This is a genomic window from Fodinibius sp. (assembly GCF_034521915.1).
Classification (GTDB): domain Bacteria; phylum Bacteroidota; class Rhodothermia; order Balneolales; family Balneolaceae; genus Fodinibius.
The window spans coordinates 57,672-260,014 of sequence record NZ_JAXHLU010000017.1; the positions used below are offsets into that span (position 1 = coordinate 57,672).

At 41.1% G+C, this 202,343-nt stretch carries 199 protein-coding genes, 3 rRNA genes, 2 pseudogenes and 1 riboswitch (1 of these 205 only partly in view); of the genes and pseudogenes, 103 read left to right on the top strand and 101 right to left on the bottom strand.

Features of this window, described 5'->3' with window-relative positions; genetic code table 11:
- The 3 genes from U5J89_RS12705 to deoC all read right to left on the bottom strand — a co-directional run.
- On the bottom strand, positions 1–750 hold the 5' portion of the coding sequence (locus U5J89_RS12705; protein ID WP_322576012.1) for an aldehyde dehydrogenase family protein. Its footprint begins 120 nt before the window's first position; the window shows 750 of its 870 coding nt (coding positions 1–750); it begins with the start codon at positions 748–750; its stop codon lies off the left edge, out of view.
- 97 nt (positions 751–847) lie between these two features.
- Positions 848–2,368 (bottom strand): aldehyde dehydrogenase family protein, encoded by a 1,521-nt coding sequence (locus U5J89_RS12710; protein ID WP_322576013.1) that lies wholly within the window; start codon positions 2,366–2,368, stop codon positions 848–850.
- Between the two features lie 75 nt (positions 2,369–2,443).
- Positions 2,444–3,343 (bottom strand): deoxyribose-phosphate aldolase, encoded by a 900-nt coding sequence (gene deoC / locus U5J89_RS12715; RefSeq protein ID WP_322576014.1) that lies wholly within the window; start codon positions 3,341–3,343, stop codon positions 2,444–2,446.
- A 228-nt stretch (positions 3,344–3,571) separates the two neighbouring features.
- On the opposite strand from deoC, the gene U5J89_RS12720 reads away from it, so the two are divergent.
- The 11 genes from U5J89_RS12720 to nfo all read left to right on the top strand — a co-directional run bounded on the left by U5J89_RS12720 (position 3,572) and on the right by nfo (position 25,733).
- Positions 3,572–4,258 carry a hypothetical protein gene (locus tag U5J89_RS12720; RefSeq protein ID WP_322576015.1) on the top strand — a complete coding sequence of 229 codons (687 nt, stop codon included), beginning with the start codon at positions 3,572–3,574 and terminating at the stop codon, positions 4,256–4,258.
- 719 nt (positions 4,259–4,977) lie between these two features.
- The gene (locus U5J89_RS12725) at positions 4,978–6,372 is read left to right on the top strand and encodes a PAS domain S-box protein (RefSeq protein ID WP_322576016.1); all 1,395 of its coding nucleotides are present in this window, start codon (positions 4,978–4,980) and stop codon (positions 6,370–6,372) included.
- 17 nt (positions 6,373–6,389) lie between these two features.
- Positions 6,390–7,061 carry a response regulator transcription factor gene (locus U5J89_RS12730; protein ID WP_322576017.1) on the top strand — a complete coding sequence of 224 codons (672 nt, stop codon included), beginning with the start codon at positions 6,390–6,392 and terminating at the stop codon, positions 7,059–7,061.
- Positions 7,062–7,298: 237 nt separating this feature from the next.
- Positions 7,299–7,751 carry an Hsp20/alpha crystallin family protein gene (locus U5J89_RS12735; protein WP_322576018.1) on the top strand — a complete coding sequence of 151 codons (453 nt, stop codon included), beginning with the start codon at positions 7,299–7,301 and terminating at the stop codon, positions 7,749–7,751.
- Positions 7,752–7,957: 206 nt separating this feature from the next.
- A complete protein-coding gene (locus U5J89_RS12740) occupies positions 7,958–10,675 on the top strand; it encodes an HAD-IC family P-type ATPase (protein ID WP_322576019.1) in 2,718 nt (905 codons plus the stop codon).
- A 112-nt stretch (positions 10,676–10,787) separates the two neighbouring features.
- Positions 10,788–11,114: a DUF5335 family protein gene (locus U5J89_RS12745; RefSeq protein WP_322576020.1), complete on the top strand. Its 327-nt coding sequence runs from the start codon at positions 10,788–10,790 to the stop codon at positions 11,112–11,114.
- A gap of 92 nt (positions 11,115–11,206) precedes the next feature.
- Positions 11,207–19,825, top strand: coding sequence for a GH36-type glycosyl hydrolase domain-containing protein (locus U5J89_RS12750; RefSeq protein WP_322576021.1), 8,619 nt, complete (start codon positions 11,207–11,209; stop codon positions 19,823–19,825).
- 133 nt (positions 19,826–19,958) lie between these two features.
- Positions 19,959–21,095, top strand: a complete 1,137-nt coding sequence (locus U5J89_RS12755; protein WP_322576022.1) for a chemotaxis protein CheB — start codon at positions 19,959–19,961, stop codon at positions 21,093–21,095.
- Between the two features lie 43 nt (positions 21,096–21,138).
- The gene (locus U5J89_RS12760; protein WP_322576023.1) at positions 21,139–23,817 is read left to right on the top strand and encodes a cation-transporting P-type ATPase; all 2,679 of its coding nucleotides are present in this window, start codon (positions 21,139–21,141) and stop codon (positions 23,815–23,817) included.
- A riboswitch (TPP riboswitch) is annotated at positions 23,816–23,911 on the bottom strand. (Overlaps the previous gene by 2 nt.)
- 433 nt (positions 23,912–24,344) lie before the next feature.
- Complete coding sequence (locus U5J89_RS12765; protein WP_322576024.1) at positions 24,345–24,764, top strand: DUF1761 domain-containing protein; 420 nt, start codon at positions 24,345–24,347, stop codon at positions 24,762–24,764.
- A 120-nt stretch (positions 24,765–24,884) separates the two neighbouring features.
- Positions 24,885–25,733 carry a deoxyribonuclease IV gene (nfo, locus tag U5J89_RS12770; protein WP_322576025.1) on the top strand — a complete coding sequence of 283 codons (849 nt, stop codon included), beginning with the start codon at positions 24,885–24,887 and terminating at the stop codon, positions 25,731–25,733.
- Positions 25,734–25,763: 30 nt separating this feature from the next.
- Here the strand turns inward: nfo and U5J89_RS12775 are convergent, their stop codons facing one another.
- Positions 25,764–26,684, bottom strand: coding sequence for a Brp/Blh family beta-carotene 15,15'-dioxygenase (locus tag U5J89_RS12775; protein WP_322576026.1), 921 nt, complete (start codon positions 26,682–26,684; stop codon positions 25,764–25,766).
- Between the two features lie 96 nt (positions 26,685–26,780).
- Positions 26,781–27,569, bottom strand: a complete 789-nt coding sequence (locus tag U5J89_RS12780) for a bacteriorhodopsin-like (RefSeq protein ID WP_322576027.1) — start codon at positions 27,567–27,569, stop codon at positions 26,781–26,783.
- Between the two features lie 167 nt (positions 27,570–27,736).
- Between U5J89_RS12780 and U5J89_RS12785 the strand changes: the two genes are divergently transcribed.
- The 3 genes from U5J89_RS12785 to U5J89_RS12795 all read left to right on the top strand — a co-directional run bounded on the left by U5J89_RS12785 (position 27,737) and on the right by U5J89_RS12795 (position 29,270).
- Positions 27,737–28,666: a hypothetical protein gene (locus tag U5J89_RS12785; protein WP_322576028.1), complete on the top strand. Its 930-nt coding sequence runs from the start codon at positions 27,737–27,739 to the stop codon at positions 28,664–28,666.
- A gap of 71 nt (positions 28,667–28,737) precedes the next feature.
- Positions 28,738–28,899 (top strand): hypothetical protein, encoded by a 162-nt coding sequence (locus U5J89_RS12790; RefSeq protein ID WP_322576029.1) that lies wholly within the window; start codon positions 28,738–28,740, stop codon positions 28,897–28,899.
- A 206-nt stretch (positions 28,900–29,105) separates the two neighbouring features.
- Positions 29,106–29,270 carry a hypothetical protein gene (locus U5J89_RS12795; protein WP_322576030.1) on the top strand — a complete coding sequence of 55 codons (165 nt, stop codon included), beginning with the start codon at positions 29,106–29,108 and terminating at the stop codon, positions 29,268–29,270.
- Here U5J89_RS12795 and U5J89_RS12800 read toward each other — a convergent pair whose 3' ends face one another.
- The 4 genes from U5J89_RS12800 to U5J89_RS12815 form a co-directional block, all read right to left on the bottom strand.
- Positions 29,271–30,020: a class I SAM-dependent methyltransferase gene (locus tag U5J89_RS12800; RefSeq protein WP_322576031.1), complete on the bottom strand. Its 750-nt coding sequence runs from the start codon at positions 30,018–30,020 to the stop codon at positions 29,271–29,273.
- Between the two features lies 1 nt (position 30,021).
- On the bottom strand, positions 30,022–30,951 hold the full coding sequence (locus tag U5J89_RS12805; protein WP_322576032.1) for a DUF1684 domain-containing protein: 930 nt from the start codon (positions 30,949–30,951) through the stop codon (positions 30,022–30,024).
- Positions 30,952–31,035: 84 nt separating this feature from the next.
- Positions 31,036–31,647 (bottom strand): hypothetical protein, encoded by a 612-nt coding sequence (locus U5J89_RS12810; RefSeq protein ID WP_322576033.1) that lies wholly within the window; start codon positions 31,645–31,647, stop codon positions 31,036–31,038.
- Between the two features lie 6 nt (positions 31,648–31,653).
- Positions 31,654–32,673, bottom strand: coding sequence for a glycosyltransferase family 2 protein (locus U5J89_RS12815; RefSeq protein ID WP_322576034.1), 1,020 nt, complete (start codon positions 32,671–32,673; stop codon positions 31,654–31,656).
- A gap of 104 nt (positions 32,674–32,777) precedes the next feature.
- On the opposite strand from U5J89_RS12815, the gene U5J89_RS12820 reads away from it, so the two are divergent.
- A complete protein-coding gene (locus tag U5J89_RS12820; RefSeq protein ID WP_322576035.1) occupies positions 32,778–33,284 on the top strand; it encodes a metallophosphoesterase family protein in 507 nt (168 codons plus the stop codon).
- Positions 33,285–33,286: 2 nt separating this feature from the next.
- Here U5J89_RS12820 and U5J89_RS12825 read toward each other — a convergent pair whose 3' ends face one another.
- Positions 33,287–34,762 (bottom strand): phytoene desaturase family protein, encoded by a 1,476-nt coding sequence (locus U5J89_RS12825; RefSeq protein WP_322576036.1) that lies wholly within the window; start codon positions 34,760–34,762, stop codon positions 33,287–33,289.
- A 177-nt stretch (positions 34,763–34,939) separates the two neighbouring features.
- Between U5J89_RS12825 and U5J89_RS12830 the strand changes: the two genes are divergently transcribed.
- A complete protein-coding gene (locus tag U5J89_RS12830; RefSeq protein WP_322576037.1) occupies positions 34,940–36,448 on the top strand; it encodes a S10 family peptidase in 1,509 nt (502 codons plus the stop codon).
- 155 nt (positions 36,449–36,603) lie between these two features.
- Entirely contained in the window at positions 36,604–37,695 is a 1,092-nt protein-coding gene (locus U5J89_RS12835; protein WP_322576038.1) for a lactonase family protein, read from the top strand.
- 20 nt (positions 37,696–37,715) lie between these two features.
- Here the strand turns inward: U5J89_RS12835 and rlmD are convergent, their stop codons facing one another.
- The 4 genes from rlmD to U5J89_RS12855 all read right to left on the bottom strand — a co-directional run bounded on the left by rlmD (position 37,716) and on the right by U5J89_RS12855 (position 42,543).
- Entirely contained in the window at positions 37,716–39,125 is a 1,410-nt protein-coding gene (gene rlmD, locus U5J89_RS12840) for a 23S rRNA (uracil(1939)-C(5))-methyltransferase RlmD (RefSeq protein WP_322576039.1), read from the bottom strand.
- Between the two features lie 26 nt (positions 39,126–39,151).
- Complete coding sequence (locus tag U5J89_RS12845) at positions 39,152–39,673, bottom strand: cyclic nucleotide-binding domain-containing protein (protein ID WP_322576040.1); 522 nt, start codon at positions 39,671–39,673, stop codon at positions 39,152–39,154.
- 102 nt (positions 39,674–39,775) lie between these two features.
- A complete protein-coding gene (locus U5J89_RS12850; protein ID WP_322576041.1) occupies positions 39,776–42,199 on the bottom strand; it encodes a BamA/TamA family outer membrane protein in 2,424 nt (807 codons plus the stop codon).
- An 89-nt stretch (positions 42,200–42,288) separates the two neighbouring features.
- Positions 42,289–42,543, bottom strand: coding sequence for a DUF2795 domain-containing protein (locus U5J89_RS12855; RefSeq protein ID WP_322576042.1), 255 nt, complete (start codon positions 42,541–42,543; stop codon positions 42,289–42,291).
- 194 nt (positions 42,544–42,737) lie between these two features.
- Here U5J89_RS12855 and U5J89_RS12860 point away from each other — a divergent pair, with 194 nt between their 5' ends.
- The 7 genes from U5J89_RS12860 to U5J89_RS12890 are packed head-to-tail and all read left to right on the top strand — an operon-like array spanning position 42,738 to position 48,057.
- The gene (locus U5J89_RS12860; protein ID WP_322576043.1) at positions 42,738–42,962 is read left to right on the top strand and encodes a twin-arginine translocase TatA/TatE family subunit; all 225 of its coding nucleotides are present in this window, start codon (positions 42,738–42,740) and stop codon (positions 42,960–42,962) included.
- Between the two features lie 19 nt (positions 42,963–42,981).
- On the top strand, positions 42,982–44,514 hold the full coding sequence (locus U5J89_RS12865; RefSeq protein ID WP_322576044.1) for an amidase family protein: 1,533 nt from the start codon (positions 42,982–42,984) through the stop codon (positions 44,512–44,514).
- Positions 44,515–44,531: 17 nt separating this feature from the next.
- Complete coding sequence (locus tag U5J89_RS12870) at positions 44,532–45,302, top strand: SDR family oxidoreductase (RefSeq protein WP_322576045.1); 771 nt, start codon at positions 44,532–44,534, stop codon at positions 45,300–45,302.
- Positions 45,295–45,729, top strand: a complete 435-nt coding sequence (locus U5J89_RS12875; RefSeq protein ID WP_322576046.1) for a hypothetical protein — start codon at positions 45,295–45,297, stop codon at positions 45,727–45,729. Before U5J89_RS12870 ends, U5J89_RS12875 begins: the two co-directional genes overlap by 8 nt.
- A complete protein-coding gene (locus U5J89_RS12880) occupies positions 45,677–46,282 on the top strand; it encodes a M28 family peptidase (protein ID WP_322576047.1) in 606 nt (201 codons plus the stop codon). The genes U5J89_RS12875 and U5J89_RS12880 overlap by 53 nt, the downstream gene beginning before the upstream one ends.
- A gap of 21 nt (positions 46,283–46,303) precedes the next feature.
- Positions 46,304–47,146, top strand: coding sequence for a 50S ribosomal protein L11 methyltransferase (gene prmA, locus U5J89_RS12885; protein WP_322576048.1), 843 nt, complete (start codon positions 46,304–46,306; stop codon positions 47,144–47,146).
- Positions 47,143–48,057 carry a Ppx/GppA phosphatase family protein gene (locus U5J89_RS12890; protein WP_322576049.1) on the top strand — a complete coding sequence of 305 codons (915 nt, stop codon included), beginning with the start codon at positions 47,143–47,145 and terminating at the stop codon, positions 48,055–48,057. The genes prmA and U5J89_RS12890 overlap by 4 nt, the downstream gene beginning before the upstream one ends.
- A 60-nt stretch (positions 48,058–48,117) precedes the next feature.
- Here U5J89_RS12890 and U5J89_RS12895 read toward each other — a convergent pair whose 3' ends face one another.
- Complete coding sequence (locus U5J89_RS12895) at positions 48,118–48,663, bottom strand: outer membrane beta-barrel protein (protein WP_322576050.1); 546 nt, start codon at positions 48,661–48,663, stop codon at positions 48,118–48,120.
- A 246-nt stretch (positions 48,664–48,909) separates the two neighbouring features.
- Between U5J89_RS12895 and U5J89_RS12900 the strand changes: the two genes are divergently transcribed.
- Positions 48,910–49,548: an RNA polymerase sigma factor gene (locus tag U5J89_RS12900; RefSeq protein WP_322576051.1), complete on the top strand. Its 639-nt coding sequence runs from the start codon at positions 48,910–48,912 to the stop codon at positions 49,546–49,548.
- Between the two features lie 5 nt (positions 49,549–49,553).
- Here U5J89_RS12900 and queG read toward each other — a convergent pair whose 3' ends face one another.
- The 6 genes from queG to U5J89_RS12930 all read right to left on the bottom strand — a co-directional run bounded on the left by queG (position 49,554) and on the right by U5J89_RS12930 (position 55,255).
- Positions 49,554–50,504 carry a tRNA epoxyqueuosine(34) reductase QueG gene (queG, locus tag U5J89_RS12905; protein ID WP_322576052.1) on the bottom strand — a complete coding sequence of 317 codons (951 nt, stop codon included), beginning with the start codon at positions 50,502–50,504 and terminating at the stop codon, positions 49,554–49,556.
- Between the two features lie 47 nt (positions 50,505–50,551).
- Positions 50,552–51,199: a hypothetical protein gene (locus U5J89_RS12910; RefSeq protein ID WP_322576053.1), complete on the bottom strand. Its 648-nt coding sequence runs from the start codon at positions 51,197–51,199 to the stop codon at positions 50,552–50,554.
- 162 nt (positions 51,200–51,361) lie between these two features.
- The gene (gene ftsE, locus U5J89_RS12915; protein WP_322576054.1) at positions 51,362–52,045 is read right to left on the bottom strand and encodes a cell division ATP-binding protein FtsE; all 684 of its coding nucleotides are present in this window, start codon (positions 52,043–52,045) and stop codon (positions 51,362–51,364) included.
- On the bottom strand, positions 52,027–52,821 hold the full coding sequence (locus U5J89_RS12920) for a class I SAM-dependent methyltransferase (protein ID WP_322576055.1): 795 nt from the start codon (positions 52,819–52,821) through the stop codon (positions 52,027–52,029). The genes ftsE and U5J89_RS12920 overlap by 19 nt, the downstream gene beginning before the upstream one ends.
- Positions 52,818–53,822, bottom strand: a complete 1,005-nt coding sequence (gene pdxA / locus U5J89_RS12925; protein ID WP_322576056.1) for a 4-hydroxythreonine-4-phosphate dehydrogenase PdxA — start codon at positions 53,820–53,822, stop codon at positions 52,818–52,820. The genes U5J89_RS12920 and pdxA overlap by 4 nt, the downstream gene beginning before the upstream one ends.
- A gap of 17 nt (positions 53,823–53,839) precedes the next feature.
- Positions 53,840–55,255: a GWxTD domain-containing protein gene (locus U5J89_RS12930; protein WP_322576057.1), complete on the bottom strand. Its 1,416-nt coding sequence runs from the start codon at positions 55,253–55,255 to the stop codon at positions 53,840–53,842.
- Positions 55,256–55,408: 153 nt separating this feature from the next.
- Between U5J89_RS12930 and U5J89_RS12935 the strand changes: the two genes are divergently transcribed.
- Together U5J89_RS12935 and U5J89_RS12940 are read left to right on the top strand one after the other, a co-directional pair.
- The gene (locus U5J89_RS12935; RefSeq protein WP_322576058.1) at positions 55,409–57,043 is read left to right on the top strand and encodes an acyl-CoA carboxylase subunit beta; all 1,635 of its coding nucleotides are present in this window, start codon (positions 55,409–55,411) and stop codon (positions 57,041–57,043) included.
- Between the two features lie 210 nt (positions 57,044–57,253).
- The gene (locus U5J89_RS12940) at positions 57,254–57,715 is read left to right on the top strand and encodes a hypothetical protein (RefSeq protein WP_322576059.1); all 462 of its coding nucleotides are present in this window, start codon (positions 57,254–57,256) and stop codon (positions 57,713–57,715) included.
- Between the two features lie 53 nt (positions 57,716–57,768).
- Here U5J89_RS12940 and U5J89_RS12945 read toward each other — a convergent pair whose 3' ends face one another.
- Positions 57,769–58,995 carry an ABC transporter permease gene (locus U5J89_RS12945; protein WP_322576060.1) on the bottom strand — a complete coding sequence of 409 codons (1,227 nt, stop codon included), beginning with the start codon at positions 58,993–58,995 and terminating at the stop codon, positions 57,769–57,771.
- A gap of 108 nt (positions 58,996–59,103) precedes the next feature.
- Positions 59,104–60,636 (bottom strand): lysine--tRNA ligase, encoded by a 1,533-nt coding sequence (lysS, locus tag U5J89_RS12950; RefSeq protein WP_322576061.1) that lies wholly within the window; start codon positions 60,634–60,636, stop codon positions 59,104–59,106.
- Positions 60,637–61,302: 666 nt separating this feature from the next.
- On the opposite strand from lysS, the gene U5J89_RS12955 reads away from it, so the two are divergent.
- The gene (locus U5J89_RS12955; protein WP_322576062.1) at positions 61,303–61,545 is read left to right on the top strand and encodes a hypothetical protein; all 243 of its coding nucleotides are present in this window, start codon (positions 61,303–61,305) and stop codon (positions 61,543–61,545) included.
- A gap of 117 nt (positions 61,546–61,662) precedes the next feature.
- Here the strand turns inward: U5J89_RS12955 and U5J89_RS12960 are convergent, their stop codons facing one another.
- Positions 61,663–62,067, bottom strand: coding sequence for a hypothetical protein (locus tag U5J89_RS12960; protein WP_322576063.1), 405 nt, complete (start codon positions 62,065–62,067; stop codon positions 61,663–61,665).
- Positions 62,068–62,261: 194 nt separating this feature from the next.
- Between U5J89_RS12960 and U5J89_RS12965 the strand changes: the two genes are divergently transcribed.
- The 9 genes from U5J89_RS12965 (at position 62,262) to U5J89_RS13005 (ending at position 67,881) form a co-directional block, all read left to right on the top strand.
- On the top strand, positions 62,262–62,891 hold the full coding sequence (locus U5J89_RS12965; protein ID WP_322576064.1) for a 4'-phosphopantetheinyl transferase family protein: 630 nt from the start codon (positions 62,262–62,264) through the stop codon (positions 62,889–62,891).
- A gap of 23 nt (positions 62,892–62,914) precedes the next feature.
- A complete protein-coding gene (gene amrB, locus U5J89_RS12970; protein WP_322576065.1) occupies positions 62,915–63,679 on the top strand; it encodes an AmmeMemoRadiSam system protein B in 765 nt (254 codons plus the stop codon).
- Between the two features lie 7 nt (positions 63,680–63,686).
- The gene (locus tag U5J89_RS12975; RefSeq protein WP_322576066.1) at positions 63,687–64,550 is read left to right on the top strand and encodes a Rossmann-like and DUF2520 domain-containing protein; all 864 of its coding nucleotides are present in this window, start codon (positions 63,687–63,689) and stop codon (positions 64,548–64,550) included.
- Positions 64,551–64,556: 6 nt separating this feature from the next.
- Positions 64,557–64,874, top strand: coding sequence for an MGMT family protein (locus U5J89_RS12980; protein WP_322576067.1), 318 nt, complete (start codon positions 64,557–64,559; stop codon positions 64,872–64,874).
- Between the two features lie 8 nt (positions 64,875–64,882).
- A complete protein-coding gene (locus U5J89_RS12985; RefSeq protein ID WP_322576068.1) occupies positions 64,883–65,401 on the top strand; it encodes a TlpA disulfide reductase family protein in 519 nt (172 codons plus the stop codon).
- Between the two features lie 29 nt (positions 65,402–65,430).
- Positions 65,431–66,033, top strand: a complete 603-nt coding sequence (locus U5J89_RS12990) for a redoxin family protein (RefSeq protein WP_322576069.1) — start codon at positions 65,431–65,433, stop codon at positions 66,031–66,033.
- 87 nt (positions 66,034–66,120) lie between these two features.
- The gene (locus tag U5J89_RS12995; protein ID WP_322576070.1) at positions 66,121–66,510 is read left to right on the top strand and encodes a 6-carboxytetrahydropterin synthase; all 390 of its coding nucleotides are present in this window, start codon (positions 66,121–66,123) and stop codon (positions 66,508–66,510) included.
- Positions 66,503–67,159, top strand: coding sequence for a 7-carboxy-7-deazaguanine synthase QueE (locus U5J89_RS13000; RefSeq protein ID WP_322576071.1), 657 nt, complete (start codon positions 66,503–66,505; stop codon positions 67,157–67,159). The genes U5J89_RS12995 and U5J89_RS13000 overlap by 8 nt, the downstream gene beginning before the upstream one ends.
- On the top strand, positions 67,159–67,881 hold the full coding sequence (locus tag U5J89_RS13005) for an SDR family oxidoreductase (protein ID WP_322576072.1): 723 nt from the start codon (positions 67,159–67,161) through the stop codon (positions 67,879–67,881). Before U5J89_RS13000 ends, U5J89_RS13005 begins: the two co-directional genes overlap by 1 nt.
- Before the next feature lie 70 nt (positions 67,882–67,951).
- Here the strand turns inward: U5J89_RS13005 and U5J89_RS13010 are convergent, their stop codons facing one another.
- Positions 67,952–69,370: an NAD-dependent malic enzyme gene (locus U5J89_RS13010; protein ID WP_322576073.1), complete on the bottom strand. Its 1,419-nt coding sequence runs from the start codon at positions 69,368–69,370 to the stop codon at positions 67,952–67,954.
- A 310-nt stretch (positions 69,371–69,680) separates the two neighbouring features.
- Between U5J89_RS13010 and U5J89_RS13015 the strand changes: the two genes are divergently transcribed.
- The 4 genes from U5J89_RS13015 (at position 69,681) to U5J89_RS13030 (ending at position 74,681) form a co-directional block, all read left to right on the top strand.
- Positions 69,681–71,009, top strand: coding sequence for an amidohydrolase family protein (locus tag U5J89_RS13015; protein WP_322576074.1), 1,329 nt, complete (start codon positions 69,681–69,683; stop codon positions 71,007–71,009).
- 3 nt (positions 71,010–71,012) lie between these two features.
- Positions 71,013–72,413: an amidohydrolase gene (locus tag U5J89_RS13020; protein ID WP_322576075.1), complete on the top strand. Its 1,401-nt coding sequence runs from the start codon at positions 71,013–71,015 to the stop codon at positions 72,411–72,413.
- 8 nt (positions 72,414–72,421) lie between these two features.
- Positions 72,422–73,759, top strand: coding sequence for an amidohydrolase family protein (locus U5J89_RS13025; RefSeq protein WP_322576076.1), 1,338 nt, complete (start codon positions 72,422–72,424; stop codon positions 73,757–73,759).
- A gap of 106 nt (positions 73,760–73,865) precedes the next feature.
- Positions 73,866–74,681, top strand: coding sequence for a carbon-nitrogen hydrolase family protein (locus tag U5J89_RS13030; RefSeq protein WP_322576077.1), 816 nt, complete (start codon positions 73,866–73,868; stop codon positions 74,679–74,681).
- Between the two features lie 14 nt (positions 74,682–74,695).
- Here U5J89_RS13030 and U5J89_RS13035 read toward each other — a convergent pair whose 3' ends face one another.
- The 4 genes from U5J89_RS13035 to U5J89_RS13050 all read right to left on the bottom strand — a co-directional run bounded on the left by U5J89_RS13035 (position 74,696) and on the right by U5J89_RS13050 (position 79,938).
- The gene (locus U5J89_RS13035; RefSeq protein WP_322576078.1) at positions 74,696–75,856 is read right to left on the bottom strand and encodes a DUF445 domain-containing protein; all 1,161 of its coding nucleotides are present in this window, start codon (positions 75,854–75,856) and stop codon (positions 74,696–74,698) included.
- Between the two features lie 86 nt (positions 75,857–75,942).
- Complete coding sequence (ybeY, locus tag U5J89_RS13040) at positions 75,943–76,389, bottom strand: rRNA maturation RNase YbeY (protein ID WP_322576079.1); 447 nt, start codon at positions 76,387–76,389, stop codon at positions 75,943–75,945.
- Between the two features lie 5 nt (positions 76,390–76,394).
- Positions 76,395–76,853 (bottom strand): hypothetical protein, encoded by a 459-nt coding sequence (locus U5J89_RS13045; RefSeq protein ID WP_322576080.1) that lies wholly within the window; start codon positions 76,851–76,853, stop codon positions 76,395–76,397.
- Between the two features lie 109 nt (positions 76,854–76,962).
- Positions 76,963–79,938, bottom strand: a complete 2,976-nt coding sequence (locus U5J89_RS13050; RefSeq protein ID WP_322576081.1) for a protein O-mannosyl-transferase family — start codon at positions 79,936–79,938, stop codon at positions 76,963–76,965.
- Between the two features lie 250 nt (positions 79,939–80,188).
- Here U5J89_RS13050 and U5J89_RS13055 point away from each other — a divergent pair, with 250 nt between their 5' ends.
- On the top strand, positions 80,189–81,691 hold the full coding sequence (locus U5J89_RS13055; RefSeq protein ID WP_322576082.1) for a sodium-dependent transporter: 1,503 nt from the start codon (positions 80,189–80,191) through the stop codon (positions 81,689–81,691).
- Between the two features lie 6 nt (positions 81,692–81,697).
- Here U5J89_RS13055 and U5J89_RS13060 read toward each other — a convergent pair whose 3' ends face one another.
- The 4 genes from U5J89_RS13060 to U5J89_RS13075 all read right to left on the bottom strand — a co-directional run bounded on the left by U5J89_RS13060 (position 81,698) and on the right by U5J89_RS13075 (position 85,286).
- The gene (locus U5J89_RS13060; protein ID WP_322576083.1) at positions 81,698–82,234 is read right to left on the bottom strand and encodes a PH domain-containing protein; all 537 of its coding nucleotides are present in this window, start codon (positions 82,232–82,234) and stop codon (positions 81,698–81,700) included.
- Positions 82,235–82,296: 62 nt separating this feature from the next.
- Entirely contained in the window at positions 82,297–83,559 is a 1,263-nt protein-coding gene (locus tag U5J89_RS13065) for an LA_2272 family surface repeat-containing protein (RefSeq protein ID WP_322576084.1), read from the bottom strand.
- A 110-nt stretch (positions 83,560–83,669) separates the two neighbouring features.
- Positions 83,670–84,329, bottom strand: coding sequence for an acyloxyacyl hydrolase (locus U5J89_RS13070; RefSeq protein WP_322576085.1), 660 nt, complete (start codon positions 84,327–84,329; stop codon positions 83,670–83,672).
- A gap of 48 nt (positions 84,330–84,377) precedes the next feature.
- The gene (locus U5J89_RS13075; protein ID WP_322576086.1) at positions 84,378–85,286 is read right to left on the bottom strand and encodes a cation diffusion facilitator family transporter; all 909 of its coding nucleotides are present in this window, start codon (positions 85,284–85,286) and stop codon (positions 84,378–84,380) included.
- 178 nt (positions 85,287–85,464) lie between these two features.
- Here U5J89_RS13075 and U5J89_RS13080 point away from each other — a divergent pair, with 178 nt between their 5' ends.
- Positions 85,465–85,818, top strand: a complete 354-nt coding sequence (locus U5J89_RS13080; protein ID WP_322576087.1) for a site-specific integrase — start codon at positions 85,465–85,467, stop codon at positions 85,816–85,818.
- Position 85,819: 1 nt separating this feature from the next.
- Here U5J89_RS13080 and tadA read toward each other — a convergent pair whose 3' ends face one another.
- Positions 85,820–86,311 carry a tRNA adenosine(34) deaminase TadA gene (gene tadA, locus U5J89_RS13085; protein ID WP_322576088.1) on the bottom strand — a complete coding sequence of 164 codons (492 nt, stop codon included), beginning with the start codon at positions 86,309–86,311 and terminating at the stop codon, positions 85,820–85,822.
- Between the two features lie 68 nt (positions 86,312–86,379).
- Between tadA and U5J89_RS13090 the strand changes: the two genes are divergently transcribed.
- The 3 genes from U5J89_RS13090 (at position 86,380) to U5J89_RS13100 (ending at position 88,847) form a co-directional block, all read left to right on the top strand.
- Positions 86,380–86,922: an adenine phosphoribosyltransferase gene (locus tag U5J89_RS13090; RefSeq protein WP_322576089.1), complete on the top strand. Its 543-nt coding sequence runs from the start codon at positions 86,380–86,382 to the stop codon at positions 86,920–86,922.
- A gap of 180 nt (positions 86,923–87,102) precedes the next feature.
- Positions 87,103–87,600 carry a hypothetical protein gene (locus tag U5J89_RS13095; RefSeq protein WP_322576090.1) on the top strand — a complete coding sequence of 166 codons (498 nt, stop codon included), beginning with the start codon at positions 87,103–87,105 and terminating at the stop codon, positions 87,598–87,600.
- Positions 87,601–87,602: 2 nt separating this feature from the next.
- Positions 87,603–88,847, top strand: a complete 1,245-nt coding sequence (locus U5J89_RS13100) for a hypothetical protein (protein WP_322576091.1) — start codon at positions 87,603–87,605, stop codon at positions 88,845–88,847.
- A gap of 142 nt (positions 88,848–88,989) precedes the next feature.
- Here the strand turns inward: U5J89_RS13100 and U5J89_RS13105 are convergent, their stop codons facing one another.
- The gene (locus U5J89_RS13105; protein ID WP_322576092.1) at positions 88,990–89,838 is read right to left on the bottom strand and encodes a 5'-nucleotidase, lipoprotein e(P4) family; all 849 of its coding nucleotides are present in this window, start codon (positions 89,836–89,838) and stop codon (positions 88,990–88,992) included.
- Between the two features lie 151 nt (positions 89,839–89,989).
- Between U5J89_RS13105 and U5J89_RS13110 the strand changes: the two genes are divergently transcribed.
- From U5J89_RS13110 to U5J89_RS13135, 6 genes are read left to right on the top strand one after another with little or no spacing between them, the layout of a single operon-like run.
- The gene (locus tag U5J89_RS13110) at positions 89,990–90,448 is read left to right on the top strand and encodes an ATP-dependent zinc protease (protein ID WP_322576093.1); all 459 of its coding nucleotides are present in this window, start codon (positions 89,990–89,992) and stop codon (positions 90,446–90,448) included.
- 10 nt (positions 90,449–90,458) lie between these two features.
- Entirely contained in the window at positions 90,459–91,382 is a 924-nt protein-coding gene (gene rimK / locus U5J89_RS13115) for a 30S ribosomal protein S6--L-glutamate ligase (RefSeq protein WP_322576094.1), read from the top strand.
- The gene (locus U5J89_RS13120; protein WP_322576095.1) at positions 91,375–92,319 is read left to right on the top strand and encodes a succinylglutamate desuccinylase/aspartoacylase family protein; all 945 of its coding nucleotides are present in this window, start codon (positions 91,375–91,377) and stop codon (positions 92,317–92,319) included. Before rimK ends, U5J89_RS13120 begins: the two co-directional genes overlap by 8 nt.
- 24 nt (positions 92,320–92,343) lie before the next feature.
- A complete protein-coding gene (locus tag U5J89_RS13125; protein WP_322576096.1) occupies positions 92,344–92,694 on the top strand; it encodes a DUF952 domain-containing protein in 351 nt (116 codons plus the stop codon).
- An 8-nt stretch (positions 92,695–92,702) separates the two neighbouring features.
- Positions 92,703–93,554 (top strand): M28 family peptidase, encoded by an 852-nt coding sequence (locus tag U5J89_RS13130; RefSeq protein WP_322576097.1) that lies wholly within the window; start codon positions 92,703–92,705, stop codon positions 93,552–93,554.
- Positions 93,551–94,435, top strand: coding sequence for a diacylglycerol/lipid kinase family protein (locus U5J89_RS13135; protein ID WP_322576098.1), 885 nt, complete (start codon positions 93,551–93,553; stop codon positions 94,433–94,435). Before U5J89_RS13130 ends, U5J89_RS13135 begins: the two co-directional genes overlap by 4 nt.
- On the opposite strand, the gene U5J89_RS13140 is transcribed toward U5J89_RS13135, so the two are convergent.
- The 6 genes from U5J89_RS13140 to der form a co-directional block, all read right to left on the bottom strand.
- Positions 94,432–94,881, bottom strand: a complete 450-nt coding sequence (locus U5J89_RS13140; protein ID WP_322576099.1) for a fasciclin domain-containing protein — start codon at positions 94,879–94,881, stop codon at positions 94,432–94,434. The genes U5J89_RS13135 and U5J89_RS13140 overlap by 4 nt on opposite strands.
- 758 nt (positions 94,882–95,639) lie before the next feature.
- Positions 95,640–96,110: a peroxiredoxin gene (locus tag U5J89_RS13145; RefSeq protein ID WP_322576100.1), complete on the bottom strand. Its 471-nt coding sequence runs from the start codon at positions 96,108–96,110 to the stop codon at positions 95,640–95,642.
- A 6-nt stretch (positions 96,111–96,116) separates the two neighbouring features.
- Positions 96,117–96,743, bottom strand: a complete 627-nt coding sequence (locus U5J89_RS13150) for a hypothetical protein (protein ID WP_322576101.1) — start codon at positions 96,741–96,743, stop codon at positions 96,117–96,119.
- 17 nt (positions 96,744–96,760) lie between these two features.
- Positions 96,761–97,324: a hypothetical protein gene (locus U5J89_RS13155; protein ID WP_322576102.1), complete on the bottom strand. Its 564-nt coding sequence runs from the start codon at positions 97,322–97,324 to the stop codon at positions 96,761–96,763.
- Positions 97,325–97,331: 7 nt separating this feature from the next.
- On the bottom strand, positions 97,332–98,030 hold the full coding sequence (locus U5J89_RS13160) for an NADH-quinone oxidoreductase subunit I (RefSeq protein WP_322576103.1): 699 nt from the start codon (positions 98,028–98,030) through the stop codon (positions 97,332–97,334).
- 88 nt (positions 98,031–98,118) lie between these two features.
- A complete protein-coding gene (gene der, locus U5J89_RS13165) occupies positions 98,119–99,426 on the bottom strand; it encodes a ribosome biogenesis GTPase Der (RefSeq protein ID WP_322576104.1) in 1,308 nt (435 codons plus the stop codon).
- An 83-nt stretch (positions 99,427–99,509) separates the two neighbouring features.
- Between der and U5J89_RS13170 the strand changes: the two genes are divergently transcribed.
- The 9 genes from U5J89_RS13170 to U5J89_RS13210 all read left to right on the top strand — a co-directional run bounded on the left by U5J89_RS13170 (position 99,510) and on the right by U5J89_RS13210 (position 108,921).
- The gene (locus tag U5J89_RS13170; RefSeq protein ID WP_322576105.1) at positions 99,510–99,749 is read left to right on the top strand and encodes a hypothetical protein; all 240 of its coding nucleotides are present in this window, start codon (positions 99,510–99,512) and stop codon (positions 99,747–99,749) included.
- Between the two features lie 2 nt (positions 99,750–99,751).
- Positions 99,752–101,023, top strand: a complete 1,272-nt coding sequence (locus U5J89_RS13175; RefSeq protein WP_322576106.1) for a lactate 2-monooxygenase — start codon at positions 99,752–99,754, stop codon at positions 101,021–101,023.
- 37 nt (positions 101,024–101,060) lie between these two features.
- Positions 101,061–101,411, top strand: coding sequence for a DMT family protein (locus U5J89_RS13180; protein ID WP_322576107.1), 351 nt, complete (start codon positions 101,061–101,063; stop codon positions 101,409–101,411).
- An 87-nt stretch (positions 101,412–101,498) separates the two neighbouring features.
- On the top strand, positions 101,499–102,137 hold the full coding sequence (locus U5J89_RS13185) for a thymidine kinase (protein WP_322576108.1): 639 nt from the start codon (positions 101,499–101,501) through the stop codon (positions 102,135–102,137).
- On the top strand, positions 102,134–103,468 hold the full coding sequence (locus U5J89_RS13190) for a NupC/NupG family nucleoside CNT transporter (RefSeq protein WP_322576109.1): 1,335 nt from the start codon (positions 102,134–102,136) through the stop codon (positions 103,466–103,468). The genes U5J89_RS13185 and U5J89_RS13190 overlap by 4 nt, the downstream gene beginning before the upstream one ends.
- Before the next feature lie 6 nt (positions 103,469–103,474).
- On the top strand, positions 103,475–104,407 hold the full coding sequence (locus U5J89_RS13195) for a peptidyl-prolyl cis-trans isomerase (RefSeq protein WP_322576110.1): 933 nt from the start codon (positions 103,475–103,477) through the stop codon (positions 104,405–104,407).
- Positions 104,400–105,788, top strand: coding sequence for a peptidylprolyl isomerase (locus tag U5J89_RS13200; protein ID WP_322576111.1), 1,389 nt, complete (start codon positions 104,400–104,402; stop codon positions 105,786–105,788). Before U5J89_RS13195 ends, U5J89_RS13200 begins: the two co-directional genes overlap by 8 nt.
- Positions 105,789–105,793: 5 nt before the next feature.
- Complete coding sequence (locus U5J89_RS13205; protein ID WP_322576112.1) at positions 105,794–106,786, top strand: MoxR family ATPase; 993 nt, start codon at positions 105,794–105,796, stop codon at positions 106,784–106,786.
- Between the two features lie 11 nt (positions 106,787–106,797).
- Entirely contained in the window at positions 106,798–108,921 is a 2,124-nt protein-coding gene (locus tag U5J89_RS13210) for a hypothetical protein (RefSeq protein ID WP_322576113.1), read from the top strand.
- 8 nt (positions 108,922–108,929) lie between these two features.
- On the opposite strand, the gene U5J89_RS13215 is transcribed toward U5J89_RS13210, so the two are convergent.
- The 21 genes and pseudogenes from U5J89_RS13215 to greA all read right to left on the bottom strand — a co-directional run bounded on the left by U5J89_RS13215 (position 108,930) and on the right by greA (position 129,250).
- Complete coding sequence (locus U5J89_RS13215; protein ID WP_322576114.1) at positions 108,930–109,982, bottom strand: LD-carboxypeptidase; 1,053 nt, start codon at positions 109,980–109,982, stop codon at positions 108,930–108,932.
- Positions 109,942–110,550: a nicotinate (nicotinamide) nucleotide adenylyltransferase gene (gene nadD / locus U5J89_RS13220; RefSeq protein ID WP_322576115.1), complete on the bottom strand. Its 609-nt coding sequence runs from the start codon at positions 110,548–110,550 to the stop codon at positions 109,942–109,944. The genes U5J89_RS13215 and nadD overlap by 41 nt, the downstream gene beginning before the upstream one ends.
- Positions 110,550–111,434, bottom strand: coding sequence for an outer membrane protein assembly factor BamD (locus U5J89_RS13225; protein ID WP_322576116.1), 885 nt, complete (start codon positions 111,432–111,434; stop codon positions 110,550–110,552). Before U5J89_RS13225 ends, nadD begins: the two co-directional genes overlap by 1 nt.
- A 16-nt stretch (positions 111,435–111,450) precedes the next feature.
- A complete protein-coding gene (locus tag U5J89_RS13230; protein ID WP_322576117.1) occupies positions 111,451–112,446 on the bottom strand; it encodes a polyprenyl synthetase family protein in 996 nt (331 codons plus the stop codon).
- Positions 112,447–112,510: 64 nt separating this feature from the next.
- Positions 112,511–113,533, bottom strand: coding sequence for a type 2 isopentenyl-diphosphate Delta-isomerase (gene fni / locus U5J89_RS13235; RefSeq protein ID WP_322576118.1), 1,023 nt, complete (start codon positions 113,531–113,533; stop codon positions 112,511–112,513).
- 2 nt (positions 113,534–113,535) lie between these two features.
- Positions 113,536–114,264, bottom strand: coding sequence for an SDR family oxidoreductase (locus U5J89_RS13240; protein WP_322576119.1), 729 nt, complete (start codon positions 114,262–114,264; stop codon positions 113,536–113,538).
- A 78-nt stretch (positions 114,265–114,342) separates the two neighbouring features.
- Complete coding sequence (locus U5J89_RS13245; protein WP_322576120.1) at positions 114,343–114,867, bottom strand: DUF2480 family protein; 525 nt, start codon at positions 114,865–114,867, stop codon at positions 114,343–114,345.
- A 3-nt stretch (positions 114,868–114,870) separates the two neighbouring features.
- Positions 114,871–115,210, bottom strand: a pseudogene (locus tag U5J89_RS13250) (HesB/IscA family protein).
- Between the two features lie 13 nt (positions 115,211–115,223).
- The gene (locus tag U5J89_RS13255) at positions 115,224–115,775 is read right to left on the bottom strand and encodes a NifU family protein (RefSeq protein ID WP_322576122.1); all 552 of its coding nucleotides are present in this window, start codon (positions 115,773–115,775) and stop codon (positions 115,224–115,226) included.
- Between the two features lie 87 nt (positions 115,776–115,862).
- The gene (locus tag U5J89_RS13260) at positions 115,863–117,110 is read right to left on the bottom strand and encodes a cysteine desulfurase (protein WP_322576123.1); all 1,248 of its coding nucleotides are present in this window, start codon (positions 117,108–117,110) and stop codon (positions 115,863–115,865) included.
- Positions 117,111–117,119: 9 nt separating this feature from the next.
- Positions 117,120–118,463 carry a Fe-S cluster assembly protein SufD gene (gene sufD / locus U5J89_RS13265; RefSeq protein ID WP_416208536.1) on the bottom strand — a complete coding sequence of 448 codons (1,344 nt, stop codon included), beginning with the start codon at positions 118,461–118,463 and terminating at the stop codon, positions 117,120–117,122.
- Positions 118,464–118,484: 21 nt separating this feature from the next.
- The gene (sufC, locus tag U5J89_RS13270) at positions 118,485–119,249 is read right to left on the bottom strand and encodes a Fe-S cluster assembly ATPase SufC (RefSeq protein WP_322576125.1); all 765 of its coding nucleotides are present in this window, start codon (positions 119,247–119,249) and stop codon (positions 118,485–118,487) included.
- A 48-nt stretch (positions 119,250–119,297) separates the two neighbouring features.
- On the bottom strand, positions 119,298–120,746 hold the full coding sequence (sufB, locus tag U5J89_RS13275) for a Fe-S cluster assembly protein SufB (RefSeq protein WP_322576126.1): 1,449 nt from the start codon (positions 120,744–120,746) through the stop codon (positions 119,298–119,300).
- Positions 120,747–121,074: 328 nt separating this feature from the next.
- Positions 121,075–122,058 (bottom strand): phosphate acetyltransferase, encoded by a 984-nt coding sequence (pta, locus tag U5J89_RS13280; RefSeq protein ID WP_322576127.1) that lies wholly within the window; start codon positions 122,056–122,058, stop codon positions 121,075–121,077.
- Between the two features lie 10 nt (positions 122,059–122,068).
- Positions 122,069–122,926, bottom strand: a complete 858-nt coding sequence (locus U5J89_RS13285; RefSeq protein WP_322576128.1) for an EamA family transporter — start codon at positions 122,924–122,926, stop codon at positions 122,069–122,071.
- Positions 122,926–124,680: a caspase family protein gene (locus U5J89_RS13290; protein ID WP_322576129.1), complete on the bottom strand. Its 1,755-nt coding sequence runs from the start codon at positions 124,678–124,680 to the stop codon at positions 122,926–122,928. Before U5J89_RS13290 ends, U5J89_RS13285 begins: the two co-directional genes overlap by 1 nt.
- Positions 124,681–124,686: 6 nt before the next feature.
- Positions 124,687–125,934 (bottom strand): hypothetical protein, encoded by a 1,248-nt coding sequence (locus tag U5J89_RS13295; RefSeq protein ID WP_322576130.1) that lies wholly within the window; start codon positions 125,932–125,934, stop codon positions 124,687–124,689.
- Positions 125,916–126,365, bottom strand: coding sequence for an NUDIX domain-containing protein (locus tag U5J89_RS13300; protein ID WP_322576131.1), 450 nt, complete (start codon positions 126,363–126,365; stop codon positions 125,916–125,918). The genes U5J89_RS13295 and U5J89_RS13300 overlap by 19 nt, the downstream gene beginning before the upstream one ends.
- Positions 126,366–126,376: 11 nt before the next feature.
- Positions 126,377–127,339 carry a UDP-glucuronic acid decarboxylase family protein gene (locus U5J89_RS13305; protein WP_322576132.1) on the bottom strand — a complete coding sequence of 321 codons (963 nt, stop codon included), beginning with the start codon at positions 127,337–127,339 and terminating at the stop codon, positions 126,377–126,379.
- A 71-nt stretch (positions 127,340–127,410) separates the two neighbouring features.
- The gene (locus U5J89_RS13310; protein ID WP_322576133.1) at positions 127,411–128,775 is read right to left on the bottom strand and encodes a UDP-glucose/GDP-mannose dehydrogenase family protein; all 1,365 of its coding nucleotides are present in this window, start codon (positions 128,773–128,775) and stop codon (positions 127,411–127,413) included.
- Positions 128,776–128,779: 4 nt separating this feature from the next.
- Positions 128,780–129,250: a transcription elongation factor GreA gene (gene greA, locus U5J89_RS13315; protein WP_322576134.1), complete on the bottom strand. Its 471-nt coding sequence runs from the start codon at positions 129,248–129,250 to the stop codon at positions 128,780–128,782.
- Positions 129,251–129,516: 266 nt separating this feature from the next.
- Between greA and U5J89_RS13320 the strand changes: the two genes are divergently transcribed.
- Together U5J89_RS13320 and U5J89_RS13325 are read left to right on the top strand one after the other, a co-directional pair.
- The gene (locus U5J89_RS13320; RefSeq protein ID WP_322576135.1) at positions 129,517–129,834 is read left to right on the top strand and encodes a hypothetical protein; all 318 of its coding nucleotides are present in this window, start codon (positions 129,517–129,519) and stop codon (positions 129,832–129,834) included.
- Between the two features lie 191 nt (positions 129,835–130,025).
- Positions 130,026–130,553, top strand: coding sequence for an RNA methyltransferase (locus tag U5J89_RS13325; protein WP_322576136.1), 528 nt, complete (start codon positions 130,026–130,028; stop codon positions 130,551–130,553).
- An 87-nt stretch (positions 130,554–130,640) separates the two neighbouring features.
- Here U5J89_RS13325 and U5J89_RS13330 read toward each other — a convergent pair whose 3' ends face one another.
- Entirely contained in the window at positions 130,641–131,075 is a 435-nt protein-coding gene (locus tag U5J89_RS13330; protein ID WP_322576137.1) for a hypothetical protein, read from the bottom strand.
- 201 nt (positions 131,076–131,276) lie between these two features.
- On the opposite strand from U5J89_RS13330, the gene U5J89_RS13335 reads away from it, so the two are divergent.
- From U5J89_RS13335 to U5J89_RS13375, 9 genes are all read left to right on the top strand, one after another.
- Positions 131,277–131,525 (top strand): hypothetical protein, encoded by a 249-nt coding sequence (locus U5J89_RS13335; protein ID WP_322576138.1) that lies wholly within the window; start codon positions 131,277–131,279, stop codon positions 131,523–131,525.
- 379 nt (positions 131,526–131,904) lie between these two features.
- Positions 131,905–133,935, top strand: coding sequence for a methionine--tRNA ligase (gene metG / locus U5J89_RS13340; RefSeq protein ID WP_322576139.1), 2,031 nt, complete (start codon positions 131,905–131,907; stop codon positions 133,933–133,935).
- A 180-nt stretch (positions 133,936–134,115) separates the two neighbouring features.
- Entirely contained in the window at positions 134,116–135,492 is a 1,377-nt protein-coding gene (locus U5J89_RS13345; RefSeq protein ID WP_322576140.1) for a sodium-dependent transporter, read from the top strand.
- A 66-nt stretch (positions 135,493–135,558) separates the two neighbouring features.
- Positions 135,559–136,134: an elongation factor P gene (gene efp / locus U5J89_RS13350; protein ID WP_322576141.1), complete on the top strand. Its 576-nt coding sequence runs from the start codon at positions 135,559–135,561 to the stop codon at positions 136,132–136,134.
- 9 nt (positions 136,135–136,143) lie between these two features.
- Positions 136,144–136,647, top strand: coding sequence for an acetyl-CoA carboxylase biotin carboxyl carrier protein (gene accB / locus U5J89_RS13355; protein WP_322576142.1), 504 nt, complete (start codon positions 136,144–136,146; stop codon positions 136,645–136,647).
- Positions 136,648–136,662: 15 nt separating this feature from the next.
- Entirely contained in the window at positions 136,663–138,009 is a 1,347-nt protein-coding gene (gene accC, locus U5J89_RS13360; protein ID WP_322576143.1) for an acetyl-CoA carboxylase biotin carboxylase subunit, read from the top strand.
- Between the two features lie 15 nt (positions 138,010–138,024).
- Complete coding sequence (gcvH, locus tag U5J89_RS13365; protein WP_322576144.1) at positions 138,025–138,405, top strand: glycine cleavage system protein GcvH; 381 nt, start codon at positions 138,025–138,027, stop codon at positions 138,403–138,405.
- Positions 138,406–138,453: 48 nt separating this feature from the next.
- Entirely contained in the window at positions 138,454–140,004 is a 1,551-nt protein-coding gene (gene guaA, locus U5J89_RS13370) for a glutamine-hydrolyzing GMP synthase (protein ID WP_322576145.1), read from the top strand.
- 72 nt (positions 140,005–140,076) lie between these two features.
- Positions 140,077–141,840, top strand: a complete 1,764-nt coding sequence (locus U5J89_RS13375; RefSeq protein WP_322576146.1) for an ABC transporter substrate-binding protein — start codon at positions 140,077–140,079, stop codon at positions 141,838–141,840.
- On the opposite strand, the gene mltG is transcribed toward U5J89_RS13375, so the two are convergent.
- Entirely contained in the window at positions 141,837–142,928 is a 1,092-nt protein-coding gene (mltG, locus tag U5J89_RS13380) for an endolytic transglycosylase MltG (RefSeq protein ID WP_322576147.1), read from the bottom strand. The genes U5J89_RS13375 and mltG overlap by 4 nt on opposite strands.
- Positions 142,929–143,651 carry a Bax inhibitor-1/YccA family protein gene (locus U5J89_RS13385; protein WP_322576148.1) on the bottom strand — a complete coding sequence of 241 codons (723 nt, stop codon included), beginning with the start codon at positions 143,649–143,651 and terminating at the stop codon, positions 142,929–142,931.
- Positions 143,652–143,985: 334 nt separating this feature from the next.
- Between U5J89_RS13385 and U5J89_RS13390 the strand changes: the two genes are divergently transcribed.
- The 6 genes from U5J89_RS13390 (at position 143,986) to U5J89_RS13415 (ending at position 147,780) form a co-directional block, all read left to right on the top strand.
- A complete protein-coding gene (locus tag U5J89_RS13390; RefSeq protein WP_322576149.1) occupies positions 143,986–144,513 on the top strand; it encodes an RNA polymerase sigma factor in 528 nt (175 codons plus the stop codon).
- A gap of 4 nt (positions 144,514–144,517) precedes the next feature.
- Positions 144,518–145,798: an outer membrane beta-barrel protein gene (locus U5J89_RS13395; RefSeq protein WP_322576150.1), complete on the top strand. Its 1,281-nt coding sequence runs from the start codon at positions 144,518–144,520 to the stop codon at positions 145,796–145,798.
- A 45-nt stretch (positions 145,799–145,843) separates the two neighbouring features.
- On the top strand, positions 145,844–146,335 hold the full coding sequence (locus U5J89_RS13400) for a c-type cytochrome domain-containing protein (RefSeq protein WP_322576151.1): 492 nt from the start codon (positions 145,844–145,846) through the stop codon (positions 146,333–146,335).
- A gap of 117 nt (positions 146,336–146,452) precedes the next feature.
- Positions 146,453–146,923: a YceI family protein gene (locus U5J89_RS13405; protein WP_322576152.1), complete on the top strand. Its 471-nt coding sequence runs from the start codon at positions 146,453–146,455 to the stop codon at positions 146,921–146,923.
- Positions 146,924–146,936: 13 nt separating this feature from the next.
- Entirely contained in the window at positions 146,937–147,272 is a 336-nt protein-coding gene (locus tag U5J89_RS13410; protein ID WP_322576153.1) for a DUF5777 family beta-barrel protein, read from the top strand.
- Complete coding sequence (locus U5J89_RS13415) at positions 147,211–147,780, top strand: DUF5777 family beta-barrel protein (RefSeq protein WP_322576154.1); 570 nt, start codon at positions 147,211–147,213, stop codon at positions 147,778–147,780. The genes U5J89_RS13410 and U5J89_RS13415 overlap by 62 nt, the downstream gene beginning before the upstream one ends.
- Before the next feature lie 3 nt (positions 147,781–147,783).
- Here U5J89_RS13415 and U5J89_RS13420 read toward each other — a convergent pair whose 3' ends face one another.
- Entirely contained in the window at positions 147,784–148,128 is a 345-nt protein-coding gene (locus tag U5J89_RS13420; protein WP_322576155.1) for a TM2 domain-containing protein, read from the bottom strand.
- Positions 148,129–148,132: 4 nt separating this feature from the next.
- Complete coding sequence (locus U5J89_RS13425) at positions 148,133–148,444, bottom strand: DUF2752 domain-containing protein (RefSeq protein WP_322576156.1); 312 nt, start codon at positions 148,442–148,444, stop codon at positions 148,133–148,135.
- A gap of 172 nt (positions 148,445–148,616) precedes the next feature.
- On the opposite strand from U5J89_RS13425, the gene U5J89_RS13430 reads away from it, so the two are divergent.
- The 10 genes from U5J89_RS13430 (at position 148,617) to U5J89_RS13475 (ending at position 157,337) form a co-directional block, all read left to right on the top strand.
- Positions 148,617–150,698: a TonB-dependent receptor gene (locus tag U5J89_RS13430; protein ID WP_322576157.1), complete on the top strand. Its 2,082-nt coding sequence runs from the start codon at positions 148,617–148,619 to the stop codon at positions 150,696–150,698.
- A gap of 93 nt (positions 150,699–150,791) precedes the next feature.
- A complete protein-coding gene (locus U5J89_RS13435; RefSeq protein ID WP_322576158.1) occupies positions 150,792–151,382 on the top strand; it encodes a hypothetical protein in 591 nt (196 codons plus the stop codon).
- A 44-nt stretch (positions 151,383–151,426) separates the two neighbouring features.
- Positions 151,427–151,753, top strand: a complete 327-nt coding sequence (locus U5J89_RS13440) for a hypothetical protein (RefSeq protein ID WP_322576159.1) — start codon at positions 151,427–151,429, stop codon at positions 151,751–151,753.
- A gap of 333 nt (positions 151,754–152,086) precedes the next feature.
- The gene (locus U5J89_RS13445; RefSeq protein WP_322576160.1) at positions 152,087–152,284 is read left to right on the top strand and encodes a hypothetical protein; all 198 of its coding nucleotides are present in this window, start codon (positions 152,087–152,089) and stop codon (positions 152,282–152,284) included.
- 455 nt (positions 152,285–152,739) lie between these two features.
- Entirely contained in the window at positions 152,740–152,916 is a 177-nt protein-coding gene (locus U5J89_RS13450) for a hypothetical protein (RefSeq protein WP_322576161.1), read from the top strand.
- A 247-nt stretch (positions 152,917–153,163) separates the two neighbouring features.
- A complete protein-coding gene (locus tag U5J89_RS13455) occupies positions 153,164–153,631 on the top strand; it encodes a GNAT family N-acetyltransferase (protein ID WP_322576162.1) in 468 nt (155 codons plus the stop codon).
- Between the two features lie 84 nt (positions 153,632–153,715).
- Positions 153,716–155,155 carry a lipase maturation factor family protein gene (locus tag U5J89_RS13460; RefSeq protein WP_322576163.1) on the top strand — a complete coding sequence of 480 codons (1,440 nt, stop codon included), beginning with the start codon at positions 153,716–153,718 and terminating at the stop codon, positions 155,153–155,155.
- A gap of 84 nt (positions 155,156–155,239) precedes the next feature.
- Positions 155,240–155,695 (top strand): hypothetical protein, encoded by a 456-nt coding sequence (locus U5J89_RS13465; protein ID WP_322576164.1) that lies wholly within the window; start codon positions 155,240–155,242, stop codon positions 155,693–155,695.
- 44 nt (positions 155,696–155,739) lie between these two features.
- Positions 155,740–156,720 carry a Gfo/Idh/MocA family oxidoreductase gene (locus U5J89_RS13470; protein ID WP_322576165.1) on the top strand — a complete coding sequence of 327 codons (981 nt, stop codon included), beginning with the start codon at positions 155,740–155,742 and terminating at the stop codon, positions 156,718–156,720.
- Positions 156,721–156,782: 62 nt separating this feature from the next.
- On the top strand, positions 156,783–157,337 hold the full coding sequence (locus U5J89_RS13475) for a tetratricopeptide repeat protein (protein WP_322576166.1): 555 nt from the start codon (positions 156,783–156,785) through the stop codon (positions 157,335–157,337).
- Between the two features lie 5 nt (positions 157,338–157,342).
- Here the strand turns inward: U5J89_RS13475 and U5J89_RS13480 are convergent, their stop codons facing one another.
- From U5J89_RS13480 to U5J89_RS13505, 6 genes are all read right to left on the bottom strand, one after another.
- Complete coding sequence (locus tag U5J89_RS13480) at positions 157,343–159,940, bottom strand: alpha/beta fold hydrolase (RefSeq protein WP_322576167.1); 2,598 nt, start codon at positions 159,938–159,940, stop codon at positions 157,343–157,345.
- 17 nt (positions 159,941–159,957) lie between these two features.
- Positions 159,958–160,731, bottom strand: coding sequence for a lysophospholipid acyltransferase family protein (locus U5J89_RS13485; RefSeq protein ID WP_322576168.1), 774 nt, complete (start codon positions 160,729–160,731; stop codon positions 159,958–159,960).
- 11 nt (positions 160,732–160,742) lie between these two features.
- The gene (locus tag U5J89_RS13490) at positions 160,743–161,504 is read right to left on the bottom strand and encodes a GNAT family N-acetyltransferase (protein WP_322576169.1); all 762 of its coding nucleotides are present in this window, start codon (positions 161,502–161,504) and stop codon (positions 160,743–160,745) included.
- A gap of 109 nt (positions 161,505–161,613) precedes the next feature.
- A complete protein-coding gene (locus U5J89_RS13495) occupies positions 161,614–161,946 on the bottom strand; it encodes a hypothetical protein (RefSeq protein ID WP_322576170.1) in 333 nt (110 codons plus the stop codon).
- 24 nt (positions 161,947–161,970) lie between these two features.
- On the bottom strand, positions 161,971–162,735 hold the full coding sequence (locus U5J89_RS13500) for an AAA family ATPase (RefSeq protein ID WP_322576171.1): 765 nt from the start codon (positions 162,733–162,735) through the stop codon (positions 161,971–161,973).
- Positions 162,736–162,971: 236 nt separating this feature from the next.
- Entirely contained in the window at positions 162,972–163,100 is a 129-nt protein-coding gene (locus U5J89_RS13505; RefSeq protein ID WP_322576172.1) for a hypothetical protein, read from the bottom strand.
- Between the two features lie 128 nt (positions 163,101–163,228).
- Here U5J89_RS13505 and U5J89_RS13510 point away from each other — a divergent pair, with 128 nt between their 5' ends.
- From U5J89_RS13510 to U5J89_RS13525, 5 genes are all read left to right on the top strand, one after another.
- A complete protein-coding gene (locus U5J89_RS13510) occupies positions 163,229–163,720 on the top strand; it encodes a hypothetical protein (protein ID WP_322576173.1) in 492 nt (163 codons plus the stop codon).
- A gap of 87 nt (positions 163,721–163,807) precedes the next feature.
- Positions 163,808–165,025, top strand: a complete 1,218-nt coding sequence (locus U5J89_RS13515) for a dipeptidase (protein WP_322576174.1) — start codon at positions 163,808–163,810, stop codon at positions 165,023–165,025.
- 78 nt (positions 165,026–165,103) lie between these two features.
- Entirely contained in the window at positions 165,104–165,469 is a 366-nt protein-coding gene (locus tag U5J89_RS13520) for a hypothetical protein (protein WP_322576175.1), read from the top strand.
- Between the two features lie 40 nt (positions 165,470–165,509).
- Positions 165,510–165,716 carry a hypothetical protein gene (locus tag U5J89_RS16080; protein ID WP_416208537.1) on the top strand — a complete coding sequence of 69 codons (207 nt, stop codon included), beginning with the start codon at positions 165,510–165,512 and terminating at the stop codon, positions 165,714–165,716.
- Positions 165,703–166,200: a hypothetical protein gene (locus U5J89_RS13525; RefSeq protein WP_322576176.1), complete on the top strand. Its 498-nt coding sequence runs from the start codon at positions 165,703–165,705 to the stop codon at positions 166,198–166,200. The genes U5J89_RS16080 and U5J89_RS13525 overlap by 14 nt, the downstream gene beginning before the upstream one ends.
- A 66-nt stretch (positions 166,201–166,266) precedes the next feature.
- On the opposite strand, the gene U5J89_RS13530 is transcribed toward U5J89_RS13525, so the two are convergent.
- From U5J89_RS13530 to U5J89_RS13575, 10 genes are all read right to left on the bottom strand, one after another.
- On the bottom strand, positions 166,267–168,228 hold the full coding sequence (locus U5J89_RS13530; RefSeq protein WP_322576177.1) for an SPOR domain-containing protein: 1,962 nt from the start codon (positions 168,226–168,228) through the stop codon (positions 166,267–166,269).
- 1 nt (position 168,229) lies between these two features.
- Positions 168,230–169,111 (bottom strand): type 4a pilus biogenesis protein PilO, encoded by an 882-nt coding sequence (gene pilO / locus U5J89_RS13535; RefSeq protein ID WP_322576178.1) that lies wholly within the window; start codon positions 169,109–169,111, stop codon positions 168,230–168,232.
- A gap of 14 nt (positions 169,112–169,125) precedes the next feature.
- Positions 169,126–170,820, bottom strand: coding sequence for a hypothetical protein (locus tag U5J89_RS13540; RefSeq protein WP_322576179.1), 1,695 nt, complete (start codon positions 170,818–170,820; stop codon positions 169,126–169,128).
- Between the two features lie 23 nt (positions 170,821–170,843).
- Entirely contained in the window at positions 170,844–172,094 is a 1,251-nt protein-coding gene (locus U5J89_RS13545; RefSeq protein WP_322576180.1) for a type IV pilus twitching motility protein PilT, read from the bottom strand.
- 233 nt (positions 172,095–172,327) lie between these two features.
- Positions 172,328–172,831 carry a cyclic nucleotide-binding domain-containing protein gene (locus U5J89_RS13550; protein WP_322576181.1) on the bottom strand — a complete coding sequence of 168 codons (504 nt, stop codon included), beginning with the start codon at positions 172,829–172,831 and terminating at the stop codon, positions 172,328–172,330.
- 92 nt (positions 172,832–172,923) lie between these two features.
- Positions 172,924–174,696, bottom strand: coding sequence for a GspE/PulE family protein (locus U5J89_RS13555; RefSeq protein ID WP_322576182.1), 1,773 nt, complete (start codon positions 174,694–174,696; stop codon positions 172,924–172,926).
- A gap of 408 nt (positions 174,697–175,104) precedes the next feature.
- Entirely contained in the window at positions 175,105–175,470 is a 366-nt protein-coding gene (locus tag U5J89_RS13560) for an endonuclease domain-containing protein (protein ID WP_322576183.1), read from the bottom strand.
- A 500-nt stretch (positions 175,471–175,970) separates the two neighbouring features.
- Positions 175,971–177,314, bottom strand: a complete 1,344-nt coding sequence (locus tag U5J89_RS13565) for a type II secretion system F family protein (protein WP_322576184.1) — start codon at positions 177,312–177,314, stop codon at positions 175,971–175,973.
- A gap of 79 nt (positions 177,315–177,393) precedes the next feature.
- A complete protein-coding gene (locus U5J89_RS13570; RefSeq protein ID WP_322576185.1) occupies positions 177,394–178,899 on the bottom strand; it encodes an O-antigen ligase family protein in 1,506 nt (501 codons plus the stop codon).
- 76 nt (positions 178,900–178,975) lie between these two features.
- On the bottom strand, positions 178,976–179,428 hold the full coding sequence (locus U5J89_RS13575) for a hypothetical protein (RefSeq protein WP_322576186.1): 453 nt from the start codon (positions 179,426–179,428) through the stop codon (positions 178,976–178,978).
- A 391-nt stretch (positions 179,429–179,819) separates the two neighbouring features.
- Here U5J89_RS13575 and U5J89_RS13580 point away from each other — a divergent pair, with 391 nt between their 5' ends.
- Complete coding sequence (locus U5J89_RS13580; protein WP_322576187.1) at positions 179,820–180,044, top strand: hypothetical protein; 225 nt, start codon at positions 179,820–179,822, stop codon at positions 180,042–180,044.
- Positions 180,045–180,125: 81 nt separating this feature from the next.
- On the opposite strand, the gene U5J89_RS13585 is transcribed toward U5J89_RS13580, so the two are convergent.
- Entirely contained in the window at positions 180,126–180,290 is a 165-nt protein-coding gene (locus U5J89_RS13585; protein WP_322576188.1) for a hypothetical protein, read from the bottom strand.
- Between the two features lie 436 nt (positions 180,291–180,726).
- Here U5J89_RS13585 and U5J89_RS13590 point away from each other — a divergent pair, with 436 nt between their 5' ends.
- Positions 180,727–181,032 (top strand): GIY-YIG nuclease family protein, encoded by a 306-nt coding sequence (locus U5J89_RS13590; RefSeq protein ID WP_322576189.1) that lies wholly within the window; start codon positions 180,727–180,729, stop codon positions 181,030–181,032.
- 403 nt (positions 181,033–181,435) lie between these two features.
- Here U5J89_RS13590 and U5J89_RS13595 read toward each other — a convergent pair whose 3' ends face one another.
- Entirely contained in the window at positions 181,436–181,558 is a 123-nt protein-coding gene (locus U5J89_RS13595; protein WP_322576190.1) for a hypothetical protein, read from the bottom strand.
- 283 nt (positions 181,559–181,841) lie between these two features.
- On the opposite strand from U5J89_RS13595, the gene U5J89_RS13600 reads away from it, so the two are divergent.
- From U5J89_RS13600 to U5J89_RS13625, 6 genes are all read left to right on the top strand, one after another.
- Entirely contained in the window at positions 181,842–183,278 is a 1,437-nt protein-coding gene (locus tag U5J89_RS13600) for a carboxypeptidase regulatory-like domain-containing protein (RefSeq protein WP_322576191.1), read from the top strand.
- A gap of 138 nt (positions 183,279–183,416) precedes the next feature.
- Entirely contained in the window at positions 183,417–184,040 is a 624-nt protein-coding gene (locus U5J89_RS13605) for a carbonic anhydrase (RefSeq protein ID WP_322576192.1), read from the top strand.
- Between the two features lie 93 nt (positions 184,041–184,133).
- Positions 184,134–184,733, top strand: a complete 600-nt coding sequence (locus tag U5J89_RS13610) for a hypothetical protein (RefSeq protein ID WP_322576193.1) — start codon at positions 184,134–184,136, stop codon at positions 184,731–184,733.
- 11 nt (positions 184,734–184,744) lie between these two features.
- Complete coding sequence (locus tag U5J89_RS13615) at positions 184,745–184,897, top strand: oxidoreductase-like domain-containing protein (protein ID WP_322576194.1); 153 nt, start codon at positions 184,745–184,747, stop codon at positions 184,895–184,897.
- 8 nt (positions 184,898–184,905) lie between these two features.
- Positions 184,906–185,130, top strand: coding sequence for a translation initiation factor (locus U5J89_RS13620; RefSeq protein ID WP_322576195.1), 225 nt, complete (start codon positions 184,906–184,908; stop codon positions 185,128–185,130).
- Positions 185,131–185,238: 108 nt separating this feature from the next.
- Positions 185,239–185,412, top strand: coding sequence for a hypothetical protein (locus tag U5J89_RS13625; protein WP_322576196.1), 174 nt, complete (start codon positions 185,239–185,241; stop codon positions 185,410–185,412).
- Positions 185,413–185,416: 4 nt separating this feature from the next.
- Here U5J89_RS13625 and U5J89_RS13630 read toward each other — a convergent pair whose 3' ends face one another.
- The 12 genes and pseudogenes from U5J89_RS13630 to glyA all read right to left on the bottom strand — a co-directional run.
- The gene (locus tag U5J89_RS13630) at positions 185,417–186,334 is read right to left on the bottom strand and encodes a universal stress protein (RefSeq protein WP_322576197.1); all 918 of its coding nucleotides are present in this window, start codon (positions 186,332–186,334) and stop codon (positions 185,417–185,419) included.
- A gap of 23 nt (positions 186,335–186,357) precedes the next feature.
- Complete coding sequence (locus U5J89_RS13635; RefSeq protein WP_322576198.1) at positions 186,358–187,983, bottom strand: BCCT family transporter; 1,626 nt, start codon at positions 187,981–187,983, stop codon at positions 186,358–186,360.
- Between the two features lie 171 nt (positions 187,984–188,154).
- Entirely contained in the window at positions 188,155–188,649 is a 495-nt protein-coding gene (locus tag U5J89_RS13640) for a putative metallopeptidase (RefSeq protein ID WP_322576199.1), read from the bottom strand.
- Between the two features lie 236 nt (positions 188,650–188,885).
- A 16S ribosomal RNA gene (locus tag U5J89_RS13645) occupies positions 188,886–190,351 on the bottom strand.
- A 300-nt stretch (positions 190,352–190,651) separates the two neighbouring features.
- Positions 190,652–190,852 carry a hypothetical protein gene (locus U5J89_RS13650; protein WP_322576200.1) on the bottom strand — a complete coding sequence of 67 codons (201 nt, stop codon included), beginning with the start codon at positions 190,850–190,852 and terminating at the stop codon, positions 190,652–190,654.
- Positions 190,853–190,927: 75 nt separating this feature from the next.
- Positions 190,928–191,443, bottom strand: a complete 516-nt coding sequence (locus U5J89_RS13655; protein ID WP_322576201.1) for a GerMN domain-containing protein — start codon at positions 191,441–191,443, stop codon at positions 190,928–190,930.
- Between the two features lie 86 nt (positions 191,444–191,529).
- The gene (gene secF, locus U5J89_RS13660; protein WP_322576202.1) at positions 191,530–192,441 is read right to left on the bottom strand and encodes a protein translocase subunit SecF; all 912 of its coding nucleotides are present in this window, start codon (positions 192,439–192,441) and stop codon (positions 191,530–191,532) included.
- Position 192,442: 1 nt separating this feature from the next.
- The gene (gene secD / locus U5J89_RS13665; RefSeq protein WP_322576203.1) at positions 192,443–193,861 is read right to left on the bottom strand and encodes a protein translocase subunit SecD; all 1,419 of its coding nucleotides are present in this window, start codon (positions 193,859–193,861) and stop codon (positions 192,443–192,445) included.
- Between the two features lie 10 nt (positions 193,862–193,871).
- Positions 193,872–194,447: a phosphatase PAP2 family protein gene (locus tag U5J89_RS13670; protein ID WP_322576204.1), complete on the bottom strand. Its 576-nt coding sequence runs from the start codon at positions 194,445–194,447 to the stop codon at positions 193,872–193,874.
- Positions 194,444–194,641 (bottom strand): hypothetical protein, encoded by a 198-nt coding sequence (locus U5J89_RS13675; RefSeq protein WP_322576205.1) that lies wholly within the window; start codon positions 194,639–194,641, stop codon positions 194,444–194,446. The genes U5J89_RS13670 and U5J89_RS13675 overlap by 4 nt, the downstream gene beginning before the upstream one ends.
- A 46-nt stretch (positions 194,642–194,687) precedes the next feature.
- Complete coding sequence (locus tag U5J89_RS13680; protein ID WP_322576206.1) at positions 194,688–195,269, bottom strand: tetrahydrofolate dehydrogenase/cyclohydrolase catalytic domain-containing protein; 582 nt, start codon at positions 195,267–195,269, stop codon at positions 194,688–194,690.
- Between the two features lie 11 nt (positions 195,270–195,280).
- Positions 195,281–196,420, bottom strand: a pseudogene (glyA, locus tag U5J89_RS13685) (serine hydroxymethyltransferase); the annotation flags it as partial.
- Positions 196,421–196,489: 69 nt separating this feature from the next.
- On the opposite strand from glyA, the gene U5J89_RS13690 reads away from it, so the two are divergent.
- Positions 196,490–196,966 carry a type II secretion system protein gene (locus U5J89_RS13690; RefSeq protein ID WP_322576208.1) on the top strand — a complete coding sequence of 159 codons (477 nt, stop codon included), beginning with the start codon at positions 196,490–196,492 and terminating at the stop codon, positions 196,964–196,966.
- Between the two features lie 15 nt (positions 196,967–196,981).
- Here U5J89_RS13690 and rodA read toward each other — a convergent pair whose 3' ends face one another.
- Complete coding sequence (rodA, locus tag U5J89_RS13695) at positions 196,982–198,106, bottom strand: rod shape-determining protein RodA (RefSeq protein ID WP_322576209.1); 1,125 nt, start codon at positions 198,104–198,106, stop codon at positions 196,982–196,984.
- Positions 198,087–199,466 carry a vWA domain-containing protein gene (locus U5J89_RS13700; RefSeq protein ID WP_322576210.1) on the bottom strand — a complete coding sequence of 460 codons (1,380 nt, stop codon included), beginning with the start codon at positions 199,464–199,466 and terminating at the stop codon, positions 198,087–198,089. The genes rodA and U5J89_RS13700 overlap by 20 nt, the downstream gene beginning before the upstream one ends.
- A 60-nt stretch (positions 199,467–199,526) precedes the next feature.
- Between U5J89_RS13700 and U5J89_RS16085 the strand changes: the two genes are divergently transcribed.
- Positions 199,527–199,739 carry a type II secretion system protein gene (locus tag U5J89_RS16085; protein WP_416208538.1) on the top strand — a complete coding sequence of 71 codons (213 nt, stop codon included), beginning with the start codon at positions 199,527–199,529 and terminating at the stop codon, positions 199,737–199,739.
- Positions 199,740–200,103: 364 nt separating this feature from the next.
- Here U5J89_RS16085 and rrf read toward each other — a convergent pair.
- Together rrf and U5J89_RS13710 are read right to left on the bottom strand one after the other, a co-directional pair.
- Positions 200,104–200,210 (bottom strand): 5S ribosomal RNA (gene rrf / locus U5J89_RS13705).
- A gap of 62 nt (positions 200,211–200,272) precedes the next feature.
- Positions 200,273–202,343, bottom strand: a 23S ribosomal RNA gene (locus tag U5J89_RS13710); the annotation flags it as partial.

A 202,343-nucleotide genomic window follows, 5' to 3' on the forward strand; every position in this document is an offset into this window, starting at 1 on the left:
TAAAGTGGCATTTTCATCAATTTGTTTCCGTTGATCTTGCTCAATATCCGGATCTGTATAAAAGAATGCATTCACATCTTTATGGGTGGTCATATGTTCTAAAAGTTCATCTTTAAATCCAGTTAAAATATTGACCACTCCGCCGGGGACGTCCGAAGAATTAAGCACTTCTGCAAAACTAATAGCGCTTAACGGATACTTTTCGGATGCCAGTATAATACAGGTATTGCCACCTACAATCACTGGAGCCATCACGGAAACCAATCCTAAAAGAGGACGTTCTTCAGGTGCCCAAATATTAACTACTCCCATCGGTTCGGGCATGGAAAAGTTGAAATGGGAACTGGAAACAGGATTTATGGTTCCAAACACCTGCTGGTATTTATCCGACCATCCAGCATAGTAGATTAGACGATCGATAGAAGCTTCAACTTCAGCCTTTGCCTTTTTTGTTTTGTATCCAATTGTTTCAAGTTCTTCAACAAATTGAGCTTTTCGCGTTTCAAGCATTTCGGCAATACGATATAAAATTTGTCCCCGGTTATAGGCTGTTCGTCCATTCCATCCAGGTTGGGCTTCACGTGCCGCAACAACAGCATCTCTCAGATCTTTCCGAGAACATTGGCAAGCATTGGCTAAAATATTGTCATCGCCGTCGTATACTTTGTAATAGCGTCCGGATTCTGTCCGTGGAAAATTTCCACCAACATATGTTTTATAGGTTTTCAAAACTTCAATTCTATCTGACATAATTATAAATTTTGAAAGAACACGGATTCAGCTGATACAATTGCTCTCCACAGGTTAATCTGTTAAGTCCGTGTTATTCATGTTCAATTAAAAATTTCTATTTCAAATTTACATATGGATACAACCCGTGCAGTCCGCCTTCACGGCCTTCACCGCTTTCCTTGTAGCCGCCAAACGGAGAAGTTGGATCAAATTTGTTATATGTATTTGACCAAACCACACCGTTACGAATTTTACTGCCGGTTTTAAAGATCTTGGATCCTTTGTCTGTCCATACCCCGCCCGCTAATCCATAGGGCGTATTGTTTGCTTTTTCGATTCCTTCCTCGGCCGTACGAAATGTTTGGATAGTTAATACCGGTCCAAAAATTTCTTCCTGTACAATGCGATTCGACTGTCCAACATTGGTAAACAGGGTAGGGCGGCAGAAATAACCTGTTTCGGGAATTTGGCAAGAACTTTGATACATCTCGGCCCCTTCGTTAACCCCAATTTCGAGATACTCATTGATTTTGTTGTATTGCTGCTCCGAATTAATGGCACCGACGTCGGTATTTTTATCAAGCGGATCACCAACGATCAGCGTTTCCATACGATCGCGAAGTTTTTGAATTACTGTATCGGCAACGCCTTCTTGAACAAACAGGCGCGAACCGGCACAGCAAACATGCCCTTGGTTAAAGAATATTGCGTTGACAATACCTTCAACAGCTTGATCCAGAGGAGCATCCTCAAAAATGATGTTCGGTCCCTTACCGCCAAGTTCCAGCGTATAGCGTTTGTCCGTTCCTGCCAACGACTTTTTGATGATCTTTCCAACTTCGGTGGATCCCGTAAAAGCAATTTTGTCGATATCATCGTGATTAACGATCGCAGATCCCGTTTGTCCAGCACCGGTAACAATATTAACCACACCATCGGGTAGGCCGGCATCCTTACAGAGCTCTGCAAATTTGAGTGCTGTAAGCGATGTGGTCTCTGCCGGCTTAAGGACCACTGTATTGCCCGTTGCAAGGGCAGGAGCAATTTTCCAGGCCAGCATCAGCAAGGGAAAATTCCAGGGAATAATCTGTCCGGCTACTCCAAGCGGCTCGGCCTTTTTACCGGGAAATGCATAGTCAAGCTTGTCAGCCCAGCCAGCGTAGTAAAAGAAATGAGCAGCAGCGAGTGGAACGTCAACATCACGCGATTCCCGAATTGGCTTACCGCCATCCATACTTTCGAGTATGGCAAATTCACGAGCGCGTTCCTGAATAAGTCGGGCTATTCGGAATATATATTTTCCGCGTTCTTTTGCTTCCAGCGTAGACCAGCTTTTATCAAAAGCCTTGCGCGCTGCTTTTACCGCCTTGTCAATATCCTGCTGGGTAGCTTCGGCAAAAGAGGTCAGTTTTTCTTCTGTTGCTGGATTCAAGGAATCAAAATAGCGACCCTTTTCGGGAGCAACGAACTCCCCGTCAATAAATAGATCATACTGATCTTTATACTCAACATGATCGGCACTTTGAGGAGCATCATCATACTCCCAAAAGCCATCAAAATTCAGCTTTGAACTTGGAGATGTAGGTTTAAATGGCTTTTCTTCAACAGCTTCAGCTTGTTTAGAGTCTTCAGACATAACGATAAAATCTATAAAGTTAATTAATCATTTCGAATATCAGGAGCACATTTGAGGATCAGATGATGGCTATATTTAATCGTTTGAAAAATATTCAACACCCTGGTAAACGCCGGTTTGCTGTTTTACAATCTGCATCAAAAGGTCATTGGTAAGTGAACTGGCGCCAAAGCGAAAGTATTTGGGCGTTAACCAATCGGTGCCCAGCGTTTCCTTAACAAGCACTAAATACTGAATGGCTTGTTTTGCTTTGCGAATCCCGCCCGCCGGTTTCATTCCCACCATGCGGCCGGTATCATAAAAGTAGTCGCGAATTGCTTCCAACATTACTAATGTTACCGGCTGTGTAGCAGCAGGTTTTATCTTTCCGGTGGATGTTTTGATAAAATCAGCCCCGGCGTGCATGGCCAGATCGCTTGCTTTTCGAACGTTTTCATAGGTTTGCAGTTCGCCGGTCTCCAAGATCACTTTAAGGTGAGCATCTCCACAGGCTTCTTTAACAGCGACAATCTCATCGTAAACATAACTGTAGTTGCCTTTCAGAAATTCACCGCGGGATATCACCATATCTACCTCATCAGCGCCATCTTCGACGACTTGTTTCGTTTCTTCAAGTTTGGCGTCGAGCGTAGTCATTCCGCTGGGAAAAGCCGTAGCTACACTGGCAATATTAATATCTGTGCCGCGCAATGCTTTTTTTGCTACTGGTACCATATTGGGATACACACAAACAGCAGCTACGGTAGGTAGATCCGGAAGTGCAGCATGAGGTTCCTTAGCCTTTTGACAGAGCTGAATAACCTTACCCGGGGTATCCATACCCTCCAGCGTGGTGAGGTCGATCATGCTTAGAGCCAGCTTAAGGGCCTGTATCTTAGATTCCTTTTTGATACTTCTGGAATTGAGCCGTGCTACCCGTTCTTCAACACCAACTTCATCGATGGGTACCGTTTTTGTGACTTCAGAAATCTTCAAAATAAAATTGTTCTTTGTTAATACTGACAAGCGTCAAGCGTTGTGTAAAAATGTACTATTACATCCTTTTGAAGGTAAGAATAGATTGTAATTCCCCCAAAATATAACGACTAATTAATCGAGGTAATGAATTTCTGGAGCTTCACAAGTTGTAGGATATTTCCTTATACCATGGTAGAATAGAATTTCGTATGCTAAAAGTTGTAAACCTAAAAAAGGGGAGGTCAATTGAATGAGATAGAGAGCTATGAGAAGTCATTAATTAACATGTCGCCCAAAATATGGGCAACATTTCTTATGGACAATGCTTTTGTATCGGGAAATAAAATTAATGTTGAGTTGGCAGAGACATTTTCCCGAGTAGGTACTTTGATGGACTTTAAACACTTTGTCTGCATCGATCATGTAGAAGCACCTGAGGGTTCAGCGGATGCTTTTTTAACGTACTGTGGAGTGTTGGGCTACGGGGTATATTTGTCGAAATATTACGATCAGGGATTACTTGAACAGCTTCGAATAAAGGCCAATGATCCCAGATTAACTGTTCGGCAAGCAGTGATTAAAGCCTTGCAATATATCGGAAGGAAAAATTTTCGGCGGCTTTTTAAATATATGGATGAGTGGAAAAATGGAACTCCTTTGGAACAGCGAGCCTGTCTGGCTGCTGTTTGTTCTTCAGGTATCATGAAAGATCAGGAGGCTATGCTTGAGGCACTGGAATTGTTGGAATGGGTTACGGCCACGTTTATAGAGGATATTAATTGGGATCAAAATTATAAATTATTGCAAGATGAGGTCGCTCGATGCTGGTCTGTTTTGGTAGCTGAAAATCCCACAAAGGGAAAACAGAGGATGGAGCGGTGGATGAAAGAACGGCATCCTTTGGTAAGTAGCATTATGAAAAAAGTTTACTAAAAGATTCATTACAGGCTCTTGAGCAAGGGTGGGCAACAAGGTGGTTACATAAGCTTCGACATTCTGATAATGGTTAATCCCACAATAGTAATAGATCAAATAACTACAAATGACGTTTGTTTTCGAGGAATTTGAGATTTATACTGCTAATAGTTGACTAATTTATTGGAGGTTTAGAGAGAGTTAAGCTTCAGAGTTTAGGGAGATGCTTTGAAGTGGTGCGTCCGGGAGATGGGATAACCCCCATCTCCTTTTTTTATGTCTTAATTTTTTTGTGTTTGAGAGGCATATATTTCTTTAGCCACTTACGGATAATATTTGCTACTTCTTCTTGTTTTCCGGCTTATTCAAACAAGTGAGAAGCTCTTGGGATGATACTTATCTGTTATACCTCTCTATATGAAAAATTTTATCGAATGCGGTTAAATTTTTTGTAGAACATATAATTCATTTTTTTGCAGAATGATCAAGATTATGTAAGAAATACCCTGTAAGGATTTTTGGTGAATTTTTAATTTGAGACCGATGTATAGATGTAAGGGATATACCTACATCTTGTAGGGGATCTTTTATTATTTTTCTTGTATTAACTGATTAGTATAGTAAATTAAAATTTTATTCAGCTGTTATAGTCATATATTGAATTTAACAATTGTAATGAAGTTGTAAGGGTAAATTTCGTGTGAATAAGGAGTATTATCCTTTAAAAGGGAGTAAAAATGATGCAGAAGCAAATAACTAAAATTCCTGATTCTCGCCAGATACTTGAGCACATAAATCAGGGTATTATCACTATGGATTTAGAAGGGATCGTAACCTTTTGGAATAGTGCCTGTGAAGACATATTTGGCTATTCGAGCGAAGAAATGATTACCCAGCCGTTGAGTAAAATATATCCTTCTATAGCAGAAGAACGATATTATCAGGATATCAAAAAGCTGAAATCGGGAGAAGAAGTTCAGGGACAGTGGAAAAGCATTACTAAAAAGGGAGAAATTATCTGGCTTGATGTACATGCCAGGCCGCTGATGGATAATGATGGAAATCCCGAGGCTATTATTGCTTCAGCACACGATATTGGAGAATTGAAACGAGTTGAAAGGGAACTGGAAGAAAATAAGGCTCTGGCGCAGGCAATTTTGGAAACAACAGTGGATGGGATTATTACTACTGATGTTGAAGGTCAGATTTTGAATGTTAACCATTCTGCTTCTCGCATGTTTGGATATAGTGAGGAAGAAATTACTGGTAAAAATGTGAATATACTTATACCAGAACCTCACAATTTGGAGGATAATTATGTGAATCGGTATTCTGAGACGGTCGAAAAAAATGAAATCGGACATCACATAGAAATGGTGGGCCGGCGTAAAGATGGTTCAACATTTCCATTGGAGCTATCGGTTAGTGAAGTTGAATGGGAGGGAAGGCGTCTATTTACAGGGGTAATCAATGATATTAGTGAACGTAGGCGCCTTGAGCGGGAGATATTACATATTTCGGAGGAGGAGCGCAGAACCCTGGGACAAGATCTTCATGACGGGCTCGGGCAAATGTTGACGGGTATACACCTGATTAGCAAAAATTTAGCTCAGAAGTTAGAGTCCAATGGGATATCTGGTTCTGATGAAGTCCGGGAAATATCTGATCTGATAAAAGAAGCTGATGAGTATGCGAAGGCATTAGCGCATGGATTAGTTCATGTTGATTTTAAAGAAGAGGGGCTCAACGCCGCTTTGGATCAGTTGGCCCTTAGAGTTGAAAAACTTTTTAATATAAATTGTTCAATAAATAATAAGGATAATATAAGTCTGCATAATAATATGCAGGGCATGCATTTATATAGAATAGTTCAGGAATCAATTAGTAATGCCGTAAAACATGGAAAAGCGAGCAATATTACCATTGATCTAAAAACTGATAATGGTTCTTTGAAGCTTACGGTAAAAGATGATGGTATTGGATTTACAGAGTCTCAAAAGCTGAAAAAGAAAACTGGAATGGGAATAAATATTATGCGTTATCGTGCCAGTATTTTATCGGGACGTATTGAAATTTTCGAAACCGAAGACACGCAAACAAAAGTCGTATGTACTATTCCATATAACAATTAAAAACATGGTAAATACTCATGTCTAATAGTTTTAAAAAGAGTATCGTTTTAGTTGATGATCATCCATTAATGCGTAAGGGGCTTGCTCTTACCCTTGATTCTGATCCTGCATTTGAGGTGATTGAGCAACTTGACCGTGGCGAAGAACTTATTCAGCGGTTGGATGATCTCAATCCCGATCTAATTATTGTAGATGTATCGCTTCCGGGCATGAGCGGCCTTGAGCTGGTGAAGCATATAATATCTCAAAAAGAAAATCAGAAAATACTGGTCGTCTCACGACATGATGAGTCGCTTTATGCCGAAAGGGTTATTCGGGCCGGAGCTAAGGGATACGTTATGAAACTGGAAGCCAGTGAGGTGTTACTTAAGGCCGTCAGGAAGGTCTTTAAGGGCGGCATCTATGTGAGTGAAGAGGTGAGCGAACGGTTACTGTTGGGAATGGCACGCGGCCAAAAAGAGGTGATGGAATCGCCGATTGAGAAACTCAGTGATCGGGAATTAGAGGTTTTTGAATTGACCGGTAAAGGGAATACTACGCGCGATATCGCTGAAAAACTTCATCTCTCTGTTAAGACTATAGAATCATATCGTGCCCGGATTAAAAATAAACTTAACCTGGAGAATGCCACTGAATTGATGGTCCATGCTGTTAAATGGGTAGAAACCGAACATTCGGATATTTATTAGCGGAACGTTTTGATGAGAGGCAGTTGTAATAAACATTTGCTAACCACTCGCTCCCATCTTATACAGATCAGGTTTTTAATGTAGGGATATTACCCATTGCTAAATCTCCTTTGCACTTACAATGCTATCATACAACCTATTGCACATCTACTGTCTAACATGGTTTATGTTCAATTTCATTGGTCTTTTACCCAAAAGACAACAACATAAATCATAAAAGGAAGGATAGGAGTTATTATGAAACAACTAACCAGATATCAACCATCGACTGCCCCGGTAAGCAATTTGCGAAGAGAAATGGATCGCATTTTTAATGAACTTATTCCCTTCAGCTGGAGGCTGGATGAAACTGAAACAGGGATGACTACCTGGGCGCCAACCACCGACATGTTTGAAACCGACGGAGAATATATTGTGGAAGTTGAGTTACCAGGACTTTCCAAAAAAGACATCCAGATCAATTGCCAGGATAATGTTTTATCTATCGAAGGAGAACGTAAACACAGTCATAAGGAAGAACGCCCGGGATATTTGCGGAGTGAGCGCTCATTCGGGGCTTTTAAACGCTCAATAATTTTACCGGCTTCAATTGTTGAGGACAAGGTAAAAGCTTCGTTTAAAGAGGGAATTTTGAGAGTGACTGTCCCTAAAGCTGAAAAAAGCAAACGAAAAGAAGTACCAATTGACTAATCACATTCATCAAATAGATTGACTTGAAGGGCTGCGCCACAAAGCGCGGCCTTTTTTATTGGTTTTATAATTATATTGCTAAAAGCAGGCCGAATAAGTTGATGATAGTTTTGTAGATACTATTCTTTGACTCCTGAAAGGAAAATAAAAAGAGTAGTACAAATTGATTAAACAACTGAGAGTACTAAAAATATAGACGGTATATCATGGATGAGAGCATTGGCACAGAAGAGTATCGGGGTATAAAAGATCCGTGGTATAATTTGGCGGCTGAAGAGGTTTGTGAGAACCTCAATACGTCGCAGCAGCGGGGATTGAACTACGCTGAAGCTAATGAGCGTCTGTCATATTGGGGACCTAATAAAATTGAAGCTGAAGAAGGATTAACCCCATGGCAGATTGTGCTTCATCAGTTTAAAGATCCGCTCATTTATATTTTATTAGCAGCTTCTTTCGTAACGCTTATTTTGCAGGATTATCTTGATTCAGCCGTGATTATGGCGGTTGTATTGCTCAATGCAATAATTGGATATATTCAGGAAATAAAGGCCCAAAGTGCCATTCAGGCCCTCGCTAAATTAAGTGCTCCAAGAGCTCATGTCATACGCGATGGACGGGAGATGGAAATCGCCAGCAGTGCATTGGTTCCCGGTGATATCGTATTGTTAAGTTCGGGGGGGCGCATTGCGGCCGACATGCGGCTGATATCCGCCAAAGGGTTAGAAGTAGATGAGTCCGCTCTTACCGGTGAATCAGCAGTTATTCGAAAAACAAGTGATCGTTTGGGGGAAGATTCGCTGTTGCCGGCGGATCAAAAAAATATGGTTTTTGCGGGTACCATTGTAGCCAAAGGGCGGGCAAAGGCCGTCGTTGTCCGTACGGGGGGCGCAACAGAGCTGGGCAAAATTGCCACTTCCGTTCAAGATATCGGAAATGTCAAGACCCCTCTGCAAGAGAAGGTAGACGAGCTTGGACATTACATAGGTTATCTTATTATCGGCTTTGCAGTACTTATTGCAGTTATTGGGATTATTAATGAGATGAGTCCCAACGAAGTATTTATCACGGTCGTGGCTATGGCCGTATCAGCAATTCCAGAAGGGTTGCCCGTGGTTCTTACGGTAACTTTGGCTATTGGCGTAAGCAGGATGGCGAATAGAAATGCGATTATTCGGTCGCTCCCCGCAGTGGAGACGCTGGGCAGTACCACTGTAATTGGTTCCGATAAAACAGGGACACTTACAAAAAATCAGATGACGGTGCGACAAATTTGGGCTGACAACCAATATTTTACCACCGGTGAAACGGGGTATCAGCTAAAGGGAAGGATACTCAAAAACGGCGAATCGACTTCAATAAATCAAGAAAGTGGTCTCTATAAAACATTAGCAACCGGCACCTTGGCAAATGAAGCTGATGTAAGTACGCTTGAATCCGGTGAGCCGCAAGGCGACCCTACAGAAATTGCGCTCCATGTATCGGCTTATAAAGGTGGATTACGCCTGTCTGATATTCGATTATCGATGCAAGAGATTGATATACTACCTTTTGAGCCGGAAAGGCAATTTATGAGTACCTTAAATAAAAGTGGAGATGAGCGGTTCATTTTTATCAAGGGAGCTCCCGAGAAGGTATTAGATAAATGTTCCAAGCAGCTGGTAAACGGGCAAATTGTGGCGATTGATCGATCCAAAATACGTTCAGCAGCCAAAGAAATGGCCGCGCAGGGATTACGTGTATTGGCTATGGCCTATAAAAAAAGCAGCTCTGATATGTTTTTTGAGGATTCGTTCAGTAATGACGAATTTATTTTGGCTGGTTTACAGGGAATGGAAGACCCCATTCGTCCGGAAGTGAAAGAGGCCGTACAAATTGCCTATAAGGCCGGGATAAGAGTGGTAATGATTACCGGAGATCACGTAGATACTGCCGTGGCCATCGGACGCCAGTTGGGTATTGATACTGACGAACAGGGCGCATTGGAAGGGAAGGCCTTGGATCTGCTTTCAGATGAAGAACTTGATATAAAGCTAATGAATATCAATATATTTGCCCGGGTAACGCCGGAACATAAATTCCGCATTGTGGAACGCTTGAAAGCTCTTGATCATGTGGTAGCCGTTACAGGCGATGGTGTTAACGATGCTCCCGCATTGCGAGCGGCCCACCTTGGCGTAGCGATGGGGAAAGGAGGGACTGATGTGGCACGAGAAGCCTCGGATATGGTACTCTCTGATGATAACTTTGCCACCATTACAGCAGCTATTGAAGAGGGACGCATTGTCTTTTCAAACATCCGTAAAGTAACTTTTTTCCTGCTTTCAACGGCTGTTGGTGAATTGATCGTCATTTTTGTTGCCATACTGATGAACTGGCCATTGCCTTTTATTGCCGTTCAAATTTTATGGATTAACCTGGTAACCAATGGTTTGCAGGATATCGCACTAGCTTTTGAGCCCGGTGAACCGGGAATACTAAAACGAAAACCACGTGCTTCCGGCGAAGGTATTTTAACTGGCAGACTGATTGAGCGGCTGGGAGGCGTGGGCATTGTATTAGCTGTTGGAACGCTGTACATGTTTTGGCACACGATGGAGCAAACAAATAATTTGGATATGGCTCGTACCGTGGCAATGACCCAGATGGTCGTTTTCCAGTTTTTCCATGTCTTAAATTGTCGATCGTTGGATCGGAGCCTCTTTAAGATTAATTTCTTCTCTAATAAGTTTTTATTTGTCAGCCTGTTAATGGCTTTATTAGCGCATATTTCGTTGCTCTATGTCGATTTTATGCAAACAATTTTTCGAACTGTTCCACTTACAATCGATCAATGGATTATGATATTTGGTGTCGGTTCTTTAGTGATATTGGGCGGTGAACTCGACAAAATAGTGAACCACTGGCGTAAGCGTTTTATTGGCTGATATTTTGCCCTTTGTAGGGGAAAAGCTGACAGTGAAGTGGGGTATTACCTGTAGTAAGCCATTGTCGTTTTTTTATAAATATCTGTGAACCAAATATGTACAGAGGGCCGTTATGAAATCCAAAAAAATCAGTAAGCGTCAGTGGCAAAAGTATTTTGATACATTTTCATTAAAATACTTAAAAGATGAACAGCCTGAATATATTGAGATCCAAGTACTTTCAGAGGATATAGGAGCGCAGCATGAGATTAATTGGACGCCTCTGAAAGGCATCACTTACGATCCCAAAAGTGATATCCTTGAAATACAGATCGATAAATTGGATCATCTGATTTCCCAGCCAAAAGAGATTTTCGTAAACGAAGAGGAAAATAGTTGGCTTAACGGGATGATGGTTGTTCGTCGTGATGGTGAGAAAAGTATTGTCGACATCAGATAAACAGAAATATCAAAAGGGACAGAAATCATCAAAAGTGCGGCTAATAATACACGTATTTTGTTTTGGATTGTCCGGATTAATATCGCCCGGTTATGGCTTCAGAAACACAAGTCCACTTTAATAAACAATACCTTGAAGAGGAGATACGCCAACTTGCTAAGTTGCAAGAGTTTACACTTGATTCCATGCCGATGGAGTCTATTGATAAAACGTTGGCATCGGCCAAAAAGACTCTCACTAAAACTTATACGGTATTAGCGCGGGCGGCTAAGCTCAATCGGGAGTTGAGTTCGGCCGGGGAATGGCTTATTGACAATTTCTACATTATTCAAGAGCAGATTGTACAGCTGCAGGCAGACTTGCCTAAATCATACTATGAAAAGTTGCCTAGGCTTACGCAAGGAGAATTCAAAGGCTATCCAAGAACTTACGAGATTATACAGCTGCTGGCATCGATCAGCGATAATATTATCGACCAAGAGAATACCACTATTGCCATTAGGGCCTATCAGGAAGTAGATATTTTAAATTTGGCAGAAATGTGGTCGGTACCGTTAATGAATCGATTAGCCCTTATTGTACGGTTGGCCCAGCGTAGTGAAAAGCTTCTCAGAGATCGGAAGATTCAGGATGAAATTGATGCGCTGCTCAATGATAAAATATCTGGTAATATCGATGAGCCCGGATTTCTGCTTCGGAAGCTGTCCGAAATTGTTGAACAGAAGGACGACTCAATACGCTATTTGGTAATTTTAGCACAGCGCCTGCAGTCGCGTGGTATGTTTACCGAAAGTGAACGCCGCTGGTTCGATTATAAACTCTCGCGCTGGGAAACCAATTTAGAGGAACAGCTCCGAGCCCGAATTCAGCAAACATCGCGGCTGCATTTGAGTATCCAAAATGCGATATCATCACTGCGAGAAGTTTCAGAGACCGACTGGTCACTTTTTGTAGAAAGCTGTTCGGTTGTAGAGCGTATTTTGCGACTGGATCCCGCTAATATGTATCCTCGCATGGATTTTAGCACGCGCGACCGGTACCGAAAAATAATTGAGAAGCTTAGTGCTCATTCAACATATAACGAGCAGGAGGTAGCTGAGCAGGCTTTGATGATGGCCGAAAGCGCTGCCCAGAACGGTACAATTCAACGCAGTAAAAAAATGCATATTGGCTACTATCTTATCGATGATGGTTATGCTGCCCTGTGTCAAAAGCTTGCGTATCAAAAGCCGCTTGATGAACGTTTGCGACAACTAGCCAATGAGTATCCTGCAATCTATTTTTCCTTTATTGGGATTCATTTTGTCATTCTTATTGCCATAGTTGGACTGGTTACAAACTTATTAGTTCGAGAAAGCTGGATGATTATCCTCACGCTGATCATATCCTGGCTACCAGCTCTGGATTTATCCATTGTTTCCACCAATCGATTGCTTTCTTTTCTAATTCCACCCCGCATTTTACCCAAACTCAAATTTGATGGGGCTATTCCCGATGAATATCGTACTGTAGTGATTGTTCCCACTATGTTGTCGTCGCCTTCCGATGTAGAAGCACAATTTGAACTGCTTGAAATCCGTGCCCTGGCGAATTCCAATGAATCGCTGCAGTTTGCAATTGTTTCGGATTTCCTAGATGCCGAGACTGAAACCAGAGAAAGCGATGATGCCATTATGGAAGCTGCCCGACAGCAGATTAATCGACTGAATGTTCAATATCATAGTAAGTATGGCGACAAGTTTCTGTTTTTTCACCGAAAGCGATTGTGGAATAACGCGGAACAGAAGTGGATGGGATGGGAGCGAAAACGAGGAAAAATCGAGGAATTTAACCAACTGTTAAAAAATAAGGATGCCCAAACGAGCTTTATAGAAATACCGGAAGACTTTTTGGTATCGGTTCAAAAGTTCCCTATTAAATTTGTAATTACGCTCGATGCCGATACCAAACTGCCGCCGGGAAGCGCTCAGATGCTTATTGGGGCTGCCGCACACCCGCTCAATCGAGCAGAGATTGATTCTGAGAAAAATATCGTTACGAAAGGTTATGGGATATTTCAGCCGCGGATATCTATTCCACCAAAGTCGGCCAATAAAACCATGTTTGCGAAAATCTATTCTGGCAACGTTGGCCTTGATCCCTATACTACCGCCGTCTCCGATATCTATCAGGATCTTTTTGGGGAAGCGGTTTTTACCGGCAAAGGGCTTTACGATTTGGATGCCTTTGATTCAGTGGTTGGGAATCGCTTTCCAGAGAACCAAATATTATCGCACGACTTGTTGGAGAGTACATACCTGCGGGCGGCTTTACTGACGGATATAGAACTTTTTGATGATTATCCCACAACGTATGTGAGTTTTTCAAAGCGGCTTCACCGGTGGATTCGCGGTGATTGGCAGATTTTGTCTTGGTTATTTAACAGAGTGCCTAAAGGTGGTACCGAGAAGGAGCGTAATCCCATAAACAGTATTTCAAGGTGGAAAATATTTGATAATCTACGTCGATCAATAAATCCCGCTGCACTGTTATTGTTCTTGTTAGCCGGATGGATTTTTCTGCCCGGATCAGCATTGATATGGACGGCTGCTGTATTTGGTATAATGGCATTTCCCATTTATTCCAGTTTCTCAACCGATATTTTTCGACGGCCACAGCGGGTAGGGTGGCGCCTGTACCTTGATAAAATCCGCGTTGATATTAAGATGAATACCATACAAGCCGTGACGAGCTTTTTAAACCTTCCACATCAGGCTTTTATCTCTTTGGATGCTATCTACAGAACACTTTATCGGCTGTTCGTATCTGAAAAGCACTTACTTGAATGGACTACGGCTACTCAGGTCGAAAAACAGCATTCCGATGGATCAATGTGGGATTATTGGCAAAAGATGATGTCGAATGTTATTTGGAGCGGACTTTGTCTAACACTGGTAAGTGTTTTTAGTACTTCCGTTTTATTTATTGCCGTTCCTATTTGTTTGGGATGGCTCTTGGCTCCTTATGGAATGTACTTGTTGGGTCGTCCGCTTAAAACTGAAAAACGAGAGCTATCACAGAAACAGTATCTAGAGCTGCGCCAATATGCACGCAGAACATGGCATTTCTTTGAGCAGTACGTTAATGAAGAACATTCTTGGCTCCCCCCTGATAACGTACAGGAAGAACCGTATATCGGAGCTGTAGGGCGCACATCTCCCACAAATATGGGCTTGGCACTTACGGCTGTATATTCGGCCTTTGAGATGGGGTATCTCACACTTTCTGAATTGGTAACACAGCTCGATAACATGCTTTCTTCGATGAGTAAACTCGAGCGATATCGAGGGCATTTCTATAATTGGTACAGCACGAAATTAGGAGCTGTATTAAATCCAAATTATGTATCCACCGTCGATTCAGGAAATTTGGCGGCATCACTGCTGGTAATTGAGCAGGCTTTATATCAACTGGATAAACAACCTTGTCCTAATCCGGCCTTTTGGACTGGCTTACAAGATACTATTCGTGTTTTGGATGATCTGTTCGGGGAGTATAAAAAGAGTGCTGATTACAAAAGTTTGGTTGACGAAGTAATTACTATTACGAAGCAAATGAGTGGTAAAATTCCTCAAGTTCCCCCGGAACCCCTCAAAAAATGGAAAGAGATTTTATTGGAGTTACGAGAGGATGCCCAAAAATTAGATAAGCTTTCTGCCGGTGTTTTGGAGTATTCGTTGGAAGATCAGCAAAGCCATGAGTTGAGTGACTGGCTTCAACGACCGTTGATCCAGATCCAGGGACAACTGGATGAGATTGAGGAATTAAAGGGTAACAATAGTAAACCATCAGAAAACAGAGAAACGTTTAATAACACTGCGTATGCTGATCTTCTTATAAAGGCTGCTCAGTTAAGTTCAAGCTGTCGCCAGATGGTTCAGGAGATGGATTTTTCGCTGGTTTACGATTCCGATCGTGAGCTATTCAGCATTGGATATAATGTGGATCGGGCCAATCAAGATAACAGTCATTATGATCTTTTGGCCAGTGAGGCTCGGCTGGCATCGTTTATTGCGATAGCGAAGGGCGAAGTACCGCCGGAGCATTGGTTTCGTCTAAGCCGCCGACTAACAAGTATCGAGCGCAATGAAATTCTACTTTCGTGGGGCGGCACGATGTTTGAATACCTGATGCCGTTACTGTTTATGTCCAAATTTGAAAATACACTGCTTAGCAACACCTATGAAAATGTGGTTCTATGGCAGCGAAATTATGGATTACTGCGGAACAAGCCCTGGGGTTTTTCTGAAAGTGGATACAACGTGCGAAATCTTGAATTGCACTATCAATACCGGGGCTTTGGTGTGCCGGGATTGGGGCTACGGCGGGGACTGGCCGAAGATTATGTAGTGGCACCTTATGCCGGGATGCTGGCGTTGATGGTAGACTCAAGGCATGCGCTTAGTAATCTGCAAAAATTGCGGGACGAGGGCGCTTATGGGGCGAGTGGTTTTTATGAAGCAGTAGATTATACACCGCGACACCTCGCTGAAAATAACGGCATTAACAGTGCTGTTGTAAAAATGTATATGGCACATCATCAGGGCATGAGTTTATTGGCCCTTCTGAATGTGTTGGATAACAATCGCATACAGCAATTATTCCATGATCATCCCTTGGTTCGGTCCTGTGAATTACTTTTACAAGAGCGCATTCCAAGAGGAATTCCTATTAAAGAGCCGCGTCCCATTGACGTAGAGCTTGAGCCGGCCGAAGAGGAGCGAGCACAAAATGTAGTTGATCATGCAGGTATGGAAGATTTAGACGATACCCCGCCTCGAACCCATATCCTTTCAAACGGACATTATTCGACGTTGATTAGCCATTCAGGAACCGGTTATTCTTATTCTGATGATCTCATGCTTACCCGATGGCGTTCAGATACGGTAACTGATCATTACGGCATATTTTTCTACATCCGTGATTTGGAAAGTGGCAATTACTGGTCAGCAGGCCATCAACCGGTAAAGCGCAAGGCTGATCGTTATGATACTTGGTATCATGCCGGGAAGGTACAGATTGCTCGGGTAGACGACTGGATTGAAACATTTATGGAGATCTGCGTTTCGCCGGAAGATAATATTGAGCTACGAAAAATTACGTTGACCAACTATTCCGAACGTCAGCGGAAGATTGAGATTACCAGTTATGCCGAAGTCGTTTTAAATACCCAGCAAGCCGACCGGGCCCATCCCGCATTTTCAAACTTATTTGTTCAAACGGAGTACCTGCAGGAACATCACTCGATATTGGCAAAAAGACGTCCCCGCGCAGAAGATGAAGATCCCATTTGGCTGGTTCATACGATCGCCAGTGATGATGCTGACAGTTATGCCGATGAATTGCAGATTGAAACAGATCGTGAGCACTTTATCGGGCGTAACCGGTCGATGCAGGCACCCCGAGCGATGGACAACGGAGCTCGACTTAGTGGTAGGGTTGGGAATGTAAAAGATCCAATAGTAAGCATTCGAAGGGTAATAACACTCAAACCCGGTGAAAACAAGAATATCACTTTCGGATTGGGGAGAGTCGCCAATCGTGACGAGGCGGTATCTATGAGTGACCGATATGACAACCTTTATGCTACGGATCGTGTTTTTGAACTTGCTTCTATCTACGGCAATGTTGAACTGGAGCATGTGGGACTGAGCGGTGAGCAAGCCCAGTACATTCAACACCTCACAAGTTATCTTGTGTATAACTGTGAAGCTTTGCGTGCTGATGAAAATACGTTAATACAAAATCGGAAAACGCAATCGGGTCTCTGGGCACACGGAATATCAGGCGATGTGCCTATTTTGGTATATCACATCGATGATAAAAAGTATATGCGTGAGGTGACGCTATTACTTAAAGCACATCATTTTTGGCGTCAACGCGGTTTAAAGGTTGATTTAGTTTTTATGAATGATCATCCGCCGTCGTATATAAACGAGCTCCAGGAATTGATACAACAGCAGCTGCAGCAAACTACCGACCATCATACACAGCGAGACAAGGGAGGGGTATTTATCCTCCGCAGTGATGAGTTAAGCCGAGAAGATAATATCCTTATCAATACAGTAGCTCATGTGGTTCTTACCGGAAAACTGCCCAACCTTGCACAGTTGAAAGAGCAGGAGCAAGTAGAAATTCCTGATAATCAGGGATCAACTTATAATCCAGTGGAATATCTCCATGCTAAAAACCAAGCCGAAAATATTGGCGATAATTTACGGTTTTATAATGGATATGGCGGATTTTCTGCCAACGGTCATGAATATGTTATTACGCTCCGCACCGATCCGGATACCCAAAAGTTACTCTTTCCTCCGGCTCCATGGATCAATGTTATAGCAAACCCGAACTTTGGCTTTTTAACGACTGAAAAAGGATCTTCATACAGCTGGAGTAAAAACAGCAGAGAGAATAAGCTTACTCCGTGGTCGAATGATACGGTGTTGGATCCATCGGGAGAGGCTATTTATATACGTGATGAGGACGAAAAGCTATTTTGGTCACCCATGCCGCAACCGGTACCGGGTAGTGCGGAATATGAAATAAGGCACGGTCACGGGTATTCTACCTATAGAAGTACTACCATGAATATAGGGCAAGAAGTAATTGCGTGGGTAGATAAAGATGATCCGATAAAATTCGTAAAGCTCAGATTGTCTAATGAAGGTTTAATGGACAAAAAGTTAACGTTGTTTGGATATACCGATTGGGTTTTAGGAGTATTCAGGGAGAATTCTGCGCGTCAGATTGTAACATCAGTTGATGAAAATATACAAGCTATTTTTGCACGCAATCACTACAATAATGAATTTGCGGGACGGGTTGCTTTCTCAGGATTTGTTACAGAAAAGGATCTCAATTCAGTTTTCTATTCCTCCGATCGGCAATCATTTATTGGCCGTAATCGGAATCTGCAAAGCCCAAAGGCGGTAAAGGATGGTGCTGCCTTAAATGGGCGTTTTGGGATGAGGTTTGAATCGTGTGCTGCACACCAGTTTTCATTAGAATTAAAATCAGGCGAATCAGCCGAAATCTATTTCTATTTAGGTGAAGTACAAGATCAAAAGGAAGGGCGCACGCTAATCAGCAAGTATCAGAATCCTGAGGCTATTCAGCAGTCACTCGGTGATGTTAAAGCATTTTGGCGGAAGAAACTGGGCGGTATCAGGGTTAAGACACCGGAGCCGGAATTAAATTTTTTAATGAATGGCTGGTTGCAATATCAGAATATCGCCTGCCGAATGTGGGGGCGAACCGGATTCTACCAGGCGGGCGGAGCATTCGGATTTCGGGATCAGTTGCAGGATGCTACGGCAGCCTGTTATTTGGATCCGGAACTTACCCGTAAACAAATTCTGTTGCATGCTGAACATCAGTTTGAGGAGGGGGATGTACTGCATTGGTGGCATCCGCCGACCGACCGAGGTATTCGTTCTCTTATTACGGATGATCTGCTTTGGCTGCCATATACAACGGCTTTTTACATCAATAGTACCGGAGATAACACTATTCTGGATGAGCAGATTACGTTTTTAAAAGCACGTCAACTGTATGAAGGAGAGCATGAGGCCTATTTACAGCCGGAGGTATCCCAACAACGGGCATCTTTATATGAACACTGCTGCAGGGCTATTGATCGCTCACTCACGAAAGGGGCCCATGGATTGCCATTAATAGGCGGAGGAGACTGGAATGATGGGATGAATAAGGTAGGTGTTGATGGTAAAGGAGAAAGTATCTGGCTGGGATTTTTCCTCTATACAATTTTAGATGATTTTATTCCGATCGTTAAGAAATTTGATGACAGGGACCGACTTGACCAATACCGCACGCATAAAAAAGAGCTAAAAAAGCATCTCAATAAAGAGGGATGGGATGGTGAGTGGTATCGGCGGGCTTACTACGATGATGGTACCCCTTTGGGATCATCTCAAAACGACGAGTGCCGTATAGATGCTATTGCACAGGCTTGGTCGGTAATTTCTGGAGCCGGAACGCCTTCCAAAACGGAAAAGGCACTGCTTGCTGCGGAACGGCACCTGGTATCAATGCAAGATGGAATCATTAGGTTGCTTACTCCTGCTTTTGATCATACCGAGAAAAACCCAGGTTATATTAAAGGATATATTCCGGGTGTTCGCGAGAATGGTGGTCAATATACCCATGCTGCACTGTGGTTGGTTAAAGCGTTTGCAGAGGCGGGGGAAACGGAAAAAGCTATTTCATATATGAAGATGCTTTTACCTGTTAATCATGCTATAAATAATAAAGATGTAGAACGCTATCATGTTGAACCTTATGCGGTTGCAGCTGATATATATGGAGAAGATCCACTGGTGGGAATGGGGGGCTGGACCTGGTACACCGGCTCGGCGGGATGGATGTATCGTGTTGTTCTGGAGTCAATATTGGGCATAACTATTGTTGATGGTAACAAGCTTCATGTTAGGCCTACTGTCATATCCTCATGGAAAAAGTACGAGTGCTGGATAAGGAATAAGGGACGTGATATTGTGTTGCATATCGAGGTATTGAATCCCAATAAATTATCCAAGGGAACTATTACTGCATCGCTTAACGGTTCCTCTATTGCCGTAAATAATGATGTGGTAATATCTTCGATTCCTGATAGCAAAGGAGACCATCTGTTAAGAATTGTTATTGAGGAGTAGGTATTTCTGGATTGATAGTGTAGTAGAAATTCTTACATCTATAATATAGTAGCTCGTACATTTAGTCGGTGAATACTTGTATATATTCATTTTCATGGAATTCCAATTTGACTGCCCCAAAATTTAACTCATCATGGACACCATAAATATTCTGATTATTGAAAAAGATATTCTCGTTAGAAGGGCAATAACCAATATTTTACAACAGCAGAAACAATCCCGCGTCTATTGGTTACATGATGAGTTTGACAATGTAGAAACTGTTATTCGTAATAAAGAACCTGACGTTGTACTATTAAATATCGAAAATATTGAGGGAGAAGGGTTAGATATTTTGCAGAAAATACGGTCAACTTTTAGCGAATTACCGGTTGTTGTTATAAGTCCTCGCAGTAAAGAGGGGGCAAAGGCGGCAATAACAGCACTACGATTGGGTGCTATCGATTTTATTACCAGGCCAGAATCAAAGAATCTGATTTTATTTGCTGAGCGGCATCTTAAAAAGAGATTGGAGCCTTTAGTTAAAGCTATCGGCAAGATGAGAGAGCAGAAAAATGTGGATAAGATTATGCTCGAAGCGTTGACTCAGCCCCAGAAAAGTTTTGGGGACCTTATTCCAGATATTAAAGATCAACAGCCGATTGAAATGGTGGTGATTGGTGGATGTACAGGAGGGGTACAGGCACTGTTTTCAATTTTAAGCAAGTTGCCAAGAGATTTAGGAATACCTGTGGTAATTGTACAGCATCTGCCGAGAACTTATACCGAGTATTTAGCTACTTCTTTGGATGCTTTTTGCAAGATATCTGTCCGTGAAGTGCAGAATGGAGATAAACTTGAGGCTGGTTCTGTTTATATTGCTCCCGGTGGTTATCAGTGTGAAATTTCTCAGTCCGCCTCAGATATTGTGGCCTCAGTGCATCGCGGTCCACGCGAAAATAACATGCGCCCTTCTATTGATGTATTATTCCGTTCTGCAGCTAAAATATACGGCAGTAAAACCCTCGGAGTTTTGCTTAGTGGTTGTGGTTGTGATGGGTTGAGAGGTGCTGAAGAAATCAAGGAACACTCCGGGCAAATTATTGTTCAAGATCCCCGATCTTCTATTGCTGCTGACCTACCATTAGCAGCTATTTCGCGAGGGCTTACCAAAACATATTGTACCCCGCAAGATATTGCGCAGCAAATAACTAAGCACTCAATGTTTATGGGTAGTGATTATTATCAAACTCAGGAAAAAGATCTAATAAATACCAATTTTTTATTTTAGATTGTCCATAGATACATCATACAGAATATGATATTATTCATCTATGGACCGATCAGCAGAAACCAATCCTTTCTTTGAAAAACAACCTTGGGCACTGGACATATCCGGTGTTCTTGGAACATTAGAAGTTGATGCCGAACAAGGGCTTTCATCTGAACAGGTGGAACGGCGTCAACAAAAGTATGGCCCCAACCAGCTTCGAAGACACAAAAAGCGGGGGGTAGCAGAAATTCTGATTGATCAGCTTAAGAGTATTATAATTGTACTTTTGGCAGCGGCGGCACTGTTCGCATTTTGGTTGGGGGAATATGTAGATGGTTGGGCCATTATAGCAGTTATCGTTATTAATACGGGAATTGGATTTTTTACCGAGCTGCGTGCCGTGCGTTCCATGGAAGCGCTTTTTAAGCTGGGAAAAGTAAGTACTAGAGTCCGCCGAGAGGGTAAAATTGTGGAAATTGACGCCGAAGAGTTGGTGCCGGGCGATGTTGTTATCATTGAGGGCGGTGATATTATTACCGCTGATCTGCGTATTCTCCAACAATCCAAGTTACAGGCTGATGAGTCAGCGTTAACGGGAGAAAGTTTACCGGTCTCAAAACAGGCTGATGCGGTTGCTGATGATACGGTGTTGGCTGAGCGGAGTAGTATGCTTTACAAAGGCACGTCAATAACGCGCGGGGCCGGTGAGGCAGTCGTAATAACAACCGGATTGGATACCGAGTTGGGAGCAATCTCATCGCTCGTTGAGGAAGCGGAACAAGAGCAAACACCTCTCGAAGAACGGCTCGATAGGCTTGGCTATCGGCTAATTGGTGTAACACTACTTATTGCTGCTTTCGTCGTAGGATCAGGTATTTGGGCGGGTAAAGAGTTGTATCTCATGGTTGAAACGGGCATTGCCCTTGCAGTAGCGGCGATTCCCGAGGGTTTGCCCATTGTAGCCACTATAGCCCTGGCGAAGGGAATTCGGCTAATGGCCAAGAAAAACGCCTTGGTCAACCGACTCTCATCTGTAGAAACATTAGGAGCGACCGGTGTTATCTGCACGGATAAAACCGGAACATTGACAGAAAATAAAATGACGGCCACCGGTATCTATCTGTCAGGAGATCGGGACATGTCCTTGTCAGAGCAAGCACTAATGGACAACAGTGATTTAAGGCTGGCTTTGGAGGTGGGCGTTCTTTGCAATAACGCATCGCTGCATGATAATGAAAAGGGCGGAACGGGTGATCCGCTGGAGATTGCATTGCTTGAAGCCGCTAAAAAGGCAAAAATAGATATTGAAGAACTCTCATCTCAATATCCAGAAGTGCGGGAGGAAGCCTTTGATGCTGATGTAAAGATGATGGCTACTTGGAATAAACAGGAAAATGGAGGGTACCGGGTAAATGTGAAAGGAGCACCGGAGGCAGTTTTGGAAGCTTGTAGCACAGTTATAGCAGATGGTGAAGTGCAGCCGTTACAAAAAGAGGAGCGCCAACAATGGGATGAACTTAACCTTAAATTGGGTCAGGAAGGGCTGCGCATGCTGGCATTGGCATTTAAAGGAGCTGAAACGAAGGAAGGTAATCCCTACGAAGAGTTAACGCTCGTGGGCTTTGTTGCACTGAGCGATCCACCTCGAAGTGATGTTAAACCTGCTATTTTGCGATGCCAACAGGCAGGTATTCGCGTAGTGATGATAACGGGTGACCAAAAAGCTACAGCCGAATCTATTGCCGAGGCAGTAGGAATTGATTTAGATAATCGGGAAGCAATACATGGTAAAGATTTGCCGGATATCGCTGAGCTGAATATCGAGAGTAGCGAAGCGGATCGTATTTATCATACATCGGTCTTTTCACGGGTGAGTCCCAATCAAAAATTGGATCTTATCGAGCTCTTTCAAAAGAAAGGGCAGATTGTAGCGATGACGGGTGATGGCGTAAATGATGCTCCTGCTCTTAAAAAGGCCGATATTGGTATTGCTATGGGACAGCGAGGTACCCAGGTTGCCCAAGAGGCCTCCGACATGGTACTTACTGATGATGCTTTTTCAACTATTGTGAGTGCAATAGAACAGGGCCGTGTAATTTTCAATAATATACGCCGGTTTATTTATTATCTGATGTCGTGCAATGTAAGCGAAGTGATGGTGGTTGCCATGGCAACTATAATTGGAACAGTCTTGCCTATCTTGCCGCTACAGATTCTCTTTCTAAATTTGGTTACGGATGTTTTTCCGGCCTTGGCGCTGGGCGTTGGTGAGGGAGAAGAAGGGATTATGCAAAAGCCGCCGCGGAACCCTGAAAAGTCTATACTGGGCAGAAGTGAATGGGTGGGAATCGCCGGTTATGCATTTATTATTACGTTATCAGTATTAGGATCACTCTTTATTGGGATGGAATATCTGCTTTTAACGGCAGATAAAGCTGTAACCCTTTCGTTCTTAACGCTTGCTTTTGCCCAGTTATGGCATGTGTTTAACATGCGAAGCAGTGATTCTAGTTTTTGGGATAATACGATAACGACAAATAACTATGTGTGGGGAGCACTGCTGTTATGTACCGGGTTGTTATTTATGGCGGTTTACGTACCGATTTTTAGTGAGGTTCTAAAAGTTACGCCTCCTACATTTACCGGATGGATTGTAGTTTTTGTTATGAGTGGAATTCCGATTTTGGTTGGACAACTGTGGAAAGCTTATGGACCGGAATTAAAATTCATCAATCAATAAAAAAAGCCAACAGTTTCCTTATGTCGGATTATCCGAATTAAGTATAGAGGTATAATCTCAGCCTTGATTTCTCAAAGCACCCTCAACTGCTGGCTTTATTATCAGTATTGATATACCGATAAATATTAGACCGTTGCACACAACTTGAAATGCCTGATTTAGGCCAATTCCAGAAGAAGTCTCCGGTCATTATTTTGGACTTACCTTGATGTTATGCCGTAGCATTCACAAGGCTGTGCAATTTCAAAATGTCAAACTCTCTCGCTTTAGTCTGTTATTAATATAATATAGCACAACACGGATGTCTGTAGGTAGAACCTTGTATCGCGTGTAGAACTTTGCACTACGCCTAACATCTTTTAGTAATACCAAATTGAGGTAGTATCCTGTATGATTACATCTATAAATTTATTAGAAGATAATTTTAATCCGTTAATGCTTAGTGTTTTAATAAAAATAAATATAATTAATATGGGTTTTTATTTAATTTCAATTATCCAATAATTAAAACTTACGGGGATACAATTATGGATTTTTCAAGTATTAATATTTTTGCAGTACTGGTAGCAACACTTTCTACTTTCTTAGTGGGATGGCTTTGGTATGGCCCTCTTTTTGGCAAGGCGTGGATGAATGCTGTGGGGTTAACAGAAGAGCAAATTCAGCAGGGAAATATGGTAAAAGTATTTGGTTTCGCTTTTATTTTTGAGCTGATTATGGCGTTTAACCTTGCAGTTTTCCTGACTGGATCGCCCGAGGCTGCTGAGATGATGAATGCTCAAATGGGAGCCTTTTATGGGTTTTTAGCTGGGTTTGGATGGGTATTCTTTGCTTTGGCGGTTAATAGCTTATATGAGCAAAAATCATGGAAGTATATTTTTATAAACGGTGGCTATTGGACAGTGGCCTTTACCATCATGGGATTAATTTTGGGTGCTTGGAAGTAATTGTACTAACCATATTCTCGGGGATTATCCCTGAGAATATGTTCTTTATTTGAATTTGCCTGACTTTTTAAATTATTTCCCACTCTTTTAAAATAGCATTACAAATAATCAATACATTCAATGAAATACATCGGAGCCCATGTAAGCGCTGCCGGCGGGGTCGAAAATGTACCCAAAAGAGCTTATGAAATCGGAGCCAAAGCCTTTGCACTATTTACTAAGAATCAACGCCGATGGGAGGGACCGCCGCTTACCAAAGAAAATATTGACGGCTTTAAGAAAAATTGTGAAGAGCTGGGCTATTCCATGGATATTGTAATGCCGCATGACAGCTATCTTATTAACCTCGGACATCCTGAACAAAAACAGCTTGAGAAATCACGCAATGCCTTTCTCGATGAAATACAGCGCTGTGAGCAATTGGGTATTAAACTGTTGAATTTCCATCCCGGTAATCATCTAAACAAAATTAGTGTGAAAGAATGTCTAGTTCGCAATGCTGAATCGTTGAATTGGGCACTGGATAAAACTAACGGGGTTACTGCAGTTATCGAAAATACGGCTGGACAGGGTACCAGCGTGGGATATAAATTTGAGTATCTGGCTCAAATTATTGACGGTGTTGCTGATAAAAGCAGGATAGGTGTATGTATCGATACCTGTCATGCTTTTGCAGCCGGTTATGATTTATCTACCGAAGATGGATTTGAGGCTATGTGCAAGGAGTTTGATGAAACGGTGGGATTCGAATATCTGAAGGGCGTTCATCTTAATGATTCTAAAAAAGAACTTGGCAGCCGGGTTGATCGGCACGATAATATTGGAGAGGGAAAAATTGGATTCAAGGGTTTTGAGCTGTTAATGAAGGATGAGCGCTTTGATGATATCCCGATGATTCTGGAAACACCCAATACCGATCGCTGGCCGGAGGAAATTAAGCTGCTTTATGAACTCGCTGGAAAGTCCTAATTTGAATTCAATCGTCAACTTGAGATAAGGCTAATTTGTAGTATTGCTGGTTTTAAACATAAGATCTACAACAATCATATGAGGTAATGTAAGAGCGCTGATTAAAATGAATAGTAGTGCCAGCATTTGCTCTTCTGATCCAAATGCTTGATTTAGTTCGTACAATATCCAAAGTCCCGCAATACTGATAATCGTGAATAACCAGGAGTCTTTTGCAAATTGTAGCGGTCCCCAGTATTTATTCTGTTTTGAAAAAAAGTCTTTTAATTCCTTAACATGTCCGAGGGAATGCCAGAATCCAAAATAAATGGTAAAAGCGATTATTGGTTCTGCAAACCAAAATAAAGCACTAATGAGAGTAGCATCTCCAAGAAGATACCAACTATTAGTGTCTAAATTTTCTCTGAATGTGAAAGTAGCTATTGCCAATAAAAGGAAATGTTGAGCCGTGGTTACTGCAACTATCTCATAACTGTATTGATCGATTAAAGAGCCAGCTGTAATTTCGATATTCATGATGCTTTCCATTATTGGAAACGAAACCGATGGGGTGACAAAAATAACAAGTCCCATAATCATAAAACCGCGAGAAATATACAGACCATTTTTTATCGCAGCTGGCATATTGAGATGAATAAAGTCTGCCTGACCGAAGTGGTAAATTGTACACAGTAAGAATAATATAAATCCTGTAATGGGGCTTAGATACCAGATAACACCCATTAACAGCATTAGCGTGAGATAAGGCAGGTAAAATTTTAATTGGTCAGATATCCGATTGGATAAATCATACATTTTTCCGCTAATGATATGATCTACCGCCCCATGTGGAATGCCAACTAAAAGCATGACCGTTGCGAAGATGTAATACTTTGAGGCTTCTGCTATATCTGGCCTTAAGATAGAGATCAGTATTGCAATTAAAGATACTGATACCGTAACATTGTCCAATGGGAGTGACCGGTGTTTCATAAGACATTAATAAAATCGCCTCCGCAGTTTTGCGGAGGCGAAATAAATGTGACCAGCTTTAGTTAGTTTTGCTTATCAAGCATATGCTTCTTCAACGGAATAACCTTCGGCCAGTGATTTTTCACGAGCGATAGCATATATCATTACCCCGTAACCTGCTTTGGCAAGTACATCAGCAATGGTATATCCAACTTGAATTGTTACAAGAGAACTTGATCCGGTAAGACCAAAAAATGGGGCCATATAAACTATCGGATAAAAACCCCAAGTGAATATAAGTAGCAACCGAATGTTACGGAATAAAACTCGCACGCGTTCTGGTTGTCCTTCCATTGCCGATCCTAATTCACCAAACAGTATATAAAGGATATAAACAAATGGAATTGTACTTAACAGACCCCAAAAGCCGCGCTCAGAAAACATACTGTCAGCAGAAAGTAATTCACCGGGATAACCGAGTGCAATCATAAAAACAGCAGCTATAACTAACTTGGTTAGCATTGAACTACTTTTGGAGCGCGATAAGTCAAGTACCAATACCAATTCTACCAACAATAGTGGAACAGTTAGTAACCAATCTACATAACGGTAAGCATCATTAAATGGCTCACCACTACTGAGATATTCTGTTCCGGCTGAGGAAAGCTCAAATGCCCCCGTCCAGCTACCGATAATACGGAAATAGTGATATGCTGCAATACCTACTACCAATGTCGATATTACTAATGATATCCGATATTTGGGAGATACCCGGTCTCGAGCAAGAATAAAAAATACCCCGGCAGCCAACATAGCTGCAATTGAAAAGGATAACATATTATATACGAGTGAATATTCACCAAGTGATAGTGATGTTATATCCATAATTGCCTTATTTAATTAGGAATTTATATTTAAAACTATAGGATAGTTCGTAATCTTACCTCTAAACTTTAGAAATATTACCTGCGTTCCAATTTTCAGATATTTTTGAAAATAATTCCGGGAATTAAGAAATGCGGAATTATTTATCCCCGAAATTCTTTTTGGGTATGAAATCTAACAAACTTACAATTGTGAAATTAGGACATGATTTCTATGCTTATTTAAACCGCGAAGAAAGCAAAGCGTATGTCGAAAAACTATTCATTTACCTGGCGTTCTCTCTTTTTTTAATACATCTGCTCGTCATTTTTATCGCGGATAGCTCTGTCATATCATCCGTTATACTTAAAAATGTAAATACCAATTATTTATCTGCTTTATATACCCCTTTTAGTATCATCCTGGTTTATGAAGTGTATTTTATGATATTAGCACTTCCTCTTTCTTTTACTGAGTCAATCAAAAAGCAATATGAAATCATTTCACTAATTATTATCCGTCGGGTATTTAAGGATTTATCTGACTTTTCAGGATTTTCAGAGGTTTGGGATCAAACAGATCAATTTTTAGATATTATTTTTGATCTATGCGGCGGATTGATACTCTTTTTGTTGGTGGGAGTTTTTTATCATGCATCCAAAAATCGAAGAGGGGCCAGCAGTTCAACTAAATTGAATAAATTTATTAGGTTCAAAGAGTTTATTGCTTTAATCCTTGCGGTCTTATTGATTTTTTTGGCTGCTTTTGCATTTGGAGAGTGGGTAAACGAAGTGATTTTATCAACGTACTCGGTAGTGGACTATGACCTCGAATTAGAGTCTCTGTTTTTTGATGACCTTTTCACGGTTATGATTTTTACTGATGTCCTTATTTTTATAGCATCCTTTCTATACTCAAAACGCTATGAAGTCTTAATAAGAAATGCGGGTTTTATTGTCTCTACTATACTTATTCGTATTTCATTGACGGTAAAAAACGAATATGGAGTTTTAGTTGCTATTGGGGCGGTTCTTACCGGAATTGCTGTTCAGTTGATTTACCGTTACTTCTCTTGGCTCGATATTAATGATGAAGACAGGATTTACCCAACGCAGTAATAAATATAAATTAGTTTAAACGATTTTATTCCAATTTACATTGAAGTAGGAGAAATTAGATTTTTTACTTTATGGAGACACTGGTATTTGCAGCAGGACTTTTAGTTAGCTTATTATTTTCAGTAGGGTATGTCTTATACAAAAAAGAGTTAATATCCCAGCGTGAACGTGATAGAAAGAAAAAATCTAATAACGAATATCGTACTAACGAAGAGTTTATTTCTTATCCTTAAGATTAAATTAATAATTACATAACAACCAATGAATATGTTAAGAAAATCAGATTACTTTATTCTTGCTTCCGTCTTTATCTCCTTTTTACTCTCCATTTATCTCTGGTTTACCGGACATAAGGATGCAGGGCTTTTCGTGGGTATTTGGGTTCCTTCGATTTTAAGTTTAGGCGTTTATTTGAAAACAATCTCAAAGGGTGGACAACATGGGTGAAGTAAATATTTTTGCGATCGGTGTTATAGTAACTTTTTTGTTTGCCATAGGTGTATTTTACACCATCAGTGAGTTCAAGGAAATGTATAGTGGCAAGGAACAAGGAGTGAGAAGAGATTCTAACTTTAAAATAAAATCAAAAAAGCAGAAGAAATAGCTACTCCGCAATTTTTCCGAGACGCATAAACACCGGAAAGGAGACTTCTAAACTCTCTTGGCTTCCTAACTTTTGCTGGAGGTGTTTTATCGTTTTATCAACGGGATTTTTATCCAGCTCCGACTTCATTTTTTGAACGGCCGACCATGAGTTGAAATAGCCTTCCAGGTGATCGAGCGACCATTGATAGGTAATCTCAAAATCAGGAGCGGAAATTTCATTAAAAGGGAAGGGGATATTTTTATAATGCTCATCCAGATATCTTCTATTTTCATTAAAATACTGTCGAAAAGCCTCTTCGTACAGTTCATCAATGATGGGATTAACCGTCTTGGAAACGCGAACCATACCGTAGCCAACTACAGCCAGTAAGGCATTTTTTCGAGCAGTTCTGCGTACTTCATCGTAAAAACGGTCGAAGTTGAGCCAGTGAACAGCCTGGGCTATAGTAATCAGATTGAAAGTGTTACTGGGTAATCCAGAATGTTCTGCCGGCGTATTCAGATAGGTGATATTGGATTTTTGAGGTGCATAGCTGAGTTGTTCCTCGCTGATATCGTTGGCAAAAACTTGATCAAAATGATTAGCCAAATATCCGGCTATCTGACCTGATCCCGTAGCGCAATCCCAGGCTGTTTTCTTCTCATCTAGATGCTCAAAAATAAAGCTATACAGCTCTTCTGGATAGTCAGGACGGTATTTCGAGTACAGATCTGCTTGTTTGGAAAATCGCTTTTCTGAACTTGACATGTTAATACGTTTGAGTGTCTTTGTACATCTTTTCTCCGGCCGGGATCCCTATCGGTAATTTATTTTGGGAAGGAGGAAGCGGGCAGGTGGCAAAGTCAGTAAATACGCAGGGCGGATTGTATGCTTTATTGAAGTCGATATAGGTAGTGTTATTCTCATTGGGTGTTGGAATATAGATATATCGACCGCCTCCATAAGTGGATTCTCCGTTGGTTTTATCCCCAAAAATGATGAAAAACTTATCGTCTTTTTCGGGATGATTTAACGGTGCCAGGCTATACTTTTCACCTTTAAAGGAAAATTCAAGCATACCGTGCAGCGTATCCTGCATACCTTCATTTAAGATATCGGGGACGGTAATCGGTTTGGGGCTTTTAAAAGGTTTGAACTTCGCTTTTATCTTCCACTTTTGGTCGATTGGAAAGCGTTCTATGCCATCAAAAGCGGCCAGGTTTGGATGCTGCTCATCCACAAGACGGATGTAGTAATCCCCTCTTCTTTCAAGGAGATACCAGACTAACGATCCGTGTTTTAATACGGTGCCAGATCTTGCATTTCCGGGAATCATAGTAACTTTGGAGACTGTATCCTGCTTATGTGTGACCACTACATCGTCATCTACCTGAACGGTAACGGTTGTATCTTCTTTATTGATTGTCCCAATTGTAGGAGCAGCCATAGGGGGAAATATGAGGTCGTTTGTAGAATCGGAGCCGAAGCTATGTTGACCTTCTTCCAGCTCATATAATCCCGCCAGCTTAAGCCAGTCTTCCGGACCCAAAAGGTTGTTAATGCGAAGTTGATGCCAGTCGTTTATTTCTTTGGCATAATCAGCCTCGGTTTGTTTCTGCTTGGAACTACAGCTAATAATTGCCATAGATAGAATAAAAATTGCAATGCCGGATACCGTAAAATGTTGCCAGTTAATCATGATTGAAATAGTCTGATAAAATGACTTCAACTTTTAAACAGAAATGATAAATACTGCGTTTATAGATAAGGGTATTTATTGCAGTTAATTTAATGATAAGTCAAGATCTACCTGCTCATGTTTTTGATAAAATAGGGGAATAAAAAGAGCCATCAGGTAACATAGAATACCAATTACAATAAAAGCAATGCCAAAGGTAAAATCGTATTCCAGCCCATTCATCCGAACCAGTAAGTTATACCAGTCATGCGATTCCTTTCCCAAACCGCCGATGAGAGGTAATTGTCGGGCACTACCATCTGCGGCATAGGTAGCTACATCCAGCCAGCTAAAACCGACTAATAAATAGGAAAATTGTAGTCCAACATATTTTCGATTGATCCAGCAGTAGCCGAGAATACCCAAGGGAAGTAAGATTTGAAGGAGTGATCCGCCGAGAATCGTTAGAAAACGAAAGCCAAGCAGCCCGAAAAAAGTGTGCCCGGCTTCATGGACGATTAATAAAAAGGTATCAACAAACAGATAGACAATATCGAGGGGAAAGGGATAGCTATAATTCACTGCAAAGAAGATGTTGTAATTCAGAGCCCAATAAATCTGATGCAGGGAGTAGAGCATAAATGGCAGCATCAGCAGGGAAGCCCACCATTTTTTCAAAAAAGCAATAGCTTGTTCTTTTATTTGGTCGGAGTTCATTATCGGTTAAATATTTCGCTGAATGTTTTGTTTCCCCTTTATAAAATATTCCCAGACGATTGTTTTTTTGAGCATTACAGCTGGATTTTCCTCGATCTCCCGTTGCTTTTGCAGAAGGCGACGCTTTTGATAGGTATTATGGAATCCTTTCCAGAAATCACGATGAGCACGATAAATTGCTTTCAATGATTCCAAATCTCCGTCTGAAAGCGTTTTAAATGCTGCCGCTATATCGAGGAAATATCGACCGATAAATTGCCGGGTAATAGAACGGGCACTACTGTTTTTCCAGATCATCCTGAGGTTATTACGGTAATTGTAGTACAGCTTTCGGGGAGAGTCCATGGGCAGCGATCCACCTCCCAAGTGATAAACAGTGCTCTCGGGACAATAGCGAACGCGGTATCCCATATTCCAAAGACGCCAGCAGAGGTCGATTTCCTCCATATGAAATTCAAAATCCTCATCGAATGGACCAATCTCCTCAAAAAGCTCCTTGCGAACGGCCAAAGCTGCTCCGCTGGCCCAGAAGATATCTGATTCATCATCGTACTGCCCCTGATCTTTTTCCAGCGTATCGAAAATACGTCCGCGACAAAAAGGATAACCAAACGTATCTAAAAATCCACCGGCCGCTCCGGCATATTCAAAATAGGAGGGATCTTCATCCCAAAGCATTTTTGGTTGTACCGCGGCAATATCATCATTTTTTTGAAAACAGGCTGCAAGTTCGTCAAGCCAATCGGGTTCAACCCGGACATCATTATTGAGGAAAATAAGGACATCACCTTTGGCATGGGGTACAGCTCTGTTATTTCCACCGCAGTATCCATAATTTTTATCGAATTCTGCGATCTTTACATCAGGATAATTGTCTCTTATCCATTGTTTAGATCCATCCGTAGAGGCATTATCAGCTAAAATAATTTCGTAATGGGGGTATTCAGTAGCAGCAACGCTCGGAAAATATGTTTTAAGATGATGCAACGCATTCCACGATACAATAATGATGCTGAAAAAGGGCATATTTGATTTTGAATGACCAATAAATTGTTTTTCTTAATGTTTTCCTGCAATCATAAAATAGTAACATACGTTATTGCAGAGCTGAAGATGATAAAGAATCGACTATGATCAAAGTTGGATTAATTGCAGATACCCATTCATATCTTGACCCCCAGGTTCTGGAGTATTTTGAAGACCGGGACGAAATTTGGCACGCGGGTGACTTTGGAACCATTGAAATTGCCGATACCCTGAGCGATATAGCTCCGCTAACCGGAGTTTATGGCAATATTGACGGGCAGGATATACGCCAAGAATATCCCCTACATCAGCGATTTACGCGCGATGGTATTAATTTTTGGATGACCCATATCGGAGGTACATTGGGGCGGTATTGCATTCCGATCCGGGATGAGATAGAAAAAAATCCTCCGGATGTTTTTATCTGCGGACACTCGCATATTCTGAAAATTGGACGAGATCAGGAGAAAGACAGAATGCTTTTCATTAATCCAGGTGCTGCAGGACGATACGGCTTTCAGGTGTATAGAACTTGTGTTCGTTTTTCTATTGATGGGGGCAAAATCCAAGATGTTGAAGTGATTAATCTTGGTAAAAAGGGAGAAGGGTAGAACTATTCTTCAAATCTGTTAATCAGTTCTACGGCATGAAAAGCCGAAAGCGTGACCAGTGGTATTCCACCGCCGGGATGCGTGCTACCGCCTACCAAATACAATCCCTTTACCGATCTACTTTTATTTTTGGGACGCATAAAAGCAGCCAGCTTGCTGTTTGATGAAGTACCGTAAATACTTCCTTTGTTACTCCGATATTTTTGGTAAAAATCTCTGGGAGTAATGGTATTTGAATATTGGATATGATCGCGAAGGTCGGTTAATCCGTGTTCTTGAAGTTTGCGGATGATCAATTCTTTGCACCAACTTTCCTCGCTTGACCAATCTACATTATCAGATAGATAAGGTGCGTTTACTAAAATAAACAGGTTGGAACCTCCTTCAGGAGCGTGTTCAGGATTTGTATAAGACGTATTGGCGATGTAGATAGTTGGATCTTCGGGCATTACCTTATCCTCAAAAATCTGCTTAAACTCCCGCTGGTAATCCTCCGAAAAGAAAATGTTGTGATGAGTCAGTGCATTATACGATTTATCAATGCCCAGCATAAGAACAAAGCCGGAGCAAGAAGGTTCTACATTGGCAACTTTCTTTCTTTTCAAGAATGAAACATCTTCTTTGTTTACCATATTAAGATAGGTTTCCGAGGCATCTGAATTGGAAACCACGATATCAGCAGTATGAAACTCTCCCGCAGTATCAGTGATACCTGTAATTCTATTATCAGCGGTATTTATTTTAGCTATTTCGGTATCATAATGGATGTTTACGCCCTTGCTCTCTGCAAGTGTTGTAAGGGCTTTAATAAGAGTGTACATGCCTCCATTGAGATAATATCCGCCCAGGGAAAGCTCAACGTATGGAATTATATTGAGTGTGGCTGGAGCTTGATAAGGTGAAGAGCCATTATAAGTGGTAAACCGCTTAAAAAACTGTTGCAGTTCCTCTGATTCGAATTCTTTATCTATACGGCCGGATACGGTTTGAAAGGCGTCAATTTTAAAGAAATCTATAAAGTTGAGATTACCCAGATCCGAAAGTCCGTACAGGGGATTATACAGAAAAGCATCTTTTGTGCGTTCGAAAAGCTGTTCAGCGTATGATATAAATTGTTTGTATGCCTGCACATCATTGGGGGCAAATTCTTGAATTTGAGCAGTGTTTAAGCATGTATCCTGATAACAATCGAACTGTATGCCATTGGGATAAAAATACCGGCAAATAGGGTCTACCGGTTTAATATCGAGATAATCACTCATTTTTGTATCACAATACTCAAACAGCTTTTCGAGGATAAATGGCATGGTGAGCAAGGAGGGACCGGTATCGAAGCGGTATCCATCAATTGAGACTTCATTAATTTTTCCGCCCGGTGAACTGTTCTTTTCTAATATTGTTACATCATGACCTTTATGAGCCAACAGGCAAGAGGCCGCAAGTCCACCGAGGCCAGCGCCAATGATTTTAATATCCATATCGCTTGATTATAAGAATTCTAAGAGCAATTGTAACCATGCATTTTAATTCTTTATAGCGCTGGAGGAGTTTTAACAATCTTTCACGTATTAATAAAGATGAATATTTGTATCTGAAAAATTGAAAACTATCTTATGGACTAATGAATTCTCAATCTGTACTAAAAATAATCTGATATGCAACGCACCACTAATATCGATACCTATTATTCAATACTGATATTCGTTTTCATATTTATGGGAATTGCTGATTCTGTGAAAGGGCAGTCAGTGAAGGCACCAGCAGATACTGCAATTACAACGCAGCACGAACAAACTATAAACGGGCAGAATGTTAATTATACAGCTACAGTTGGAAATCAGCCGGTGTGGAATGATGATGGCAAACCTATTGCCACACTTTTCTATACCTATTATCAACGAACGGATGTGGATGATGACGAACGTCGTCCGCTTGTCATTTCCTTTAATGGTGGACCGGGTTCAGCCTCGGTTTGGATGCATATTGGATATACAGGTCCCAAGAAAGTAAAAATTAGTGATGAGGGATTTCCCGTGCAGCCTTATGGGGTAGAGAATAATCCGCATTCTATACTGGATGTAGCCGATATTTTATATGTGAATCCTGTAAATACGGGTTTTTCACGTATCTTGGATGATGACGTTGATCGGGAAAAGTTTTTTGGAGTAAATACAGATATTGGATATCTGGCAGACTGGATTGACACCTTTATCTCACGAAATGATCGGTGGAAGTCGCCGAAATTTTTAATTGGGGAAAGTTATGGAACCACGCGTGTTTCCGGTTTAGCTAATGAGCTGCAATCATCGCAGTGGATGTTTCTAAACGGAGTAATCTTGGTTTCACCTACAGGTTTGGGCATTGACCGCGATGGTCCGGTTGATGATGCGCTGACCCTGCCATATTTTACAGCAACCGCTTGGTATCACAATGCATTGCCGGATAAACTACAGCAGCAGGACTTAGACGAGATATTACCCAAAGTAGAAAATTACACCGTTGATACGTATATCCCGGCGCTTACTCGTGGCGGAACGTTAAGCGATTCTTTAAAACAGCGCATAGCTGAGAAAGTATCTTATTATTCCGGAATTGCTGAGGAAAAGATTCTGGATCGAAACCTGCGGATGTCTACTTCGTTTTTCTGGAAAGAGTTACTGCGCGATGAGAAAGAGCTTACCGTAGGTCGTCTGGATTCACGCTATAGGGGACAGGATCGCGAAAATGCAGGTAACCGATATGATTATGATCCGGCTTTAACCGCTTGGAATCATGCTTTTACGCCTGCTATTAATGATTATTTGCGTAACAGTTTGGGATATAATACCGATCTACAATACTGGATGTTTGGTCCGGTTCATCCCTGGAATCGCGACAATAATCGAACTGGTGAAAATCTGCGGTCGGCCATGGCTGAAAATCCATATCTCAATGTTTTGGTACAGTCGGGTTATTTTGATGGCGGTACACCGTATTTTCATGCAAAGTATACCATATGGAATATGGATCCCAGTGGTAAGTTGCAAGATCGTATATTATTTAAAGGATACCGCAGCGGACACATGATGTACTTGCGAAAAGAGGATCTGCGTACTTCTAATGAAGATATCCGTCAGTTTATTCGTCAGTCTATTCCAGAAGAGGGCATGCCGGCCAAATACTAAATCATATAAGCTACAAAAACCCGTAACGTTTTGATAACGTTGCGGGTTTTCTTAATTATGGGAAATAATGCAGGTAAAAATACTAACATTCCGGAAATATCATCATGATTTCTCTTAAATATATAACAATAGCAATTCTTTTAATTTTGATAAGTATGGGATGTTCTTCGACTACAGCATCTTCGGAGTATTATCTTTTTGTCGGAACCTATACGGATGAGGCCAGCGACGGAATTTACCTGTATAAATTTAATGCTGAGGACGGAAGCGTTGATTCATTGGGTGTAGCCGGCGGCGTGGAAAATCCATCTTATCTGACTCTTTCTTCCGATTATTCTAATTTGTATGCCGTGAATGAGAGGGCCGATTCTTCAGAAGCCTCTGTGAGTGCTTTTGCTTTTGATAGTGAAGCTGAAAAGCTCACGTTTATCAATAAGCAGTCGAGTATGGGCGGTGCTCCCTGCTATGTGAGTATTGATTACAGCGGACAGGCAGTTTTTGTTGGAAACTATCTTGGTGGATCGGTGTCGATGTTTCCGGTTCGTGAAGACGGTTCTCTCGGCAAAGCCAGTGTAACCATTCAGCATGAGGGAAGCAGCGTAAATAAAGATCGCCAGCAAAGTCCGCATGTTCATTGCACCTATCTGTCCCCAGATAATAAATACCTGCTGGTTAATGATCTCGGAACTGACAAAGTGTATGGCTATGCATTTGATAACCAAAGCTTGAATTTACAGAAAAACCCCTCTTTTACGTACCAGGCTGTAGCAGGGGCGGGACCGCGCCACCTTACTTTTCATCCCAGTGGAACGTTTGCTTATCTCATAAATGAGCTTAATGGCACTATTGTGACTTTTAAATATCAAGCTGATTCGCTACAGAAGTCACAAACCATTAGTACACTGCCCGAAAATTATGATGGAGCGATTTCGGGAGCTGATATTCATGTATCCCCCGATGGGCGATTTCTCTACGCCTCGAATAGGGAGGATCTGAATAATATCGTCACATACGCTATTGACCCAAAGGATGGTACGCTAGAGAAAGTTGGCTCGTATTCATCCGGTGGGGTACATCCACGAAATTTTGCGATTGATCCAACGGGAAATTATTTATTGGCAGCGAATCGAAATACAGACAACATTGTAATCTTTGAGCGAAATAAAGAAAATGGGGCACTTTCTGCAACCGGCAACGAGATCGAGGTATCACAACCGGTGTGCCTGAAATTAATACCGACAGATTAGAACGCTGTCAACTGCGTTTGTTATCCTCTCAACCTGAGTTTTGCTACCGTTTCAATATGGTAGGTCTGGGGAAACATGTCGACTGGTTGAACTTCTTGGATATCGTATACTTTATTGAGCTCTTTTAAATCACGAGCCATTGTTGAGCTATTACAGCTTACGTACACCAGCTTAGGGACTTTCAGTTCCTTGAGTCGCTCAACTACGTCGGGGTGCATTCCGGCCCGTGGGGGATCGGTGATCAGGCAATCTGGTTCACCGTATTCATCGGTAACCTCCTCGGTAAATACATCTTTCATATCACCTTCAATAAATGAGACATTGGTAACCTCGTTTTCCCGGGCATTTTTCCTGGCATTATTAATAGTTACCTCTTCTAATTCAATGCCAACAATCTTCTTACAGTATTCACTTAAAAAAAGACTAAGGGTTCCAACACCACAATAAAGATCATATAGAATGTCGTCTTTATTTAGATCTGCAAATGATTTAGCAACTTCATAAAGCTGTTCAGCCTGGGCAGTATTCGTTTGAAAAAAAGCATTGGCATCAATAGTAAAATGGTAGGGACCAATATGATCGGTGATGTAGCCCGGACCATAAAGGACTTTCTCATATCGTCCTTCGGCCGTAGGAGATCGCGTATCATTTATATTATTGATAATTGTAGTAATATCCGGAAACTCGTCGATTAATGCATTCGCAAGTGCTTCAACCACATCCTGATCATCCTTGTAGGTAACTATATTCACCATCAGATCATCGGTATAATGGGCCTTCCGAATAATAAGATTTCGCATAAATCCTTCATGATCTATGCGATTATAAGGGGCAATATCGTGTTCAATACACCAGGTACGAACGAAATTTAGGATTTTAAATGAAATAGGATCTTGCAGATGACATTCATTTAAGTTTAGAATCTTATCAAAACGTCCGGGCGCGTGTAATCCCGCTGCAAAACAGCGGTCACTCACAAATTCATCGCGGTTGATTTCTTCTTGACTTAACCACCGTTTATGACCCATCGAATATTCCATCTTGTTGCGATAGTAAAACTTTTGGTCACAAGCAATTGTAGAGTTTACCTCAATATTTGTTAAGTCACCAATGCGATGCATATGATCTTCAACCTGGTCGCGCTTAAATTTCAGCTGCTTTTCATAGGATACATGCTGCCAGTTGCATCCGCCACAGTTTTTAGCATGCTGACATTTTGGTTCAATACGATCGGGACCGGCTTCGATAACCTCAAGAAGTTTGGCCTCTCGGTAACTCTTTTTCTTTTTGATAATACGTGCTTTTACGCGGTCACCGGGAGCAGTATTTGGTACAAAAATTGCTAATCCATCAATTTTGCCAATTCCTTTGCCTTTATAAGCCGCCGAATCGATCGTAAGCTCTACGTCATCCCCTTTTTTTATAGCCATTTTCTACCACTAAAATATTTAAAAAATTAATTTTCCTCTTTTTGGGGTTCCATATAAGTCTGGAATTGCAATGAGAAGGCACGTTCAGCTGAACTTGCCTTTTTAAGCTCTTTAGTCGTGATCTCGAGCTGCTTCATTGCAATCATTGCAAGTGTTTCCATAAACTTAACGGCAATGGTGGGATGTCGTTTTTTGAGTGTTTCAAAATCCGGTTTGAAGAATCCAAGAAGGGTACAATCTGTAAGACATTTGGCACTTGAAATGCGACGCAGTTCATAACCAATAGAAAGGGCTCCAAAGCTTTCAGGAGATTCAATTACATAGCTATGTGTTTCTTCATCCTGGGTACCTGGTTCAGGTTCAACAATAAGCTCTACTTTACCATCCTCAACAAAGTACATGCCGGTACCGGGATCACCCTGATAATAAATATATTCGTTTTCTTTGTATTGTCTTCGGTGACAATATTGCAAAAACTCCGAACGCTCAAGCATGGTCAAGTTTTTTAAAAAACGAGATTTGAAAACAAGATCACTCTTATTTTTCATATTGTTGAATTGCTTGGAACCAAACATGCCTTAAGAATTTATTTATAGATTTAATCCATCCATAATCTACTAAGCTATATGGATGGTAACAATTGATTATTGCTAAAAAGAATGACCGATGCCAAAGGTTAAATAAGGACTTCTATCTTCGAACCATCCGCGTTGTAGATCGTGGATCCGAAATGCAAAATCAAGTCGAATAATTACGTATTCCCAGTCCAGTCGCAATCCCAATCCAGATCCAACAGCTATTTGGTTGTAAAAGTTATTGAACTTGAATTTACCGTTATCAACAAGTTCTTGAAGGTCATTATCAGATGTATTCTGGCCATTAGTGTTTGAGGACGAAGACGGTAACTTTGTACGAGGACCATACCATACATTGCCGGCATCAGTAAACCAGGCTACAATCCAATCAGCAGATAAAAAATTTCCTATAATCTGTTGTCGTAGCTCTATCTGCGAAAGCAATTTTATTTGCCCTCCATTAATGGTTACATCATCCAGGGAGATACTGCCTGGCCCCAAGCTGTAAATATCCCATCCTCTAATGTCGTTAGCACCGCCGGCATAAAAACGCTGATTTAGTGGAACGGAAGTACTTTCGCCATAGGGTAGGGCTACTCCCAAAAATCCCCGGTATCCTAATACTGCATTATTGGATAATGGAATATATCGTCGGTAGTCAGCTGTTCCTTTAACGAACCTGCTATATGCCAAACTGTTTTGGCTACCGGGGAAAATAGCCGGTAAATTTCCCTCGAGGGTATCTGGGGTTACAACTAAGCGATCTGTCAGATAGGGAATATTACCTCCCGAAGCAATGGAATATTCGCTAAAATAGCCGTGGTCCCTTTTTATTAAATCGGTTCTTTGACTACGAAATGTATATCTGAGAATTGATGAAACCTGGGGGCGAAAATCCTCTTCAATTTGTCGGAGCTGAAAAGAATCTTTCCCAAAACGATTGCGAAGTGCTTCACGAAATTCCGGTGAAGGGTCGGTATCAAGGAGATCAAGTTCGATAAGATCTAAAAAGCTGGAATAACGCTGGTTATGTTGTACCTCGTAACGAAGATTAAATCTGATGTCAGAGTTGATATCGAAAAGCAGTTGATCGGAGCGTGTAAAGGAAAGTGAATACCTGGTACGTCCGTTTGAGAAGAATAAATTATCATCAAGGGAAGAAAAAGGGAAAATTAATCGGGGTAGCGAATATTCTATACGGGTTTCAAAACTTTGAAAAAATCGACCATCAAATGACTGTGAGCTGGAATCAGCTTCAGAAGCAATATCACGGACGGTTTCTGATCGTACGTATTCGAAGCTGCCATTAACGCCTATTTGAAAGTTTTCAGCTTTGCCAAATAAGTTGTTATTGGTGTATGTTACGCCAGCCCCTGAACCAAATCCATATCGCCTCATTCCAAATAAATTTAAGTTTATCGAATGTTTGGGAAGGGTTTGTAGTGAAAACATTACCGGTATTTCCTTTTTGGAGTAGTCGGGCAACGAACCGTCTTTACTTAATCCAAACTGACGTATATTGAGCATCCCCAGATTCTGAAACTCATTAACCGTTCGTATATAAAGGGATTGGTTAAATATATCACCAGGCTTGAATAATACCTGATTGGTTAATAGCTCGAATTTTGTTTGGGTAGATTCTCCCTTTTTAAGAAAAATGGATTTGTTATTGATGGTAAAAGGAGATTGCCGAAGGGTATCAGTTTGATTGTAACGCAGAGAGTCGCCAGGACCACTAAGACTAATATATAGATCACCAAATCTATACTTTTTTCCTGGATTGATGGTAAAGAGGGCATCAAGCTGGTTGGGTTTGGTTGTATCTCTTTTAACCAGCAAATTTACCGAATCACGCTGAACGGCAGCATATCCATTATTTTTTAGAAAGTTGATAAGTCTGTTACGCTCCACATTAAGCTGATTCTCGGAATACTGCTCATTAACGGTAAATGTTGAGTCGTTTAATTGCTTGGCGGTCAGAGGGCTTTTATTCAGAAACCGGTTTATCTTTTCAGGTTCCTTGAATTCGGGAAGCCCGGTGTAGGCTAATGTTTTAATAGTAAAGGCTGGTCCTTCGTCAATAAGGAAAGAAACTTCAACTCTGTCTTCCTTAAACTCAACGATATTAGTATCTACCGAAGCCTCCAAGAAGCCTATCGTTTTATAATATTGTTTGATGCGCTCAATATCGTTGGCTACGGTCGCCCGATTCAGATAAGAAGGGGGTTCTCCCCAACTATTTGTGAGTTGCCAAATGAAATACCAGGGCGTAAAACGTGGTATTCCCAGAAATTCCCGGTTTGTTTGTGTTCGGATTAATGTTTCAAGCGTATTGCCTTTTACATTATCGTTACCGACAAAACGAACAATACGGACAACTTTATCGGTAGTATCGCTTTCAATAGCCAGATTCTGAGATACACCTCTATCTACACAGATCAGTAAAAAACCGCTGAGCAGTAATGAGCTTATCAGAGCGCGAGAGAAAAAAACTTTCAAGAAATTTTGGACTTATATTATTCAAAAAAAACGGCTGCATGATAAAATCATGCAACCGCAAAAATAGGTTCTTTTCAGATCAACTTCTTTTAAACATCGTCGTAATCGAAGCCTTCGTCATCTTCTTTGTGGAAGAAATCTTCCTTTCCGATATAGTCGGGCCAGATATCTTCTATGCCTTCATATACTACATCTTCTCCTTGTTCAATTTCTTCGAGTTCATATAAATTATCGAGTACCTGCTGAGGACTCCCATTACGTTCGGCCCACTCAATGAGCTCATCTCGCGTTGCGGGAAAAGGTGCCTCATCTAAAACGGCTGCTAATTCAACAGTCCAAATCATAAAATGTATTTCAGTTTTGTTATTTTAAAGTTCAAGTAAAATCTTATCTACCTATAAAAAGGTTCGACACATTAAATTCAAGTCAATTTTTAAGGAAAATGCAATTATTTTTTCCTTTTTATGACTCAAAGGTCTAATAAATTATTGTTATCTTCCTTAGTTATAATTGTAAACTAAAAACAAAGGAAATTATTATGGGAAGTTTCGGCGGAATGGAGGTTTTGATTATCGGTTTGGCAATACTTCTTTTCTTTGGCGCTAAACGAATTCCCGAACTAGCCCGGGGACTTGGGCAGGGGATGAAGGAATTCAAAAAAGCGTCTAATGAAATAAAAAGAGAACTGGAAGAGGGCCAAGAAGAAGGTATGGATTCTAATTCCAACTCTGAAGAGAAGACACAAAAAAAGCAGCAAGATTAACTAAATCCATTCTAATCCATTGAGTTTTACAAGTTTCAGCCAGATTCAACAGTCAATTCAGACTGGTGATCTTTCACTTTCTGATATTGTACAGTCGTATATTGATAATATTGAACAGAATAATGATGAGATTAATGCAGTAATCGGCATCGACAAGGAGGAAGCCCTAGAAAGAGCAGATGAGATACAGCAACGTATTGATAATGGCTCAGCCGGCAAATTAGCGGGTATGGTTATCGGTGTTAAGGATCTGATCAGCGAAAAGGGTAAACAACTAACGTGTGCCTCAAACATACTTTCCGATTTTGAAAGCGTTTACGATGCTACGGTTATAAAACGATTGCGAAATGAAGATGCTATTCTATTGGGACGCTTGAATATGGATGAGTTCGCCATGGGGTCATCTACGGAAAACTCTACTTATGGTCCTGTAAAAAATCCTATTGATACTTCCAAGGTTCCGGGTGGTTCTTCCGGGGGGAGCGCAGCAGCCGTTGCGGCCGAATTTTGTACAGCTTCGCTCGGTTCCGATACCGGAGGATCAGTCCGTCAACCGGCTTCCTATTGTGGCGTTGTAGGACTAAAACCGACCTACGGACGAGTGTCGCGCTATGGATTGGTTGCTTTTGCTTCTTCATTTGATTGTATTGGACCGCTTACAAATTCTGTTGATGATGCTGCGCGGATCCTTGAAATCATTGCCGGACCTGACCCCAATGATAATACCTCTTCAAGCCGAACGGTACCTAACTATACGAAGTTTACTGAAAATTTGGAATCCAATATCAAGATTGGAGTTCCGGAAGAGTATTTTGGTGAGGGATTGGATGATGAGATCCGGAAAGGGATTAAAAATAAACTCAGTGAGCTCGAAGAATCCGGTGCCGAGCTGGTTCCCATCCATCTTCCGCACATGAAATATAGCATTGCCACGTATTATATTTTGGCTACCGCCGAAGCTTCAAGCAATTTAGCACGGTACGACGGTATTCGATATGGGCACCGTGCTGATATTGAAGATGTGGAACAGGATCTTAAAGAAGAACAAGAGATTTTAGAAGAGCAGATTAAGCAGGCTCAAGGAGAAGAAAAGCAAGCTTTGGTTGATCAACTTAATGAAATGGATTCTTCGCTGATCAGATTATACAAGAAAAGTCGTACAGAGGGATTTGGCCCAGAAGTTAAGCGTAGAATTATGCTGGGTACCTATGTGCTCAGTGCCGGTTATTATGATGAGTATTATGCCAAGGCTCAAAAAGTGCGCCGATTGATCAAGCAGGACTTTACCGAGGCCTTTGAGGAAGTTGATGTCATCGTATCACCAACAGCACCTACTACAGCCTTTGATTTGGGTTCTAACCAAGATAACCCGGTGCAGATGTATCTCAACGATATTTATACGACTTCGGCTAATCTGGCGGGTATTTGCGGCATTAATGTTCCGGCGGGCACGCACACCAATGGTCTGCCTTACGGTATGCAGTTAATGGCAGATGCCTTTGAAGAGGGTAAACTGTTTAATGCGGCCAAGCTGGTTGAACGGTTGGATTAATTTCTAAATATATTCTTATGCAAAATCGGATCGAGGGCAAATGGACATTTATCACGGGAGCTACGGCCGGGATAGGGAAAGCTATCGCGAAAATATTTGCTGAGTCGGGCAGTAACCTTGTGTTAAACGGGCGTCGTAAAAATCGTCTTGAGGAGTTAAAACAGGAGTTGGAAAAGCATCATAATATTGAAGTTGCTTTGGCTCCGTTTGACGTGAGAGACCGTAAAGCAGCACAACAGTTTCTAAATGGTTTCTCAGAGCCTATCGATATTTTGGTAAATAATGCAGGACTTGCTAAAGGTGTGGATGCTGTTTTTGATGCCGATCACGAAGACTGGGATACGATGGTTGACACTAATATCAAAGGGGTTCTAAATATGACCCGCTTGATAACACCACAGATGAAAGAGCGCAATCGCGGTCATATTATAAATATCGGATCTATTGCGGGACACGAGAGCTATCCGGGCGGATCGGTATACTGTGCTACCAAGCATGCTGTTAAGGGATTTACAGAATCCACTAAAAAAGATCTGCATGGCACGAAGGTACGCGTAAGTATGGTATCACCGGGTTTGGTGGAAACAGAATTTAGCGAGGTTCGTTTTAAGGGCGATAAAGATCGAGCCGATGAAGTCTATGAGGATATGAAGCCGTTAGTAGCTGAAGACATCGCTGAAATTGTCCATTTTATAGCTAATCGACCGCCTCATGTAAACATTATGGATACGATTGTTTTCCCCGTTGCTCAATCATCTTCAATGATGGTACATCGAGATAATGAGTAGTTTTCGATTTTTATTATTTATTCTTGGGGTTACATTTATCATCATTTCATGTAGTAGTGGAGGGGAAGATCGATTAAATTTTGAAGAGCAAGGACGTGAAGTTCCGCAATTTAATGCCGATAGCGCCTATCATTTCATTGAACGTCAGGTAGAATTTGGGCCACGGAACCCCAACTCAAAAGGACATCAACAGGCCAAAGAATATTTTTTAAATACGTTACAACAATATGCCGGCCAGCGATTTGTGTATTCTCAGGATTTTACTGCTAAGGGATACAATGGCGATACGCTGGCGCTTTCAAATATTATTGCTTCTTTTAATCCACAAAGCAGTGATCGAATTATGCTTTGTGCCCACTGGGATACGCGTCCCCGTGCCGATAAAGACTCTGCCAACCAAGACAAACCCATACTTAGGAGCCGATGACGGTGCCAGTGGGGTTGGAGTGCTATTGGAATTTGCCCGTCTGTTTAAAAAAAATCCTCCACCCATTGGCGTCGATATAGTGTTATTTGACGGTGAGGATTATGGTAAGGAGGGTGATTTATCTAAATATTTTTTGGGATCACGCCATTGGGCCAAGAATCCACCCGTTGAAGGATATTCACCAAGATTTAGCATTTTGTTGGATATGGTAGGAGGGCGAAATGCCCGGTTTCCCAAGGAAGGATATTCGATGCAGTTTGCCCCGGCACTGGTAAATGAAGTCTGGTCTATTGCTAAAGGGGAAGGCTTTGATGAGCTTTTCATACAAGAGATGGGAAATAAAATTTCTGATGATCATGTCGTAATTAATCGTATTCTCGGTATTCCGACTATTGATATTATTCGTCATAATCCGAACTCAAAAAACTCACAATTCGCTCCTTATTGGCATACTCATGATGATGACTTATCTATTATCAGTAAAAAAACATTGGATGGAGTAGGCCAAACCTTGCTGCAGTTAATATATAATCGAGTAAATGTATCGGAGTAGTTTTTATAGTAATCTCATGATATGAAGTATTTAAAACTGATTATACAAATTGCTGATAAGTATCAAGAGCCCCTGATTGCCGAGCTTTTCGATATGGGTTTTGATGGATTTGAGCAGCGTGATAATCAGGTTATCACCTATATCCAGAAAGAACTTTTTGGGATTAGTGACCGAGAGCGCATAGATACGTTACTTGCTGCTTATCCGGGCGATGGTTTTATCGAAACCGAAGAAGTGGTAGCTGACCAAAATTGGAATCAGCAGTGGGAGGAGACGATAAGGGCACAAACGGTCGGCGATTTTTTTATTAAGCCTACATGGTCACAAGAAGCCGTGCCTCAAGATAAAATTCTGCTCGAGATTGATCCCAAAATGTCATTTGGTACGGGATATCACGAAACAACACGGTTGATGTTAAAATTGCTACCCGATGTTATCACCAAAAATGATTTTGTAATTGACGCGGGGACTGGAACAGGAATTCTGTCTATTGCAGCCATTAAACTTGGCGCCCGCCATGTTTTTGCTTTCGATATTGATGAGTGGAGTATATCGAACACAAAAGAAAATATTTTATTGAATGACGTAGAAAAAAATATTGATATAGAGAAGGGGTCATCAGAAGTTCTATCAGAGCAAGATAAAGTTGATGTGGTTTTAGTAAATATTGAACGAAATACCATTCTTGAAATTTTTTCCGATCTGGATGATGTTCTTAAAAAGGGAGGATCGATGGTGCTTTCGGGTCTGCTTGAGAAGGATAAATCATCTATTTTATCTATTCTGGATCAAAAGTATCAAATTGTAGATGTCCCCCAAGAAAACGAATGGATCGCTATTCAAGCTAAAAAGACGGTATCGTGAAAGCCTCAATAGATATCGGTACTAACACGGTTCTGCTTTTAGTTGCAGAAGTTGGTGAAAACAATCTTAAAATTATTGAAGAACAACAGCGCGTTCCGCGTTTGGGAGCCGGTGTAGACGACAGCAAAGAGCTTTCAAACGAAGCGATGCAACGGGTAATAGAATCACTGAAGGACTTACAGGAGATAGTTAATGAAAACTATCCTGGAGTGAGTGATATTTTTGTTACTGCAACCAGTGCAGTCCGTGACGCTAATAACCGGGCTTTTTTTATTGATTTGGTAGAGCAGGAAACGGGGTTGCAAATCGAGGTATTAAGCGGAGTGGAAGAGGCGGAATATACGTTTTTGGGGGCGCAAAGCGTCTTGGATAACGTTGACGGCCCACAGATGATTATTGATATTGGCGGTGGAAGTACTGAAATAGCTTATGGAGAGAATGATTTACAAGATCGCTATTCTTATGATATGGGGTGCGTTCGTTTCACTGAGCGATTCTTGAAAAGTGATCCTCCGGCAGATTTTCAAATGCAACAATGCAGGAATGAGATTAAAAGAGTTTTAGCGGAGCACGAATTCAATGTGACAGATCAGACAACACTGATTGGTGTAGCAGGAACGGTAACTTCGCTGGCCTTTATTGATTTGGAATTATGTTCTTATGAGGCTGGAGTATTGTCGGGACACATCATTACAAAGAAAAAGCTTGAAGAGTATATTATACAATTCAGCGACTATACATCGGACGCCTTGGAACAAGAATATCCAGTCGTGATGAAAGGGAGAGCAGATATTTTCTTAGCGGGACTGCTAATATTGGATGAATTTATGAATGAGTATAACTTTGGAGAGCTTATAACATCAACGGGTGGTATACGACATGGTACTATCCTAGTGAATAAGGGTAAATAAAAAATGGATGGCATCTCTTAAATGCTGAGACACCATCCATTAATATATCAATTAGACTTATTATAAGGCAAATCGAACACCGGCTGCAAAAACTAATTGATCTGCGTCTCCCCCTAATCCTCCAAACTTTAATTCACTAAATAAGTTGGCGAAATCAAGAGCATATTCAATTCCTGCCCCTAAATTAAGCCCAAACTCAGATTCAGAATCGGATCCGCCAAAGGTACCAAAGCCCGGAACGGTTTGTTGAGGAGTGTCAACAGTGACAATACCAATATTGATTCCAGCCAAGCCGTAAGCCATAAGCTCATCTTCGCTGTAGAATATGTAATTACCATTAATGTTGATTCCAATCAAAGAAACATCAACGTCTCCTTCCGATTTTGGAAAGAAATAGGTAAAATCAGCAGTAGCACGGAATTCTTCATTAATAGTATACAAGCCTTCGAATCTTAATCCCAAATCATTATCCAGATCATCAAATTCGAATACGCCTGTACCAAATACCAAGCCGACACCTATTTTTAGATCTTGTGCTTGTGTTTGATTACTGTATAACAAAAACAGACCCGTAACTATCATTAATACATTAATTGTTCTCTTCATAGCATTTTTATTTAATTATTGTTTAAAATCCCCAATTAAAGAGTAGCTTTGGGAATACTCTCTATATCTTTAATTACATAATATCGCAAATAATATGTAATTAACTACTAAAAAGTGGATACATTTATGAATTTCCTAAAAAAATTAACAAAAACGAAAAAGTGAATTGAGTGGGAATAAAGCGACACTTTTACTAAGTTTGAACCCAAATTAAATAAAGTAAATATTTTCCTGTCATAAGTGGGAATGTCTGAATCAAACGCTTCGAACAAACAATCATCTGATTCGCCTCGAGAAAATGCATCCGAAAGCAGTCTTGAGGATGATGTGCTTGTCAAAAAAGCAAAAGGGGGAGACGAAAAAGCCTATAAGAAGCTTGTTGACAAGTACGAGCGTGCTCTCTATTTCCACATCCTGAAGATGGTTAAAGATCGCGAACAGGTCGAAGATCTGGTACAAGAGGCGTTTGTTAAGGCATTTGATAACTTAAATACCTACAGTACCAATTACGCTTTTTCAACGTGGTTATACCGTATTGCCACCAATAATACCATTGACTATTTGCGCAAGAAAAAATTAAAGACACTCTCCATTGATAAGCCAATGAACACCAAGGATGGAGAGATGGAGATGCAACTGCCCGATGAGTCGGCCAGTACCGATCGGGACATCATCAAAAAACAGCGTAAAGAGATCGTACAAAATGCTATTGATGATCTTCCCAAAAAGTATCGAAAAGTGATAGAGTTACGGCATATGGAAGAGAAGAGCTATAAAGAGATATCGGATATTCTTGATAAGCCGTTGGGTACCGTGAAAGCGCATATTTTTAGAGCGCGTGAACTACTTTACAAAGCTCTTAAAGATAAGCGACATCGCTTCTGAAATCTTTACTTTTCTTGTTGAAGGCTTTGTGCTGCCGCTGCTACGTTATCTTTGTATTTCTCAAATTTTGCACGTCTTATTGCACTTCCTTCAAAAAGAGCATCGTATTGAGGGATGTCCAGCTCTTTCCAATAATTGATGTTATGATCTAATATCTTTTCTCTGGGAAACAAGTCTTCCATCTCACCATATGTGGCATCACGATTCCAGGGACAAACATCCTGACAGATATCACAGCCAAACATCCATCCGGCCAGGTCATCACGGTGTTCTTCGGGTATTTCTTCTTTTAATTCGATTGTTAGATAGGAGATACACTTGGTGGCATCAACTCTGTAGGGTTCATAAATGGCGTTAGTGGGGCAGGCATCAATACAGCGGGTACAACTGCCGCAGTGGTCGGTTACGGGCGTATCATAATTAAATTCTGCATCCACAATCATTTCGCCAATAAAAAAGAAAGACCCAAGATTCTTATTCAGGATATTCGAATTTTTACCCATCCATCCGAGTCCTGATTTTACCGCCCAAGCCTTGTCTAAAACAGGAGCGGAATCCACAAAAACACGTCCTTCTAGTCCGCCCAGTAGTTCTCTGGTTTGGGCAAAAAGTTTCTTCAACTTTTTCTTATACACTTTGTGATAGTCACGCCCCTGGGCATATTTGGCAATCTTGGGCTTATTATCCTGTTGCATTTGGCGTTCATGGTCGGGATGAAAATAGCTGCCAACAACTGAGACTACAGATTTTGACCCGGGAACAAGCTTTGTGGGATCTACTCGCTTGTCAAAGTGATTTTCCATCCAGCCCATGGTTCCGTGGCGGTCTTGGTTCAGCCACTCTCGCAGACGGCGTTCTTCTTTTTCGAGCCTACCTGCTTTAGCAAATCCGCAAGCGTTAAAACCTAATCGAAGGGCATATTCACGTACTTTTTGTGTGCGCTCACGGAGGTTCATTTCAGCAAAAAAGTTTAGTGCAGTTAATTTGCTGAAAGGTAACGTATTTACAAAGAAATGTTTAACAATTTTACCGTTGGCGAATAGTAATTTCGGACTTTCATTTCTTTAAGATTAACATGGTTCGTTTTTGAAAGTTCTATCGAAGGAATGGCTAATTGTGAATGGCCTTTCGAAAAATTCAGTAATGCAGATGATTGGTTAGTTCTCTTTTTAATACTCATACTATTAGCGATCATACCTCCAATAATTGTAGATGATAATGCGATACCAACACTTACCGCACTTGAAAAGTCACTGTCGAAGGCGTTTTCTGCTAAGAGGGATCCACTAACACCAATGCCGGTACCCACAATATTGCCTAAGAGGATATACCCAAATGAAGCATTATAAGGACCAGAGTTGGCTGCGATATATATCCCAGAAGATGTACCAATAAGATACCCTACAGCAGTTCCTAAGAAAAGTCCGGGCAGGGAGCTATAATCGTCTTCAAAACCGCTTGCAGCATAACCGGTAAATCCACCAACAAAAATGCCTCCAGCACCAAATAATGCTCCTGACCCAAATTGAAGGCCTAATTTAGACGCAGAAGGATTGTATTCGGTTGAAGCATTGCTTTGTAAAGCTATTGCTTCTGATTGCAGATGGGAGTCCTTCGTAAGTGTTGTGTTGTGCTGATGCCTGAGAAACACAGAGAAATATTATTGAGCTTATGAAAATCGTAACTTTTATAGATTTCATAAATAAATTGAACCTAATGAAAATCCAATGTTATGCTATAATCTACGCTAAACTAAAAACCAACAGCTTTAATAATTAATATCTAAGTTTTATAATCAATTGCCGAGCCGTTATTATAGCTTCTTTGTTGCTATGTCTGTGATCTTTCCTTTTTCCAGTTTTAATGTCCGATAGGGATATTGTTTAACAGTGTCGTAGTCATGAGTTACCATAAGTACAGCCATACCCCTGTTATTAATCTGTTTGAGGAGCTCTATAATGGATGCTGAGGCTTCGGGATCAAGATTCCCTGTAGGTTCATCGGCCAGCATAATACGCGGCTCATTAGCCAAGGCTCGGGCGATAACGACCCGCTGTTTTTCACCACCCGATAGGTCATTAGGCATATTTTTTCGCTTGTGACTTAATCCAACCATTCCCAGCACTTCGAGCACCCGCTGTTTAATATAGCTTTTCTTTTCACCGGTTACCTGTAGCGAAAAAGCTACGTTGTCATATACAGATCGATCCGGAAGAAGTTGAAAATCTTGGAATACGATACCAAGTCTGCGTCGTAAATAGGGTACTTTTTTATCGGGTAGGGAATTGACATCCATATCAGCAACCCGAACGTTGCCGGAATCGGGGAGCAGATCTCGATAAATGAGTCGCAGAAAAGAACTTTTACCGGCTCCGGTTTGACCGATTAAATAGGTAAACTCACCGTTTTCAAGCGAAAAGTTAATATTGTCGAGCACCGGCTGGTGATCGTAAGATACTGTTACGTTCGAAAATTCAATTACTGATTGCTGGGACATTGTAATACCATTGTGATTCGTAAACTATGGTCATCGGCTTCCTCAAAGTCGAAACCACTGTATTTTGCTCGTATGTTATACGCTGTTTGATCGATAATATCAAGCATTTCTTGCAGGGTATAGATCCTTTGCTGATGAACTTCGCTGAATTCCTGCACAACGGTTTCTTGGTCGTCAGCAAGTTTTTCTATTCGAAAAGTATTTTCATGCAGCTGGTTTTCGGCATCGTAACTGCTTTTCCGAAAGTAGCGGTAGTTATCATCGGTATAACCCTCTTCGTTATTTAGATATTCAATAGCTTGTATTGAATTTTTGGGGGTTGTAAAATCAAAAATAAGTAGCCCGCCGGGATTGAGTACTGTGGTTGTCTCATTCAGAAATCTAAGTACTTCATCACCACTTTGAAGATAGTTGATACTGTCAAAAACGCTAAATGCTGCATCAAAAGTACGATCTAGCTGTAGATCTAAGAAATCCATAACCTTAAAATCGACATTACAGCGCATTGCTTTATTTTTCTCACGAGCTTTTAGAATCATCTGTAATGATTTGTCGGTTCCTACCACGTTGTAGCACTCCAGCTCATCCAGAAAAAGGGAAACAGAACCTGTACCGCAGGCCAACTCCAGAATATCTACGGGATTTGGATGATGTTCGAGCATGATGGCATCGATAAAATCTGCCCACAATTCATAATCGACATCCTCCATAACGGAATCATATATATCAGCCAGCTTGGAGTATTCCGGATGTTGTTCGGTGTTATGGGTGCTCATTCTTTGGCTACTCGTTTATTTCGATGTTCAATAAGTTCTGAAGCAAGCTTAAAGGCTTCTTTAAATGATGAAGGATTTGCCTTGTTTTTGCCTGCAATATCGAACGCTGTGCCGTGATCCGGTGATGTGCGAATGATCGGAAGTCCGGCGGTAAAATTAACCCCACTGCCAAAAGAAAGGGTCTTAAATGGAATTAGTCCCTGATCATGATACATGGCTACAATGCCGTCGTACTGCTCATATTTTTTATTCCCGAAAAACCCATCGGCAGGATGAGGACCCGATACCTTTAACCCTTCAGATTGGATATCTTCAATAGCTGGTTTGATTATATTTTGTTCTTCGGTGCCGATGATGCCGCCGTCGCCGGCATGAGGATTGAGACCGAGCACTGCTATATCGGGCGATGAAATGTTGAAATCATTTCGTAAAGCTTTGTGCATTACCCTGATATATTTTTTAATAGAATTGGCTGATAGGGTAGAAGCAATATCGGAAAGAGGGATGTGTCCGGTCACAAGTCCTACTCGTAAGTTCTTGTACACCAACATCATCATAAAATCAGAAGTATCCGTCTTTTCAGCCAGAAATTCGGTATGTCCCGGAATATGGTATCCTGCTAAATTTACGGCTTCTTTTGATATGGGAGCAGTGACCAGGGCATCAGCTTGGTTCGACTTACAGAGCGAGATGCCTTTTTCGACTGCCAGCATAGCACATTTCCCTGATTGTTTAGAAATTTCGCCAGGGGTAACTGATATGGCTTCATCGGTAAAGGTTTGAAGCAGGTTAATCTGCTGTTCGGCAATTTCATCAATGGATTCTGCATAATGGTAATCCATTGACTTAGAGAGATTCCTGAGCCAGAACTTAAATGCTTTTTCTGAACTCAGAATAATGGGCGTGATGTCTTCTAATGAGAGGTCCCGCAACGATTTTATGACGACTTCAGGCCCAATCCCATTTATGTCTCCAATGCTTATGGCAATGCGTTTCTGCATAAGATTGTTTTGCGCAATTATCTAGATTGATTTGAAACAAGTTTAAAATCTCCAAAGCCTGTTGTGGCCTTAAAAATAAATTGCCTATCAGGATAGGTCCATATTTCTGTTGTGGCGCCATCTTTGGGAAATTTACGGTTAACATCTTTGGGCGGACCATATTTTATATACACTTCACCTCGATCGCTATTGTATCCAACGGTGTTTTCGGTAGTGAAATTATTATAGGCATAATCGATTCGTTGATAATATTCGGCCATCAGTTCATTAAACTCGGTATCGGGGGTGGGATCACGGTCTTTCCAGAACGACCGAAACTTTTTCTCCCGTTCTGCGGGGGTTCCGCTGTCGATTTTTCTAATAGTTTCCTTGTCGGCAATAAAACGAAGCATCTCTATGGAAACATCTAAATTTAACAGACTGGTAGGCATATCTTTCCACTGTGAGCGAAAGTTACCCCTGGCGACAATATTCCCGGCACTATTTTTTATCGTAAGCTGATATAAGGAATTTTCGAATTCGCTGTTTGGTACATTAATGGTAGCATAGGTGTAGCCCTTATCTGTTATGTTGAGACTTAAATAGGGTTTTCCTTCTTTATTCAGCAATTGGGGACGGACATCCGTTTTAATATTTTCTCCTGTTAGCTTCTTTGAAAATACGTTGTTTTGTTTGGTCGTATCTTCTTGTAAGGTACTCAGTTTAACGATATCCATTGTATACGTTTCGTCTTCCTGATACTGTGGAAGATAGGCAATGGCATAAAAATCTTTGGCATATTCAACAGTATTTCCAGTTGCATTGAGGATAAAACGGGAAGATTCAGACTTTTTAGTAACTGTTGGACTAACCAGAACATTCCCTGTCTGTTTTTCACCGTAGGAGTTTATGTTGATTTTTTGCGTCCGGGAAATTCGACTATCAGTCTGGTCTCCGCGCTTCATTTGCAGTACATAGTTATAGGAACCGGGATTAAGATTTACTTTGATAAAACCGCTTAAAAACTGGTCATCAGACTGACTGCTTTTATAATCTTTTGCATAAGCAGTATCTGCCCAGAAGGCACGTCCGGCGGGTTCCAGCCCCGCAAGGGAAATATCTTCTTTATCTCTCTTATCAATATTTGCTTCCTCTGCTTTAAAAACTTCCAGCATCAGATCCATAGAGCTGAAATATTTGTTGTCTGATGTGCGATCCCGGTTTTTCTTAAAAGGCAGCGAGCTGTAGGGCACATGGAAGATGACCACAAATTGTACAGCTCCGTTATCATCATTTCCTGGCAGGGTGAAGTAGTCAAATGATGCCTGCTGCTGTTGCTGACGCATGGCCAGATCTTGATAACTGACATTTCGTTGCCCGTAAAGCTCAGAAAACGATGTAATTGAGAATATTATAACTAATAGGGCGACCAGATACTTTTTAGAGTTTTTCACAAGCTGATAATTTTTATGGATTTAATCTCAAAAAGGAAACTAAAGAACTTTTGGTGGAATATATAGAATCAATACTTTCGAGATTGCTAAATTTCGTTATTTTTGAAACGCTTCACTGAATCCAACTATTATCCAAAATAATAAATCACATCTATGAGTTCCCAAGATTCAAATGGTTCATCTCCACAAGATTTGAAATCACTTATTCAAGAGATCAATAAAACTGAGGAGGAGATTAAAAAGGGCGGGGGAGAAAAGCGAATTAAAAAACAGCATAATAAGGGGAAGCTAACCGCACGAGAACGTATCGATATGTTGATCGATGACGATACGCGCCTTTATGAGCTGGGGTTGTGGGCCGGTTACGAGATGTACGAAGATGAGGGCGGATGTCCTTCTGGCGGTGTTGTGACGGGGATTGGAACAGTATCAGGACGTGATTGTGTGATTGTAGCCAATGATGCTACGGTGAAAGCGGGAGCATGGTTTCCCATCACCGCAAAAAAGAATTTGCGGGCTCAGGAAATAGCGCTGGAGAATAAACTGCCCATTCTTTATCTGGTGGATTCCGCCGGTGTATACTTGCCCATGCAGGATGAGATTTTTCCCGATAAAGAGCATTTTGGGCGAATTTTTCGAAATAATGCTCGATTAAGTGCTGAAGGCATTCCACAGATAGCAGCTATTATGGGTAGTTGTGTAGCCGGTGGAGCATATCTTCCTATTATGAGTGATGAAGCCCTTATCGTTGATGGAACCGGCAGTGTCTTTTTGGCGGGCAGTTATCTGGTGAAAGCAGCCATCGGCGAAGAGGTGGATAATGAGACCTTGGGCGGGGCAACTACACATACAGAAATTAGCGGTGTAACGGATTATAAGATGGAAGATGATGAGGAATGTCTTTCGACGGTGCGAGACCTTGTTGATAAGCTTGGTCCCTTTGATAAAGCTGGATTTAACCGAAAGGATCCTGTAGAACCGGCTCGGGATGTAACTGAAATATTTGATGTCTTCCCGGATGATCGCACCAAACCCTACGATATGAATAAAGTTCTGGAATGTATTGTTGATAAAGATTCCTTTACCGAATTCAAGAAAGGGTATGGACAAACATTGATTACCGGTTTTGCCCGTGTTGACGGCTGGAGCGTGGGAATTGTTGCGAACCAGCGCAAGGTAACACGTACAAAAAAAGGCGAAATGCAGGTTGGCGGCGTTATTTATTCTGATTCCGCTGATAAAGCAGCCCGGTTTATCATGAATTGTAATCAAAAGAAAATCCCGATTGTCTTTTTACAGGATGTCTCCGGATTTATGATCGGCAAGCGTGCAGAGCACGGCGGCATCATAAAAGATGGTGCCAAAATGGTGAATGCCGTATCCAACAGCACGGTACCGAAAATTACTATTGTAGTTGGCAACAGTTATGGTGCGGGCAACTACGCTATGTGTGGTCGTGCCTATGATCCGCGCTTTATGTATGCCTGGCCTTCGGCGCAGATTGCGGTTATGGGAGGGACGCAAGCCGCTAAAGTGTTGACCCAAATTCGTGTTTCAACCCTTGAAAAGAAGGGCAAGGAGATCACCGAAGAGGAGGAACAAGAAATCATGAAAGAGATCAGTGAGCGCTATGAGGAGCAGACTGATGTCCGTTATGCAGCTGCTCGCCTTTGGGTTGATGGTATCATTAATCCCATGGAGACTCGTGACCGTATTTCACATGCTATAAAATGTGCAAACCATAATCCCGATATCGAAGAGTTTAAAACCGGTGTAATGCAGGTGTAAGATAGCTGCACTTAATTAATCTCTATTTTCGGTATTATTTCGAAAATCGTAATGACGGGTTTTATAGTGAAGCCCAAGAACCTTTAGTATTTATAAATTAAAATAGATCTCTAATTAATCGCTTCATATACAAGTACAAAAATTATGGACGAGATGCCATATTTCTAAATGTAGCTAAGGTTAGTTGTCCTTTAAGTTTTTTTATCATCAATGAAGAATACGCAAAAAATTTCCAATAACTTTTTGGTTTACAGTACAGGCATCATTTCAATACTCATATATATTTTTGGGATTTTTGCTATAGTTAATGTAGTTAAAGAAGCTAGCCAAGTGGGTGTTATAGAAGCTATTTTGGCAAATGTTATTTCAACTGTTTTAGGAATAATCTGTCTTTTTCTCGCAATGCCTAGTTATAAATTGACGAAGTCACTAAAAATCTTAGAGATAACAGATTATGAAAACGGAACTGCTTTTCTTTGTCTTTATTCCCCCCTTTTTGCAGATGATATGCCACAAGCAGACAGTAAAATAACCATCAAAAAAATTACAGAGATTAACCAGAATAGCTATTTCAACAGGTTAGTGGAACTGCGATTTGAGGAAAATGGTACTGAAAGAATTATAAAGAGTTTTATTAGCCCCAAATCAATAGGAAGATTAAAAAACACCTGATATGCAGATAAAGTGGTGGGACTTGCCTTACCACTGGCTGACGTTAGTAATACTTACCGCCCGTAAGCAATAACTTTTAACGGATCAGTTTTGGATGCAATACGAGCCGGAAGCCAAGAGGCAACAGCACAGAGAAAGAGGGTGATACCGGTAACCAGCACAAAGTCGAGCATGTGCGGTTCAACGGGAGCATAGGCCATATAATAATTTTGTTCGGAAAGCGGGATAATGTGATAGGTCGACTGCAGCCATGCAAAGGCCAGTGAAAGGGAGATTCCGATTAACAGACCAACTACAGCGACGAATAAACCCTCCAGCAAAAAGACACCGCGAATACTTTTATCACTGGCACCAATGGTTTTTAGGATACCGATATCGCGTGTTCTTTCGAGCACCATCATTAAAACCGTACCGATCAAATTAAAAGCAGCTACAATAATCATTACGGCAATGACAAAGGGGATGGTCTGTTCCTGTAGGTCTACCCATGCAAATATATTGCTGTAGCGCTCGTATATTGTTTCTGAGAAATAGGGATAACTGAGTTCGCCATCCAGTTTTTTACCAAGAGATTCTATTTGAGACTTATTTTTGAGGCGAATCTCTATGGCCGAGGCTTCTTCAGGTGATTTCAGAAAAAACTTCTGTACATAAGGTCTGGACGCTAGTGCCAGGACATCATCGAATTGACCTATGCCAGTTTGATAGATTCCTGATAGCCGAAACTGTTCAATCTCGGGGGAGCTTAAGGGGGAGGGGAGACCATCAACGGAGAAAGCGGTGAGAGTAGAATTTATATCTGCATTAAGTGTTTGCGCCAATTTTGAGCCAACTACGATTCCGGGAAGACCGGAACTATCTGTGCTAAGATCGTAAGTGCCTTTTGTTATATAATTTTTGATATCCGTAACGTCTCCTTGTTGGTCTACCCCTTTTAAAAGGGTGCCTGTGACGCCATCAGCACCCTGAATCATGGTTTGACCGGTGACGACAGCTTGTGCTTCGCTTATCTCTGGATAGGTATCGAGTTCTTTCAGAAGGGTATCAGCCCGTTCTATGGGTCTATCTCCAAACGAGGTTACGGTTACGTGAGGGGCGAAACCAAGAACTTTATTATCGATAACGGATTTAAATCCGTGAACAACCGACAATGCAATAAGCAGCCCGGCCGAACCAACAGCTACGCCGGTAATAGCCATCACTTTAATAAAGGATAGAAAACGGGATCCTTTCCGTTTACCTTTGAAATATCGTTTGGCTAAATACCACTCGAAGTTCATAGTATTGAATTAAATATTGCCATCTCGAACCTCAGTGATAGATCTCTAAATGATATAAAAGAAGACAAAGATTTCTCACTGCGTTCGAAATGACTTTAGAGAATGTGTTTACTTCTCGGGTTTCATCTGTGGGAAGAACAACACGTCACGGATGGAATCCGAATCCGTCATAATCATTGACAAGCGGTCGATACCGATACCAAGCCCTGCAGTAGGAGGCATGCCGTATTCAAGTGCCTGCAAGAAGTCCTCATCGATAGTCATTGCTTCTTCATCACCTTCAGCACGTAGCCGTGCCTGCTCTTCGAAGCGTTCACGCTGATCTACCGGATCATTAAGCTCAGAGAATGCATTAGCAATTTCTTTGCCATTACAGATGCATTCGAATCGTTCAACAAGTCCTTCTTTTTCGCGGTGCTTCTTGGCAAGTGGACTCATTTCAATGGGATAATCTGTAATAAATGTAGGCTGAATAAGCTTCGGCTCGACATACTCTCCAAAGATTTCATCAATAATTTTACCTTTTCCAAAACTCTCTTCCAATTCCACATCTAACTCTTTGGCGATTCTTTTTAAATCACCTAAGTCACTGCGGTACAAATTTTTACCTGTTTCATTTTCAATAGCTTCAAACATTGGAATGCGTGGCCAGGGAGCAGAAAAGTCGATCTCGTTATCGCCAACTGTAACGGTAGTTGATCCATGAAGTGCTTTTGCTACTGATTCTATCATATTCTCCACAAACTCCATCATCCAGTTGTAGTCTTTGTAGGCTACATACAGCTCGACCTGGGTGAATTCCGGATTGTGAAAACGGGAAAGTCCCTCGTTACGGAAGTCTTTTGAAAATTCGTAGACGCCATCGTATCCGCCCACAATAAGTCGCTTTAGATACAACTCGTTGGCAATTCGCAAGTACAGTTTCATATCCAATGCATTGTGATGCGTTACAAAAGGCTCTGCCGAAGCACCGCCGTAAATAGGCTGCAGAATAGGCGTTTCAACCTCCATATATCCCTTGCCGTTCATATAGTCACGCATTGCCTGGACCATATCGGTTCGCTGTTGAAATACCTCGCGTACTTCAGGATTTACAATCAGATCGAGATAACGTTGGCGGTAGCGCTGTTCTTTATCCGTAAATGCGTCGTAGACCTTCGTTTCGCCGTCTTCTTCAACTTCTTTGGGGAGTGGAATAGGGCGGAGGGTTTTGCTGAGCAACGTAAACTCTTTAGCATAGACCGTTGTTTCGCCGGTACCGGTTTTAAATACATGTCCCTTTATACCTACGATATCTCCAATGTCAGTCAGTCGTTTAAATACTTCATTGTACTTTTCCTTGCCAACATCATTCTTGCGGATATATACCTGTATTTGCCCTTCAGAGTCCTGCAGATTAAAGAACGTAGATCCGCCCATAATACGTCGCGTCATCACACGTCCGGCAACAGCAACTTTCTCAACGTCTTCTTCATCTTCGTCGTCCTGTTTAATGAGCTCTGGATGATCTAAAATCTGTTTACTCTTATGGGTCACCTCAAAATCATAAGGATAAGGATCGTAACCCATCTCTCGGAGTTCCTGTAATTTTTCCAGACGTATTTTGTGTTGTTCGCTTACTGAGGACTCAGTATTGCTCATGAGAAAGTCGTGTTTTGTTTCGTTTTTACTATGGTTTATTAAGTCGCTAAAAATAAAGAATTCATGGCAAAAGTGTGATTTTTTTCTCAGCCACAATTTATCGTTTTACAAGCGCATAATTGTACTGTTACAACATTCTTTTAAGTCAATTTTATTATATATAGAAATTTTAAATACTATCTATACTTCTTAAAAGTTGGATTATTGTTTCTCAACTATTTTCTTCTCATGGATATGCTTTTGATTGTGAAACTTTTTTATTGCTATTAGAGGAAGGCGTTTTTTCTATGAATACACAGAAATTTTGTGCAATAGATAACAGGCTATTGAATGTTTAGATGCATATAAAAGTCGTGTTAAGAATGTTATCTTCTTGATTTGCATTTTTTACAAGAGCCCTTTAATATTATTAAAATCATTTTATAGTTATCTAAATCATAGTGAGCAAAGTGTTATTCGAAAATAGGGTAATAGTAGGGGTTATTTATTATTCGATCCTTTGAATAGACAGACGTAGATTACAATTCAATAATCTGCATTAAAATACCTTTAAATAGTAGCATTTTGTTCATTAAATAATAATTTTGTCACATCTCAATCTGATAGAAGTAATCGATCACAAAGAGATCGAATTGGAGAGTAAAAATTTTAAATATGGGAGAAGTTATGAATAAGCGTTTGTTTCATTCGCTGACTCAACAACTCAAATACGAGGTTTTTTTCGTAACCGATGTTGGTGAGCCGTATTATGATGCCCCTAATGAATTAGAAATCGTTGAATTTAGCTATAAGGGGCAACAATGCGAGTTGATTCTTAATGGCTCGATTAAGCTTAAAACACAGCAAAACGATCAAGATATTGAATCGTACCAAGAATTGTTGCAAGGGCTTATGCGATCCTCACGATAAGGACTTACTTATATAACCAGCTACGGTTATAAAGATTTATATACGTTTTTCAGTTTTCGATCACGTCCCGGTAAGCTACGAAGAGAGAAGTCATATATCAGAATACTATCCCTTTAGTTAATTTCCCCTTTTATAGGTACTTGTATAACAATCTGCACATCTATCATTAAGCACTAATATATCATTTTTATTCAGTTCCACCCATTGATCAGGAATATGTGGGCTATTTCCTGTATTGTATTCTATCATTATTTTGTCGCTTTCCTTGGAAAGGGAATATTGTCCGGATGTTACCAGAGTATCTGCTCGGAAAAATGAAAATTCATCATCCCTGCCAAAATGAAGTTGTTGTTTCGAATACCCGGGGGAATCCGGTGTTATTGTATGGCCTGCAAAACCGCCCGTTGACTTAATCCATTCCCATTCTCCAACGATTGTTGACTTGTTTGAATCACTGCCTACTATTGAACAGGAGGTAACAGTCAATAGAAAGGCAAGGAGCATGATGATGTTTAATTTCATAATACTTCAACTTTATTATTAATGAACTAATATATCGAATAACTTTATAACAATAGCAACTATGCATAAATACAATTTCAAAACTATTTAAGTGGTAAAAAGTGGTAATAGGTATTTACTTTAGTACAATTTACAGTTTCAGATGAGCAGAAAATTAAAGATTTTCTGTTGTTTTAAATGAATAACAGAGTCCGATGAATAATCCGTTCTTAGAAATCAAAAAGCTGTTGCCGTTTGAGATAGCACTATCTCTATCAGAGATAGTTTCAGTTTCTTCTGAAGCTATCGAACAGCTCAGCGATAAGGAAAAAAGCGAACTTGAGCAATGTAAAAGCCTTAGGCGTCAGAGCGAGTTTGTAACCTCCCGGATTACCTTAAAAGAAATAGCAGGGCGAATAGGAGCTGGACAGGATTTGGAAATTCTGAAGGATGAACTCGGACAACCTTACGGAAAAAACAACTCTCACAAATTCTTTGTCAGCATTGCCCATACGAATAATTTTGTGTTTTGTGGATTAGCCTCTAAGCATCCTTTCGGTGTTGATTTAGAACCGGTTGACCGAACGGTTTCCGATAAACTTGAGCAGCGGATTACTCATCCCAAAGAAACCGAGATTCTCAATGAAATTTCGCTTATTCGTTTGTGGACCATCAAAGAAGCCTATATAAAACTTCGGGGACAGGGATTGCGCATGAATATGAATGAGGTGCAGATAAAGCGAGAATCCGACTGGATATTTGTCAAAATAAATAATGACAAAAGAGCTAAAATTTGTAGTTTTCGATTGAAAAATAACTGGTTAGCTATCGCATATTATCATTAACTAAAATTTAGCAGAACCGATTTATGAATATTACTTCGTATTCCCGCCAACAGATTCAGGAAGGACTTGATAAAGCACGGGAGCGCCATGAAGGAGTCAATGATCATATTCGTTTACTTTTTACACCTGAGGAGATTAACGAAGATAATTTTGAGCGGGCATGCGACATTTACAGTCGGTTAGATATGTCGAATTATGATACAGTAGTTATCGTAGAGTCATACGACGAGAAGTTGGATAAAAAGCTCCCAATGGCATCCAATTCTTTCTTTGAAACACCGCTGGGCAAAGTGCCGGTCAATGACTATATGCGCAATGAGTTTTGTGATGAGGATGACGACTTCTTTATACACGATGAGGCTTTTACAAAAAATATCAGTCTCTTCCAGCAGCTGATGTTTTTACAGACGCTTTCAGATGATTTTAAAGCCCTTAGCGTACAAATTGCTGATCCCGATCCCGCTATTGTAAAAGAAATAGGATACGTGCTTGAAGAGGTGCTAGTATCGCGAAGTGCACTGCTGATATTTTGTTGTGACCTCAACAATGATCGTAAAAGTGAATTCGAAAAGATCGTCAAGATGGTGGAATCCCAAAATGAGTCAGGACTTATGAATTATTTAAATAGCGGAGATTCGCATATTGAGGGTACTACATCATTTATCGCTGGAATAATTGTTGCCAATAAATGGAAACTAGACCTTCATTTTCTGAGAGGCAAGTACGAAGATTACAGTGGCAGCCTGTTAACCGGATATGCCGATCATCAAAAGGTAATCTTCTCATAAATTTATTATGCCAACGCCTGAGATTACAATAATTGGTGTAGGCAGATTGGGCAATTCTTTGGCGAGGGCATTGGCAGCAGAAATCCCCATCAAGAGTATCTTTAACCGATCTAGTTATAAAGCCCGGAATGTTGCAGATGAACTTGATATAAGCATATCAGGGGCTTTTCCATCAGACGAGTCTGAGTTAGGCAATCTTATATTTATTACGGTTTCAGATTCGGTCATTAAAGATATTGCTCAACGGCTGGCTGCTATTTCAGAAGATTACAAGAATAAAATAATTGTACACTGTTCGGGAAACGAACCGGCAAGTCTTCTTAACGGTTTAAAGTCGAAAGGAGGGATCATTGCTTCTTTCCATCCGTTACAGACCTTTACGCAACAATCGGGACCTTCGGATTTTGAGGATATTTATTTTAGTCTTCAGGGTGATAAATCTGCCTTTTCTCATCTTCAACAGATTGCCAAAAAACTTGGGGCCAATACGTTAGAAGTTACTGAAGAACAAAAATCTCATTTACACCTCGCAGCCGTTATGGCATCTAATTATTTGAATACGCTGTTGGATGCTGCAGTAGAATCTACTTCTGTAAGTAAACTTACTCCGAAAGAAGCAAAAAAAGCGTTAATGCCGCTGATAAAGACGACGCTTCAAAATATTGAGAGTCAATCTTTTGAAGAGGCTCTGAGCGGCCCAATTAAACGTGGAGATATATCAACAGTAAAACAGCATCTGGATTTACTGAAAGATCGTCCGGAGCTGTTAGCATTATACCAAATATTAGGACAGAGGACTGTTAAGATTGCAAGTGAATCACAGCGGATTGACCAAGATACTGCTAAAGAATTGTATAAGATTTTGAAATAATATGCTATGGATGATTATTACCAGCGCGTTTACAGGGTTGTAGAGCAAATTCCCGCCGGCAGGGTGACTACCTATGGCGCTATTGCTCGCTTCTTGGGTATTACTTCCGGTGCGCGGATGGTGGGTTATGCATTGAATAAAGCGGCAGAAACGAACATTCCTGCTCACCGTGTTGTTAACAGAAATGGGGAGCTAACGGGACGCGCATATTTCCCCGATGACACTATGCGAGAGCGCTTAAAACAGGAAGAAGTTACATTTATTGACGAATACCAAGTGGATCTTGAGCGGCATTTATGGGATCCTAATGAAGAAATGGAATAACTAATAATATGATGAAATCCAGATACATAATACTTTTTCTCTGCTTAATATTGGGTGCAGCTTCTTTTGTAAATGAATCGGTGGCACAGAATCCATCAGATAAGTCATTACTGAAGAATGCATCAGGTGATGAAATACAAAAGGTTATAAATTCTTATAAAGGGGATAAGGCAGTATTGGTAAATGTTTGGGCGACTTGGTGTGCTCCTTGTATCGAAGAATTTCCTTATATAGTAGAACTACAGCAGAAATATGAGGATGAGCTACAGGTTGTTTTTGTTTCGGCTGATTTTCCGGGTCAACGTGATAAAGCCCTGGAGTTTCTGCAAGAGCATAATGTAGATTGGACTACCTATTTTAAAACCGGTAAAGATCAGCCCTTTATCGAGGCATTATCGGACGACTGGAGTGGAGCACTGCCTTTTACGAAAGTTTTGAATAAGGAAGGGGAAGTTGTTGCTAGGTGGGAACAAGGTGCCGAATACGATAAATTTGAACGTTACATTAAAAAAGCAATAAATGATTGAATAACATGAATTTACTTAAATAAATTTATGTGTTTATTATACTTTTTGCTGTTGGATTACTGGCATTTTTGCCAGTAGAAGATAAGCTTGCCGACCGATTGGAGATTGGTGACAAAGCCTCGTTTACAGATGTTAAAGTAACGGACGTATCGGGAGAAGTATTGACGCTTGAAAAAGTTGCCGGTGAAAATGGTTTGCTTGTTAATTTTTCGTGTAATACCTGTCCGTGGGTAGAGGCCTGGGAAGACCGATATAATCCTATTTCCAAGATGGCCAAAGAGAATGAGATTGGTGTTATTATGTTGAATCCAAACGCTTCTATTCGTGATGACGGGGAATCAATGGAAGATATACAAGCTCGGGCAAAATCAAGTAATTACGATTTCTATTATGCTCTTGATGAGCAGGCGAAGCTGGCCAAAGCTTTTGGTGCAACCCGTACACCTGACATATTTCTCTTTAACAGCGATATGGAGCTGGTTTATTCCGGAGCCATTGATGATAATGCCAAATCAGCGGAGGAAGTTGATCAGCCGTACCTAAAAAATGCAATACAAAACTTGGTGGCAGGTAATGAGATTAATCCCAACACCATTAAGTCACTGGGATGTACGATAAAGTGGCCGAAGTAATTCCTAATTGTCTCAATATTTCCTTATTTTTGGAGGCTTGTCAGAAACGACAAGCCTTTTCTTTTGGAACTAATGAACAAACAGCAAATGCCCACTTGGACGTTACATACAGAGTTTAAATTTGATGCTGCCCACTTAATTGAGGGATATGATGGCAAATGCGGTCGCATGCATGGGCACAGTTATAAGGTACATATCTCCGCAAAATCGCATAAACTGAATCCATCGAAGTATCTCGATACCGATGATATGGTCTGTGATTTTAGGGAATTAAAGTGGGCTTCTAAAGGATCTGAAAAGGGCGGGCTGGATCATTCGGTCCTTAACGAGGAGTTACCGGTGAATCCCACAGCAGAACGTATCGCAGAATTTATTTATAAGGAGACCCAGCAGCGTATTCCCGAAGATATTGAATTAAATGTTACTGTTTGGGAAACAGAAAGCAGTTGGGTGGAATACACAGAGGACAATGTTTAACGAATTTGATCAGGAAAAATTGGAAGGACTTATCGATCAGGATGAAATGCGGTCGGTAAAATATCCGATCGTGGAAGATTTCTATACGATCCAGGGCGAAGGAGCCCACAGCGGACGTCCGGCGTATTTTATTCGTACTGCCGGATGTGACGTCAATTGTTGGTGGTGTGACGTTAAAGAAAGCTGGGATGAGGAGGAGCATCCCCCAAAGACTGTTGAAAAGATTGTGCAGGGCGCCAAAGACAGCGGCGCTGAATTCGCTGTTATCACCGGTGGAGAACCGCTTTTGCACGATCTTGATCCTCTTACCTTTCAATTAAAACAGGCTGGAATTCAAGTGCATATCGAAACAAGCGGTTCATCACCCATTTCAGGATACCTAGACTGGATTACCCTTTCGCCCAAGCGTTTCAAAGAGCCGCTTGATGATATCTTTCCTTACGTAGATGAACTGAAAGTTGTTGTATTAACCAATAAAGATCTGGAATGGGCGGAGAAAAATGCGACCAAATGTCCAAATAGTACACAGCTTTTACTACAACCTGAATGGGAAAAGGAGGGAGCCGTAAATTTAATTATCGATTACGTAAAGGAAAATCCGCAGTGGGGCGTCAGCCTGCAGACGCATAAGTTTATGGGTGTTCGATAGTGGATAACCAACGTGAACACTCAGTGATCATCACCGGTGCCAGTCGTGGTATTGGCCGACGCATTGCCCAGGCTTTTGCCCGTGAAACCGATTATGCTCTTCTTCTTATCGCCAGAACAAAATCCGATCTAAAAGACACGAAGACGCTTTGTGGCAATATTGGTGATAACAAGATTGCTATTATTCCATGTGATGCCGCTAAGCCAGAGAGTGTAGAGAAACTAAAACTCCCAAAAGATTTTCCCACACCTAAAATAATTGTGAATAACGCGGGATCATTCTTGTTAAAAAAGTTAGAGAAAACCAGTTTCGAAGAATTTGATCAGCAGATAAAAGCAAACTTATACTCGGCTGTAAATATCACGCAGCGTTTTTTGGATGACTTAAAAAGTAAATCTAACTCATTAATCGTTAATATCTGCTCAGCCGGAGCTGTAGAGGGACTTAAAGACAGTGGAGCTTATTCGGCTTCGAAACATGCCTTATTGGGATATACGCGCTCACTACGTCAAGAACTGATGGAAACGGAGGTAGGAGTAACGGCTATTAATTTGGGCCAAACGCAATCTACATCCTGGGAGGGATCTCTTATTGATCGGGATCTATTAATCGATCCCAATGACGTAGCAAAAATTATTCTAAGCTTAACGCAGCTCTCATCACGTACGGTTGTCGAGGAAATACTCGTTAAGCCACAACATGGACGTGTACCGCCTATGTAAAAAAGGGACGCAATTAATGCGCCCCCGGTTTATACACTAATGATAAGCTTTAATTAGCTTATAAAGCATCTTAAGGCTGTGACCGTTGAGCTACTCCACTGTCATATGCAGCATTTTTAACCTCTTCTGATACTTTGCGTACTACTTCTTTGTTAAAGACACTGGGCACAATGTATTCTTCGCTAAGCCCTTCATGATCAATACATTCCGCTATGGCATGGGCAGCCGCCAGTTTCATTTCTTCATTGATGTCGGTAGCACGTGCATCTAAAGCACCGCGGAATAATCCCGGGAATGCCAAGACATTGTTAATTTGATTTGGATAATCACTTCGTCCCGTTGCAATAATTCGGGCAATTCCCTGTATTTCTTCGGGCATGATTTCAGGAACCGGATTCGCAAGTGCAAAAACGATAGGATCGTCAGCCATCTGTTCGATTGCTTCAAGAGGAACAGTACCCGGTCCGCTAACTCCAATAAGGAGGTCAGCATCTTCGGTAGCATCCAACAGGGAGCCGGACAGGTTTTCCGGGTTGGTATTTTCAGCTACCCATTGTTTGCTGGAATTGAGCTCATCGAGCTTATCCCGGTTGATAATACCGCTTCTATCGCAGCAAAGTATTTCTTTTGCACCCGCCTCTAAAAGTATTTTAGTGATAGCTACACCGGCTGCACCGACACCAACAATTACTACACGAAGATCAGACAGATCTTTACCAACAACTTTTAGGGCGTTAATGGTAGCAGCCAACGCAACAACGGCCGTTCCGTGCTGATCATCATGGAAAACAGGTATGTCTAGCTCTTCTTTAAGCTTTTCTTCAATTTCAAAGCAGCGCGGTGCCCCTATATCTTCAAGGTTAATTCCGCCGAATCCGGGTGACATCCATTTAACAGCATTAACGATTTCATCAACCTCTTGAGTCTGCAGACAGATGGGATAGGCGTCCACATCCGCAAATTCTTTAAACAGCATAGCCTTGCCTTCCATCACCGGCATGGCTGCCTCAGGACCAATATCTCCCAAGCCTAACACGGCAGATCCATCGCTGACAACCGCTACAGAATTTTCTTTGATCGTCAGGGAGTAAACTTTCTCTTTATCTTTTGCGATAGCTTCACAAACACGCCCCACACCAGGAGTATAGGCCATTGAAAGGGAATCACGGGTATCGACAGGGACTTTGTTTTCTATTCGGATTTTACCTCCGAGATGAAGCAGAAATACACGGTCGGATACATTTCTGACTTTCACGCCATCAATTGCTTTAACAGCTTTAACAATAGCCTTGGAGTGTTCCTCATCGCGGGCACTTACGGTTAAATCCCGAATTTTATATTCTCCTTCAACTTCAACGACATCAACCGCCCCGGGATCTGCTTTATGATCTGCAATTTTACTTAAAATCTTGGCCAGCATACCTGGTTTATTTTTGATATATAAACGCATGGTAAAACTATAGCTGACACTTGGTTGTACTTCACTCATTGGATGTTTCTTTTCCGTTTTAAATAGGTTCTAAACTCTAAATTTGAAACAGCAAAGTTACAATCCTTATTACTGTGCAACAAATTCTATTCTATGGATTTTATACACTGCATGTAAAATGCTGAGAAATATTTAATAAATCAGGCAGATAACATATTGTTCCCAATAGTAAACGGACAATAGCTGCCGCAACAAAAATTACTATCCTTGGTTATTATCTGCTTTACATCTTTTTTCCTTTCTCAACTTTCAAATAACATACATAATGATATATTCAGATTGGTTTTAATTTACACTTAAACAAACCTTTATGAAGAAAACAGCTCATATTACTGTTCTTTGTTTTGCTTTCTTGCTGATGTTAGTATCGCAGGGATGGTCGCAGTCGTCACCGGCTGAGGCATTTAAGAATGTAACCATTCATACTGCTGATGGAAATACGATCAAAAGTGGGACCATCGTTTGGAGAAATGGTATCATTACCGACGTCGGTAAAAATATAACTATTCCCTTTGATGCCTACGTTCGTGATGGCGGAGATAGCCTGCATGTATATCCTGGATTTATTGACGGACATGCACTTTGGGGAAGCCCCGATCTGGAGGAGAATGTAGAAACACCCGAAGAACCCGGGAATCCCAGTTATAGTCGTGCGGGAATTCAACCCGAACGACAACCTTCGGAGCTATTACAATCGGGCAGCAAATCTCTTGCTGATGCTCCTAAAAAAGGGTTTACAACAGCCGCATTGGGATTAAAGGGACAAATGCTTCCCGGTCAGGTTGAACTATTTTTCATCAATGGAAAAGAGACTGAGAATTTACTTTTAAAACAGGGCTTGGGCATGACGGCCCAGTTTGAGGAAGCACAGGGGCAAGCATATCCTTCAACGACAATGGGCATAATGAGTCAGTTTCGACAACTGTTTAACGATGCTAAAGCCTTAAAGCAACAAGAGCATTATTTTGCTTCTGTTTCGTCGAATTATCCTGCTCCTAAGCAGAATAAGGTGCTGGAAGCACTGTACCCGGTAATGGATCAACAGCAGCCGTTCTATTTTGTGGTGGATACCAAGGAAAATATTGAGCGTGTATTTGAGCTGCAGGATGAGCTTGGATTTAACTTAGTTATTGTATCTGGGAAAGAAGCATATAAGAAAGCCGATGAGCTAAAACAGCGTGAGATCCCCGTGTTGGCAAGTATCGATCTGCCCGAAGAGCCCAAGTGGCGATCTGAAGAAGAGGAGGAAGATCAGCCGGAAATTACCGAGGAAATGCGCATCTTCAGAGATAAACAGGAAGCCGCCTACAAAGCAGATATTAAGAATATTGCAAAACTTATCGATAGCGGAGTAAAAGTTGGATTTGCTTCGAACGGACTGGAACTTGATGATATCAGTAAAAATCTGACGGTTTTAAAAGAGGAAGGGAATCTTAAAGATGAAGATATATTGCGAATGTTAACGCAATCGACGGCCGATATACTAGGATACAGTAACCAGCTTGGAAATATTGAGGAAGGCCGTATCGCCAGCTTTACCGTATTTAACAAACCATTTATGGAAGAAAAGGCTCAGGCACTTTACTCCATTACGGATGGAAATCTTACTGAATTTGAACAAGAATCTTCCGAGGAATAGTCTATGAAGAAGTTACTTATATTAATACTGACATTTGGTTTTACGTTAACAAGTTTTGCACAGCAGAAGGGCTCGGTGCTTATCAAGGATGCTACATTGGTGACCATCACCAACGGTAATATGTCTAATACCGATCTTTTAATTGAGGATGGCATTATTACTGAAATAGGAGAGGATATTTCTGCTCCCCGTGGGGTAGAAACTGTTGATGCTTCCGGAAAATACGTAATGCCGGGTATCATCGATGCCCACTCACATATTGCAGGAGTGGATATCAATGAATGGACCAATCCTGTAACGGCCGAGGTTTCGATGGAAGAGTCAATCAATCCCAATGATATTAACATCTATTGGGCACTGGCCGGCGGTGTTACATCTATTCATTTAATGCATGGATCTGCCAATGTAATAGGCGGTCAAAATGAAACGCTCAAACTTCGCTATGGCACAAGTATGGATGAGATGCGATTTGAGGGAGCACCTCGAACGATTAAATTTGCGCTCGGGGAAAATCCAACTCGCGTACATGGACAGGGATTTGACGTACAGCCGCGAACCCGTATGGGCGTAGAACAGGTTATTCGCGATCATTTTGATGCAGCGATTGACTACCAGCGGAATCGCCGGAAATATTTAGATGCTAAGCAAGATTACGAAAATGGGAATCGCTCTACACCACCCGTTCCGGTTGCCAAAAATGAGCGGCTCGAAGTCTTAGCAGATATTTTAGAAGGGGAGGTGCTTGTCCATACCCACTCTTACAGAGCGGATGAAATTACTATGCTGATGCGTGTTTTCAATGATTACGGTATTGAGGACTATACGTTCCAGCACGCCAATGAGGCGTTCAAGGTAGCACCGGAACTCAAGAAAAACGGAGCTTATACGTCTGTATTTGCCGACTGGTGGGCATACAAATTTGAGGTCTATTACTCAACGGCTTACAACGCTTCTATCCTGAATGCCAACGGTATTAAGAATAGTATTAACTCCGACAGCGGAGAATTGATCCGTCACTTAAATCACGAAGCCTCCAAAGCTGTTCATTACGGCAATACATCCAAACAGGATGCCCTAAAGATGATTACGATTAATCCGGCCACCCAATTAGGGATCGACGAAAAGGTGGGCAGCCTTGAGGTAGGCAAGCATGGAGATATTGCGATTTGGGACGGCCATCCATTGAGCATCTACAGTAAAACATTAAAAACATATATAGACGGCAAAAAATATTTTGACCGCGCTGAAGATGCAGATGATATGCGCTTGAAAGTGGATGCTGAACAGGATTTCGATGAGGCCTCAGGACGATGGTACAACGAAAACGGCCGCCATTCGGAGACGTGCCTGAGAGGAGCAGAAATCCGTTTTAGCAAGCAAGGCATCAAACTTCAAGAGAATTAATTTAAATAATGAAATACACAGAAATTATTATGACGTATTTGAAAAGCACATTATCAGCTTGTCTCTTGGTTCTCTTTTTTGGCATGAGCGCTGAAGCTCAAATTACTGAAAAGGCTGAATTCGGGAAGTTTGCTATTACTAATGCCACCATTTATACCGTCACTAATGGCGTGATCGAAAATGGGACAGTGTTAATAAAAAATGAGAATATTATCGAGGTCGGGACTAATGTCAACATACCTTCAGAGTATGAGCAGATAGACGCTTCCGGCAAGCATGTGTATCCCGGATTTTTTGATGCGGGCACGCAGCTCGGTCTGCAAGAAATAGGTGCTGTAGCCGTAACCAATGATCAGGCAGAACTTGGCGATTTCAACCCTCATGTACGGGCATTCACTGCTATTAATCCAAGCAGCGTGAATATTCCCGTAACTCGGGTCAATGGGGTAACGCATGTTACCTCAATGCCTGTTTCAGGACGATTGGCAGGCAAGGCCACACTCATAGATCTATATGGTTACTCTCCAGATTCTATGGCCGTTAAACCCAATGCAGGTATTCATTTAAACTGGCCGACATCCAAAAAAGGAGGCTGGTGGGATGACCGAACAGATGAGGAGGTTGAAAAGGAATATAAGAAAGACCTAAAGGAGCTTAACGAATTTATTTCCCGGGCTCAATTCTATGATAAAATGATGACCGATTTTGAAAATAATCCAAATAACAAACAGCAGCCTGATATGGACAAAAAGATGCAGGCTATGCGAGAGGTTGTAAAAGGAGAGATACCGGTTATCGTTTCGGTTGATGCTAAAAGTGATATCCTGGATGTTATTGATTGGATCGAGAATTATCCAGATATGCAGTTTGTATTGGCGGGAGTAAGAGATGGCTGGCGTGTGGCTGATGAAATTGCAGAGGCCGGACTCCCATGCCTGGTTTCTACGCTCTACACTCCGGAACGTGATTATGATAACTACCAGCGTCCTTATCAGAATCCCGGCAAATTACACGCTGCGGGAGTTAAAGTAGCTATTGCTACCGGAGAGGTCGAAAATGTGCGCAACGCCCCATACCATGCGGGTTTTGCAGCCAGTTACGGACTTGGGAAGAAAGAAGCGTTGAAAGCTATTACCATCAATGCTGCTGAAATTTTTGGAGTAAGTGATAAGCTTGGCAGTATCGAAGAGGGGAAGCAGGCGAATCTGTTTATAGCTGACGGTGATCCTTTTGAGCCGATGAATCATATTACGGATGTTTTTATTCGTGGCAATAAAATCCCGATGGTGAGTCGACATATACAGCTCTATCAGCAGTATTTAGATAGGGGAGCAAAAACCAACTAATATATTTTATCCAGCTTAATTTTTGAGGTGCGGCATGAATAGTGTCGCACCTTTTTTATTTTAAGAATGATTTATTAAGTCATATCAATAAAATACATCTAACGTTATGATTTCTGAGTCCTATAAGGCGGCAGTTATACAGATGAACAGCCAAACGGATTTGCAAGCCAATTTAGATTCGGCCTATCTATACATTGAGGAATCCGCTGAAAAGGGAGCTAAAGTCGTGGGGCTGCCCGAGAATTTCTCTTTTTTGGGTGGACTGTCGATGCGGATGAAAAAAGCAGATAAAATTGCTGAAAAAGTGCCTAAGTTTCTTGCTGAGACTGCTAAAGAGTTTGAGATATACCTTATGGGCGGGAGCTATCCCGTACCGGCCGGAAATGGAAAAGTCTACAATCATTCTCCGCTTTATACACCTAAGGGTAATGAGAAACAAAGTTATAATAAAATCCATCTATTTGATGTGGATCTGGATGACGATGAGTCATACCGAGAGTCAGATTATGTACAGGCTGGTGATCCAGAGGCGGTTATCTATGAGAGTGATCAAATAGGGAATTGGGGACTCTCAGTCTGTTATGACTTGCGTTTCCCGGAGTTCTATCGAAATCTGGTTGATAATGGTGCCGAGATATTGTCCATTCCTTCTGCATTCACGTATACAACGGGACAAGATCACTGGCGTCCGTTGTTGAGAGCTCGGGCTATCGAGAATACGAGCTATGTTTTTGCTCCGGCACAAACCGGCCTGCATGGTAAAAACAGGAAGACATGGGGCCATGCAATGATTATCGATCCATGGGGCCGCGTTATGGCAGATGCCGGACAAGAACCCGGTATTGCTATTGCAGAGATAGATCCACATACCATCAAGCAGGTGCGTAGTCAGATTCCTTCCCTCAACCATCGCAGAATGTAAACTTAATCACCTTACTAATCCGCAGCATACTGGTATAGCAGCTGATCCAAAAGCAAGAGCAAAATTGAGAGAGTTGACAGTACGAGAACACTCAATAGTGGCTCCCATATCACAAATCCACCGATAACACCTAATACTGCCCCCAAATACTGAATATAACGTAGTTGTTCATTTGTTGCCGACCGGATAATATTCGAGATATGCTGCTCATCGTAACTCCGTAGATTTTCTTCCACCAGGGCATGTACATTTAGCTGATTAATAAGCTTGTAAAGTAATGTTGTGACGATATCCTCGATAGTATCACTGTTCTCATCAATTTTTCGGGGGAGCTGATCCAGTAAATCATCCAGCTTATCGAGTCCGCTTTCTACCGACGTGGGAATTTGTACCAACGCCTCCTCGATAATCGCCTGCATTTCCTGTCCCTTCACAAAGGTGTATGTTTTGAGCGCGATTTTTTCAAATGATTTATTATGCAGCGCTTCTTCAATTTGAGTAAGAATGCGTTTGGCAAGGGCTGCTCTTATTTCAGGATCAGCAATCATTTCATCAACATATTGTACTACCCACTGTTTAATATCTCTTCTGAACTCGGGATCATCGATGATACTTTTGATATATCTAGTTGAAAGTTCGCGGTAACGTCCAATGATATTCGATTCCGTTATCTTCTTCTTGATGATTTCGGGATTGATCAAATCCTTTGAAACAGTCTGCGCCAGACGGTAAGCAATACGATTTTTCTGTGCAGGAATAAGTCCATGACCCAAAATGGGACGCTTTTCGGCCGGCTTAAAAAGCATGGTAATGGCAAGCCAGTTTGTTAAAAACCCAATTAAACCACTGACGCTGAGTATCTTCAGGATTCCCTCGAATTGGAGTGTACGCGCCCAAACGGTACCGGATATTCCATCAAAATCCCAGAAAAAAGAGATCCCAAAAAGCAGCACCAATAAATAGGGCATGACAGAAAGTACCGATATAAATGTATTGCTGTAGAGCTGTTTGCGTGCTGGTTGTTGCTGGGGTTGACTCCCTGTTTTAGTGAGATCTTCAATTCGGGTATATCGACCTACTATCTCCCATAAATGTCGGGCATGTTCTCGCGTCTTGTTTTTAGCAGTATCAAGCGCGCCGTCGGATTTATTATCGGGAAGGTGTTCTACACTCATTACTGTTGCAATTTATTAAACTGATGACGGAAAGCTGTACGTAAATATGGGTAAGTAGTTTAGGATCTGCAAAAAGAACTCTATGGTTACCCTTTATCAGCCATATTAAGATAGGATTCTTCCTTCTGGGTCATCTGCTCTTTTTCCTCTTTGGATTGATCTTCGTAACCTGTCAAATGTAAAAGACCATGAATATAAATCCGTAAAAACTCCCTTTCTTTTGATTCGTTAAACTCTTGTGCTTGTTCCACGATTCGAGGAGCACAACAGAACATCGTGCCTTCAATATCTTGATTAAGGTCAGAGTCGTCATATCGAAAGGTGATGATATCTGTTACATAATCCCGATCAAGGTGCTCGCTGTTAATCTCAACAATCTTATCTTCATCAACATAGACAACCTCAACAAAGTTAAAGCTGCATTCTTCCTTGTCAGCAAGTTGTTTTGCTACTGCTTCACAAAAAGATTGCTCGAGAGGAATGGAAAGATTCGTCTGGTTAAAGATTTGTATATCAGGGAGTTCATCAGCCATTGATATTAATCTTCATCAAACGAGAAGTCATCCATATCAACTGATTCGGTAAGAGAAAGGGCAATGGCGCACATCATCAGATCTTCTGGGAGCTGGGTAAAATCACTGTTTAAAATAGTTTCGCTTACGTTGGCATACAAGCTGCAACCAGCGCCGGTTTCTACTATAAGTCCCGATGTCCGCTCATTTTGACGCCCGAAGAAGGTCACTTGCTGTAGCATATCGCTGGCAATAAAGGCCGTACAGTTGTGCAGCTGCAAAAATGTATTCTGTGCGTATACAGAAACCATATTTGAGTTTTCGCCTTTAACCTCAAGGCCAAGATGTATCTCCAAAGCGAGACGCCGTTGTTCCTCTTCATTGGTTACTTCAAAGCGAAACACATCATTACCAAGCGGCTTGGCCTTAGTTTCCAAGACATTAGCAATAGCATCAATATTTTCTTTTGTAAATTGATGAACCATTAGTTTGCAATATTATGCAATCATTATGTTTTGATTCAATGGAATATACTATTCACAGCTCTAAATTAGAAATTTTGACTGTGTCGTTCATATCATAAGTTAGAACTTTTTACAACTGAAACCTATCGAATTGTTTTTTGTTTTCTTCTTTTGTAGCGGGAACTGAAATACGATTGCCAGTAATTTCATTTACGCGATCATGCAGAGCCTTCGCTTTCTCATCATTACCATTCATGAAATAAATACGTTGTATAATGGTGAGATGACTAACAGATCTTGAAATTTCACGTGCTATTTGTTGACGTTCAGAGCTAATGCTCTGCATACGCTGTTTTAAGCGACGCTGAGCTTCCATATTGGCATTATTACGAGCCTGTTTGGCTTCTTGGTTAAGTTGTGATAGTTCACCTTGAATTTTATCGTACTCAGCAATGCTGCTTTCAAGATTTTTCAATACCCTTTCTTCCAGCTGTTGTGCTAACTCGACTGCATTCTGGGTGTCACCAACATCCGCATAACTATATGCATATAGTATTGTAGAATTGATATTATTATCGTTGATGTTAAAGGGCAGTTTTTCTTCACCCCATTCCAGCCAGTAGCTGGCGCTGTCGGGCATACCCATTTCGTTGTATTTATTGGCAAGCTCGGTAATGCTGAAGCGATAATTGCCCAACATACGACGAATATTTTCATCAAAGTAATTGTCGGGTTCATTCCATTTTCTAAACTGGAAGTTTGAGAGACGCTTGGCATGAATACTTGCATCCATCCAGCCATAACCCTGCGATTGTCTACGTTGGGGTACAACACGGAATGCTTTTCCTTCGAAACGGAAATAGGGCTGCAGGTTCATCTGACTCTGAGTAGAAACCGTGTTTGCAAAATAAACCGGACGTAACCAATCATTATTTCGAAGAATATTTAAAATAACCTCATCCTGTACTTGGGTATAATATCGTCGATTACCCTGGCGATCTTGTCCGGCTGAACGTCCCTCGTAATACCAAGCCACTTCGCTATCCAGAGAGTCTATAGGGATTTGGAAATGTATTTTTGATAAATCAAAGCCAAGATTTTTACTGGTATCAACCTCAATGGCTTGCTTGTAATTTTTCATGCTGCTAAAGGCATTTTTCAGCATGTTTTTTTCAACGGGTATTCTAAGCGTATCTGGATTATGCATAGAGAGTCCGCTGGTCAGCTGTTCAACTTTCTCATCATCAAAAGAAATAGGGAGGGGAGCGGACTCATGAGACCACTGATCTCTCAGCTGCTTGATATACCAATCCGTATTAAGCAAACTTAGGCAAACAATACGAACATCCGTTCGAATACCTTCAACTTCCTGTAAGTACCAGAGGGGGAAAGTATCGTTGTCACCGTTGGTAAAGAGTATAGCGTTGGGTGCTGTTGAGTTTAACAGGTTGTACGCATAATCAGGAGCAACATATCGTTCACCGCGATCGTGATCATGGAAATTTTCCATGCCCATCCATACCGGAGCGGCTATAAAAAGTATCCCCAGAATAGCATAGGAAGCGATTTTATTAGAGATCAAATAATCCTTAACTAATTCTACTAATCCTATGCCACCCATGCCAATCCATATAGCAAAAGCAAAAAATGACCCCACGTAGGCGTAGTCTCGCTCGCGCGGCTGCATAGGAGTTTGATTAAGGTAAAAGATGATGGCCAGTCCGGTAAAGACAAATAATGCCAGTACAGATAGGGCTCGTTTCCAGTCATTTTGGAAGTGGAATAGCATTCCGAAAAGCCCGATCAAAAATGGTATATAGAAGTAACTGTTGTGGGCGGGATTTTCTTCATGTTCGGTATCGGTAAAGCCGGCCTGCCATCCTGCATCCTGTATATCGGCATCGCGACCAATAAAATTCCAGGCAAAATATCGCCAGTACATGTGATTTACCTGATACCGTAAAAAGAAATCCCAGTCACTTGAATATTGCGCATACTGTTGCATATGCTGAGGATTCGAAGAATAACGCCTGGGGAAGAAGGTTTCCTCATCACGATTAAGCGTTCCCTGACTGTTATCGTAGGTATTACCGGTTAACAGTGGTGTCTGCCCATATTGTTCACGTTCCAGGTAATCTATAAAAGCTTCTACGGTTTCCGGATCATTTTCGTCAATGGGAGGATCGGCGATAGAACGGATAAAAATAAGCGAATAGGAGGAATAGCCGATCAAAATCATCGTATAACAAAGTAATACGATATTTGCTATGCGATATCCATTCTTATGGGTGTAGTAGAGTCCGAAACTCATTGCTATTACAACAAGAATAATAAAGCCCAATGGACCAATGAGTCCATAACTGGCATTGGTGATCCATTCCAATAGACTTGGAATTCCCTGAATAGTCCCCGGATAAACCAATAAAAAGGCACCTGCAGAAATAGCCATGAGCACGCCAAACGATTGGTAGCTAAATTCATATTTTTTGAAATAGATAATCAGGGCAACAAAAAACAGGGCAAGGAGGTTAAGCAGGTGAACTCCCAACGCAATACCAAAAAGATAGGCGATCAGGATAAGCCAACGTTCATTGTAAGGTTTGTCGTGATGTTCAGCCCAAACCAGCGCCAGCCACACAACCATGGCCGTAAACAGAATTGATAGGGCATAGACCTCAGCTTCAACAGCGCTAAACCAAAACGTATCAGTAACAGCAAAAGTAGCGGCTCCGAGAAGCGCTCCGCCATACATACCAATTTTATCGATGGTTAGCATCTTATCGGGAGCGCCTTTCCACTCTCTCACCAATCGCACGACAATTAGGTATAACAGCATAACGGTAAGAGCGGAACTTAAAACGCTAATAAAGTTTATGCTGGCAGCGACATAAGCAGTGGGCATAAACATGGAAAAGATGCGACCCAATAAAGAATAAAATGGAGCTCCCGGAGGATGATTTACCTGCAGGCCATGACCAACGGCAATAAATTCGCCAGCGTCCCAAAAGCTGGCCGTAGGAGCCATGGTAATGAAATATAAAATGAGAGAGGCAAAAAACGTGATTAAAGCTAACGTACGGTTGGTCGTCTTATGATTCGAAAACATTCGTACCTAATACCTTAAAATGCTGTTTAAAATGGATTTCTTTAGCAGGCAATAATAGTCATAGGTGTGATAGAATCAAAATGATAATAACCCCTCTTTGACTGCTAAATAAGAATTTTTAACGGCTATTTATTGGCAATATTCTTTAAAAGTAGTAACGATGTTAAGAGTGGGTTGCCACTTCGCAAAAAAATCATTAAAAATAGAAGCGAGAAAATTTGAACCTTACAAAAGATGAGGAATACGCTTTATGAGCGGTAAAAATGGATCAGGGGATCTCTTTTCGACGAAATTAGGACTTATTCTAAGTGTACTTGGTATTGCCGTTGGGACGGGAAATATTTGGAGATTTCCCCGTATTGCCGCACAGAATGGCGGACAGGAGGGAGCCGGTGCTTTTCTTATCGCTTGGATCACTTGCCTTTTTCTGTTTTCGATTCCATTAATTATAGCCGAATACGGTATTGGGCGACATGGGCGAAAGGGCGTCATTGGTTCGTTTATTAATCTTGTCGGGAAAAAATATGCCTGGATGGGAAGCTTTATTGGCTTTGTAGCCACAGCAATTATGTTTTACTACAGTGTGGTGGCAGGTTGGTGCCTCTATTATTTGATAGAATCCATATTTTCGAGTTTGCCGGCCAGTATGGGACAGGCCGAAACTATTTGGTATGGATTCCAGGGTTCGATGTGGCCTTCTGTTTTTCATGCAATAATGATTGGACTCGGTGGCCTCATTGTGGTTAAGGGTATTTCATCCATCGAGCGGATCAATAAGGTGCTCATTCCATCGCTGCTGCTGGTTGTGGTAATTTCGTTAATACGAGCGGTAACGCTTCCCGGTAGTTTTCAGGGTATCGAATATCTTTTTACCCCTGATTGGTCCACCTTGACTCAGCCCAGCTTGTGGCTCGAAGCTCTCACTCAAAATGCCTGGGATACCGGGGCCGCATGGGGACTGATACTCACTTATGGCGCTTATATGCGTAAAAAGGATGATATTACTATCAGTGCTTTTCAAACAGGTATTGGTAACAATATTGTATCGCTGCTGGCCGCAATGACGATCTTTGCCACGGTATTTGGAACACTTGGAAGTAGTATGGGCAATGGGGAGATCCTGAATATTATGAAAACATCGGGTCCGGCTTCTACAGGGCTAACTTTCATGTGGATGCCTCAGCTTTTCAACGAGATGGCCGGCGGAAAAATATTTGCCATACTTTTCTTTTTGGGATTAACGTTTGCTGCTTTCAGCTCGCTCATCTCAATGATTGAATTAGCCAGCCGTGTGTTTGTGGATATGGGATTCCCCCGAAAAAATGCCACTATTGCCATTTGTGTAACCGGTTTTCTGTTAGGGATGCCTTCGGCAATTTCAACAGATATTCTTGCCAATCAGGATTTTGTGTGGGCGGTAGGACTAATGGTTTCCGGAGCTTTCATGTCGTTTGCCATCATCAAGTTTGATCCTGATAAGTTCCGGTCAACCATTGTAAATACCGGAACCCAAAGATTTGACTTAGGCAAATGGTGGACAGTTATCATCAAATATGTAGTGCCGGTAGAAGTTATTTCTCTGCTCATATGGTGGATATACCTCAGTATCACATCCTACGCCCCAGACAGCTGGTATAATCCGCTAAGCGCATTTTCTGTGGCAACTATAGCCGTGCAGTGGGGCATAGCGATGGGATTATTGTACTTCTACAACGATAGAATTGCTGACAAGACGGTACAAGGATCTGACTAAAACTAATTACTTGGAATCTATTTTCTTGTCGATTGATTTTAGAGAATCTCTGATCTCTTTGAGGACTGCCAACGTAGATTCGTCTGTTTCGCTGGTAGAAGATGAATATTTGTTGTCCGTCACTTTATCGCGTTGCTCTAAAACCTTGCTTCGAAAGTCAGAAGCATCCCTTATGCCAATAAGTGTTAGATCGGCTTGACCATGACCGCTACTACCGGCCGTTTCAACTTTAAGGATACTTAATCCGAAATATTTCAGCAGGGGACCTTCTTTAAACGTGAGATCTTGAATTTTATCCAGTGGGATAGTGCGCTCTACATGAAATAATATACCTTTTTCAAAACGAAGCGCTCGGGTAGTTAATTCTGCACTTAAGCGATCAAAGTATTTGTTGATCAAAATAGGTGCTATAATCAGGTAAATAGGAAGCAAAACAATTCCTACTATGGTAATGATTGAAAATAGGATCCCATAGATTAGTAAATATCTTTTTATTCGAGGATTGAATTCCGCCTTCCGTAATACTTTTGTTTTAGCTCTCATAATTAGATTTTTATTGACGTTTTATAATAATATCCTGTTAAGAAGGTATCCGATAATCGCTTTTAAAACAATTCTATACCCAGTGTTGCCCCAATCCAAAAGACATATTGGCGTCCCTTAGCATTGATATCGAACAATCGATAGGGCGCATAATCATCGCTTTCTTCTAAACTGGAGATAAGCATATTTACGGTAGGACCTCCATAAAATTTGAAATCTTCATTTACCTCTTTTGAGAAGAGAAGACGGTATTTAAACATTGAATTTACGTCTTTTGTCCAACCACCCTCGTTGATTTTGAAGTAGGAGAAATCAGAATAAAGGTCGTATTTTTCATATTCGTGTAATCGTCCGATGCTCCATCCAATTTGCCAAACATCCCGTTTCAGCAGCGGATTAAATCCAACAGAAAGCATATTATAAACCTGTTCTGTTCCCAGCTTAATCCCAACATTTGTAAAACCGGTTTCGGTAGTCCATAAATCAAGGTTCTTTCTGCCATTCCTATAGTAGCTTATAAGTCCGACTGGTAGACCCTCAAACTCATTTGCATAATTTACCAATCCCGCCTGTATACCTTGTCCTTCGTCCACAATATTTGCAATGCCCAGCTGAATACCCTGAAATTTTTGGCTGATATTTACTGAGCTCAGGCTTATTCCCTGAAAGGATTTTGAATAGTTCAATCCTGCCGATGTAATAATGCCCTGCATATCCTCTTGCGCAATATTAGCAAATCCACTTAGCAGTAATCCTTGAATATTACCACCTGAAATATTGCCGACACCCGAGACTAAAAGTCCCTGTATGTCATTTTTTGCAATATTAAATACGCCGGCTGATTGTAAGCCCTGAATATCACCTCCCGACAAGTTGAAAATTCCACTCATTTGCAGGCCCTGAATATCAGATGAGGCCCAGTTGCCAATACCCGCAATTTGTATTCCCTGCATGCTGTTGCCGCTATAATTTCCTATGCCCGCAAATTGTAGCCCTAACGTATGTTCTCCCGAGTAATTTGCAATACCGGCTAATTGAACACCAGAGGCATAATATTTATTGGCATTCATGAGCGTACCAAATTCAAAACCTTCGTGAAGTGCACCGTGATAGCCTCCCAATAAGTTAAAGGAGTATTTAGAGGCATAATCAACGGCATCAATCCCATTCGAGCTTAAGCCGGGAACGAGGGTAACCCGGTAGGTACGATACTCGAGTCCATAATTTTTCCATTCATGAGCTGTGTTGTCTTGGGCTTGAATTGACAGAGGAGAAAACAGTAAAAAGGTGAATAATACAATAATTAGTAATTTAATCCTGTACATAAGTATCTAACAATAGGAAATTTTTTGGTTGGATTTTTCACAGGGTAATGTACGAGACCAAGCCAAAATTGTTATAGGAAAACTACTAATGGAAGAATTTTTATTGCAGATCAAAAAATAGTAAAGCCGCTATAAAAAATATTAGAATCTACACCGGGATTGATTTCGCCCAGCTGGCCGTTAGACATGTGGTGGTACTTATATCCAATTGTAAGAGAGACGTTATCAAATACCATCACTTCCACTCCCGTGCCCAATTCGAGCGTGAGATTAAACTGAACACCGCGACTATCAGGGAAGGGCTTTTTAAAATACATAAACCCTGTAGAGGACTTAAAAAAGGGTTGTATAATATTATGTTGATTTAAATTGATTTGAAATCCCAGGGGGGTAATTCCAAATCCGCTGTAGGAACCCGCTTGATATCTATTTGTATTGGAGAGAGTGTAATTTGCCGCTAAATTAGTTTCAGCTGTGTATTCGAGCAGATGCTTGTTGTTATATGTTACAAGCTTTCGGTTGTATCGGATGGTATAAATGCTAAGCGTTGCTTTAGGAATTTTGCCCCAGAATCCCTTGGTAGAAGCAAAAGAATAGCCGATAATAAAATTCATTTCATGGATATCGGTATTTTTCTCATTTACCCATGTAAGCCGATCGGTAAAATTAGAATCGGATTTTTTATTATAGGTATTGGTCGCAGATTGTCCCAACCCTATACTATATATTGATAAAACGATTAAAAAAGTTATTAATACCTGCTTAGTCATCCGTATAAAATGCTACAGTTAAAGTTATAGATATAATACTTAAAATATTTATGGATTATTTTCCTCTGCTTCAACAAACACACGTTTAACCAGAGGATACTCTTTTTTGATCCGGGAGGTTAGTGTTGAGATATTTTCTTCCACATTCGATACATTCATTTTGTCTTTTAAATTTACGCTCAGATTTAGGAGGATGTAATTTGGTCCCATATGCATAGTCAATACTTCATTAACACCATCTATGAAGTTATAGTCTTTTGTTAGATTCCTGATACCTGTTACTATTTGAGGGTCCGCACTTTCGCCGATAAGCAGTCCCTTCGTCTCATAAGCGAGCCATGCCGCTGTAACTCCCAAAATTAATCCGATCACAATAGAGGCGATTCCATCAAAAATATGGAGTCCGGTATATTGACCTAAAGCTATCCCTATAAACGCAACAATTAATCCCAACATAGCTGCTGAGTCTTCAAATAGTACGACAAATAACGTCGGATTTTTCTCTTTTCGTATGGCCTCGTAATATCCGCGTTCACCGCGAGCCTTATTAAATTCTATCCAGGCAAAATACCAGGCAAAACCTTCAAATATCATCGCTAAACCTAAAACAATATAATTTATAAAGGGATTTTGAACAGGGTGAGGATCCATCAGGCTGTGAATACCTTCATAAATAGAAATACCGGCTCCTACGGCAAAAATCATAATAGCAACGATAAAGCTCCAGAAATAAATTTCTTTACCATGCCCAAAGGGATAATCTTTATCCGCAGGTTTTTTTGATTTTTTCAACCCCAACAAAAGCAATAGCTGATTCCCGGTATCAACAGTAGAGTGTATTCCCTCCGACATCATTGCTGAACTACCTGTTATGACTGAAGCTATAAATTTAGTTATTGCGATGAGTCCATTTCCAATTAATGCAGCATAAATGACTTTCTTTGATGATGCGGCCATAGCAAAGAGGAATTATTTTCTATGAATGATTTAATTTTATTAGTCCAATTATAGGTAAATAAATTGTGTTCCTAAAAGTGGATGTAATGAGTTTTTTACTCGTATAGCAGTAAAAAAATGTAAGGATTACATTTCTCTGGGGTCTTACTAATAAAAGCAATAAGAAGAAGGAGAGACCATGGGAAAATCGGTACTGCTTAGTAAGATTCGTACAGAGATTCGAAGACGGGGTATGAGCTATCGCACCGAGCAAACTTATATCGGATGGATTACCCGATTTATTTATTATCACAATTTAGAACATCCCAAAAATATGGGGGAGAAAGAGGTGGTGGAATTTTTAAACCATCTTGTTACGAACAGAGGTGCTCCAGATTCTATCCAAAACCAAGCCCGTCAAGCCATCCAATTTTTGTATCGCCATATTATTGAGAAACCATTACCCTCATTAACGGGAATTATACAAGGCGAGACTCCATATATTTGTCGCGCCCGAAATAGCAATCGAAAACAGCAGATTTCGGCACCATAATTTAGAACTGTCCGTTCCCTTCTGAACGACGTTCTTGGAAGAATTGCTTTAGAATCCACTCACAGTCTTCTTCCATAAATCCATGAATTACATCAACTTGGTGATTTAGCTTGTTACTTGATGCAAGATTATAGACACTGCCACAGCTTCCTGCTTTAGCGTCCAGCGCACCAATCACTACTTGATCAATTTTGGACCAAACAAGTGCACCGGCACACATAGGGCAGGGTTCAAGGGTTACATATAGTGTACAATCCTGGAGATATTTTTGTCCAAGGGTTGAACAAGCCGCAGAGATAGCCAGCATTTCGGCATGTGCGGTAGGGTCGTTTAACCGTTCTGTTTGATTATATCCCTTCCCAATAATATGGTTGTTTTTCACCACAACGGCACCAACCGGCACTTCTTTTTCCTCATAAGCCTGTTCAGCCAAGAAAAAGGCCTGTTGCATAAATCGTAGATGTTTTTGAGTACCGGAAATATCAGAGTTCATTTAATTTGCTTCCTTGGGGGTCAAATAGGTATTATCAGCATGATAATTTTAAACAGAAAATACGGCAAATGGACGGTGTTAAACAACAAATAATTGCATTATTAAAAGAGAATATCCGTAATATTCCAGACTTTCCTAAACTCGGTATTCAGTTTAAAGATATTACTCCGCTGCTACAAAACCCCGATACGCTGGAACTTACTTCCCAAATTTTGGCTCGTCCATTTCGTCATATGGATATCGACTATGTGGTGGGATTGGAATCACGTGGCTTCTTGTTCGGGACCAATCTTGCTCAAGATCTGCATGCCGGCTTTATTCCTATCCGTAAGCCGGGGAAACTGCCTGCCGATACCATATCAGCAACGTATGCGCTCGAATACGGTGAAGATACTATAGAAATGCATGATGATGCATTTTCGGAGGGAGATCGTATTCTTATCCACGATGATTTAATAGCCACAGGCGGGTCGGCTAAGGCTGCTACCCAGTTAGTTGAAGAGCTTGGAGGTCACGTTGTGGGCTATTCGTTCATTATTGAGTTGGAAGCTTTGCAGGGATGTGATCAACTTTCTGATGATATCCCAAAAGATATTCTTATCTCTTTATAAAAGTTCTTACCTCTTACTTTCGGAGCATTTCTTCAAGCTTTTCACCAATTTATATTGATAGATTCCCATTCTAGAACTGGGACAATTCTTTTAAGGAACATTTGTATGTGATGCGCTCTATAAGTAATTGAACAGCAAAATAATAGGTCAATTATATAAATAAATAGGGTAAACGATATCATGAAGATATTCATACAAACGGTTACGATGATATCTGTGGTTGCAGCGGTACTTCTGACGGGCTGCAAGCAATCAATGGTTATCAGTGAGGTAGACTATTCGCAATCAATTGAGTCGGTACTGCAACCTGATGAGAACGGCACTGTTGAAGATATCAAGCATGGATTAACATTTAATATCAAGCCCATTCAATATGCAGAGACTCAAGATACTTCTTCTGTAACTACTAAGCAGGTAAGATATATCCGCGGGCAAGAGGGGTACTACTATATAACTGCTCCCAGTTATAAAAATGTATACGTTATGGCCCCTGAGAAAGGGAAATTAGTTTTGAAAGAAACTTTGAAGGTGTCAGATGAAGGTATCGAAAAACCCGCATTTAACCAGCGAATGACACACATCCAACTGTTGAATCGATCAACAGGAGAGGTATGGAAGGTCAATGCAGAAAGTATTGTAAAGGAAGAATCACAAATGGCACAAGGTGAGGTGAACTAATTATGAAATTTCGAATAACAATATTATTAACGATTGTGATCGGACTTTTTTCCTCAACGCTTTATGCTCAGGAAGTACAGTCGGATTACGAGATACAACAAACATTTAAGGAGCAATATGCGAATTACGAACAGAAGGTAGAGAACGTATCATCACCCGATAGCGCAGAAAGTTTGATTGAATCTATTAAGCAATTTGATCAAAATTACAGTAAGCATAAAGAGTTACTTAATAAGGCTTTATATCCGGATACGTATGAAGAGCAAATTGAAAATTTAAAGAAGTCATCTATTCGTACGCTTAATAAGGTTGAGACTATCACGGAGCAGCAAAAGCAGCTTAATAAGCTTGAGAATCAGCTCGCGTCCTATGAACAGGATTTAAGTCAGCTCGATCAACAGACTGATTCTCTTAAAACAGCTATTCGCCAGTCTACTGAAAGTGAAAAAGAGCTGTCAAATATGGTACGCGAGTATCGCCAAAGCTTAGAAAAGCGCGATGAGCTTATTTTAACATTTATCGATTCCATGGTTGTAACCTATCAGAATATGGATTTGGATGCCTTTCAAGAGATCGAGAATTACGACCAAAGATCACGTATTAAGACCAATGACGCACTTAAATTGATACACGATATTTCGGAAGAGAATATTAAGATATTACAGCGCAATGCCTCAAATTTACAGCTGGATGATTATATGCGTATGGCTGAGGTAAACTACCAGTTTCAAACGATGTGGAATAAACTCGGCGATAAGATCCATGAAGTTTATGAAGGCGATAATGCTGATATGCTGGCTGAAAATATTAATTCAAATTTGAATGAATGGAATAATCTTTTACAAACTAATACTGTTAAAGCTGTGAAGGAGTATTTTGCGCAACAAGGCATTGAAGCCGATACTTTTGAATCGGCTGAGGAACTTAATGGTGCTTTACATTCATATCTGGACAAAAAAATAAAGGAGAGTAAAGATAATCGTTCTGAGGAAAATTATAGCGATCTTCAAAAATTTAAGGATTTTTGGGATCGTGTAGAAGTGCAGTGGACGAGCAATTTGGCTCATGCCAATGTGCTAAGCAGGGAACAAACCTCAGAACTTAATCAGAAAGTAGATGAATGGACCCAGATTGCACAACCTCGGTCTAACAATATTCTTGTGTATCTGCTTGGCGGTAGCGTATTACTGGCTGTAGCATTAGGTGTTATGTTAATTCGCCAGAAGAAAAATAGTGGTTCTGCCTGATAATTTTAAGAGTTAATTTCTATTTAAATTCAAGGTCCCGTTTTATTGAGCGGGACCTTTTTTATTTTGATTACCGATTGGTTTCATCCCAGCCTCATCTTCATTCAGCATCTTTTATAATTTCATTGCTGGTCATGATAGATTAATTGTTCTTAGCATTGAGGCGTGCCTTTTTCACACTGTCAATTTGTGAAGGACTTAATGAGTCATCAAAATTATAGAGCGCATTTTCCCAAGACCCATATACCGGATTAGGCAACACGTACCATAACTTTCCCCACTTGTCCCGATTATTTTCAACAAGCTGTGCACGTTTCTTTTGAGAGATATTTTTAGCCGACACGAAATCATTTAGATCATCTCCAAATAACATAATAATACGATGATTTTGTGCAACATAAGCACGACGTTCTGTTTTTGCTGAGGTCCAATTTTTACGCTCATTATTGCTTAGAATACGGTCTTCATTCTTAGCAAGTGGAAACCCAAGCTCTTTTAGGTTTTGGCGGGTTCCTTCTTCCACTTCGGCTTCTCGATTCGTTAGATAAAAAACAGCTACCCCTTTATTGGCCGCTTGCTGAGTAAATTGAACAGCTCCGGGAACAGGATTTGCCTTTGCCTCCGTTACCCAATCATTCCATTGCTGAAGATTAAAACTGCTATTCTGCTTAATCATCCTAGCTTGGAACGGGGAATTATCCAAGACTGTCTCATCCACATCTAAAACTACCGCAGGAGGGAGGTTTCCTATATCTTGATCTTCTTGATTGGGATAGGCCGTCCAGTAGGAATCCTCTATGGCTATTCCCAAATTTGAAAGCGCTGTATTATAAACTGATGTAGTAAGTGCCTTATATTCAGCAGCATTTTGTGCCCAGAGAGTGGCCGAAGTAGTTGGATGTTGAAGGGGGGAAGAGCTACTGCAAGAGCTAAAAAGAAGTCCGATAAACAAAAAGCTAAAGGGAATAATATTTTGAGATATACGAGACATAAACAGTTGGTGATTGATGTTAAATTTAACAGCTGTAAGGTATTAAAAAGTGCCGAATTTAGAAGAAATGAATTTGGAAGTTCATAGATGATACAAAGCTGAATAACTTGTATACTTGAGTGGGTTCATCAACAATTAACGTGATTGTAAAATGGCTGCTAAAAAAAGGAAACTTAATATCATTGGCAGATTAGAAACAATCAATTTTCCCGAATGGGATTTATATGGGATTGATGCAAAAATTGATACCGGAGCTTATACTTCCAGTTTGCATTGCCATCATATAAAGCCAATTCAAAAGGATGAAGGGGAATATGTACGATTCAACTTGTTGGATCCGTCACATGAAACCTATAATGACAAACTCTTTGAACTGCCTATACACCGGAAAAAAGTGGTCAAGAGTTCTAATGGATCCAGGGAAGAGCGTTTTGTCGTAAAGACAAAGGTCCAACTTTCTGATAGACTTTTGACGGCTGAATTGTCCCTTACGGATCGTTCTGAGATGCGTTATCCCGTCTTGGTTGGACGAAAGTTAATTAATGGACGATTTCTCGTTGATGTATCCCAAAAATATGTATCGAAAAATGAAATTAAAGAACAGACATAACTAATTATACATGCACATAGTCGTTTTATCCCGAAATTCTAAACTTTATTCCACTTCTCGGCTTACCGAAGCTATTGAAGAGGCCGGTCATGAAGCTACGGTTTTAGATCATCTTAAATGTGATATTGTAAGTGAAAAAGATAATCCATGCATTTACTATCGCGGAACCAAAGTTACCGGCGTTGATGCTGTAATACCCCGTATTGGGGCATCCGTAACTTTTTATGGTTCAGCGGTTGTACGCCAGTTTGAGATGATGAAAGTATTTACGGCCGTTGAATCACAAGCGCTTGTACGATCGCGAGATAAACTGCGAAGTCTGCAAATTATGGCTAGGGCCGGGGTAGGAATGCCAAAAACGGTGTTTACAAATTATTCTACTGAGGTGCGAAAAATTATTGAATCCGTCGGCGGTGCTCCGCTGATCGTAAAATTACTGGAAGGTACACAGGGCGTTGGGGTTGTCTTGGCACCGACTTTTAAAGCAGCCGAGTCGATCATTCAAGCATTTCATAGTATGAAAGCCCGAGTGATTGTTCAGGAATTTATTGAAGAGGCTAAAGGTGAAGACATCAGGGCGTTTATTGTGGATGGTAAAGTTGTTGGAGCTATGAAGCGAACAGGGGTTGAAGGCGAGTTTCGATCTAATATCCACCGCGGGGGTAGCGGAGAGTTAGTTAAGTTAACCAAAGAAGAACGTCGTGCCGCGCTGGTTGCTGCTCGTGCGATGGGATTATCGGTTGCAGGGGTAGACATGCTACAGTCCGAACGAGGTCCTCTGGTGCTGGAAGTAAACTCTTCACCGGGATTGGAGGGCATTGAGTCAGCAACGGGTAAAGATATTGCCGGACGTATTATCTCATTTGTTGAGCGCAGGACTACCGAAGTAAAAAATAATCCCCGGAAGAGTCAGAATTTGACCAGGAATGCCTGAGACGATAACGATTAACAATTACGAGATTGAGCCGGGGGAAGAAAAAGAAATTCAGCTGAATATTGCCCGGCTGCCAACCTATACCAATATTGATCTACCGGTACATGTCTTCCGTTCTGAAGAGGAGGGACCTACATTGCTTCTCACCGGAGGGCTACACGGCGATGAGTTAAATGGTATAGAAATTATCCGCCGGATGGTTGCCAAAGATCTGCTTATTCCCAAGAAGGGGAGTGTGATTGCACTACCTTTGGTAAATGTATATGGATTTATACAAAATGTACGAGGATTGCCTGATGGTAAAGATATTAATCGCAGCTTTCCGGGAGTAAAAGGGGGATCGTTGGCACGTTTGTTAGCTCATACGTTAATGAACGAGATTGTACCACAAATTGATTATGGAATCGATTTTCATACCGGTGGATCAGCACGATCCAATTATCCACAAGTTCGATGTACATTAGATGTTGAAAAGAATAAGGAACTTGGAGAAGCTTTTGGAGCTCCATTTATGGTTCATTCCTCGCTTATTGAAAAGTCTTTCCGAAAAGCAGCTCACAAAAAGGGAAAGCATATTTTAGTTTACGAGGCTGGCGAATCCACTCGCTTTTATGAGTTTGGTATTCAGGAAGGTATTAATGGCACACTACGCCTTATGAAGTATCTTGGGATGAAAGATGAAGCTCCCAAACCTATTCAAGAAACCAAGATATATCGTAAGACCACGTGGGTCAGGGCTAAATATGCCGGTTTATTTCGACCAAAAATTGAACTTGGTGATAAGGTAAAAAAGCGTCAGGTGTTAGGGTATGTAAATGATCCGTACGGTAATGAACAGTTTAAATTCACATGCCCGCATGATGGACAGGTAATCGGTTTAAATTATGCTCCTGTGGTTCATAAGGGTGACGCATTATTACATTTAGCTTACAAATAAATTTAAAATTAGTTTAATCATATTATGCGCGACGATCTTTTATTTCATATAACCACTAAAGACGATTGGGAAAAGTTTAATAATGGGGGGAAATATGAGCCGGAATCCTTTGATAGCCAAGGTTTTATTCATTGTTCAACAGGAGAACAGGTAGAAGCTACAGCAAACAAAATTTTTGGAGATAAAGATGAGATTCTTCTGCTTGTGATTGATGCAACCACCCTTTATGACGATATCAAATATGAAAAGGGGGAAGATACCGACAAAAAATTCCCACATCTCTATAGTCCGCTTAGTACTAATGCTATCATAGATAAAATTACTATAAAGGCTGAAGACGATGGTAAGTTTAATATTGAATTTACCACAAATTAATATTAATAATGTTAGACCGGGCGATAACACATATAACAGAAATTGCGCAAATTCCTTCTTTTAGTTCCTACGAAGAACGACTCCATCCATATATATGTCAGGTATTTGATGAAATTCAGGCTCGGGAAATTGATGTCAAAGGCAATAACTTAATTTATAAAGTTGGTGATAATTCCAATTTACCGACGGTGGCATTAACGGCCCATCTCGATAAAATAAATCATTATGGCACTGATTACCCCGATCCATTGCCCGTAGATATCATTGATGATCAAATTGAAGGGGCTATGGACGATAGTGCCGGGTTGGGAATAGTAGTCACATTGGCTGAAATGACAAAAAGCCGTCAATGGCCAAATATGCTTTTTTTCTTTTCTGAAATGGAAGAGAAGAAAGGGCTTAAAGAGCATCCTGAACTACTTAGGAATAACGGCAAAGGGTATACAAATGGGATGGGGGCCCGACGTATAGCTCAGCAATGCATAGCCCAAAATACCATGCCAGACCAAGTTATTACCCTGGATACAACCCCGCTATTTAAAGGAGAGAAAGGCGTAGCGCTATATGCCAATCACTGGGAATTAAATGATCTTGATCCCAATAAAAAGCTTATCGAAAGGACAAAAAAAGCGGTGAATCAATTTTTGGCTATAGATTCTGATATCAAAGTAGATAACAATACCAATGATTATCTTCATTATGGAGAAGTGTTTAACCAAAAAGATGATCATCAAACGATTTCAGTAGCATTGGAGCCTTCTATTTATCCATATCATCAAAAAGGGGAACGAGTATTTATCGATGATATTCGACGCTGTATAACGATATTGGAATCTTACTTAAATGATTCCATCTCGTGAAACGGTATGCCTTTTTATACAATCCTGCAGCCCAAGGTGGAAAGTCGGGAGTGAAATTGGAACGTTTGCGGGAGTTCATTTCTGAATTTGAAGATGCCTGTCTATTTCACTCTCAGGATATTGGTGATATTACCGACTTTATAGAGCAAAATTTTGATGAATTTGACGTATTTGTAGCTTGTGGCGGTGATGGAACAGTTCGTGAGGTTGCCGCTACTCTTATCAATACTCATAAACAGATGGGGATAATTCCTCTTGGTACGGGCAATGATCTCTGTAAAACGCTCAATATTCCAGTAAAGTTAGAGCAATCATTTTCTGTGTTAAAACAAGAAAATGCTGTTTCGATAGATGTGGGACAATGCAATAACTTTATCTTCTTGAATTCATTGGGATTTGGGTTCGACGGGCTTACAAACCGCTACGCACTACAGCTGAAGCATTTACATCCCTTTTTAACGTATGCTATATCGGCATTAAAAGCAGTAATAAATCACACCTCATTTGAAGTAACCATTATAAAAAAGGAAAATATTTCTAAAGAACATGCCATTATGTTTTCACTAGCAAATGGAAGGGTAGAAGGTGGTTCTTTCTGGATTGCACCCAATGCATCGATTACAGATGGAAAATTGAATGCCATTTTGATAAAACCGATAGCTAAATGGATAATTCCTGTATTGTTACCACTTTTTTTATTTAAAAAATCACATCTAATTCCACAAGTAAAATCAGCAAAAATTGAGAAACTTTCCCTGAATTTTAATGGCGATGTGGATATTCATGCTGATGGTGAAGTAATTGAAAATAGATCAAACAAATTTATTATTTCCTTGGAAGCCAATGCCTTAGAAGTGATATGCCCCCCTACAATTATCTAATCAATAACACCTTCAATAATGTGGATAACCCCATTGCTTGCCTTGATATTAGACACACTTATTTTGTTCGATTCAATAGCCAGGTTATTGCCACTTTTATTTTGAATAGAAATTGTTTGGCCGCTCAAACAAGTAATATCAGACATTGCCCGCAAACTGCGCTCAGTAGCCATCCCGGTTAAAATATGATTTAACAAAAGGTTTGAATCTGATTTTTGACCCATACTTAGCTCATCAAAAGCTGCATTAGTGGGTGCAAATACGGTAAAAGGACCTGATTGATTTAAACGTTCATTAATACCGGCATTTTTCAGAGCCTGCGCAAACTGCGTTGTTTGATTGTTTGATCTTAATTTATCTAAAATAGACTGGGCCTGTACCTCAGGAAAAGTAATTAAAAAAGAAAGTACTAAAGATAATCCAAGTATTTTTTTAGAAAACTTCATATTCAGATTTATAAAATAATTGTAAAGTAAACTTGATGAATGCAGGTAAATATTTTTAAGAACCTTCCGTATTATAATGTGTTTTTTTTGAGATCCAAATATTAATCCCGCAGATAATATCCCAATCTATTTGTAGTACCGAATTATAAATTTTCGTTTCCAATCCACTTCATTGATACAAAATAAGTAATAATCGGTGATTTTAACTCTAATAGACATACAAAACCATTATAAAACTATTTAAGCCGCTTAGAACGCAAATTTGATTAATAGTGCTGTTTGTAGCCTTATAGCGGGTATTTGAAGGGGAATTGACAGAAAATGAACTTGATTTGAAAGAGAGAATATGAATTTAGAGAAGATTCTCAGAGATTGATGATTTTTTAGAACAGATTTGTAAATCCCTTTAAAGAAGTATCAGAAAAAGAAATATATAAATAATTATAGTTAAACAATTCGACATGAGGTGTTTGTGAATAGGTTAGCTGCAGTTTTTACTTATTATGAGGCATTTTTTTTGATTAGTAATCAATTATTTAATGGTGGAAGTTTACTAATGTAAACATCCAACAATATAAAATATGAATAAAAGCAAGCTGGGTATGACAATGTTCCAAGATCTATATAGAAATACCTCTTGAAGTTAATAACCATATATATGTCGTATAATTTATATTATGTAAAGTAGAGATAATTATGATACTTATTACCTCTCTGCATTGTTAATTAATTTATAGTGTAAAAATTCTGCTGATTACTCAATTAAGATCTGTAAGTGTTTCTTGGATGGCTTTAAAATCTGGTAGTTCACCAGAATCTTCTAATATCTCTCGGAATCTTATGGTACCCTGCTTATCAATTACAAAGGATGCTCGCTTGGAAACTCCTTTCATTCCATAATAATCATCATATAACACATTATACTTTGCTGAAACTTTTTTATTAAAATCACTAAGCAAAGTAAAGTTTATGTTTTCACTTTTTTTAAATTCTCGAAGGCAAAAGAAACTGTCTATACTTAACCCAATGACTTTGGCTTCCAGCGAATCATACAACTTCATGTTATCTCTTGCAGTGCATAGCTCATTGGTACAAGTGCTGGAAAATGCAAGCGGAAAAAATAAAAGGACTACATTAGCTTGTCCCTGAAAATCAGAAAGTGTTACAGTCTTTCCTTTCGTATTTTGTAACGTAAAATCGGGAGCCTTAGAATCAATTTTTAGTGTCATAACAGGTTAAATCGTATTTACATCAATTTCTTTTTCTGTCTGTTGATACCCAAATATACTTAAGGTCATAGCAAAACCTACCAGTAACTTCCATATCCATTGAAAGGAATCCTGTATTTCTGATACGCCCCAATAAAGGATATATGAAATCAGAAAAAGAATTACCCCACCCAGAATAAATGCGTATTTGGTACGACGATAGGTATAAACTGAATACATTAAGAGTGCTACAATGATTGCTCCACCCTGGTAAATTATTATCAGCCATGTTTTAATGGCGTATGTGTCCTGAACCAGTATATAAGAGATGATAATTAAAAGTGGTAACGCCGTATATATCATCGGGAACTGAGCAAATACAGGTTTTGATTCCCGGATGAATATTGCCAATGAGCTAAGCACAAATGACAAACTAATTACATGGCCCCATTCAACAATAAATTCAGAAGCAGAAGTTACGTTAGAATCCACCATCAAATAGTCCAAAAAGACAGAGAATTGCATTACTGTAAATATAGCAGCTGCAATTGTAAGACCAAGAAATTTAAGTCGTCCCCTTTTATTTGTAAGACTAAAAAATTTAGCAGCAACATAACCACTAACACAGATGAGTAATAATGTTGCCCAAATCATAAGGGTTTTTATCAATCTTAATTTTCAGTGGGATGTTGATCTTGCCGTTGTGAGCGACGTTGTTCGATATCACGCTGCTGCTTCTTTTCCTGATTATAAACCCTCACTTGATCGGCAATATCCTTCAATACGCCCCTTTCAAAGCGAATCATTTCTTGCATAAAGTCGAATAGCGTAAGCTGCATGTCATTTCTATAAACCACTGTTTCCCAATCAATTAGTGGTACATTCTTAATAGCATTTACGAGCCCTGCCCTGTGCTTAGCTATTTTTTTAAGGATCTTGTGTACATCCTCTAATTTTTCCTCATCTTTTTCAAAATCTTCTTTGAAATGGGTGAAGTTGTCGAGGTGAGTAGGACGAGGATCTTCAATAGCTTCTTCCATGATAGGCCGATAATAGGAAAGCTGAGCGTGATCAATAAGCAACAACATTTCTGCTATCGATCGTCCTTCAGGAGGAGTTTTAGCGTAAGGAACGTCATCAATAACGTATTGCATAGCTTCCGCCTCATCCTGTAAATATGAGGCATCATCAACCAAGCGATCAAGTTCTTCCTGTGAGATTTCCCGATCAGTCATAATTTGACTATCTCACCCATTCAGATTCGGGCTCTACATCGTCATTATGACGTTGCTGTTCAAGCATTTCAACAAGAGAAAGCCCGGAATGAAATTCTTGATCCCGGTCGCGGACCGAGTGAATATTATTTTCTTCCTGAAAATCCCAGAACTGACCAAATTGTCGGTTTTTGTATTCACGAAGAAACTCTAAACGCTCCTGGAGGTCTTCCTTGGGAACCAATAGTCGCTGTTTATCATATATAGCCTCTTCCCTAGACTCAAATACGATATCATAGTCTTTACTCATCACAATTGCCTCTTCCGGACAAACTTCTTCACAATATCCACAGTAAATGCACCGCAGCATATTGATTTCGAAAAAGTCAGGATACCGTTCTTTGGGATCATCAGAATCCTCATTAGCCTGCATGCTAATGGCAAGCGGCGGACAGGCTCGTGCACATAAACCACAGGCAACACAACGTTCTTTGCCATTATCCTCAACCAACACCGGACGTCCTCTAAATATAGATGGGGGCTCCCACTTTTCTTCGGGATACTGTAGCGTTACACTGGGCTGGAACATCTGCTTAAGTGTATACCATAACGCTTTAAATATTTCGGGCAGATATAAATTTTCCAGAAAAGAAAAAGAGCGCTCTCTGTCAAACTGTTCATTAAGCGCGTTTGCTCTGGGTTGTTCTAAATTTTGTGGTGTTGGCATGAGTATGCAATTAAAAATTGGTTGTTGCTCAACGTAATATCGCTGGAAAAATAACTGATTCAATGATTCACTTCAAAAGGAATATCAATTATTTCTGAACAAATCTCATTGTAATAGGAACACCGGTAAATTGATATTCGTCCCGGAGTCTATTTTCTATAAAACGACGATAACTGGCCGGTAGTTCCTCAGGCTTATTCATGAAAAACTTAAACACAGGTGGATTCGATTTTACCTGGGTCCCATATTTAATTTTTAGTTTAACTCCCCGCCGAACAGGTAATGATTTTTCTTTTAAGATGCGTTCGATAAAATCGTTCAATTCTGAAGTTTTTATCGTCTTTTTCCGTTCCTGTAATACCTTGTCAGCAACATCTATGACCTTGTGGATACGTTTTCTGTGTATTGCTGAAATAGAAACAATGGGGATATATTTCATCATCGGTACCCGACTGTACACGTACTCCTCAAACTCCTTGTGGACATTAGTATCCTTATCTGGCACTAGATCCCATTTATTAAGTACAATTACAATACCCTTGTTATATTTTGCAGCATCCCGCAGAATGCGTTTATCCTGCTCCTCAAAGCCACGCATGGCATCGAGCATAATTAAAGCTACATCACATTCTTTGAGAGCCCGGTCGGTTCTGACTGTGCTGTAAAACTCTACATTCTCTTTAACCTTAGCTTTCTTTCTAAGTCCAGCGGTATCGACGAGAATATATTCTTTTTCGTTATAAATAAGTTTACTGTTGATGGAATCGCGCGTCGTCCCGGGAATATCAGTCACAATACATCGTTCATCATCTAACAGTGCATTAATAAAGCTGCTTTTACCCACATTCGGGCGCCCTACCACGGTTAATTTTGGAACGGATGTTTCCGGTTCGTTCTTTTCCTCAGGTAATAATTTTACAACTTCATCGAGCAAATCACCGGTTCCCCTCCCGCTTAATGCTGATATAGGATATAATTGATCAAATCCCAGGGAGTAAAATTCGGTAGCGTTTAGTTCACGCTCCTCATTATCAGCTTTATTGGCCACCAGCAATACGGGTTTTTCTTCTTGCCTAAGCAGTTGAGCAACCGATTGATCGAGACTGGTAATACCGGCTTCGGTATCGACGACAAACAGGATAAGATCAGATTCTTCGATGGCTATATGAATTTGTTCTCGGATGCCCTGGATCATTACATCCGTTTCATTAGGCAAATATCCACCGGTATCAATAACATTAAATTCACGCCCATTCCAGAACGATTCTCCGTAATGCCGGTCACGGGTAACACCATATTGATCATCAACAATGGCTTTTCGGCTGCCAATAAGTCGATTAAAGATAGTAGATTTGCCTACATTAGGCCGCCCTACGATTGAAACTACAGGGAGCATGTGGTATTTATTATTTATATTTTATTTTCAATGACAAGCCACAAAAATAAGGAATTTAACTGTTAAAGTAGAGTATAAACTCAATGCTTGAAACCTTTTATAATAGCTTCGGATTTCTTGGTTCTATCACGGTAGCGTTTACTATTTTTCTTGCATTTATTTTTTGGATGGCCGGCATAGCGGGTCTTTCTCAGCTGCCGGAATCACGAAAAAAAAACGTAAAGCTTATCTGTTCGATATTTTTTCCGCCCTACCCTATCATCTGGGTTTTTGTTGATATGTATCGTCAGAGCCAGCTTATGAAGGAAAAAGAAGTTAAATAACAATGGCTTCTGAAAAATCATTTTCCCGAAAACGGCAGACCGATATCTTTTTAGGAAGCCTTCGGGGTAAGAATAGAACAATTCCCATCTCTTTTGATAAACTTCACGATGTTGCTAAACAGAAGATGTCGAAAGAGGCCTATGCCTATATTGCCGGTTCAGCTGGACGTGAAATCACTAAGAAATCCAACTGCACCGATTTCAACCAGTGGAAAATTACACCGAGCATGCTCAACGATGTTTCAGAATGTAGTACGGACATCTCTCTTTTTGGGCACCGTTATCCTGTACCCTTTTTATTGGCACCAATTGGCGTCTTGGATATGGCTCACCCCGATGCAGACTTGGCTGTAGCTAAAGCATCTGCTGCTGAAAATGTACCTTTTATATTTTCCAGCCAGGCTTCGGTTGATATGGAAACCTGCAGCTCGGTTATGGGTGATTCTCCTCGATGGTTTCAGTTGTACTGGAGTACATCCGATGATCTTGTTGAAAGTTTTGTGCGTCGTGCAGAATCGTGCGGATGCGAAGCCATCGTACTCACCCTTGATACGACCATGCTGGGATGGCGTCCCCGCGATCTTGATCTCGATTACCTACCCTTTTTACGTGGACGCGGAATTGCACAATATACCAGCGACCCGGTATTTCGTAAATTGATGAAAACATCGCTTGGAGATGCTGATGAGCCGCCCAAACTCACCTGGAATTCGATCAAGGCCCTTATCAAGATGGCAAAGAATTATCCCGGTGGATTTTGGAGCAATTTGCTATCGAAAGATCCCCGAAGAGCTGTAAAAACGTTTATTGAGTGCTACTCACGTCCCTCGTTAACATGGGATGATCTCTCTTTTTTGCGGTCACTTACTGATTTACCAATCCTTTTAAAAGGCATTTTAAATCCCAATGATGCCCGTAAAGCTATTGAGAGAAACATGGATGGAATTATTGTATCAAACCACGGAGGGCGGCAGGTTGATGGAGCCGTAAGTGCTGTTGAAGTATTACCGAATATTGTAAAAGAGGTAAATGGTGATATTCCCATATTAATGGACAGCGGAATAAGATCAGGCAGTGATATGTTCAAGGCCATCGCCTTAGGAGCTGATGCCGTATTGTTAGGAAGACCTTATTCATATGCCCTTGCGATTGCCGGTAAACAAGGCGTGCAAGAAGTAATCCAAAACTACCGGGCAGAATTTGAATTAACGATGGCATTATCGGGCTATAAAAATATATGCGAAGTTAAAAGGGACAGTTTGTTTAAATTTTAATAATTGACCAATAAATACTCTACAAATACTATTTGAAATGTTTAATAACGTTGTTTTTTGGCAAACTACTTCACTGCTGGTTCTTTCGAACATATTCATGACTTTTGCATGGTATGGTCACCTTCAGAATCTATCGGATAAAAGATGGTTCATTGCCGCTATCATTAGCTGGATGATAGCCCTATTTGAATATCTTTTACAAGTGCCCGCTAACCGTATTGGCTTTACACAATTTGATCTTGCAGAACTTAAGATATTACAAGAGGTAATTACGCTTTGTGTGTTTGTGCCTTTCGCCATTTTTTATATGAAAGAACCCATAAATCTTGATTACCTTTGGGCTGGTTTATGTTTGGTTGGAGCTGTTTATTTCATCTTTAGATCGTAAGAATTTCATCTTTTTATTTTTACCCTTACAAAGATATATTCCATGCTTTAACGGGGCATCCAGAATTATTTATAATGCAAAATATTTATGCTTAACGAACCGTCATTTGTACCACAAAAAGTTGGCTGGATTGAAGTTATATGTGGAGGGATGTTCAGTGGTAAAACTGAAGAGCTGATCAGACGCGCAAAACGTGCCCATATTGCTAATCAAAAAGTGGTGGTAGTAAAACCCAAAGTTGATGACCGCTATGATGAGGAGGACGTAGTTTCGCACAATAAAAATGTATTACCCGGATTAGTAGTTGATACAGCTGATCAAATTATACTGTTGACTGGCGAAGCTGAAGTCGTTTGTATTGATGAAGCACAGTTTTTTGACAAACAATTAATGAATGTCACCAACACACTGGCAAATGATGGCAAAAGAGTGATTGTGGCCGGTCTTGACATGGATTTTGAGGGACGACCATTTGAACCTATGCCCCAGATGTTGGCCATCGCAGAATATGTTACCAAACTCCATGCTGTTTGTGCAGAAAGCGGATCGATGGCCCATTATTCACAACGGGTCGTAGAAAGCAAGGATCGGGTACTTGTTGGGGAAACAGATGCCTATGAACCTCGTGCCAGACATTGTTATCGCCCTCCTGTTGACAAACGAAGAGGAAAACCCATTCAGCCTATCGAAAAACAAGATAATATGAAAGAAGAAAACGAATCATGATTGACATATTTCGTGGTATGATCGGAATGGCGGTTATTGTCGGCATTTCAATATTATTTAGTAATAACAAAAAACAAATTAATTGGCGCCTTGTTGGTACTGGCTTGGGAATACAGTTTGTTTTGGCTGTATTTATTCTGAAAGGTCGACAAATGTCCGAATATTGGGCACCACTGGGTTGGCCAAAAGAATTCTTCAGCTGGGTTTCATCCTTCTTTGTCATCGTATTAGACTTTACGACTGAAGGGGCTAAGTTTATTTTTGGCGATTTGGCAAAAAGTCCCGGCATGGAAGGCAGTATGGGTAACTTTTTTGCTTTTCAGGTGTTGCCAACTATCATCTTTTTTGCTTCACTGACTGCTATATTATACCACTATGGAATTTTGCAGCGTATTGTAAAATTCATGGCTAAAGGAATGCAGAAACTAATGGGAACATCAGGAGCTGAATCATTGGCAGTTATATCAAATATCTTTGTAGGCCAGACCGAATCTCCCCTGGTAATAGAACCTTATATAAAAAAGCTGACCAAGTCTGAGCTGCTTGCTGTAATGACCGGCGGTATGGCCACTATTGCAGGTGGAGTTATGGCCGCATATGTGCAGATGTTAGGTAACTCCTACGCCCAGGCACATGATGTAGCATTAGATGTCGGTCGCCTTATGTTTGCCGAACAACTGCTTGGGGCAAGTTTGATGGCCGCACCCGCTGCCCTTGTTATTGCCAAAATCATGTATCCCGAAGTGGATGAGCCGGTTACCAAAGGCGAAGTCAAGATGAGTGTTGAAAAAACAGATGCCAATGGGATTGATGCTGCTGCCACAGGTGCTGCTACGGGGCTAAAATTAGCTGCAAATGTTGGTGCTATGCTATTGGCATTTATAGCGTTACTGGCTATGGGAAATTATTTTCTGGAAAGCTTTGGAAGTTTTACCGGTATTAATGCTATGATTACCGATGGCAAGTTAACAATTGAAAGAGTCCTTGGCTGGATTATCGCTCCCATTGCGTTTGTTGTGGGAGTGCCGTGGGAAGATGCGATTAATATGGGATCATTACTGGGTACAAAAGTAGTTTTAAACGAATTTGTTGCTTACTTACAGTTGTCAGATATGGTAAGCGCATCCGAAATTGGTGATAAGACAATTAGAATGGCTACATTTGCGCTTTGTGGATTTGCGAACTTTTCCTCTATCGCTATTCAAATCGGAGGAATTGGTGGTTTAGCTCCAAGTAGAAAGTCTGAGCTTGCAGAGTTTGGTCTTAAAGCTGTATTGGCCGGTACGCTTGCGAATTTAATGACGGCAACAATTGCCGGAATGTTATTCTAACAGATTATGGGATCACTCAAATCATATAAATTTTATTTTCTCATTGTTATCGGGATAATATTATCCTTTACCTCCTGTCAGCAAAAGGCTCATCAAAAACCAGAAGATACACTTGCACGAGTTGGAAGCGAATATTTAACGGTTGATCAGGCAGTTAATGATATTCCTGAAGCTGTTTTGTCCGAGGATAGTGTTAGGTCGTTAACACAATACCGTGATAACTGGATTCGTCAACAACTGTTGGTGCAGGAAGCGAGGCGGCTTGGCTTAGAACAGAAACCGAAAATTCAACAAAAAATTGAACAGGCCAGACAAGAAATTCTACGTCAGGCACTCAAAGATTATGTATTGGCTTCAAGTGAAAAAGATTTGAAGATAACAGATGAGGAAGCCCGAACTTATTACCAGGCTAATAAAGAACAATTTGTGCTCGAAGAGGATTTTGTAAAGTTTCGTCATATGCGTACAAAAACGATTAAGCAGGCTCGTAACGCCCGACAAGATTTGTTAGATGGCGTCCCCTGGCCCGAAGTTGCCCGGACTTATGCCATCAATCCTTCAACTGTTATCAGTGAATCTGATCAATACTGGCCGATCTCGATGGCGGCAAAGGATATTGATATTATGAATAGATATTTGAAGGTCATCGGGCAAAGTGAAATTTCACCTATTCAACGGGTGAATGGCGTTTATCACTTTGTTCAACTAATTGAAACCCGATCAGAGGGCGATCATCCCAACTTGGAATGGCTTATAGAACAGATTAAAGATTGGATGACTTTAAATAATCGACAACGAAATTTCAGTTCCTTTGTTAAGAATCTTTATCTTAAGGCAGAATCGAATAATGAAGTAGAGACTTTTAACGTTTTACCTACTAAATCTAATCAAAATTCAACGATTGACGATACCCTTGAAAACAACTCAACGAATGAATAAAGCATATTTACTGCTATTTTTTGTAGTTTCATTAATTTTAACTCCCCTCTTTTCACAAGCACAAAACCAGTCATCTAACAAAAAATTAGATCAGATTGTTGCTGTTGTAAATGATCATATTATCCTTAAATCGGATGTTGATCAGGAAGTACAGCAATATATGATGCAGCTTCAGCGACAACAAAATCAACAGATTTCGTTTAGCAAAGAGATATGGTACACGGTGTTAGAAAATATTATTGACCGCCATGTAATGCTTGATCAGGCCAAGCGTGATTCTATCACCGTTTCCGATGAAAGAGTTGATCAGCAAATTAATCAGCAAATAAATTCTTACGTTGATCAAGTGGGAAGCGAAAAAGCCTTGGAAGAGCAAATGGGAGAAAGTATTGTTCAAATTAGGGCTGATTTGCGTGATAATTACCGAGAACAGATGGTTGTGCAGCAGTTTCAGCAGCAAAAGCGTAGTAATGTTTCCATAACCCGACCGGAGGTTGAAGAGTATTTTAATAAAATTCCGCAGGATTCACTGCCGATGATTCCTGAGCAAGTAGCTGTATCACAAATAGTTTCTGTTCCTCCTCCCTTAGTAGATGCCAAGTCCGAAGCTCGAAAACTGGCAGAACAATTACGTGATTCGGTTCTTAATCATGGTAAAACAATTGAAGAAATGGCGAAAAAATACAGTGACGGACCTTCTGCTTCGTCGGGTGGAGATCTTCCGATGATGTCTATGGATGATTTTGTAGCAGAGTACTCAGCTGCAGCCTCAGCACTTGAACCGGGTGATATTTCCAACGTTGTAGAAACGAGCTTTGGTTTTCATGTTATACGCCTTAACAAGCGTCAGGGCGACCAAATTGACACCAACCATATCCTTATCGAAGTTGATGATAAGAGTTATGATGATGAGGCCGCCAAAGAGGAATTGAGGCAAATCCGGGATTCTGTGCTTACCAATGAAGATATTACCTTTGCCGAGATGGCCAGGCGTCACTCCGATGACCCTAATACGGCTCCTCAGGGTGGTCGTGTATTAAATCCTCAATCCGGTGAACGACTTATAGCCCTTGAACAACTCGACCCTGCCCTTTATCGTATCGTACTTTTGCTGGATGAAGTCGGTGATATTTCAGAGCCAAAATCGTTTACGATGGGCCAAGAAAATGACTCACAGCGTGCTTTTCGCATTGTTCGGCTGGATAGGAGAATTGAAGAACACAGAGCAAACTTAAAACAGGATTATACCCGCATAAAACAAGCTGCACTCCAAGAAAAGCAGGTAAAATATATGAACAATCTGTTAGAGAATTTGCGCGAAGATATGTATGTGGAATACAAAATTACGATTCCTGAGCGCTACAAAAATATCAATTATTAAAAGATATGAGTACAATACCTGAGGAATCGGTTGAGGCAGTAGACTTTTTCCAGGAGTCTTTTGAAAAAATTCGAAAAGAAGTAGGAAAAATTATAGTTGGTCAGAAAGAAATTCTTGATCAGCTTCTTATTTGCCTGTTTTCCCGGGGACATTGTGTGCTTATTGGTGTTCCGGGCCTTGCCAAAACGCTTCTTATTCGAACGGTATCAAAAACCCTGAATCTCAGATTTAGCCGCATTCAATTTACGCCTGATCTTATGCCTGGCGATATTACAGGGACCGAAGTTATTGAAGATGATCGGGAAACGGGAAAAAAGAGCTTCAAATTCGTAAAGGGTCCTATCTTTGCAAATATTGTACTGGCTGATGAGATTAATCGTACTCCGCCCAAAACGCAGGCCGCTCTCCTCGAAGGGATGCAGGAGTTTCATATCACTACCGCGGGACACACCTATCCCCTTGAGCCGCCGTTCTTTGTATTGGCTACACAAAATCCTATTGAACAGGAAGGAACTTATCCCTTGCCGGAAGCTCAGCTTGATCGATTTATGTTTAACCTGTGGCTCGACTATCCCTCTCTTGATGAGGAACAGGATATCGTAAGCCAAACTACTTCTCTTGGTGAGGCTGAAATCAATGCGGTATTAAATGCTGAACAAATCGTTGAGCTGCAAAACTTAGTTCGTAAAGTGCCTGTTCCGGATGGAGTATTGAAATCAGCCGTTGAACTTGTAACTAAAAGTCGTCCGCAATCCGAAATTGCTCCGGAATTTATCCAAAAATATATGAGTTGGGGAGCCGGTCCTCGTGCTTCTCAGTATTTGGTATTGGGAGGCAAAGCTCGCGCGCTTTCGCGGGGAAGATATAACGTTTCGGAGGATGATATCAGAGCTCTTGCAAAACCGGTATTACGCCACCGGATTGTCAACAATTATGCAGCAGAAGCAGAGGGATTAACTGCCGACAAGCTGATTGAAATGCTGCTCGACGAAATGTAAATACCATCATCGTGGACTTTATCTTTCAAGGATTCCAGGCTTCTCTTCCCTTTTGGGTTTACATGCTGATTTTTATCTGCACTTTTCTCATTGCCTGGTGGTCATATTCCAATGTAAAAAAGATTGGCCGCTTTTATTATTACACACTCATTTCTCTGCGAAGCTGTGTCTTTTTTATCTTACTACTGCTTCTAATAAATCCATTTATAAAAACAGAAGACACTTATTACGAACCCGCCAATGTTTTAGTATTGCTTGATAATTCTGCAAGTACACAAATCGAGAAAAATATATATCAAGGCAGCGAAAGTTATACTAATCTTTTACAGAAACTTGGTTTTACCGATGATACCAATGTCAATTATCAGTTTTACAAAATAGGGAGTCAGGTAGAACAAACGGAAATTGACAGTCTTACTTTTGATGCAGATCAAACCAATCTATCACTGGGTTTTGAAACAATCAGGGCTAACCAAAACGATGCAAATGCGGCTGTTTTTATAAGTGATGGGATTTATACTACTGGAAAAAACCCTATATATGAGACCTCAAATATTGACATTCCTGTTTTTTCAATTGGGTTAGGAGATACGACATTTCAAAAAGATATTTTTGTTTCATCCATCTCAACGAATTCTAGCGGTTATCTTAACAGTACACAGGGTGTAACGACAACGATAAACAGTAAGGGCTTTAAAGGAAGCTCAATACCCGTTCACTTAAAAAAGGGTAATGAAATACTTTCCGAAAAGTTGATTGTTCCGGAAATAAGAAACAGCAGTCAAGAAGTAAGTTTTGATCTTCTGCTTGAACAGGAAGGCCTGCAGCAATACGAAATACATGTTCCCTCACTCAGCAATGAATGGACTTCAGCTAATAATACGCAACGATTTACGGTAGACGTTCAGGATGCGAAACAGCAAATACTATCACTTGCTTTGGAGATACATCCGGATGTGCGATTTATTCGATCACTCTTATCAACAGATGAAAATACGGAACTTATAAATCGAACATGGCTTAACGGTGATAATTTTATGGAAGGAGATTTTACTTCTGTAACTGACTCGCTGGATCTTGCCATTATCCACGGTTACCCAAGCACAGGATTACCTACAAAGATAAAAGAGCAGTTAAAAATGATTGTTGATGAAACTCCCTTGCTTGTAATAGCCTCCCCCCGGTTTAATCCACAGCAGTTTGAGCAGGATGTCAGTGAACTCCCTGTTGATATCACAGGTAACTTGAATTACGGGCAAATTGCTCTTAGTCCAGTACCCAAAAAATCGGGGCATCCCATTACAGAACTGCCAGCCGTTACTTATGATCAACTCCCGTATTTAGTGGGACCCATAGAAAATATTAGCACTTCAAGCTACGCAGATATGCTGTTTAGCAGTAATTATCGAGGAGAGCTCATCCAAAAGCCGGTAGTGGTTACTCATGAATTGGGGAATAAACGTCACCTATTTGTGACTGCTTACAACTGGTATCGATTTCAGCAGGATCAAAACCCCGAAGTCCAAGCTTTTGTAAAACAGTTGTGGCAAAACATTATAAGTTGGACGGCCACCGATCCGGATAACAAACTGCTCGATGTTCAACCCCAGCAAAACTCTTTTTCGGGTTCCGAACCGATTATTATTGAGGCCTATCTGAAAAATGAACGAGGGCAAAACGAGTCAGAAGCAAATATAACGATCTCTATCAGTTCTGATACCTTAGACGATCGAATGTATTCCATGGAGTACAGGGATAACGGGAACTACCGCTTATCCGTACCTCCTTTGCCCCAAGGAATTTATTCTTACGAAGCAACAGCTCAGAAAGGCGAGCGAACGATGGATACAGACCGAGGAGAGTTTTCGGTAAGTGCCTCCAATGCAGAATACATTGATATCAACAAAAATGAACAGCTGTTGCAGCAAATAGCCGAAAATACAGGCGGAGAATATGTGTCTTTTGATTCTCTGAATGGATTTTGGAATCAGTTAGAAGAAAAAAGACTCTTAGAACGTCAAGAGCAAATTGAGACGAATTTCTTTTATTTATATCAGCATATCGGCTGGTTTATTATCGTAATAATTCTTTTAAGCAGTGAATGGATACTGCGAAAATACTTATCACTGCCGTAGCTATTTAATTAGGTTACGGCGGTTTCATTTAACTTGATTGTTCCCTCTTGTGTATCCATTTCAACAGGCACACCAACTGGTAAGGTAAGCATATTATCGATATGACCAATCATGGCTCCCGAAAACGCCGGAATACCAAGTGGCTTGATATGATCATCGAAAACCTGTCTGAGAGTCAAACTTTTAGAGCTCGACATTTCGCAAGAAATACATTGTCCAAAAATAAATCCTGAAATCTTCTCCAGGACACCATTCAATTTTAGTTGCGTTAACATTCGATCGAGGCGATATACGTCTTCTCCGATATCTTCCAAAAAGAGTATACCGTTATCCCAATTAGGCAGATAGTCAGATCCCATCATAGCCGATAACACGCTTAAATTTCCGCCCAGAAGCGTTCCTGTTGCTTTACCCGGGGTAATTACTTCTAAGTCATCACAATCTTCGCAGATATCCTTGTCGGGGATATTAAATAATTTTCGTTTGCCTGTTAAGACTTCTTTGAAATGTTGTTTTGTGTAGTCCGTCCATTCCGATTTTCCCACCGGACCGTGAAAGGTTATGAGACCAGTTTTAGCAAAAATAGATAATAGCAGAGTTGTGATATCACTATAACCGACAAGAATTTTGGGATTGTTTCGAATAATATCAAAATCTATGAGTGGTAAAATACGATTGCAGCCCCACCCGCCTCGAAATGGCATGATGGCGTCCACAGAATCATCTGCGAACATCGCATTAAGGTCGGCCGCCCGCTCTGCATCCGTTCCCGCTAAATAGCCATATTGGTTGCGAGCATTATGCCCTTCCTTCACCTTGTAGTCCAGTTTCTGAACCTGTTCAATAATCTCATCATACTTGTCTGCATCGGGTAAAATAAATCCCGGACTAATGAGCCCAATGGTATCACCCTGCTGTAGTCTTTTTGGCTTGATTATACTTTTGTGTTGGGAGTAATCACCGGTATTTGCCAAAAGTGATCCCAATCCTCCTGCCGATAAAAGCTTTAAAAATCCCTTTCTATTCATCATTACTTTCCCTGTAAAGTTGTTCGTTTTCAATAATACCTTTTACGGATGAAGGAACCAGGCCGGAAATATCATCCCCGTTGGCGACCGCATCCCTGATCGTTGTTGAAGAAATCTTGATGGGATCATGATCAACATAATGAACATGATCCTTAAGAAAATTATCGATTTTATTGTTATCTGTCGAGGGACGCTGCGCTACCAGAAGATCGGTGTGGTCAAGGATCTTGCTCCAGTTTTTCCATTGTTTAAAATCCCGCAGCGAATCGCCTCCAATACACAAATAAAAGGTATTATCTGGATATTGATCTTTTAGATATTCAAGAGTTTGAATGGTATAAGATGGTTGAGGCAACTGCTTTTCAATGTCACTGACATTTACGTTATCAAAATCTTTAAAAGCTGCTTGCAGCATTTCCAGCCGCAATTGATAATCGGCCTGTGCCCGATCTATTTTATGAGGTGGGTCGGGCGTCAAAAGTATCCAGAGCTCATCAAGTAAATCTGATTCTAAAAAAGATTCTGCAATGGATAAATGTCCATTGTGAACGGGATCGAAGCTACCCCCTAATAACCCGATGCTGGTTTGCTGGGATGACATTAATTGGTATTGGGGTTATTATCAACATCAGCCTGAATATTCTCCTCATCTTCTTCAACAACAGGTACATCATCAGGGAGTTCTGCCAATGCAGAGCGGGATTCGTCAACAAGTTCTTCTGCCTCTTGACGGTACTCTCCATTAGGGAAAAGTTGTATAAATTTTTCATATGCCTCTACCGCTTTTTGATAGCGTTCACGTTGCTTCGAGAGTACACTGCGATCAGCATAAATATTGTAGGTTTTTATTTTATCAACCAAAGCACGTTGTGCCCACTTTGTTTCAGGATACTTGTCAATAGTTAAATCATAGTAAATAATAGCCGCCTCATATCGATCCGTACGCAAATATAAATCGGCAGAGTGATATAACTTTTTGGCAAGCTTCGTCCTCATTTCAGAAATGTATTGACCAACTTCATCAGCTTTTTCTGAATTTGGGAACCGCGAATTGTACAGTTGAAATTTTTCTATCGCCGTACGTGTATACTCTTGGTCAAGCTTATAACGAGGACTTAATTTGTAGTAACAGTAAGCCTCCTTGAATTGAGCTTCTTGTCGCCTCTCTACCCGGGGAAAAAGTGAAATAAAACGCTCGTACTCCGAAGCTGCTAAAAGGTATCGTCCATCCTTAAAGTAAGATTCTGCCAGGTAAAACTGGGCATCCTGACCATATTCAGTGCCTCGAGCAATTTGTACAACCGTTTCAAAAGCTTCGGAAGCTTCTGTATAGTCTTCCTTTTCATAAAATGCCATGGCCTTGTCAAAAGCTACCTCAAGGGAGTCCCCTCTTTGTATTAAATCACTATTTTTACAGGATGCAAATACAAATACAGCAAGAAACAGACAGGAAAGTTTAAATGTTATAGTAAAAAACTTATGCATTATTTTTATTTCTGATTTAATATTCACGAGATATCAAGTGATTAAAAAAGTTTATAATTTCTTTTTTGTACTCCGAATCGTCAAACTGTTCAAGATGGTCCATCGCTTCTTCATAATGATATTGAACGGCATTTTTAGTGTCTTCAATGATATTTAAATCTCGATACATTTCAATAACCGTATCGATATCCGAAGCACTGCTTTTATCATTCGCCAGTATCTTTTGTAACTGTTTTTGCTGCTTATTATTACATCGCTCTAAGGCAAGCAGGGTCAAATATGTTTTCTTGCCTTCAACAATATCCCCACCCCTCTTTTTACCAAACTTTTCGGGGTCGGCAATAGCATCCAGTAAATCATCCTGAATTTGGAAGGCAATTCCGGCCTTTTTTCCTACAAAGCGTAATTCATCAATAGTAGCCTCATCTGTTTCCGCAACAGCTCCTCCTATTGCCAGTGCTCCACTGATTAGAGCAGCAGTTTTACCCTCTATCATTTTGATGTATTCTTCAATACATACATCAGTTTGGCTTTCGAACATAAGATCATAAGCCTGACCTTCACAAACTGTTTCAGCACTATTTAAAAAAATATCGAGGATCGTTTTATATTGATTTTTACTATAAAAATCCGAGTCCCCGTAATACTGCAACTGTTTAAAAGCCTTGGCATACATGGCGTCACCGGATAAAATGGCCGTATTTGAATTCCACTTTTTAAACACACTGGCTTTTCCCCTTCTTGTGTCAGCCCTATCCATAATATCATCGTGTAACAATGTAAAATTATGGAGCAGTTCGATCGATAGCGCTGCCGGCAATGCTTCTTCAACTTTTCCGCCACACATGCCACAACCCACCAATGTTAAGTACGGTCGAACACGCTTCCCGGCTAATTCTAACGTATAGCGCACGGGATCATAGAGTAATGATGGTTCTTCGGGCAGATTCAGTTCTGCCAGCTTTTCATCTATGAGGTCAGAAAGTTTTTGCTGTCGTTCTGTAATTTTCAAATTCTTTCAGACTGTATTTGTAAAAGGCCAAATATAAGTAATTTACAACAACATATTGTTGCTGTTATTGCTTCAATTTTAAGTGCCCGGGAGCTAATTCAGAAGGTGTTTTACATCCCAGTAACGTAAGAATAGTGACCAGCTGGTTGTACCATTTTTGATATAACTGTTCCAATCCATCGTATCCATTTTCAACAACAGCTTTAATTACAGGCTGGGCGGAAGCCGCAAAATCTGCTCCCAAACAAAATGATTTGGCAATATCATGACTCGACCTAATTCCACCCGAGGCAATAAGTTCAAAATCATACTCTTCCTTAAGATCAGCTAACTGTGTGACGCACTCCAGGGTTGGCATTCCCCAGTTATTGAAATCATTATCAGGATTTTTATTAGATGTGCGCTCGTTCTCAACTTTTGCCCAGCTGGTACCCCCTGCCCCGGAAACGTCAATAACCTTAACTCCTGTATCTAACAATCGTTTACCAACCTCCGCTGAGATTCCAGCTCCGGTTTCTTTTACAATGACGGGAAGTGAAGTATCCTTGCAAAGCTGTGCTATGCCTTTTTCTATACCCTTAAAGTTACGATCTCCTTCGGGTTGCATAAGTTCCTGAAGCGGATTGAGGTGAACAATCACTGCATCAGCTTCAATAGAATCAATGAGCAAATTTAGTTTCTCTTTTGATAATCCTCCTACTAATTGTGCGCCACCGATATTCGAGGCTATAAAAGCGTTTGGTGCTTTTTCTCTTACAATAGAAAACGAAGAAGTAGTCTCGGGATCTTCGAGCATTACACGCTGACTTCCCACGCCAAATGGTATATTATGCTCCTCACAAAACTCTGCAATAATAGCGTTCACAGCGCCGGCATCCGTATATCCTCCGGTCATTGAAGATATAAACAATGGAAATGAAAAAGTTCTACCAAGCAAACTAACATCCGTTGATACTTCATCAACATTGATTTCGGGTAATGCGTTATGAACAAAATAAAATTGTTCAAATCCGGATGGAATTTGATAATCTACCTCACCTGAGGTTGTTAAATCTACATGATCTTTTTTTCGGTCTTTTATGCTCATAGCTAAATCATATAGCTTCCGCCATTAATATGGAAGGTCGAACCCGTCATATGCGGAACTTTACCACTTGCAAGAAAAGCAACCAGCTCCCCTACTTCATCCGGAGATGTTATCTCATCAAAAGCCATACCCTCTGTTAAATAATCTTCGCCATAAACCTCAATAGAATCCATAGCCATATCAGTTTTGATAAAGCCCGGTGCGATGGAGTATGCGGAAATGTCGTGTTCACCAAAATCTCGGGCTACACTTTTAGTAAATGCCACAAGTCCGCCCTTGGAGGCCGCATAAGCCGAATATTCCTGCGTATCACCCCGATAAGCGGCCCGGGAAGATATGTTTATAAGATATCCCCCCTCCTCTTTCACCCAGCGATTTAATGCCCATTTAGAAAGCAAAGCAGGAGCACGAAGATTTACCTGCAAGGTTTGATCCCATTTTTCGAGCCAGGATTCATCTTCATCTTCAAAGCCGGATTCCATAAAAACACCGGCATTATTAATAAGCACATTGGGAACTTCTTCACTATCAAATATGGGCTTTAGCTTTGACTCAACTGCCACGGAATCGGCCAAATCAACATAGAGACCTTCAAAGTCATCATTTTGAGAAAATTCTTTGGGAAATTCGGAAGAGCGTGCGGTACCTATTACTTTAAAATCCTCCTTCAAAAGTGATTTTGTTATGCTCTTTCCAATACCACGAGAAGCGCCGGTGACTAATGCGTACACAATAATATCAGTTCGTTATTATTCGTTTTCTGAGAAGGTAAGAATCGGATTGAGGGCATCCAAAGATTTGAGAAATTTCTATGCTCTATAAACCGGCACGTTAGAGCATGCCTCACCGTACATTAATTTTTTGACATATGGTACCAGCTTTTGGGTAGCGTAAAGATAAACACTTTCGGGTACGGGCTTTTCTTTACTCGAACATCCCTTGAGTATTACAAATTTGTTTTCATAACTGCTCCAGTCAACCTCATCCAATTTACGTCGGTAGAGTTCGAAGAGTATGTCCTCTTTTTGACCTTTAAATACTTCTTTGGCATGTCCGGTAAGATATTGTCCCACAAGCATATAGGCCCACTTAGATATAATAGCATCAGTTGAGCAATAAACAGCCACGTACTGCCCTTCAAATTGACTCCAATCGAAGTCTTCAAGCTGACTTCTAAATTCCTGCTCTTTCAGGATCATTCCCTTAAAAAGGAATTGTTTTAGATCAAGTTCGGCCTTGGGAGTATTATCAAAATACTTCTGGAGATCAATGGTAATAAGCTTATCAGACTGTTTTACCTTGTTGACAATTTCGCCTTTGGTATCAGTAGTCATAGTTTAAATTGAGAACGATTCTCCGCACGAGCATGTGCGATTTGCATTCGGATTATGAAAATGAAAACCTTCTCCGTTTAAACCATCCGTATAATCAAGTTCCGTTCCGGAAAGGTATAAAAAGCTTCGCATATCAACGACCAACTGTATGCCTTTATCTTCAAACTGTTGATCCTCTTCATCACCGGTTTCGGGATTGGAATCAAACTCCAGATCATAGGTTAGGCCGGAACATCCACCACTTACAACACCCACGCGCAGCATAGCATCATCAGCAATTTTCTGCTCTTCGCGAATCTGCTTTGATACGTTGTGCTGCACGTTCTGTAATTGAAATGGACATAATGCTACTCTATTTATACAGAGACTACCTGAATTTCAGGATCTACGCGTTTAACCATACTTTCAATAGCGTAAAGTGTACCACTTGTTGCTGTTGGACACGTTCCACAAGCACCCTGGTAGTGAACTTTGAGCCGATTACCGTCTAATCCTAAGATCTTCAATCCGCCTCCATCAGCTAAAAGATATGGCCGTACCTGTTCATCTAACATCTGATTGATCTCCTGTAAACGAGGATCATCGGTTTCCTGAACTTCTTTAGTGGCATGGACTTCCTCATCTTCCACAGCATCCGATTGAGGAGTAGCCTCACGAATAGGCGGAGCCAATTGCCGGAGGAGTTCAGACCATACGGCATCACCGTCTTGCGTCACCGTCACGTATTTATCTACATAATAGACATTAATAACGTGATCAATGGAGAACAGTGCTGATGCAAGTTCATTATCCTCCGCTTCAGAAGCGTTTTCAAAAGATTTTGTAACTCCGTTGGTTAAAGATTCTCCCAATACAAATCGCATAGCATCGGGATTGGGCGTACGTTCAATTTCTTTAATTTTAGGCATAATGGTTTAATCTAATAGCTTTTGTTGACTCACTATTTAGAACGAATATAAATATAAAATAATTCAATTCACAGCTTCAAGTTGAAGCTAATTGAACATTGAAATAGCTTTTCGAATTCCCTCTGTAAGGCGATCAATGTCTTCTTTGGTATTGTAGAACGAAAGTGAAGCTCGAGCCGTTGCGGATACATTGAACCGCCGCATAGTAGGCTGTGCACAGTGATGACCGGTGCGGATTGCGATGCCCTGCTGATCCAATATAGTTCCGATATCGGTGGCGTGTATATCTTCATGGACAAAAGATAATACCGAAGCTTTTTCTTTGGCTGTGCCAATAATGCGAATACCATCGATACTTTGCAGCTGTTCGGTGCCGTATTTCAATAACTCTTGCTCATACTGAGCAATATTTTTCATTCCGATCTCATTCAGAAATGAAATAGTTTCTCCAAAACCAATACTCGCTGCTATGGGCGGCGTTCCGGCTTCGAATTTGTGGGGTAAAATATTATAAGTGGTTTCCTCAAAGGAGACTTTGTCAATCATATCTCCACCACCTCGATATGGAGGCATCTCATCGAGATACTTCTTTTTGCCATAGAGTATACCAAATCCTGTAGGACCACACATTTTATGGGCCGAAAAGGCATAGAAGTCTGCATTCAGATCCTGAACATCGACAGGTGTATGTGGTACTGCTTGTGCCCCATCAATTAAAACAGGAATATCATATTCGTGGGCAGCAGTAATTATCTTTTTAACAGGATGTACGGTCCCCAGTGCATTGGAGACGTGCCCGACGGCAACGATGGCCGTATTATTGTTAAGTAAATTAAGATATTCATCCCAGATAATATCGCCGTTATCGTCAACAGGAATTACGCGAATTTCAGCACCCAACCTATCAGCAACCATCTGCCAAGGGACGATATTAGCATGATGCTCAATTTCAGAGAGAAGAATTTCATCTCCCTCATTAATAAACCGATCACCAAAGCTGTTTGCTACCAGGTTTATGGAATCAGTGGTACCGGTCGTGAAAATAATTTCATCCTTATGCTCGGCATTGATGAACTGCTGCACTTTTTCTCGTGTCAATTCATAATCATCAGTAGCCTTTTGGCTGAGCGTATGGATTCCGCGATGAACATTAGCGTGCTCATTGCGGTGGTACGCATGGATGCGATCTGCAACACGAGCAGGCATTTGACTGGAAGCTGCATTATCTAAATAAACCAAAGGCTGTCCCTTTACCTGCTGGGTAAGTACAGGAAATTGTTCTCGAATGCGGTCAAAATCCACATCCACTTTTGATTTTGTTGCAGCTTCAGCCATAAATAATTTTTAAACGGTTAACTTTGAATCAAGTTGATTCTCTGTAAATCGATGTACTTCATCTACAAGCAGATCTTGAACCGAATCTACCGTAATATTTTCGATCGTTTCAAGCGCAAAGGCGTAAATAAGCATTTCGCGAGCTTGCTGTTCGTTAAGGCCGCGACTCATTAGGTAGAAAAGTTCGTCCTGCTCTAACTGTCCCACGGTAGCACCGTGCGTACAGACCACATCATCGGCAAAAATCTCGAGCTGCGGCTTGGTGTTTACCAACCCTTTGCGAGAGAGCAGCAGATTTCGGTTTTCCTGAAACGAGTCAATCTTTTGGGCATCCTTTCGCACAAAAATCTTTCCGTTGAAGACTGAATGCGCATTACCGTTAATGACACATTTGTGCAGCTGGTGACTTTCGCAGTGCGAATATCTATGATCCATGACAGAGTGTGTATCAGAAACCTGGTCTCCGTCGATAAGTACGAGACCGTCGACAGTGAATTCAACTTCTTCATCGCGCTGAGAAATACGTGGTTCGTTGCGTGAGAGCTTGGCGCCAAGAGTAATAGTATACGACTCGTAATTAGCGTGGTGATGTACAAAGGCTGCCGTGCGTGCAACATGAATTGCTTCACGACTATCGCGCTGAATCTTGGTATGTTTGACATAGGACTCTTCCTCAGCATTGATCTCAACAACCGGAAGATTGAAATACTTGTTATCGCCTAATCCTATATGATCTTCAACTACCGTAACTTCAGACTTCTTATCAGCAATAACCACACTGCGTGAAGTAGTAAAGTACTTAGTGTCGGCATCGGTTTGAACAAATAATAAGTGCAATGGCACGTCAACGGTGAGACCCTCCGGTACATACACAAACACGCCATCCTTTAAGAAGGCTTTGTTAAAAGATGAGAATACATCTTTTTCGAAATTGTTCTCAACGTATTTGTTGAGGTGTTCTTTAAGAAGGTTATTATCCTCTTCAGCAAGCTTGGCTATATTGCCGATTAGTACTTCATCGGGAATATCTCCGGTGGAAGAATGTTCTGCAGAAAAGGAACCATTGACAAATGTCAGTCGAGCCCCTTTACTCTCCGGGAGATAGTGTTCGCTTATATCCGGAACTTTAACATCCAGATCGGAAGCCAACTCATAAGAATCCTTATAAAGATCCCGTAGGCTGATAAACTTCCAGTCCTCAAGCTTTTTAGTCGGAAATGGAATATTGCGAACTTCCTCTGCCCCTTTGAGGCGAACCTCATCCAAAAATTTGGATTTTCCGTTCAGTGAACCTTGAAAGTTAAGTAAGTCTTGTAAAAAAGTGTGCTCTTTTTGTTTTTTCACTTTACCCATTTGATTATAACAATTCTTCGTTTACAGTACTGATGCGTCTTCGCTCAACCAATCGTATCCTTGGTCTTCAAGCTTTATAGCAAGGTCTTTGTCACCAGACTTAGCAATCTTGCCGTCAATCATTACGTGTACATGATCGGGTTGCACATAATCCAGAATACGTTGGTAGTGTGTTACTAATACTACAGCATTATCTTCACCGGACAACTCATTGATGCCATTAGCAACAATCTTTAGCGCATCAATATCCAAACCGGAATCGGTTTCGTCCAGGAAGGACAACTTAGGTCGCAATACTGCCATCTGGAAGATCTCGTTTCGCTTCTTCTCACCGCCGCTGAATCCGGCGTTGACGCTGCGATCGAGGAATTCTTCTTTCATATCAACGAGTTTTAGCTGCTCACGAGCATGATCCTCAAATTGCAGAGGATCGAGCTCTTCGCGTCCCCGTTCCTGAGCAATTGTATTATACGCCTGTCGAAGCAGGTTCTTATTGGTTACTCCGGGAACTTCAACGGGATATTGGAAAGCAAGGAAAATGCCCAGGTGAGCACGTTCATCGGCTTCAAGCTCAAGAATACTTTCGCCATTAAACAGAATATCGCCCTGAGTAACCTCATAGGCTTCGTGTCCTGCCACAACTTTTGAAAGCGTACTCTTTCCACTTCCGTTGGGACCCATGATCGCATGGATCTCTCCTTCATTGATTGTCAAGTTAACTCCTTTAAGGATCTTCTCTGATGGATCCTCTTCTACGCAAACGTGTAAATCTTTAATTTCTAACACTTTAACTTATTCCTCTAATATTTTTGATTAAAAAGTTTTCCTGATCTGTTATCCTACGCTGCCTTCGAGCTTAATGCCGAGCAATTTGTCAGCTTCAACGGCAAACTCCATCGGCAGCTCTTGTAGTACTTCTTTGGCAAAACCATTAACAATGAGTGAAATAGCATCATCCTCATCCATTCCGCGCTGCTGTAGATAAAAGATCTGCTCTTCACCAACACGGCTGGTAGATGCCTCATGTTCAACCTTGGCAGTCGGATTCGCCGACTCAATATATGGGAAGGTATGAGCTCCACAAGTTTGACCGATCAGCATGGAGTCACAAACCGAATAATTCTGTGCACCGTCAGCACGCGGACTAATTTTTACCAATCCGCGATAACTGTTATTGGATTCACCAGCAGAAATACCTTTAGAAATGATAGTACTCTTGGTGTTTTTACCAACGTGAATCATTTTTGTACCGGTATCAGCCTGTTGACGCTGATTCGTTACCGCTACGGAGTAAAACTCACCTACCGAATTGTCTCCTGCCAGTATTACACTTGGATACTTCCAGGTAATGGCCGAACCGGTTTCGACCTGTGTCCAGGAGATCTTTGAATTGTCTCCACGGCAGTGTCCACGCTTGGTAACAAAATTATAAATACCGCCCTGCCCTTTTTCATCACCGGAATACCAGTTCTGAATGGTAGAATATTTAATTTCGGCATCTTCAAGAGCAACCAGCTCAACAACCGCTGCATGTAGTTGAGTTTCTTGATATTGCGGTGCCGTACAGCCCTCGAGATAACTTACATGGCTGTTATCTTCACAGATGATAAGCGTACGTTCAAATTGTCCCGATTGCATATTATTAATGCGGAAATACGTAGAAAGCTCCATCGGGCAGACCGTATCTTCAGGGACATAGACAAATGATCCGTCTGAAAATACTGCTGAATTCAATGCAGCATAGAAATTATCACCCTTAGGTACTACTGAACCCAAATATTTTTTTACAATTTCGGGATGGTCTTGGATAGCTTCTGAAATAGAACAGAAAATAACGCCTGCTTCAGCAAGCTTTTCTTTGAATGTGGTAAAAATGGATTCACTATCAAAAACCGCATCCACAGCAATGCCCTGCAGCTGCTTCTGCTCTTGAAGAGGAATCCCCAATTTTTCATAGGTTTCCAAAATCTGGGGGTCGATGTCATCCAGGCTTTCGGGCTTTTTGCCGTCTTTCTTCTTGGTAGAAGAATAATATTGGATATTATCAAAATCAGGAGTTTCGTGTTCAATATTTTGCCAGTCAGGCTCTTCCATCTGCTTCCATTTTTCAAAAGCTTCAAGACGGAATTCCAAGACCCATTCCGGCTCATCCTTGCGACGAGAAATCTCTCGGATGATATCTTCATTAATGCCAGTGGGAAAGTCTTCATATTCCACATCAGTGGTAAAACCATACTTATACTCACCACCTACCATGGATTCTAGGGCTTCAGTTTCACTCATAAGAAATTATTACGGTAAATTTTACGATTTCAGCAGTTTATTTAATAAACAGTATTCGGTGATACGGCGTTCGAAACTGGATTTAGATTAATTCTAATTTAATCCATTCGAACCATTAATAGATATTACTTTCACAGAGCCTCAAATATAAGGATTATTGGCTCTAACTTAAACATATTTCGAGCACTTTTATTTCTTACACCAACTTGATTCTCAGCTTTCTTAAGATCGTGTAGAATTTATTTTGTTACCAATTGAAAATTGCTATACCTATGATAAGTACCATTTATAAAACTGCTTGTTGCCAAGCTTTACTTACAACGTTTTATTATGCCATTAATATAGCTACACAAGCCGCATTAACAATATCCTGCCAGCTGCATCCCCTAGAGAGATCCATCATGGGTTTGGAAAGTCCCTGCAGAATTGGTCCGGTAGCAGATGCTCCCGCCAGACGTTCCGTAATTTTATAGGCAATATTTCCAGCATCGAGGTTGGGGAAAATTAGCACATTGGCCTGCCCTTTTAATGGAGAATCAGGGGCCTTGCGTTGCGCCACTTCCGGGACAAAGGCAGCATCAAATTGAAGTTCTCCATCAACTTGCAGATCCGGATCTTTTTGTCTGACAATTTTTGTGGCTTCTACCACTAATGCTGTTCGCTCATGTTCTGCACTCCCCTTGGTAGAAAAAGAAAGCATGGCTACTCTGGGTGTTACTTGTGTCAATAACTGATGTGTTCGAGCCGATTCAATGGCTATATCGGCAAGCTGTTCTGCATCAGGATATGGGACTACTCCGCAATCGGCATACGTCAGCGGCGGCTGATTTTTAAGTGCCATTAAAAAAGTACTGGATACCGTATTATTTCCCTTACGAATTCCAATACTGTGAATAGCTGCCCTTATTACTTCGCCTGTAGTAGCGATAGATCCGGCCACACATCCATCGGCAGCTCCCGTTGCTACTAATGTGGCTCCCAGATATAGAGGATCTTCCAGCATTGCTGCGGCTTCTTCTCGGGTAATGCCCTTGTGTTTTCTTCTGTCGTATAAATGATCTATTAGAGCCTCCCAATTTTCGGGCTTATTAATAAAGTAGTCTGACAATTCTTTGGCTATTCTTTTCCCTTCTTTGTTATCTGACGATATGATTTCTTCTCTGTTGCCCAAGAGTTTTACATCGCAAATGTTCTCTTTAACCAAATACGAAGCTGCCTGCAGCACTCTTGCATCCCATGCTTCGGGAAAGACGATGGTTTTATGCTGTTTAGAAGCTCGTTCACGTATTTGTTGAATAATTTCTACATCCATGGTGTCAGTATTACATCAAAAGTATAATTGCAATAACGGCCGTTGCTATGCCGACCCATTGTTTTGTTGAAACACTATCATTCCAAATAATTAAACCCAGAAACGTGCCTCCCAACACATTAAGAATGTTAACAACAGGATAAGCTATAGAACCACTGATGCCGCCCAGTGCATAAATTAAAAAGATTGATGAATATAAATTAGGAATTCCGATAGCTGCCCCCAATAATGCTTCTTTTTTGGTAATAAGCGGCCCCTTTCGAATGAGTGCTATAATTAATCCAATAATAAAAGCTCCTAAAAAGACCAATCCCATAAAGGTAAGCTCATTGAGATTAGTACTAAATTCCTCTTCATATATTTTGAGGGAAGCATCCGCAAAGCCGGATAATACGAAGATTAATATTAACAACCAGGATGCACTTACTGAGCCAATTTTAATGTTGTTCTTTTTGGGAATAAGCAACAACATAGCTCCAAAAACACCAAGAATACCCGCAATTTTAAGTCCGTTCAAGTACTCGGCATACCAATAGATCGATATTACGACGGGTATCAGCAAAGACAATCGCATAGCAGCAATGGTAATCCCCACTCCATTTGTGTGAACCGATTTACTGTATGCTACAAAATTACCAATAAAAAAGGCCCCAACGATAATACAGAACAATATGAGAATAGTTGATTGGCTCACAAAAGATGATGTCATACTACCATCGAATCCTACAAACAAGGCAAAAACTGCCGCTACTATATAATTAACCGTGAGCGTATTGAGGGTACGCAGATTTTTTGTTTCAGTAACTTTTAGCAGGTGGGCAATAGTGAGAGAGCATACCGAACTTAAAACCAGGAATACGTACGCCATTATTGTCCGGCTAAATTCAGTTGCGTATTGCCGAGCAGCAATGGATTCTGCGGTCGATCAAAAAGCCTTCGAGAAGTGTAAGACACATTGCGCTCAAGATATTGATAGATATCCGAAAGTACCGTTCTACGTTCTTGAAGCGCTTTAGCAAAAAAGTATGGGAAAATATGATGCTTTTTATCCTCTCTATCACCTGACATGTATAAACGGGATGGATTATTTAACTGTGATCCCATAAGAACCGAACTGTTGGAATTTTTTGACAGTAACGGCGAAACATTGCTTTCGATTATATCCCGCATTTCGTTTTCAGAGAACGATTTTTCACTACTTTCTCTTGCAAAATCTATATCACTTAATACCACTGTTTTTTGGGATGAAATATCACCAATTCGACTAAATATATCTGATACTGCTATTGTGGAATCTGATTGAGTATTGGAGGATACCGTTAAAAACTGCAACTTTCGCTGTTCTTTATCTATAGCACCATATCCGCTAACGTATACAAACAGCTCGGTACTATCATTAGCTGTTGACCGCAATGTAGAAAGTAGTGTATTAAGGCTGTCACTGTTACTTATATCTGCCAGTTGATAGATATTTTCTTCAGAATAACCCAATGCATTTTGAAGATAGGTATGTATCAAGCGCCCGTCGCGTAGTGCATAATTACGTTCTCCGAGCGTATCAGCATAGTTTTGGTTTATTACCAATAGTGCCTTGGCATTGGGATTTTGATCACGAAGCATTGGAATATTACTTTCGACATCAATTTCACCGAAAGGAACCCTGGGAACGGTCACAACCTGATCCTCGACCTCATAGTCTTCCGACCGCCATATAATACTGGCATCCGATTTTTTAATATACGTTTCAGATATCCCGTACATCACCTGATACCAGTCATCGTTAATACTGCTAATTTTAAGCTGGCTTCCCTCAACAAGATCTGCAAGTACATTGTCGGCATTCTCCTGCGGGCTATTGCGCAATGCTGTAATTTGCTCGTTAATGACAGCATAAGGTTGTAAAACGGAATCTATGGCATAATTATAACGATACAGCGAGTCGGCAAATAGCACTTCAACCGTAGTATTTCCAACATTTTGGCCCGACAGTTTTAAATTATTCAGCACATTCCCAATTGGAATATTAAGCACTCCATTAGTAATATCCTGGTTGCTATCCTCAAAAATAATTAGATCGTTATATAGCATATAAACCGATGCAGAAGTATCAACTTTGGCATCGGCTTTTACGGTATCAACTTCTACCGTAGTACCGGTAGTTCTCTTGTAACGCTCCTCTCCCGTCGGACGTGGTTCGCCCACAGGTTTCATATTTAGGAACCCTGATGCAAGCATTAAAGCACTTATCCCATTTAGGGTCCACCTTTTTGCTGATGAGGAATGCTTGCCAAAATCAGCAATATTTGCCAGGTAAAATGCCATTGCTGCGCCACCAACACCCAATGCCATTACCCCTGGCCGCAATCTATAATCCTGGATATTGCGCTGCATTAATACGCGCTGTGTATATTCATATTCAACTTCGGAGAAAAGTGCTAACGACAAGACCGGATTATCGGGCGTTACCTTTTCAGTTTGCTGTAGAAAGTAATTTTCCTCCACTATCTCAAAGTCAGAACGGTCAATGGATTCCTTTTCTTTGACAGTCCAGCGAGCACTGGTACAGGATCCCAAAAAGGAAAGCAAAATTGATGCTAATAATATGTAGTGTAACTTTTTCAACAATTATTACAGTGATATTGTAGCTCCTATGCCGAATACCTGCCGAAATTTAAATGCATTTTCGGTCCCCGGATGGGAAAGCCAAAAAGGCATATCGTAACGCAAAACTAAGCCTCGTGATTTTCCAAGATAATCAGGAATATCAATTGACAATAAAAAACCGAGTCCTGCATCAGACAACAGATTGTTTTCCTCAATACTCGTTAGCCCAAGTGATGTTCCCGAATCCCAAAATAAATATGATCGAAGATCAACCAGGCCACCAATCACGGGAATATCTTTCAGTCCGTTATCTAACGGATTAGGATAATCAAATTCAAGATTAAGGGCTGAAATCGATGTGTAAAACGGTACATTCCCATTATTCAATGATTGAATATCGTTCTTTAGATATCCTCTTAAACCCGGCCCACCTGTGACCTGAATATTTCCAATTTGCATCCATGAAGGTGGAATAGTACCCCGTGCTCTGGTAAGTCCGCTCTCCATCCAGTATCGGGGAGATCGAAAACTATGAGTGAACAAATACTCGGGAGCTGTATTATCAGTGGCAAAGCCAGAGTACAATCGCCCGGAGAGTGAAAATTGTTCAGAAAAATCAATTTTTTGTCGGAGAATAACCTCACTGCGCAAAAAGCGATCAGCTTCGCCTGCTATATTTGCATCTGCTGTAAGAGAAATAGCATATCTCCCAAGTCCATTTACATCAGTCAAATCAAAAGTGGCATTTGCTAAATACAACCACTTATTTTGCCATAGTTGCTTATACAACAGGTAATCTTCGTTAAATCGATGCTCTCCTCTAACACCTATCGCTAACTCCTTGTAATTCATTTCATTAAAGCCGGTCTGCCAACGTTTGTTAAAGGTTAGACCATGTATTTGAAATCCGGTGCGATAGGATGTTCTTGCAGAGATACTTCCTTCATTCCCGAAATCTGAAATTGCAGGAATTGGTTCGGTGTATTTTATGTAATATGAAATTGGTTCGTTTGGAAAGTTCGTACCAAGCCAAAGTCCGGCATTCAATCGATGTGGGCCGTCCCCAAAAGACCCTGGTACCTGACCACGAAGACGTATTCCTATTCGAATACCATCCACACTATTATACCACGCATCAGGAGCTGGCAAAAGCTCATAGGAGGATTCGTTATCTTGTGCATGCGATTCATTGGGAATTGAAATCACACCAATAACAAGAACAAAAAATAGTGTTATACAACGATAAAACGATTTTACAATTCTATTATCCACTCGTTTAAAATTTGTTTAGATATTACGATATCAGCTAATAATTTCATTAGCCGTATCTGCTCCGGCCATTGAATATAGGTATCTAACTCATCTTCGGAAATCCATTTCCAGCTAGCATGTTCGTGATTCAACGTTATGGCTGACTCTTTATTTACTTCAGCACCAAAAGCTGGAATCTGTAAAATCCTATCACTATCGGGATCATAAAATTGATTCACTGAAGGAATTGACCAAAAAAGATCGGGCGACAGACCTGTTTCTTCTTTCAGTTCTCTTAAAGCCGCATTATAATAGGTTTCTTTGGGATTCACTTTACCGCCAATCATTCGCCATTGATGAGCATATTGTACATCAGCTGCGCGTTTAAAAATAAGGAATTCAACCTCGTTCTGTTCTCTTTGGTATGGATATACGTCAACGAGGCGTTTCATATTATGATATGTCAGGAATCCAGCACTTTTTTCTTAAAGTACTCCAAAGCCAGAGACAAACCTTCCCTGCGGTCATAGGTTGGCTCCCAATCCAGTACTTCTTTAGCACGACTGATATCAGGCTGACGGACTTGCGGATCGTCTTTGGGTAACTCTTCGAAGATGATTTCGCTGTCACTGTCGGTAAGCTCAATGATCTCTTTGGCAAACTCCAGGATCGTAATCTCCTCGGGATTACCGATATTTATTGGCTCAACATAATCCGATTGCGAAAGTCGCCAAACTCCTTCCACGAGATCATCCACATACATAAACGAACGGGTTTGAGAACCATCTCCATAAACGGTTATTGGATTGCCCCGTAATGCCTGTCGCATAAAGGTTGGAAGTGCACGGCCGTCATGCAGACGCATTCGTGATCCATAGGTATTAAAAATGCGTACAATTCGCGTCTCAATGCCATGATAACGGTGATATGCCATTGACATCGCTTCGGCAAAACGTTTAGCCTCATCATACACTCCGCGATGTCCTATTGGATTTACATTGCCCCAATAATTTTCTTTCTGTGGATGCGTGAGCGGATCGCCATACACCTCACTGGTAGAAGCGAGCAAAAACCGGGCATCTTTTTCTTTGGCCAGTCCCAGTGCTTTGTGAGTCCCCAGCGAACCCACTTTCAGGGTTTGAATGGGCATCTCAAGATAATCTACGGGAGAGGCGGGCGAAGCAAAATGCAGAATTAAATCCAAATCACCCTTAACATGGATAAAGTTTGTTACATCGTGATTAACAAATTCGAATGATTTATTCCCCATCAAATGAGCGATATTGTCTGCACTCCCTGTAAGGAGATTATCCATGCAGATAACCTCGTAGCCTTCTTTCAGGTAACGGTCACATAAATGAGAACCTAAAAATCCTGCTCCTCCGGTAATTAGAACTCGTTTTTTCTTAGATATAGCGTCGGACAAAATAGATAACTTTAAATTAATGGAAAGGAATTACTGGGGATCATTTTTTCTTAAACCAGTCCCCAGAGATATTATTCTTTATTTTCGCCGACAGCCTTTTTCTTATCCACATTAATGGCCGGTCTTCCCACACTGATGTAGGTGATCCCGGCTTTTTCAGCGCGGTTAAGATCGTAGAGATTACGTCCGTCAAAGATCACCGGCGTTTTCATTTCATCGGCGAAATTATCGACGGTGGGCCGGCGGAACTCGTTCCATTCGGTGCAGATCACCAGCGCGTCGACATTGTCGAGGGCCTCTTGTTGATTATGGACGAAGGTGGTCGCCTCGAGCACCTGTGGGCTGGTGGCCTGCTTGAAGGTGCCAATGGCTTCGGGATCGTAGGCCAGCAGGGTGGCACCGCGTTTTACCAGCTCCTCGGCAATATACAGGGCCGGAGCCTCGCGGATGTCGTCGGTTTCGGGCTTAAAGGATAGCCCCCACATGCCAAAGGTTTTCCCCGAGAAGTCGTCGGTTTCGTAGTAGTCTTCCATCTTTTTGACAATCGACACCTTCTGGGCATCATTGACCTGCATGACGGAGTCCACAATTTTAAAGTCGTAGCCGTACTGGCCGGCCGTGTGATGGATGGCTTCGACATCTTTGGGGAAACAGCTGCCCCCGTAACCAATGCCGGCAAACAGGAAACGCTTGCCGATGCGGGAGTCGGTGCCGATGCCGCGGCGGATGTTATCAACATTGGCGCCGACCTTCTCGCAGATGTTGGCCATCTCGTTCATAAAGGTGATCTTGGTGGCCAGCATCGCATTGGCGGCGTACTTGGTCAGCTCGGCGCTGCGGCGGTCCATGGTGATGATGGGATTGCCCGAGCGGACAAACGGCTCGTAAAGCGTGGTCATAATCTCGGCGGCCTCGTCGCTGTCGGTGCCAATTACTACGCGCTCGGGATATTTAAAGTCTTCCACAGCGGCCCCTTCCTTCAGAAATTCGGGGTTGGAGACCACATCAAACAGCGCTCGGTCGACCTTGTCGGCAATAAGCTCCTCGACGCGGTCGCCGGTGCCCACGGGGACGGTCGATTTGTTAACGACCACCGTATAGTCGTCGATGAGCGGGCCGAGCTCGCTGGCCACTTGCATGACGGCGCTCAGGTCGGCCTGACCGTCGCCGCCGGGCGGGGTCGGCAGGCACAGAAACACGATATCGGCCTCAGGCACCGCCTCGGTAATGTCGGTGGTAAAATGCAGGCGATCCTCGCGCTGGCTGCGGGCGAAGATCGTCTCCAGGCCCGGCTCGTAAATCGGGATCTGGCCGTCTTTTAATTGTTCTACTTTCTGCTGGTCAATATCGACACATGTGACGTTGTTTCCGGAATCGGCGAAACAAGTCCCGCTGACCAGCCCCACATATCCCGTTCCTATAACTGCTAAGTTCATTTACTTATCGCTCTATATCTTTAACTTCTAATTTTAGTTTTCCGGCAGGAACGTCTACTTCGAACGTTTCTCCGATCTCTCTACCAAGGATGGCTTTTCCAATTGGTGAATCAACTGAAATTTTATTCTTTTTAAAGTTCGCCTCATCCTTTGATACAAGAGTATATTTGACCTCTTTATCTACATTATGGTTGTAGATAGTTATCGTTGAAAGCAAATAGGCTTTATCTGTTTTAATGTCTTCCTCATCAAGTATGCGGGCATTTGCAAGGGCGTTCTCGAGCTCGGCAATTCTTTTTTCAAGCATGCCCTGTGCTTCTTTAGCCGCATCGTATTCAGCATTTTCGCTTAAGTCTCCCTTTGCCCGTGCCTCAGCAATTTCCTCGGCAATTTCTTTTCGTCCCCGGGTCTTTAAATCATGTAATTCTTCTTCAAGTTTCTCGTATCCTTCTCGTGATAGATAATTCTTATCCACGGTACTTTTCTTTGATTTAAATCATTGTTTGCGCAAATTTATAAATAATAAATGCCAGCCAAACAAGCTGACACCATTCTCTATAAAGAGCCTTAAAATACCATGATTTACACTCTGTTTCCAAATCTAAATTAGTATGAACTTTGTCATTTATTAGGAGACCTTGAATATAAACCGGACTGTATATTTTGCTAGACGTTAAACTAAGTTATAGATTGGTGTTTTCAAGATCGTTTTATCCACAGAAAAAGAACGCTTATAACAATATGAATGAACATCAAAATATCGTAGTTGCCACAGTAGTTTGTGGGCTGATATTAATTATTGTATATCTTTGTCCGTGGCATATTGAGTCTTCAAGCGAAATAAAATGGAGCCCGATTTACCAACAGCCTATTACGTATGAGCGCACCTATGGCGGTGACTACGGACGTGATGGTGGTTCACAGTTAACATCAGAGAATGCCGAAATTGCATATGGTATTCTCATTATTGAAATAGCTGTACTTTTAGCAGTCGGGGGACTTCTGTATTTATTCTTTTCAGATCCCGCTATGGAAAAGGAAGATCTGCCAGAGGAATAACATTTAGAACTATCAATATTATATCTATATCAAGGATAAGGAACCCAAATAATATATTGACTCAATATCCAACCTCTTATTTCTAAAATTCCTCTTCCAATCTCCTGACTCTCTCCTCAACTACCATTATCATCATGCAATTACTATTTTAGCACTGCTTTTTAATATTCCTATCAAATCATCTAAAGCTGATGCCTAAACTGAGTACCAAGGAAATCCTCAAGCAAAACCTGGAACGTACAATTCCGGGGCACCTGAATAAGCTCAAAATTATTCTTCATAATGTCAGGAGTATGCACAACGTGGGAGCTGCTTTTCGCAGCGCCGATGCCTTTGGCATAGATGAGATTATAATTTCCGGATATACTCCTACTCCACCGCGCCCCGAAATTGCCAAGACAGCAATCGGTGCCCAGAAACACGTTGACTGGCAGCAAGTAGAGCATCCCCGGAAACACATAGAAACCCTGAAGGAAAAGGGATACCGACTGGTGGGACTGGAACAAATGACGGACAGTATTTTGCTGCCTGATTACACCATCCCCAAAGAACAGGATATCTGCCTTGTTTTTGGTAACGAAGTCACCGGAGTTGATGAGAATATTCTATCATATATTGATGATTTTGTGGAAATACCACAATACGGGCACAAGCATTCTTTAAATGTATCGGTAACGGTAGGTGTAGCGCTATATGCGTTTTTGGAAAAGTATTGGTAAGTGTCTAAATGTTTGGCATATCTATGATTGGAATACCATACCGATCTTCGTATAACATGAATGGATTTAAAACCTATCGTCGATAATTCAATCATCTTTCCTTTCTAAAACTATCTGTTCCGGTCTTCCAACTACGATCTGCGGCGTACCTTCATGCATTTCAATACTCCCAGTTACACAGATTTGACGATTTTTATACTTTTGTTCGGGAGGCGTTTTCCACTTCGACCTTTCTTCGCCCCAGATAACTGCAGTAAATAACTGATTGGGATGTGGCTGGCCAAAGTTCAAAAAGGTGAGATTGCCATCAATTTCTCTAATAAAATCGGCTGATACAACGGTTCCACAAACTTTTGCCGGAGTTCCAACGTGATTGACAGCCTCAGCTGCAGAAATCTGAATTTCGGGAACAGGGATGGCTTTTTTCGGTTGATATACTCTTGAAAGAACCAAACCAGTAACCACGATTATAATAAGTACCGGAAAGATATACTTAAGATTTCCCCTAATGCTATCCATCATTTCTTCGACAACTTTGAATTAAAATGGAAAGCATACAGTAATACTGTAAAATAATGAACCGAGTTATTGATCTTTTTATAGGTTTTTTATGTTAATTGTTAAATAAATTAAATAAGCATTTCATGCTATTGTTTTAATTACATACCCGTCGTAATATTCAGTAAATAAGAATATCATTTCAGTTATTTATTTAGGATAAGCATGTGTAAATCTAACAAAAGTTTAAATCAATATTATAAAACCGGAAACTACAAAGGGTTCTATAAGATTAGAGAGCGCGTTTACAAGCTGTCGGCCAAAACACACCTTACCTTCAGCAATGGAGAAAAGGAACTTTTTGCATCCGGACAGTTTATAGAAGAAGCTCTTATCAAGATCTTTGCTCAGATAGATGAGATCATAGCAGTGAAAGAATTATCAGAAACTAAAGATGATGTTCATTGCCCATAAACAAAGTATTTTGTGTGCAGGAGTATTCTAACCTGCCCTGAGCTAAGGTTCTCTCAATACCGTATTTCTTTAAAGCAACGATGATAAGAACAATCATTCCATTACCAATGGCAGCCAAGATAAGTGGCACCATTTAAAAGGTTTCATTGCTCAATAACTGTAACACATAGATCATTACAGACGAGATAAAAAATTTGGTCAAAATGATACAAGATCCCGCCTAGAATGATCTGTCAAAATTCTTTATCGTCCTATCCTTTTTGACCTCTCGGAAGTTTATATATTGGATTAATTAAAAATTTACCCATAAACCGTTTTTAATTTTAGGACCGATACTCTTATTTTCGAGCTCAGAAAATCAAACGTCAAATTACTGTCCATGTCCAAACGAACACTTGTTACTTCTGCCCTGCCCTATGCCAACGGACCGATACATTTGGGACATCTTGCAGGTGCTTATCTGCCCGCTGATCTTTACGTCCGCTATAAACGACTAACAGATGAGGATATCATTCATATTTGCGGATCTGATGAGCATGGCGTTCCCATCACTATTGCAGCTGAAAAGGAAGGTATTAGTCCGCAGGATATTGTAGACAAATTTCACGAACGGAATAAACAGATATTCAAAGATTTCGGCATTCACTTTGACTATTATGGTCGGACTAGTTCGGAAGTCCATCATCAAACATCACAGGAGTTTTTTACAAAGCTTTACGAGGACGATATTTTCGTACAAAAGACCGAAGAGCAGCTCTACGATCCCAAAGCCGAAATGTTCCTTCCCGATCGCTATGTAAAAGGCACTTGCCCGAATTGCGGATATGAAGAAGCTTACGGGGATCAGTGTGAGAGCTGTGGAAAATCTCTTTCGCCCACTGAGCTCAAAAATCCCAAAAGTGCCATTACAGGAGATATTCCGGAGACCAAAAAAACGACGCACTGGTATCTGCCGCTGGGTGATTTTCAAGAGCGACTTGAACAATGGCTCGACACTCGAGAAAACTGGAAACCCAATGTAATGGGTCAGGTTAAAAGTTGGCTTAACGACGGACTTGCGGATCGGGCAGTAACACGTGACTTAACGTGGGGCGTGCCGGTTCCCCTTGATGAAGCTAAAGGCAAAGTACTCTACGTCTGGTTTGATGCGCCCATCGGATATATTTCAGCAACCAAAGAATGGGCGGCCGAGCAAGGTAATCCCGACGAGTGGAAAAGTTACTGGCAAGACGAAGATACCGACCTCATCCATTTTATAGGTAAAGACAATATCGTCTTTCACTGCATCATGTTTCCCGCCACACTAATGGCGCATGGCAATTATGTATTACCTAAAAATGTGCCGGCTAATGAGTTTCTCAACTTAGAAGGAAAGAAGTTGTCAACCTCTCGGGGATGGGCTGTTTGGCTGGATGAATACCTAAAAGATTTTGACGCTGATCTGCTTCGTTATGTATTGGGTACTACCCTTCCGGAAACAAAAGACTCCGACTTTTCCTGGGAAGATTTCCAAAACAAGGTGAACAGTGAACTGGCCGACGTGCTCGGTAATTTTGTGTATCGGACTACTTCCTTTACCGAAAACTATTTTGACGGCAATGTTCCCAAATTAACCGATCCAACCGCTAAGGATCGAGAGACGTTAGCAAAAATTGGGGAGCAGAAGCAAAAAATAAGCGAAGCGTATGAACAGTTTAAGCTGCGCGAAGCTATTGCAGAAACCATGAATTTAGCACGTATCGGCAATAAGTACTTTACCGATATGGAACCATGGCAAACACGCAAAGAGGATCTAGAAACCTGTGGCAATACGCTGCATGTATGTCTTCAGATCACTGCTGCCCTCAGCATCCTTTTTGATCCCATCCTGCCCAATAAAATGGCAGATCTGCGCAATGAATTAAATATTGCGGATGATATTAGCTGGGATAAGGTTTCTGATACCATTTTAACGAGCGGCTCGGAGATTAAAAAAGGAGCTATTCTATTCGAAAAAATTGAGGATGAAGAAATCGAACAACAACTCAATAAATTAAAAGAACGGGCGGCCGATACCGAAGAAGAATCCAAGGAATACAAGCCCCTTAAGGAGAATATGGAGTTTGACGATTTTATGAAAATGGACCTGCGAGCCGGAAAAATCATTGAGGCTTCTGCCATCGAAAAAGCAGATAAGTTGCTCAAGATAAAAGTGGATCTGGGTTTTGAGGAACGTATTATTGTATCGGGTATTTCCAACGATTTTTCTCCCGATGAAATCACAGGACAAAACGTTTGTGTCGTAGCAAATCTGGCTCCCAAGAAACTTATGGGGGTTGAAAGTAATGGCATGATTTTGATGGCTGAGGAAGAAGATGGCACGCTAAAATTTGTAGAAACAAATGCTGAGCCTGGAAGTGTCATAAAGTAATGCTATTTTTTTTATCGGGCAGTCATCTATAGGGATGGAAATATATTTAGTACTTTCGTTGATTATTATTAACATCTTTTGAAAAATTTGATTTGTAAGTAAGTTTCTTGCATTACATTTTACGGCGACATTTTATTTTGATGCTTATTAACCAAAAATAAAGAAACGGGGATCTGACTTTTGGCTGAAACAACATCTACAACTCGGGGAAATTGGAATTCGAAAATGGGATTTATTCTGGCAGCAGCCGGATCGGCCGTTGGCCTGGGTAACATCTGGCGGTTTCCCACTGAGGTAGCCTCAAATGGTGGCGGGGCCTTTCTCTTAATTTATCTATTGTGCTGTTTTGCTGTAGGCTTTCCCGTGATGGTGGCAGAATTAAGTCTTGGCCGAAAAACAAATCGAAATCCCGTAGGAGCATTCAAAGCTTTAAGCTCCAATAAATTTTATCCGCTTATTGGTTTCTGGGGGGTTCTTTGTGGGGTTATGATCCTCTCCTTTTATACGGTAGTTGCAGGCTGGACCTTTAGCTATGTATTTGAAGAAATTCTCTTTTTTACGGGATTTACTGAATGGGCTGCCCTGTTTGCCGACGTCTCGCACGGAGTTAAAAATGCAATTTTTTCAGTGCTATTTATGGGTGCTACCGTGTCCATAATTCTGGGAGGCGTAAGTGATGGTATTGAACGGGCAACTAAATTTTTGATGCCGGTTTTGATCGGGATCTTGATAATAATGATCGGTTACGTTGCCTTTCAACCGGGAGCAGCTGTAGGATTTACTGAATATCTTAAGCCTGATTTTTCGATGATCTCGGCCCCTCTTGTGTTCAGTGCTATGGGACAGGCTTTCTTTTCGCTTTCGTTGGGGATGGGGGCCTTAATTACCTATGGATCCTACCTGAGTAAAAAAGAAAATATTCCCGAAGCTGCAGCCTATGTTACGCTTGCTGATGTGGGAATTGCCTTTTTGGCCGGGCTGCTTATAATGCCGGCCATGTATATGGCAGAATCCTTTGGAGTAAATATTTTTAATGATTCCGGAGAATTATTGGCCAGTACCGACCTTATCTTCCAGGTTCTTCCTGCCCTTTTTCATAGTTTAAGCACTACAGCAGGTATTATTTTCGGTACCAGCTTCTTCCTGCTTTTGTCGATGGCTGCTCTTACCTCAACCATTTCACTGCTCGAAGTTCCCACTTCTTATGTAATAGACGAATTTAATGTACAACGCAAAAAAGCAGCAACCATGATCGGCGGGGGAATTTTAATAATATCGCTTATTATTTCATTTGATATCTCCCTCATCAATACTATCGATTTTATATTTAGTACGGTAGGTCTACCACTTGGTGGATTCTTAATTTGTTACTTCTTGGGATATGTCTGGAAGGTCGAAAATGCTTTTAAAGAGTTAGAACAAGGCTATCACGGGTTGCACACCTCCCTGTTCAAAACCATTTGGCCAATCTTTATAAAATATATTGCACCACTTGCAATTTTATATAATCTGTTAGAAGCCATTGGATTGATAACATATATTCAGGAACTATTTTAAGCTTGTTATCTTTCACGTCTCATGGTATTTTTGGGCACTGAATTTGAAGATCATTAAATAAGGTTTATGGCAAAAGTTACTACATCAGATTTTAGAACCGGGATGGTTATTGAGCTCAATAATGAGCTATATGAAGTTGTTGACTATCAGCACGTAAAACCCGGTAAGGGCGGCGCCTTTCTGCGCACAAAATTAAAAGGCGTTGTAAACGAAAAGAATATTGAAAAGAAATTTCGTTCCGGTGAAGATGTTGAAGAAATTAGGGTGGAACATCAGCCCTATCAATTTCTATACAAGGATGGGAATCTATTCTATTTTATGCACCAGGAAACGTATCGGCAACTGCCTGTATCAAAAGAAAATGTAAAGAAGTCTGAATTTATTGCCGAAGGACAAGAGTGTACCTTAGTAATAGATGTTGATAACGAGGAAGTATTGTATGCACAGCCGCCCGATCATATTACGGTGAAAATTGCCAAGACTCGTCCGGGTCTTAAAGGTGATACGGCCACGGGCGGAAGTAAACCGGCAACATTGGAATCAGGCGCCAAGGTACAGGTGCCGCTTTTTATTAACGAAGGCGAAGAAATAAAAGTCGATACACGAACATCAGAATATATTGAACGCGTAACATCAAACTAATTTTATATCATGGATTTAAAAGAAATTGAAAATCTTCTGGACCTCATTGCCAAAAGTGACGTCAATGAAGTGTCTATAGAAGAAGGGGATTTCAAAATCAAGGTTAAAAAACAGCCTGATATCAAGGAATCATCGGCGCAGCAGCAAATGCCGATGCAATATCAGGTCCCTGCTCAGCCGCAACAAGGGTCTCAGACACAGCAGGCTCCGCAACAGCAGCCTCAACAACCATCGGGTGGGGAAACATCCGAAGATTCCGGTGGCGACAGTCAGCCGTCAGGTGATGTGGTTAAATCTCCTATCGTAGGAACTTTTTACCGATCCCCCTCCCCCGACGATGATCCTTTTGTTAAAGTAGGCGATACCGTCGAAAAAGGTGAAACCTTGTGCATTGTGGAGGCGATGAAAATAATGAATGAAATAGAATCTGATTATTCCGGAGAGATTAAGAAGATTCTTGTCGAAGACGGTGAAGCAGTAGAATACGATCAACCCTTATTTATCATCGGGTAAAAAGCATTTATACACATGTTTAACAAAATTCTTATCGCCAACAGAGGCGAAATTGCACTACGAATAATTCGAACATGCAAAGAAATGGACATTCCTACGGTAGCTGTATTTTCTACCGCCGATCGGGATAGTCTGCATGTAAAATTTGCTGATGAGGCGGTCTGTATAGGGCCTGCTCCCAGTAAGGATAGCTATCTTAAAATACCGAATATCTTAGCGGCCGCAGAAATCACTAACGCAGATGCCATTCATCCCGGCTATGGTTTTCTATCCGAAAAGGCCGAGTTTTCCCGTATTTGTGCCGAGCACGATCTCAAATTTATAGGCCCAGCGCCCGAAAGTATTGCCGCCATGGGAAACAAATCTATGGCCAAGGAAACAATGGAAGACAGCGGCGTCCCTACTGTCCCCGGCAGCGAGGGCGTGGTTGAAAGTTTCGATGATGCCAAAAAGATCTGTAAAGAGATCGGCTATCCTGTCATCATTAAAGCTTCATCCGGCGGCGGCGGACGTGGAATGCGTGTTGTTGAGGAAGAAAGCAACCTAAAACAGGCGTATAGCATGTGTAAAAATGAGGCTGAAACAGCTTTTGACGATCCGGATGTTTATATCGAAAAGTTTGTTAAAGATCCTCATCACGTTGAAATACAGGTTCTAGCTGATCAGCACGGGAATGTGATACATCTCGGAGAACGAGATTGTTCATTACAGCGTCGTCATCAAAAAATCTTAGAGGAAGCTCCCTCTCCCCTTATGACGCCTGAATTACGCAAAAAAATGGGAGATGCTGCGGTTGATGCAGCTAAAGCCGTAGATTATGAAGGAGCCGGCACAGTAGAGTTTTTGGTCGATAAAGACCATAACTTCTATTTCATGGAAATGAATACTCGTATCCAGGTTGAGCATCCGGTTACAGAAGAAATTACCAACTATGATCTTGTAGCCGAGCAGATTAAAGCTGCCGCCGGTAAAAAGATGGAGCAGAAAGAGCTTAAAATGCGGGGCCATGCTATCGAGTGTCGTATTAACGCTGAAGATCCGGAGCATAACTTCCGTCCTTCCGCAGGAAAAATTAACGTATTTCATACACCGGGCGGCCATAGCGTTCGTATTGATACGCATGCCTATGCCGGCTACCGGATTCCTCCTCATTACGATTCCATGATTGGTAAGCTGATCGTTAGTGCCCCTACTCGTGAGGAAGCTATAAAACGCATGAAGAGATCGCTGGAAGAGTTTATCATTGAAGGTGTTAAAACAACTATTCCCTATCATATACAATTGATGGATGATGAAAACTTTAAGAAGGGAACATTTACCACCAAGTATTTAGAAAAATTCAAATTTAATCCTGACAACTGATTTAGATAATCTAATATGAGCTATCCCACCGATTTAAAATACACCAAAGAACACGAATGGATCCGAGATAACGGTGACGGCACGGCAACCGTAGGTATTACTGATTTTGCACAAAGCGAACTTGGTGATATTGTATTTGTCGAAATAGAACCGGAAGGTTTTGAATTTGAGCAAGATGAGGTTTTTGGAACCGTTGAGGCTGTTAAAACAGTATCGGAGCTTTTTGCCCCCGTATCTGGCGAAATTGTTGATATCAATGAGCAGCTGGAAATGGAGCCGGAGCTCGTTAATGATGACCCCTACGGTGATGGTTGGATGGTCAAAATATCCGTTAAAGAAGAGTCTCAGCTCGACGACCTTATGTCGCCTGACGAATACAAAGAAATCGTAGCTTAATTCACCCTGGCACCCTCTCGGGTGCCTTTTTTATTTTATTCTGTTTCTATGCAACACCGCCCGCAAGACTGGATACTTATTCTTGATTTTGGTTCTCAATATACGCAGCTCATTGCTCGTCGTGTACGCGAGCTAAATGTATATTGTGAGATCCATCCTTTTAACAAAAACCTTGCTACCTTTTCTGATAATCGACCGAAAGGAGTTATCCTTTCCGGGGGACCAAGCAGCGTTAATGACGAAAATGCCCCTGCTTTAAATAAAAACCTCTTTGATTGGGATGTTCCCGTGTTAGGCATTTGTTACGGATTGCAAATTCTGGCTCACAACGAAATACCGGGAAGTGTAGAAAAAGCAGATCGACGCGAATTTGGCCGCTCAGAGCTTATAGTAGATGATGATTCTGATCTGCTTGCAGAGATACCCAAAGAGTCGATCGTATGGATGAGCCATGGGGATCATATCAAAAAGCTATCCTCGAATTATGAAGTTATTGCTCATACCGACAATGCTCATGTAGCAGCAGTACGTAACGCCGAAAAACCTGTATACGGCGTTCAATTTCATCCCGAAGTCATTCATACCGTGCACGGGAAGCAGATTTTTAAAAATTTTGTGTACTCTATTTGCAAGTTAAAAGGCAGTTGGACGGCCCAGTCTTTTATTGAATCAACCGTGCAGGAGATACGAGAAAAAGTTGGAAATGACCGAGTTATCTGCGGTTTGAGTGGCGGTGTGGATTCAACCGTTGTTGCTACTTTGGTACACGAGGCAATTGGAGATCAGCTGCAGTGTATTTTCGTAGACAACGGTGTGCTACGAAAGAATGAATTTCGAGATGTGCTGGATGTGTATGAAGAGCAGTTACATCTGCCGGTAAAAGGAATTGATGCCAGTGATAAATTCCTTGAGCGACTTAAAGGAGTCATTGACCCCGAAATGAAGCGAAAAATTATCGGGGAAACTTTTATTGAGGTATTTGATGATGCCATTGCTCACGATGATTCTTATAAATATCTGGCTCAGGGTACGTTATATCCCGATGTAATTGAAAGTATCTCTTTCAAGGGCCCTTCGGCGACCATTAAATCACACCACAACGTGGGCGGGTTGCCCGATGAGATGAATCTAGACCTTATTGAACCGGTTCGAGAGCTTTTTAAAGACGAAGTTCGCAATGTGGGCCGTGAACTTGGAATTCCCGAGCATTTTATCAAGCGTCATCCCTTCCCGGGTCCGGGTTTGGCTATCCGTGTTATTTCTGACGTCGATCGTCAAAAGCTTAAAATATTACGGGAGGCTGACGACATTTTTATTAGCGAATTGCGCAAACAAGATCTGTATGATGAAGTCTGGCAAGCACTTGCTGTACTGCTACCGGTACAAAGTGTGGGCGTAATGGGGGATGAACGTACCTATGAGTTTACTATAGGATTACGGGCGGTTACCAGCGTTGATGGTATGACGGCCGACTGGGCACACCTGCCCCATCCATTTTTGGCTCATGTATCAAACAGAATTATCAATGAGGTTCGTGGCATTAACCGCGTAGTGTATGATGTTAGCTCAAAACCCCCTTCAACTATTGAGTGGGAATAGACCAGAGAACAAAACCACTGCAATTTAGTTAGTATAAGCAACACTCTTACTGCTTTTAATTATTACTCAACTATGATTTTCTCGATCCAAAAATATTTTACGGCACTTTTTCTGTTTATTGCTTTTTCCCTGATTCTAAATTCCAATCTGTCTCATGCTCAATCTATGAATGAGGGTATCGAATATTACCAGCAGGGAGATTTTGAACAGGCTATCCAAATATTTAATGATATCGATACTCCCCGAGGAAGGTTATTTGCAGGAAAATCTTATTACAGCCTTGGTCAGTACCTAACGGCAAAGACATATTTAAATCAGGTTAGTCAAGAAGCTCAGAAAGAAATCTATCTTGAAGCAGAATACACCACGGCCCTTGTTGATTTTCAGCTTGGCTTGTATGGAGATGCGCTGAATAGACTTTACGATCTCAAAAATCAATCAGTAAAAACACAGCTGGTAACCAACGGACGTCAGCTTTACAATGAAATCTTAGGCTTCTTAACGCTCGACCAACGAAAGAGAGCTTTTCAGCAGGCAAAATTACCAGAAATTAAATATGATCTTATTAAAGCGGCCATAGGAACAGTACCTCTTGAGGATGCCCGCACACTCTATTCACAACTTGTTCAATCTAAAATTGATACCACCAGTTCAGCCATGCGTGAGCTATCTGAAACTATTGATGACTCTGTGAGTTATGCAACAGAGCGCAGATATGGCAACCAGATTCGTGCTCCCAAAGGTATTATATATGATCTTGGAGCAGCTCTTCCCTCTCATTCCAATTCTGGTTCTGAATTCCAGGTTTCTCGTGGGCTACACTTTGGATATGTAATGGCGGCAGAAGAATTTAACCGGCAGCACACTGATAAAAAGGCGTTTGTCAGGCATGAAAATACCGCGGCCAATATGGATTCTGCCGGACACGCCATGACGAATCTGGCTTGGAATTATCATGCGGATGTTGTGCTCGGTCCCCTATTTTCAGACCCGGCTCGCAAAATGGCTGACCTGGCTGAGCAGTATCATATTCCGTTAGTAGCCCCTCTGGCTAATTCAGACTCACTAAATTTGGATAATCCATACGTGTACCAAGCGAATCCAACGTTTACCTCTCACGGCCGTAAAATGGCAGAGTACGCAGTCCAAAATTTACAGATGGATACTCTGGCTGTTTTAGCTGAAAAAAACTCTTTGGGAGAGGCCTCGGCCTTTGCATTCAGGGACAGAGCTGAAAAGCTGGGTGCTAAAGTTGCGTATTTCTTTGTCGAAGACTTAAAATCAAAGGGGTTCGACCTTACCGACTACACCAAGTTTTTTACAACAGATAGTGCTAAAATTGACAGTTTAGGTAATTATCACTATCTGGATGGAATTTATGCTCCGTTTACAGGTCAGGCTGCTTCTACCCTTGCCGAATTGCTATTGGTAGATATGGAAGCTAAGGGAAGCAATATTCCTGTCATGGGATCACAGGAATGGGGTAATTTTGAGATACCTGAGATTCAGATAAAAAATCAGCCTATCTATTTCTCCGAAAGTTATTATATCAATCAAAAAAGTGAGCGAGTGCAGCAGTTCAAAGAAATGTTTAAACAACGTTTTGATAGCGAACCCAACCGCTTTGCCATGATTGGCTATGATGTTGCTTCATACGTATTAGAGACCCTTAATCGCGTTGAAAATCCTTCTTATCTGAAGAATGCTTTAAAATCACAACCTATGTATGAGGGAATTATTAGCAATATCAATTTTAAAGGCAGTCACATCAATCAAGAAGTAAAAATATTTGAGATAACTGAAAATGGAATTCGCCCGGTGATAAAGCAGGATTAATTCCCATTTTGTTTTCGTTCATTCATTCTCTTGATCCGGTATTGCTCTCGCAGCCATTTTCGCCATTTGGCACTTTTTCGCTTGTGCTCTTCGAAAGTTTTTGAGAAAGCATGCTCACCATTCGGAGTTGCTACCATATATAAAAAATCATGATCTTCGGGATAAATTGCGGCTCTGATAGATGCTAAATCAGGATTGGTAATTGGTCCAGGCGGTAATCCCCGATATTGATAGGTATTATAGGGATGATCAACCTGATAATCCTCATACAAAAGACGTCTCCGTTCTCCTATGGCAAAATTTACGGTAGGATCTGCCTGCAGGCGCATTCCCCTGTTTAACCGATTCCAATAAAGTCCGCTAATTGCTCTTTTCTCCTCATTGTTTCGGGCCTCCCATTCAATGATTGAGGCCAGGGTAACAATTTCATCTACCGATCGATCCAGGTCCTGAATTTGTTCTTGGTAGGATTCAACGACGGATTTATTGAATTCACTCAAAATCCGCTCAAAAAATGACGTTGGAGAGGTAGTCCAGTATACAGAATATGTATTGGGAAATAGCCGCCCAATAACATCTTTTTGATCCAGATTATGCTGCGCAAGAAAAACCGAGTCTTGAATGGCTTGCTGAAAAGCGAGCGAATCAAATTTTAGCTGATTGGCAACCTTATCAACAATATCCGCTTTGGTTCTACCCGGTAAAATAGTTACTGAAACAGGATCTTGTATTCCCCGGCCCAATTTTGACAGAAAAGCATCATAATCCATCGGTTCATCAACTAAATAGTGCCCCTGTTGAAACCTTTTCCATCCGAAAATATTAGCAGCCCATTTTATTTCCTCTTCGTTTTTAATCAGGGATGAATCCATCAATATTTGAGTTAAATCATCCAGCTGCGTTGATTCTTTAAGATAAATTTGTACCGGTTTATCCGACGAAATAGCCTGGGAATTGTAAAGGCGGGACCAGCGCGATTCTGCTATTAAAAATACTGTTGCAAACAGCACCAGCATCCCAAAAATAAATTCGTCGCCAGAAAAAAGTATATAGCGCTTTTTATTCAAAACAGATGAGTAATTATCCAATTATCTTCGTTGCAACTTGGCAAGCAGTCGTAATATTTCGATATAGAGCCAGATGAGCGTAATCATCAAGCCAAAAGAGGTGTACCATTCAAAATATTTGGGGGCGTTTGCCTGAGCTCCTTTTTCAATCATATCGAAATCGAGTGCCAAATTAAGAGCAGCTACGCCTACAATAATAAGACTAAACCCAATACCCATAAATCCTGAACCGTGGATTAGACTTATATTTATTCCGAAGAAACTTAATACAAAGCTAGCCATGTAAACCAGAAAAATTCCACCTGTAGCGGCAATAACCCCCGTCCTAAACTTTTGAGTTACTTGTATCATTCCAGAACGATAAGCAAAAAGCATGGCCGCAAATACACCAAGCGTTAATAAAATGGCGTTATAGACTATTCCGGAATAGGCAGCTTCGTACATAACTGAAATACCGCCCAGAAATAATCCCTCTAATCCGGCGTAAAGAGGAGCTGTGTATGGGGACCATTCTTTTTTAAAAACAGTAGCTAAGGCGACAATAAATCCACCGATGGCTCCACCCCAAATAAGCACCTGTGATGGTTGATACCAGCTCAAAGATGCGCCCATCAAAAGAATTAAAAAGAGCATTCCGGTTTTGTTAATGGTACCACTTACCGTCATACTACCTTCTGATGATACGGTAGATCTATCTAAATTCTGGAATGTCTTTTCACTTAGCGTAGGATTTCCGGTTCTCATATAAATAATTATGGTTAATTTTTTTGAGTGCCTAATATACAATCTCGCTATTATGAATAACAATATTTGAAGACAAAAATTTTGTATTCACTTATAATGCAACAATGTAATTTTTAATTCGTAATGAATAGTGGAAGAGCAACAGTTTGGAGTTACTTAACTCCAAATGCCCTAAAGAAAGAGCTCCCGGCTTTGATCGGCCGGGAGCTTCTATTTTATTCCTTTCCTCCTATTCTTTTTCAATTTTTTCGTCCTTCGAGGCAACCCTTTCCATAAAAGTCTTGTATTATTAAATAGAAGAAACCAATAGTCTATTAACGGGATAGGTTCTGTTTTGATCAAAAAGATCATAGAAGGCTGTCGAAAGAGGCAGCGGGAAAGCCAAAAGGAGCTTTACAAAATGTATTATGCCTATGGCATGAGTATAACCCTGAGGTATGCCGATTCCAGAGAACAAGCTGCAGAAGTATTAAATGACGCTTTCATGAAGGTTTTTACAAATATCGAAAAGTATGATCCTGACCGTCCCTTTAAGCCTTGGCTACGACAAATAATTGTGAACACAGCGATCAACCAATATCACAAGAATCAAAATAAGCTCCAGAAGACAGATTTGGAATCGATTAATCATAAACCAGCCCGAAAACAGGAAGTCTTAAGTGGGATGTCTTATGATGAAATTATTGAGATGGTTCAACAGCTTACGCCCGCTTATAGAACGGTATTTAACCTCTATGTGATTGAAGGATTTAAGCACAAGGAAATTGCAGAGATGCTTGATATTGCAGTTGGTACCTCTAAATCGAATTTGGCTAAAGCGAAGAAAAATCTGCAATCGATTGTAGAGAAAAATTTTATCTAAGAATATGGCTAACGAACAACATAACGATCCCCTTGAAGAATTCTTCAGAAAGAAGGTTCGGGAATACGATATAGAATATAAGGAAGAGGATTGGCTTAAACTGGAAAGCAGGCTTGACGCTGCCGAAGCAGATAATAAGCAGCATAATTACTGGAAACGCTATTCAGCTGCTGCTGCAATCATTTTACTGTTTTCTATCTTAGCATACTACACCTACCAACAACAGCAAAGAATTGATCAGCTCAATGAACGATTAACAAGAAGTGAACAGGTTAAAAATCCTCAAAATGGACCTTTAGAGATATTACCTGATGGGCTTTTCGACTTTTCTTTCCCTAATAATCCATCAGATACTAGATCCGAGCAGACGTTAAACACTAAGCAAAGTTCGGGAAATATTGCTGAGACTACTGAAAACAACCCAGGTAATTCTCAAAATGAGAGAAACTCAAATGAAGAATCACAGCAGCAATTCTCTACATCGGATTCGTATCAACAATCTATAGCTCTGGCCAAACTATCGGAATCCGCCCAACTTTCTGCTCGAGATATGTACACGGATTTTGAAACCTCGGATTTTACCAGCAATAATTTAAATCCGCCAAATACCATAGACCGATCAACGAATACCAGTTATATTCCGGAAAGTTCTAATAAATTTAACACACAGAATCAGCTTCCAGGCCGGCAAACCCCACGACTTACAGTAGGTTTAATGGGAGGACCGGATATAAGCACCGCTGGTGGAATTTCTGATTTCTATGATCCTGGGTATAAAATTGGATTATCTGTTGAATATAATCTTACCAAAAACCTTGCCCTCTCTGTTGGTGCTATACATTCTAAGGTGCAGTATACGGCCAGTGGCAATGATTATAGTCCGCCTGAAGGATATTGGTCCTATGGAGGTGCACCGGAAGAAACCATCGGAAAATGTCTTCTTATCGATATTCCAATAAGCTTAAAATACAACGTTTTGCACTTCGATCATTCAAGACTTTTTGCCACCGGTGGGTTTTCTTCATATATCATGCTTAATGAAGATTATAGATTTACCTATGACGGATATTCATCCGGACAACCACAGCGTTGGCAAGAACGAACGGGAACCCGTCACTGGATGAGCAATGCTGTTTTCTCCTTGGGATATGAAGTGGATCTAAGAAAAGATATTAGTTTACGTATTGAACCATTCATCAAAGTTCCCATGCAGGAAGTCGGCTGGGGTAATGTCAAACTCTATTCCATGGGATCATTTATCTCGGTCAACTACAACATTTTTTAATGTTCCAAACATCTAAATCCAAAAATGTCATAACGGAGTATACCAATGAAATATCCAACCTCTTTTTATATCGGTGGTGCCCAGACTAAAAACCGTATTTCAATTATCTTACGCTTTCTTGATGTAATAGCTATTTGTTTCCTGACTCTGGTACTCGTTTCCTGCGGTGGGGATGGCAACAGCACCGGCCCTGACCCCGATCCGGATCCTGATCCCGACCTAAATCGGAACGTAAGCTTCTCTCAGGATATATCACCCATTTTTCAATCCTCTTGTGCAACTAGTGGTTGTCATGATTCCGGCACTCAAGAAAGTGGCGTCAACTTGAGTTCCTATGATGATGCCATAAATAGCGTAGGCAATCAATATGAAGAGAACATTATTAATGCGGGCAATCCGGATGAAAGTCCCCTTGTGGATAAAATTGAGCCCGATCCCCAGGAAGGCCAGCGTATGCCCTATCAGCGCGATCCATTATCTCAGGCAGATATTGACTCCATCAGGGCCTGGATAGAAGACGGTGCCCCAGATAATTAATCGTATATTGCTATGAATATTAAGCAATTGTTGAATCAAACTGCTTACATACCATCTTTATTCCTTGTTGCGCTATTATTTTTTGCATTGCCTATATCGGGTTCAGCGCAGAGTTACATGACTAAATCGGGGCATGTAGAATTTGATTCATCGGTGCCCTTGCATTCATTTACAGGCGTATCGGATCACCTGGTAGGCAAAATATCGCTAACAGACTCCATCGCTGATTTCTATGTAGATGTAAATACCTTAAAAACGGGAATCGGCAAAAGAGATAACGATATGCTTAGAACGCTTGAAGCAAAAAAATATCCCTTTGCAGAATTTTATGGCAAGATAGTTTCGAATTTTAAACCCATTGACAATCAACCGCAAGAAGTCACCGTAGAAGGTGAATTTACCGTTCACGGAGTTTCAAAGCAGACAACAATTACCGGCACACTTAAAAAAGTACAAGAAGGAATACATGTTGAGGCCTCATGGACGCTCAACATGAAAGATTACAATATTGAACCTCCCGGCATTTTATTTTATCGCGTGAGTGAAAAAATTGACGTGTCCATTTCTGCCACATTAACCCCAAAATAATTTTTCAAAATCTATGAGAGCTCAACTAAAATTTTATTTGGTACCTGTTATTTTACTCCTGTTCTCGATGCAGAGTACAGCTCAAATGGAAAGAGAAAGAGCAAATGTTGTGGAACCGGTAGAAACATTCTGGACGCCTACTCTGATTTCTCAAGCTACAACAGAACATTTACCGGCTGGAAATCTAAATGTTACTATTATGCATAGTTTTGGAATCGCAACTACGAATCCTATCCAGAATTTCTTTGGGTTAGACAATATCCAAAACGTGCGGTTGGGGCTTGATTATGGGATTACCGATAAATGGACGGCAGGAATTGGGCGTTCATCACTATTTCAATGTAGTTGATTTTCGTACCAAATACGCCTTAATGCAAGAAAATACCAGTGGTTCAAAACCAATTAGTTTATCCCTCAAAGCTGATTTGGGCATCGTTACACAGCAAAACAGGCAACCAATTAAGGATGATTTAAGTACGTTAACATCTGCTATTATATCCAAAAAAATTAATGAGCAAATTAGACTGCAGCTATCTCCGATGTATGCATACTTCAGTTCAGTAAGTGTGGAGAATCGAAATGAACTGTTTTCTATTGGAATGGGATCTCAAATTAATTTTTCCGAACGCTTCGCATTAATGGCAGAATACTATCCGATAATTGGAGAAAGTAACCCAAATACTAATAATGCCTTTTCATTAGGGTTGAATATCCAAACCGGTGGACACGTTTTTCAGCTGTTTTTTGCCTCTACTCGGTGGCATCTGGAACAATATGCAATGGCTCAGAATCGCGAACAATTTTGGGCCGGCGATTTCCGCTTTGGATTTAATGTGAACCGAATATTTGGATTGTAAGCATTATTCTATCAGCGAAACAGCTTCCCGGGCAACCTCTCTATTATATTCAAAAGCCAGGTTTTTGTAGTTGATAACGTCTACTATTGTCCCAATAAAACAGAGTCCCGCAGTAAACAGATATAAAAGTCCCATTCCCAACTGGCCAACGAGAAAACGATGCACCCCCGCTACCCCGAAAAAACCAATAAGCGCAGTTAATAAGACCGTTTGAGGATCTTGTCTTCGTGCTCTGTATACTTTAGTAAATCGATCTGCTGATTTATCGTCCATAGACTCCATCACTTTTGAAATATAAGCCGCCTCGTCTCCCTCAAGTTCAGGTAAATAATCTATTACATTAGCCATGATATTATTCTATTTTATTATTGTGATTTAAATAGTTTTTAGAAAACAGGTAAAAAACTCTACCCGACAAAACAATAAGGGCAAATGGTCCTAATATATTCGCTTCCAATGCATTATCAAACTCACCTCGAATAATAAAAGATATTGAATGTCCCAATCCATCTCCGGGACAATATTGGAAACCCAAGTTTTCCAACAAGCATAATCCCGGACCGCTGGCTGTTTTCGGATCCATCAAAGCCAATAACAATAGTCCTACACTAAAGGCAGCAATTTCAAAGTAATTCCGATATAAATATGTGATGATTTCTTTCATTGCAATAAGAAGTACGACAATTCAAAAACTGATGTTACAAAAACAAGTAAATAAAAAGTTAAAAATGTAAGAAATTTTTATTTGATTTGAACCCATAAATAAGGAATTACTATCTATCTCTGTCTGTTATCAACACTAATTTCTCTTGTGACCTAAATCATCAATAAAAAACATGATTAATCAAATTCGATTAGCACGTAAATTTCTTCATCTTATAAATTACTCTATCCGTTATATAGTTTTATTTACGGTTTTATTCGGATTCTTCTCTCTTGCTACTAAAGGCCAGGAGATTGAAGACAGCTTAAAGGTTGATCTTGAGCCTATAGAAGTTACAGCAATGCATTCTGTTATCAGTTCATCGGATGCCCCTGCAGCGCTCAGTATAGTTACAAGAGATTTAATAGATATTAACAGCAGTGCTACACTTTCCCTTGAAGATATTAGCCAGCAAATGCCTGGGATCTGGGTCAATGACCGGCAAAACTACGCACTGGGAGAACGCATAACTATTCGGGGAGTGGGCTGGCGTGCTGCCTTTGGCGTTCGCGGAGTACAGGTTGTACTAAATGATATTCCTTTGACTGTAGCAGACGGACAAACCATGCTCAATATTGTGGAGCCCTCTTTTATCCGTAGAGCTGAGCTTCTGCGTGGTCCCGCCGCGGCCTATTGGGGAAACAGCAGCGGAGGAGTTTTATATCTATCTACAAAACCACGGTATGAGCAGGAGAATAATTTTCGACTGAAAACAATGGCTGGATCTTTTGGAACACAAAAAGTTGAAGGCGAATTTTCTATCCGTAATCCAGATCATAAAATGACGGGATATACCAGCTACTTGAATACTGATGGCTACAGAGACTACAGTGCCGCACAAGTGCTGCGATCAGGGGTAACAGGATCTATAAATCTTACCTCAAACAGTCATTTGCAATATCAGGGAGCGGCCATCTATATGCCAAAAGCTCAACATCCCAGTGCTTTAACAGCCTCAGATGCACAAAATAATCCCACCAAAGCGGTCCCTTCTTTTGTAGATGCCGAGGCCGGGAAACAAATTATGCAGGGACAGGCCGGACTCTCCTATATGCTGCAAACTGATGCCGGAATACTCAATATAACGGGATATACTATTTACAGAGATCTCACAAATCCATTACCATTTGGGATTATCACTGTGAATAGATTGGCTGGTGGCCTGCGTGCTACTTTTGATAAAGAATGGGACTCGCTAAAACTAAAATTCGGGGTAGAATCAAAATTCCAAAATGATGACCGGGAAGAGTTTGAAAATATTGGAGATGCCACACGCGGGTCCATTACCGTTGATCAGGTTGAACAGGTCTGGAACCAAGCTATTTTTTCTACGGCGACCTATTCTTTCGGCAAATTTAACATTCTTAGTAGCCTTCGATTTGATCGAATAAATTTTAGTACCGATGCAAATACGGCTTCACAGTCGGGAGACCGCACTTTTAAGTCTGTGAGTCCAAGTCTGGGAATTAACTACCGACCTGGGAATCAAAATATATTTGCGAATGTAAGTACGTCATTTGAGGCTCCTACGACAACCGAATTGGTTAATAGACCCGGTGGTGGTAACGGATTTAATCCAAATCTAAAACCTGAACAAACAGTCGGCTTAGAAACCGGGATAAGAGGTGACATTGCATCAAATACACTCACTTACGACTTAACCTTCTATCGACTCTGGATTGAAGACTTGTTATTCCCCTATCAACTTGAAACAGATGGACCTACCTTCTATCGAAATCAGGGAGAAACTCGCCACACCGGTGTAGAAGCACAAATTGGATGGCAGATCAAACAGGACTTGAAAATATCCGCTAATACAACCGTTACGAAAGCAGAATTCAAACAGGCACAAACTGTTGACAGCCTTTCATTAAGAGGTAACAAAGTTCCGGGTATTGCTCCCTTTCGGCTGAATGGAAAAGTCAGCTGGTCGCCCGGGAACTTTTTACTTTCGCTCACCTACAAACATGTAAGCAGCTATATGGCTGATAATTTAAACACGGCTAAAAACGACGCTTATAATATTTTTGATGCTTCATTTAGTTTTAGAAAGCTTTTTAGCTCCCAAGGTGTTGAGTTACAGCCATTTATAAATGTTAATAATCTGTTTGACTCCCGTTATAATGGCTCTGTTACTGTAAATGCTTTTGGGGGGCGCTATTTTGAACCAGCCCCCGGCAGAAGCTGGCAGGCAGGTGTTTCGGTAAATTTTTAAAAAGGACTAATCTAAATAAATCCTTTCTAACTTGTAACAAATAGCGTTTATGCTATCTTGTTAATACAGACATGATATAAAAAGGAGCCTATTATGATTAAACACTTTCTTTTTATCGTTTTATTAATTGGCGGTGTCTACTACTACTGGACAACAAGTCCGGTAGAGCATGGACCCGGTGTAGTAGCCCCTGAAACCCCTGTTCAGGAAGTTACCTATAACGCTGATAAATTCACTCACAAAGGTTTTAAAATAACACCTAAGGCCAATATTGATCTTGAAGCGAGGGTACTTTCAATTAAAAATTACTATTTCGACAAGTATTCAGAGCTTGTGCCTACCGACATTGTTGTTGGTTGGGGCCCCATGTCTGATGAGCGTAATTTAAACTCATTAATGGTTCGTCAGTCCGATCGTTCATTTTATTTTGAAATGGCGAAGCCCCCTATCGAGAAAAATGCCATGTGGGAGCATGCCTCAAATATGCATCTTGTTGGATCTACAGAGCAAATACGCAATAAAATAAGATCGCTCAGAGAAGGGCATATTATTCGTATCGAAGGATACTTGGTAAATGCCACCTCACCAAAAGAAGGATGGACATTAAAAAGCTCTTTAAAAAGAGATGATATCGGAAATAATTCCAGCGAATTAGTTTGGATAAAAAGCCTTACTATTCTTTAATTGGATGCTATAAAAATCACATCCAATTAAGAATTATATTTTCTATGTCGTGGCTTAAAGATGTTATTGTTGACATCCTGGCAACAGTTGCCATTATCGCTGCAGTATTATCTTCTAACATCTTCTTAAAGGGACTTGTCTGGGGATACACCGGACTGCTGCTTTTTGTTAAATTGCTAGTCTATTTTGGAGATGGCTTTATGAATATGATGAACAAAGCCAAAACCTCAGCACCCGATTGGTTCACCCACCTTCTATATGCCACTAATACAGGTGTGCTACTATATTTTCAATGGTGGTATGCCGGCGCTGGTTGGGGAATAATTTGGCTCATTTCTTATTTGACGCAACAAGAAATAGATCAAAAATAGCTGATTAATAGATCTTTCAAGGTCTTTTAAATCCTTTATTACTGTATAAATAAATATAACTGGGTAACGCCCAAATTTGGCAGGCCAACCAAAGACGGTAATTAGATAAAAGAAAAGCAGTTGTATCGAAGAAGCGAGTGAACTCCATTTATATTTTCTTAGACATAATAGACCCATAATTTTTTTACAAAGATAAATGTCTATAGGTAATGCGGAATAAAAATTGCACTACCCTATCTTTTTTGAGTAAAACGGAATATCCTCTTATTGATTTGATAAATTTATGTTATGTTTTGAGCTGAATTGAAATCCCTTATTAAATTATTGTTTGCTATGGAAAAAATGGACAGGCTTCGCGATGCTATTACAGATTACATTAACGAAAATGGCGTAGAATACCAGCGGCTACTTTTGTCGAGAACTTTCTATACAAAATTGAAAAAAGAAGCAGACGAACATGATGTACCTATAGATCTTCCAAATATGGAAATTAAAGACAATGCGGATTACGATTTTAAACTCCTCCCCTAATACCGGGTTTTATTCGGAACACCCTGATCCATTTGAACATATAAAGCTAAAAAAGTTTTATGTTCTGGATCGGTTCTGGTGCCCTTGTAGTCATCTTTTTGAGTTTTCGAGCTTATATTAACAACCGAGATAAATTCCAAAAAAAGATTATTCGTGATCAATATTCACGATTAATTTTTTACTTGTTGCAAGGAATAAATATAGTGCTCATTATTTCGGGCCTATTATTTCTAATGCTTGCTTTAGTAAGCCACGTAAATGGTTTTGAAGTAATTTTTTCCTCGGAGTACGATTATCACTTAAAGTTGAATAGCAGCTAAATTCTTAAGCAGAGTTTCTTACTAAACTCCCAAATAAATCACATTTGCAGACGTTCAACTTTGTAAATAGTGAATAGAATCATTATTGTGTATTACAAGGAATAAATTTTAACTAAATAAAGGTACCATAGCTCTATGCCAAGATGTGAAATTTACCAAGATGCCAAAGGGAAATGGAGATGGAGACAAACCTCCAAAAACGGTGATATCGAAGCCTACTCCGATGGCGGATTTGAAGATAAAGAAGAATGTAAAAAAGACGGAAAAGAAAACGGTAACTGTACAAGTTACACACGAAGTAACTCCTATTAATCACTTTTTTGCTACTACAAAGCTGCTCTTCATTTCCGGGGAGCAGCTTTTTTATTTGTTAAGTTACTCTGCATAAAGCATTTACGAAGACAGCAAAAACCAGCTAATTTATTCGGAATTTATTTAGTATTTAAGTAGTTATTTTCTATATACTTAAAGCTAATTTGTACGAAGAAAAAGATACCCATTTGCTAAACTCCTGATAAATTATCCATTATCAGTTATAATCTCCCTAAATATCCTATCTATGGAAATACGACTCTACAAAAAAGGTGATATTGAGCAAGTTGCCCATTTGCTTGGCGACTCGGTAAGCATTTTAAATGCTGAAGGATATCCAGAAACAGAAAAATCCTCTTTTGCTCTGAATAATATTCAATACACAGATTGGGAAGAAACCTGTTTGACCAATTTCACTGTTGTTGCTGAAATTAATAATAGTATTGTTGGAATTGGGCAGATCAATTATGGTGGCCATATCAACTGTTTTTATTGTCATCCCGATTATCGAGGTCAAGGCATCGGCAAACAACTATATACTGCATTGGAAGAGTATGCTACTGCCAAAGACATCTCAACCATCCATACCGAAACCAACGCCCTGGACCGACCATTTTATTTCAAAATGGGCTTTTCTACAGTTCAAAAGCAAAGAGTTCTATTAAATGGTGAGATTGAATCGAACTTCGTAGTGCAAAAACAGTTATCCACTTGACATAAAAAGAAGTGACTTCAATATTTGATGATATATTCTTTTATCGCTATGTATTAAGGCTCTAATGGCACAACAGCTTTTATTATGATTGAAGGATTATATCAATCAGAATATTGGCTCAGCACTTTCATAATACAACGTGGACTGGGTTTCATCTATGTAATAGCGTTTCTGGTTGCTATAAATCAATTCAGGCCACTACTGGGAGAAAATGGCCTCATGCCTGTCCCCCGTTTTTTAAACCGCATCCCGTTTAAGAAATCACCCAGCATTTTTCACTGGCATTATTCTGATCACTTTTTCGCAATTATTGCATGGGCAGGATTTGCACTCGCTTTACTTGCTGCACTCGGTATTTCAGATGCAGGCCCTTTATGGCTTTCAATGCTGGTTTGGATTTTACTTTGGATACTATACCTCTCAATTGTAAATGTAGGTCAGCTCTTTTATGGTTTTGGATGGGAATCTCTGCTTCTGGAAGCCGGCTTTTACGCGATCTTCCTGGGTCCTATAAAATACGAAAGCTCCCTAATAATGATATTTATCCTGCGCTGGCTTGTATTTAGGGTCGAGTTCGGAGCCGGTCTCATTAAGATGCGTGGCGACAAGTGCTGGCGTAATTTAACCTGCCTCAACTACCACCACGAAACCCAACCGATGCCCAACCCCTTAAGTAGGTTCTTTCATCTATTGCCACAAAAGCTTCATAAGCTGGAAACACTATTTAATCATATTGTTCAATTGGGAGCCGTATGGCTGTTGTTTTTACCGCAACCATTTGCAACTATCGGAGCATTATTGATTATATTATCTCAGCTTTACCTAATCATAAGCGGAAATTATGCCTGGTTGAATTGGCTTACGCTCATATTAGCGTTCAGTGGCATTAGTAATGAATATCTGTCTTACCTTATCCCGATTTCTCCACCGACAGAACTCTTCGCCAGTTCATTGCTGGGAATCCTTACCATTATTGTTGGGATCATTGTAGCCTATTTAAGTATGGGGCCCATTAAAAATATGATTTCTCCTCAACAACGGATGAATGCAAGCTTTAATCCGTTGCATCTGGTTAATACATACGGTGCATTTGGATCAGTAACCAGAACACGTTATGAGATCGTAATTGAAGGAACGACCGACGATCAAATTAACTCGGAAACAATCTGGAAAGCATACGAATTTAAGGGTAAGCCCGGTAACCCAAAACGGGTCCCAATGCAGTGGGCTCCCTACCATCTTCGTCTTGATTGGCAAATGTGGTTTGCAGCCATGACTCCCATTCGGTCCAACACCTGGCTCCTTAAATTTATTCATAAATTGTTAAAAGGCGACCAAAATACCTTAAAACTTTTATCAGATAATCCTTTTAAAAATAATTCTCCCAATTATATACGGGCACGTCTATTTAAATACAAATTTACAAACCATGACGAATATAAAGATACCGGAAACTGGTGGAAGCGGAGCTTTGAACGGATGTACTTACCGCCACAATCTAAAGAAGATTTACAACACCTGTAGTCTTGATAGCTAAAACCATTAAGGAATCATACATTATTCTATTAATGTTTAAACTATGTGTTAATCCTAAAAAAGTATTTCACTATGTTTTTCCTAAAATCAGATGAGCTTCAAGACCATGTTCAATCCATTATTCACAAGGATACCCAGCAACACAAAACTCATTTTGATTTAACCGTAGATTCGATTCACAAATTTACAAAGGCCGGCTCGCTGGATTTTGGTGGCAGTGAGTTTGAAGCAGCAGATAAGAAAATGATCAATCCACAAAAGAACCAAGGGGAAGACTATGGATGGTGGAACCTCCCGCAAGGGCATTACCAGGCAACTATGAATGAAAGTATTAAAGAAGTAGAAGACACAATGGCATTCATTAATCTGCATCCACATGCTCGTGAAGCGGGTATTGTTGCCAATACATCAATGATGCCCAATCAACATAATGGGAATCTAATAACGGTTAACTTTTTTGCGCCCGACCCCGGCTGCAATATTAAAGAAAATGCACGTTTTGCTGTCTTATATTTGTTGGCCAGCTAATAATTTGGGATACTAAGGTCAATTTTTAACACACGAAGTTATAAATGGATATCGTAAACTGGGGAATCCTAAGCACGGCAAAGATAGGCGTTGAAAAAGTTATCCCCGCCATACAGCAGGCTGAAAATTCTACCGTAAAAGGGATTGCTTCCCGATCGAAAGAAAAAGCCAATACTGCGGCGAAAAAGCTCGAAATATCAAATGCGTATGGTTCATACGGTGAACTATTAGCAGACCAGTCCATCGATGCTATTTATAATCCCCTGCCCAACCACCTGCATGTTCCAAAAACTGTGGAGGCATTGGAAGCCGGAAAACATGTACTGTGTGAAAAACCGATTGCCTTGAATAGACAAGAGGCCCAAGAATTGATACAAAAGGTAAACACCTATCCAAATCTAAAAGTGATGGAAGCATTTATGTATCGCTTTCATCCCCAGTGGAAAAAAACCAAGTCGCTGGTTTCTGATGGAGAGATTGGTGCTCTTAAGACGGTGGACTCATTCTTCTCCTATTATAACGATGATCCCGACAATATCCGTAATAAACCTGATATGGGTGGTGGCGGACTCATGGATATCGGATGTTATTGCATTTCATTGTCACGATTTCTTTTTGATGAAGAACCGAACGACATTTCAGGATACTGGAAAATAGATCCGAAGTTTAAAACTGATTATTTGGCATCCGGAGTAATCGAATTTAACTCTGGAACTGCTACCTTTACTTGTGCTACGCAAACAGTGCCCCATCAACAAGTAACTGTTATAGGTACGGAGGGTAGAATTATTATTGAGATTCCCTTTAATGCTCCACCGGATCAAACAACCAGAATTTGGCTGTTTAAAGATAATGAAAAGAAAGAGATCACCTTTTCGGTTGTAAATCAATATACTCAGCAAGCAAAGGCATTCTCCGATGCTGTTATTAAAGACAATCCGGTTCCAACGCCACTTACCGACGCAGTGAACAATATGACTGCTATTGATGCTTTTAGAGAAAGTGCAAAAAGCCTATCAAATTAAACTTTTATACACTAATAAAAATAATATCTTAAATTTTAGTAACGAGAATCTTCTAAGGATTTATGGGTCAGAAAACAGAAAAAATTTATAACCGGGCTAAAGAAAATTTAGAAAAGCAAAACCATGAACATGCTTTGCGCCTGTTTAATGAGGTTTTAAACAGAGAACCTGGACATCCAGAAGCCCTTCGCAATAAGGCACTCATAAAAGTCATGAATAAAAATGACGAAGAGGCTGAAAAGTTTCTTTTGTTTGCTATAGAACAACAGCCGGACGATGATCAGCTTTATCAACTGTTAGGTACACTATATCACAACAATGGAAAGCCCCAGAAAGCGCTTGCACAATTTAAAAAAGCCATTAATGTAAATGCAGATAACCCAATAGCCCAACAGGGAGCTGCCATGGTATATGCTCACATGCTGGGTAAACATGAACAAGCGATTATACACTTTACCAAAGCGCTTGAAAGTAATCCCCAAAATGTGGAACTGCTCTTTAACCGTGGGTGCAGCTATATGATATCAGAGCAAATGGATAAAGCAGAACAGGACTTACGTGAAGCAGCTGAACTTAATCACAAAAAAGCCCACGAAATGTTAGAAAAATATTTCTAACATCATTACTCTTTTGTTTTCACTAATTGGTTAAAAATCCTCTTAAGAAATGGATATAACGACGTGACCTCTCTCCCATTATTTCTAAGCTGATCTCCTATTTCGAAAGCAATTTGCCACTGATTCATTAAGATATTTTGCCCCTCAATAAAGGTAAACCTATCATCGTAAATATTTGTTGACTCTGATGTTACACCATTCACCTCAACTATTTTTAATCCTTTTCCATCTTTTAATTGCTCGTAATCCGGCACTTTAATATCAAACCTACCGAAGTAAAAACCCCGTGCCGATTTACAAATTTCGTTCATCCTTTTTGACAAAGCTTCGGTAATAAGCTCCTTACCATCAAAAAAGACAGCACCCCGTGCATGAGTTCCTATATCAACTAATGTGATCCGTTCCTTCTCAGCGGGTATCTCAAACAGACGATCTTCATTTTGCTTGAGATACTCTTTTCCCATATTCACTGCCAAATCATCAGATAAAATAAGCTCTTGCACCGTTTTTTTTCCATCTCCAACAATTTGGGGCAACTCCTTTTTTGTAATCGAAAAAATATGCCCTTCCTCCTCTTGAGGTTTTCGATAATAGAAAATTCCAACTTCCTTACCTTCTACAAACTCCTGTATAATAATATCCTCTGAACATTCAGAAAGATAATCCTGAAGTTCATGGCGATCTTTTATAATGCTAACGCCCTTCCCTCTTTCTCCTACATCGGGTTTAAGCACAACCGGAAAGCTCATCTCATTCTCTTTTAAAAATTCGTCAGCAGCATCAAGCATATTTTCGAACTCTTCATCGAAAGAAATCCTCTTAAATGATGCTACAGATGAAGAATCCTTAAATAAATCCAGAATAGCACTTTTAGATTCTCCAACAAATCCCCCGTCCGGGATAGCAGGATTAACAGCTGTAAACAACGTTAGGCAACGATATTTTATCCCCAAATAAATAATATACAGCGTTACTGGGGTATAGATAATAATAGGCCACCAGTATTGCCAGCGCGTTAATTTTCGATATCGGGACAGTAACAGTCGCCGTCCTTTATAGCTAAAGGCGGGAATAATAAGCTTAATAAACATGATAATGAATGCTACGGCACCCAGAAACACCCATATGGCATAATCCTGATAGAGCTCAAAATAGCGCAATAACTCATTTCCAAGCAGCTTCGAGATCCCCACAAGCATGGGGGTCCAAACAAGACCTGCAAGAATAAAATAAAAGATAAACATCCAGAAGCCTGCCCTGATTACCCCTGCACTAAAATATGTTGGCATTCTGCTGCCCGGCAAAAACCGGGTTGCTATAATAATTGCCGGACCTTTTACCTTAAACCATTGGGCACTTTTTTCAAGGTCTTTTTCTGATATAAACCATTTAAATGGCGCCCTTTTGATCGCCGGTCGTCCCAGCACTCTTCCCGCTAAGTATAGGCCCACATCACCAATAAAAATACCAAGAAAACAAGCCAGTGTGGCTGGCCAAAATCCGATTAAGCCGCGTGCTACCAGTAATCCCGCCCCAATACAGGTTAAGTCTTCGCTGATCAGCGTACCCAAAATGATGATCACCATAATTATCAGAAGAGAAACACCTTCGAATTTTGCAAACTCGACATTTGAAAACGACTTTTCGGCTTCTTTTATACGTTCTTTTGAGGCGTTATCCGCCGTAGTTGCAGTACCTTGTTCAACTTCAGTAATAAATGAATTAATGGCCTGGCTAACTGAATCGCTATGAGTCTCCAGTAGATCGTGATCCGCCTCATATAACTGTAGTTCACTTTGTGGAACAATGCGATGATGCTCTTGAGCCGCCGCCAGTGGCACTAAGGGATCTTTCTTACCATGGAGTATGATCATAGGTTTTCGAAGCTGTTTTAGGTAAGATCTGAGCGGTCTCTGATCAGACTCATAATGTCTTTTCGCATAGGAGACATCAATATCGATGGCTTCAAAAAGCCCGAAATGCGGAACGGCATTGTGTAGCAGCCATACTGCTCCCAACTGCAATCCATGTACTGCATGATTTAAGCGATAGCTTCCCAACAGCTCCAACTCTTGCACTCCGACTGAGGCAATAAGTCCTACGGATTTTATTTTATTGGGATGGTCGTGAGCCAAATGAATGGCGCTAGGGCCTCCCAGTCCAAAGCCAAATACATGCGCGGTCGAAATATTAAGAGTATCTAAAAACTGTGAAGTATATACTGAGGAGGTTTCAAAAGAATAGCTTGGCAGATTATCATTTCCACTTCCATAACCCGGCAAATGTGGTATTATAACTCTCATTTTTGAAGATAAATCCGGAATTATCTCTTGGAATACTTCAGGCCCCTCTGGTCCCCCTGGTAACAATAACAAAACGGGTGGATTATCTTCTGAACCGCTATATATATCCTGATAACCAATGGTGATATCTTTATCAGACAGGGACTGATCAGGATTGACGATATTTAGCTGTACAGTTTTGTTAGCCTCTTCTTGTTCCGGCAGTGGACTTTGAAAAAAGTTTGTAATGAGGTGAGATAATACCAGAGCAGCAACATAAATGAGAATGTATTTTTTCCAGCCTTTTATGCTCTTTAACATCTAATTATTCTATGCAATTAATTCTGAGGATCAACAATGGGAATAAACAATTGTGATACCTGTTCATGTAACTGTTTTGAGAGCTCCTTTCTGTCATTGGCAGTAAGCTTGTCTCCAAACCTAACCGTGATATTAATCTGTTTTATCTTTAGCAGCTCCCAAAAATGAGGTAAGAAAGCCATATCTCCCCACCAGCAAACGTGAGACCATGCCGGCCGATCGACATCCGATGAGCGGTATGAAATAGCCACACAGCTGACCGGCATTTCTTTTTTCGCCGGATAGTGTAACAAAGAGGAATTAAAAGGTAAAACCTTTTCCCCTTTTGAGCTTGTTCCTTCGGGAAATAAAATAATCCCCTTCGAATCGGTTATAGTCTCCGCAATCCGATTGTTCATCCGACGAACGTCGCCCTGTAACTTTCTATTTATGAAAAGAACTCCTAAAGTTCGGGTTCCCCATCCAAAAAAAGGCCATGATGCAACTTCACTTTTGGCAATAAATGTTCCATCCAATAAGTACCAAAGAGGTACAATGTCGATATAACTTAAATGATTAGATACCAGAAAAAAAGGAGGTTTAGGCGACGATCCTTCAGAAGTAATGGTAAGCCCCAGAATTTTGGCTGTTAACGAAGCCCAAAGAGTTATTATACGATTCTTCCATTTAGCAACCATCGAAGGTTTTAAGAAACCAAAAAGTATATTACCTGCTGCAACCGAAATTACCGTACCGAAGGTAAGAAGAAAAAAAACTATAAGACGTAGGAATGCCCGTACATTCTCAATCATTATTTTCATAACTATCGAAAAAACAGTGTTCTTGAGCGCTCATCGAGGTTCTCAAGATCTACCAATATTAAAAAATCAATCGTTTTAAAAGCCGTGTCGAGAGCCGGTTTTGACAAGGTTTTGGCTCCTAAATTGATATATAGATCGAATAATTCTGGCAACGTTACGTTTTTCCAGGCTTTGTTATCCCTTTCAACTTCCGGACATTGGTAGGCATCTTTGGTATCAGCACTCAAAGAACTGTGGATATGATTATTTTCCCGCAGATAGTCCCATACCGTCCATCCCTCGACAGGATCTGTACTTTTGATGGAGCAGCATCCCAGCAAATAGCGTTGTTCGGTCATTTCCATGTACTTTGCTATTCCCCGCCATAACAAATACAGCACCCGCCCATTTCGGTGCTCCTTTTGGATACACGCACGACCTACTTCTACCGCTTGTTTTAAAATTTCCTCGGGAATTGTAGACAGGTTAAATTGAGCCGCTGTATATAATCCATGATATTGAATTGCTTTTTGATACGTCTGCAGGCGATACGTACCTATTGCACGATCCGTTTTACGATCCAAAACAATAAGATGATCGCATTGCATATCATATCGATCAACATCCAGACATTGCCGATGCGATTTATCCAATCCTTCCCCAAGCTCCACATTAAATACACTATATCGCAGTGATTGCGCGGCACGTAACTCAGCTTCTGTTTTGGCAAACTGCAGCTTATACCGATTAGTGGTAAGTAATGGTTCCGATACTGTTTTTTCCACAGAATTAAGATCTTTTATACTTAGTTACCCCTAAGGATAAGTAACTAAGCATTAAAAAAGAATCAAAAAATAGGATATACAGGCTGATTCTGTACAGATAACTTAGGAATCAGTTATTTTTAGCGATCCAGTTTTTAAGAGCCGAAGTCACCAAGGCAGAATAATACATATCCTTTGTATCAGCTATCGACTTTATTTTTTCAACTAAATCAGTTTCTAAATAGTAGCTGACAATTTTCTTTTTACTATTTTTCTCTTTTTTGGATGGGGTATTCTTAATCCTGTTTGTATTCGTGTTGTTCAAAGTCTGTTTTTTAGCTATAACAGCAGTATCGGCTTCCTTTTTTTTATCTGATACTCCTCGGTCAGGAATAAAACCCATTGTACTTTTCTGCGATTTAAAAGCGATGGGACTACTCCCTAAACTTTTCTTCTTTGACATAATAAGCTGGTCCCCATTAATATTCTACGCGTGCTGCAACTGTCCATTTCTGATTTCCTGAGCCAACGCCTTGTAATCCTTTGCCCCATGGCTATCAGGTGCGTATTCAAAAATGGTTTTATGATGACTCGGTGCTTCTGCCAGCGCCACATTATCCCGGATAATCGTATCAAAGACCTTATCACCAAAGTAATCCTTAATATGATCTACAACCTCTTTATTAAGATTTTTCCGACCGTCAAACAATGTACAGATGATACCGCTGATTTCTATTTCAGGGTTCAATCGTTCTTTAACAACCTGGATAACATCCATCAGCTTTGAAAGACCATGCAAGGCCAAATACTCTGACTGAAGGACAATAAAAATCTCCTTAACCGCTGAAAATGCATTTAGCGTGAGTAATCCCAGGTTAGGCGGACAATCAATCAGGATATAATCGTAGTCTTTGGATAAGGTATTCAACTTATTTTTAAGCAACATCTCACGAGCCGGCTCATTGGCAAACTCCATCTCCGCTCCCGAGAGATCAATGGAAGAAGGCATAATATCAAAACCATTATGATTGATAATCACCTCATTAGCCTCAATATCCCCCTTAAGAACATTGTAAATGCTATTTTCCAAGCGATTGGAACTGAGCCGCAGCGAATAAGTAAGGTTTGCCTGTGGATCCAAATCAACCAGCAGAACCTCAAATCCCTCCTGGGCAAGTCCAGCGCCAACATTAATCGTTGAGGTAGTTTTTCCGACTCCACCTTTTTGATTGGTAAAAGCTATTGTTTTCATACGTACATACCGTTTGTAGTTTCCCGAAGTCAATTAATAATTATTAATCAGAGCAATGCCCTTTATATTAATAGAGAACTCTGAGCATGATTTGTTACAGAAATATTAAAATATTTTAATATTTATAACAAATTAGTTCTGCCAATTAAAAAGACATGTGAAATGAGAAGATCAGAAAATCTTCTACATACTATTTTCAAAGACAAATAAGCAGTGAATTCTGATAGAGAAAGGAGTTATAAATTGGGAAAGAAATAACCAATGATAAATTGGATGGCATAAATAAGGGCCACCAAACCAGCAGCAAACAAAATAACGGCAATAGCAATTGTTTTACCTTCAGAATCTTTCTTTTTTTTAGCCATAATCTAATATTTGAGTTTCCCGTTTCTTGACTAATTACTTTATTAGAAATCTATCAGACCAGATGTTGAGTTGCAAGTGTAAATCAATATCTTATCTCCAATTTAACTGTTAACTTCAAAATTGCCTAATGGACAAATCGATAACTATTTCAGAAGAAAATTATGACTTCTGGAAAACCGGAGCCGTAATTTCTGCAGTCCTATCTGTAATTACGTTTACTGTATTCTGGAATTTGGAGGATCCATTTTGGATAAGTATTAGCAGATTAGGAGCATTTATATTTTTTGCAATAACGATTCTCTGCTACCTGCAAATTATGAACGGTCCTATTGAAATAACATTGAATATGACTGACAAAAATATTCTGGTATCGTATCTAAAAAATGGCAAGAAATTTCACGAAGAACAGTTCGAAAAAGAAACTATCAAAGAAGTATTTCCTACCACATCGGGCGTAAATTTTTTATTGCGCAAACTTAAGCCAACGCTAAAAACTTTTAAAGTCAGCTTTACTGACACTGATAAAGACCTATATTTGTTTGAATTCAGCGGGCGTCCTCTTCTCTTCAGCAAAGCCTCCCAGGAAGAAGTTCTTCAATTATTTAAGAACTTTACGTAACCAAATATTGTAAAATGTTTTTTGAAATTTGCAAAGGTTCATTTTTTAAACAACATTCAACCAAACTTTTAATAAAAAAATCAAAGGATGAAGAGTATAAAAAATATAAGCATTGTACTTTTATTGGTACTGGTTTTTGCCAGTTGTGCCGAAAAAAATCAGTATCAACAACAGGCAAATGAGCTTGCACAAAAAGTAATTATTGTAGACGGACATATTGATGTCCCCTATCAGTTAAAAGATGAATGGGTTGATATTTCAAAGGCTGCGCCCGATCTGGATTTTGATTATCCACGTGCCAAAGAAGGTGGCTTGGATGCACCCTTCATGTCTATTTACATCCCTGTTGAGTATCAGGAAACCGGTGGAGCCAAAGCTGCAGCAGACAGCCTTATTGATATGGTGGAAGGAATTGCCAGTGATAATCCCGATAAATTCGCTTTAGCAACAAACCCCGATGAGATAAAGTCTAATTTTGAAAAGGGATTAATTTCACTGCCTATGGGAATTGAAAATGGGGCCCCCGTAGGTGAAGATTTATCGAACGTACAACACTTCTATGATCGAGGGGTTCGCTATATCACTCTTGCTCATGCAAAAGATAACCGACTAAGCGATTCTTCCTATGATACGACGGCAGATACACACAACGGTTTAAGTGATTATGGTGAAGAAGTCGTAAAAGAGATGAACCGATTGGGCATGATGGTGGATGTATCTCACATTACCGACAGCGCTTTTTATGATGTCATAGAGGTAACGGAAGCACCCGTTGTAGCTACACATTCTTCGTGCAGACATTTTACACCCGGATTTGAACGAAATATGAGTGATGATCTCATCAAACAACTTGGTGAAAACGGTGGTGTAATCATGATTAATTTTGGTTCTACATTCTTGGATAGTGCATCGCAAAATAGTCAGGAACAAGTACGACAGGAAATTGCACAAAGAATTGAAGAAAAAGGGTTAGATCCGGAAAGTGCAGAAGCAGACCAATTTCGTTCGGAATATTTTCAGGAAAATTTCAAATTTAGTACCGTTGAAAAGGTAGCCGATCACATCGACCATGTTGTTGATCTGGTAGGCATCGATCATGTTGGATTAGGCTCAGATTACGATGGCGTAGGGCCAACCCTGCCAACGGGACTGAAAGACGTATCCACCTATCCCAACCTGTTTACTGAACTCTTAGAGCGTGGATATACAGAAGATGAAATTGAGAAAATTGCCTCCGGAAATGTTTTTAGAGTGTGGAATAAAGTAAACGAGGTTGCCGATAACATGCAGCAATCAGATAGTTAATATTTACTTATTATATGTTAAGCCCTGGCTGAATAATATTCGGCCAGGGCTTTTTTAATCCCAAACGAATTTGCACCTATGCAAAAATTAACCTCTCCTACCCTTCTGTTGGATAATGATATTTGCAAGGTCAACATTAAGCGAATGGCAGAAAAAGCCAATCGACATAACTTGCGCTTCAAACCTCATATGAAAACCCACCAGTCGATTCGTGTGGGAAATTGGTTTAAAGATGTTGGCGTTTCAGCTATTACGGTTTCATCTATAGATATGGCCAAGTACTTTGCTGAAGACGGCTGGCAAGATATTACTATCGCTTTTCCATGTAATATCGGCAGAGTTCAAGAGCTAAACGAACTTGCCCAAAATATTTCTTTAACATTACTAATCAATAAGCAAGAAACAGCAAATTACTTAGAAAAGCATCTGAACAACTTCAGTTAATACCTATATCGAAATTGATACCGGTTCAGGCAGATCGGGGTTGGCTTCTGATGATATCACGGAAATAAAAGAGTTAATTGCTGTAATTAAGAAAACAAAACATATCAACTGGATTGGTTTTTACTCACATCCCGGTCATTCATATAGTTGCCGTTCAAAAGGTGAAATAGCTGAAGTTCAAAACTCAGTTGTCAAACAATTCGATTATTTAAGAAAGCATATAAAACCTGATTATGAGAACCTTTGAAATCTGTTCCGGCGATACGCCTTGCTGCTCCGTATCCGATAACTTTGGTCCTATTGATGCTATTAGTCCGGGCAATTTTGTATTTTATGATCTAATGCAAAATCAAATTGGAAGCTGTGCACCTGCAAATATTGCTGTTGCCATGAGTTGTCCTGTTGTGGATAAATACCCCGAAAGGAGAGAACTTATTATTCACGGTGGTGCGATTCACTTTTCCAAAGAGTCAATGACTGAAAATGGGATTACTCATTACGGAACAGTTGCACATAAAGTTGATAAGCATTGGGAACCTTTAGGCAATGACTCACATCTTATAAAGCTCTCCCAGGAACATGGCATTATCCGTTGTTCTAATCATGTATTCAAGAATTACAATATCGGAGATACCATAACCCTCCTGCCGGTGCATTCCTGCCTTACTGCCAATCTTATGAAACAGTATCGGTTGACGGATAGAAACGGCACTGTAAAAATGATGAAGTAAACAAAAAAGGCACTCAACTACTTGAGTGCCTTTGAAAATTAATACCTTGTGTGATGCGAATTACATCTATTTCGCTTTATATACCCAGGCTTCAGAATTTTGATTTTGTCTGATATCTGCCAGCGCTTTTTTAGCACTGTCCAGATCATCAAATCCCTGATAAGTAACCAAATGGATATCTGTTTCCGGCATCATAATTATTGAGGCATTAAATCCCTTCTCAGCAAGCTCCTTTTTTTGTTCTCTTGCATTTTCCATTACACGGAATGAACCTCCAATAACGTAATAGGTAGAAAGCTTCTCACTGTTTTGGTCAACATCGCCATCTTCTTCAGATTCAGAAGTTTCTGGCTCCGGATCATTGGTCTGGTTCTCGGTGTTAGTTTGAAGACTATCTTCTCCACCACCGAGATTTAGTTCAACTTTCTCCGTTTTTACTTCCGGATCCTTCATTGTTTCCGGTGTATCCTGCTGATCACTTTCATTATCTAACGAGTCCGCTTCAGCATTCTCAGATTGTTGATCTTCACTTGAATCCTTTTCTTCAGGCTTGGGTTTTGGCTCAGGCTCTTTCTCTTCTTCCTGCTTTTCTTCATGCGGCTGTTCATTTTTTTTCTCCGTCTCACCATCAAACATTTCCTGGAGGTCTTCATCCTTTTCACGATTCATAATTTTCTGCCCTTTAGAAACCTCTCCCTGCATTCGTTCTCGTTCATCCTGAAGCACTTCATATTTATTTCTGAAATCTTCTTTACCATAACGTTCGGGTATAGTAGGCTCCAATGATGCCTGAATCAATATCACAAGCTCCCTCATCTGGTAATCATGAGACTCGTATCCAAACAGATATCGCAATCCAAAAAACCATGGCGGAAGATCCTTCAAGATAGGAATACCTCGTCGTACATCGGACTTTTCAGTCCTGTATAATCCAGCAATAACTGTTGCCTCTCCATCCAGCAGCAACGCTTGTGTTTGGGCTTCCTGCTTATTAATAATGGTACTTACCGGATCGGGCTGTGCCGATGATCGCTCGGCCTCAATATCCAAGTGGATAAAGGTCGTATCTCGCTGGGTAAGTACCTGCGGAGTAACCGTAAGAATGGTACCGACCGAGAAAAATTGTTCTACAACATTGCCTGCGATATCGCGCTGTTTAATAGAGAAGTCCTGCCCTACCTGTATATTACCTTCCTGTCCATCCATCACTTTTATAGTAGGTGATGCAAGAATTTCGCCAAGATTATCCGCTTCAAAGGCACTAAATAATGTCTGTACCTCGATTCCGGTATTCCCAATTTCACCCACATTAATTAATGCGTTAAATACATTTTGGGATACACTCTGAGCCCCCTTCGAATTCACTTGCACAAAAGGTCCATCCCCATCAAATTGTGAGTTAGGTATTTGTGGAGTTTGTCCCTGCTGACCACCTTGACCGCCACCACCGCCTCCTTGGCCGCCTTGTCCACCTCCTAATACAGATTCAGGAACATTTTCAGAGATAGTTGACCAATCCACACCAATTTCTTGCAGGGCTCGGCGGTTGCCTTCAAAAAAGATAGCATTAATCCTTACTTCATGGGTTTGGGTGGTCGCAACTGGTCCTTCACCCTCTCCACCGCCCGTTGCAGCTTGAGACGCTGCTTGACCTCCCGCTTCAAGAGATTCACGCGTTACAATCTCGAAAAACTCCTGTTTATCAACTAAATGCAGCTCTTTAACACGTAAAATTAGCTTTAAGGCATCCATCCAATGCATCGGTGGAACCGAAATGCCAATTTCGCCCTCTACATCCGTACGATTGATGACCGCTTTATTCCGAAATTGCTGCGAGAATTCATTTATGACATCAACAGCACGAGCAAAAGAGGTGGTTCTGTCAAATCGAACAACTTCCTCGGGATTGGTATATTCTCTGAACTCTGCAGGCAGGTTATCCCGATTTTGACTATGCACACTACCAATAGCAACAAATAGCAATGCCAGTGTAAAAAGAATAGTTTTTTGGTATCTAAAAGATTTCATATTAGTTACTGCTTTCATTTTCATCTTCATCATCATTATTAACCTGCAAGGTTATTCGCTCAACGATTCCACCTTTATTAAGAGTAAAAGAAGCGGTTCCTTCATCAATATCTATTGATGAAAGTCTTCCAAGATACACCTCATCACCTTCAGTAAGTCGCTGCATTATTCCCTGTTGATCCAGTAAAAAGATCTTATTCGAACTAATCGCCAAAAGCTCACTATTCTCCACATTTACAAGATTATTTTCATTCTCTTTGACTGATCTAATAAATGGATAGAATGGATTATAAACCGATCCAAGTAAATTATCATGAATTGTTAAGTCAGCTTCTCCCAATAATTTTACCCGGTCATAAAAGCTTTCCAAAGAAAATCGATAATTAACTTTCCCATAGGAATCGAGCTCATTAATGGGATTTACCGTAACCTCACTAACTTTATTTAACGGTTTACTTAACTCGATTTGACGAAGAAAGTTTATAAAATTTCGGTAGTATCCCTGACCGGTAACCTGCATCGAAATTACTCCATACTGATTATACGTCGTTGAATCCGAAAAACTAAAGGTAAACTCTGTATATGCAGATCCTGTACTTACCCTTTCTAGAAAATCATAAACGTTGTCTTCGTTACTGTTGGGGTACAGCCCTTTATTATAATTATTAAAAAATTTCGTAGCCTCTTTAAATTGGTTCTCAAGCATAGGCAATTGATCAGCCTTCTGCTGTTTCTGATTTAGCTCCTGCTGCGTTTGTTTAACATTTTGTGCTAAATCTTCCAGCTTTGGCTGTTGGAAAAAATAAATATAGGCCCATCCCCCCACTATAAAGATGGTCAGGACAACAAGAAGAATAATTGTATTTCGTACACCGTAGGACATATAACGTGTTTAAATTATTTACCTATCAAATTTTCAACTTCTTCTGGTGATGAAGGTGAATATATAGAATCGGATTCGGCAAAAGATTTTATCAGAATTGAAAATGTGTACACCTTCTTTTCACGCATTTCTTCATTATTGACACTTAGCAGCGTAGCCTCATCAAAAATATTTACGATTCTTGGAATTCTGTTTCTGTATAATGTATATCCCTGAATAAAGGTGCCATCTCCAGACTGGGAAAAAGAAGTTAACCAAGTATTTCCTACCGATTGAATTCCATTATTCAACAAATCAAATTTGACAGACCACTCTTTGCTACCTTGGGTGAGCGTATCCAGCATCGTCAATTTCTCTTTAAGCGTCGACAAATCCTGTTGTAAAACATCTACTTCATTTACAATAGGATCCAGTCGTTCAATTTGTGAATTCATTTGGTTTAAATCACGCTCATAAGAGTCTATCTGCCGGGCGTTCTGGGTATAGAAATAGTTAAAGGTAATGGGCGTCAAAAATATCAAAAATAGGATAAGCATTCCGTGCCATTGCAGCTGGAATATCTTCTGGCGATCCTCAACATATTTGGGTATAAATGATAATTTTGGAAATACCTCATCTTTTGTACCCGAAGCTGCCAAAGCAGCACCAATGGCAGTGGTAAATGAAGGGATACTGGAGGAATCTACGCTCAGACTATCAATAAACTCTTCTTTGATCGCCAGGTTCTCTACGTGGATATCAGGAAAATTCTGTTGAAAGAAATTTACCGCATCACTCCCCCTCGTATTGTTAGCCAATAGAATACGATCCAAACTGGGCACTTCTCCTGTATCTAACTGGAAAAGAATTTTACTGAATACCGTATTCATGAAGGATTTCTTTTCCGTTCCCTCATTTATTATGGGAGAAACAAGCCAAATCTCTTCTCCTTTCATAAAAACGACGCGACAGGTTTCTTTCCCGAACTGGATAATACCCGTCATTTCATCAGCATCAAGCTCATAGTTAGCTCTTACCAGCCCCACGAGCGCAGTTTCATCAGGAATAATGCTTTGTATGTCAATTTTACCCGTGTAAAGCTCACGAGCCCTGTTTACAGCCTTTAGGGAAATCGACTCATCCTCAACTGAACCGAGTAAAAGCGAACCATCCTCCCGAACTTCATACGAATATTTATCAGGGGATTTGGGAGTACCGTAGATCGATTCAAGTTTATCCTCGAGGTCTTGAATAAGGTCTTTCTCTTTGACTTCAGAAAAATCAGTATCCCTTATAACCTGAAAAATAGTATGACCGGCAGGTATATTTAGTCCTAAATATACTTTGTCACTGTCAATATCGGATAGGATATTATAAATAAGAAGCTCATTGGATTGAGGTGTATCGGCCTCCTCAACCATGTCGAGCTCCATATCCTCCTCATCTTCCTCTTCCTCCAGTTCAGAAAGATCTAACTCATCTTCAATATCCTCTTCTTCGTCCTCTTCCAGACCAAATATTGAATCGGCATCATCATTTTCTTCAAAAGTAACCTCTTGTTCAGCACCAGCATCCATATCCCGGGTCTGTGCCTGCTGCTGAATCTTTTCAACAAGTGAAAAGCGGTCCAGCTTAACGATTTTAGCTGAACCCCCTTCAACACGCAGCCGTGCCACACGGATAAGGTCATCCTGAACTGTAAGTCCTACATATTCTTTTTTTCCAAACATCCCGTAAAATTATCCGTCGTAGATTAATATTGGGCTTCTGAAATAAGCTGTTTTAGCCGTTTCTTATTATTAGCGTTATTGATGGCTTCCTCCTGGGAAATTTTTCCCTGGTCATAGAGGCGTTTAAGGTCCTGCTCCATGGTCATCATCCCCTGTTCACTCCCCTCCATCAGCATCTGGTAAATCTCGTTAACATTATTATTTCTGATAGCAGCCTTAACCGAACTTGTAACCATTAAAACTTCTTTTGCTAATACCCGCCTACCGTCAAGACTGGGAATCAGCTTTTGACTTATTACACAAGTAAGAACATCTGCCAAACGGGTACGCACGCGATTTTGCTCATCGGGGGGCACCTCCCCAAGAATACGTTCTATACTTTCCATTGCAGAGCTTGTATGGAGCGTTCCAAATGTCTTATGGCCCGAGTCTGTAATTTCAAGAGCAGTCATAATTGTCTCGGGGTCTCTAAGCTCACCAATAACAATAATATCAGGATCCTGACGCAGCGCCTGTATAGCACCCTCCTTAAATGATTTAACATCCCTGCCTACCTCACGGTGACGTACTACTGATTTTTTGGGCTCATGAACAAGCTCAACCGGAGAAGCGATGATAACAATGTGAGAATCAACCGTCCGGTTATTGGCATCAATTACCGTATCAAGAGTTGATGATTTACCTGAACCGGTAATTCCCGTTACAAGCGTCATCCCGTATTTAAAGTACTTGAGACTAAGCGCTTTTGCCACTTCCGGATGCAGGTTAAGCCCTTTAAACGGACGAATTTCGTTATCGATTTTACGCATGTTCAATGCCAGATGCTCCAAGTCAAAATACATGTCGGCACGATAACGACGAGCACCAGAAATTGAATCAGTGCCCGACAAGGAATAGGAAAAGTCTAAATTGCGATTCTCAAGCAGATGCTCACGCTGGCTGGGCATTATTAAATTATGCAGCAAAAAGTCGGTTTCAACAAGAGAAAATTCAGGCGCACTTTTGTCTGGTGATTTATCACCGTGTATACGATACCAAACCTTATTACCGCAACCGGGACCTCCCAGATCAATATCGGAGGCCTCATTCTTGTACATCTTTATTAGGAGATTCTCAATAGCAGCGCGAAGTTGAGCCCGAGTCTCTTCATCCTGGCTGTCAATAATTTTGCCAATTTCCCGATGACGTTCCAACCCCTTTAAACTGTCACTGAGCTGCGCAGCAAGCGGTTTTATAAGTTCTTTGACGCTATTTTTTTGTACCCCTACTTCCATCAAGTAATCTAAATTTACTATTTAATATTCGCAGTCTGCTGTTAATTAAGAACTGCAATAAGGTTCTTTGTTACGAAATAATATAAAAGTTAATGAACATACATCTGTTTACTAATCCAAATAATTGATTGGGTTTCTTAATATACAACACAAAACATTAAAAAATTTTAATATTTCCAAAATTATTTTTAGCACCGTGTACTATAGTATTATAACTAGAACAAATGGACTAATCACCAATTACTATCGTCTAAAAGGCGTTTTTTGAGCTGCAACAGCTGCACATTCATATTACTGATCTTCTGCTGCTGAATCTCAATAATATTACGGGTGAAAATATTGAATAATTTTTCAGGCTTTTTTCGGAAAAAATTCAGTGCTTCGTAACGATCAAATTTAAGCAACTGTGACTCCCCTTCCGAAACCACCTTAGCCATCCTGTTATTTTTGCTGAAGAGAAAAGTTTCCCCCAAAAAATTACCCTTATCAAGGGTTGCAAGCTGGATATTATCTTTCCAAATAGAAACTTTACCCTTCGTTATTAGATAAGCGGAATTGACATACTCCTCTTCGCTAATAATCACATCATCCTGAACAAACCGTTCTTCCGCCCCCAGATTTAGGAATTCCATTATATCTTCGTAATGAAAATTCCTTAACAACAAGGGCGGTTCTTTTAAGAACTGCCGAATGTGTTCTGGCGTTGCCTCTTTTTCTGCCTGATTATCAGTTGCCATAACTTATCTCCAAATTTAACTTATGCTAACCCCTTAAAGACATTAATAATATTAATAATTATTTAGCTCTACCCTAAACGTCTAAGAGTTTTTTAATCTTCAATGGTAATTGCTGCAATTTCTTCAATTGTTGTAATTCCGTTCTTTATACGCTCCCGGCCTGAACCACGCAAGCTTAACATTCCCTGACTCATCGCATACTCTTTAATAGCGACCTCATCTATCTCGTCTCCTGACTCCAGAATCATTTTCCGAATCTCTTTATCAAAATACAAGGCCTCCATAATAGCACTACGCCCCTTATATCCATTCGTACATTTATCGCATCCTACCGCTTTATAAAAGGTAGTTTCTTCGTATTCTTCCTCGGTAAAGCCAACCCCTTTTGCGGTTTCAATATGTGGCCGGTACTCTTCTTTGCAATTCTTACAGAGCCTGCGTATCAGGCGCTGAGCCATAATCAAGTTAACGGCATTCGCAATCAAAAATGTCTCTACCCCCATCTTGTAGAGTCGTGAGATAGCACTGGGAGCATCGTTGGTGTGCAGTGTGGAAAAGGTAAGGTGACCGGTATTCGCCAGTTTAATAGCAATTTCTGCCGTCTTAAGGTCACGAATCTCACCCACGAGCACAATATCCGGGTCATGACGTAAAATACCCCGCATCGCCAGATCAAAGGTCATATGGTTGCCAATTTTTAGCTGACGGGCGCCTTCTATAAGATATTCTACCGGTTCCTCTACCGTAAGTACATTCACTTCCGGAGTAATTACATAATAAAGTGCGGCAACAAGCGTCGTCGACTTACCACTTCCCGTTGGTCCCGTGGCAATGACAATGCCTGAAGGCTTTTCGATAGCTTTAACAAAATCCTCTTTCGCCTTTTCCTGCAGCCCCAGCACATTTAAATCCGTAATAACTTCACGGTCATCCAGAATACGAATAACGATTGACTCAAACTTTCTATCGAACTGTGCCCCAACCATTGGCATGATTGAAACACGATATCTAATATTATGCCCGTCTACCTGGCGCTGAATAAAACCATCCTGGGAAGCATCGCGCTCGAAGCGGTCAACATTACGCGTTTTATCTTTAACAACTGCCGATATTGCTTCCGGTTTTACATTATTTTGCTGATGCCAGAGCCGAAGCTTGCCATCAATACGAAATCGAATATCGGTCGATGCCGGACCGCATGGCATAATATGAATATCACTTACCCCCTTGCGAACGCCCTCCACAAGAAAACCCTCAACCAGAGAGTTGAGCATACTCTGGTTGATTTCTGCATCTATTTCCTCTTCGTCAACTTCGTTGGTCTCTTCCTCGAGGTCCGGCTCTTCATATTCAATTTCCTCAAGCAGGTCCAGAAACTCGTTCTTCTGTTCGTAAACCTGCGTTAAAATCTGTTCTACCAGCTCATACCGGCAGTAAACAATATGGTGCTGCTTGAAGTTTAACTTACTGACGATGTTCGAGAGTGTGGGATCAGAAGGATCGGCAGCGGCAATCTTTAAGGTGTTTTGACTTTGACGAAGGGGCACTGCTTTTTGGTGCACAAGTTCATCCACTACCTCGCTGGGAAGTTCGTCAATATGAGATTTAATCTCCTCAATTTCCTCATCATCAAGAGACTCCTGATCGGCAAATACCTCCTCAAACGCATATATAGAGGCAATTTCGCTCATCACCTCGTGCCTGTCGATACCAAGATCCTGGTATAAAATCTGGCCCAGCCGCCGGTTCGACGTTTCCGGTTCTTCCCGTAGAATCGCCAAAGCTTCATTAAGCTGATCTGCGGTAATAATATCCCTGTTAACCAGGATATCACCAATATGTCTGCGTGTATTAACTTTTCCCATTAATAAACCAACGGTTTGCTGAGTAGTCTAACGTTCATGCAAAATGCTTCCACAATATACATGTTCATTATGGAAATGAAAGTAAAAATTCGAAGTCTTTTTCATTTCCTTTTCTCACATTTTTTAAAGAGCTAAATCAATTCTGATTTATTTTAAAATAATTTGAGGGATATGTCATATTCTAATATTGTCAAATCCCCCTAACCCCCTTTGGAAGGGGGAACTATAATGCTTTTTAGTATTTAGATAATTTTAATTTTGCTATAGTTCTCAAATATAAACTAACAACTTTTAAAACCAGCAAGGATATTCCTCCGTTGAAGGTCGCCGACGCTTCAAAGTACAGCCTTCGCAGCTTGTGCTTCGGCGTAGTAGGCCTTTAGCGACGTAGCGAGGTGTAGGAGGATGTCATTTATTTTCTAATTCTTGCATCGTTTCTTCAATTTTGGTTAAAACGCCATCAAGATGGTTCATTACTTCATGGTCGTAAAATCGAATAACATGTAATCCCAGTGATTCTAATCGCTTTTGACGTCGAAGATCGTAAGATCTTTTATCATCATGACTGTCGCCATCAATTTCAATTACCAGCTTAAGTTTTCGACAGTAAAAATCAACAATAAATTGGTCCAGCGGTTTCTGACGATTAAACGTATATCCCCGCATGTTCCCTGCCCGTAATGATTTCCACAATTCAATTTCTGAAGGCGTGCTGTTTTTTCGGAGCTCACGAGCCCGATCTTTTAAGTTGGGATTATATTTGATGTAACTCATAATTTAAAAATTACTACTAACTTCCCCTTCGAAGCGGGAAATGAATTCGGTTTAAGCCGGAGAAACAAGGGGTAATTACATTCGCTTTTTAAAGCTGATGATCATTTACTTTTATCATATTCAATCAAATTCCCTTTGTCCCAATTTATAATTTGAGCAAAAGCATTGCTTTTTATCATATCCTGTCAAATCCCCCTAACCCCCTTTGGAAGGGGGAATGTTTGCTTTTTTTCTAATATTTATTCGACCTTTTTTTCTTGCTTCTAAAATAAGATTAAGCCTGTCATCATATTTCCAGCAATACCTTCCTCCTTTGAAGGTCGCCGACGCTTCAAAGTACAGCCTTCGCAGCTTGTGCTTCGGCGTAGTAGGCCTTTAGCGACGTAGCGAGGCGTAGGAGGATGTTTTCTTATAATTTGCATGTAGTCCGAACTTCAATTGCTAATATTCTCGAGTTTCAAATTCCCTAATCCCCCCCTTGCAAGGGGAACTCTTTGCTTTTACATGGCTCCTGTATTAGGTTGAATTAAGGCGGATTCGGCGGAAACAATCGTAATGGCAATAAGGGCTATCATAATAAAAATGTTTACGCCCAAACTAATCATATCCACAATGGTATCCATCTTATAGGTCGTTTGGGTTTCATAGTATTCTGCCAGCTGCTTGGCGTTTTGCTTAAGTGCACCCGACTCGGCTCCCAATTTAAACCGGCTAATTGCGGTATCCGTAAACACTCCCGTGGCCTTGAGCGATTCGATCAGTCCGGCGCCCTCCTTCAACATCATCTTGATCGCCACTTCTTTAATCTGCTTCTCCATATATTTATTTCGGCAGGCTTCGGCAGCCACTTTAATCACTTCAATATTTTGTCCCGACCCGCTATAAAGCGTATAAAATACGCGTGCAAAAATTTCGATGCTGGTCTTGTGAATAAGATCACCGATAACCGGAATCTTAATGATATTTTTATCCCGCCATAACTGCCCCTTGGCCGTTTGGGTCAGCCAGTACCACGCCGCGGTAATGGGTATCACATGCGCCAGGGTAAGCATCAGCCAGTTGTCCTGCAGCCAGTAGCTGAACTCAAGGGTAGCAGCCGTCATGGGCGGCAGTTTAATATCCATCTCTACAAAGGCCTCTGCGGTAGCGGGAAAAATATATCCCACATAAAATAAAATTACCCCGATGGTGGCTACAACCGTAATGGCCGGCATTAAAAGCGATCGACGCAAGTTACTCTTGAACTCAGCATCACGCTCCAGAAATTTCGCGGTACTCCTGAATACCTGCGCCATGTTACCACTGGTGGAAGCCACGCTGAGCATGTAAGAGGCAAAATCTCCAAAGACATCCTCATGCTTGCCATAGACCTCATCGCCCTCTTTTCCATCCTTGAGATCCTTTTGAATGGTTCCAATGGTCTCTTTCATGCGGGCGTTGGTGGTATCCTCATACAACAGCTCCAGAATTTCATCAAAGCTGAGCTGCTGTTCCAACAGGTCGGCACTTAAACTAATAAAAGTAACCACTTCACTTTGCGGGACGCCCCCTTTAAAGTCGAACCACTTTTTATTGATACGAATGACTTTATAGCCCAGCTTAACCAGGGCTTTTTCAACCTCTTCCTTGGAATAAGCCTCCTGCTCTCCGGTTACGGGATCTTTATTCCCCTTTTGAACCTTGTACTGGTAGGTCTCTTTTTTATCGACTCCCTTAACCTTAAAGCCATTTTTACGGGATAGTTTCTCTACCCTGTTTTCGGCTTCTTTTTTGCTGTCCGCCTCGAACTCCGATTTGATCATCTTGCCCTGCGGCGAAACGGCTCTAAGTCTAAACTCCGGCATAATTCCTGTTACTTATTTTTTGTAGATGACTTTCTTTTCAATGATGATAATAAAAAACCTTTGTTACAAATTAGATTAATCATTGCTTTTGAATTTCATTCGATAACTCAATTTGCTCAATCCCAATAAAACCTTGTTCCCAGAACCGTGGATAAATGGTGGCTCTCGATGTAGGAAAAAGCTCAATTTTTTTATTCCGGTTCAGGTATTGAAATTTTTCTTTGTTCTCCTCTAAATGTGGGACCATCGAACTAACTTTGACAAGCAAAAATATGGTTAATATTAATAATGGTATACTTTTGAGAACTCCATTAAAACTGTTATTGCGCTTTATCCAAAGTGGTTGATTCCTGCCAGAATAATAAATTCCAATACTCCATCCCAATAATAACACAAAAAGTATTTGACTAAGTGGGGTTATTAATAACCCTGATACACCGGAATGAATCATTCCCGCAATTAAAGAAATAGTAAGCGCTACTTTTTTTACACATGGATTTGATAAAGCAGATCGAATCCATTTGTGCATACTTTTCAATGCAATAAACCCTCCAACCAGAAATGCCGGAATTCCCCATTCTGCCATCCATAACAGATAAATATTATGCGGTGAAGTAATTGGGTTTTGACTATTCACATTAGCCATGTGCATGGGCCCAAGTCCCCAGATGGGATTTGATTTTATCGCCTGCCACGCAGCGCCCCACAATTCCAGGCGTCGGCTGCTGTCAGTCCGTGCCAACGCTTTTCCTGATCCGTCCGGGATTAATACATAAAAGATAATAATGTACAGTAAAAAACCGGCAAGGCAAGTGAGTAAACCTTTTTTAATCCATTCCTTTGATTGTCTTTTGAATAAAACAAACACAATTACAGAACTGATTAGTAAAGAAAGCAGCGTTCCCCGTGCTCCTGACGCAAAGGCAAGCATCCAAAAGAAAGAAAGGAGTACAAAGAATAGTGCCCTGAAACCAAAAGTAAGTTTTGGTTGATATTTAATGTAGCCGTAAATCAGTACGGGTATTGACCATGTTTGCAGGTGATTAAAGAATCGAACGTTTTTGAACCCTAAAAACCCGTTTTTAGCAAAGTTCTCTCCATCAAACATAATTACAGAACGCGTATGATCCGGCCAGCTGGGCCAATTCGGATCTACAAAACCGGTAATGAGATCACCTGCAACGCGAATGCTGTACAGAGTGGCAAAACTAATGATAGTCAACAATAGGTAGCGTTCAAAAATTTGGGGAAACTGCTGATAGAGGTAGGCCAATACAAACGCCAGCTGCAGTAAACATACATACCACCCGATTTCCAATAACGCCCATCCATGATGTTGACTTAAAAAAATGGATATACTTATCAGCAAGAAAAAACTGCCCCACAGATAAATAGTATGTTGAGCAAGGTTCAACTTATTATGAAAAAGGGAATAAATAAACGAAAGTGAACCTAAGAGTAATACTGCAGATTGTAACAGGCGCTTTTCGTTATAGATATCTGTTAATCCTGCTGAAATTGATGGTGAAATAGCCAAGGCAATAAAAACAAAAACCCCCAACAGAATTATTAGTACCCGTTTCATAATTTTCTGTAAAAATTCATTGAAATAAAAAAGGCCCTGAAAATTCAGGGCCTTTTTCAAAAGTGAATCGTATAATTTAGTTAGTCCAACTCATTCCATTTGCTTCAATAGTCGCTGTAAGAACGTCATTGGTGTTTTCACAAGATGCATTCGGTGCACTATTACCAGCCGCATAACAACTTGAAGGATATACTGTTAGTACAATAGATGAGGTTGATCCACCACCCAAAACATAAGTTCCATTCTGATTATGTGCTTGAGTCGGAGTTCCTGTAGGGTTTTCCATTTCAACAGGCACACCACCAATATCCTGAAATGTCATCCCTGTAAAATCTTGATTTCCCCCACCTAATGCAGCTGGTTTCATATAATACTGCTGTGCTGCCGCTGCAATAGAAAGCGCATCCTGTCGAGCAGCATCTACGTTAGCAGAATCTGCTGCACTTGAGAAAGTGTTAATAGCTACGACCGTAGCGATACCTACGATAATCGTTACCAAAATTACGAGTAAAAGTTGTTGTTGTCCCATGGTTGTTACCTATTTGTTAGATGATTGTTTATTAGTTGTGTCGTTTCTTGATTGGTCCCGAAGAACCGTGAAAGACTGTTATGTTTATGTTCACTTCTAAAAGAGCAAGCGAACAATGTGTTGTTACAATTTTTTGTTCAGTTCAAGATTAAGTGATACCTGCAGATGATACAAGTTAATTTTTCTTAAACAGTATTGCTTTTTCTTAACGCAAAGATGAAAGCCAGCGACTACAAATGCAAGTTAAATATTAATTTTTTTTAATATTTCTGTATAAAATGGCTTTTAAAGGCTCAAATAGCTGTTTTGGATTAGCCCGTTCAGCCCTTCCAAAGTGAATGTTGTGTATCAAATCGCCTGTATAAATCAGAATTGGCAAACCTAAACCTTAATGAGTTCTAATCCGAGGTCTTTGCAAAACCTTACTGTCATCGCGAGGGAGCGGTTTTGCGACCGCGGCGATCCCCAATCGATATTAAAAGCACTCACTCCATTTGGAGATGGTCGCGCTCCCTGTTGGTCGCTCACCATGACAGGATTTCTTTGTTTGGAGGAATTGCCACACTCTCTTCGGTCGCTTGCAATAAAATTTCTTCTTTTGGATATCGCTGTTTAAGATTGTTCCCCTTATTTTAATGCCCTCATGTCATAAAAGGCTTCAGACAGGCTACACTCCGATCATTTTCATTCGCTCCATTCACAATGACAAGGTACCCCCTTCCAAATCTGTCATCGCGAGGGAGCGGTTTTGCGACCGCGGCGATCCCCAATCGATATTAAAAGCACTCACTCCATTCGGGGATGGTCGCGCTCCCTGTTGGTCGCTCACCATGACAGGGTCTTTTGTTTGGGCAATTTCCACGCCCTCTTCTGTGGCTCACAATGTCAATTTCTTTTTGGATAACGCTGTTTAAGATTGTTCACCTGAAATTTAATACCCCTTCTCATATAAAAGGACTGTAAATGGCAGGCTACACTCCGCTCATTATTTGCACCATTCGCAAAGATAAGTTACACCCTACCAAATCTGTCATCGCGAGGGAGTGATTTTGGCGACCGCGGCGATCCCCAATCAATATTAAAAGCACTCACTCCATTTGGGGATGGTCGCGCTCCCTGACGGTCGCTCACCATGACAGGGTTTTTGAGGAATTGCCACAGTCTCTCTTCGGTGGCTCATATTATTAATTTCTTTTTTGGATGTCCCTATTTAAGATTATTCATCATGATTTAATCCTCCCCCTTTCATCGTAAAAACTGTAAGGAATACCCTTTCTGAAGGATCTTACTTTTAAAAAATGGGAAACTGGAATTACAATTTCTATGTCTATCTACTGACAAATAAATACGATACCACTATTTATACGGGAATGACAAATGATTTACGTTACCGTGTGGAACAACATAAATCCTTAAAAATACCCGGATTTACCAGTCGCTATCGAATCACAAAACTCGTTTACTACGAATATTTTAACCATGTTGAAGATGCTATTAAAAGAGAAAAGCAGATTAAATCTTGGTCAAGAGCAAAAAAGGAGAACCTAATAGAATCAATTAATACGGATTGGAAGGATTTATATAAGGAATTGACCGATGATTAAATGTATTTCTAATGGAAATATTCATGTCATAAAAAAAGTTCCATACAGGCAGGACACACTCCGCTCACTATTTGCACCATTCACAATAACAAGTACACACTTCCAAGTCTGTCATCGCGAGTGAGTGATTTTTGCTACCGCTGCGATCCCCTAACGGTATTAAAAAAACACTCACTCCATTCGGGGATGGTCGCGCTCCCTGTCGGTCGCTCACCATGACAAGGTTTCTTTATTTGAGAAATTGCCCCACTCTATTCAACCGCCCGTAATAACAGTTTCTTCTTTTGGATATCGCTGTTAATTATTCTTCACCTGAAATTTAATACCCCTTCTCATATAAAAATGACTGAAATGGCAAGCCACACTCCGCTTCATTTTTATTCGCTCCATTCGCAATGACAAGTTACACACTTCCGGATCTGTCATCGCGAGGGAGTGATTTTCGCGACCGGGGCGATCCCCCATCGGTATTAAAAGCACTCACTCCATTAGGGGATGGTCGCGCTCCATGTCGGTCGCTCACCATGACAGGGTTTCTTTGTTTGGGAATTGCCCCGTACCTACGGCCACCCCATTCATAGCAAATTCATCCTGACACAAAATTTAAATCTTTGCCAAGGCCTACATTAATAAATTTAAATTGTAATCCCACCTGCGGCTCTTTATTATAGTTGACAATTAAGACCTATCGCCTTAAGATTAGGCGTAATATTAATTTTTTTTAATATTATATATTACGTTGGTGATGGATGCTCGTTAAATAAAGCTAAAGCTATTTCCTTAATCATATTTTCAAATCGTATAGTGCAATGAAAAATCGTCTATTTCTGCTATTCCCTCTCGCAATGATCTTGTTAATTCAGGCGTGCGGTACTGATGACTCTGTCATTATTGCCGGACAAGTTATTGAGGCCAGTTCCGGCAACCCTGTCAGTAATGCCATTGTCGAACTAACTCAGCCGGAAAATCTTCGACAAACGGCGACCACTGATTCTGCAGGTAATTTTTCTTTTGATGTAGATCCCGGAAGTGAAACCGTAAACGTAACACTGGAAATCGACAAACAAGGATATCAAACTCAAACTACAAACTTTAAGCTGGCCCCGGATACGGATGTGGACGACCTAGTTATCGAGTTACAATCAACGGATAGTTCCGGTGGAGACGGTGATGATGGAGGCGATGAAGTGGGCGGAGAGCCCGAAGGTCCGGCAGCCATTATTCTCCAAAGTATATCAGATCAAGCTATCTTTATTAAGGAAACGGGTGATAATATTAGTTCGGCATTCACATTCCAGGTAGTAGATTCAGCAGGAAGAGCAATAAATGCTGAGGGGGCTGTTGATGTCAATTTTGAGATCCTTTCAGGTCCGGGCGGTGACGAAGAGATTATCCCTAAAACAGCTACCACTAATTCTAACGGTCAGGCAACTACTTCGCTATTCAGCGGTAATGTGGCCGGACCCGTTAAAGTCCAGGCAAGTGTGGAGCGAGAGGATCTTGGGGTAACCATAAAATCTACCCCGGTGCTTGTTGCTATTCACGGGGGCTTTCCAGACCCGGATCACTTCAGCATTTCTCCAGAGAAATTTAACTTTGAAGCATACGATATCAATGGAGTAAGAAATTCTGTTACTGTTATTGTTGGCGACAAATTTTCGAATCCTGTTAAACCGGGAACAGTCGTTTACTTCAACTCTACCGGAGGGATTATCCAGGGTTCGGGACAAACCGACGCCGATGGTACCGTTACGGTTGATATGATTTCCGGCGAACCTCGTCCTGATGACAATATTCCCGGCAGTGGCGGACGCCCCGGCTATTCAACAGTTACAGCAACAACCGTTGATGAAAATGACAACCGTATTTCAAAAGAGATAAATGTAGTTTTCTCCACAAGATCGGCACAAATAAGTGCTACCCCCACTACTTTTGATTTGGATCCCAATGGCGGAGAAAACTTTTCCTACACCGTTACGGATATGAACGGAAATCCTATGGCAGCAGGCACTCAAATTACTGTTGAAGCAGGTGAAGGTATGGAAGTTACCGGAGATGTCGATTTCACCTTGGGCAATCATTTATTTCCCGGACCCGGTGCTACGGAATTTAACTTTTCGATTCGAGATACCGACGATGAAACCAATGATCCGGCTGATTTAACGATAAATATTTCAGTCACTACTCCCTCTGGTAATACAACGACTTATACCGAAATATCAGGGACTCGTCGAAAAAGTTTTTAATGATATAGTATACAATACAAAACCCTGTCAGAATCCAAAAACTCTGGCAGGGTTTTTATTTTGATCAGTCTTTTCTTTAAACTCCCAGCTACTGCAAATAAACTTTCAATTTCGAACAAAACCAGTACCAAAACATCAATGGGAAAGCTCTCTACTGTATTTGATCAAAACCAAAAATGGGCTGACAATATCAAAGAAAAACAGCCAGACTTTTTTAAGGAATCGGCTAAAGGTCAAAGTCCCAATTATTTATGGATTGGCTGTGCCGACAGCCGCGTCCCTCCCGCGCAACTTACGGGACTTGGTCCGGGTGACCTGTTTGTGCATCGCAATATTGCAAACGTGGTTCCTCATTCCGACATTAATATCCAATCGGTAGTACAATATGCCGTAAGCGTATTAAAAGTTCGTCACGTTGTAGTGTGTGGACATTATGGTTGCGGAGGTGTAACGGCGGCCTACGAAGATAATAATCTCGGTCTTATTGACAATTGGTTGGCAAATATTGAAGATGTTTACCGAACGCATCAAGATGAAATCGAGGGGCGACCATCGGAGGAAGAGAAACTAAATCGATTTTGTGAGCTGAATGTCCGTGAGCAAGTAAAAAAAATGTGCCACTCCCCTTTTGTTCAGCAGGCATGGAAGCAGGGACAAGCCTTGAGTGTTCACGGATTAATTTACGATCTCGAAACCGGCCTACTTAATGATTTGGATATCCGTATTGACTCTGCCGAAGAAGCTGCTAATCTGGAAAGTTAACCCTTCGGTCTGAGAGATACGTTTCATATATTTAGTTGAAATTTGAAACCAAGGTAATTGCTTACCTAATTTTCTATAAATCTTATTAGTGTGATGGATATTAAAACGCCCGAAAATAAATTTCAGGATGTCTCCTATGGAGATGAGGCATACACAGAATTATTAAATCATCTGGAATCTGATGTAGAAAAAGACCGACATCACCTGAGCTTGTTTTTGGGGATTTTTGAGCCCAATAAGCAAAAGGCTCTCAATGATATTGAACAGAGGCTAAATAGAAAGGTTCACGTTGTTGATACCTCAGAATTATCCTCCCGAATTGAATCGGAATCGTTTGAGAAGCTCGATAACTTTTTTGACAACATGGAGCAATCCGACGATATCCTCTACTTCAAAAACGGTGATAAACTCTGTGGGGTCTATACCAGTTATTCCCATTCTCACACCAAATATGCGACCCCGCAAGAGCGCTACTTTTTGAAAAAAGTAAAAGCCTTTAACGGTCTGGTCATTGTCGATATTGAACAGTTTTCCGATGCCGACAAAACCTTACGTCGTGCCGCTCATTCAATCGTATCCTTTACCTTGCCCGATTCCAAGTTAAAGCGCGCGTGGTGGCATCTTAAGAATTTCTCGTTACACGGATACGAACTCAAAACCACTCGTCCCGAAGCGTACGGCAAAACGGGATAATTATTTTTTAGATGCGCAAACCTATCAAACCCCTTCCCACCGATTGTTGCGGAACGGGTTGTCCAAAATGTATTTACGAGATTTATGAGGAGCAGCTGGAGAAATACAATGAGTGGAAAAAGCAGCAGGAAGAAAATCAGAACTATGAAATTAAAAAGCAGTAAATTCTATTATGGCCATTAATGTAAAGTTGGATACCAGCGGACGTCGCGGTAAAACGGTTACGATGATTACGAATATTCAACACAATCCGCAGGTAATTGAGAAGTTGGAAAAACAGCTTAAGCAAAAATGTGGGGCCGGCGGAACGAGCTATGCCAAAACGATCGAAATCCAGGGTGACCACGTGGATAAAGTTCGAGCATATTTGCAAGATGAAGGATATGATGTGAAGTAAGGAAAGTATATTCCTTTTTTATCCATCCGACCCCAAACCCAGCGATCGGATGGGAACTAAGTATTTAGCAGAAATTGATGAACTTGAAAACGATGTAGAGTTATGGGCTTGAATATTTCAGAACAGGAGTATGAGGAGATTTTAGAGCAAATTAAGGACGAGGACAGTCCGGTAGGAATTGACGCCGGTAAAACCCACGTACTAATACTACAAAAGCTACTGCGAATTGAACGCCGGCTGGAAGCCCTGGAAATGCGTTTTTTTGAAGAAGAGGAAGAATAGTTTTTTAATCCTTATCCAATAGGCTTTTCAATAAGCCGATGTGTTCTTCTTTCTCTTTATGGATGAATACCGGTACTCCAAAATGATAATCCGCGAGACTATCTGCCATCTCATCCGTAAGTAAAGCAGCCGCAGAAGTTTTGCTTTTTGCTCCTACCATAATCAAATCTGCACGGGTTCGCAGGGTCAAATCGTAAATCTGGTCGGCATCTTTCCCATTATCCTTCACGGTAAAAGTGCATTTGGGTATATTCTTTAAATCGTACTTTTTCTTAAACTTATCGTATTTTTTATTTAGATATTTATTCATCCGCTCGGAATATTTATCCGAAGGTATATAAGGAAAGAATTGTGCCGGATAGTGATAAACATGCTGCACATGAAACTCCGCACCTACCGCGTCAGACATCTTTTGGGCCTCTTTGAGCGCCCTCGCTGAAGCTTTTGAAAAGGTTATAGGTACATGAATATTTTCAAGTTTATACTGAGAATTTTCGGCTACAAAAAGCAAAGAGCAATGGGCGTACTTCGTAATTTTTCGCGCCAGAATACCCTCTCCTTCATATCCTGTTTTTTTGCCCAACACCAACAAATCCGGATCAAATTCATTTAAAGCCGATAATAACGTTTCTGTAGTACTCCCCTCTCTAATTATGATGTTGACATGTGGGCCCTCAGCCTTAAAATAATCATTTACTTTCTTCTGAAGTTCTTCGCGGATAATATCTTCAAGTGATTTTGATGCCTCTACCTCGGGAAACAGCTCGTTGAGCTCTTCCGAAATCGCTTCATCCTCAACAACATGAATAAAGGTAAGATGTTCAGGTTCATTGATACCAGATAAAAAATCCAGATATCCCAATACCAGATCATCCATATTCGTTAGGTCGAGCCCTACCATCCAATGATTAAAAGCATTCATAACAGCTTGTTTTTATAAGAAAATTATTCTGAAGTTCCTTCTTGCTCACTCACCAAGTTAGAGATCAACTCTTTATAGGAGTCGCGCGTTTTTTTCTCTTTACGCTCTACTTTTCGCTGATGTTCCTTGCTCAATCCCACATACAAGCTATAACACATCAATAATAAGATGAATAGAAACGGTAGTCCTGTGGTTATAGCCGCCGTTTGCAGGGCATTTAATCCTCCTCCAATAAGCAGCACGGCTGCTACCGCTCCCTCCGTCTGTGCCCAGAATATCCGCTGACCTACGGGTGCATCCAGCTTACCGCCGCTTGTTAAGCTGTCAATGACTAGTGATCCTGAATCTGACGAGGTTACGAAAAAGCTCATCACCAGAATGATGGCAACAATAGAGGTAACAAATCCTAATGGAAATTGCTCGAGCAGCACAAAGAGCGCAGTTGCTACATTTTCCTGAACTGCAGCACCTATATTGCCAATTCCCTGCATTTCCAGATCAATGGCCGTTCCACCGAATGCAGCAAGCCACAAAAAGGTAACGAGGCTCGGAGCAATGAGTACACCCAGCACAAACTCCTTGACCGTTCTGCCTTTAGATATTCGAGCGATAAACATGCCTACATAGGGTGACCACGAAACCCACCATGCCCAGTAGAAAACAGTCCAACCGTTTTGCCACGTTGATCCCTTATAGGTTTCCGTCCAAAAACTGTAGGTCAATATATTGTTGGCGTAATGTCCGATATTTTGCACAAAAGAATCCAGTATGTAGATAGTGGGACCAACAATCATCATAAAAACTAAAAATAATACTGCAATGCGAATATTAGCCTCACTGAGTACACGAACGCCCTTATCGATTCCCAAAACAACTGAAATCGTAGCTACCATCGTAATCCCAACAATAAGACCAACTTGTAACCAGACCGTATCGGGGAAAGCAAAAAGGTGATTTAACCCAGCACTAACCTGTTTTACTCCAAGTCCGAGCGAGGTAGCCAATCCAAATAGCGTGGCCAATACCGCCAGTGTGTCAATAACATCGCCAATCCAGCCTTCAATTCTATCGCCCAAAATTGGATAAAAAACCGATCGGAATGAGAGCGGTAATCCGCGGTTAAATGCAAAAAAGGCTAATGAAAGAGCTACAATGGCATAGATGCCCCAGGCATGAAATCCCCAGTGTAAATATGTTAAGCTCATTGCCTGGCGTGCCGCTTCCACCGTTTCTCCCTCTGCCATGGGCGGACTTAAGAAATGATATATCGGTTCGGCAACGCTCCAGAACATGATGCCAATTCCCATGCCTGCGCTGAACAGCATGGCAAACCATGCCATGGTGCTAAATTCCGGTTTAGCATCAACTCCACCTATGCGAATATCCCCAAATCTACTGAAAGCTATAGTAAGCGAAACAACCAAAAAAGCATTTACAGACAGGATAAAGAGCCATCCCATATTATTTGAAATATAACTCTGGACAGCCTCAAACACTGTTTGGGCCTGCTCTCCCATCACTAGTGTCGTTGTGATCATTGTGAGAATAAGAATAACCGAAGGCCAAAAAACGGGCTTGTGGACATCAAAATATTTTTTTATCCCTTGTTGCTCGGTTTCTTCTTGGGACTCTTGTGATCTTAAGCTCATTAAAAATAGTTTTAATTAAGCATTAGCAAATTCAAATTTGTCAGCACTACCCTGTTAAATTTGAATAAGAAATAAAACGTTCAGTGTTAAAGAAATCAATTAGCAGGCAACTACCAATAAAAAAGGGATATGAAGCAAATCACATCCCTAAAAAAATACAGAAGGACTTACTTACAGATTTACTTTACTTTCTCTTTTAGGATCCAAATCGTAAAGCGATGATACGGTGGCCTGCACAGTTTTATACCATTCGTTGCCATATTTATCGTTGATTTCATAAAAATCAGAAAAGTCGGGCTTTCGAACCTTCATCTTCCACTCCTGATTTTTGGCTTTGTATACGGGATCGACATGCAAGAGCTGATGGAAAACCACCATCTCACGGGTCTTCTGATCAAGCATATCCCACATTTCCCCGGAAATCTCAATGAGGTAATTATGACCGGAATAATACTCTACTTCTCGGGACGCCTTTTTACACTTGGCGGCTTTGTATTTCGACAGGTTTGGATAAACCAGGAAATAGCCAATTGATGCAGGACCAAAATCAAGACTTTCCCGATCTATTACTGTTTCGGCAATCTTTGCTATTTCAGGAGACTCCATCAACTGTTTGTTACTGTGGGCAACGGTGTCTCCGGGCTTCAAAAAATCATTGTCTTTCATGGACGTACTTCTTTTTAAAATTCAGAATTTCATGGTGACCAAAGGTATGATTCTAAGGTGATCTTTTCAATTTGAGTTCTGCGACGCGGTTTGTTGTTTTCTGCACAATTTCTTTTGCTTTATTCATCTCGTGGCTTTTTCCAGATAGCGGAAAGATTTTGGATTGTTCTTTCAAACACACGCGCGCAAAAACGCACGTATCGACTCGATAAATCTGAAAATTCAGATAAATCAAAAATTAAATATATCCAGCGACCAGCTTCCGCTAGCCGTGCCTTGTTACGACTTAGTCCCTGTTATCGAGTTTACCGTCGGCCGCGCTAAACGCGGACTTCGGGCACTCCCGACTCCCTTGACTTGACGGGCGGTGAGTACAAGGCTCGGGAACGTATTCACCGCGGCGTGCTGATCCGCGATTACTAGCGATTCCGACTTCATGAGGTCGAGTTGCAGACCTCAATCCGAACTGAGGATAGTTTTATAAGGATTTGCTCCGGCTTACTCCATTGCGTCCCGTTGTACTACCCATTGTATCACGTGTGTAGCCCAAGGCATCAAGGGACATGCTGACCTGGCGTCATCCTCACCTTCCTCTCCCGTGAGGGAGCAGTCTCGCCTGACACTTGTAACAGGCGACAGGGGTTGCGTTCGTTACCCCACTTAAGGGAACAACTCAAGCCACGAACTGACGACGGCCATGCATCACCTGCCATACACGCCTCGAAGGCGTCTCCGGTTTCCCGGAGCGTGCAGCTATGGTTTCTAGCCTTGGTAAGGTTCTTCGCTTATCGTCGAATTAAGCCACATGATCCACCGCTTGTGCGAGCCCCCGTCTATTCCTTTGAGTTTTAAGCTTGCGCTCGTACTACCCAGGCGGTCTGCTTAACGCGTTAGCTTCGCCTCTCAGAGGGTCGATACTCCGAAAAGCTAGCGGACATCGTTTAGGGCGTGGACTACCGGGGTATCTAATCCCGTTCGCTACCCACGCTTTCGTGCCTCAGCGTCAGGAATGCGCCAGTGTGCTGCCTTCGCTTTTGGTGTTCCCCACGATATCAACGGATTTCACCCCTACACCGTGAGTTCCGCACACCTCTCACATCCTCAAGCTATGCCGTTTCCCTTGCGCGCCTCGGGTTAAGCCCGAGGATTTCACAAGAGACTAACATGGCCGCCTACGCACCCTTTACGCCCAGTAATTCCGGATAACGCTTGGGGCTCTCGTATTACCGCTCCTGCTGGCACGAGATTAGGAGCCCCTTATTCATGAGGTAACGTCAATAAACTTCCTCCCTCATAAAAGGTGTTTACATCCCGAAGGACTTCATCCATCACGCGGCGTCGCTCCGTCAGGCTTTCGTCCATTGCGGAAGATTCTCGACTGCAGCCACCCGTAGGTGTATGGACCGTGTCTCAGTTCCATCGGTGGGGGTCAGGCTCTCACCTCCCCTAAGCGTCATAGCCTTGGTAGGCCGTTACCCTACCAACAAGCTGATAGTCCGCAGGCCGCTCCGAAAGCGATAAATCTTTACCCCGAAGGGACTATCAGGTATTAGCCCGACTTTCGCCGGGTTATTCCTGACTTTGGGGTACGTTACCTACGTGTTACTACCTCGTCTGCCAGTGTCCCGAAGGACCCTTTGACTTGCATGCCTTATCCACGTCGCCAGCGTTCATCCTGAGCTAGGATCAAACTCTTTGAAAAATGCAGGTCGCCCTACATTTATGAATGAAGCAAAAGAAGCTATGCAGAACTTTTGCTTTTAACCGCGCAATTATATATTTCTATAATTGCGCGTTCCGAATACTTTTCAGTACCCGGTGGACTTGTTTGCTGTGTATTTATTCAATTTTCAAAGTCCTATCACATATTGTATCGCGCAAATCCGCGAAACAAAAATCCACCAATTCGTGGACACCCTCAAGTATACTGAGATTGAGCTCGAAGTCAAGTAATTGAACCCCGGAAAATTCCGGGGTTCTTGTGAATCTGACTCTCAGCTGTCTACAGCCTGCTTTCGGCGATCTGTTCCGGACGTATCTCTTCACTGTTTACAAGCGAAAAACAAATACGCCCCACGAATTCACCTCCCAAAACAATTTCAACGGTTACAGCTGCTCCGATTATGTCAGCTTTGCCTAAGTAAAGTCCTTCTAGCAACGTATGATCATCCAATCTGACAGGGGGAGCTTTTTCCAAAGACATAACCACACTCCTCTCTAAGGAGAGATTCTCACCCGCCCATCTATTTGTCAAACCTATGAACGTTTTAGTTTATTTCTAGTTAGAACCCTGCGAGTCAAATATCTCGCCAAGAGGAGTACCGTTTACAAAGATCCGAGCACTTTCTACAGTAGAAAATTGAAGTACGGTTTGTCTGATCTGTTCTTCAAAACGAGGTTCGTCGCAAACTCCACCCACACTTACTTCACCTTCTATATACACAGTAGCTACTCCGTCCTCAACTGACGCGCTTTCAACGCCCAAATCAGAATTCTCTAGAGCGTTATAGTATCCTTCATACTCATCCTCTGTAATTGAAAACAACTCAGTCAGGGCAGCCATAAGCACTCCGGCTGTAGGCTCTATGTCACGACTAATTGCGACCATCTCGTCACCGCAACCAATTCCTTCGCCTTCTTCTGCCGCTTCAACGTCCACCAAAAAGACATCTACGGAGTCTGGCAAACTCTCATCTTCGTCCTCCGGGTCGTCCGAGTCGTTATCTACCACGTTATCTGCTTGTTCTTCGGAATCGTTAACGCCATTTACTGGCGTTTCTGTGTCTTGGCTCAAATTAGCTATAGCAAACACTAGAAGTGCGATTGCCGCTATTCCTATAATGGTTGTAATTATTTTATTCATATTTAAGATTATGGTTATTATTTCTGCTTACGATTATAACGCCACCTTTCGATCGTTATCAATAGCGGACTGGCAAAAAAGATAGAAGAATAAGTTCCGGCTATAACTCCGACCAAAAGAGTAAGCGCAAAAATTTGTGTGGTTGAACCGCCAAATACATAAAGGGATAGAAGCGCCAAGCTCGTAGTAAGAGAAGTATTTATCGAACGAGTGATCGTCTGGTCTATTGAATGTCCGATCGTTGTTTCAAAGTCTTCCTCGTTATTCTTCTCTTCATTTTGACGCAAGTTTTCCCTAATGCGATCAAAGACAACGATCGTATCGTTTACCGAGTAACCCAAAATAGTCAAAAGCGCTACCACAAAAAGCGAATCTACTTCGGCGCCAGCCACCACGCCTAGTATAGTAAACACACCGGTCGTGACTGTTATGTCATGAATTAAGGTGGCTATAGTAGCACCTCCGTACATCCAAGACGAAATAGGTTTTGAGACATGCCGGAAGGCAAAAGCCACGAACAGAACAATAAGCACAACCACTATACTTATCGCGATTATAGATTTTTGCCGTAATTCAGAACCGATAGTCGGACCAACCGAACTTTCTCTGTCGATAGTAACTCCCTCAATCGATGTAAGAGCATTCGTAACACCCGCGTGTATATCTTCATTCAAGAAAGGTGTGCGAATCACAAATCCACTATCACCGAACTCTTGGACCATCGCTCTGTCTTCAGGCAAATTCTCCGAGACAGCCTCTGTTATCGTCTCTTTTTCTACTTCATTACCTTCCACCGATACTTCTATTATAGAACCACCTGTAAACTCAACGCTAAATCTCAATCCAAAGATCAAAACGGAAAGCAATGAAAGGACTACCAGTGTAAGGCCAATTCCTAGAAAAATTTTTCTGTTGCGTGCTATAAACATATTATTTTGAAAATCCTGAAGCGAACATTTTACGTTTAGACTCGCTGTGCTTTTCTGAAGAAACGGCGTAAAGGAATGTCTTTGTAACTACAAGAGCTGAGATCATAGAGACCAGAACACCAATACCGAACACAAGAGCAAACCCCTGTACGATCGAGCTTCCAAAGTAGAAGAGCACAACCGCCGAGATCAAAGAAGACAAATTAGCGTCTCGAACTGCCGGCCATGCTCTGTCAAAGCCATCCTGAATCGCACCTAAGCTCCCCTTTCCACTCTGAAGCTCTTCTTTGATGCGTTCAAAAATGATCACGTTGGCATCCACCGCCATACCCACGGAAAGTATGAAAGCGGCAATTCCGGAAGCGGTTAAAGTTACAGGAATGAGTTTGAAAAGCGAAAGCATGACCAATGTATAGAACACAAGAGCAACTGCCGCTACTATCCCGGGTAACCTATACCACACGATCATAAATCCGAGTATCAGAGCAAACCCTATAATACCCGCGGAAACTCCGTCATCCAGAACCTGTTGGCCGAGAATTGGCCCCACGGAGTTAGTAGAAACCAACTCAATCGGAACCGGAAGCGCTCCAAAACTCAGATCACGCGCCAACTTTCTCGCTTCTTCGGGAGTAAACTGCCCGGAGATCACCGCCTCGCCGGTTGGTATCTCCTCTCTTATGACAGGAGTTGAGATAACTTCTCCGTCAAGAAATATTGCCAAAACCTCCCCGACGTTATCACGAGTGATCTCAGCGAAAAGATCCCTTCCTTCACTATTAAACCTAATGTTAACTATAGGCTCACCGGTTGTCTGGTCGAACTGAACAGAAGCACTTTTGACGTAACGTCCTGTGAGTTCGGTCTTCTCGTAAAGATCCTCGGGCGATAATTCAAGCTCGGCTGTGGTTCCGTTTTGGCTTCCTTCAGAGCTCTCGCCTTCAGTTGTCTCTCCCTCGGAGGTACCTTCGTTTATATTAAGACCTTCGAGTTGAGACTGATCAATTTCAAGTTCGCTTTCGTCTTTTCTCAACCGAAATTCTAAAACCGGAGTTTCGCCTATCATAGCGATAGCTTCATTGATATCCGTCACTCCGGGAAGTTCAACAATGAGTCTGTTCTCACCTCCGGCTAATCCTCCCTTCTCCACTTGTACACGTGGCTCGGAAACACCAAAAAGATTGACGCGACGCTCAATAACGTCGCGTAGTGCCGACATGGAGTCCTCCACTTCTTCCGGAGCTACCTCGGATGTATCCGCGTTATATATAAGTTGCGTTCCGCCGGATAGATCAAGTCCGTATTTAAAAGCAAATCCCGAAAAGCGAGAATCTTCTTTTTCAGAAAGCACAACAAAGGCCCCCAGGAGTATTCCGATCAGTACTATCACTACAGATACAATTCTCGCGTTTCTCATCATAGCGGCTACATTATACATTTGTTTTATCGTCTGACAAGGTGTCCTTATTATATCTCCTTAAATATTTCAGAACCTTGTCATGAAAGAGTTCTCTGTACGCGTAGACAAATAGAGCGCCGATTATAAATCCGGCAATTATATCGACAGGCCAGTGGACTCCAGCAACTACCCGCGCTATTGCTATCAAAACAGCAATGACGAACAAAAAGCCACCCAATTTTTTGTTGTAGTACAAAGCAGCAATTGCGAGCGCTCCATAGGTAGCCGCGTGCCCTGACGGAAACGCGTCCGCTCCACCGTGCTCAAATAGAACCGTTATTTCATCAAAAAACAACGGCGGGCGCTCTGTCAGAAATAGTCTTTTCAAAATTTGCGTATACACGAATGCCGCGGTTGCCGGAGCGAAAATAGCGATAAAAGGATAGACAAATTTTCTCCCTTCTCTGTACAACAAATACAACAGTACACCGATCGCAAGCGTTAATCCCGCTCCTTCAGAAAGAAACAGAAAGATAGCGTCAAGAATCTCGCTCTTCCCCGCAAGAGTATTAAGTAATAAGAATAGTTGTATATTCAGCTCATTCATTGCTCTTTAATTTTCTCTTCAATAGACTTAGCAACGTTCTCAAAAAGCTTGACCACCGTTACCGGACCGACTCCGCCCGGCACAGGCGTAACCAAAGAAGCTTTTTCATAGACCTGCCTATCTACATCTCCTGACACTTCACCGGCAGACTCACTGGTCCCGGCGTCTATCAATACAACTCCCTCTTTGACCATATCCTTATCAATGAGACCAGACTTGCCGACTCCGGTAACGATCAGATCAAACTTCTCTGAGGCGATTCAGGTCCGAGTCGCTATTAAATACTTCAAATTCTGCGCCTTTGTTCTCCAGCAAAAGAGAAACTGGCTTTCCCACTAAATTTCCATAACCAACAATGGCTATTTTTTTATCTAGAAGATCTATATTATTGCGCGACAAGATCTCTTCCACCGCCGCCGCTACCGGTGGCACGAACACATTTTCATTTTTCCGGTAAAGCTCAAGCGCGTTCGGAGAAAGACAATCTATGTCTTTCTCCTTTGGCACAATATCCAAAAAGGTTTCCCGATTAAAGTACGAAGGCAGAGGCAACTGCACCACAACCCCGTCAGACTGTCCGTCTACAAGAGACTGCAAGATCTTTTCAGCGGCTGATTCTATGGTATTTTCGGGTAATTCATGAATATGAAGATCAACTCCAATTCTCTTTGCTACTCGTCTTTTGATATTCAAAAAAGATCTGGTGGAAGGATCCTCACCAAAACTAAGAAAATCAATGTGCGGTTCTTTGTCGTACGCGGCGAAAGTTTTCTTTAGTTTACTCTCTATATCTCGCGCTATTTCTCGACCATCTACTATCATATAAGAATATCTGCTATCTTATTACCTATTTCCCTAAAATCACTCTCGTCCTTTCCTCTGGTAGTTTCCGCCGCGGTTCCCAAGCGAATTCCGGAAGGACTCTGCGGACTTCTTTCATCAAAAGGTATAGTGTTTTTGTTCGTAACGATGCCTTCCGCCTCCAATTTCTCCGCAGCTTCATCACCCGGGATCCCTTTTCCTTCCTGCCAAGTATCAACGAGCAAGAGGTGCGTATCTGTGCCTCCCGAAACCAAACGCAATCCTCTTTCGCTTAGCGTGTCCGCGAGTGCCTTTGCGTTTTTGGCTACGTCTTCGGCATAAGTCTTGAATTCAGGCTTCAGTGCTTCAGTAAAGGCCACTGCCATAGCCGCTATCTTATTCATATGAGGTCCGCCTTGAATTCCGGGAAAAACCGCTTTGTCTATTTTTGCGGCATATTCCGGAGAAGAAAATATTATCGCGCCACGCGGACCGCGAAGAGTTTTGTGGGTGGTGGTCATCACAGTATCGGCAACCGAAAAAGGCGGTTGATGAACACCACCTACGACCAATCCGGCAATATGTGAAATGTCCGCATGTAAATAGGCGCCGACAGAATCGGCTATCTCTCGCAACTTCCTAAAATTCACCTCACGCGGATAAGCGGTAAAACCGGCAACTATCATCTTGGGTTTCGTCTCTACAGCGATCTTTTTTAGCTCGTCATAATCGATCATCTCTGTATCTCGCGATACTCCGAATTTCTCTTGCTTCCAAAGCTTCCCGGTCAAGCTTACTTTATGTCCATGCGAAAGATGCCCTCCGTGCGAAAGATCTAGGGCCAAAATAGTTTCACCCAAAGGAACCAACGCCGAATAAACCGCGAGGTTCGCTTGCGCGCCCGAGAGCGGCTGGACATTCACCGACCACTCATCAGAAGAAAGAGAAAAAACCTCTAACGCCTTCTCTCTCGCCAGGTTTTCTACCTTATCAACTACAGCATTACCTTGGTAATATCGCTTCCCCGGATAACCTTCGGCGTATTTATTCATAAAGGCGCTCGAAAGGGCTTCCCGAACCCCACTCGATACGTAGTTCTCTGAAGCGATCAAGTTGATCGTATTTTCTTGCCTTTCCTCCTCTTCTTTAATAAGTGAAAAAATCTCGTCCATAAAATTGGTGTGTATAGTGGCGATTGTACCAAAAGCAAAAGTATTTTACTATTAAGGGAAATTAAAATTATGCAAAATAACTTATCAAGCTCAAGAGGGTTTACATTAGCAGAATTATTGGTTGTCATCGCCATTATAAGTGTTCTTTCGGCAATCGTACTCGTAAACGTCGGTCCCGCGCGGCAAGACGCCCGCGACGCCCAAAGACAATCGGATATTTCGCAAATAGCGATTGCGTTGAAACTATACCGCGAACATAACGGAAGTTATCCCAACTACGATGGAGAAATAGACAGCAGCAGTACCGTCTATTCTGCCTTAGAAAACTTTATGGAAGAGGTTCCGACCGATCCCCTAAATGATCCAGAGCATTACTATTATTACAACTCCAATCACCAATGCGACCCGGGACCAAATGGACCGGTGGTGTTTGCTAGATCGCTGGAATCAAAAGACGGCAACTTGAATGAAGTGTGCCCCGACGGCTGGGGTAGCCAAGGAGGAGCTTCTACCTCAACAAATCCTTACATAATTATGCTTCGCTAGTCATTGACTAACCGATTACTCCTCCAAAAGATCGGGCTGACTTATGACTTCTTTTGACTCCCGCCTATATTGGCGCATACTCATCAAGATCCCCAAGCCCAAAAATTCAGTGAGAAGATGAGAACCGCCATAACTCATAAATGGCATAGTCAACCCCGTAACCGGAAGCATTCCTATGTTCGTTCCTACGTGGACAGTAAAGTGCGCAATGAACATCGTAGCCAAACCTACGGCAAAAAACGTTTCAAAATTAGTCGCCCCCTCCTTTGCGTTAACAAAAATTCGCCAAATAACAACCCCAAAGAAAAAGAACAGTAGCAAAGCACCGATATAACCCCATTCCTCAGTAAATGCCGCGAAAATGAAGTCCGATTCGTATTCGGGTAAAAATTGCAAACGCGATTGAGTACCATAGCCGATTCCCTTACCCGTCAATTCCCCGGAACCGACAGCGATAGCGGACTGGTAAGCGTTATATCCATCACCGGAAATATCAGCGTAAGGATGTAAGAAAGACTCAACTCTCTCTTTTTGAAAGTCATCAAGTACAAAAGTCCATAGCCCTATAAAAGCGACAGCCCCTACCCCAAACAAAATTGCAATATGTTTTTTCGATATCCCGGAGACCAAAACCATACCGAACCAGATAGCGAGAATAATTATTGAAGATCCAAAGTCCGGTTGAAGAAATATCAATATAAAAATGATAAGCGCGTATAAACCGGAAATGAAAATATGACGAAAATCGCGTATTTCAACGTGTCGTCTGGAAAAATATTTTGCTAAAACCAAAATAAGAACCAATTTTGCCGGATCAGACGGCTGAAACGCTAGAAAACCCAAGTCAAACCAACTCGTAGCACCCTTAAATGTAGACCCCAGAATGAAAAGCAATAATAAGAGAGCGACAACTACCCCGTAGAGAAGCATTATAAAACGAGTTTCCCGCAAAAACCGCACATCGATCGTACTAACCAAGACAAAAACAATAAACGCTATCCCAACCCAGATTATTTGACGCGTAAAAAATAGACTCGTCGCGTCAAACGAGTACATCGTCACAAGTCCAGCTGCCACTATCGGTATTATCCCGAAAAATATCAGCCAGTCGTAATTGTTCTTAGCTATCCTCCGAAACATTGTTATAGCGCGGTACCACCTCTATTGTTGAAGGTCCCAGTGTACAAACCGCCGTACCTATCTCTTCGTATATCCCCTCCAGATCTTCAACACTCACTGCCTCAAAATAATAGTTAGGAGCGGTGGCAATAGAAGATAGAAACTCTCGGTTGACATCATTGCCGAGGCCGATGGTATATATTTCTATTCCTTCTTCTTTGGCTATTTGAGATTGATTACGAGCATACTCTTCGCCCCCGGGATCTTGGGGCCAATTCGCGATACCGTCGGTCAAAACTACGATCACGCTGTTTCTCTCACCCACTTTAAAGTCGGGGTCGTTTACTATCTCACTCCTGGCGTCACTTATTCCCGCCCCTATATTGGTATACCCAGTTTCATCTTTCGGCAGTATTGAAATATCTCTGACTCCCTCTGAGACCTGCTCCCTATTTGAGGTCAAACCTACATCAACAGAACTTTCGGTGGCATAGGAAACCACGCCAGATTTATCGTTTTCGCTCAAATTATCCACAAAGGTACTCGCGGCATTCAAAGCGTCAGTTATGGGTTGCTCCGGATTACCTCCGTCATCGTTCATGGAACCGGAACGGTCAATTGAAAGCATAGCTGATACCGGCTGAGAGCAAACGCTTGGCTCTACCTTAAACGCTTCCGGCCAAGTAAACGTAATTCTTTCACGCTCGTCACTTGGCAAATAAGGAACGATTGTCCGTGAAGCGGCGATCGCTTTTTCGTTACTGTCATAAACCAGCGCGACAGCACTTACGTCTTCTAGAGGAGCCACCGAAGTATTAAAGAGAAGTGCTCGCAATTTTGGATTTGTTTCCGAAGAAATCAAAGTGGTGTTTTCAACTTCAATCGGAACTTCATCAGCATCAGAGTGAACCAGATATAATTCCTCGCCAAAAGAAAACTCCATATTATCGGGCTCCTCACTCATCTCTATCGGGCCTACAAATATAGGTATATTGGAATTGGGTAAAGCGTGTGTTTTCCCAACTATTTCTTCTATTTTCTCTCCGCTTGAATCAAAAAATTCAAACGAGTAAGGCAAAGATTCAGCGCCGACCGCTCGGTTTGGATTTTCTACATAAGCTACCGCCGTATACACACCGTCAAATATCTCAAAATATTTGCTCCATTTTACGGTCAGAGATTCAGCTTCAAACTCGCAAACCCGACGACACTCGCCACCACAGTCCACGCCTGTCTCTTGACCGTTTTGTCTGCCGTCAAAACAAGTAGGTGCTTCGTAAAATATCCTAAAGGCCTGCACCGAACCGATCACGACCAGCGCTCCGACTACTACGGATGTGTATATGAGCTTTCGCTTTTGTGCCCACGGAGATGGATCCATATTCCACAGTATACCAATTTATATCCAATCTCTCTAACATTATTGTGATAAAATATGTGTATGTTTAATGATCACAAAGGTTTTACTTTAGTTGAAATATTAGTAGTAGTCGGTATTCTCGGACTTTTAGCTTCCGTAGTATACGCAAACTTAGGAGGCGCAAGGCAAAGCGCAAATGACGCCAGACGCATCTCGGACGTCACCTCTATTTCTGACGCGCTTGAGTTGTACTATGCGAGAAATAGAAAATTCCCTGGAGCTGGCGGTAACTAACAAGCTCTCTCGATAATAACTGGAATTCAAGCTATCATCGCCAAGATACTTGTAACTACGTACATGTCAACAATGCTCCACAGATCCTATAAATGGAAGTAGCTGAGGGAGATATGCAATGTACTGACTGCGCCGGATACTACATATTGCACGTCAACTAATCAGGATGCGGATATAAAGTCGGCACCTATTTCGCAGATGACGATGATCACCCGGAAAGATGAGCGGCGACAGACATATGGTCTAGTCCATATTTTTCCATTATCTAAAATTACTCCGCCAATAATTGGAGCTCTGGTAAGCTAGATTGGAATAGCTAAGATAAACAAAAAACCGCCTCTAAGGGCGGTTTTTGAGTTCTCTGTTCTGGCGACTAGCTACTTTCGCCTTATCGACTATCATCGCCTCAAGCGGGCTTAACTTCCGTGTTCGGAATGAGAACGGGTGTAACCCCGCCGACAAGTCACCAGAACAGAAAACTCAATTTCAATGGATTTTTCGCAGGTAATTGAACAAACGCGTTATATTCAAAGTTCCTAATAGGAATCGATGAATTAGTACTCCTCGGCTAAGTGCATTACTGCACGTGCACCTGGAGCCTATCAACCTAGTCATCTCCTAGGGATCTCAAACGATTCTTAATCTTGAAGTTGGCTTCGAGCTTAGATGCTTTCAGCTCTTATCCATACCTGACATAGCTACGGAGCAGTCCACTTGGCAGCAGAGCTCCCACACCAGAGGTCAGTTCATCCCGGTCCTCTCGTACTAGGGACAAATCTTCTCAAGAATCAACGCCTGCAGCAGATAGGAGACCAACCTGTCTCACGCAAATGTAGCTAATAAGTTCGGACTTATCAACGCCGCCATTGACTGGCGGGATCGGACTGTAGCTTTATCACCTACCAAATTTTACTCAAAATGGTGGGAGATAGCTGACATTCAGTCTCTACGGGCTTGAGGTTAAACTCAATTCCCTCGGTATTGCCCCCACCACTGAATGGTGCGGAGTTTTACCGATATAAGTCAGCTTAATCATCTGGAATTACTTCCAGAGACCGCCGTGACGGTTGGATCTATCAATATTTCATAAACGAAAAGCTCGATTTTGTGTCGTTATGGTGGGTTCAGATTGGTTCAGAAGTTAATTTCTCAATTCACTCCTGAACGGTCTGAACCCAGCTCGCGTACCTTTTTAATTGGCGAACAGCCAAACCCTTGGGACCTTCTCCAGCCCCAGGATAAGGTGAGCCGACATCGAGGTGCCGAACACCGCCGTCGATATGAACTCTTGGGCGGTACCAGCCTGTTATCCCCAGGGTAGCTTTTATCCGATGATCTCCGGCCGCATCTAACGCGTACCGTCGGTTCACTATGCTCTGCTTTCGCACCTGCTCGAGTTGTACCTCTTGCAGTCAAGCCAGCTTGTGCCATTACACTATCAGCACGGTTTCCATTCGCGCCTAGCTGACCTTAATAGGCTCCTCCGTTACTGTTTGGGAGGATAGCGCCCCACTAAAACTACCTACCAGATACTGTTTCAGAACGTTTTTGCCGCTCTGGTTAGAAGACATAGTCCGAAAGAGTGGTATTTCACTGACGACTCCACGATCCCCGAAAGGATCGCTTCAAAGTCTCCCACCTATGCTACGCAGTCGAACCATGCCCCCAATATCAAGTTGTAGTAAAGCTCCTGGGGTCTTTTCGTCTAGCTGCAGGTAGAGGGCATCTTTACCCCCATTGCATTTTCACCGAGCGAGTCCTCGAGACAGTTCCCCAGTCGTTACGCCTTTCGTGCACGTCTGAACTTACCAGACAAGGAATTACGCTACCTTAGGACGATTCATCTTTTTATTATCTGCAAAGGTAGATGCAGAAGCCTCGTAGTCGCCCACGAGATCGGACTATATCTTATCTCTTACCTCTTTCGAGGGGAGACTCTAGCATGTAGTCTCTGAGGATTTTCTGATAAAGATTGTGTGTAATGCGAGAGAGAATATTTTCTCTTTCTTCCTCTGCCGGGATTTATTTTTTCTCGGAGAGTTATGATTTCTTGCATTCCAACTTGAGTCAGATGTTTATTTTCTGACATAAGCTTCGCAATTTTTCTAAAAATAGAAAAATTACTTTTCTTACCAGGAGAGAGAAAGTTAAATTTCTCAAAAAACGGAATTACACGTTCTTTAATACTTACCGGATTCGATACTATAAAGTACCACAATCCGTCCTTTCTCTCCTGCAGCCTCCCACATCCCAAATATCTCTTAAGAAGTGAGAGCACTGTATTGTCGCGTTGCGCTACATTAAGCGTCAACACAATCTGCCAACCGAGCGTATGGTCATCTCGCTTGCGCAATGAGACGTTGAAGCTTCCTTCGCCGTCTACAAAGCCTGCAAGATAATGACCGACACTTAGCGGAACATTGTTTAACCAATCTTTGTTAGTTTCTTTTTGATTCATTGTGCGGTGCACATTAGAATACTTTACCAGAACCTTTCCTGCGGATTGTCTGCACCGTTTCATTATTACTGCCTTTTTATTGACTAGTAGAAACGGATACTCAGAGTTTCCCGCATATAGCTAGATTTTATAACTACAATCGTCAC

What these genes read in the sequence shown, in the direction of transcription:
- U5J89_RS12710 (WP_322576013.1), bottom strand. Translation starts at nt 2,368, where the DNA reads ATGTCTGAAGACTCTAAACAAGCTGAAGCTGTTGAAGAAAAGCCATTT.
- U5J89_RS12725 (WP_322576016.1), top strand. Translation starts at nt 4,978, where the DNA reads ATGATGCAGAAGCAAATAACTAAAATTCCTGATTCTCGCCAGATACTT.
- U5J89_RS12730 (WP_322576017.1), top strand. Translation starts at nt 6,390, where the DNA reads ATGTCTAATAGTTTTAAAAAGAGTATCGTTTTAGTTGATGATCATCCA.
- U5J89_RS12735 (WP_322576018.1), top strand. Translation starts at nt 7,299, where the DNA reads ATGAAACAACTAACCAGATATCAACCATCGACTGCCCCGGTAAGCAAT.
- U5J89_RS12740 (WP_322576019.1), top strand. Translation starts at nt 7,958, where the DNA reads ATGGATGAGAGCATTGGCACAGAAGAGTATCGGGGTATAAAAGATCCG.
- U5J89_RS12745 (WP_322576020.1), top strand. Translation starts at nt 10,788, where the DNA reads ATGAAATCCAAAAAAATCAGTAAGCGTCAGTGGCAAAAGTATTTTGAT.
- U5J89_RS12750 (WP_322576021.1), top strand. Translation starts at nt 11,207, where the DNA reads ATGGCTTCAGAAACACAAGTCCACTTTAATAAACAATACCTTGAAGAG.
- U5J89_RS12755 (WP_322576022.1), top strand. Translation starts at nt 19,959, where the DNA reads ATGGACACCATAAATATTCTGATTATTGAAAAAGATATTCTCGTTAGA.
- U5J89_RS12760 (WP_322576023.1), top strand. Translation starts at nt 21,139, where the DNA reads ATGGACCGATCAGCAGAAACCAATCCTTTCTTTGAAAAACAACCTTGG.
- U5J89_RS12765 (WP_322576024.1), top strand. Translation starts at nt 24,345, where the DNA reads ATGGATTTTTCAAGTATTAATATTTTTGCAGTACTGGTAGCAACACTT.
- nfo (WP_322576025.1), top strand. Translation starts at nt 24,885, where the DNA reads ATGAAATACATCGGAGCCCATGTAAGCGCTGCCGGCGGGGTCGAAAAT.
- U5J89_RS12780 (WP_322576027.1), bottom strand. Translation starts at nt 27,569, where the DNA reads ATGGATATAACATCACTATCACTTGGTGAATATTCACTCGTATATAAT.
- U5J89_RS12785 (WP_322576028.1), top strand. Translation starts at nt 27,737, where the DNA reads ATGAAATCTAACAAACTTACAATTGTGAAATTAGGACATGATTTCTAT.
- U5J89_RS12790 (WP_322576029.1), top strand. Translation starts at nt 28,738, where the DNA reads ATGGAGACACTGGTATTTGCAGCAGGACTTTTAGTTAGCTTATTATTT.
- U5J89_RS12795 (WP_322576030.1), top strand. Translation starts at nt 29,106, where the DNA reads ATGGGTGAAGTAAATATTTTTGCGATCGGTGTTATAGTAACTTTTTTG.
- U5J89_RS12800 (WP_322576031.1), bottom strand. Translation starts at nt 30,020, where the DNA reads ATGTCAAGTTCAGAAAAGCGATTTTCCAAACAAGCAGATCTGTACTCG.
- U5J89_RS12805 (WP_322576032.1), bottom strand. Translation starts at nt 30,951, where the DNA reads ATGATTAACTGGCAACATTTTACGGTATCCGGCATTGCAATTTTTATT.
- U5J89_RS12810 (WP_322576033.1), bottom strand. Translation starts at nt 31,647, where the DNA reads ATGAACTCCGACCAAATAAAAGAACAAGCTATTGCTTTTTTGAAAAAA.
- U5J89_RS12815 (WP_322576034.1), bottom strand. Translation starts at nt 32,673, where the DNA reads ATGCCCTTTTTCAGCATCATTATTGTATCGTGGAATGCGTTGCATCAT.
- U5J89_RS12820 (WP_322576035.1), top strand. Translation starts at nt 32,778, where the DNA reads ATGATCAAAGTTGGATTAATTGCAGATACCCATTCATATCTTGACCCC.
- U5J89_RS12825 (WP_322576036.1), bottom strand. Translation starts at nt 34,762, where the DNA reads ATGGATATTAAAATCATTGGCGCTGGCCTCGGTGGACTTGCGGCCTCT.
- U5J89_RS12830 (WP_322576037.1), top strand. Translation starts at nt 34,940, where the DNA reads ATGCAACGCACCACTAATATCGATACCTATTATTCAATACTGATATTC.
- U5J89_RS12835 (WP_322576038.1), top strand. Translation starts at nt 36,604, where the DNA reads ATGGGATGTTCTTCGACTACAGCATCTTCGGAGTATTATCTTTTTGTC.
- rlmD (WP_322576039.1), bottom strand. Translation starts at nt 39,125, where the DNA reads ATGGCTATAAAAAAAGGGGATGACGTAGAGCTTACGATCGATTCGGCG.
- U5J89_RS12845 (WP_322576040.1), bottom strand. Translation starts at nt 39,673, where the DNA reads ATGAAAAATAAGAGTGATCTTGTTTTCAAATCTCGTTTTTTAAAAAAC.
- U5J89_RS12855 (WP_322576042.1), bottom strand. Translation starts at nt 42,543, where the DNA reads ATGATTTGGACTGTTGAATTAGCAGCCGTTTTAGATGAGGCACCTTTT.
- U5J89_RS12860 (WP_322576043.1), top strand. Translation starts at nt 42,738, where the DNA reads ATGGGAAGTTTCGGCGGAATGGAGGTTTTGATTATCGGTTTGGCAATA.
- U5J89_RS12870 (WP_322576045.1), top strand. Translation starts at nt 44,532, where the DNA reads ATGCAAAATCGGATCGAGGGCAAATGGACATTTATCACGGGAGCTACG.
- U5J89_RS12875 (WP_322576046.1), top strand. Translation starts at nt 45,295, where the DNA reads ATGAGTAGTTTTCGATTTTTATTATTTATTCTTGGGGTTACATTTATC.
- prmA (WP_322576048.1), top strand. Translation starts at nt 46,304, where the DNA reads ATGAAGTATTTAAAACTGATTATACAAATTGCTGATAAGTATCAAGAG.
- U5J89_RS12895 (WP_322576050.1), bottom strand. Translation starts at nt 48,663, where the DNA reads ATGAAGAGAACAATTAATGTATTAATGATAGTTACGGGTCTGTTTTTG.
- U5J89_RS12900 (WP_322576051.1), top strand. Translation starts at nt 48,910, where the DNA reads ATGTCTGAATCAAACGCTTCGAACAAACAATCATCTGATTCGCCTCGA.
- queG (WP_322576052.1), bottom strand. Translation starts at nt 50,504, where the DNA reads ATGAACCTCCGTGAGCGCACACAAAAAGTACGTGAATATGCCCTTCGA.
- ftsE (WP_322576054.1), bottom strand. Translation starts at nt 52,045, where the DNA reads ATGTCCCAGCAATCAGTAATTGAATTTTCGAACGTAACAGTATCTTAC.
- U5J89_RS12920 (WP_322576055.1), bottom strand. Translation starts at nt 52,821, where the DNA reads ATGAGCACCCATAACACCGAACAACATCCGGAATACTCCAAGCTGGCT.
- pdxA (WP_322576056.1), bottom strand. Translation starts at nt 53,822, where the DNA reads ATGCAGAAACGCATTGCCATAAGCATTGGAGACATAAATGGGATTGGG.
- U5J89_RS12935 (WP_322576058.1), top strand. Translation starts at nt 55,409, where the DNA reads ATGAGTTCCCAAGATTCAAATGGTTCATCTCCACAAGATTTGAAATCA.
- U5J89_RS12940 (WP_322576059.1), top strand. Translation starts at nt 57,254, where the DNA reads ATGAAGAATACGCAAAAAATTTCCAATAACTTTTTGGTTTACAGTACA.
- U5J89_RS12945 (WP_322576060.1), bottom strand. Translation starts at nt 58,995, where the DNA reads ATGAACTTCGAGTGGTATTTAGCCAAACGATATTTCAAAGGTAAACGG.
- lysS (WP_322576061.1), bottom strand. Translation starts at nt 60,636, where the DNA reads ATGAGCAATACTGAGTCCTCAGTAAGCGAACAACACAAAATACGTCTG.
- U5J89_RS12955 (WP_322576062.1), top strand. Translation starts at nt 61,303, where the DNA reads ATGAATAAGCGTTTGTTTCATTCGCTGACTCAACAACTCAAATACGAG.
- U5J89_RS12960 (WP_322576063.1), bottom strand. Translation starts at nt 62,067, where the DNA reads ATGAAATTAAACATCATCATGCTCCTTGCCTTTCTATTGACTGTTACC.
- U5J89_RS12965 (WP_322576064.1), top strand. Translation starts at nt 62,262, where the DNA reads ATGAATAATCCGTTCTTAGAAATCAAAAAGCTGTTGCCGTTTGAGATA.
- amrB (WP_322576065.1), top strand. Translation starts at nt 62,915, where the DNA reads ATGAATATTACTTCGTATTCCCGCCAACAGATTCAGGAAGGACTTGAT.
- U5J89_RS12975 (WP_322576066.1), top strand. Translation starts at nt 63,687, where the DNA reads ATGCCAACGCCTGAGATTACAATAATTGGTGTAGGCAGATTGGGCAAT.
- U5J89_RS12980 (WP_322576067.1), top strand. Translation starts at nt 64,557, where the DNA reads ATGGATGATTATTACCAGCGCGTTTACAGGGTTGTAGAGCAAATTCCC.
- U5J89_RS12985 (WP_322576068.1), top strand. Translation starts at nt 64,883, where the DNA reads ATGATGAAATCCAGATACATAATACTTTTTCTCTGCTTAATATTGGGT.
- U5J89_RS12995 (WP_322576070.1), top strand. Translation starts at nt 66,121, where the DNA reads ATGCCCACTTGGACGTTACATACAGAGTTTAAATTTGATGCTGCCCAC.
- U5J89_RS13000 (WP_322576071.1), top strand. Translation starts at nt 66,503, where the DNA reads ATGTTTAACGAATTTGATCAGGAAAAATTGGAAGGACTTATCGATCAG.
- U5J89_RS13010 (WP_322576073.1), bottom strand. Translation starts at nt 69,370, where the DNA reads ATGAGTGAAGTACAACCAAGTGTCAGCTATAGTTTTACCATGCGTTTA.
- U5J89_RS13015 (WP_322576074.1), top strand. Translation starts at nt 69,681, where the DNA reads ATGAAGAAAACAGCTCATATTACTGTTCTTTGTTTTGCTTTCTTGCTG.
- U5J89_RS13020 (WP_322576075.1), top strand. Translation starts at nt 71,013, where the DNA reads ATGAAGAAGTTACTTATATTAATACTGACATTTGGTTTTACGTTAACA.
- U5J89_RS13025 (WP_322576076.1), top strand. Translation starts at nt 72,422, where the DNA reads ATGAAATACACAGAAATTATTATGACGTATTTGAAAAGCACATTATCA.
- U5J89_RS13030 (WP_322576077.1), top strand. Translation starts at nt 73,866, where the DNA reads ATGATTTCTGAGTCCTATAAGGCGGCAGTTATACAGATGAACAGCCAA.
- U5J89_RS13035 (WP_322576078.1), bottom strand. Translation starts at nt 75,856, where the DNA reads ATGAGTGTAGAACACCTTCCCGATAATAAATCCGACGGCGCGCTTGAT.
- ybeY (WP_322576079.1), bottom strand. Translation starts at nt 76,389, where the DNA reads ATGGCTGATGAACTCCCTGATATACAAATCTTTAACCAGACGAATCTT.
- U5J89_RS13045 (WP_322576080.1), bottom strand. Translation starts at nt 76,853, where the DNA reads ATGGTTCATCAATTTACAAAAGAAAATATTGATGCTATTGCTAATGTC.
- U5J89_RS13050 (WP_322576081.1), bottom strand. Translation starts at nt 79,938, where the DNA reads ATGTTTTCGAATCATAAGACGACCAACCGTACGTTAGCTTTAATCACG.
- U5J89_RS13055 (WP_322576082.1), top strand. Translation starts at nt 80,189, where the DNA reads ATGAGCGGTAAAAATGGATCAGGGGATCTCTTTTCGACGAAATTAGGA.
- U5J89_RS13060 (WP_322576083.1), bottom strand. Translation starts at nt 82,234, where the DNA reads ATGAGAGCTAAAACAAAAGTATTACGGAAGGCGGAATTCAATCCTCGA.
- U5J89_RS13065 (WP_322576084.1), bottom strand. Translation starts at nt 83,559, where the DNA reads ATGTACAGGATTAAATTACTAATTATTGTATTATTCACCTTTTTACTG.
- U5J89_RS13070 (WP_322576085.1), bottom strand. Translation starts at nt 84,329, where the DNA reads ATGACTAAGCAGGTATTAATAACTTTTTTAATCGTTTTATCAATATAT.
- U5J89_RS13075 (WP_322576086.1), bottom strand. Translation starts at nt 85,286, where the DNA reads ATGGCCGCATCATCAAAGAAAGTCATTTATGCTGCATTAATTGGAAAT.
- U5J89_RS13080 (WP_322576087.1), top strand. Translation starts at nt 85,465, where the DNA reads ATGGGAAAATCGGTACTGCTTAGTAAGATTCGTACAGAGATTCGAAGA.
- tadA (WP_322576088.1), bottom strand. Translation starts at nt 86,311, where the DNA reads ATGAACTCTGATATTTCCGGTACTCAAAAACATCTACGATTTATGCAA.
- U5J89_RS13090 (WP_322576089.1), top strand. Translation starts at nt 86,380, where the DNA reads ATGGACGGTGTTAAACAACAAATAATTGCATTATTAAAAGAGAATATC.
- U5J89_RS13095 (WP_322576090.1), top strand. Translation starts at nt 87,103, where the DNA reads ATGAAGATATTCATACAAACGGTTACGATGATATCTGTGGTTGCAGCG.
- U5J89_RS13100 (WP_322576091.1), top strand. Translation starts at nt 87,603, where the DNA reads ATGAAATTTCGAATAACAATATTATTAACGATTGTGATCGGACTTTTT.
- U5J89_RS13105 (WP_322576092.1), bottom strand. Translation starts at nt 89,838, where the DNA reads ATGTCTCGTATATCTCAAAATATTATTCCCTTTAGCTTTTTGTTTATC.
- U5J89_RS13110 (WP_322576093.1), top strand. Translation starts at nt 89,990, where the DNA reads ATGGCTGCTAAAAAAAGGAAACTTAATATCATTGGCAGATTAGAAACA.
- rimK (WP_322576094.1), top strand. Translation starts at nt 90,459, where the DNA reads ATGCACATAGTCGTTTTATCCCGAAATTCTAAACTTTATTCCACTTCT.
- U5J89_RS13120 (WP_322576095.1), top strand. Translation starts at nt 91,375, where the DNA reads ATGCCTGAGACGATAACGATTAACAATTACGAGATTGAGCCGGGGGAA.
- U5J89_RS13125 (WP_322576096.1), top strand. Translation starts at nt 92,344, where the DNA reads ATGCGCGACGATCTTTTATTTCATATAACCACTAAAGACGATTGGGAA.
- U5J89_RS13130 (WP_322576097.1), top strand. Translation starts at nt 92,703, where the DNA reads ATGTTAGACCGGGCGATAACACATATAACAGAAATTGCGCAAATTCCT.
- U5J89_RS13140 (WP_322576099.1), bottom strand. Translation starts at nt 94,881, where the DNA reads ATGAAGTTTTCTAAAAAAATACTTGGATTATCTTTAGTACTTTCTTTT.
- U5J89_RS13145 (WP_322576100.1), bottom strand. Translation starts at nt 96,110, where the DNA reads ATGACACTAAAAATTGATTCTAAGGCTCCCGATTTTACGTTACAAAAT.
- U5J89_RS13150 (WP_322576101.1), bottom strand. Translation starts at nt 96,743, where the DNA reads ATGATTTGGGCAACATTATTACTCATCTGTGTTAGTGGTTATGTTGCT.
- U5J89_RS13155 (WP_322576102.1), bottom strand. Translation starts at nt 97,324, where the DNA reads ATGACTGATCGGGAAATCTCACAGGAAGAACTTGATCGCTTGGTTGAT.
- U5J89_RS13160 (WP_322576103.1), bottom strand. Translation starts at nt 98,030, where the DNA reads ATGCCAACACCACAAAATTTAGAACAACCCAGAGCAAACGCGCTTAAT.
- der (WP_322576104.1), bottom strand. Translation starts at nt 99,426, where the DNA reads ATGCTCCCTGTAGTTTCAATCGTAGGGCGGCCTAATGTAGGCAAATCT.
- U5J89_RS13170 (WP_322576105.1), top strand. Translation starts at nt 99,510, where the DNA reads ATGCTTGAAACCTTTTATAATAGCTTCGGATTTCTTGGTTCTATCACG.
- U5J89_RS13175 (WP_322576106.1), top strand. Translation starts at nt 99,752, where the DNA reads ATGGCTTCTGAAAAATCATTTTCCCGAAAACGGCAGACCGATATCTTT.
- U5J89_RS13180 (WP_322576107.1), top strand. Translation starts at nt 101,061, where the DNA reads ATGTTTAATAACGTTGTTTTTTGGCAAACTACTTCACTGCTGGTTCTT.
- U5J89_RS13185 (WP_322576108.1), top strand. Translation starts at nt 101,499, where the DNA reads ATGCTTAACGAACCGTCATTTGTACCACAAAAAGTTGGCTGGATTGAA.
- U5J89_RS13190 (WP_322576109.1), top strand. Translation starts at nt 102,134, where the DNA reads ATGATTGACATATTTCGTGGTATGATCGGAATGGCGGTTATTGTCGGC.
- U5J89_RS13195 (WP_322576110.1), top strand. Translation starts at nt 103,475, where the DNA reads ATGGGATCACTCAAATCATATAAATTTTATTTTCTCATTGTTATCGGG.
- U5J89_RS13200 (WP_322576111.1), top strand. Translation starts at nt 104,400, where the DNA reads ATGAATAAAGCATATTTACTGCTATTTTTTGTAGTTTCATTAATTTTA.
- U5J89_RS13205 (WP_322576112.1), top strand. Translation starts at nt 105,794, where the DNA reads ATGAGTACAATACCTGAGGAATCGGTTGAGGCAGTAGACTTTTTCCAG.
- nadD (WP_322576115.1), bottom strand. Translation starts at nt 110,550, where the DNA reads ATGTCATCCCAGCAAACCAGCATCGGGTTATTAGGGGGTAGCTTCGAT.
- U5J89_RS13225 (WP_322576116.1), bottom strand. Translation starts at nt 111,434, where the DNA reads ATGCATAAGTTTTTTACTATAACATTTAAACTTTCCTGTCTGTTTCTT.
- fni (WP_322576118.1), bottom strand. Translation starts at nt 113,533, where the DNA reads ATGAGCATAAAAGACCGAAAAAAAGATCATGTAGATTTAACAACCTCA.
- U5J89_RS13245 (WP_322576120.1), bottom strand. Translation starts at nt 114,867, where the DNA reads ATGACTACTGATACCAAAGGCGAAATTGTCAACAAGGTAAAACAGTCT.
- U5J89_RS13255 (WP_322576122.1), bottom strand. Translation starts at nt 115,775, where the DNA reads ATGCCTAAAATTAAAGAAATTGAACGTACGCCCAATCCCGATGCTATG.
- U5J89_RS13260 (WP_322576123.1), bottom strand. Translation starts at nt 117,110, where the DNA reads ATGGCTGAAGCTGCAACAAAATCAAAAGTGGATGTGGATTTTGACCGC.
- sufD (WP_416208536.1), bottom strand. Translation starts at nt 118,463, where the DNA reads ATGGGTAAAGTGAAAAAACAAAAAGAGCACACTTTTTTACAAGACTTA.
- sufB (WP_322576126.1), bottom strand. Translation starts at nt 120,746, where the DNA reads ATGAGTGAAACTGAAGCCCTAGAATCCATGGTAGGTGGTGAGTATAAG.
- pta (WP_322576127.1), bottom strand. Translation starts at nt 122,058, where the DNA reads ATGGATGTAGAAATTATTCAACAAATACGTGAACGAGCTTCTAAACAG.
- U5J89_RS13285 (WP_322576128.1), bottom strand. Translation starts at nt 122,926, where the DNA reads ATGGCGTACGTATTCCTGGTTTTAAGTTCGGTATGCTCTCTCACTATT.
- U5J89_RS13300 (WP_322576131.1), bottom strand. Translation starts at nt 126,365, where the DNA reads ATGAAACGCCTCGTTGACGTATATCCATACCAAAGAGAACAGAACGAG.
- U5J89_RS13310 (WP_322576133.1), bottom strand. Translation starts at nt 128,775, where the DNA reads ATGAACTTAGCAGTTATAGGAACGGGATATGTGGGGCTGGTCAGCGGG.
- U5J89_RS13320 (WP_322576135.1), top strand. Translation starts at nt 129,517, where the DNA reads ATGAATGAACATCAAAATATCGTAGTTGCCACAGTAGTTTGTGGGCTG.
- U5J89_RS13325 (WP_322576136.1), top strand. Translation starts at nt 130,026, where the DNA reads ATGCCTAAACTGAGTACCAAGGAAATCCTCAAGCAAAACCTGGAACGT.
- U5J89_RS13330 (WP_322576137.1), bottom strand. Translation starts at nt 131,075, where the DNA reads ATGATGGATAGCATTAGGGGAAATCTTAAGTATATCTTTCCGGTACTT.
- U5J89_RS13335 (WP_322576138.1), top strand. Translation starts at nt 131,277, where the DNA reads ATGTGTAAATCTAACAAAAGTTTAAATCAATATTATAAAACCGGAAAC.
- metG (WP_322576139.1), top strand. Translation starts at nt 131,905, where the DNA reads ATGTCCAAACGAACACTTGTTACTTCTGCCCTGCCCTATGCCAACGGA.
- efp (WP_322576141.1), top strand. Translation starts at nt 135,559, where the DNA reads ATGGCAAAAGTTACTACATCAGATTTTAGAACCGGGATGGTTATTGAG.
- accB (WP_322576142.1), top strand. Translation starts at nt 136,144, where the DNA reads ATGGATTTAAAAGAAATTGAAAATCTTCTGGACCTCATTGCCAAAAGT.
- accC (WP_322576143.1), top strand. Translation starts at nt 136,663, where the DNA reads ATGTTTAACAAAATTCTTATCGCCAACAGAGGCGAAATTGCACTACGA.
- gcvH (WP_322576144.1), top strand. Translation starts at nt 138,025, where the DNA reads ATGAGCTATCCCACCGATTTAAAATACACCAAAGAACACGAATGGATC.
- guaA (WP_322576145.1), top strand. Translation starts at nt 138,454, where the DNA reads ATGCAACACCGCCCGCAAGACTGGATACTTATTCTTGATTTTGGTTCT.
- U5J89_RS13375 (WP_322576146.1), top strand. Translation starts at nt 140,077, where the DNA reads ATGATTTTCTCGATCCAAAAATATTTTACGGCACTTTTTCTGTTTATT.
- U5J89_RS13385 (WP_322576148.1), bottom strand. Translation starts at nt 143,651, where the DNA reads ATGAGAACCGGAAATCCTACGCTAAGTGAAAAGACATTCCAGAATTTA.
- U5J89_RS13395 (WP_322576150.1), top strand. Translation starts at nt 144,518, where the DNA reads ATGGCTAACGAACAACATAACGATCCCCTTGAAGAATTCTTCAGAAAG.
- U5J89_RS13400 (WP_322576151.1), top strand. Translation starts at nt 145,844, where the DNA reads ATGAAATATCCAACCTCTTTTTATATCGGTGGTGCCCAGACTAAAAAC.
- U5J89_RS13405 (WP_322576152.1), top strand. Translation starts at nt 146,453, where the DNA reads ATGACTAAATCGGGGCATGTAGAATTTGATTCATCGGTGCCCTTGCAT.
- U5J89_RS13410 (WP_322576153.1), top strand. Translation starts at nt 146,937, where the DNA reads ATGAGAGCTCAACTAAAATTTTATTTGGTACCTGTTATTTTACTCCTG.
- U5J89_RS13415 (WP_322576154.1), top strand. Translation starts at nt 147,211, where the DNA reads ATGGGATTACCGATAAATGGACGGCAGGAATTGGGCGTTCATCACTAT.
- U5J89_RS13420 (WP_322576155.1), bottom strand. Translation starts at nt 148,128, where the DNA reads ATGGCTAATGTAATAGATTATTTACCTGAACTTGAGGGAGACGAGGCG.
- U5J89_RS13425 (WP_322576156.1), bottom strand. Translation starts at nt 148,444, where the DNA reads ATGAAAGAAATCATCACATATTTATATCGGAATTACTTTGAAATTGCT.
- U5J89_RS13430 (WP_322576157.1), top strand. Translation starts at nt 148,617, where the DNA reads ATGATTAATCAAATTCGATTAGCACGTAAATTTCTTCATCTTATAAAT.
- U5J89_RS13435 (WP_322576158.1), top strand. Translation starts at nt 150,792, where the DNA reads ATGATTAAACACTTTCTTTTTATCGTTTTATTAATTGGCGGTGTCTAC.
- U5J89_RS13440 (WP_322576159.1), top strand. Translation starts at nt 151,427, where the DNA reads ATGTCGTGGCTTAAAGATGTTATTGTTGACATCCTGGCAACAGTTGCC.
- U5J89_RS13445 (WP_322576160.1), top strand. Translation starts at nt 152,087, where the DNA reads ATGGAAAAAATGGACAGGCTTCGCGATGCTATTACAGATTACATTAAC.
- U5J89_RS13450 (WP_322576161.1), top strand. Translation starts at nt 152,740, where the DNA reads ATGCCAAGATGTGAAATTTACCAAGATGCCAAAGGGAAATGGAGATGG.
- U5J89_RS13455 (WP_322576162.1), top strand. Translation starts at nt 153,164, where the DNA reads ATGGAAATACGACTCTACAAAAAAGGTGATATTGAGCAAGTTGCCCAT.
- U5J89_RS13460 (WP_322576163.1), top strand. Translation starts at nt 153,716, where the DNA reads ATGATTGAAGGATTATATCAATCAGAATATTGGCTCAGCACTTTCATA.
- U5J89_RS13465 (WP_322576164.1), top strand. Translation starts at nt 155,240, where the DNA reads ATGTTTTTCCTAAAATCAGATGAGCTTCAAGACCATGTTCAATCCATT.
- U5J89_RS13470 (WP_322576165.1), top strand. Translation starts at nt 155,740, where the DNA reads ATGGATATCGTAAACTGGGGAATCCTAAGCACGGCAAAGATAGGCGTT.
- U5J89_RS13475 (WP_322576166.1), top strand. Translation starts at nt 156,783, where the DNA reads ATGGGTCAGAAAACAGAAAAAATTTATAACCGGGCTAAAGAAAATTTA.
- U5J89_RS13480 (WP_322576167.1), bottom strand. Translation starts at nt 159,940, where the DNA reads ATGTTAAAGAGCATAAAAGGCTGGAAAAAATACATTCTCATTTATGTT.
- U5J89_RS13485 (WP_322576168.1), bottom strand. Translation starts at nt 160,731, where the DNA reads ATGATTGAGAATGTACGGGCATTCCTACGTCTTATAGTTTTTTTTCTT.
- U5J89_RS13495 (WP_322576170.1), bottom strand. Translation starts at nt 161,946, where the DNA reads ATGTCAAAGAAGAAAAGTTTAGGGAGTAGTCCCATCGCTTTTAAATCG.
- U5J89_RS13500 (WP_322576171.1), bottom strand. Translation starts at nt 162,735, where the DNA reads ATGAAAACAATAGCTTTTACCAATCAAAAAGGTGGAGTCGGAAAAACT.
- U5J89_RS13505 (WP_322576172.1), bottom strand. Translation starts at nt 163,100, where the DNA reads ATGGCTAAAAAAAAGAAAGATTCTGAAGGTAAAACAATTGCTATTGCC.
- U5J89_RS13510 (WP_322576173.1), top strand. Translation starts at nt 163,229, where the DNA reads ATGGACAAATCGATAACTATTTCAGAAGAAAATTATGACTTCTGGAAA.
- U5J89_RS13515 (WP_322576174.1), top strand. Translation starts at nt 163,808, where the DNA reads ATGAAGAGTATAAAAAATATAAGCATTGTACTTTTATTGGTACTGGTT.
- U5J89_RS13520 (WP_322576175.1), top strand. Translation starts at nt 165,104, where the DNA reads ATGCAAAAATTAACCTCTCCTACCCTTCTGTTGGATAATGATATTTGC.
- U5J89_RS13525 (WP_322576176.1), top strand. Translation starts at nt 165,703, where the DNA reads ATGAGAACCTTTGAAATCTGTTCCGGCGATACGCCTTGCTGCTCCGTA.
- U5J89_RS13530 (WP_322576177.1), bottom strand. Translation starts at nt 168,228, where the DNA reads ATGAAATCTTTTAGATACCAAAAAACTATTCTTTTTACACTGGCATTG.
- pilO (WP_322576178.1), bottom strand. Translation starts at nt 169,111, where the DNA reads ATGTCCTACGGTGTACGAAATACAATTATTCTTCTTGTTGTCCTGACC.
- U5J89_RS13540 (WP_322576179.1), bottom strand. Translation starts at nt 170,820, where the DNA reads ATGTTTGGAAAAAAAGAATATGTAGGACTTACAGTTCAGGATGACCTT.
- U5J89_RS13545 (WP_322576180.1), bottom strand. Translation starts at nt 172,094, where the DNA reads ATGGAAGTAGGGGTACAAAAAAATAGCGTCAAAGAACTTATAAAACCG.
- U5J89_RS13550 (WP_322576181.1), bottom strand. Translation starts at nt 172,831, where the DNA reads ATGGCAACTGATAATCAGGCAGAAAAAGAGGCAACGCCAGAACACATT.
- U5J89_RS13555 (WP_322576182.1), bottom strand. Translation starts at nt 174,696, where the DNA reads ATGGGAAAAGTTAATACACGCAGACATATTGGTGATATCCTGGTTAAC.
- U5J89_RS13560 (WP_322576183.1), bottom strand. Translation starts at nt 175,470, where the DNA reads ATGAGTTACATCAAATATAATCCCAACTTAAAAGATCGGGCTCGTGAG.
- U5J89_RS13565 (WP_322576184.1), bottom strand. Translation starts at nt 177,314, where the DNA reads ATGCCGGAGTTTAGACTTAGAGCCGTTTCGCCGCAGGGCAAGATGATC.
- U5J89_RS13570 (WP_322576185.1), bottom strand. Translation starts at nt 178,899, where the DNA reads ATGAAACGGGTACTAATAATTCTGTTGGGGGTTTTTGTTTTTATTGCC.
- U5J89_RS13575 (WP_322576186.1), bottom strand. Translation starts at nt 179,428, where the DNA reads ATGGGACAACAACAACTTTTACTCGTAATTTTGGTAACGATTATCGTA.
- U5J89_RS13580 (WP_322576187.1), top strand. Translation starts at nt 179,820, where the DNA reads ATGAGTTCTAATCCGAGGTCTTTGCAAAACCTTACTGTCATCGCGAGG.
- U5J89_RS13590 (WP_322576189.1), top strand. Translation starts at nt 180,727, where the DNA reads ATGGGAAACTGGAATTACAATTTCTATGTCTATCTACTGACAAATAAA.
- U5J89_RS13595 (WP_322576190.1), bottom strand. Translation starts at nt 181,558, where the DNA reads ATGGTGAGCGACCGACATGGAGCGCGACCATCCCCTAATGGAGTGAGT.
- U5J89_RS13600 (WP_322576191.1), top strand. Translation starts at nt 181,842, where the DNA reads ATGAAAAATCGTCTATTTCTGCTATTCCCTCTCGCAATGATCTTGTTA.
- U5J89_RS13605 (WP_322576192.1), top strand. Translation starts at nt 183,417, where the DNA reads ATGGGAAAGCTCTCTACTGTATTTGATCAAAACCAAAAATGGGCTGAC.
- U5J89_RS13610 (WP_322576193.1), top strand. Translation starts at nt 184,134, where the DNA reads ATGGATATTAAAACGCCCGAAAATAAATTTCAGGATGTCTCCTATGGA.
- U5J89_RS13615 (WP_322576194.1), top strand. Translation starts at nt 184,745, where the DNA reads ATGCGCAAACCTATCAAACCCCTTCCCACCGATTGTTGCGGAACGGGT.
- U5J89_RS13620 (WP_322576195.1), top strand. Translation starts at nt 184,906, where the DNA reads ATGGCCATTAATGTAAAGTTGGATACCAGCGGACGTCGCGGTAAAACG.
- U5J89_RS13630 (WP_322576197.1), bottom strand. Translation starts at nt 186,334, where the DNA reads ATGAATGCTTTTAATCATTGGATGGTAGGGCTCGACCTAACGAATATG.
- U5J89_RS13635 (WP_322576198.1), bottom strand. Translation starts at nt 187,983, where the DNA reads ATGAGCTTAAGATCACAAGAGTCCCAAGAAGAAACCGAGCAACAAGGG.
- U5J89_RS13640 (WP_322576199.1), bottom strand. Translation starts at nt 188,649, where the DNA reads ATGAAAGACAATGATTTTTTGAAGCCCGGAGACACCGTTGCCCACAGT.
- U5J89_RS13650 (WP_322576200.1), bottom strand. Translation starts at nt 190,852, where the DNA reads ATGTCTTTGGAAAAAGCTCCCCCTGTCAGATTGGATGATCATACGTTG.
- secF (WP_322576202.1), bottom strand. Translation starts at nt 192,441, where the DNA reads ATGTTTATAGCACGCAACAGAAAAATTTTTCTAGGAATTGGCCTTACA.
- secD (WP_322576203.1), bottom strand. Translation starts at nt 193,861, where the DNA reads ATGATGAGAAACGCGAGAATTGTATCTGTAGTGATAGTACTGATCGGA.
- U5J89_RS13670 (WP_322576204.1), bottom strand. Translation starts at nt 194,447, where the DNA reads ATGAATGAGCTGAATATACAACTATTCTTATTACTTAATACTCTTGCG.
- U5J89_RS13675 (WP_322576205.1), bottom strand. Translation starts at nt 194,641, where the DNA reads ATGGTCAAAGAGGGAGTTGTATTGATAGACGCCGGGACCAGTGAGTCT.
- U5J89_RS13680 (WP_322576206.1), bottom strand. Translation starts at nt 195,269, where the DNA reads ATGATAGTAGATGGTCGAGAAATAGCGCGAGATATAGAGAGTAAACTA.
- U5J89_RS13690 (WP_322576208.1), top strand. Translation starts at nt 196,490, where the DNA reads ATGCAAAATAACTTATCAAGCTCAAGAGGGTTTACATTAGCAGAATTA.
- rodA (WP_322576209.1), bottom strand. Translation starts at nt 198,106, where the DNA reads ATGTTTCGGAGGATAGCTAAGAACAATTACGACTGGCTGATATTTTTC.
- U5J89_RS13700 (WP_322576210.1), bottom strand. Translation starts at nt 199,466, where the DNA reads ATGGATCCATCTCCGTGGGCACAAAAGCGAAAGCTCATATACACATCC.
- U5J89_RS16085 (WP_416208538.1), top strand. Translation starts at nt 199,527, where the DNA reads ATGTTTAATGATCACAAAGGTTTTACTTTAGTTGAAATATTAGTAGTA.